Here is a 221,789-nt window from a genome sequence, read left to right as displayed (position 1 = left end):
CGTAGGGGATCGGGATGCCATGCCCAGGCCATTCTGGGATTACCGCAATGTCGTGCGGGCTGGATTGGAAACCCCGTTCACTGGAACCGATGGGCAGGCCATCGATGAGCTGGAGGCGCGGTTGATGACGAGCATCCAGGGGCAGCGAGTGGCGGACGTCCCCTTGGGGGCATTCCTGAGTGGCGGGATCGACAGTAGTCTGGTTGTGTCGCTGATGCAGCGGCAGGCTTCGCAGCGGGTGAACACATATGCAATCGGGTTTCAGGCCAGGGATTTCGACGAAGCGGTGCATGCTCGCGCCGTAGCGGATCACCTGGGCACGGATCATGCGGAACTATATGTCACGGAGCAGGACGCTCTGGCGATCGTTCCGGAGTTGCCCCGTATTTACTGCGAGCCTTTTGCGGACAGCTCTCAGATTCCCACTTTCCTCGTCAGCCGGATGGCGCGCCAACATGTAACGGTGGCGCTCAGTGGGGATGGGGGCGATGAATTGTTCGGAGGATATACACCGTATCAGTTCATGCCCAGGCTCTGGCGCTGGCTTCGGATGATTCCTGCGCCGTTGCGCCAGGGCATTGCGGCCATGCTGGTGCCGTTACCAGCGCCTCAGCGAATTGAAAAGCTATTGACGATCCTGGGTGCCACCAGCCGGGAAGATTTATATCTTCGCGTGCGTAGCCATTGGATGGATACGGAATCGATGATTCTGGGTGCGAACGAGCCGGATTCCTTGCTGCGTCATCCTGATACGTGGCGTTTTGTGAAGTCGTTCGAGGTCTGGATGATGTCCCTGGATGCCTGCGGCTACATGCCCGATGACATCCTGGTCAAGGTTGACCGAGCAGCGATGGCCAATAGTCTGGAAACGCGTGTGCCGCTGCTGGATCATCGTGTGGTCGAGTTTGCCGCACGATTGCCGCTTTCGATGAAAATCCGGGACGGTCGGGGGAAGTGGGTGTTGCGGCAGTTGCTATATCGCTATGTGCCGCAGTCTCTGGTGGATCGTCCAAAGGCCGGTTTTGCGGTGCCGCTGGGTAGTTGGCTGCGTGGTCCGCTGCGTGAGTGGGCTGAAGATCTGTTGCAAGAGCCCAAGTTAAGGAAAGAAGGTTATTTCGATGCGAAAAGAATCCAAGAAATATGGCAGGAACACCTCAACGGACGGGCGGATCGGTCCAACCGGTTATGGAGCATCTTGATATTTCAAGCGTGGTTAGCGGATCAATGATCGGACGGATGTCAAAGCCTATCCTGTTCGTGACTACGACCCTCGGGACCGGTGGGGCGGAGCAAATGCTGCTCAAGATTTTGCAGCGGCTGGATCGACGGCAGTTCGCTCCGATGGTGGTTTCTCTGCTGGATGGTGGTACGGTGGGTAGGAGGATCGAGGAGCTTGGTGTGCCTGTCGTTTGCCTGCGCATGGATCGCTGGCATCGGATCGTAGCTGCTCCCTTCGTACTGGCGCAACTGATTCGTCGTCATCGCTTTGTACTGATTCAGGGGTGGATGTATCACGGGAATGTAGTGGCCTGGGCCGGCCGCTGGCTGGCTGGCAGCAAGACGCCTTTGAGTTTTGGCATCCGGCAAAGTTTTTATGGGCTTGCGCGTGAACGCTTTAATACCCGCTGGGTCATGCGCATGAATGCTTGGCTGTCAGGCAGGATGCAGGGATGTCTGTTTAATAGCCGGTTCAGCTTGAAGACACATGGCGATTTTGGTTTTCGGGGTCATAATATGCGGGTGATTCCGAACGGGTTCGATCTGGATGCCTATATGCCCCGTCCGGAACGGGGGGCAGCGTTGAGAGCTGAGCTCGAACTGGGGGGGGCGCCTGTCGTGGGCATGGTGGCGCGGTTCCATCCGATGAAGGGGCATCATGATTTTCTGCAGGCGGCAGCGATTGTGCGTCGAACTTTGCCACAGGTGAAATTCTTGCTGGTTGGAACGGGGGTGACGGGACGCAACAGGCAGCTTGCGGCTTGGATCGAGGAGCTTGATTTGAATAATGCCGTTTTGCTGATGGGTGAGCGAACGGATATTGCCGATCTGAATAATGTTTTTGATATTGCGTGTCTGGCGTCACGGGCTGAGGCTTTCCCGAATGTGATGGGGGAAGCGATGGCGTGCGGGATACCCTGTGTATCCACTGATGTAGGGGATTGTGCTGATATCGTAGGGGTTGCGGGGCGTATCGTGCCGCCAGGAGATCCTGCATCCTTGGCTGCGGCGGTCCTGGAGTTGCTGAATTTGGACCGGCAGGGACGTCAGGATTTGGGGCGGGCTGCGCGGTGTAGCGTTGTTGCACGATTCGATATGCAGGGCGTTGTGCGTCAGTATGAGCGCTATTTTCATTCCTTGGTCGGTTGTTCTGATAGTGATCAAGGTTGATTTGATTCATTTTTTGGATTTGAAAGGTGCGGTTTTGCGTCGCTATGTGAGTTTCTTATTGTCTGCGCTCTTGTTGGCTGGGATTTTCTTTGTGGTCAGGCCAGAAAATCTGCTGGCGGATATGAGCAGGTTCCCGCTTGATATTCTGGCAGGGGCGCTTGTGCTCATCATTGTCAATCAGTTGACTGTTGTGCATCGTTATCGACGTATTCTGAGCCACTTCGGATTCGAGATCCCTTGGGAGCCGATTTTTCGGGCGAGCATCTTGGGTAATCTCGCCGCGTTGGTGGTCATTCCACTGATGGGGCATATGATCGGCCGCCAAGCTGTGCTGCGGCATGCCGGGGTGTCTCCTGTCGAAAATGCCATGATCGTGGCCTATGAGCGGATATTAGTTGCGTTTGTCAGTGCGGCCATGGCTGTGTGTGGAGGGGGCTACCTGTTGGGGCAGGGGGTGTTTGGTCAGATGGCAAATATTCCTTTTATCGAAATCCTGTTGGTTCTGGGCGTGGCGTGGCTTTTGAATCGACGCTTGGGGTGGCGCACATTTGAGCGCCAGCATTTGGCAGCGGTGTTCGCGTGGCGTAATGCTGGCCGCATTCTGGAATTGTTGCTCGTGACGGCAGCAAGCTTGGGGGCCATGCTTTCATGCTTTGCGCTGCTGTTCCATGTCGTAGCGCCGAGCGTGGGGTGGCTGGAACTGTTTGCTATGGCGGCCATTGTCTCGTTCGGCGCTAGCATTCCAGTCAGTTTTGGTGGCTGGGGGCTACGCGAGGTTGCCGCAGTTTATGTTTTGGGGCTGGCAGGTGTGGCAGCGGATGTGGCCTTGTCAGCTTCGATTTTTGTCGGCTTGCTGTCGATTGCGGGGGTGCTGTTGCTGGCAGGTGTAGTGGTCTTGTGGGCTCGAGACACACTGTGGCGTGTACCTAACACGGGGGGGGGGCCTTCTGGCTTGGTTGGGCGTGTCGCATCCGTTTCCACGGAAAATGTGTCTGCCTGGTTGTTGTATATGGCGACGGCGGTGCTGATTTTTTTCCAGATTCATGTGTCGATCTCTGGGACGACTGTGAATCTGAATCTGGCAGATCCGTTCGCTGTGCTGGCGCTTTCCGCAGTGGTGATGGATGCGTTGTCCCAGCGGCAGTGGCCTCGATGGACTGTGCCGGGTTTCAATACTTGCCTGTTGGTGATGGGGGTAGTGTTTCTGTTGGGCTTGGGTTGGGCTTGGTGGCTACGGGGCAGTGTATCGGGGTGGGCCATCGGTAAAGTGATTGGTTGGGTTGTGCTGTTGGGTTACCTAGCAGCAGGATATATGGCGGTTCGTTATTACCATCGTTTGGGATTTCGGCGTCTGGTCGAAATTATGGTGACTGTGTTGTGCGCTGTCGTGATTTGCGCAGTCGTCCTGGCGCCCATGCGCTGGTTTGATGTGCCGGGATTTGTGCAGGATATCCAGACGTCAGGGCTTGAGGCATATTCAGGAAATAGGAATGCGTTGGCGTTCCAGCTTTTGGTGGTTATGGCTTTATATTTTCCTTTGCTCGGGCGGGTGCGATCTGCGCATCGGGGAGGGAAGAAATTTGACTGGTTGCATGTTCTGGCACTTGGAATCTTGATGGGAGGCTTGTTTTTGACGGCTTCCCGGTCTGCATTCATCACGTTCGCAGTGATGTTATGCGCTGTATTGGCACTGCGTGTTGTTGGTTGGCGGATAGTGGTGGCAAGTCTGCTAGTGGGGGCTGTCTTTTGGTGGTTGGCAGGTTTAGTGCCGATGCTGTGGCGTGGGCTGCAGAGCCTGATTAATCTCTGGGAATTAGATGCGCTAGGGGTGTCAGATACGCCAGGGGTGTCAGATACGCTAGGGGTGTCAGATACGCTAGGTACTCTCAGTAGAGGCCGATTCTCGACCGGGGTTAGCGATCAGGGACGAATGGAGATGCTGTTGGCAGCAGTGGATGCCTGGTGGCATCATCCAGTCCTGGGGGGCGGTCTAGGTTCTTTCCTGCAGGACAGCACAAGCAGTTTGGGCTTGCCAATGATTATCCATAATACCTTGTTGTGGCTGATGGCAGAAATGGGGTTGGTGGGGGCTGTGCCTTTTGTCGTCACATTTGTACTGATCATTCGCTCGGCTTGGGGGCGGCGACGGTTAGATACGGTTCGTGCACATGGGCTGCTGTTATTGATGTTGGTTTTCGCAGTGATGAGCCTGTTCCATGAGGTCCTGTATCAACGGACCTTCTGGCTGGGGCTGGGTGGGGTGGCAGCAGTGTTTTCATTATCGAGAAGAACCTCTGTTTCTCTGCGGTAAAGCGGATTTTAATAAGACATTTAATGCTGTTAATAAATTAAGAACAAGAGGTCTTCTGAGTTGAAATATCGAACCGAAATTGATGGGTTGCGTGCGATTGCGGTCTTGTCCGTGATTCTGTTTCATGCCGGCGTGCCGGGGTTGCCTGGCGGATTCGTCGGGGTCGATGTTTTCTTTGTGATCAGTGGTTATCTGATCACGGGGATTCTGCTGAGAGAGCTGGCCGCAGGCACGTTTTCCATTGTGGCCTTCTATGAGCGTCGCGCACGGAGAATTCTGCCGGCGTTGTTCCTGGTCTTGCTCGTGTGTATTCCCTTTGGCTGGTTCCTGATGGACCCCTATGCTTTCTGGCGGTTGGGTCAGGCACTGATGGCAGTGACAGTCTTTGTTTCTAACATCCTGTTTTGGCGAACAACAGATTACTTCACGGCCACGGTGAGCAATCCCTTGCTCCATACCTGGAGTTTGGGGGTGGAGGAACAGTTCTACATTTTTTTTCCATTGTTCCTCTGGCTCGTTTGGCGTTATGCACGCACTTGGTTATGGTGGTCGATCCTTTTGGTCGCTCTGATCTCCCTGGCGATCAGTCAGTGGGGTGTCCAGTCGGGGCGCTTGGTGGCTGCCTTTTATCTGATTCCATCGCGGGCTTTTGAGCTGCTACTGGGGGCTGTGGTGGCCTTGGCAGCGTTCCGGGGGCGAGTTCCGAATCTGAGGCCACTGCTTGCCGAAATGTTGGCTTGGGTGGGCTTGGGGGCTGTCGTTTGGGCTGTTGTGATGTTCAGCAAGGGGACTCCTTTTCCTGGTTGGCATGCGCTGGTTCCGTCTATGGGAACGGCACTGATTCTGGCGTTTGTGCGGACGGACAGTCTGCTGGGGCGCTTGCTGTCGTGGCGGGTGATGGTGGGGCTCGGGTTGATCTCTTACAGTGCCTACTTATGGCATCAGCCGGTCTTTGCCTTCGTGCATATTGCGGGTTGGAGTCCTGGCCGAGGCGCGAGCTTGGGCTTGGTTGGCGCAAGCCTGATTCTGGCTTGGTTAAGCTGGCGCTACATAGAGCATCCTTTTCGTGATAAGGCATGGATATCTCGTAGGGCAATATTCTGGTGGGCGGGGATTCTATCTGCGGGCATGTTGGGCTTCGGCGCTTGGTTGGTTGCGACGCAAGGTGTTTCCAGCCGGTATGCCTCAGAAGAACTGGCATGGTGGCGCTACGCGGATATTGGCTTGCAGTCAGGCTATGTCGTCAAGCGGTTTGATGCGCATGCTGGAGCGTTCACACCGGGGGCTGAGCGAAAAGTCCTGATCCTAGGGGATAGTTATGCTCAGGATTTTTCCAATATGGCGTACGAGGCCGGTGCTTGGCAGGATGCGCAGATTCGGACGATCTATATTCCCGCGATTTGCCAGATGGCCTATGTCGAGGAAGACATCAGCGAACATATCGACCCCATCAATAGGCCGGGGTGCGCCAGAAATCCGACGATTCGTTCGTCGATGTTGCAGATCGGACAAGCGGATATCGTTGTGCTGGCAGCATCTTGGGCACCATGGTCTGCAGAGTTGTTGCCGCAGACGATTGCCAATATGCATTTGCGCCCGGGTCAACATCTGTTTGTTGTGGGTCCAAAGAATTTTGGGGGAACTGATATCCGACGTTTTCTGGCTTTGGGCTGGGAGGGGCGTGCCGCATTGCGTAGTCCGGTTGATCCAGCTGTGTCTCAGGTCAATGCCATTTTGAAACGTGGTTTGCCTGCTGAGGTTTTTGTCGATCAGATCGAGATCATATGTGGGGCGGAAGAGCGCTGCCCGCAGGTGACGGATCACGATGGTTTGATTTCCTACGATGGTGGGCATTTGACCCAAGATGGCGCGGAATATATTGGCAAGCGGATTTTTACAGAATCTGGCTTGAGGTTGGTGCGATGATACGGCGAAGCAGGATGGGTGTGGTATGTGTGGAATAGTAGGGCTATGGCAGACCCAAAACGCAAACAATCTAACGGCTGATGTGCATTGCATGACCGATGCGCTGGTCCATCGCGGCCCCGATGATGGGGGCGTTTGGGCTGATCGGGGTGTTGGGTTGGCATTGGGCCACCGCCGTCTGGCGGTGGTGGAGTTGTCGGTAGCGGGTCATCAACCGATGTGCTCATCCTGCGGCCGGTATGTTCTGGTTTTCAATGGTGAAATCTACAATCATCTGGCCCTGCGGGCTCAGATTGGCGAGGCCGGGCAGGAGTGGCGCGGGCACTCGGATACTGAAACCCTCCTGGCGTGCATTCAGGCCTGGGGGCTGAAGCGCGCCCTGGAGCGGACCGTCGGCATGTTCGCGCTGGCCTTATGGGATCGCCAGAGCCAGGTGCTCAGCCTGGCGCGCGATCGCTTGGGGGAAAAACCCCTGTATTGGGGCTGGCAGGGCGACATGCTGCTGTTCGGATCCGAATTGAAAGCCTTGCGGGCTCATCCGGATTTCCGGCCGACGGTGGACAGAGGGTCGCTGGCGCTGTATTTGCGGCATGGCTATGTACCGACGCCGTGGTCGATCTTCCAAGGCGTGCTCAAGTTGCCTCCGGGCCAGTTCATCGAGATCCCCTTGGGGCAGGGGGTGTTCGCAGCCAAGGCGGCTGTGCCGCAGCCATTCTGGCGTTTCAATGAGACCGTTGCCCAGGGGTGTGAGCAGCCATTCACGGGCGATGAGATGGCGGCAATCGATGCCCTGGAATCGCAACTCTCGGACACCATCGGGCGGCAGATGCTGGCTGACGTGCCGGTTGGGGCGTTTTTCAGCGGCGGGATCGACAGCACTGCCGTCGTTTCGCTGATGCAGAAACTCAGCCCCAAGCCGGTCCGTACTTTTACCATCGGCTTCAGCGGCAGCGAATATGATGAGGCCGCGCATGCCCGGGCTATCGCGGAGCATCTGGGTACCGACCATATGCCGCTGGTCGTGCGACCTGAAGACGCCTTGAATGTTATCCCTCTGTTGCCGCGCATGTATTGCGAGCCGCTGAGCGCGGACTCGCAAATTCCGCTGTATCTGATCAGCAAGCTGGCGCGTCAGCACGTCACGGTGGCGTTGAGCGGCGATGGCGGGGATGAACTGTTCGGCGGCTATAACCGGTACCTGGGCGCGCGGCGCGTCTGGCTGCGCTTGCAGTCCATGCCGGGACCAGTCCGCCATGCGTCCGCGGCGTTGCTGCGCAGCCTGTCCCCAGCAAGCTGGGATCGCTTGTTTGCATTGGCCAAGCCGGTGCTGCCCGAAAGATTCAGGCTGGCGATTCCGGGCACCAAAGCGCAGAAACTGGCGGATGTGCTGGAACTGGATACAGAGATGGATTATTTCCGCCGCCTGACCAGTCACTGGCAGGACCCTGGCAGTATTGTTCTTGGAGGAGAAGAGCATCCGACGCTGATGACGAGCCCGGCCATACAGCCGCAGGCCGATTGTTTCGAGCATTGGATGATGGCGATGGATGCGCAGACATTCTTGCCCGACGAGGTGATGGCGAAGGTGGATCGGGCTGCGATGGCGGCCAGTCTGGAGACACGCGCCCCCTTGCTGGATCATCGGGTGGTGGAACTGGCTTGGCGGATGCCGTTGCGAATGAAGATCAGGGACGGGCAGGGGAAGTGGCTGCTGCGTCAGGTGCTGTATCGGCATGTGCCGCGTGAACTGGTCGAGCGCCCCAAGAAGGGTTTTGGCATTCCGATTGACGATTGGCTGCGGGGGCCTTTGCGGAGTTGGGCGGATAGCCTGCTGGCCGAGGACCGGCTGCGGGCGGACGGCTACTTCGATCCCGCGCCGATCCGGACGCTTTGGCTTCAGCATGTGCGGGGCAGCCATAATTGGCAGTATCAGCTATGGCCGATTTTGATGTTTCAGGCTTGGCTGGCTGATGCTCGGGTGGACGCATGAGGCTGTTGCTGGTTGGCGGATTTGCGGAATCCTTGCTGAATTTTCGAGGGGCGTTGATCGACGATTTGTTGCGGGCTGGGGTCGAAGTCCATGTGGCCGCTCCAGGGCTGAGCCAGGGTGAATGTCGGCAAGCCTTGCTGGCCCGCGGTGCGGTTCCGCACGATATTGCTTTGCGCCGCACCGGCATGAATCCGGTGGCGGATCTTGTGGCGCTGTATGGCTTATGGCGTCTGATGCACCGCCTGCGTCCGGATGTGTTTCTGGGGTATACGATCAAACCCGTCGTTTATGGCTTGCTGGCTGCCCGGCTTGCCGGAGTGGGCAGGCGCTACGCGTTGATCACTGGCCTGGGTTACGCCTTTCAGGCTCGGCCGGAGGGGTTCAAGGCTCGTCTGGTGACCGGCTTGGCGCGAGGTCTCTATCGTTTGGCGCTTTTTGCGGCGGATCGCGTTTTTTTTCAGAATCCGGATGATCAGGCCTTGTTCCGCTCCAATGGGCTGCTGGGCGCTCGGGTGCCCTCTGTGGTGGTCAATGGCTCCGGCGTCGATGTCCGGCATTTTGAAAAGGCCCCGATGCCGGATGGAAGCGTGAGATTCCTGATGATTGCACGGCTGTTGGGAGCCAAGGGGGTGCGTGAGTACGCCCAGGCGGCAAGCCGGTTGCATCGCGAATTCCCAGACGCTGCGTTTCGTTTGGCGGGCTGGATCGATGACGGACCGGACTCGATTGGCGTCGAGGAGTTGCAGGCGTGGATACAGGAAGGCAGTGTGGAATATTTGGGGCGGTTAGCCGATGTGCGGCCGGCGCTGCAGGATTGTTGCGTGTATGTGCTGCCTTCGTACCGAGAGGGAACGCCGCGCACGGTGCTGGAAGCCATGGCGATCGGACGAGCGGTGGTGACGACGGATGCGCCTGGGTGCCGGGAGACGGTCGTCGATGGTGTGAATGGCTATCTGGTGCCAGTCGGATCCAGTGATGGGCTGGCGGATGCCATGCGGCGCTTTCTGGAGGAACCGGCTTTGGCGCGGGAAATGGGCGCCCACTCTCGCCGGATTGCTGAAGAGCGCTACGATGTGCGGCGAGTGAACGCCGAGATGTTGCAGGGCATGGGGATAGTGTCTTGAAAAGATTGCTGGATTTGATGGGGGCGGGATTGGGCCTTTTTCTTCTGTTGCCGGTGATTCTGGCCGTGGCGTGGATGATCAGGCGCTACTTGGGCGGCCCCGTGTTGTTTCATCAGGTGCGGCCCGGTCTTCGGGGACGCCCCTTTCGCATGATCAAGTTCCGCACGATGCGGGATGCGGTGGGCTTGGACGGGCAGCCGTTGCCGGATGCGGAACGGCTGACGCCGTTTGGCCGCTTCTTGCGGTCCACCAGCCTGGATGAATTGCCCGAGCTGTGGAATGTGCTCAAGGGTGACATGAGTCTGGTCGGCCCGCGCCCCTTGCTGATGGAATACCTCCCTCTGTATACGCCGGAGCAGGCCCGCCGACATGAAGTGCGGCCGGGCATCACCGGTTGGGCACAGGTCAACGGGCGCAATGCGCTCAGTTGGGAAGACAAATTTCGTCTGGACGTGTGGTACGTGGATAACCAGTCGCTATGGCTGGATTTGAAGATTCTGTACTTGACGGTGAAGAAGGTGCTGGTCCGCGATGGGATCAGCGCAGAGGGCGAGGCGACGATGTCAAAGTTTACAGGTCGCCATGAATAGGCAGGCCCAGGTCGGCCATACCCTGGCGATCATGGGGGCCAGCGGCCATGGCAAGGTCGTAGCCGAAGCGGCTTTGGCGGCGGGTTGGGGCGCGGTGAGGTTTTATGATCGGGCCTGGCCGGGCAAGCAGCAGGTTGGCCGCTGGGCGATCGGGGGGGATGATGCGGGGCTGGCGAATGAGTTGAGTCGTCTGGATGGAGTGGTGGTCGCGATTGGCAACAATCAAATCCGCCAGATCCTGTTGACACAACTGCACCATGCTGGGGCAAAGGTGGTGTCTATTCTGCATCCGGCGGCGTGCGTGTCCGTGTCAGCCCGTGTAGGACCAGGATCTGTCGTCATGGCCGGCGCCGTAGTCAATGCGGACGCCGTCATTGGCACGGGGGCGATACTCAACACGGCGTGCAGCGTGGACCACGACTGCGTTCTGGGCGATGCCGTTCACATCAGTCCGGGCGCGCATCTGGCGGGTGATGTGCATGTCGGGGATCGGTCGTGGATCGGGATCGGCGCTTCAGTGCGACAAGGAGCGCACATCGGATCAGGGGTCATCGTGGGTGCTGGCGCTGCCGTCGTGTCTGATGTCGGAGATGGCCTGACGGTGGTCGGTGTGCCAGCCCGACCTCTCTCCCGGTGCGGGGAGTGAGTGCGGGAAATCGTTCTCTCGCCCGCGTTTTACAGTTTTACAATGCATTACTCTCGAATCGTTGGATGCTGACGTGCTGAATACACCCTTTCCACCCTGGCCTTCATTCACCACGGAAGAAGCCGACGCGGCTCGCGATGTGATTCTGTCCAATCGGGTGAACTACTGGACTGGCCAGGAATGCCGCGAGTTCGAACGTGAATTCGCGGCCTGGGCGGGAACCCGCCATGCGATCGCCCTTGCAAACGGCACGGTGGCGCTGGATCTGGCGCTGCGAGGGCTGGGTATCGGCGCTGGGGACGAGGTCATCGTGACTTCCCGCACTTTTCTGGCTTCCGCCTCCTGTATCGTCAATGCGGGGGCGATCCCCGTGTTCGCCGATGTCGATCCGGATACCCAGAACATCACGGCCGACACGATCCGTGCCGTGCTGACCCCCCGCACGCGGGCCGTGATCTGCGTGCACCTGGCGGGCTGGCCATGCGACATGGACCCCATCATGGAGCTGGCACGTGAGCGGAACCTGTTCGTGATCGAGGATTGCGCCCAGGCCCATGGCGCGCGCTACAAGGGGCGTCCGGTGGGCTCCATCGGCCATGTGGGCGCCTGGTCTTTTTGTCAGGACAAGATCATGACCACGGGCGGCGAGGGTGGCATGGTCACGACCGACGATCCGGCCCTGTGGAAACGCATGTGGGCCTACAAGGATCATGGAAAGTCCTGGGATGCTGTGTATGAACGCCAGCATCCGCCGGGCTACCGCTGGTTGCATGAGTCGTTTGGCACTAACTGGCGCATGATCGAGGTCCAGGCGGCCATCGGTCGCATCCAGTTGCGCCGCATGGCGGATTGGCAGGCCACCCGCCTGAGGCACGCCCGGCGGATCTGGGAGTGTGCCCGGGCGCTGCCGGGTCTGCGCGTGCCATCTGTGCCCGACTCTATCGAACATGCGGCGTACAAATGTTATGTGTTCCTGAATCTGGATGCGCTGGCGCCTGGGTGGACGCGTGAACGCATCATGCAAGCCATTGCGGATCAGGGGGTGCCTGTATATTCGGGCTCCTGCTCCGAGATCTATCTGGAAAAGGCATTCGACGGTGCGGGCTTCCGCCCGGCGCAGCGTTTGCCGGTGGCGCGTGCGTTGGGCGAGACCAGCCTGATGTTCCTGGTGCATCCGACATTGCGCGATGAACACATCGACCGGACGTGCCAGGTATTGCACGCCGTGATGGCGCAGGCGGCATGAGGGCCGTCGCATGATCAATATCCGGTCGTTTCTGGTATTCGCTTTCGATCTGGCGGCTGTGCTGGTCGCCTGGATCGGGGCGTTCGTGCTGCGTTTCAATCTGGAATGGCCACGTGCCTTTCATGCGGAGATCTTCTACGGCGCTCTGATTCTGATGGTCGTGCAGTTGGCTGCGTGCCGCTGGGCCGGTCTGTATCGCGGGATGTGGAGTTTCGCCAGCCTGCCGGATCTGCGCCGTCTGATCCGGGCGGTGGGGGTATCTGTCATGGCCGTGCTGGCTTTGGCCGTATTCGATGGCCCTTGGCTGTTGATCCCCCGTTCGATCGTGCTGTTGTACCCGTTGTTGTTGATCATGATGATGGGAGGAGGGCGCATCGCCTGGCGGCTGTGGAAGGAATCGCGCCTGTTGCCGGTGTCCGATGCCGAGCGAAAACCCGTGGTGATCGTCGGGGCGGGCACGGCCGGCGCCATGCTGCTGCGCGAACTCGCGCGCAGCCCGGACTGGAAGGTCGTGGCGCTGGTGGATGACGACCGTCACAAGCGTGGCCTGGAACTGAGCGGATGCCGGGTGGAGGGAGCGACCGCTGATTTGCCAGACATTCTGCAGCGCTATGGGGCGCGGCACGTGATCCTGGCGATGCCCTCGGCTTCGGCAGAGGCGCTGCAGGCGGTGACGCGTTTGGCGACACAGGCTGGGGCCGCTCTGTTCACGATTCCCGGCTTGGCGGAATTGATGAGCGGGCGCGTCGCCATCAACATGATGCGCCCCGTGAAAATCGAGGATCTGCTCGGTCGCGAGTCGGTGCGGATCGACAATGACAATGTGCGAGCCATGCTGACGGGCAAGCGCATCCTGGTGACGGGCGCCGGCGGATCGATCGGCAGTGAATTGTGCCGCCAGTTGTCCCGCTTCGAGCCGGCCTGCATCGTCTTGCTGGAGACCAGCGAGTTCGCCCTCTACATGATCGAGCAGTGGTTCGGAGAGCATCGGCCGGAAGTGCCTATCGTGCGTCTGGCGGGCGATGTGAAGGACGAATCCCGCATGGCCCAGGTGTTTGCGGAACACCGGCCCCAGGTGGTGTTCCATGCGGCGGCCTACAAGCATGTGCCGCTGATGGAAGTCGGCAATGCTTGGCAGGCGGTGCGCAACAACGTGTTGGGTACTTTGGTGGTGGCGCGGGCGGCGCGTGATGCGGGCGCGGATCGCTTTGTGCTGATTTCCACCGACAAGGCCGTCAATCCCACCAATGTGATGGGGGCGACCAAGCGCATCGCCGAAATGGTCTGCGAGGTGCTGCAGAATGGCCCCGGCACGACGCGTTTTCATATCGTGCGTTTCGGCAACGTCCTGGGCAGCACGGGCAGCGTGATTCCGAAATTCCAGGCCCAGATCGCGCATGGCGGACCTGTGACCGTGACGCATCCGGAGATCAACCGTTATTTCATGTCCATCCCCGAAGCGGCGCAACTCGTGCTGCAGGCTGCCGCGATGGGGCAGGGTGGCGAGATTTTCGTGCTGGACATGGGCGCACCGGTCAAGATCGTGGATCTGGCGCGCAACATGATTCGTCTGTCCGGCTTTACCGAGGACGAGATTCATATCGAGTTCACCGGCCTGCGGCCAGGGGAAAAACTGTACGAGGAATTGCTGGCCGATGCGGAGGAAACGTTGCCGACCCCGCATGAAAAGTTGCGCATCGCGCGCTCGCGCGCCGTCCCGGATGGGCTGTACGACGGGGTGCTGACGTGGTTGGCGCAGGCGCCTCAAGAGGATGAGGCCGTGCGGACCGGCTTGAAGCGCTGGGTACCGGAGTATGAACCTAGGGGGTGAGGTATCTTTCTTAGTGTGCGGGCCTAGTTGAATCTGCACAGGTCAGGTGGCTCATGCATCCGATCAAGCATACGTGTCCGCTTGAATAGCGTGGACACGCATGCGCCAAGATCATGAGTCCCCCGAGTTTGAACCGCCCCCCGGCGGGCACGGCATGCCTACAGTAAATCCGCCCTGGGCCGGCATCAAAGATGCTCCGCCCGCCTGCCAGCGCCCCGCCTCTGTGATTGCAACGCCACCATTCAGGTATCAGGCCTTGGTTTCAATCTTGGAATCAGATTCTGCTGCTGGATCGGACGTCATATGTGCATACGTCTGAACCGCGGCAAAGGCCTTGATGGTTGATTCCACCGAACTAAGCGTTGATGCAAAGGCCGCTCTCGGTGCCGATTCAAAAGCGCGAGGCAAAGAACCTCCCCCCAGAATACCGGCCGCATCGTACAAAAGCCGGCTGGCTGGATAGGTTTCTCCCGGGTTGGTGAATTGATGAACCACGTAACTTGCAGCGGCCTGGATGGCAGGGACTGCGATGCCACATCCAATTTGTCTGGATTTGACGGCCGCCAGGTCGGCGCCGCCTTGCGTGCCCCCCAGCGCAAGGTTGCAAGCGGTTGTTGCGGCAAATTGTGTGACGTAATGCTTGACAAATCCAGCAACAGCTGTTGCATCGACATTTGAAGTAGACATGGCCTTCCGATTTAAATTACAGCAACATGAACAAAGAGCGGTGTGGCTTGTCGAATCGATTGATCTCTTGAGCCTGCTCGCGCTTTCTATCGTGGGGAAACAGCATGTTGAGATGACTATAGAGTCATAAAAACACTCCTGGTTTATGACACGAAGGGTATCTTTGCGACGTGTGCCGCTCTCCGTCGATCTGCCTGCGTGTGCCAGTGAAAATCTGTCATCAGGCTGGTTGGCTGGTCGTTGATCCGGGGTAGGGTCTGGAAGGCAAAGATGCCGGGTGCCGCGAGCGTGCCGGTGATCGGCAGCGCGACGCGATAACCCGATCTGTTCTGGCTCACTGAGGGTTCCCTTGAAGGGAAACTTGTTTGACCCTACAACATATCAAACTTCTCTTGTGGTAACAACGCGCCGCTCTCCCGGTAGAATATCCTTCCGTTTCCCAACCACTGGACCCTGCGACATGCGCCTGCTTATTGCCCTGCTGCTGCCCTGGCTGGCCTTCTTCACCATCGGCCGCCCCATTTCCGGGATCATCTGCCTGATCCTGCAGCTCACGCTGATCGGCTGGATTCCGGCGGCGATCTGGGCGGTCTACGCGCTCAGCCAGTACAACACCGATAAAAAGATCGAAAAGGCGATGGGCGGCCGTGCCTGATTGCCAGGCGGCCGGGGGCGCCGCGGCCCCGGACAGCCCCGAGGCCTGGCGGACGTTGGTGGCGGCGCTGGATCTCCAGCCCCATCCCGAAGGCGGCTACTACCGCGAGGTCTTCCGCTCGGACCTGGGCGTGCCGTTCCGGGGGGACACGCGCAGCGCGGGGACGTCCATCTATTACCTGCTGGCCCAGGGCGCCTGGTCGGCCTGGCACCGGATCGACGCGGACGAGACCTGGTATTTCCACGCGGGCGGGCCGCTGGCCTTGCATGTGCTGTCCCCCGATGGCGGGCTCGTCACGCATCGGCTGGGGGATCCCCTGCGCCATCCGGAGGCGGTGTTCCAGGCGGTGGTGCCGGCCGGCCGCTGGTTCGCGGCGGAACTGATCCATCCCGAAGCGTTCGCCCTGGTGGGCTGCGCGGTGGCGCCTGGTTTCGAATTTTCCGGCTTCCGGCTGGCTGGCGCCGCGGACATGGCGCCGGCCATGCGCCGCCATGGCGATTGGATCGGGCGCTTGTTGCGATAGGCGGGCGGGTCGCCCGCCTTATGGTTCATGTGGCTCCGTTGTCCGGTCCGTGCGCCGGCGGCACGGTCTTGCCGCTCAGCCGTTCATAATTGTCCCGCAAGAGCAGTCCGGCGTAATAGACATGTTCCCGCATCAGTTGTTCGGCGCGGGCGCCGTCGCGCTCGATGACGGCGGCGACGATGCGGTGGTGGTCGTTGTGGGATCGCAGGATCACGCCGTGGTCGTCCCACAGCATGATCCGGTCCGAGGCGAACGGCGCCGTCTGCGCCTGGGTGGCGAAACGCGTGACCCAGGAATTCTCCGCCGCTTTCAATAGCGTTTCGTGCAGCGTGATGTTCATCCGCTGATAGGGTTGGTGGTCCTCCGGCAACAGCACGCCCTTGGCCAGGATCGCGTCGCCTTCGGCCAGGCAGGCCTTGAGCTTGCTGATGTCCAGGCCGGACAGGCCCTGGTGGGCCGCGCGCCGGCAGGCCAGGCCTTCGAGCACGGCGCGCACTTCGTAGGCGCCGATGATGTCCTCGTATTGATAGACGCGCACCGCGTAGCCGCGCTTGGGCAGGTGTTCCAGCAGCCCTTCGTTGCCCAGATGGGCGAGCGCCGCGCGGATGGGGGTGCGGGAAACGCCGAGTTTTTCCGCCAGGGGGATCTCCTCCAGGCGTTCCCCCGGAACCAGAATGCCTTGCAGGATCCAGTTGCGCAGGGTCTCGGTGACGTGCTCGGCCAGGGTATTCATCAGATTATTGTATACATAGAGCAGAAAAAATGATGAGGAAACTGAGCCTAAGCCCCCGTATTTAAGGGGAAACCCGAATGACTGGCTGGTTGTCATGTATGCATAATAAACCCAGATCAAGAATTTGCATGTATTCCCCCTGGTGTTGACGGGGGCAATACCGGAATCCGGTTTCTTTTGTATACATAAAGGCTTGGGCATGGTGGAACGTTCGGATACGGAACAGCGCAGGATCGCCCTGGTGACGGGCGCGGGCGGCGGCATCGGGACACGGATTTGTCACCGGCTCGCCGGTGACGGCTATCGGGTCGTGGCCTGCGATCTGGCGGCGGAACGGGCGGCGGCGGCGATTGGGGGGCTGCCGGGCGATCACGAGTGGCGCGTGTTCGATGTCAGCGAAGAATCCCAGGTCGAGCGCGTCTTCGACGAGATCGAAGCCGGGCTGGGGCCGATCGCCACCGTGGTGTCCGCCGCCGGCCTGCTGCTGTTCCAGCCCGATGGCCAGCGCCCGCTGATCAAGGCCACGCCGCTGGAGACCTGGGAACGCAGTTTCGCCGTGAATACGCGCGGTGTCTTCCTGTGCGCGCGCGCTTACATCCGCCATCGCGAAAAACGACCGGTCGCCGACGGCCGTTTCATCACGTTCAGCTCGGTGGCCGCGCAACTCGGGGGCTACCGCTCCAGCGCGTCCTACATCGCGGCCAAGTCCGCCGTGCTGGGCCTGACCAAGGCCATGGCGCGCGAGGTGTCGCGCATGGGGATCACGGTCAACAGCGTGTCGCCGGGGCTGATCGACACCGAGATGCTGCGCAGCACGGTCAGCAGCGGCGGCGCCCTGCGGGACGCGGCCGAGGCCATCCCGCTGGGCCGGATCGGCACGCCCGACGATGTCGCGGACGCGGTCGGTTTCCTGGCTTCGCCGCAATCGGGCTACATCACGGGCAGCGTCATTGACGTCAATGGCGGCTATCGCATGCAGTAGGCCGGGCCGGCGTGGCCAGGGCAGAGGTCAAAGAGCAATCCACGAGGAGACAATATGAAATTCAGCATCGTCAAGAAAGCGGCCCTGTGCGCGGCGGTCGCGGGCCTGGGCCTGGGGATGTCCGCCCGGGCGGCCGAGCCCGGCATCACCGATTCCACCATCCGGATCGGCCTGTTCTCGCCCTTGTCGGGCAGCGGCATGGCCTACGGCTTCGACGTGGTCAACGCGGCCAAGATGTACTACGAAAAGGTCAACAAGGAAGGCGGCATCCACGGCCGCAAGATCGAGCTGGTCGTCGAGGACACCCGCTGCAACGCCAACGACCTGGTGGCGGCGGTCAAGAAGCTGGTCGAGCAGGACCACGTGTTCCTGCTCAACGGCGGTTCTTGTTCGGCGGCGGTGGTCGCGGCCCGGGAATACGTCGAGCGCGCCAAGGTGCCCTTCCTGATGCTGAACGCCTCGGGCGACGGCGCGCTGTACCCGCCCTCGAAATACATCTATGGCGCGTTCTCGATCTCGCAGTACGCGGTGGGCGGCTCGATGGTCGAGTTCGCCGTCCAGCACCTGAAGGCCAAGAAGATCGGCTACATCAACCATGACGACGCCTATGGCGGCTGGAATCTGACCGCCGCCGAATTCCAGGCCAAGCGGCATGACGGTGTCTCGCTGAGCGTGCAGTCGGTCAATCCGGGCATCAACGACGTCACGGCGCCGATGCTGAAGGTGCGCGCGGCCAATCCTGACGTGCTGCTGCTGACGACCTACGCCCGCCCGGCGGCGTTGATCATCAAGAAGGCGCATGAACTCGGCTGGAACAAGCCGATCGTGCTGGCGGTCACCGGCACGGCGGATCTGGCCCAGCTGGTCGAGAACGTCGGCGGTCCGGCGGCCCTGAAGAACTTCTACATCCAGGACGTGGTGGCGGGCCTGCCGTCGGACCCGAAGATGCAATGGGTCTACGACATGTACAAGGCATACTACCCGGATCTCGCCGCCAAGCCGGGGCACCCGCAGAGCTACATGCCTTACGGTCTGCCGCCCGCGATGACGGTGGTGCAGGCGCTGAAGGACGCGGGGCCGGAACCCACGCGTGAAAAGGTCCTGGCCGCCCTGCAGCACTTCAAGCTGGAGACGGGCGTGATGGCCAGTCCGGTCGAGTTCACGCCGGACGACCACGCGGCGCAGAAGTCGGCCATCTACCTGAAGTTCGACGGCCAGCACAAGGAACTGATTTCGGGCGCCTTCAAGAGCGCCTGGACCTACCAGCCGAAGCAGTGAGCCCTTCCGCGATGAGGGCCGGGGGCGCCGTCGCGCCTCCGGCGGCGCGGCGCCAGTGGAGTGATCGATGAGTTTTGCGGATATCTGGCTTTTTCTGCAGCAGGGCGTGTGGTCCGGCCTGGTCACGGGCAGCGTCTACGCGTTGCTGGCGGTGGCGGTCGTGATCGTGTTCAAGACGACGGACGTGCCGAATTTCGCACAGGGCGAGATTTTCATGGTGGGCGGCTATGTGGCGCTGTTCCTGATCCTGGTGCTGGACTGGCACTATGCGGTGGTCATCCCGGCGACGCTGGCGGCGGTCGCCGCGATCTGCGCGCTGTTCCAGCGCGTGGTGATGGAACGGGTGATCCAGGCCAAGGGAGTGGGCGTGCAACTGGTGATCGCCACGCTGGGCCTGGCCTACGTGCTCAAGGGCGCGGTGCGCCAGACCGGGCTGGGGGACGCGCCGCGTTCGCTGCCGGCGCTGGTCTCGTCCGATACCGTGATGATCGGCGACGCGGTGCTGACGCGCCTGGACCTGATGATCCTGGGCGCGGCGATCGTGGTGATGCTGGCCTTGTACGGCCTGTTCAACCACACGCGCATCGGCAAGGCGATGCGGGCGGTGGGCATGAATCCCCGGGCCGCCCAGATCGTGGGTGTCAGTCTGGTGCGCATCCGCATGGCGGTCTGGGCGCTGGCCGGCCTGATCTCGGCCGTGTCGGCCATCCTGATCCTGCCCAAGATCCTGATCACGCCGGACATCGGCCATGTGGCGATCCTGGCGTTCGCCGCGGCGATCGTGGGCGGCATCACCAGCATTCCGGGCGCGGTCGTGGGCGGCTTCATCATCGGCGTCGCCGAAAACCTGGTGGGCCTGTTCGTATCGACCAACGCCATCGTCGTGGCCCCGTTCCTGGCCATTCTGATCGTTCTGATCGTCCGTCCGCAGGGCATCCTCGGCGGCAAAGCGCAGGTCAAGAAAGTATGAAAATCAATGTCGACAAATGGGGGCTGGCGGCGCTGGCGGTGGTGCTGGCGGTGCTGCCGTTCACGGCCAGCGGCTACGTGCTGTACATCGTCAACCTGCTGATGATCTATATCGTGCTGGCGCTGGGCCTGCACCTCGTGATCGGCGAGACAGGCCAGTTCGCCCTGTCGCATGCCGCCTTTTACGGGATCGGCATCTACACGGCCGGCATCATCAACAACACCTGGCATCCGAATTTCGTGGTGTCGGTGCTGGCTGCCGGCGTGATCACGGCGGTTCTGGGCTATCTGCTGGGCGCGCTGGCGATCCGGATGCGGGACATCTATCTGGCCCTGTCCACCTTCGCCTTCGGCGAGGCCATGCAATGGGTGTTCCTGAACTGGGCCGAGGTGACCAACGGTTCGAACGGCTACCAGATGTCGCCGGCCCGGTTCTTCGGGCTCGAACTGACTTCCGACCTGGCCGCCTATCCTTTCGTGATCCTTGGCGCGGCCCTGATGCTGTGGCTGACCGTGCGGCTGTCGCGATCGCAACTGGGCGCGGCGTTCCGTGCGGTGCGCGAGAGCGACGTGGCGGCGCGGGCCATGGGCATCGACGCCAACGTCGTCAAGCGGGTCGCCTTCATGTGCTCGGCCGCCTATGCGGGGGTGGCGGGCGGCCTGTACACGACTTTCGCGTCCTTCATCCATCCCGAAAGCCTGGGCTTCTGGACCACGATCCTGATCCTCATCATGATCGTGGTGGGCGGGATCGGTTCGGTGCGCGGCGCCGTCATCGGCGCGGTGATCTTCGGCCTGATCTCGGAATTGCTGCGCCAGGTGCTGTCCTTCCAGGAGATCATCTACGGCCTGATCCTGATCGGTTTCATGATGTTCGCGCCGCGCGGCCTGTTCAGCGGCGGTGCCCGCGCGCGCAAGGCGGCGCTGGGCGAGTCCGCCGGGAGGGCCGGGACATGAGCGCTCAGGCGATGTTGTCGATCAATGGCCTGACGGTGCGTTTCGGCGGCCTGACCGCCGTGGACGACCTGTCCTTCGAGGTCGGCCGGGGGCGGATCCACGCCCTGATCGGTCCCAATGGGGCCGGCAAGTCCACCACGTTCAACTGCATTTCCCGCTATTACGATCCCTCGGGCGGCGCGATCGCGCTCGCGGGCGAGGACATCACGCGGCGGGGCGCCTCGGACATGGCGGCGCTCGGGGTCGCGCGCACGTTCCAGAACCTGGAGCTGTTCAACGAGCTTTCGGTCGAAGAGAACGTGCTGCTGGGCACCTATGCCTACGGCGCGCGCGGCCTGTCCCGTTTGCTGCGCCGCCCGTCGGCCGAGAATCGCGAGTTCGCCCATCACCTGATCGAACGCGTCGGCCTGGCCGATTTCCTGGACGTCAAGGCCTGCGGCCTGGATTTCGGCCGCCAGAAAATGCTGGAACTGGCGCGTGCGCTGGCGATCAAGCCGCAACTGCTGCTGCTGGACGAGCCGGCGGCGGGGCTGCGCAATCGCGAGATCGACCAGCTGGACCGCATCCTGACCGAACTGGCGGGTGGCGATGGGGTGACGGTGCTGCTGGTCGAGCACGTCATGCAACTGGTGATGTCGATTTCGGATCGCATCACGGTGATGTCCTTCGGGCACAAGATCGCCGAGGGCACGCCGGCGGAGATCCGTTCGGACGCGCGCGTGATCGAAGCTTACCTGGGCAAGGGGACCGATGATGAGTGAACCGTTCCTGTCGATCGAGTCCGTCTCGGCTTCCTACGGCAACATTTCCGCCCTGCACGGTGTGTCCCTGGCCGTCCCCCGCGGCGAGATCGTCGCCCTGCTGGGCGCCAACGGCGCGGGCAAGTCCACGACCCTGAACGTGATCTCGGGCCTGGTGCGCCCGACGCGCGGGACCGTGCGGTTCGACGGCGAACCCATCCATCGCCTGGCGGCCGACCATATCGTCCGGCAAGGCATCGTCCAGGTGCCCGAGGGGCGCGAGATCTTCCGCGACATGAGCGTGCGCGAGAACCTGGAGATGGGCGCCTACGCCCGCAAGGACCGGGCGGCGGTCGCGCGCGACCTGGACTCGGTGTGCGACCTGTTCCCGCGACTGCGCGAACGCATCGCCCAGAAGGCCGCCACGCTTTCGGGCGGCGAACAGCAGATGCTGGCCACGGCGCGCGCCATGATGGCCCGGCCCCGCATGATTTTGATGGACGAGCCTTCCATGGGGCTGGCGCCGCTGGTCGTGGAACAGATCTTCGAGACGGTGCGCACGCTCAACCGCGAGCAGGGCATCACCATCCTGCTGGTCGAACAGAATGCGAAGCTGGCCCTGTCGGTGTCCAGCCACGCCTACATCCTGGAAAACGGCGAGGTCGTGCTGCAGGGTGCCTCGGCGGACCTGCGGCACGACGAGGCCGTGCGGCGGGCCTATCTGGGGGGATGATGGCGCTGCTGGATGACAAGCTGGCTCTGGTGACGGGCGCGGCGGGCGGCCTGGGCGCGGCCATTGCGCACGGATTCGCCGCGCAGGGCGCGCGGGTGATCGCGGCCGACCTGGACGGCGCGCGCGCCCGGGATCTGGCCGGCCGCATCCGCGCCGGGGGCGGCCAGGCCTGGGGCGAGGCGATCGATGTGACCGACCGTGAGGCGGTCGCCCGCCTGGCGGCGGATCTGGCCGCGCGCCTGGGGCCGGTCGACATCCTGGTGAACAACGCGGGCATCGCGGGCCGCGCGCGCGTGGGCGATGCGCAGTCTCCGGAAGTCTGGGACCGGGTGCGCTCCGTGAACCTGGACGGCCTGTTCAACGTCACGCACGCCTTCGTCGGGCAGCTCAAGGACACGCGCGGCTGCATCGTCAATCTGTCGTCCGTCGTGGCGTTCGTCAGCGGCATGTCATCGGCGGCTTACGTCGCGTCCAAAGGCGCGGTGCGTTCCTTCACCCAGGCGCTGGCGCGCGATCTGGCGCCGTTCGGGGTGCGTGTGAACGCGGTGGCGCCCGGACTGATGTTGACGGACATGGTCGCGCCGCAACTGGCGACGCCCGGCGGGGCGGACTGGTTCATGACGCGCGCGCCCATGGGCCGGGGCGGGGAACCCGGAGAGATCGTCGGTCCCGTCGTGTTCCTGGCCTCGGAGATGGCCAGTTACGTGACGGGTGTGGTGCTGCCGGTGGACGGCGGATTCTTATCGGCTTGAGGACAGGCAAATGAAAGCTGTGGCATTGGTCACCGGCGCAGCCGGCGGCATGGGACAGGCGATCGTCCGGCGCCTGGCGCTGGATGGTTTCAGGGTGGTGGCGGTCGATCGCGGCGAAGCGCCTTTGCTTGCGCTGGCCGGGCGTCTGCGCGGCGAGGGGATCGAGATCGAGCCGCGCGTGGTGGACCTGGCCGACGAGGCGGGGATCGACGCGCTGATCGGCGGGCTGCCGCCATTGGCGGCGCTGGTGAACAGCGCGGGTGTGTTCGATGAGCGCCCGTTCTTCGACGTGTCGCAGGACGATTTCCGGCGCATGTTCGAGGTGAACCTGATCGCGGCGGCCAGTCTGACGCAGAAGGCCGCCGCGCGGATGGCGCCCGGCGCCAAGGTGGTGAACATCGCTTCGCGCGCCTACCTGGGGGCGCGCCATCACGCGCACTACGTGGCGTCCAAGGCCGCGCTGGTGGGCTATACCCGGGCGAGCGCGATGGAGCTGGCCGAACGGGGGATCCTGGTCAATGCGATCGCGCCGGGCCTGATCGATACGCCGATGCTGCGCGCGCTGACGCCGGAACGGCGGGCGGCCCAGTTGGCCCTGCAGCCGACGGGCAAGGCGGGCACGCCCGAGGACATCGCCCACGCGGTCTCTTTCCTGGCGGGGCCGGCGATGTCCTTTATCACCGGACAGGTGCTGTTCGTCGACGGCGGCAAATCCCTGGGCGGTTCGGGAGCATGAGCATGAATGAAGTGCAATGGGACGAGACCGTCGATGTGGTGGTGCTGGGATCGGGGGCGGCGGGCATGTCGGCGGCGCTGACGTGCCATTTCGAAGGCCTGCGGGCTTTGCTGCTGGAAAAGACCGATCGCATCGGCGGTTCGACCGCGGTGTCCGGCGGGGCGGTCTGGATCCCGCTGAACCCGGGCTCGGCCGGGGCCGGCCACGGCGACGATACGTTCGAGCAGGTCTGGGAATACCTGCGCCGGACCGTGGGCGACGCCTCGTCGCCGGACATGCTGCGGGCCTATCTGGACAACGGCCCCGCCATGGTGGAATACCTGCAGGCGCGCGGTGCGCTGGCGCTGGCCGCGCGGCAATATTCGCCCGACTACTATCCCGACCGGCCGGGCGCGTCGCTGGGCGGCCGGGCCATGGATCCGCTGCCCTTCGACGGCAGGCGGCTGGGCGCGCATTTCAAGGAACTGCGCGATCCCCTGAAAGAATTCGTCGTCCTGGGCGGCATGATGGTGAACGTCACGGACGTCTACCACCTGCTGGGCGCCTGGCGCTCGCCCAAGTCGTTCTGGCATGGCGGCAAACGGGTGCTGGCCTACTGGCTGGACCGCCTGCGCGGCCATCATCGCGGCACGCGTCTGCTGCTGGGCAACGCCCTGGCCGCGTGGCTGTTTCACGCCGTCCTGCGGGAACGGATCCCTTATCGCCTGAATACGCCGGCCCGGCGCCTGCACCGGGACGCGCAAGGCCGCGTCGTGGGTGTCGAGGCCGTGCAGGGCGGCACCGTGCGGCGCATCCGGGCGCTGCGGGGCGTCGTCGTCGCCACCGGCGGTTTTCCCTGGGATGCCGAACTGCGGGCCGCCTGTTATCCGCAGCCCACCGGGCCCTGGTCCATGGCGCCCGAGGGCAACCGGGGCGAAGGCATCGGCCTGGCGCGCGAGGCCGGCGCGGTCATGGGCACGGGCCATGTGTCGCCGGCGTTCTGGGCGCCGGTGTCCCTGTGGCGCAAGGCGGATGGCACGGTGGTCCGCTACCCGCACCTGGTCTGGGACCGCGCCAAGCCGGGCCTGATCGCCGTCAACCGGCGCGGCGAACGGTTCGTCAACGAATCGGCCTCGTATCACGAGTTCGTCAGCGTGATGTACCGAGGCGGCCCGGCGCCGGACATCCCCGCCTGGCTGATCTGCGACCATGCCTTCATCGAGACCTGGGGCCTGGGCCTGGCCCTGCCCGGCGGCCGTCCGCGACAGCATCTGATGGCCGATGGATACCTGATCCGGGCCGCCACGATGCCCGATCTGGCGGCGCGCCTGGGGCTCGATCCGGAGCGCCTGGCCGCGACGGTCGAACGCTACAACGGCATGGCCGCGCGGGGCGAGGACACCGATTTCGGCAAGGGATCGACCGCCTACAACCGCTATCTGGGCGACCCGGCCCACCAGCCCAACGCCTGCCTGCGTCCCCTGGGACGGGGACCTTACTATGCCGTCGAGGTGGTGGCGGGCGATATCGGCACGGCCCACGGTATCCGGACGGATGAGCGGGCGCGCGCGCTGGACGCGCAGGGGCGGCCGGTTCCCGGCTTGTTCGTCGCGGGCAACGACATGCAGTCGGTGATGGGCGGGGCCTATCCGGGACCGGGCATCACCCTGGGGCCGGCACTGACCTTCGGTTGGGTGGCGGGCCGCGCGCTGGCGGCGGATGATTTCTGACCTTTGGAGAAACGCATGAAACTGTATTACTCGTCGACCTCGCCCTTTGTGCGCAAATGCCTGGTCGCCGCCCATGAACTGGGCCTGGCCGATCGCATCGAACTGGTGACGGTCGTCACCATGCCGACCGCGCACAATGATGCGCTGATGCGCGACAACCCTTTGTGCAAGCTGCCGACGCTGATCACCGATGAGGGCCAGGCGCTGTACGACAGCCGGGTCATCTGCGAATACCTGAATGACCTGGGCGGCGGCCGGCTCATCCCGGCCGGTGGCGGCAAATGGGCCGCCCTGGTCGATCAGTCGCTGGCCGACGGAATCCTGGACGCCGCCCTGCTGATGCGCTACGAAGTCGTGCTGCGGCCCGCCGAGCGGCAATGGCCCGCCTGGCGCGAGACCCAGGAGGAAAAAGCGCGCAGCGCCCTGGGCCAGTTCGAACGGCAAGTCGCCGGCTGGCCGGCCGACCGTCTGGACATCGGGGTGATCGCGCTGGCCAGCGCGCTCGGCTACCTGGACCTGCGGTTTCCGGACATGGGCTGGCGCGACGCGTACCCGGGGCTGGCGGCCTGGTTCGCCGGCTTCGATCAACGGCCCTCGATGCGTGCCACGGTGCTGAAGGCCTGACGCGGCGGAGGCGGGCGGCGTTACACCACCAGCGCCACCGCGTTCCGGTATCCCGAGCACAGCGCCAACACCCGAGCTTCCCGAGACCCGGCGTCCTCGTGCCGGTCCATCTCCAGCGGCCGGCGGTCCGCGTCGCGCCGCGCCAGGGACAGCACGGCCTCGCCCACCTGCGTGTCGTACACCAGCACGTCGGCCTCGTTCAGGGCGCGCAGCTGGCTCAGGGTGATGTCGCCCGGGTCGGCGGGGCAGGGGGCGATCCAGCGCAGGCTGGGCGGTGGGGCCGGTTCGTCACCGGCATCGTCCAGGCGGGCGAGCAGTGTGCGCGCCGCTTCGGCGGCATCGTCCGCGCGCAGTTGCCCCAGCACGGGTCCATCGTATAGCCAGTCATAGAAGCGGCGGCGTGCGCCGTGGTCGGGATAGGCCCGGCGGATGGCGGGCCGGTGGTCGCGGGCCAGCCGGGCCAGTTCGCCCAGCGCGGGATCGAACAGGGCCTCCATGCGTTCGCGCAGGCGCCGGGCCAGGACCGGGGCGGCGCCGCCAGATGAAATGGCGATGGTGAGGGGCGTGCGATCGACGATGGCCGGCACCTGGAAGGACGAGAGCGCCGGGTCGTCCACGACGTTGGCCAGGATGCGGCGCGTGTCCGCGGCTGCCTTCACGCGGGCGTTGAGCGCGCGGTCGCCGGTGGCCGCCACGACCAGCCAGGCGCAGGCCAGCCAGTCGTCCTGGAACGGGCCGTCCAGGTGCGCGAGGCGGCCCGCATCGGCCCATGCCCGCAGCGCGCGGGTCAGACGCGGCGCGCCGACCCGCACCGTGGCGCCGCAGTTCAGCAGGGCGCGGACCTTGCGCTCGGCCACCGCGCCGCCGCCCACGACCAGGACCGCGCGGCCGGTCAGGTCGGCGAACAGGGGGTACAGGGCTTTCATGCGGGGCAGGCGTCGGCGGGATGACCGTCGATGGCACCAGTCTCGTGCGACGGTGGGTCGTCGTTCACCCACGGAACGAGCGCCGGATCGGCCAGGGCGACGACGTCGCCGATCACGATCAGGCAGGGCGATTCCAGCTCGGGGCGGCGGGCGGCTCGGGCCAGGCCGGCCAGCGTGCAGCGCACCGCCTTCTGGCGCGGGGTGGCGCCATGGGCAACGAGCGCGGCCGGCGTCGCGCCGGGCAGGCCATGCAGCAGCAGTTCCGTGCCGACGTGGCCAGCCTGGGACAGCCCCATGTAGAACACCAGGGTGCGCCGGCGGTCCGCCGCCAGGGACGTCCAGTCCAGATCGTGGGCGCCGTCCTGGCGGTGGGCGGTCATCAGGCAGACGCCGGCCGCCAGGTCGCGGTGCGTCAGAGGAATGCCGGTGGCCGCCGCGCACCCAGAGGCGGCGGTGACACCGGGCACGACCGTGACCGGGATGCCCTGGGCGCGCAGGGACTCCATTTCCTCGCCGCCGCGTCCGAAGATGAAGGGGTCGCCGCCCTTCAGGCGCACCACGGCGAGGCCGGCGCGGGCGTGCGCGGCCAGCAGCATGTGGATGTCTTCCTGAGGGACGCTGTGCCGGCCCGCGCGCTTGCCCACGGGGATCCGGAGGGCGTAGGGGCGGCAGTGGTCCAGCAGTTCCGGGGAGGCCAGGCTGTCGTGGAACACTACGTCGGCGGCCTGCAGGGCGCGCAGGCCGCGCAGGGTGATCAGGTCCGGGTCGCCGGGGCCGGCCCCCACCAGCCAGACGTGGCCGGGCGCCGGAGCGGTGTCCGGTGCGGGGCCGTCCGTCCGTGCGGGATGCGGGGCGGATGTGGCCGGCGGGAATTCATGCGGTGGCTTTGGGCGCATGGGCGGCCTCCAGGGGGTGGATGGGTTCGGGACGGCCGACGCGCAGGAAGCCGTCGGCGTCCACGCGCAGCGGCCAGCGGCGCACGCGCACGGTCTCGTCTTCCAGGCACTGGCCGGTGTCCAGGCGGAAGTGCTGCTTGTACATGGGCGAGGCGACGACCGGGTGGCCCTGGAGTTCGCCGACGATGCCGCGCGCCAGTACGGCCGCGCCACAGAAAGGATCGACGTGGTCCAGGGCGAACGGGCCCGCCTCGGTCAGGAACACGGCGACCTGTTTGCCGTGGGCGCGGACGGCTACGCCGGCGTCCATGATCAAGTCGTCCAGGCGGCAGACGGGCTGCCAGTCCGGATCCGTGGCGTGGCCGTGGACAAGCGCGGCGGATGGTGGCGCGGCATCCGGGATGCCGTGCCAAGCGGCGCCCTGGGCGCGGCGGTGGGTCGATGGCTTCATGGCAGGCTCCTTCATTCGGCCGGGACGGCCAGCGCTTCGCGTTCTCGCACGGTGGCCGGGCGCGGCTGGCCGCGTTCGCGCACGTGGACGATGTGCTCGTCGGGCGCGTCGCTGTTGATCAGCGGGCGGAAGCGGCGCAGGGCCTGTTCGTCCTTCAGTGTGGCGGCCCATTCGCATTCGTAGGCGTCCACCAGGGCCTGCATCTGCGCCTCCAGTTCCGCACCCAGGCCCAGGCTGTCGTGCACGACCACGTCCTTCAGGTAGTCCAGGCCGCCTTCCAGGCTTTCGCGCCAGGTGGCGGTGCGCTGCAGTTTGTCGGCCGTGCGGATGTAGAGCATCAGGAAACGGTCGATCATGCGGATCAGTGCGTCGTCGTCCAGATCCGAGGCCAGCAGTTCCGCGTGGCGCGGGCGCATGCCGCCGTTGCCGCAGACATACAGGTTCCAGCCTTTTTCGGTGGCGATGATGCCCACGTCCTTGCTCTGGGCTTCGGCGCATTCGCGGGTGCAGCCCGAGGCGGCCATCTTGATCTTGTGCGGCGCGCGCAGCCCCCGGTAGCGCTGTTCCAGGCGGATGGCCATGCCCACCGAATCACGCACGCCGAAGCGGCACCAGGTGCTGCCCACGCAGGACTTGGCCGTGCGCAGGGCTTTGCCGTAGGCGTGTCCGGATTCGAATCCGGCGTCGACCAGTTCGCGCCAGATCGCCGGCAGCTGTTCCAGGCGCGCGCCGAACAGATCGATGCGCTGGCCGCCGGTGATCTTGGTGTACAGGTCGTACTTGCGGGCGACTTCGCCGATGACGATCAGCTTGTCGGGCGTGATTTCCCCGCCCGGGACGCGAGGCACCACGGAATAGGTGCCGTCTTTCTGCAGGTTGCCCAGGTAGGCGTCGTTGCTGTCCTGCAGGGGCGCGTGCCTGGGCGACAGCACGTATTCGTTCCAGCATGAGGCGAAGATCGACGCCGCCGTGGGCTTGCAGATGTCGCAGCCCTTGCCCTTGCCGTGACGGGCGATCAGGGTCTTGAAGTCGCGGATGTCGTTGACGCGGATCAGGTGGTAGAGCGCCTGGCGGCTATGCGGGAAGTGCTCGCACAGGCTATGGTCCACGGCGATGCCCCGGCGCCGCAGTTCACTTTCCAGCACCTGCTTGACCAGAGGCACGCAGCCGCCGCAGGTGGTGCCCGCCCGGGTGCGGGCCTTCAGGTCGTCCAGGGTCGTGCAGCCGTCGGCGATGGCGCCGCATAGGGCGCCCTTGCCGACCTGGTTGCAGGAACAGATCTGCGCCGTGTCGGGCAGCGCGTCCACGCCCAGCGCCGGCGCGGCGCCGGCCTGAGGCGCGATCAGCGCGGCTGGCTGGTCGGGCAGGTCCAGACCGTTGCTGAAATACTGGTCCAGCAGACCGAAGGCGCCAGTGTCGCCCACCAGCACGGCGCCGCGCAGCCGCTTGCCCTTCGGGTCCATGACCAGCTTGCGGTACGTGCCGGCCAGCGTGTCCTCGAACACGCAGCTGACGCTGCCGGGCGCGCGGCCGTGGGCGTCGCCGATGGATCCGACGTCCACGCCCAGCAGTTTGAGCTTGGTACCGGGTTGTGCTCCCTGGAAGACCGGCGTGTCCCGGCCTCGCAGGTGCGCGGCGCAGACCCGCGCCATCTCGTAGCCGGGCGCCACCAGGCCGAAGGTGCCGCCCTGCCAGCTGGCGACTTCGCCGATGGCATAGACGGCGGGATCGGAGCTGCGGCAGTGCGCGTCGATCACGATGCCGCCGCGTTCGCCGATCACCAGGCCGCAGTTGTGCGCCAGGCGGTCGCAGGGCCGGATGCCAGCGGAAAAGACCACCATGTCGGTTTCCAGGAAGTCGCCGTCCGAGAAGCGCAGGCGGTGGCGCGAGCGCAGGCCGTCGCCGATGGCCGAGGTCATCTTCGAGGTGTGGACGTGGATGCCCAGGGCCTCGATCTTCGCGCGCAGCAGGCGTCCGCCGCGCTCGTCCAGCTGCGCCGCCATCAGGTGCGCGGAGAACTCGACGACATGGGTGTCCAGGTTCAGGCCGCGCAGGGCGCGGGCGGCCTCCAGCCCCAGCAGGCCGCCGCCGATGACCACGCCGCGCCGGCTGCCGGCGGCGCATGCGCGGATGTCTTCCACGTCCTGCAGCGTGCGGTAGGGCAGGCAGCCGGGACGGTCCGCGCCCTCGATGGGTGGGATGAAGGGGTTGGAGCCCGTGGCGATGACCAGCTTGTCATAGGGGTGGAACTGATCGTCCGAAACGTGGACCTGGCGCCGTTTGCGGTCGATCCAGGCGGCCCGCGTGCCGCGCAGCACGGTGATGCCGTGCTCACGGAAGAATGCCTCGTCGGCCAGCGTCAGGTCCTGCGCGTCCGCGCCGTCGAAGCATTGGCTGAGTTTCACCCGGTCGTAAGCCAGTCGGAGTTCGTCGCAGAGCACGGTGATGGTGTAGCCGTGTGCTTCGCGCGTCAGTTCTTCCAGCAGGCGGTGGCCGACCATGCCGTGGCCGATGACGATCAGGCGCGGTGCGGAGTGCGGGCCTGCGGCGGAGGCGGGAAGGTCGTGGGGGTTCATGGTGTGCTCCGGTAATCTGGGGGGCTCATGGGGATCAGGGCCGTGCGGCAGAGGCGTCCAGCGCTGGCCGCGTGCCGGGCTCACGCTCGGCCGCCGGTGCGAGCATCGGCGCGGGCGAGGCCGCCCGGTAGGCGCCGGCGACGAAGACGGCGCCGCCGACGATGTTCCCCAGCGTCACCCAGGCCAGGTTCCAGGCCATGCCGCCCAGGCTCACGGTCTCGGGGTGGTTGCCTGCCAGGGCCAGCAGCAACAGGGTCATGTTCGCCACGCTGTGCTCGTAGCCGCTGGCGACAAAGGCCATCAGGCACCAGAAGATGACGATGCAGCGGGCGCTGTCGGAGGACACGCGGGCCGACATCCAGACCGCCAGGCACACCAGCCAGTTGCACAGCACGGCGCGGGCGAACAGGCTGGCGGCGCCGCCGTTCATCTTGTGCGCGGCGGCCGTCATCAGCAGGCCCTGCGGGTCTGTCAGCAGGCCGCCGCCCCCGCCCATGACGAACAGGCCCGCCAGCACGGCCGCGCCGCAGAGGTTGCCGATCCAGCTCACGCCCAGGACCGAGAAGGCTTCTGCCCAGCTGCCTTGGCCCTTGTAGCGGCGCAGGGTCATGACCATGGTGTGGCCGGTGAACAGTTCGGCGCCGGCGATGACGACCAGGATCAGCGCGATGCCGAAGGTGGCGCCCATGACGAGTGGGCGCAGGTCCGGCGGCACGTGGCTGCCCAGGCTGAAGATCAGGATGATGCCCAGGCCGATGTAGGCGCCGGCCAGCATGCAGCCCACGAAGAATCCGTGCGGCGCGCGGCGCAGCAGGTCGAGTTTTGCGTTGGCGGCTTTCACGAAGCCGTCGATGGTGTCGTCGTACATGGTGCTCTCCCTGGTGATGAAAGGACTTCATTCAGGAGTAAGCAATTCACGTGCCAACTTTTCCGGCCGGAATCGGACCGCCTGCCGCAAGGCGCGCTGCGCTTGGGCTGCGGTGCCTGGCGCCGCCGTGCGGCAGGCGTGCAGCGGCTCCTGCACGGGCCGGCCGCGAAGGTCGCCGGCGGGGCATGCCTGCATCAATGCGGTGCCGGGGTGCACCATGGATGGCCGTGCCAATCCCGTCCCTTTGAGCCTGCTGGGGGAGTTTCAGAAAGACGTCGCCGAGTTCTTGCGGGGAGCCTCCAGGGGCATCGATCCGTCCGAGGTGCTGGTTTCAATGGAAGACGGCTCGTTGGCCCTGGTGGCGACCGGACTGGGGGCGGCAACCACGTTATGGGCGGATCTGGCTCGGCCAGAAACGCAGGATGCATTGAGTCGATCCAAAACGGGCTGCCGTGATCGAACGCTGGCAGGCGTCTTCGCGGCAGAATCCCATGTATTTCTCGGCCATCGAATTTCCGACCCATCCCGTTCAATGTGCCTCATGGCCAGGTAGCGGGTGCTTTATGGAACGATCGTCTGTGCCTTCAACGAAGACGGTCAGCAGGGGCTGGATCTGGCGGCGGATTGAGAGCCGCCTTCGTCGAACAGGTCTTCCCCGGAATCCAGCGCCAGTTGTCTGGGGGCCCGGCCCGGCGAGCCCCTGCACGAGGATCGCTGACACGTGGCGGGATCGCGTCCGCCCTGGTGGGGAATACCGTCGTGGTTTTGCGACTGTCCGCCCGTCCGCCGTTTTCCTATCCTGTCTTTTCGATATGAACAGGGGAGACGACATGAGGGAACGACTGGATTGCGCCATTCTGGCGCCGGGCAGGGAAGACTGGGCGGCCGCCTTGCGCGGCCCGCATCTGGGCGGCCGGCTGGTGCTGCACACGCCGCTGCGGCCGTACGGCGCGGCGGCCGACGCGCTGGCCGATCCGGCCATGGCGCGGGGCCGCTACGACGCCGGGCTGCTGTACGTGGACGAATCCTCGATCCGCGAATGGCGCACGGCCCTGGCCGCTCTGGCGGGCCGTCCGCCGGCGGCGCTGCTGGTTTACGCGGTGGGCCTGAGGGCGCCCGCGGTGCGCGACCTGATGGCGCTGGGAGTGGCCGATTTCGTACGGCCGCCTTTCTGTCCGGATGAACTGCGCGCCCGGCTGGACCATGCCCTGAACCGGCTGGCGCCGGCCTGTATTTCCGAACATGTCCCGGCCTATGGCGCCGGTCGGCCGGCCCCGGGCTGCGGGCCGCTGCCGCCGCGTCCGCGCGCCCTGCGGGCGGGCTCGCCGGAACCCCCGGTCACCGAGTCCGAGATCGCGTTCTGCGACACCATCCTGGATCGTTCGGGCGGCGAACTGGAGGCCTACGCGGTGGCCGTGGCCATGCAGCGGGCCACCTCGCGGGAATCCTTTCGCGCCGCCAAATGCCAGGTGGTCGCCCGGTTCGAACGCGCCTACATCCGCGCCGCCCTGGGGCGTCACGCGGGCAACATCACCCTGGCGGCGCGCATGGCCCAGAAGCACCGGCGCGCGTTCTGGGCCTTGATGCGCAAGCACGACATCGATCCGGCGCCCTATCGGCGCGCGCCGGCCCCGGACTGAGGCGGCGCGCGCCGGCGGGCGGCATCAGGACCGCTGGCCGGCCTGGTCCTGGAAGTATTCCCGCGTCAGCTTCAGCACCAGCGGGCTCAGCAGGATCAGCGAGACCAGGTTGGGCAGCGCCATCAGGCCGTTCAGCGTATCGGCCAGCAGCCAGGCGAAATCCAGCTGGCTGACGGCGCCGAACGGAATCACGACGACCCAGATGATGCGGTAGGGCAGGGTCGATTTCGTGCCCAGCAGGAATTCCCAGCACTTTTCGCCGTAGTAGCTCCAGCCCAGGATGGTGGTGAAGGCGAACACCACCAGCGCCAGGGTCAGGATGGCCCCGCCGATGCCCGGCATGGACACCTCGAAGGCGCTGGCCGACAGCGCCGCGCCGCTGGCGCCGCTGCTCCAGACGCCGGAGCACACGATGGCCAGGCCGGTGATGCTGCAGATGATGATCGTGTCGATGAAGGTGCCCATCATGCCGATCAGGCCCGATTGCACCGCGTTGGTGGTGGTGCCCGCGGCCTGGGCGATCCCGGCCGAACCCAGGCCGGCCTCGTTGGAGAAGATCCCGCGCGCCACGCCGTAGCGGATGGCGGCCATGACGGCGGCGCCCGCGAAGCCGCCGGTGGCGGCGATGGGCGAGAAGGCGTGCGTGAAGACCAGATCCAGGGCTTCGGGGATGCGCTCGGCGTTGATGGCCAGCACGGCCAGGCCGGCCAGCACGTAGGCCACGCACATGAAGGGCACCAGGGACGCGGCGACCGCGCCGATGCGCTTGATGCCGCCCAGGATGACCAGGCCGATCAGCACCATGGTGACCACGCCCGTCACCCACAGCGGGACGGAGAAAGTGGACTCGAGGGCCAGGGCCATGCTGTTGACCTGGACCATGTTGCCGATGCCGAATCCGGCGAAGCCGCCGAAGATCGCGAACGCCACGCCCAGCCACAGCCATTTGCGGCCGAGGCCGTTCTTGATGGCGTACATGGGGCCGCCGGCGTGTTCGCCGCGGTCGTCCTTTTCACGGAAATGGACGGCCAGCACCACTTCGCAGTATTTGGTGGCCATGCCGACCAGGGCCGTGCACCACATCCAGAACAGGGCGCCCGGGCCGCCGACGGCGATGGCGGTGGCCACCCCGGCGATGTTGCCGGTGCCGACGGTGGCGGCCAGGCAGGTCATCAGCGCTTCGAACGGGCTGATTTCCCCGGTAGCCATGTCGCCCCGGTGGCGGCCGCGCCAGATCATCGCGAAGCCGGTGCCGATGCGCCGCAGCGGCATCAGCTTCAGGATCACCATCAGGAACAGGCCGGTCCCCAGGATGAGGACCAGCATCGGCGGCCCCCAGACCAGACCGTTGATCTGGTTGACGAGTTGATTCAGGGATTCCATGTCTGACACACCCTCCAATATGAAATTTTGGGAATGCTAACACCGTGGTTTCAGGCGAATGGCCTGAAATTCGGATGTAAACAGGGAAAAATTCTGTTGACGCATGAAAAATACCAAAAGCAAGGGTAAACCATGATGCCTGGACAGGGGCTTTCCGCCGGGCCGGCGCCTGCGACATCGTGGTTGCCGGCGCCTTGGACCGACCCGTTTCCCCAAGCCGGGTAAAATCCAGGCAACGTCCCCGCACGGACGACTTCCCGGATCCGTGGTGGACGTTCGTCTCACCGGATCCCGCGCCGTTCTCCTAGGATCCGCTGTGCCCGAACTGAAAAACGACACCTTCCTGCGCGCGCTGCTGCGCCAGCCCGTGCCCTGTACCCCGCTCTGGATGATGCGCCAGGCCGGGCGCTACCTGCCCGAATACAACCAGACCCGGTCGCAGGCCGGTTCCTTCATGGGGCTGGCCCAGAATCCGGAATACGCCTGCGAGGTCACGCTGCAGCCGCTGCGGCGCTTCGACCTGGACGCGGCCATCCTGTTTTCCGACATCCTGACCGTGCCCGACGCGATGGGGCTGGGGCTGCAATTCGTCGCGGGCGAAGGGCCGCGCTTCGAGCGCCCCTTGCGCGACGAGGCCGCGATCCAGGCACTGCAGGCTCCCGACCTGGAGCGCTTGCGCTACGTGTTCGACGCGGTGTCGCTGATCCGCCGGGAACTGGCCGGCTCGGTGCCGCTGATCGGGTTTTCCGGCAGTCCCTGGACCCTGGCCTGCTACATGGTCGAGGGTGCGGGCAGTTCCGACTACCGGCGGATCAAGACGCTGCTCTACAGCCGGCCCGACCTGCTGCATCGCATCCTGTCGGTCAACGCCCAGGCCGTGCAGGCCTACCTGAACGCACAGATCCAGGCGGGCGCCCAGGCCGTGATGGTGTTCGACAGCTGGGGCGGGGTGCTGGCCGACGGCCTGTTCCAGCAATTTTCCCTGGCCTACACCCGCCAGGTGCTGGACGGTCTGATCCGCGAACACGAGGGCCGTCGCGTGCCGGTCATCGTCTTCACCAAGGGCGGGGGACAGTGGATCGAGGACATCGCCGCCACGGGCTGCGATGCCGTGGGACTGGACTGGACGGCCAACCTGGCCGCGGCCCGCCGCCGCGTCGGCGACCGGGTCGCCCTCCAGGGCAACCTGGACCCCATGACCCTGTTCGGCGGCGAGGCCGCCATCCGCGCCGAAGTCCGGCGGGTGCTGGCCGATTTCGGCCCGGTGGGGTCCGGGGGGCACGTCTTCAACCTGGGTCACGGGATTTCCCAGTACACGCCGCCGGAGGCTGTCTCCGTCCTGGTGGACGAAGTCCATGCCGCCAGCCGCGCCTATCATGAATCATGACGCCCGCCAGACGGTGATTTACGCCATGTGGAGCCTGGAAAACGGGGCCCTGCGGCCTGTTTGATGTTCAGAACACCGGTGGGTGCGGGCTTCGGGGCTTTGTGCTTATGCACAAAAATCTCAGACATCAGGGTTTACGCGCATCACTGCAGACAGATTCTTGCTATGTTATGCAAGACATTGTTTTAAAAGCATAAATTGGTCTTTGTTGTGGGCCTTCGAGAGACTTGACCATTTGGACGGCTTGGTGTTGACCCCTCTGCACGGCGATTCTCCACAAAGTTATCCACAGACCGGGCGGGTCCTGGCGGGGGAAACCGTCTATCTGGCCGTGGCGCTGGATGTGCCCCTGCCCGGCCTGTTCGATTATTCCCATGACCGGCCCGTGGCGCCGGGGGTGCGCGTACGGGTGACGTTCGGCCGCCGGGCCATGGTGGGCATGGTGTGGGCCGTCCGCGAGGCGCCCGGCGTGTCGGCGGACCGGGTGCGGCCGATCGACGCCGTGCTGGACGACCTGCCGCCCATGCCGGCCGATTGGCTGCGTCTGGCGGAATTCGCCGCGCACTATTATCACCGGCCCCTGGGCGAGGTGCTGCTGCCGGTGCTGCCGCCGTCGCTGCGCAAGCCCGCCGCCTACACTGGCGCGCGCTCGGCGGGGGGGCCGGTGTGCCGCGCCGACCGGCGGCCCGGCGGCGCGCGCGCGCGCAAGCGCAAGGACGCCGCCCAGGCCGGGCCGGTCGATCCGGCGGCGGGCGCGGCCGGTGCCGCGCGGCTGGTGCCCGATCCGGCGCGGGACGATGAAGGCCCGGTTCTGACCGACGCGCAGGTCCGCGCCCTGGCGGGCCTGCGGGATCTGCTGGCGGCCGGGACCGGCGTGGCGCTGCTGCATGGCGTGACGGGCAGCGGCAAGACCGAACTCTATCTGCGCCTGGCGCGGGATGTGCTGGCGGCGGGCCGGCAAGTGTTGCTGCTGGTGCCGGAAATCAATCTGACGCCGCAACTGGAGCAGAGCGTGCGCGCGCGCCTGGGCGACCGGCTGGCGGTGATCCACAGTCGCCTGTCCGAAGGCGACCGTCTGCGCGCCTGGCTGCGGGCGTCGCGTGGCCAGGCCGACATCTTGCTGGGCACGCGCCTGGCGCTGTTCACCCCGCTGCCGCGTCCAGGCCTGATCGTGGTCGACGAGGAACACGACGCATCCTACAAACAGCAGGACGGTCTGCGCTATTCGGCGCGCGACCTGGCGGTGTGGCGCGGCCATGATCTGGGCATCCCGGTGGTGCTGGGGTCGGCGACGCCGTCCCTGGAGACCTGGCGCCATGCGCAGGAGGGCGACTACCGGCTGCTGTCGTTGCCGGAGCGCGCCCAGGCACAGCCGCTGCCCGAGATCCGTCTGGTGGACACGCGCCGCGCCCGGCTGGAACAAGGCTTCACGCCCCAGTTGCTGGACGCGCTGGAAAGCCGGCTGACGCAAGGTGGGCAGAGCCTGGTGTTCATCAACCGGCGCGGCTATGCGCCGGTGCTGCGCTGCGCGTCCTGCGCCTGGGTCAGCCAGTGCCGGCGCTGCACGGCGCACATGGTGCTGCATCGCCTGGGCGGCAGACACGTGCTGCAATGTCACCATTGTGGCGACGCCATGCCGGTGCCGCGCGCCTGCCCCGATTGCGGCGACCCCGACATCCAGCCCATGGGGCGGGGCACGCAGCGGGTCGAGGAATTCCTGGCTGAACGCTTTCCCGGCGCGCGCGTGCTGCGCATCGACGCCGACGCCACCCGCCTGAAAGGCAGCGCCGAAGCCTTGTTCGCCCGGGCGCACGCCGGCGAGGCCGACATCCTGGTGGGTACGCAGATGGTGTCCAAGGGGCACGATTTCGCGCGCCTGGGGCTGGTGGGCGTGCTGAACGCCGACGCCATGCTGTTTTCCCAGGACTTCCGCGCGCCGGAGCGGCTGTTCGCGCAACTGATGCAAGTGGCCGGCCGGGCCGGCCGGCGCCAGGGCGGCGCCCAGGTGATCGTGCAGACCGATTATCCCGAGCAGACGGTCTATCAGGCGCTGTTGCGGCACGATTACGAGCGCTTCGCCGCCCATGCCCTGGAAGAGCGACGGGACTTGGGCCTGCCGCCGTTCTCCAGCCAGGCGCTGCTGACGGCGCAGGCGGTCCGGGTGCGCGATGCGCTGGACTTCCTGGAAGCCGCCCGCGCCCGGGCGGGCGCGCTGCCCGAAGCCGCCGGCGTGCGGATCCATGATCCCGTGCCGTTGCGCATCGTGCGCGTGGCGCGGGTCGAGCGCGCCCAGTTGCTGTTCGAATCCGACGGACGCGGCGCGCTGCACCGGCTGTTGCGGGCGCTGCTGCCCGGCCTGGACGAACTGGCCCGGGGGGCCGTCCAGCACTGGGGGATCGAGATCGATCCCCAGGAGATCTGATCCGTGGGACCGGGATCCACCCTGCCGCAGGGCCTGAACGCCCGCCAGCGCGAGGCCGTGCTCTACCTGGACGGCCCATGCCTGGTGCTGGCCGGCGCGGGCAGCGGCAAAACCCGCGTCATCACCCAGAAAATGGCCTATCTGCTGCGCGAATGCGGCTATCAGGCCCGCCACGTGGTGGCGTTGACCTTTACCAACAAGGCGGCCCGCGAAATGAACGAACGGGTCCGCGCGCTGGTGGATCCCCGGCTGTTGCGCGGGCTGACGGTGGGGACTTTCCATTCTCTGGGACTGCGGTTTTTGCGCGAGGAATACGCCGGCGCGGGGCTGAAGCGCGGTTTTTCGATCCTCGATGCGACCGATGCCCAGGGCATCATCCAGGAACTGCTGGCCACGACCGACCGCGCCCGTCTGCGGTCGGTACAGCAGACGATCTCCCTCTGGAAGAACGCCCTGCTGGACCCGGACGGCGCGTCGCGGGTCGCGCAAGGCCCCGACGAGGCCGAGGCGGTGCGCGTCTACCGCAGCTACGAGGCGACTTTGCGCGCCTATCAGTCGGTGGATTTCGACGACCTGATCCGCCTGCCCGCGCGGATGCTGGCGGCCGACGAGTCCTTGCGCGCGCGCTGGCAGTCGCGGGTCCAGTACCTGCTGGTGGATGAATACCAGGACACCAACGTCTGCCAGTACCAGCTGGTGCGCATGCTGTGCGGGGACCGGGCCATGTTCACGGCGGTGGGCGACGATGATCAGGCGATCTATGCCTGGCGCGGCGCCACCGTGGAAAATCTGGCCCAGTTGGGGCGCGACTACCCGTCGCTGCGGCTGATCAAGCTGGAGCAGAATTACCGCTCCGTCCAGACCATCCTGGAGGCGGCCAACCGGGTGATCGGCCACAATCCCAAGACCTTCGACAAGACCCTGTGGTCGGAACTGGGGGCGGGCGAACCCATCGTGGTCACGCCCATGGATTCGGATCTGGCCGAGGCCGAGTCCATCGCCATGCGGCTGTCGGCGGCGCGTTTCGAACGCCAGGCCCAGTGGAAGGATTTCGCCGTGCTGTACCGGGGCAACCACCAGGCCCGGGTGATGGAGCAGGCCCTGCGCACGCTGCGGATTCCCTATACGGTGTCGGGCGGCCAGAGTTTCTTCGACAAGGCCGAGATCCGCGATGTGCTGGCCTGGCTGCGGTTGATCGCCAACGAGGACGAGGACCCGGCTTTCATCCGCGCGGCGACCACGCCCCGTCGCGGCATCGGCCAGGGCACCCTGCAGGCCCTTGGGACGGAAGCCGCCCGGCGTGGCGTGTCGCTGTACGCGGTGGCGGCCGACGTGTCCGAAGCCGTCCTGCCGGCACCCCGGCAGCGCGAGGCCGTGCGCGAATTCGTCCGGCTGGTGGATCATTTCCAGGCACGCGCGGCGCGGCGCGGTGGCGCGGTGCCGCCCCTGCCGGGGACGGACGTCCAGGGCGACCTGCTGGCCTTCGATCCGGATCCGCCTGCTTTTGACGTGGGCCCGGTGTCATCGGCAGGCGCGGTCGGGCCGGCCAGCGCCGGCCTGGCGGGCGCGGCGACGGGCATCGACGGCCTGCGCGGAGACGACGCGGGACGGGTGCTGGACGATCTGCTGGGGGCGATGAATTATGAGCGTCACCTGTACGACACGCTGGACGAGCGCCAGGCGCAGTCCCGCTGGACCAATGTGCTGGAATTGCTGGACTGGCTCAAGCGCAAGGCGGACGAGGATGACATGACCCTGCTGGAACTGGTCCAGCACGTCGCCCTGGTCACCATGCTGGAGCGTGCCGACGACGAGGAGCCCGACGCGGTCAAGCTGTCCACTCTGCACGCGTCCAAGGGGCTGGAATACCCCCACGTCTATCTGATCGGGGTCGAGGAAGGACTGTTGCCGCACCGGGGCGGCGACGAGGAGGGGGATGTGAGCGAGGCCGCCGTCGCGGCCCGGGCGCGGCGCATCGAGGAAGAGCGCCGGCTGATGTACGTGGGCATCACGCGCGCGCAGCGCACGCTGAGGATCAGTTGGTGCCGCAAGCGGCGGCGAGGGCGCGAAGACACGATCTGCGAGCCCTCGCGTTTCATCGCGGAAATGGGCCTGGGAGCCGAAGCGCCCGGCCCGGTCGGCGATACCGATCCGGACCGGACGCTGGACCGGCTCAAGGCCTTGCTGAAACGCTGATTACCAGGGCGCGCGGGTGTAGCGCATGTCGCGCGCGCGGGCTTCGGCCTGGGCGTTGATCACGTTGGCGATGAAGCGGCCGGTGGCGCGGGCGGCGCGGCCGAGCGCGCGGCCCGCCGTGCGGATGCCCTTGCCCACTTGCAGGGGCTGGTGCGTGGCGTCGAGCAGGGAGTGGCTGTAGGCGCGTTCGAGCGCGTCGGACAGCAGATTCGGGGTGTGCGTGGCTTGCATGACTGACTCCTGTTTCAGAAGCTTCAGATTTCAACAAGGCCAGTATAGGGTAAACCCTAATCGAAAGATAGGGGAAAACCCTAATCTTGTGTAAGCACCTGAAATCAGCCCCGGTTTATGTTCTGAAAAACAACAGACCCGGGCGCGCAGGCCGGCGCGGCCCGCGCCGGCGTTTCAGCTTGAGGTGGCCTTGCGATAAAAGAACTGCTGGAAAGCCGCCTGGGCCTCGGGCGATTTCAGGCGTTCGAAGAATACCGCCGCTTCGGCGTCCAGGACCTGGTGGACCTCGGCGCGGCCGGGTTCGCGCAGCAGGCGTTTGCTGGCGCGGACAGCCGGGGCGGGCTGTGCGGCCAGCGACCGGGCGCAGGCGCGCGCCGAGGCGAGCGGGTCATCGGCCACGCCGGTCAGCAACTGGCCGGCCAGCGCTTCCTCGGCTCCGAAGGGTTCGGCGCCCAGCAGCCACCGGGCAGCCCGGCGATCGCCGGCGATGCGCGGCAACAGCAGGCTGGACGCGCCTTCCGGGCACAGGCCCAGAGACACGAACGGCAGGCGGAACACTGCGTCGGCCGCGGCGTAGACGAAATCGCAGTGCAGCAGCAGCGTGACGCCCACGCCCACCGCCTGGCCCCGCACCGCCGCGATGACCGGCACGTTCACCGAGGCCAGGGCGTGCAGGAAGGCGATCGAGCCCACGTCGCGACTGTCCTGCGGCATCTGGAATTCCGCCAGATCGTTGCCGGCGGTGAAATGCCCTCCCGCGCCATGCAGGATCACCGCCGCGCAGGCGGGGTCCGCGTCGGCCTCGCGCAGGGCGCGTTCGATGTCGCGGTACATGGCGTCGGTCAGGGCGTTGCGCCGTTCGGGACGGTCGATGAGGATTTCCAGGACGGCGCCCTGGCGTTCGATGCGGATCATACGCGAACCTCCTCGACGAAACCGTCGCGCAGCGCCTGGGCGGCTTCGCGGTATTCGTCGCGCAGGCGGGCGACGATGTCGGCGGTGGGCAGCACGGCGTCGATGTTGCCCACCCCCTGGCCCGCGCCCCAGATGTCGCGCCAGGCTTTTTTGCTGTCGCCGCCGAAATTCGTGTCCTGGGCGGCGGGCAGATTGTCCGGGTCCAGTCCGATGTTGCGCACGCAGGGTTTCAGATAGTTGCCCGGGATGCCGGTGAAGTACGGGGTGTAGACGATGTCGGCGGCGGCCGTGTCGACGATCATCCGCTTGTATTCCGGCTGGGCATTGGCCTCGGTGCTGGCGATGAACCGCGTGCCGACGTAGGCGAAGTCGGCGCCCATCGCGCGCGCGGCCAGAACGTCCTGCCCCCGGCTGATGGCGCCCGACAGGCAGACCGGGCCGTCGAAGATGCGCCGGACTTCGCCCAGCAGGGCAAAGGGCGAGAGCGTGCCCGCGTGGCCGCCGGCGCCCGCGCACACCAGGATCAGGCCGTCGACGCCGGCTTCCAGCGCCTTCTGCGCATGGCGCAGCGTGGTCACATCGTGGAAGACCTTGCCGCCCCAGCCGTGGACCGCGTCCACGACCTGGTTGGGCGCGCGCAGGCTGGTGATGATCAGCGGCACGCGGTGTTCGGCGCAGACCTCCAGGTCGTGCTGCAGCCGGTCGTTGGACTGGTGGATGATGTGGTTGATGGCGTAGGGCGGGATCGGCCGGTCAGGGTCGGCGGCGCGCAGGGCCGACAGGCTGGTTTCGATCTGCGTGAGCCATTCGCCCAGCTTTTCCTGGGGACGCGCGTTGAGCGCCGGCATTGAGCCGATGATGCCGCTGGCGCATTGGGCGATCACCAGTTCCGGGTTCGAGACGATGAACATGGGCGCCGCCATGACGGGCAGCGTCATGGACTGGTGCAGTGCCGTGACGGTGGGGTGGGGCATGAGGATTTGTCTCCGCGTGGGGATGGGGCCGCCCGGATCGACCGGGCGGACGGGCCCCGGCTGGCCCGCCGGGTGGTGCCCCATTCTAAATCAAACAATCGTTTGAAAATAGATGGGTAGGGCACGGCCGGATACGCGGCGTCCGCACATGAAAAAACCCCGGCGCGGGCCGGGGTTGCGGGAGCCGATGGGCCGCGCCGATGGGCGGCCGGTGCCGGATCTTATTTCGCTGCGTCCACCATGTACTGAATGGCGGCCTTGAGCTCTTCGTCGGAGGCTTGCGAGCCGCCGCGTGGGGGCATGGCGTTCACGCCGTTGATCGCGTTCTTCAGCATGGTGTCCAGGCCCGTCTTGATGAACGGTTCCCAGGACGCCTTGTCGCCGAATTTGGGCGCGCCGGCCAGGCCGATGGAGTGGCAGGTGATGCAGACCGACTCGTAGAGTTTCTTGCCGACGGCATTGCCGGCGTCGGCCTGCGCGGCCGGCTTGGCCTCGGCCTGGGCGGCGGCGGCCGGTTTGGCTTCGGCAGGCTTGGCTTCGGCAGGCTTGGCCATGGCGGCCTGGGGTGCGGCGGCCGGCGCGGCGGCCGTTTCGGGCTTGGCGGCGTCGCCGGCGGCGGGTTCCTTGGGTTCGTCGAAATTGGCGCCCGAATGGTTGGTCATGTAGACCACGGCGCGTGCGACCTCGAAGTCGTCCAGCGAGGCGTTGCCGCCCTTCGGGGGCATGGCGTTGATGCCATGGATGGCGTTCTGGACCAGGCTTTCGTAGCCCAGCTTGATGTATTTCGCCCAGGCGTCCTTGTCGCCGAATTTCGGCGCCCCCGCCACGCCCGTGCCGTGGCAGGCCGAACAGGTGGACTGGAAGACCTGTTCGCCGGTCTTGAAGACTTTGGGCGCATCGGCGTCGACCAGCTTGAAGCCGGCCACGGGCTGGATGCGCCGGGCGATGGCTTCGCCCGATTGGCTGTCGGAACCGGCGCCCGTGCGGATGGACGCGCCCACCAGGTTGACCAGCAGGATGATGACCGCGATCGGGATCAGGAAGGCCAGGATGACGGTGACCAGCAACTGACGCGGGGTCTTGATGGCGCTTTCGTGTCCGTGGGCGTGTTCGGGGAGACTCATGATGGGATCCTGGTAATCGTTCGTGTTACAGGCTTCAACCGAAGATTATAGCGACTGGCCTGTGCGGCTGCATGGCGCGCATGGGCCATGCCAGCGCGGGCGGCGCAAACACGCTACAATGGCGTCCCCATGCTGCGCCTGTAGTTCAATGGATAGAATAGGAGTTTCCGAAGCTTCTGATACAGGTTCGATTCCTGTCGGGCGCGCCAGATAAATCAACGAGTTACGAAAACTCGTTTAGGTTGGAAAAGGAGTTGTTGAAGATACGGTAAGAAAAGTGTCCATCTTGGCTTTTTCTCGGGTGTTGGCGTCACCGTCGATCCAGCGGGAATAGACCTCAAAGAACATTTTGGCGTTTGCATGGCCCATTTGACGCGAGACATACGCCGGGTTCATTCCGGCATGCAGGCACAGTGTGGCATAGGTGTGTCTGGTCTGTCGTGCACCACGTTTCCGTATCCCAGCAGCTTTCAATGCGTCGTACCAAACTTGCAGCGGCGCGGCCGTATCGGCAAATTTCCTGCCTGTACTCGGGTTGAGAAACACCAGCCCAGTCTTCGATTCCGTCAATTCTCGTTGTCGTCGCAATGCGCAGAGGGCGAGCGTCTGCAGATCAACATGGCGGATTGCGTGAGTCTTGGTGTCTTTGTCCGTTGCCCGGACACGCGCAGCGGACACCCGCAACTGTTCTCGTCTGAAGTCAACAGATGGCCAGCGCGTGGCGATCATTTCCGAGGGGCGCAGGCCAGTGAAGAAAGCGACCTCGAAGTAGTTGCGCCACACCGGATGGTAGGCCGCAGCCAAGTGGTCCAGGACCGTCATGACCTCATCGACTTCAAGCGGATCTGGGCCAGGCGCTTGGTGCTTGCGCCAGAGGATATGAGTGGTGATGTCCTGTTTGACCTTGCGGGTTCGGAAAGCGTACTCAAAGACCCCCCGAGCAGGGATCATGATGTTGTTGAAGGTCTTGCCCGCCATGGGTGGCAGACGGGCCACGAACAACGCGAATTCCTCGTATTGGATGCTTGCGATCGGCTTGCGGCCGTAGGTCGGCAAAAAGTATCTGTCCAGCGCACGGCGGTATTCAGCAAGGGTCGTGGTGGATATCGTCGGAGCGACCAAGGCGAGCCAATCCTCAGCCACGGATGCAAACGACCGACGACCAGGGCTGACGCTGGCCGACGTGCTGCTAGAGTTCGTCATTGTGCGGTGGTCAAGAATAGTGACGCTTTGGGCAGCGCCCTAAATCAGGGCGTTATCCAAAGCGGCCGCAGCGTGCGGCCTTGTGATCCGGTGCCGCTGTCTACTGGAAGGCGGGCCGGTTGCTTTGATCACAGATGCCCCGCTTGTCGCTGTTCCCGGCAACCTCCCGGCTCGACGCGCTGGCATCTGCTGCAGTCTGTTCCTGCTGCCATAGTCCGATTACGTCGCCATCGTCTAACTGGCGCTTTAGCTGGAAAAGTCCCCCGTGCATGCTATCGTGCTGCGCCCCACTCTAGGGGCCGACAGTTGGACGGGTTTTTATCGGTTTTACTTCAACCCCGATACGCTACAGGTTGCCGCACAGACCAGCGCCGTGATCGGCTGCGGGTGCGGTATTCATCGGTTTCTGGTTTTCAAAGAGCTAGTGCTGTGGGTCAGCAAGTGATGATATTATAAGTCAATGACTAATAATCGTCAATAGCTCTTTTTTATTCGTTGTCCAGCCGTGGGCTGGGCAGCCCGAACAACGCAGGCCGCAGTATAGCAGGCTGCATAGAATTGAAACATATTTAGCAAAATGTCTGATTTCCAGCCCATTCGCGAGGCTTGCGCCCTTGTCGGCAGCGCCACTGCCCTAGCTGAAAAACTAGGTGTGACTGCCGTGACCGTGAGCGACTGGGCGATGAGCAAGCGCCCCGTGCCCATCATCCGCTGTGTCGAGATCGAAGAACTGACTGGTGGGGCCGTAACACGCAAGCAGCTGCGGCCGGACGACTGGTGGCAGATCTGGCCGGATTTGAGGGGGACAAATTGAATGAGTGGCATGGCCACTATGGACATAGTCCGCGTTCTTAGTTTAGCTGCACTTCCTTTTACACTTTATTTTGCATGGACCAAGATTGGCTGCAAAGTAGACGTGAAAGTTACGTATGGTGGCAACAGGCACTCTGCTTATGGCATCAAAGAGATTACGCTAATCAATAGGAAAGACAAATCCATAGCGATCTTTGAAGCATTTGCTGCTTCCTCTGATATGGTTCTCACGCTGAGAACATTTAGCCCACCTCTTGTTTTAAAGGCTTATGAGGCAGTGAATATTGAGGTGCAGGAAGCATCCGCCTATTACGTAGGCGATCAAGAAGTAGATTTGCTGAGCCAGATTGATGATTTGCAGTTAAACGTGTTTTTGGCGACTCCCTCAAAGTTGGTGAAATGCCGGCCCCACGATGTAAGTAGTGCAATAGGCTATGCAAGGAAGCACGGTCGAAAGCTTGTTTGTGTCAGCAGGCATACTTTCAATGGCCGTGTTTACAGCAAAAAGGTTAAATACGCCATATGCTGTACAGTCGATGGGGAGCATAAGACCTTTTTCATAGATTCTGGTGGCTTTATAGATTGGGGCTTCAGACCTAACGGTCTGCACGCGGACCAGCTGGTAAACGCCCAGGCCGTAAAGAATGCATTGGATAGCATCGGTGCGGATCAAATAATCGGGCCGTACATCGTAGAGGCGATGCCGTAGGCAAACTTCCAATAAGCGGTCTTCATCAACAGCATGTCAGATTTCCAACCGATCAGCGTAGCCAGCGATATGGGCGCAGTGCCAGCAGAACTGGGGCATAGTTAGATAACAAGAAAAGGATAGGGTGGTGATGAGAAAGCCTCGGTTATTTATTGCTTCTTCGGCTGAAAAGTTGAAGGTAGCCGACGCCTTTAATGTAAACCTCGACCACGATTTTGAGGCAACAATATGGAAGAACGGTACCTTCAATCTTTCATCTGTGACTATCAATGCAGTGGTGGAAAAGTCCTCCGTCGTTGACTTCGCTCTGTTCGTTTTCGCCCCAGATGATGAAGTACTGATTCGGGAGCAACATCAGAACGTCATACGCGACAACGTGTTGTTCGAACTGGGATTATTCATCGGTGCTATCGGTCTTGAGCGATGCTTCATTGTGAAGCCACGCGGTGTAGAGCTTCGCCTTCCCACCGACTTGCTTGGCGTGACAATGGCGGACTATGAGGCTGATCGCTCGGATGGGGATCTGGAGTCAGCCACCAACACGGCATGCACGCTCATCAAGAACTCGGCTCGCAAGCTAGGCTTGCTTGAACATATTGGTAGCCCAGCTAGGGAGCGAACCCGGGTCAATCCCCAGGCATACGATCTCACCGGCGATGATTTGGAATTTCTCGCCGCATGCGCAGCCAGCTACACGAGGTTTCCGGGTGGCCTGAGCCTATTAAGCATTGAGCACAGCCTAAAAAAGTCCGTCCCTGAGATTAAAAATCACATTGCCGCGATTAAATTAGAACGGTTGGGGTATGTGGAAAAGCGCCTGGCAACCGACGAGCAGGATCATTACGACTACTTTTCTTACCATATCACCGAGGATGGTGTAAATGCGCTGCTGAGTCGGGCTGACCATTGGCCCGATCCGCCACAAAGGTCGGGCGGCAAAGAAGCCAAGTTGGCGGACATGGACGACAGCATTCCGTTTTGAGTTGATGTTCAACAAACGGTAGTTTTTTGGACAGTCTGAAAAAATCACTGGATCTTCATACAGCAATACCGTAAAGTGTTGGTAAACTTGTACAGCTATCTGTGTCCGTAAACTGTCCATGAATCAACGCATCGGGTATGCCCGTGTTTCCACCGACGATCAGCATCTGGATCTGCAGCGTGATGCGCTCCAGCAGGCTGGTTGCAGCTTGGTCTATGAGGAAACAGCCAGCGGGAAAAATGCTCAACGTCCAGAACTGTCCCATTGCCTGAAAGCACTGAGGCCGGATGATACGTTGGTGGTCTGGCGGCTGGATCGCTTAGGGCGTAGTCTGCCTGATCTGGTGCGGATCATTGAAGAACTGCAGGGTCGGGGGATTCATTTCGAGAGCCTGACAGAGAAGATCGATACAGGCACGGCGGGAGGGAAGTTGCAATTCCACGTCTTTGCCGCGCTGGCAGAATTTGAGCGTAGCCTGATCCGCGAGCGTACACAGGCGGGACTGTCGGCCGCTCGGGCACGAGGCCGCAATGGTGGCCGTCCCGCCGCGCTGAGCGACAAACAGATACGCACCATAAAATCCCTGTTGCGCGATCCCACCACATGCGTGGCAGATGTCGCCAGGGACTATGGTGTCTCAAGAACTACCATCTACAAGCACTGCGGCGTCATAAAGCCGCGGATATCAAAAGACGAGAATTTTGAAACAGTTTGAGATACAGAATTCTCATCTTGATAGACGTCTAATTTGGTCAATGGGCTGCAGCATCAAGACTATGCTCATAAGACCCACGAAATTATGAATAGTGAAATAAATATGACCTCAAGAAAAATTAAGACACTCAGCTTATTCTCAGGGGCTGGTGGCCTAGATATCGGATTTCACAAAGCGGGCTTTGATATCCTCGGATGCGTCGAAATTGAACCCGTCTATGCGAAGAGCCTGGCGGCTAATAGCGGTTCTGGCCGTTTCTTTGGTCCCAACCTTAGAATTCACTGTGAAGATATCCGAGATTTCGATCCTGCGCCCTACGCGGGAATCGGTGTTGAATGCGTGATTGGAGGACCTCCATGCCAAACGTTTTCGGCTGCTGGCAGACGCTCTGGCGGAGTATTGGGCACAATCGATGAAAGAGGGCGGCTGTTTGAGTCATATTGCAGAATCTTGAGGGCTATCGAGCCTAAAGTTTTCGTTTTTGAGAATGTATACGGGTTGCCGGGAGCCAATGGCGGGCAGCCATGGCGGGAAATATGTAACGCTTTTGGGAAGCTGGGCTATCAGCTAAAAGCAGAAGTCGTAGACAGCGCGGACTATGGGGTTCCCCAGCACAGAGAGCGGCTGATCATCGTGGGCTATCGCGACAAGAGCCTAAGCTATGAGTTCCCTGTGCCTACGCACGGCCCTGATTCTGAGACAGATAGGCCACTGGTTTCAATCATAGATGCGATTGGGGATCTTCAAGACCCAGATGAGCCCTATCATGAGTTTGATGGCCTCTACGGTCATCTGCTTCCATTGGTCCCGGAAGGCCTGAACTATTCATTTTTCACACGGGAAATGGGCTATCCAAAACCATTCTTCGCATGGCGCTCAAAGTTCCACGACTTTCTTTACAAGGCTGATCGGCACTTCCCGTCCAGAACTATTAAAGCACAGCCTGGAAAATTCACGGGACCTTTCCATTGGAAGAACAGGCATTTTACGATTGATGAGCTGAAAAGGCTTCAGAGCTTCCCAGATAGCTATGAGTTAGTCGGCACGTTTGGAAAAGTGGTAGAACAAATCGGCAATTCTGTACCTCCTGGGCTGGCCGAAGTGATCGCAGTTTCTGTTAAAGAACAGCTACTGCGTCCCTCTAGTCCACTCCGTTATGCCAAGCGGCCTGCTGGGTTTATTTCTACATTCCGAAAGCGGCAGCGTGAGCGGACGAATCATTTCAAAATGGTTGCAAGATCCGAGGTGGCTAGGCGCTTCCCAAATCTCGAGATTATTCAGCGTCCCAGGGCTAGTGTGAAAACGAAATTCTTTGTTGGGTATGAGGGCTTCTTTACCAAAGAGACGCTTTTACAGCCTCCCATATCCGAGATGGGGAAGCGCTTTTATACGGTTAGCGAACAGCGGGCTGGCAGTCACATCGAACTCATGATATCGCCGGTAGCGGGGAAACCGAAGCGAGAAATAGACATAGTAATATCCGGGCTTGAAAAATACTTACTGAGTGTGGATGTGCTGCATTGTAAAGCAGGGTTGATTGGTAACGAAGACATTTTCAGAGTTTGGGACATCATTGAGGATTCGATAACCAAAGATAGCCAGTTCTATACGCTTATTGATATATATGGGCACTATGCGAATAGAGGCGATACCGTAAAAGTAAGTACTACACTCTCTGGCGCGAGAAAGTCCGTGCTAGAGAAATCGTTTGAATTCTTCGGTTCATCGAATAATTGTGGTCAATTTCTTTCCAATACAGATTTTTCCAGCGCCGTTGGCTGCCAACCCAGTCAGGTTAAGGGCTTGGTTTACCAGTTGCGTGAGATGAGATGGGATGTTCGATTGCCCGAGACTCACGCTACTATCCGCGATGAGCGGATGCTTTGTACATATCCTTTTCCGTTGTTATCCGGAAAAGCACAGTTGGAACGGCGTAGGAGCGCGTGATGAAAGATTCTGATATGCAGGTTGAACAGGGAAAATTAGAGCGCTTCAACGCGATATTACAATCTTCTTATTTAGTGGCCGAGGCCGCCCATAAATCTGGTAATTGGGGCGTTCAACGAGAAATTCTCGGTGAAGAACATTATGCAGAAGTGCTTCAATTATCCAAGATCCGGCATGCAGCCCGTGGCATCGCCTTGACGCTTGCTGCATACAAGGTAATCGATTCACGGCAGGATATACGATTGCACAAGTCCGAACACCCCGGTGGCTTTTCTGCGCGCTCAATCGATAATGCCGGAACGGTTCCATTTTTACAGGCCCACAGCCTTTACTACAATGTGGAGACTCATTGGCTAAGCCAAACTTTCTCTTTCGCTGGGCCTTACTTGCCAGACCTGGTTCTTAAAACGCAGCCGAAGTTAGCTGGTCCGTTGATGCTTAAAGTGGTAAATGCAATTCAATCTGCTCAAAACCCGGTGGCTTTCTCAAAAGCTGTTTTGGAGATCATATTCGGTGAGCTCATCGACGCACGCAATCGTGGGAAAATTCCTCTAGAGAAACCTCAGAACTTATCGATAGATCAGACCATCACACTATTGAAGGAGCATTTTTTTCGCGGGTATGAGAAGAATAGTCCTCGCCTTCCACAGGTGGCTATTTATGCGATTTACCAGTGTATCATACCAACGATGAATCGTTATGAAGGACTTACGCTTGGTCCTCTGGAACGCATGAAAGCTGCTAATAGAAAGAGTGGGTCCGTGGGAGATGTTGATGTAAACAAAGACGGTGAACCTTTTGAGGCTGTGGAGATAAAGTTTCAGATTGGTATAAGTCGTGAACATGTTGCTGAAGCCATACAGAAAATAAAAACTGCATCAGTTAAGCGTTATTTAATTCTCTCTACTAGTGGCATCGCTGAAGGTGAATCGAGCGAAGTGAAGAAGCTTGCGGATGGATTTCGGCGTTCCAATGGCTGCGAGATTATCGTAAATGGAGTTCTTGATACACTCAAATATTATCTTCGTTTAATAGACTCTCCTTCTTCTTTTATTAATCGATATACTGCGCTTGTCGAAGGAGATCCGGATCTTGGTTATGAGCATCGGCTCGCTTGGAACGAAGTGTGCGCTAATCGTTAGTATGAGGTTGTGTCCTAGCTATACTCTTTTGCATATCAATATTATGAAGATCCTAGTAGATGAATAGTCTTGAGTTGTAAAGCAAAAGATGTTCTATGAGTGAATCAGCGCGTGAAACCCCTTACGAGGTCAGAATCGCTCCTGTCGGCGAATTAGTCATCATGATTGACACAGGAAATGAACTCACTCGCAATGAGCTGAAGGATATGCTGGCTTCAGCAGTTGCTGGATCTGGTTAAGTTGTATTTGGTTGTCTATGGCCCTGGCCACGCTGCCAAAGTTCTGACTGACAATTTGGCCAGCCTCAAAATTTCGGTCTGATCAGTTGACTTCATCGAATTGCTGGCGAGGATATCAGCGGATTGTTTTGCAGCGGCTCGCTTTCTCGCGTGCTTGGTAGATTTGCTGCACATAGAGACTCTTCTGCACTGACCTTCGCGAATTTCTTCTGACTCACCCCGGCGCAACGCCGGGGACGGGCTTTCGTGAATCAAGCCCCTTTGGGTCTTGCCCCTGGCGGGCTTCAATCCCTTTCGGACAGCGCTGATGGCGCTGCAAAACAAACCCCCAGAACCAGAATTTGAGCCGTACGCCAAGCGCACGGCTGGGGGCGCTCGCCGCGCAGCCGCTGTTCTCAGCCACCCACTCCTGGGCCACCGCTACCCGTCTCCCGTAAGTTCCGCCGCCTAAAACGCCGACTGTACCCCTGCGCTTCTCCCTGCAAGGGGCCGGTACTCACCCGGTCCCTTCGCTGCGCTGCGGGCTGCGGCTTGCGTGCCGTCCCCTTTCCGGTCGGCGCTACGGGGTTCAGCACGGCAAGGCGACGGAACTCACGGAAGACGGCGGCAACACCGGACGGCCAGCGTAGCGCATCGAACATCGAAATCTACGCCCAGGCTCAAGAATCTTCGGATCCGGTCAGCACAGAAAACCTTTCCAACCACGGAAGCGATTTTTAGGACCATGGCCATGCAAGCATCTTTGAACTTCGAGGCTACCCCGGCACTCAGCTATGACGACATGAACGACGGGAAAACCTTGTTTGTACGGGATTCTCAAGGCTGCTACCAGGTCGCCACCGATGCGCAGATCCTGGCCGCCGGTCGAGTCGCTGCACATGGTTTGCTGTCCGACGGTCAGGCCTTGGGCCAGCCCAGGGCCGTTAAAGAGTTTTTCCAAGCGAAATTGACCGGTCTGGGGCACGAGTGCGCCGCAATGCTTTTTCTCGATACGCAGTTGCGGGTGATCAAGTACGTGGAACTGGCGCACGGCACCTTGTCGCATGCCAGCGTCTACCCCCGCGAAATCGTCAAAACCGCCCTTCGCATGAACGCGGCCGCTTGCATCATGAGCCACAACCACCCGTCCGGCATCCCCGAACCGAGCGGCGCCGATATCAGCATGACCAAACAGCTAAAGCAGGCGCTGGCGCTGATCGACGTGCGCCTGTTGGATCACATCGTTGTCGGAGCGACTGACACCGTATCGCTGGCCGAACGCGGCCAGTGTTAACCATCCCCCGGGCGGCGGTGCCGCCCACAGACCACCAGCCACCACAGAATGGAGAAATGAACATGGACAATCCCAAATTGCCACCCTTGCCCGCGTCTTTGGTCGATGTGGAGACAGAGGCCCGCGCATACGCCACCGCCGCCGCCGAGTCCTGCCGCAATGAATTCATTACGTCGCAACTCGAATACCGCGCACGGCTGGAGCAGGCCAGAGCAAAACTCGACGGCGTCTTGCTGGGTGAGGGCTGGGTTGTGGCCTGCGAGGGCGTGTATCTGTCCTTCACGATCACGAACGGCCTTGTATCTGATCCCCGCCACACGACCCCCGATCAATGCATGCGGTTCACGCGGCGCGATGCCGAGCGTATCGCAGCCAGTGTGCGCAACGGTAGAAACACTCGCGGCCGGGCTATCCATATCCTCGACGCCCTGCGCCAAGAACTGGAAGACTGCGCCCGGTCGCTGCGGATGGTCAACGAATTCAAGCTCCGCAGGCGAGGCACGTACGACCAGGAATATCAGATTTATCGGGCATGCGCTGATGACGGGAGCGGCCAGGACATCACGACAGGCCAGCCGCTCAAAACCTATGCCCAATGGCTGAATTCCTGATCTTCAGCAGTACCACTCGCTGGCCTGTTGTCCAGGCAGGCCGCAACAACCTAGAGGAAATCGCACCATGAACCCCTACGAAGCCAAGCAAGCCGCCCGCCGCGCCCGCTATGAAGACCGAGCCGATGCCGCAAGGCACCAGGCCGACTCCATTCACGCCCAGGCCCGCAAGATGGCCGAGGCGATCCCGTTCGGTCAGCCCATCCTGGTCGGGCACCATAGTGAGAGCCGCGACCGCAACTACCGCAACCGGATCCACGACACCTACGGCAAAGCATTTGCCATGCAGGACAAGGCCGGCCACTACGAACGCAAAGCAGCCAGCGTCGGCAAGGGCGGGATTTCGAGTGACGATCCAGACGCCATCGAAAAATTGAAGGCGCAACTGCGCAAGGCCCAGGCCGTCCATGAACTCATGAAGAAGGCCAACGCGCTACTGCGCAAGCACAGGAACGATGCCCATGCAGCCATCGCGGCCCTGACCGGTCTGGATGGCATCACCGAGGCTACCGCCCGCCGCCTGATTGAGCCGGACTATGCAGGCCGTATCGGGTTCGCCTCGTTCGAATTGACCAACAACGGCGCCAACATGCGCCGCATCGCGGCCCGAATCAAAGAACTGGAGCGCGCCGAAAGTCGTGAGGCCGTCGAAAAATCAGGCGAAGGGTACGTATACCGCGAGGATCCCGAGGAAAACCGCGCCATGTTCCTGTTCGATGGTAAGCCGGAGAAGGCGACCCGCGAAATTCTCAAGCGTCACGGTTTCCGATGGAGTCCGACTCGCAGCGCCTGGGTTCGTCAGTTGACCGGCAATGCCCAATGGGCAGCACGGCAGGCCATGCAAGAACTGGAAGCGGCCGCCGCGCAATGAAAACGCCCCGTTCAGGTAAGCGGCCTGAACGGGGCTGCACAGCCACCCACCACATGAAAGGAGAAATGACCATGAGCCACGATCTTAGCAGACTGGCTTGCGATATGCGTGAGTGCCACGACCAGGGCAGGCCCTGGCGTTTGCCACTCATGACTGTGCGCCAGATGGCGGCATTCATGCGGCTGTTGGATGCATACGTGGTGAACGCATAGACGGCGCACCCGGCCAGCCCTTGTGGGCTGGCTCAAAGAAGCAAAGGCCCTGCGGTGCTGACGCACCCCAGGGCCTTTTTACCCAGGGTGCCAAGCGTTACAGATCCGATCGGCGTGGGCGGTGTTCAGTGTTGCGATTGGCTGCTGCCCGCCAGCCCCGCCTGATGCAAGGATCGGCGCAGCTTGTCTAGGCACATGCAAGCTTGTGCATCCCCCCGTCGCTGTCGACGCCGGGGTCGGGCTCTCGTGCTGCGCATCGAGCCCCCGTTCCGGGTCTCGCCCCTGCGGGCTTCCATCCCTCATGCCTTCGCGTCTGGCGACGCTGCGCGCTGCGCTTGCCTGGGGGGCCGAAATGCGGCCCTGTTTGGTGCCGCGCCTGGTGGCGCGACAAAGGGCGCTCGCCGCGCGGCCGCCGTTCAGTGACAGATCCTCGCAGTGGCCGAGATCTCCGTCTCCCGTGAGTTCCGCCGCCTAAACCGCCGACGTGTACCACTGCGCTCCGGCGCTGCGGGGGGCTTTCGCGGCATAAACCGGTCGCTGGCGCTCCCTATTTATTCCACGGTCCCCCCTGCGCTTGTCGCTTCGTGGCCCAGTACGGCACGGCGACGGAACTCACGGAAGACGGCGGCAACACCGGGCGCCAGGATCAATCCCTAAACCTCGATTTTTACGATCCGGCTCAAGAATCTTCGGATCCGGTCAGCAGGGAAAGACCTTTTCAACCACGGAAGTACATCAGGAGAAAGCACCATGGCATCACTGAACCGCGTCACCCTCATCGGCAACCTGGGCAAAGATCCCGAGGTTCGCTACACGCCCGACGGCATGGCCGTTTGCACTGTGTCCATCGCAACAACCAGCACCTGGAAAGACAAAGCCACGGGTGAACGCCGCGAGGAAACCGAATGGCACCGCGTAGTGTTCTACAACCGCCTGGCCGAGATCGTCGGCGAATACCTCAAGAAGGGCCGGTCCGTCTACGTCGAGGGCCGTCTGAAGACCCGGAAATGGCAGGACAAGGAAACTGGCGCCGACCGCTACAGCACCGAGATCGTCGCCGATCAGATGCAGATGCTGGGCGGGGGTGAAGGCGGCACGACGCAGAACATCAACGGGCCGGTCGGGCAAGTCGCTGGCCGGGACATTCGCAACGAATCCGCACCGCAAAGCAAGGGCGGCAAACCCGCGCCGGCGGCGGCTGACGATTCGGACGGCATTCCGTTCTAGACAACAAGGGGCACGGCATGCGGCGGATCCTTCCTGATAAACCCCTGGTCGTTCAAGCGGCGGCGATGGCGTATGTCATGCACCGCACCGGTTGCGCGGAAGCCGAAGCCAAAAAATGGCTGGACGGGGCACAGGGTAATCAGGTCGCTGCCGTGCTGGCCTTCAGAGAGGCACAGGGGGATGCACCGCCACCATGCCCCCCCGCCATTGATGAAGATCCGTTATCCATCTACTATGAACCAGGGCCATACTACGATGTGGCCCGCAGCGCTTGATTCTGACAATGCCGACTATCAGCACGTTTTACGGAATCCTGATCCAAATGTTCTGGAACGATCACGCGCCGCCGCACTTTCACGCGCTCTATGCTGAGCATGAAGTGTTGATCGACATCCGGACGTTGGAGAGTGTGGAAGGCGAGATGCCGCGGCGAGCGCTCGCTCTGATCCTGGAATGGGCGCAGGAACATCGCGCCGAACTTATGGAGGACTGGGAACTATGCGCTCGCAATCAGCAGCCCAACAAGATTCATCCCTTGGTGTAACGCCGCCGATTCAACCGCGCATGCCTTGGCGCGTGACGACGGTGGAAGCCCTCCCAGGGTTTCGGTTGCATGTCCGATTCGTGGATGGCACTGAGGGAACGATGGACTTGACTGCACTCATTCACTCCGCTGGCGCGGGGGTCTTTGCTGCCCTCAGCGATCCATCCCTATTCAACGAAGCGTTCGTCAATCATGGCGCGGTGACATGGCCGGGTGACATCGACCTAGCCCCCGATGCCATGTATGCAGAGATCAAGAAACTTGAAACGGCATGAACAGCCAGTTTTCTAATCCTTCGGGCCGTTGATACGGCCCTTTCTTTTGGCCTGCACTGGCCCACTGCCTTGCCTGGTCGTGGGCTTTTTCATGTCCTGGTCTGCCGGTAGTGCCCGGTCTCAGATACCGGCATGCTGTCGTCCTGTTCCTGCCTGTGGTGGATTTGGCCCTGCCTGTCGTCAGGGTGATGTCATAGCCCACATCCCAGGCTTCGCCTGGGTCCCGCGCTGATGACGCTGCAGGCCCTTAAGGGCCTGCTGGACCCTTCAATTCCCCAAATTCGCTGGCGCTCATTTGTGGCCTTAAAGGGTCCATACATGACGCACCCCTGGCGGGGTTCAAAAGCCAGCGCCAGCGCGGCTTGCAAGAAAAATCGAAAAATCGACACCGTGGAACACGGTAGGCTACAAATCTTCGGAGAGACCCGATCCATGCTGGTGAATCGTTCCACGGCTGTAGCCATTTGGTTCCGTAGACACTGCAGGTTTTCTACTCTGAGAAGCCCATAGGACATATACAGGACATTTCTAAGACATCTATAGGACGCTTCAAGGACATCAACAGGACACATCAAGGACATCAATAAGACGGTTAAGGGATGTTTTCGGCAACCCATCACCTACCGAATGCCGATAGTTGAAAAAAAACCCGGCACGAGGCCGGGTCGAAGGGGGGGAGTCAGTCCATTTCCAGATCATCACCGGTTTCATATTCCGGCGCTTTCAGCGCGTGGCCTGTCGGCGCATGATCGGGGCCAACCAGGTCATGCGCCAGGCCCTTGTAGGGCACTCGGTCAACTGCCTTGGGCAGCGCGGTCGCATCGTCTGTAAACACCACCACCTCATGACGTTCCCGCGAAATGCTGACGTAGTAGGTGTCCTGTGCCGTGGTGCGACTGTAGCTTTCCGCGTTGTAAAACACGCGGTCGCAGGTCAGGCCCTGGGCGCTGTGCGCGGTCGTTGCGTAAGCATGATCGAGATGCAATGGTTTGTCTGTTGTCAGTTCTACCAAGCGGCCGCCAACATCGAGCGTGATGGCGTCCGGATCGATGGCCACGACCTCGGCACGCTGGCCATTGACCAGGTCGGCGGCGGCATTGTTGCGTGTGACGCGCACCCAGTCGCCCACGGACAGTTCCGCTTCATGCTGGTGGTAGACCGAGAGCTTGCTCATCGTTTTTGGGATGATTTCGATGATTTTGTCCGTCTGGGTAGGGGCACCCATGGGCACCACCGAGATCCGGTCAAAGCGGCGTTCACATTCCACGACTCGATACAACTGGCCTCGTTTCAGACCGCACTTGTAGTCGCGCTCAGGCTGCACGACATCCCCCACCGTGTAGTACTTTGCGCATGAGCGTTCCGCTCGTGTCGTGTCGTGGCGGGTGAGCAGCTGGTACCGGTGGCCGCAGCCCGCCAAGCCGCGTTTGGCATGGACCAGGGCGTTGATGGCTTTGCGTGAATCGTTCGTGCCTGTGATGATCAGGGTCTTGGCTTGGTCCTCATGAGGCAGTGCTGTGTATTCTGCGGCGATAGCCTCGTAGCGGGCGCTGCTGTCGCGGGTTTTGTTGCCGTGCTCGTCTTCGCCAAACGAGTCCTGCACGCATGCGATCCGGTCCACCAACGGCAGTGACTGGCTAGCCTGGCCACCGGCGGCCAGCTCCACAGCGCGGCGCAGCCGTTCGCTTTTCTGGCGCTGGATGTCGCCCATCGTCACGGTTCTCATGCCGCGCTCCTGCAGTAGCGCAAAGGCGCGGCCAGCTTCGACGGCCTTCGTTTGGGCTGTATCGCCCAGCACGACGACGCGGGCGCCTGTCGCTGTGATCCTGCCAAGCAGCTTGTCCATCTGGCGCACGGGCACGACACCAGCCTCGTCGATCACCACCACGGTCTGCGGCCCCATTTTGTCCATGATCCGGCGCGGGTCCTTGGCCGTCAGAAACGAGGCCACGGTGTTGGCCGCAATGCCATCCTGGCGCAGGTTGCTGACCTGGGCGCCATAGGGAGCCAGGGCCACCATGTTGTAGCCGCGCTCCTGTAGCAGGCGCTGTGCGCTTTGCAGAGCGAAGGATTTGCCGGTGCCGGCCAGGCCCTGGACGCCTACGATCTGGTCCTGTTCGGCCAGGATCAGACATAGGGCATCGCGCTGGCCAGCGCTCAGGGTACTGCCCTCGAAGGTGTGTTGCAGCACTTCGCGGGTGATCACAGGCGCCACTGCGCCCCGACCGGCGGCTTCCATGTCTGTAATGCGTTTCTCGGCCGCATAGGCGGCCGGAGTCGCATACAGCGGTTCGTCGGCGACCAGGCGACCCTGTGCAATGGCCCGGTCCACTGTCGCCAGAGCATCGGCCAGAGGCTGGCCGCGCTGGGTCGCAACCTTTTGCGCCCAGGCTTTGCGTGTCAGGGGATCTGCTTTCAAGTCTGCCGCCAGTCGGTACTGCGCGGGGTTGCGCAGCAACTGGCCCGCGTCCGCACGGCGGCGCAATGCATCGCTGATGACTTCCGGGGCGACCGTACCGCCGGATTGGCGGATGGCGGCGGCCAGCAGTTCTGAGCGAGGCATCACGCTTTCGCGTTCAGCCAAGTGTGCCACCGCCCAATTCAGGCACTGGTCGGCAATTGCGTGTTCGGGGCGCTCGTCGCGCTGAGCCTGTGGGTCTTCGCGGGAGGCTTCGGGGGCCGTGCGGGCACCAAAATCAATGCCAATGTCTACGGCCTGCTGGACCCAGCTCGCATGCAGGTCCGCGCGGTTGTATTCCTTGGTTTTGTCCTGGCGGGTGGCCAGCAGCGCGGGTTCGCGCTGTTGTCGCGGTGCTTCATTGATGTCCAGGCCGTGCGCAGCCATTGCAGCAGCGATCTGGGCCCGGCGTTTGCTGAACGCCTCAATGGCCTTCCGACTGATGTGGGCCAGTTCGATATGGTGCTTTTCGTAGCGGACCTCGTATCCTAGGCGACGTACCTGGTAGTCCAGCTGGGCGTTATACACCGCGTCGTAGAGCATGCGCCGCTTGACGATTTCTTCGTTCGACAACGATACCCAGCTACCATCAGTCCTCTGGGTGGCGTTCATGATGACGGCGTGGGTATGCAGGGCGGGGTCTGGCGGCGCATCTTCCGTCGGGCGGGCGGTTTCGTGCCGGAACTTGGCGATGATCAGGTTGCCTGTTTCTTCCGTGTGCGTTTTGCCGCGCTCTTTCTGGCGACCACGGGCCGCGTGGCGCTCGATATATGCCAGCGTTGCGGCTACGGCTTCATCATGCGCTTTGAGCAGACGTTCGTCACCGCCCACCAAGGCCTGCAGCGTGATGCTTTTGGGGGCGCTGAATGTCAGGTCAATGCCAGCGCGGGCCTTGCTGTCCTTGCGCACAGACTTGCCCGCTTGGATACCCTGTCCGAACTCGCCACGCAGCATGGCATGAAACCGCTGTGGATCCACATCACCGACGGCGGCAAGGCGGCGAGCACCATCGCCTTGCCACACAGCCGCGCCGCTGTCACGGCTGTAATAGTCATCCTTCTGATCATTGTAGTAGTGCGTGTTATCGGCGGCCGCTTCACGGCGCAGCACTTTGTAGGTGATCATGAGTACTCCTGATAAACAAAAGCCCGCCGGCGGTCAGGAAACTTCCTGCCGCCCGGCGGGCCACGTGAGGATTGGGAGTGGGAGGCTGCGTGCAGGCTTGTCCACAGAAAATGCGGACAAGGTGACTATGCCGCGCTGGTCTTGGGCAGTGCGGAGGCGTCGATCGTGTCCGTTGTCTTGATAGCTTCGCGCATGCCGTCCAACAGCGCGCCGACTTCCGGCGTGAACTGCGTTGCGGTGGGCGCGTTGACTCGACGTAGCTGTTCGGACTCGCAGAAGGGGGCCGTGCGTTGGGCGAACGCCTTGTACTGCATCTGCACCTTGGCAATCGGATGGTCACCTGCGAAGGCGACGTAGCCGACCAGTTCCGGCAGGGCCTGGATCTGAGAAGGGGTGACAACTTTTTCCGTGGTGCGCACCATGCCGTCTGTCGTGTTGCGCGAATCCACGGATCGGGAGACCCTGTAATCTGGACGTTCGATTTCATGTTCGCCCAGGCTGTCGCTCATGTCCTTTGCGGTTTGCGGATCCGTCTTTGAGCCACCCAGCACAACCAGATTACGGAAGGATGCCCGGATGGTGGTGGCCATGGTGCGCCCGTAGATGTATTCCAGCTGGGACGTGCTTTGCAGGCCTGCAACGATGCGCAAGCCGTTCTTGCGGCCCTTGGTCAAGCCCGCTTCCAGGGACGGCAGTGCTTCCAGGCTGGCCAGTTCATCAATGAACAGCCACCACCGCCGATCCCTATCTTCTGGCATCGACAGAATCGACGTGATGAACACGTCCGCCCAGGCCGACACGAGCGGTCGCATGGAGGACGCCATATCTTCGCGCCAGTTGATGTACAGGTTGCCCCCATTCGGATCTTCCAGCCAATCGCGGATGGAAAAGGCACCCGGCTTCATGCAGGTGTGTTCGGATAGCTTGTTTGACAGCACAAACCGGGCCGAAGACAGGGCTTTGCTGGCTTCTGACGAACCCACAAACAGCGATTCGGCCAGGGTGCCGTCAAGAAACTGCTTCAGAACCTTGGGATCCTCAATCGTGCAGAGCCTGAACAGATCCATGATGCTGGCGTCTTCGCCTTGCAGTTGGTGCAACTTCTTGGCGGTTTCGCGCAGCAGCAGTCGACCGAAGTCGTTCCATTCTTCGGCGTTCTTGTCCTGGCTCATGGGGACCATAGAATTTGCCAAGCGCTTCCAGTCGTAGTCTGCGCGGATCTCGTTGAAGAAAGTCCAGCCCTGGCTGCGGATGTCGTAGGGGTTGAGGATCATGTCGCCATCTTTCCAGAACTTCGACATCAAATCTCCGTTGGGGTCGATCACGATCATCCGGTCTCCGCGTCGGCGCACAGAGTCGGCAAGGCGGCGCAGCAGCACAGATTTTCCCGAACCCGTGGCGCCACCGATCATCAGGTGCAGATTCTCGACCTTGCGCGGCATCGGTAACCCTGCGACATCTGCCTGCACCGTGCCACGCTCCTTACACATCCGCGCCAGGGTGCGCGGGGAGACAGACCGCGTGCCGCGGATCCACCGCGAATAGCCAGCACCCTCGAATCCGTCGGATTGATGCGCACGGCCCAGGTAGATCACGAGCGCCAGAGCGAGGATGAGGCCCGCGACTGGCGGGATGTAGAGGACCGGGTAGGTGGAAGTCACACTCAGGAAGTACCAGAAGGCTTTGGCGTCCCAGTCGGCCAGCCGCAGCCCAGAAGACCAGGACGCGGCCATGAGCCACGCCCCGATGGGGAAAACAGACAGGCACACGGCGGCGATACGCCGCCGTGTGATAGGGGAGAGTTGCGGCATGTCATGTCCTTGTGAAAAGGGGCCAGGCAGGGCCAGCCCCGGATCAATCAGCCCAGGTGACCGCCCAGGGCCACACCGGCGAGCAGACCGCCGATGCTGCCGGCCGCGCTGCCCACGATCAGGGCGATCAGTGCCATGCGGCGGGCCGACTGATGGGCGATGGTGGCGTACCGGGCAGACTGACGGGCCAGTTCGGCCAGGTGCGATTCGGATGCTTGGACGGCATCATGGGCTCGCGCGGCCAGATCGTGGCTGATCTCTTTGCCCGATGCGGCCAGGGCCGTCTGCAGGCGGTCGGGCAGCTTATCGATGGAGACGGCCGCCGCATCCATTTTTTTGCCCACTGCCGTCAGGCGTTTATTGGCGTCCTCGATCCGTGTGACCAGGGCTGTGACCTCGCCTACGACCTCCTGGTACACAAAATCCAGCTTCGTGCGGGCGGCGCTGCGTTCGTCGCTCATGGCCGGTCCTCCGTCGCGGCGGGAGCCGACTGCTGGAACAGGGCGGCGAACGCGGCGTCCATCTGCCTGGCAACCGGCTTGGCCAGGGCTTGCAGGGCAATCATGTTGCTCAGGTGGCTGCGCCGCGCCTGGTGCGCGGGGTCCTCCTGGCGCAGCAGCGCCCGGTAATCCGTATCGTCGGCCAGCACGTCCTGGATCGTGGTGCGCAGATCTGCCAGCATTTCGAACACCTCGTTCTCGTAGATTGCGGCTTTCGGGTTGGCGACGAATTCGCCCGTCTTGTCGGCATAGGCCAGGATTGCCAGAAATTCGTCTTCGATACTCACTTCGACCCGATTGAACAGCACCCGAATCCTGTTGGCCGGGACACCCAGGCCGGCCAGGGCGGCCACAGTCTTGATGGTTTCGCGCTGGGCCTTGCCGGTGTTGATGACCGGCAGCACGAAGTAGTCCAGTTCCTCGTAGGCGCCCTCGTACCGGTTCATGGCGGTCAGGAAGTCCTCGATGTTGCTGGCCCCCACATCCACGATGGCATCGTCAATGGCGAGCAGGTCGCGGAACAGCTTGCCGAACTGTTCGCCGCGCAGCATGTCGATGTCCAGGCCGAGGTCGCCGGCGGTTTCGTTCGTGGATTCGATGGCGAAGATCTGCGCCCCGTGCATGCGGGGTGCCAACAGGTGCGAGGCGGTCACGGTTTTACCGACCGAGCCGGAGTAGTTGAGGATGGCGACTTTCATGTGGTGTAACTCCAGTTGAAATGCAATGAATAGGGGCCGCGAATGCGGCCCCTGGTGAGTCGTTGATGCGGTTGCTATTTGCCTTTGCGTAAGGCCTGCCCCTCCCGCCGCAGCGCCTCCAGATCGACATGCATGTTCCGGATATTGCGCAGATCACCAGGCGTTTCGATGCGCTGGGTTTTATGCGGAGTTTCTCTATCGGGGGCTGGTGGTGCTGGGTTCGCCGGCGCCGGGACAGGCATGGCTCCCCGCTTTCTCTTGCGCCAGCGGTATAGCGTCTTGGTCAGGGTGTCGGGCTGCACATCCAGCCCTGCCGCGCTCAGGTCGGAGAGAATTGCCGCCATCGGCAAGCCAGAGGCGGCGAGTTCTTCGAGTTGGGGGAAGATGGCACGCAGTCGCGCTGCGAGGCTGATCCGAGGGTCCAGTTCAGCCAGCACAGCCCGAAACCGCGCGACTGAACGGGATTCGGTCATAGTGGTTCTCGTTTGCTGGTCATCAGGAGCATGTCCACGTCACGGTGCCATGCTGCCCTTGGTCACTGCCGCCATCAACAGAAGCCCAAAACTCAAAGGTCTTGTTGACGCATCCGGGCGCAGGGACAGGCAAGCTGGAGAGGCCAGCACCATCAGTGGGCAGAGTCGCAATGAAAGCCCATGGGGAAACCGGGGTACCGAATTTGTCCAGTTCCCTCACCCGCCAGGTCACTTGAGCCATGGCGGGTGCTGGATTGCCCTCACTGTCCACGACGACTGCTTCGGCGTCAAAGGCGCTATCAGGCCCCATGGGGGGCAGGATTAGCGATGCAACGTGGTAGGTGATTTGAATCGGCCCAGCAATCTCGGTCTCATCTTTCTGGTATTCCAGAACGATTTCATTATTGCGGTCCACCAGGTCATGGCGCATGTTGTCGAGTTTGCGCGAAGGGGCGACTCTGGTCGGATCAAATTGTTTGGCTAGCGGCACCCCGATTTGGAACTTGAAGTTCAGCGTGGCATTGGTGCTTCGCATACCGGCTTCGCCCATCTTGTGATCGACGCCCAGGGTCACGGCCGGGACTGGCGAGTATGTCAAACCGACAGTCCATGCTTTCGGGTCGCTCTGGCGGTTTTGCGCGCCAAACAGACCGACCTCATCTCCGAAATACTGTTCGTACATCAGCTTGCCACCCAGGTGGGGGTACATCGGCAGATAGCCCTCAGCACGGATGTCAAAGCCCGTGGCAGGGCGCTCGAAGTAGCGGGCGAGGTCGGGCGACTTTTTCCAGTCTGAGATGGGAAAGTAGCCATTGGCCGCCACCTTGAAGTTGTCCATCCAGTATTCCGCGCCGAGGCCCAGGCGCTGATGCCCAACAGTCAGATCCTGGTCATAGAACGCGTTCATGCCGAGCATGTAGGGACTCTGTGCGTCAAAGAAACGGCGATACCCCAAGCCGGCATTGATTGTGGTGCGAAACGAGCCCGTGTACTGCGTTGAATGCCGTACACCGAGTTGCGTGAACGCCAGATTCTTGCCGTCTTCATGGATCGGAAACAGCATGTCCAGAGCGCCGCTGATATCGCCGCCCTGGCCTATCTGGCCGACCGACAGCCGCGCAGTGCCAAACTGTGACAGCCAGTCCTGTGCGACGTTCTGCGCCATGCCATGGGCCTGGCTTGCGAGGGAATCACTGGTCGCGCCGGATTGCCCGTGCCGCGACTGATCTGGCAAGGACACCTCTTTGCGGTCCTGTGTCTGGGCTTGATCCGGTATGACGGTCATGTTGGGAGGCAGGGCGGGCTGGCCGACCCCCTGCGCCTGTGAGGCGCTGGGGGTGATCTGCCAGGGTTGTGTGCTAGTGGAGGCCGGTGGCGGCATGTTCGTGGATGCGCAGCCCGCTAGCATGGAGAGCGCAACCATGCTGCAGGTGATGGTGCGAGTGATTCTGTTGAGCATGTTGAGAGAGACCTTTTTCTTTACGTTCATGGCTGGTGGGGTACAGCGAATTAGCGACCTGGAGAGGCCCGGCGGGAGTCCAGCCAAGCGTGGGCGGTGGCCACCGCTTCGCTGTAGGACAGATCGCCCAGGCCTCGACCAGGAGAGCCGCTCTGGGCTGGGAATACGCCACCTCCCACTTCCTGGCCTGCCTCCAGCAGGCGTAGCTGGTAGCCACCGCCCATGTCCTCGGAGCGCGGCAGAATTTCGTAGGAGAAACGGGAGTCCTGGGTAGCCAGTTCCTGCTTCCAGATCCGGGCGATTTCGGGGATGAGCTCGGCCCATTGGGGACCGATCCGATCCAGTGCTTCGGGGATCGTGAATTTCATGTCGATCAGCCAGTCAGGCCGGTCGAGTACGAGAGCGGCAATCAAGGCTTCGGCAGTGGACAGACCAGTGCAGTCGCTCTGTGCAGCCTGGCGGATCTTGCTGAGGATGTTGCTCATGGCAGGGGTCATGGTTGGTTCCTTTGGGCATGACGCAGCAGCCGTTGGTGATAGACGGCTACGACGGGAAGGGGCGAATAGGGTGATGCGGCAGCTTGGGCTTGGCGCCGAGCCTGGGTCGGCAGGCAGCGCTTTTCCAACTGCAGACCGACGACACTCGGTTAGCGTGTCGGGGTTGCGGGGAGGGGGCCGTGCCCGGACGGGCACGGGAGGGGCGCTAGCGCCCTCCGGGGGGCGAGGCGGCGGGCCGAAGGCCCGGACGGGGGGCGGCAGCCCCGCCGCCTGTGGGATGAGGTGATGTCGCTGGACGCGGTTCGCGTCGGAGCGGCTGTCCGTTGCCAGGGGTGCGTTCATCCCCGCGCCGGTAGGCGTGGGGACTGATGCTGAAAGGTTCGTGGATGGACCGAGGTGCGGTTAGTGCCCTGGTCTGTGTCCGTGGTCCAGGGGGGGCTACCTTTTCCCCGCGCCGTCAGGCGTGGGGGACTCTTGTTCTACCTTCGGGGCATCGGCATATCATCGCGCCCCGCTTGTTTGTATCTAATCTGTAACTTTCCGGCGATGGGCGTCCGTGTTATCCACAGGCCCTGTCTGGTAGAAATAAGGTAGTAATAAGGTAGAGCGACACTCGACCCCTGGAAAACCGCATGAATAAAGGCTTTTCGTGAGAGGTGGCGGAATGATATGACGATAAAGCGGAATGATATGACGACAAAGCGGAATGATATGACGATGCGGGCGGAATGATATGACGATGCTCAATCGTCGTTATCCACAGGCTGTTTTTTCGCTCAAGAGCGATGATATGACGATGCCAGGGGGTCACTACAGGCGCGTCCAGGAGGCCATTTCCTGGCCCCTGGCCCCCGTCTCGATACATGGACGGGCGATGATTCCGCAGGCTTCCAGTTCGGCCAGACTGCGTTCCAGGTTGCCCCGGAATTTGCGCATCGGGCTTGTGTACTGCGCCCGGTCCTTGAGGGTTTCCAGGGTGTATTTCTGGCGCTCATCGGACGATGTGCCGATGAGCCGCTGCAGGCTCTTGGACAGGTCATGGCGCAGGTTCAGGCGCTTGGCCCAGTCAAGTAGTGCGAACTCACGGTTGCCGAAAATCTGCGCCCAGCGTGGGTCCGCATACAGGGTGTACAGGCCCGTGGATTCCTGGTAATCGAAGCCGCCGATCATCGCCAGCAGCCGGCAGGATCGAGCCTGGCCGTAGCTGTATTTCACGGAGCCATCCCGTCGGCGGGCCTCGATGCAGATGGTGAAGCGTGAGAGGTCTTTCATGCCATCGTGCAACCAATCGTATGCGCTGCCGCCTGTCGGGCGGCCCATGCCGCGCAGGAAGTCGGCGCGGTTGATGACCGGGGCTTCGCCCACCAGGACCGTGGTCTGCAGATACATGGCGTGCATCCAGATGTCCGAATGGTCTTCGGACAGTTGCTTTCCGGAGCCCTTGAGCAGAATGTTCGGGCCTTCGAGAAACACAGTGTCGTCGTGAATCTGTCTGCATCCTTTGCGAACAGGCGCAAAAATCGCGCTTCTGGCGATGTAGTTGGGAATGGCGCGGACGGACTCATTCAGGCCGGGCAGGAGCATTTTGACCGGCGTGGTGGCCTGTTTTTCGGCGGCCGCCGCCACGGCTTCATCGGCTTTTTCCTTGGCTCGTTGCATGGCCGCTGACAGGCGCTGGGTGGCGGGGGTTTCGTGAAACGGCAGGCAGAAATTTGTTGACATGGGGCAAGGCTCCGGGCGCGAAGGCTCGCCCAGGGTGCGCAAGCCTCGCACCATCCAGGAAAGGGAAGCGCCGCGCCAGGAAGATTCCTGGGCGGCTGGTGGGGCTGCGCGGACGGCAGCAGACGAATCAGTGCAAGGTGCGCCGGCGCGGCTCGTACCAGAGTTCGGTGAGGCGGAACCGCTCGAAATACAGCACGATGTCCACGGTCTGGCGCAGGAACGCCTGGATCGTCGCCAGGTCCAGCTGGCCGCCCGTGGGCGATTGTTTGACCAGGACCGCCAGCCGGTCGAACGTGTCGGCTGCGCTGTTGGCGTGAGTCGTGGTGATCGAGCCCGGATGGCCGGTGTTCAGCGCCGCAAGGTAATCCCACGTCTCCGGGCCGCGCAGTTCGGCCAGAAAGATCCGGTCAGGTGAGAGCCGCATGCAGGCGGCAAGGCAGTCCGTGGCCGACACTCGGCCCCGTGTCCCCCCGTACATCAGGTGGACGCGGTTGCGGTGACGAGGAAGCGCCAGTTCGTGTACGTCCTCAATGGTGATCAGCCGTTCATCGACCGGCACCCGCTCGATGAGCGACCTGGCGAAGGTGGTCTTGCCAGAGCCCGTGGCGCCAGCGATGACCAGGTTCTTGCGGGCCTGGATGGCCTCGTGCAGGAAGCCGGGGATGTCGCCTGCCGCCTGCAGCGCCGACAAACGCTGATCGACCGGTGATAGGCCACCAGCGGCAAACTCGGCGGCGGAATCCCGCACCGACGCAAATGCGCCCTGTGCGGTCAATTCCTCCAGAGTCATGACCGTTTGGGCGTGCTTGCGGATGTTGATCGCGGCCGTGCCGTCGATGCACGCAGGCGGGCTGACCAGCTGGCCACGCTCGCCATTGGGCAGAATCACCGACATGATCGGTGCAGGCGCCATGCTGTTGTAGGCGGCCAGGCCGTTGGCCAGGGCGGCCAGGTGGCTGGCCGAGAGGTCCGGGCATTCATGAAAGTGCCAGGCGCCTCTTTCACGTGTGAACAGTTCGCCAGGCCGGACTATCGCCAGTTCCGTAACAGCAGGGTCGTCCAGGTACTGGTTCACCGGCCGTAAGAACGTTTTGACCGCGATAGCGCGGTCAAAGGGTAGCGGCTCAGTAGACGGGTTTGAGGTCATAGACTTGGCTGAAATCCAGATCGCGGGCGACCATGATGCCGATGCGTTCGCCCTGGTTTTTGTAGAGGGTCGGCGGGATGTCCAGGGACTTTTCGAGGATCTTCGAAATGACCTCCTGGCCACCTTCACGGGTGCCGTCGAAGCGGATGTTGTTGCTGCCTGATTGCCCCTGATTGGCCGCCCAGTTCCCCAGGTCGCCAACCAGCGACAGCAAAATGGCATTGCCGAATCGGTCCCAGAAATGGTTGTCCACGAAACCGCCCAGGCCAGCCTCACCCAATGGCCCAGTGCCAGGGGACCCCAAGTTGAGGATGACACCGGTGGGGGTCTCCAGCCGGTTCCATGTCACAAAAGCACGGGCCTGGCCCTGCACGATGCCGCCAGATTGATAGCCCGTGAACTTGGTGCCAGCGTCGATCAGTTTCACCTTGCCGTTGGCGCTCATCACATCGTGGGTGGCCAGGCAGGTCAGCAGGCCAGCCTGGGTGCTGATCAGTTTGGTTTGCAGGGTGCAGTCGATCATCGTGCCTTGCGTGAGCAGCATGTTCATGTTGCCAAGCTGGCCGGCAACCGATGGGGCCAGTTCCAGCGGCCGCAGCTTGTCAGCCAGAGGCCCAGCGTCAACACGCGGCCCAGTCGGCCCTGTAGTGGATCCTGCCGCGTTCGGTGTCTGAGCCTGACCCTCACCCTGCAGGGGGCTGGCCAGGCGCCGCAGCGCGACCTTGTCGATCATTGGGGCCGGTGGCGCGACCGGCGTAACGTGTACCGGCGGTGGGGGAGGCGGTGCAGCAGGCGCAGCGACCGCCGGTGGCGGTGGTGCCGGGCGCGGCACAGCAGGGGTTTTCAGCAGATTGCTGATGCCACTTTGTTCCGACTCCAGAGCCGCACTGTCGGTCGCCTCTTTGTCTGTGCTGCTGGACCATGAGCGCCAGAGGACGCCTGCCACGACCGCTGTGGCGACCATGACAGCGAGGATGAAGATGGCGCGAGCGCCACGCGGTGCAGTGCGCTGCACGTCGTCCAGTGCTGCGCCGCCACGGTCCAGGTCTTCTGTGCCGAGCGGCGGCGTTTGATGCGTCGAATCAGTCATTTTTGTCCATCCCGTTTGCTGATCGTCAGGTTTGCAGTGCCCTGGCGCAGTTGCCATCTGCTACCTGTGCCGGTCACAGAAATCGTGTGATCAGGGTGTAAGGTTGTCGATGCGAGTTTTGCTTGACCGTCATCGCCCACGGCGTAGACGGTGGGCACGGCACCGGAAAACTGCATCCAAGTCTTGCCGTCCTGTTCCCACATCCGCGAGGGCATCAGCGACAGATCCCCCGTCGCATCGGCCTCAACAGGCTGCAGAATCGGGGCAGGCTCCAACGGCGCGGGTTGCGCCACAGGTTGAGCTACGGCAGAAGGCGCGACCGATGCTGGTGCGGGCTTCAGATCGACCGGATTGGCGGTCGGGAGAGACTGGTCGGCTACTCCCTTGACGATGCGGCGGACCTCCGGAGAGGCCGTGCCGGTATGAGTGGGCGGGGCCACTTGCCCGTATGCGTCGTTGTAAATGGCCAGCACCTGGTCGCCCAGGCGCAGGTGCCACAGCGCCGAGGTGCGATGCAAGACCATCGTCCGACTGTCAGCCATGTGGTAGTTCGTGATCACTTCCTGACCGTCGGGCGTGACGCGGTATACGGCGGGGATGTCGCCTTCGACCGGAAACTGCAGCCAGGTCTGGCGACCGTCATCCCAGGCATGGACCGGCGCGAGCGTAACGTCGCCGCTGCGCGTATATGCCTTCCAGTTCATGGGTGTGCCGACTTGGCGCAAGGCGTATTCCACAGCCTGTCGCTTCGCTTTGGCCGCCTCCTGGCGGATCTCCGATTCAGGGTAGCGGATGACCAGCTTGTACAGCGCCGAAGCATCCCGGTTGTCGTGGTAGGACAGGCGAAACGCGTAATCCCGGCGATCCGTGACGACGATCAGGTTGGTATCAGCGTCTTCAGCGGTTGGCTTGAAAAACAGGTGGTTGTCTTTCTGGGTGAACAGGTATGCCTGGCTATCGCCGAAGACATGGTAGACGTAGCGCTCACCAGGTTCCAGCACGATGTGAGTGGCCACACCGATCACGGCATCGAGCTGGATGACATCGGCCGGGTTGTAATCGACGTATCGCACCCGGCGGTCCGCTTTGGAATAGGTGGGCGCGTCCAGAGCCTGTGCGGCCATCGGTGCGGCCAGCAGCAGCGCCAGTGAAAGGGCGGCCAGTCGGCCGCCCTTGGTGGTTTGCTTCATGGGATGGTTCCTTTTTATCGGGACAGGTCAGCAGCCAGGTCATAGCGCACGACCTGAAATCCCAGCGGATTCAGTCGTGCTACTTCTTCCGTCAGCGGCACATTGATGTACTCGTAGGCCATCGTGGCGATCAGGTGGCGCGTTTTCAGGGCGTTACCCGTGGTGGTGTCGCGCTCGATGGTCGAAAAGCGCACCACGGCGGCCTGGTTGGCTCCCAGCGTGATGGAATGCACCTTCACGTCGATGGCCCCGAGCGTGCCCAGACGTTTGGTCGGATCGTCCGTGCCCTCGAATCGCTTGCCGTACGCGGTCTGGATAGAAGGCGAGGACAGCAGGGCGCAGGTATCGAACTGTTCCTGAATGGTCTGCCAGCTGTAGCCTTCGCAGTTCAGCACGTAGGTGTTGAGAAAATACTTGGCGATGCGCTGACCGTAATCCTCCATGGGCTGGCCCAGGGTGCTGACGTGTTCGATGGCGCCTGTGGCGTTATCGACGCGCACGACGTACATTTCCGGCGGCTGCTTCAGGGGCGTCAACCCCATGACGGCTCCGACCGAACCCAGGGCGAGGATGCCGGCGGCAAGGGTTACACGCCAAGCGCGTCGGCGGCTGGCGACCAATTCGCCCAGATAGTCGCGTTCCAGCCCTCTGGATTCCTCCAGGTGCCGGGCCAGGTCCTGCATTTTGATCTGTTTGGACACGTGTCAGACTCCTTCAATAAGCGGGGCCGTGGCGTTGACTGGAACACGGGGGCCGTCAGCCGGTTGCGGGGGTTGTGGCGCGTGAAACGCGCAACCCGAGAGCACCCCGGCCAGCGCCAGGGCGGCGATGATTTTTTTCATGGAAAAGACTCCTGCCCGCCGCCTAGGGCGGGCGTGTGCATAGAGGAAGGACTACTTTTTTGCGGAAGACGCTGCAGCGCGCGCTGCGCCCCGTGCGCCACCCGCGCCGGGGATCATCCGCATCATTGACTTGATGCGCAGGCCCGACATGGCACCGCTTGCAGCGGAGCCGACGCCGAAATGCGCCCCAAAGCCGCCCGACAGACTGCTGGCCAGGCTTGGCAACATGATCATGATGACGATGCTTGCCAGACCCATCAACGTGGATGCCGCTAGCAGTGTGAAGACATCGACTGCGCCCGCATTGACATCGGTAGCAACCATCTGCATCAGGCCCAGATTCATCTGCAGAAGGAACCCGAGGACCAGGCCTAGAAGCATCGCAAGGAACACAAAATTGAAGGCTGCGGACACCCAGCTGTTGAACATCTGCTTTGTGGGCTCAAAGAGCAGGAAGGCGATAAAGATCGGTGCGGCCGCTACGACCAACGCCATGCCGACCTGACAGACCATCATGAGGACCACCATGATGCCGCCGACAATTGCGATATCGACCTTCATGGCCACAGCGATGATGCTGACCAGCACTTCCCGGCCACTGGGTAGGAACTGGAACCAGGACGAATCGCCCGAATTGGTCATTGCATTGGCCGCTTTGGAGGCTTCAGCTTGCAGCTTATCGACCTCTTTGCCGATGTCTTTGGTGCCGCTGGTCAGGGTCGCCACGTCATCGGGCAGCGACAGCATGGTATCGGCAATGTTTGTCTGGAATGCCCCGGCACTGCCGAAGAATGCGCCGATGATGACGACCATAATGGCTTTCTTGAAGAACTCCGTCACGCTCATCGTGCCGTGGCCGCTGGCCAGCATGTAGGCATATGCCAAGAATTGAATCGTCAGGCCCACGATGATGACGGGCGATAGCGCGTCCCATAATTTTTCCATGGGGCCGTTCACTGCGTTGTTCAGGACATTGCCCGTTTGCGTCAGAATCCAGTCCCCGATGGTGGCGGCGTCAGTCGGTTGAGTGATGGTTGTGTCAAATCCGGCCATGGCACGACCTCACTCGCCCGAGGCGGGCTTGTCGCCAAACCAGCCGCCATAGACCCGCTTGGCGCGGGCCTGTAGCAGATTGCGTTCAGCTTGCAGCTGCTGCTGCGCGAGTTGGATGCGGGTCTGTTCCGCGCTGATGTTCGCCTGTTCAATCGCAATGCGGGCCTGCAGTTCTGCAATCTCCTTGGGGTTTGTGGTCTGGTTGATCTTGTCTTGCAGTGCGTCGATATTGGCCAGGCGCTGAGTCATGGAGTCATAGGCCCGTTGGCTCATGGCCTTGGATGTGGCTTCGATGTTCAGAGCATCCTGCGAGAGCTGCGCCCGGTCGCTGGCGAAATCGACCGGCGCCAGGACTTTATCCTGCGCGGCTTTGACATCGGTATTCAGACTGGATGAGCCTGAGCGGTCAAGCAGGTCGTCGGATTGCGACGGCAGCGCCTGGCGGAACCGGTCGCGCTGTGTCGGATCGCCGACCACGTTGCCAAAGCCGCTCGATTGCGTCATTGCCTTCAGCTGGGACTTCGCGTTTTCCAGTTGGCTTTGCAACGTACTGAGTTGCTTCACAGCGTTTTCATACTGCTGCTGCAACTGGGCGATGGTAGCGGCATCCACGGTCGGGATGCCACTGGCATGGGCGGCGCCTAGGGTACTGACGAGCAGCACCAGGCCCGCTAAGTTCTGTGACCAGCGATTCATTGAGTTGACTCCGGGGAAGGTGGTGCCCGGACGGGCACCACAGAAAGATGCAGCTGGTAGCCGCGGGGATGGAGGAGCTACTTGGTCGCCAAAGCAGCCTGGTACTGCGATTCAGTGATGCGTGTGGCGCGAAGCTGGTCCGAGACCAATTGATCAGCGTCTTCGTCGTAAGCCACGTTGAGCGTCTGAGCCACGATCAGCATGTTGGCCGAATCGCTGATGACGGCGGGCGCCGTGCGGGACTTGTAGCCTCCTCCAAACAGGGCGTCAAAGCCTGTCAGAGTAAACAGAAAGCCCGATTCGCCGTTGCGGGCGATGTGGATCAGATCCGGAGGGCGTTTGCCTTGGGCCTGACCTTGCCAGTAGCCCACGAATTTTTCCCCGGGCGGTGAGTCGGTTTTACACCCGGTGAGGATTGCCAGCGCGGCGGCGCCGACGGCGGCAATGAAGTGTCGTCGTTTCATTTGAGGTAGTTGTTGTGAATGGTGGGGATGGAGACGAGATCGCTGGCCAGGCTGCAGGCGCTGGTGGCCTCCCGTTGCTTCGCGCCCCTGGCAGGGCTTGGCCAGTGGGGCGCTGCCCCTCTGGACTTCCCCGCGTTCGCCACGTGGCAGACGGGCAGGGGTGAAAGCATCCCCTGCCCGCCGGCCGCAAGCGTCGGGTTGATCAGTCAGCGTCAAGGGTGCAGGCTTACGCCCCCAGTCCTCACCCGGTCCCTTCGCCTGACGGCTACGGGCTGCGGCTTGCGGGCTGGCCCTTGACCCTGTCTGCTCATGAAGCAGATCAGAAATCCAGTTCCGGGCCGTCGTTTTCACGGATGGCCTGGGGCTGGTCCAGTTGCGGCGTATCGGGTGCATGACTCGGGTCAGACAGGCCCAGACGCTGGTAGAAATCGTCCTGTTGGAGGTCCGTCTGGTGGCTGATCTGGTCCACCTTGTGCTGGAGGTGATCGCCGACGCCTCGCAGCGCCTTGTTGAGCGGGTCTTGGGCAGTCGCCAGCACGCCAGCGGCGGATGCGGCCAGGGTGGATTCATGCTGTTCGCGGCCCAGGTCTTCATGCTCACGATCCAGGCGGTCTTGTCGAGCCTGTTGATCGTTCTTGCCTGCTTCTGCTGCCTTGTCGGGGCCAGTATTTTTGAAGTTCGCCATGGATTCTCCTATGGTTGTTGCCGCGCTTGTTTCACGGCGGCGAGATAGACAGGTAGCCAGGCTGCGGGATCCTGGCCAGCTTGCGCGACCGCTTGTTCAGCGATTTCGGCCATGTCCGGGGATCCGGAAAAGACCAGCAGTTCGTCTTCGCAGCCCGACAAGTCCAACTGCGCCACGGTGACGCTGGATCCCTGTTTGATCAGGAATTTGCGGCTGGCTTCACCCAGGCTTTTGAGCAGTTCGAATTCCGCCAGCGTCAGCCCGAAACCCTGGATGTAGTCTTCGGCGCGGGCCTTGGGATTCGGCAGCAAGATAAGCGTGGCGGTTTGCTGCACCAGGGACGGGCCGACCGGATTGGATGTGATCGCTCCCGGCTCCTGTGTTGCGAAGGCCAGGACGCCATTTTTTTTCCGAATGGTCCTGGCTGCGTCTTGCATGTCATCCTGAAAGTGTTGATCTTTCAGGGGGTGCTGACATTCGTCGTAGAGATTGATGATGCGCCGACCATCGTGCAGGGCATCGACCCGGTGTTTCAGGTACATCGTCGCGGCGCCGCGCACCTCGTCGTCGTCCAGCAGTTCGGTCAAGTCAAAGCCGAAAATGGCCGGACCGCTTGCACCAGCGTCCAAATCGAGCCGGTCGCTGGCATTGTCGAACACCCATCCATATTCCCCGCCACGGCACCAGGGCGCCAGCCTAGAGTGGATGGTGCTGGCCCGCTCGTCGTCGCTGTACGGATTGGGCAGCAGCGTGTTCAATGTGGACAAGGTCCGGCTGTCGCGGTCGATCAGCGTGGTCAGTTGCTGCACGGCTTGCGTGATGTCGGCGCGCTGGCGTGTCGTGACCGGCTCGCCCCGGCGTTCTGCAAGGAACACGACCAGGCGCGTCATGAAAGCCACGTTCCCCTTCGTAGGCTCCATCTGGAATGGTGCCCAGCCGGTGGATTCGCCCAGGCGGATATTGAAGTAGCGTCCGCCCAGGGCCATGATCAGCACCTGCATGCCCTGGTCCTTGTCCCAGACCACGCAAGTCGCGCCAAACTTCTGGGCTTGCGTGACCAGCATCCCCTGCAGCACGGTTTTGCCGGTGCCGGTCATGCCGATGATCATGGTGTTGCCCGGCCGCCGTTTGCCCGTCTCATCCACGTCTTCGGTCGATGCATGGAAGTTGAAGAAGAACGGGGATCCGGTCTGGGTCTTCAGCATCGTGACGGCCGGCCCCCAGGGGTTGCCCGCCGGCTTGCCGGTCAGTTGGTTGTGCAGGCTGGAAAAGCACAGGAAGTTGAACGACGTGACCGGCACGGGGCGCGGTCGCCAGTGCCAGTTGCCTGGCAATTGCGCCCAGAACGCGGCCTCGAGGGCGCGGGCCATGGGCCGGAACCCGATTGCGTCTTCGGCCATGGCGGCCGATACATTGGCAAGTGCCTGGCGCACGGCGGCAGGGTCAGGACCGTAGACCAGCAGCGTGGCGTGATGGTCGCCCAACCCCAGGCGAGCCGATGTCAGGTCGTCCATCGCGTCGGCCAATTGATTGACTTGGCTTTGCGAATCGTCTCCGGAGTCGATCAGCAGCTTGTGCTGTTTCTTGACCATCTTCTTTGCCGCTGCCCCCGTGTGGCTTCCCCATGATTGTGTGAGCACGAATTCGTGAGGCAGACCCAGCAGGCGATCCAGGTGCCCAGGCTTGGAGTTTTCCGGGTAGTCGCGCAGTTCCAGCATGCCGAAGATCCTGGATCCTTCGACGGTGCGCAGTTCGCCCAGTTCACCCGCACGGGCAAAGATGGGGCGCGCATCGGGCAGGGTGTCGCGGATGCGGTCCTGTGCCACAGGCACCGGCCGATGCCGGCCAGACAGCAGGAATCCCAGGAATTCGGCCGTCTCGCTGAACGCCAAGCCATTGCGATCCACGATGCCGAGGATTTCCGGGTCGTAGCGCACAAGACCTGCCTTGAGGGTGCGGCAGACCTCTTGCAGGCGGTCGATGGATTCTTTTTGCCACAGCGCCAGACGGGCGCGATCCGCCCGTTCCAGGCTGGCGAAGGTGCCTAGCACGGGATCAGCGACCGGGTGAATCAGGACGGTCAGGTACAGATCGTTGACCATCAGACCGGCGGCGTCGAATGTGCGCCGGTATGCACGGTCGAACTGCGCGGCGAAGGGTTGCGTAAACGTGCTGTCGGGGTATTCGGTCACGCGGCGCCGCACGATGTGGGAATACAGGCCCAGCTGGCCGAAAGGCAGGCCGCGCAGCACATTGTGCAGCGCCTCGATCCACTCTTTCAAATCGGCGGCGCTATGGGCGTCAGGTGCACGGCCAGACACTTTAATGACGGTCAGATACTCGTGGTTGTCGCAGGCCACGATCTGATCGGTCACATGGTGAGAGTAGGGCAGGTAGCGCGAAACCAGCCGTTCATCGACGGCCAGCGAGGCGGCAGAGGTCATTGTGATTTCCTTTCGATGAGGCGGACCCAGGGCCGCCGGGTGTCGTAGCCGATAGGCGCGTAGCTAGATCCGGCCCAAAACCGTTTGTTCCGGTTCCTGGCCCGGGTCTTAAATTCCAGCCACAGCACATCGAAGGCCTTGTCATCCTCACGGGTGACGATCTTGATGGTCGGGATCACGATCAACAGCAGGCCCCACCACGCCAGGCCTACAGTCATGGCGATCATGGCCACGACCGAGAATGCGGCGAGCAGCAACGTGGTGGGCACGCCGAGGAACGTCGGTTTGCGTCCCAGGCCTTTGAAGACTGGGTATGTGTTTTCGGGCGTGTTGCTCATGGCTCATTTCCAGAGCAGTACCACCAGTTCGCCGACTGACCCGGCGACGACCACGCCGATACCCCAGCGCACTGCATCGTCTTTTCGCATGATTTCCGCAGAGTAGAGGACGGCGATGATGACCCCGATGATCACGGCGGCAATCGGCAGGATGATGTCCAACTGATCTCGCAGGGCTTCCAGCGTCGTTTTTGCCTTCGACAGACCGCCGACCTGTGCAAAGGTGGCCTGGCTCAACCCGGTCATGGCCAGAGTGGCGGCCAAGCGGGCGGGTGCATGACGCGAGGTCAGTGCGGATTGGAGCAGGTTCAGGATGTAGAGAAAAAAGCGCATAGCAATCTCCAGCCTCCGTGCTGAGGCACGGGGCAATAGTTGAAAAACAAGGGGGGTGAAAGCGGTGTCAGGCGGCGGGGGCCGTCTGTTCCTGTGCGGGTGGTGGCTGAGAGAAGCCGTCAGGTATGGGGTTCGAGGAAAACCCATCCGGGGATCCGGTGGGCGGCTGAGGTGGCGGGGCTTCCCCTGCTGTGACGCTGTCATCCCGCAGCGCCGGCACTTGGATGCCGGCGGCGGCGAGGACTCGGCCGACATACCCGTTGTTGAATCCGCGTGCCAGGTCGCCTGTGTTGTAGCAAGACAGCGCGGCGCGTAGAGCCTGCTGGGTGGGCCGGTGAGTTTTCAAGGCGCGGGCATAGCATTCCGACAGCACTGTTTGGGCCGCTGTCAGATTTGCGCAGGGATCGAATACCGTTTCGGCAGTCAGACCCAGCCAGCCCCAATTTCGCACGTTGATCTGCCCCAAGCCCGCATCGAAATTGACACCATCTGCGATCAGGGCGCGGGCGGCTGACACGGCTTTATCCAGTGAGTCTGGTTGGTGTGACAGTCGGTGGGCAGGGTCGTTGACGCCAATCGCGTATTGATTGGCGTTGGATTCATGCCGCACCAGCGCCGAGAGCGTGGCCGGGTGTATGTGCGGGGCGCATGTCAATGCCAGCGCGGCGATGGTGGTCAGCATGCTTGCTTCAGGGCCGCTTCAGCGCGGCGGCCGTTGGTTTCCACCAGATGCTGTGCATCAGCCAGCGCCCGGTCCACGTCGCCTGCCGTCAGATCTTCGCGAATTCGGGAGAGCAGCAGATACGATGTTGCGGGGTTGCTGACGACATCGACCAGGTGGCGCATGATGTCGCGCAGCGCCACGTCGGGGCTGGGGCCGCTGAGGTAAGGGCGCAGATGGTTCAGAAAAGTCCGCAGAGTTTCGGCATCCTTGAGGGCATCCAGAGGGTCGCGCTGGTCGTCCTGTTCCTGGCGCAGAGTGTATTTGTCCAGGGTGGTGATGGGGTTGGTCAGCATGATGGTTCCTATCGTTCGTTGCCGCCGTGGTTATTACCGCTGTAGGAGCGGCGTGGATCGGTCAGTGAGAAGTTCCAGCCGCTGGCCCAGGTGCCGCCATGGTCCGCGTTCCATGCGGCCTGTGCGGCGTCATAGTCTTCCGCCTTCACCCATCGCCCACCCTTGTCGGGAGTGCCGACGTACTTGACGCTCAACTCATAAGTCCATGCATGGTCGTTGTAGGCGACACAGTACGAAGGCAGGGTATTCAGCGTCACCGTCTTGAGTTCGTGAACCTCATAGGACGGTTCGCTGGTACCGGTGTTGGAGTCGTAGCTGTAACCGCGCTGTCGGTACCTGTAGGCGGTCCCCGCGTAGGCGCTGTTCAGATACGCAGGGTCACATTTGCCCGCGCCCTTCGAAATCGCGTCGATCCGCGCCGGCATGCCCTCCGCAGAGTTGCCGGGGCACATGGCGAGAAAAGCGCGGCGGGCATCAACGGTGGCGCCCCAGTCCAGATGGCCATCGTCAAATATCTCGATGCTGAAATATTTCTCCAGGGATGGGTTGCATTCGCCCGGGCGCACGCTGGACGACAGGCACAGCGTGGCTTCGCAGGCCAGACGGACATTACCGGTCAGAAGGTCATCGGCCGGTGAGTCCGCAGCAAACACGGCAGGGGCCAGGGCGCAGGCAAGCGCAGCGGCCCCGGCCCGCATGGTGGGATGGGGGGACATAGGGACTCCGTTGGGGGAAAAGATCAGGGCGCAGAATTGCGCCCTGGGTGCTGCAGAAAGCAGGGCCGAACGGCCTGCCGTTGGTGGTGCTATTCGATAGCCTGCGGTGCCGAGCGATCCGGCAGCGCCGTGGGGCGTTTACTGCGTCCGATCGGTTGCACAATCGGGCCACCGGCGTACCGTTGACCGACTACATCATTGATCCGGGACACGAACTCGTCTCCACGGGCGATGTCGAAGGCGTAGATCTCAGTGTCCTTCGTGTAGCGGTTTGTGATGCGCACCGGATATGCACGGGTCAGCCAGCTGATAAAGCCTGTGCGCGACGTCGCCTCATCGACGTTATGCCAGCGCACGCCAGCCAGCGACCGTTGCCAGGGGAAAAGGCCCTGGTACAACCAGATGCCTTCCTGATTGGCGTACAACCGGATGGTGCGGGTATGCAGCAGAAAGAGGATGACCTTCACCACCGCGACAATGGCGTAGATCACGATGAGCGGAGGAACAATCAGGCAGGGCAGCAGCATGATGCCCCAGTTGATAAATCTGCGAATGCTCAGGATCGGGCTGATGTAGCCGTACCAGGACACCCGGTAAGCATCGTGAAACCCGTCCCGGATGGACGGATCAGTCAGATTTTTTCCGTTCGTTGTGGTGGTCATAGGATCCCCTCCTGGTGCGGTCCTGCGCCTTGCGGATCAGAGCAGCGGCACGCTCAGCCTCCCGCCAAGCAGTATCCCAGATCAGACGGCGCTGGGTAAAGGCCGGGTTGTCGTAGCTTGTGCGGTAATGAGCCTCGTATGCCAGCTGGCATACCGTTGGGATGCCGGGCCTGTTCATGGCATACGCGCCAGAGGCTCGACCCCCAGCATCTGCATTGTGTTTTCGACCTGGGCGCGATGCTCAGGCCTTGCCTGTTGGCGGACAAGTAGAGCGGCTTCAATAGCCCCGGCCCTCGCCTCTTGTAGGCCGTCCAGTTGGTGGACGGCTTGGCGCAGCAGCGCCAGTTCATCGGCCAGCGCATCGGCATGGGTTAGGCGGCGACGGATGTAATCAGAAAATGACAGGCCCGCCAGGGCGGCGGCCTGCTGCAGGCGCATTGCCTGACTGTGGGACACCCGGATGCGGATGACCTCTGACAGGGGTTCAGACATTTGAGAGGCCTCATGGCCAGCGCGGAATACAGGTTCGATTCCTGTCGGGCGCGCCAGTCATGCATGGGTCTGGATACCGGGTCGGGCATATCCCGCTGCCGGGGTGGTCTCGGCCACGACATTGGCGTTTTGCGGTGCGCCGGCCCTTTCGAGTCCGATAGGCGGCGGGTGCGTCCCTATCGAATGGCCTTGCCCCGCTTCCCCGGGCGCCAGGCGAGCGGCCATGCCGCTCGCGGCCTTCTGCTAGAAAATTCAACCCTCCTGAGGACTAGTTTCCGGGGGGATTGGCCGGTGCCAAATAGTTTTCCGCTTCCTCATGCGCTGCAAGCATTCTTTCAAGTGAATTTTCTTCACGTGAAAGCTTCATGGTTGCCGCTCTTCGCAGCAACTCATAGCCATAATCCATGCGAGCCAATGGATGTCCTTTTTCAGCTGCCTCGCGCAACAATCCGAGCGCTTCATTTCGAACCGTTGTGGCGTCTCTGCCATCCGCTCTGGGATTGATGTTTTCTGTCTTATTATTCACTAAGACTTGATAAGCGTATCTGTATTGAGCATGCGTATCTCTCTGTCGAGTGGCCTGGTCATATAAATAACCCATTGCCAAGCGCTTGTTGGCCAATTGTTCTTCAGCGCGACGCTGGGCTAACGGATTGGGTATGGGCTGGCCATTGCGGTCACGAAGCGGGTCGAGTGAAAGCCACATATGCGTATAGGCTTGCCGCGCGTCGGAATTTAATGGCTCAAGTGCGGCAGCCTGGAGGTATTGCTCCGCCTGATCATAATCCGGTAAAGGCAAGCTATCGGGCCAAAGCGAGTTTTCTCCTTGGTAGGTGTTTACCACCAGCATTGCATAGTCATATTGAGCTTGAGGCATGCCCTGCGTGGCGGCCTGGCGTAAAAATTCTACCCCTTCTGCAGCGTCGATCAATGGGTTTTGCAAAAATATCTCATGGACGTATCTGTATTGCGCCTGCGTATCTCTCTGCTGAGTGGCTTGGCCATATAAATAATTCATTGCGAAGCGCTTGTTGTCCGATTGTTCTTCAGCGTGACGCTGGGCTAACGGATTGGGTATGGGCTGGCCATTGCGGTCATGGAGCGGGCCGAGTGAAAGCCACATATGCGCATAGGCTTGCCGCGCTTCGGAATTTGATGATGGCCCAAGTGCGGCAGCCCGGAGGTATTGCTCCGCCTGATCATAATCCGGTAAAGGCAAGCTATCGGGCCAAAGCGAGTTTTCTCCTTGGTAGGTGTTTACCACCAGCATTGCATAGTCATATTGAGCTTGAGGCATGCCCTGCGTGGCGGCCTGGCCTAAAAATCCCACCGCTTCTGCAACGTCGAGATATGGGTCTTGCAGCTTATGCGGCAACGCCGACTCTTCGACGCGACGTGCTAGTTCAAAAGTGAGCTTGGCGTACTCCATCTGAGCGCTTGCGTTGCCATCCTCGGCATAAGGCCGCAAGCAGTGCAAGGCATCTTGCAAATCATTCAGCTGCCGCACAGCATCGCGTTGCAAGATAGGGTTGTGGGTAAATGACCCATTTTCTCCGGCAATCAGGATTGGCGGTTTGCTAAACAGCTCCGCATAACTAATGGCCGCCTGGGCATCGCCATTGGTAGCTGCCCTGCGGAAGAAAATTTCCGCATCTTCGAAACTGGGCCTGACGGAAAAAAAGCCTCTGGCGTTGTTGTAATAGGTGCTTATGACGCGGTTTGCGTATTCGCGTGCCGCTGCGGGGTGGTTTTGTTCGGCCGCGCGTCTCAAATAAGACTCTTCGGGAGATTGAAAGGTATTTCTTAAGTGAGAGTCAAATGCCAGGCCGAACTGGTATTGTGATTCGGCATCGCCTTGGTCAGCCTGATGCCGTAGGGCAATGATGGGATCAAAAACCGCGTTTCCCTGCTGATTATAGAGGTAAGTGGATTCAATCCGCTCTTCCATCGAGTAAGCGGTAGGACATACGGTCGCTTGAGCGGGAGTGGCGCTTAAATCATTGGTGGGAGCGGGTTTGGCAATTCTAGAAGCGTTGCCATAAGCAGAATAGGCGACCGAAGCATTGGAAACCGAGGATATCATTTTTATATAAAACTGAATCGGATATTATAAAAATCCGGTAAAAAGGCAGGGGGTTTGAACTAAGTGATGTGCTGGCCGTGCGGGGTGTGATCTGCCTTTTTTCGCGGAAATCATTTGGGTGAATTGCCATGGCCAGCTTTGGTTTTTGTGGCTTTTTTTTGGCGGTGGTTCCGAAGCATGCCTGGGTTTTTTCTGGCTGTGGCTTGTTACTTTGTTTGAGGCTTGAAGATGTGCCTTCATGAACCCCTGGCCGGGGGTTCGACAGACGGAAGGCGCACGGTGACGCTCAAGCCGGTCTGTCGGGCCAGGTCCGAGAAATCGAGGCGGATTTCCGCACCGATGCGATGGGCGATCGTCTGGACGATGGACAGCCCCAGGCCAGAGCCGATCTGCTCGCTGCCCAGCGTGCGATAGAAGGGATCGAAAACCCGGTCCCGCTCGTCCAATGGAATGCCCGGACCGTTGTCCTGGATGCGCAGTCTGGCCTTCCCGCCCGACACATTCACCGAGAGATCGACCTGCCCGCCCTCTGGCGTGTAGCGGATGGCGTTATCGACCAGGTTTCTGACCACGGCGATCAGGTCCGGCTCGCTCACCCACACTTCGGCGTTCTGCGTGCCCTCGACACCGATGTCGATGTGCTTGGCCTCGGCCAGCGGCATGAGGTCTTCCAGCACGCGGCGATAGATGTCCTGTACCGAGACCGGCGACTGGGGCACGCCAGTGGCCGACTGCGCCTTGGCCAACGTCAACAGTTGATCCAGCAGGCTCCGGCCGCGCTCGATGCCTTGACTCAGCGCCGTCAGCCGTTCGCGTGCCAGAACGGACATTTCCGCGGCCGCCAGCCGCTCCGCCTGCAGCGATAGGGCGGTCAGCGGCGAGCGCAGTTCGTGCGCGGCATCCGCCACAAAGCGGCGCTGGGCATCCATCGACTGACCGACACGGGTAAGCAGGCGATTGATCGCCACGGCGAAGGGGCGAACCTCGGCCGGAAGGTGGCGGTCGTCGACAGGATGCAGCTCCTGCTCCGCCCGTTGATCGATTTCCCTGGAGAGCGCGGCAATGGGCCGGAACATCTTGCGTACCAGGTCGGCGACGATCAACAGCAGCACCGGCACGAGGATCAGGAAAGGCATCACCGTGCGCAGCGCCCCGTCGCGGGCGATTTCATTGCGGAAACCAGACTCTTGAGCCACGGCGATGCGCTCACCTGCCGCGGTGGTCTTGACCAGCACGCGGAAGGTCTCGCTGCCGACTTCCAGCGTGTGCAGTCCGTCGGACAATGTCGCCGGAAGCGGCAGCATGCCTCCCGCATCCACGCCTGCCGTGGAGGGGCCGGCCTCTCCCAGGCGCTGGACGATCACGCGCGCTTCCTCATCGGCATCCTTGAGACGGGGGCCGATGCCCGGCGCGGGCGGCGACAGGTGCTGGCGGTCCATGAGATGCGCGACCTGGCGCAACACTTCGTCCTGCAGCTCGTGGGCCTCGTCCAGGGCGGACAGGAACGAGAAAACACCCGCTACGATCGCCACCACGAGAATGGCCAGCGACAGGGTGAAGGACAGCTTGAGCTGAACCGACGCGTTCAAGCGGGTTTTGAAACCATCCATCCGATCCCCCTGACGTTTTTGATGGCCTCGCTGCCCAGCTTGCGACGCAGCGCATGGATCAGATATTCGACGGCATTGCTTTCCACTTCTTCTCCCCAGCCGTAGATGCGATCCTCCAGATCGCTGCGCGAGAGAATCGCCCCGGGGCGTATCAGCAGGGCCTGCAGCAGGGCGAACTCGCGGCTGGACAGTCGCTGCGGGGCGCCGCCATGGACGCGTGCCTCTTTGGTGGCCGGATCGAGCGACACCACGCCGTTGCCGAGCACCGGTGCCGCCGCGCCGGCCTTGCGCCGCAGAACGGCGCGCATCCGGGCCAGCAGCTCCGCCATCTGAAACGGCTTGGACACATAGTCGTCGGCCCCGCCGTCAAGGCCGCGCAGGCGATCATCCAGGCCGTCGCGCGCCGTGATGATGAGCAGGGGGATCGGGTCGCCTCTGGCGCGCAGGCTGGCCAGCACCTCCAGTCCATCCTTGCCGGGCAGGCCCAGGTCCAGCAGCACCAGATCGTAGTGCTGGCAGCCCAGCGTCGTGAGCGCCGTCTGTCCGTCCTTCACCCAATCGGCGGCATAGGACGCATCCCTCAGCGCGCCTTGGATCGCATCGCCGATCATGGGATCGTCCTCAACCAGCAAGACCCGCATCCCCCCTCCGTTCAGTCATGGTTCAATGTGCCGTCCGGCTGACCGCCGCTTGGCCAGCGGGGTGGCGGTCGTCATGAACGCCAGCCACCAGCGTACCCGATTCCGAGCGGCTTCCATGACTACCGATCTGGGCGGATGCCACCAACATCACGATCACGGCAAGAAACAGGGCGCTGGTCCACATGGCCCCCAGGCCAAGGCCGCCATCGGCCTTGGCCTGGGTCAGAAAATCGCCGAGCGCGGCGCCGAAGGGGCGGGTCAGGATGTAGGCGATCCAGAAGGTCAGGACCGCGTTGCCACCCATGCGCCAGGCGGCATAGGTGACGCCGATCAGCGCGCCGAATGCCACCGCTCCCCAGGTAAAGCCCAGGCCCAATGCCTCGGTCGCCAGATCGCCTGCGGCCGTGCCCAGCGCAAACGTGCAGAGGATGGCGGCCCAATAGAACAGTTCGCGCCTGCGTGTCACGATGTCGTGGATGGACAGCGTGCGCTCGACCCGATGCCAGACAAAGAAAATCGCGGCGAGTACCGCGGCGAACGCGGCGGTGCTGAGGTACAGGCTGACGCCGAGGCCATCGGTCAGCAGGTCGGTGATCTGCGTGCCGACCACGCTGACCAGGACCACCGTCAGCCAGTAAGTCCAGGGGGTATAGCGGCGGGTACGCAACTGCATGAACAAGGCGGCCGCCAACAGAGCCGCCATGATGGTTCGTGTCACGCCTTGGCCCAAGCCGGCGTTGACCGCCAGAAAATCGGCTCCCGTTTCGCCCACCGTGGTGGACATGATCTTGATGATCCAGAATGAAAGCGCGACTTCCGGGACTTTGTTGAGCCAGCCTGTGGAGCCGCCCGCGGGCAATTGGTTCATGATGTTCTCCTGACGAAGTGAAATGGCCGGCCTCAGTCTGGCTGGTCGGACTTAGCCCGCCCATAGGGTTACGCGCGGACCCATCCGAGCGCGATCAACTTGCCGAAAAGTCGATGATGAATGGCGGCGGCGAGCTGGTAACCTGGCTCCAGGTACCAGCGGACCGCACGCAACGCAAGCCAGGCGCCGACTGCGGCGACCGCGATTGCCCCGAGCATGTCGAACGGGAAGTGCACGCCAAGATAGATGCGCGCCCAGGCGATGGGAACGCCCGCCAAGGCCAGCCCGATGCCTCCGCCGCGTTGTCCTCGCTGGAACAGGAGACTGAACGCAACGGCCCACCACAGCGTCAGGTGATCGCTTGGGAATGACGAGTCGGCGGCATGGGGGATGAGTGTGTGCCCCAGGCCGATCATGAAAGGCCGGGGGTGCGACCAGGCCAGACCGATGGCTTGGTTGATCAGGAGGCCCAGTACTCCCGCCGCGGTGGCGACGAGCATGGCCTTGCGGGTGCCTTCGTGGCCACGCAGCCAGCCGATACTGATCGCGAGCGGCACCGCCCAGATGAGATGCTTGGCAAAGAAAATGGCCAGGGCCAGCACCCAGGCGTTGGGATGCTTGGGCGCGTTGAGCCAGAGAAACAGTGTGTGGTTGAGTGATTCCATGAGGTCTCCGGACAGGATCGCCGCACAAGGGTCGATCCGGCCATGCTGGCGAAGCGTGCAAGGATTTGCACAGCGTGGAGACTACGCAGGAAGACTTAGCTCGCACTGAGCCGGGTCCTCGTCATGGGGGGGCGTGCACAACTTGGTTGTGCTGTATTTCCCGTCAGATATCCCGATCCTTGTCCTTCTCCGCATCCGGCGCCGCGCGTCCCCGCGCGGACAGGTGCGCGATGGGCAGGTGCCAGCCGTGGCGGATCGCCATGTAGCGCAAGCCGATGCACAGCGCGCCACCGGCCAGGGCCGGGATTGCATACCCGAACCCCAGTACGCGGCCGATCACGACGATCGACGCGCAGGCCAGCGCCGCGACGGCATACAGGTCGGATCGCAGCACTTGCGGGATTTCCGTCAGCAACACGTCGCGCATCATGCCGCCGCCGATCCCGGTGACCATGCCCAGCAGTGCGGCCATGACGGGGTCGAGTCCGAAGGCAAGCGCTTTTTCCGTGCCGGCCACCGCGAAGAACGCCAGGCCCACCGCGTCGAACATCAGGACGGGCGCGCGCAGACGATCCACACCGGCGTAAAAGACGAACGTGATCAGCCCGGCCAGCACGGACGCCAGCAGATAGTGCCCGGTGGCCAGGGCGGCCGGCGGCACGGCGCCGATCAGCACGTCGCGCGTGATGCCCCCCGCGTTGCCGGCGACGAAGGACAGGACGAGGATGCCGAACAGGTCCAGTCGCCGGTTGACGGCGGCGACCGCCCCGCTGATCGCGAACACGAAGGTGCCGCCCAGGTCCAGGACCTGCACGAAGGTCTGGGTGGTGAGCATCATGGACTCCCGGACCAGGGCGGGGCGGCCGCTCAGGCCGCGCCGAGCCAGGCCAGCGCGCCGACGACCATGGCTTCGACGCCGGTTTCCAGCGTCGGGTGCAGGACCGGCGCGAATTTCGGGCTGTGGTTGACGGGCAGGTCATTGAGCTTGCCCGCCGCCCTGGCCTCGGCGTGGACCGCCGGATCGGTGCCGCCCACGAACCAGAAGACCGACGGCACCTGCCAGGCGGTGCCGAAACAGCCGAAGTCCTCGCTGGCCGGCGCCGGCCCGGTGTGCCGGACCCGGTCGGCGGAAAAATGCTTGCGGAACGCCTCGGCGATGCGGTTGCTGGCGGTCTCGTCGTTGATGTTCAGGGGGTAGCGGTCCAGCGGCGTGATTTCCGGCTTGCGCGGTGCGCCCGAAGCCTCGGCTTCCGCATTGACGATCCGCTCGATGGCCGCCAGTACGTGCTGGCGCACGCCCGCGTCGAAAGTCCGCACGTTGAGCTTGATGATCGCCTCGTCGGGAATGACGTTTTCCTTGGTGCCGGCCTGCAGCACGCCGACCGTGAGCACCGCCGCGTCGGTGGCGGCGACCTCGCGTGAAACGACCGTCTGCAGGCGTAGCACGATAGAGGCCGCCATGACCACGGGGTCGATGCTGGCCTGCGGCATCGAGCCGTGCGCGCCGCGTCCGAACAGGCGGATCTGCAGGCTGTCGGCGGCGGAAGTGATCGGCCCGGCGCTGCCGGCGACGGTGCCGGCGGGCCCCACCATGACATGCTGGCCGAGCACGATGTCGGGCGCGGGAAAACGCTGCAACAGTCCGTCCTCGAGCATGGCCCGGGCGCCCTGCGCGGTTTCCTCGCCGGGCTGGAAGACGATCATCAGGGTGCCTTGCCAGGCCTCGCGCGTCCGCGCCAGCAGGGTGGCGGCCCCGGCCAGCCAGGCCACGTGCATGTCGTGGCCGCACATGTGGCTCACCGGGACCGCGCGGCCCTCGGCGTCCGTTCCCGTCGCGGTGCTCGCATAGTCCAGGCCCGTGTCTTCGGCGATCGGCAGGGCGTCCATGTCGGCGCGCAGCATGACCGTCGGCCCTTCGCCGTTGCGCAGCAGCCCGACCACGCCTGTTCCGCCCACGCCGGTCGTGACCTCGTAGCCGGCCTGTCGCAGCCGTTCGGCGGCCAGGCCCGCCGTCCTCGTTTCCCGCATCGAGAGTTCGGGGTGGGCGTGCAGGTCCTTGTACAGGGTTTCGATGTCCGGCAGCAGCGCGGCCAGATGCGTCAGGACGGCGGTGGCGCCGCGCGCGGGAGCGGGTTGGGTCATGATGGTCTCCTGCCCGGTCGCCGATGGCGGCCTCAGGGTTTCATTCTATGCCGGTCCCAGCGCGTCGTGGAAGCGCGCCACGTAGTCCTCGAAGGAAATCGTGTCGGCGGCCTCGATGGCGGCCTGGTCGGCGATGGATGAACGAGCCGCCGCGTCATAGGCCGCCAGCGTGTCGGCCGGCAGGCCGCGCGCGCGCAGGAAATCCCAGTGGGCCTGGCTTTGGGCCAGGGTCCAGTCGTGGAATTCATGACCGCCGTCGCGCAAGGCCGCCAGCAGCCGGGCCGAGGGCGTGTCGTCCGGGTCGTGGGCCTTGGCGCGCTGCCGGTCCAGGGCGTCGGCGTGGCCACCGTCGCCGGCATGCTCGTCCAGCAGCCGGGCATAGGGCTCGATCCGGTCCAGGGCCTCCTCGGCCCAGTCCCGCAGGTCGATGGCCCGGCCTTCGCGCCGCAGTTGCAGGCCGGGTCGGCGGCCTTCGCGGGCGACCAGGGAGAAATTGTCCTGGCTTTCCTGGCAGAAGCCGGGCGGGGGAAAGAGCGGGCTTTCCTCGACCGCGCAGTACAGCAGGAAGGCGTCCAGGAACCGGCTGGTCTCGATCGCGATGCCGGCGGGCGCCCACGGGTCGATGTCCATGCAGCGGACCTCGATGTACTGGATGCCGCGCTGGCGCAGTACGGTGTTGGGCCGCTCGCAGCGGCCCGTGGTCTGCTTGGGCCGGATGCTGGAATAGTATTCGTTCTCGATCTGCAGGATGCTGGTGTTCAACTGGATGCGCCGGCCGTCGCGGTGGGTGCCGATGGCCTCGTAGGCGGGCCATGGCGTGGTGACGGCGCGGTGGATGCGGGTGGTGAAGGTGTCCAGGTCGTTGTAACAGAGCTGCAGGTCGGACTGGATCGGGCTCTTGTAGCCCAGGTCGCTCATGCGCAGGCTGGTGGCCCAGGGCAGACAGTAGGTGTCCGGGCTGAGCCGGGTGAGGCTGGCCTCGAAACCGGCATGTTGCAGAAAGCTGCGGGACACGGCGGGCGAGGCGCCGAACAAGTACATCAGCAGCCAGGCGTGGCGCGTGAAATTGCGGATCAGGGCCATGTAGCCGGTGTTGCGCCGGTCCTGCGGCGTGTCGCCGTCGGCCAACCGGTCCCAGACGGCCTCGGGCAGCGAGAAGTTGTAGTGCACGCCCGCGATGCATTGCATGACCTTGCCGTAGCGCCAGGCCAGGCCCAGGCGGTAGACGTGCTTGAGCATGCCGGTGTTGGATGTGCCGTACCAGGCGACGGGGATGTCGGCCTCCGGCGGCAGGTGCGCCGGCATGGACTGGTTCCAGATCGGTTCGCCGGGATTGCGCAGGGCGACGAAACTGTGGATGTCGGTCAGTTCGCCGATCAGCGACCCCGCGTCGGGCAGGGGGCGGGTGATGAGTTCCAGCAGGGATTCGGAATAGTCGGTGGTGATGCGCGCATTGGTCAGCGCCGATCCCAGGGCGGCCGGGTGCGGGGTCATGGCCAGATTGCCCGACACGTCCACCCGCAGGCCCTCTTTTTCGATCCCGCGCCGGATGGCGCGCAACAGTTCTGGTTGCGCCGCCAGATGGGCGCGCCGTTCCGAGGCCAGGCTCATGATGAATGGGTACCGGGTTGGTCTGAATAAAAGGGGATTTTAGCTGCATCGCCGCCCCGGATCGCGCGCGCGGATCGGGGATCGGGGCCGTACAATGCGGCCGACGGGCGTCGCGGGCGGGCCGCGCGCGATCGGGACACGTTCGGAGGATGACATGCTCAGGATGCTGGCGATCGGTGGGTGCGCGGTGCTGATGGCCGCTTGTTCGCCGACCTTCGATTGGCGGCCGGTGGCCTTCGGCCAGGCCGGCGCGGCGGGCGTGTTGCCGGATACGCCTCAGGCGCAGACCCGTCCGGTGCCGTTCGAGGACCGGACGCTGAACCTGACGATGCGCTCGGCGCGGGCCGGCGGCGTGCTGTTCGCACTGGGGGCGGCGGAACTGCCGCCCGGCTGGGCCGACGACGCGGCGGTCCGTCGGCGCCTGGCCCGCTGGGCGGTCGATGCCCTGTATCGCAACGCGGGGGCCGAACCGCCCGGCCCGGAAGCCGATCCACAACAGCGGTTCTCCTTCGAGGGCCGTGGTCCGCGAGGTCCGGTGCGGGTCGAGGCGCAGGTCAGGGTGACGGCGACCGAATGGCTGGAGGCCGTGGTGATTGCCGCACCCGACGACCATGCGCACGCGCCGGTGGGTGATTTCTGGCTGTCGCTGCGCTGGCCTGGCGGGGAGGGGACAGCAGCGCCTGGCTCATCGCCGCAGTGATGGCGGCCTGGCGCGTGCGCACGTCCAGTTTGTCGCAGAGGTTGGCGATATGAAAATTGGCAGTCCGTTCGCTGATGCCCAGGATGCACCCGATCTCCCAGCTGGTCTTGCCCTGTGCCGCCCAATACAGGCAGTCGTGTTCCCGTTCTGTCAGCAACTTCATGTGGCGCGTCCCTCCTCCCACGGATCCAGTCATGTCTTGCCGCACACTAACGTGAGCAAATGTATCATCGCCCCTCGGTTGCCCGGGCGAGGAATCCGGAAAACATTGATATGACTTAATTCGAGGTCGCGATGCCGGCACATCCGGGGCGGCTTGCCCGCGTCACAAGACGCGGTGATAGAATGAAAAAACGAATTCGCGCCGATTTGCCTGATCCGCTTGCGGGCGCTCCATAAATCCAGCTAAAGAGGTCTCATGACCAAGACCGCCGTTCCTTTCGCGCCCGCCACCGGGCCAACCGCCTCCGCCATCGATCCGCGCCCCGTGCCGGAAGGCAGCGTCGGTTTCGTCTCCCCCGAATTCCTGCATTTCTCCGAACCCCTGACCTTGTCCAGTGGCCAGGTGCTGCCATCCTATACCCTGGCGGTGGAGACCTATGGCCGTCTGAACGCCGCGCGCAGCAACGCGGTGCTGATCTGCCATGCGCTGAACGCCTCCCACCACGTCGCCGGCATGGACGCCGAACGGCCGGACCAGATCGGCTGGTGGGACAATATGGTCGGTCCCGGCAAGGCCCTGGACACCGACCGCTTCTTCGTCATCGGCGTCAACAACCTGGGGTCGTGCTTCGGTTCCACGGGACCGGCCACGATCAACCCCGCCACCGGCCGGCCCTGGGGGGCCGCGTTTCCCCTGCTCACCGTGGAGGACTGGGTGCATGCCCAGGCGCGCGTCGCCGACCATTTCGGCATCGGGCGCTTCGCTGCCGTGATGGGCGGATCGCTGGGCGGCATGCAGGCGCTCAGTTGGGCGATCACCTGCCCGGACCGCGTGGGCGACTGCATCGTGGTCGCCAGCACGGCGCGCCTGTCGGCGCAGAACATCGCGTTCAACGAGGTCGCACGCCGCGCCATCCTGACCGACCCCGACTTCCACGGCGGGGATTACCACGCCCACGGCGTGGTGCCGGCCAACGGCCTTTCCGTGGCACGCATGGTGGGCCACATCACTTATCAGTCCGACGAGGTCATGGCCTCCAAGTTCGGGCGCGCGCAGCGCGCGCCCGGGCCCACGGGCGACTACCGCTACAACTACGACGTCGAATTCGAGGTCGAGTCCTATCTGCGCCACCAGGGGGAAAAATTCTCCCGCTACTTCGATGCCAACACCTATCTGCTGCTGACCCGGGCGCTGGATTATTTCGATCCCGCGCGCGCGCACGGCGGTGATCTGGCCCGCGCCCTGGCGGCGGCGCAGGCGCGCTTCCTGCTGGTGTCCTTCACCACCGACTGGCGCTTCGCGCCCGAACATTCGCGCGAGATCGTCCGCGCCCTGCTGAAAAACCAGCGCGAGGTCACCTACGCGGAAATCGACGCGCCGCATGGCCACGACGCCTTCCTGCTGGGGGACCGGCGCTATCATGCGGTGGTGCAGGGCTATTACGATGACATTGCCGCCCGCCTGGGCCTGGGCGAACGCCGCCGTGTCGCGGGGGTGCTGGCATGACGGCGATCCAGGACGCGGCGACATCGGCGCCGGACACGGTGGCGGCACAGGGCGACCCATTGCTGCGGATCGACCTGCTGCGGATCGCGGAATGGATCGAGCCGGGCAGCCGGGTGCTGGACCTGGGTTGCGGCGATGGCCGGTTGCTGGACTACCTGCGGCGCACCCGCCAGGTGCGCGGAGCCGGTGTCGAACTCGACGACGAGCGCATGATCGCGGCGGTGCGGCGCGGCGTGCGCGTGATCCAGCAGAACCTGGAAGAAGGCCTCGCACTGTTCGACGATAAGCAGTTCGACACCGTGGTGCTGTCCCAGACCCTGCAGTCCATGCACCATACGGAACACATCCTGCGGGAAATGGCACGGGTGGCGCGCTACGGCATCGTGTCCTTTCCGAATTTCGGCTATTGGCCGCACGGCTGGTCGATCCTGCGCGGACGCATGCCGGTCAACGACCAGATGCCCTATCAATGGTACGACACGCCCAACATCCACCTGTGTACCCTGCGCGATTTCCAGGATCTGGCGGCGCGGTTGGGATTGCGGGTCACGCATCTGGCCGCGTTCTGCGGCAACCGGGAAGTCCACTGGCTGCGCGGCTGGCGCAGCCAGCTGGCGGTCTACCGCTTTGAATCGCCCGGGAGTGTCCGCGCATGACGCAAGGCTGGCGGGTCTATGGCGGCCGGCGCGTGGCGCCGCTGCTGTTTCTGGGTTTTGCCAGCGGCCTGCCGCTGGCGCTGACGTCCGGCACGCTGCAGGCCTGGGCCACGGTGTCCCAGGTCTCGCTGCAGAGCATCGGTTTCCTGACGCTGGCGGGCACGGCCTACACGCTGAAATTCCTCTGGGCGCCGCTGGTGGACCGCTACGCCCCCCCCTGGCTGGGGCGGCGGCGCGGCTGGGTCTTTCTGGCGCAATGGCTGCTGGCGGCTTCGATCGCCGCCATGGGCCTGTTCGATCCGGGATCGGAATTACGGGTTCTGGCCTTGCTGGCGGTCTGGGTCGCATTCCTGTCGGCCACCCAGGACATTGCGTTCGATGCCTATAGCACCGATGTGCTGCGCCAGGACGAGCGCGCCGCGGGCGCGGCGCTGAAGGTCATGGGCTACCGGCTGGCGATGGTGGTGTCAGGCGGCCTGGCGCTGATCCTGGCCGACCAGTGGCTGGGCTGGGGGGCCATGTACATCCTCATGGGCGGGCTGATGGCGCTGGCATCGCTGGCGACGTTGTGGGCGCCGGAACCGGAGCGCGCCGCGCGGCCGCCGCGCACCTTGCGCGAGGCCGTGGCCGAGCCGCTGAAGGAATTCTTCGGCCGCCGGGGGGCCTGGGCCATCCTGCTGCTCATCGTCCTGTACAAGCTGGGCGACGCGTTCGCGGGCGCGCTGTCCACCACCTTCCTGATCCGGGGGGCCGGCTTCGACGTCACCGAGGTCGGCATGGTCAACAAGGTCTTCGGCCTGGTGGCCACCATCGTCGGCGCGCTGGCGGGCGGCGCGCTGATGACGCGCCTGGGGCTGTATCGCGCCCTGATGGCCTTTGGTCTGCTGCAGGCGTTCTCGAACCTGGGCTACTGGATGCTGGCCGTCACCCCGCCGCACCTGTACTCCATGGCGCTGGTCGTGGCGGTGGAAAATCTGTGCGGCGGCCTGGGTACGGCGGCCTTCGTGGCGCTGCTGATGGCCCTGTGCCGGGCGGAATTTTCCGCAACGCAGTTCGCGCTGCTGTCGGCGCTGTCCGCCGTGGGGCGGACCTATCTGGCCGGGCCGTTGACGCCGGTGCTGGTCGCCGGTTTCGGCTGGCCGGTCTTCTTCGTCCTGACCGTGGCGATCGCCTTGCCGGGACTCGGTCTGCTGTGGTGGATGCGCGGTAGGATCCGGGCGCTAGAGAACCTCTGAATGAGTGCCCGTGGCGAACGCCCTGGGCGTGACGCCGGTGTGTGCGCGGAAAGCCGCGATGAAGGATGACAGGCTGTCGTAGCCGCAGGCCAGGGCCACGTCGGTGATGCGGTCGCCGCGTTCCAGCAGCGGCAGGGCATGCACCAGCCGGGCGCGCTGGCGCCACAGGCGGAATCCCAGGCCCGTCTGCCGCTGGAACAGCCGCGTCAACGTCTTGTCCGAGAGGCCCAGGCGACGGCTGAAAGCGCCCAGGTCCGGCGCGCTGTCGGGGTGGTTCTGCAATTGCCGGCACACCGACTGCAGGCGCGGGTCGGTGGGCCAGGGCAGGATCAGCCCGGCATCGGGGCTGACAGCCAGTTGATCGGCCAGCACCCGGGCCAGGCGCCCGTCCGGGCCATCGACGTCGTATTCGATGGGCAGGGTGCTGAAGCGCCGGATCAGTTCGTGCAGCAGCGGGCTGACGGCCAGCACCCGGCAGACGGGCCAGTCCAGCCCCAGGGCCTCGGCATCCAGGTACAGGCTGCGGATGACGGCATGGGTCGATTGCCGCGCCACTTGATGCGCCACCCCGGCCGGGATCCAGACCGCCCGCTGCGCCAGTGCGACGAAGCGGGCGTCCGGTGTCCAGACCTGCAGGTAGCCTTGGGTGGCGTAGGACAGTTGAGCCCAGGCGTGCTTGTGGTGCCGGGGGATCAGGATGTTCGACTGGCTGTCGATGTGCCCATAGACGGGGCGGGGCAGGTGTCGAAGCCCGCCGCGTCTGCCGGGGACGGCTGCGGCGCCGGTGCCCTGGCCGGGTCGTCCGGTTCGCGCAGGGCTTGAGAACGCGCTTTGAGTGTCCGTTCGCGAATGTTTCATAGCTGTTTACCGCCAAACATGGCTTCCAGCCCAGTTTAACCTTCTCTTCGAGAGCCCCGGACCGCCGGAGCACCCACTGCCATGATGTCGAAATTACGTCTGCTGTTCGATCGTTTCACCCTGATCCTGATTGCGGTCGTCACGGCCGCCACGGTCTTGCCCGCACACGGTCAGGGCGCGGTGTTCTTCGAATGGCTCACGGCCGCGGCCATTGCGTTGCTGTTCTTCCTGCATGGGGCCAAGCTTTCCCGCGAGGCCATCATCGCAGGCGCCACGCACTGGCGGCTGCATGGGGTGATCTTCACCTGGACATTCGTGATTTTCCCCATCCTGGGGTGGGTGCTTCGGCCGGTTCTTCTGCCCTTGCTGGGCGAACCGCTCTACGTGGGCATCGTCTACCTGACGGTACTGCCCGGCACGGTCCAGTCGGCCATCGCCTTCACCTCGATCGCGCGCGGCAACGTGCCCGCCGCCGTCTGCGCCGCTTCGGCTTCCAGCATCGTCGGCATCGTCGTCACGCCCCTGCTGCTGCAATGGATGCTGGGCGCGGATACGTCCGCCCTGGGCGGCAGCTCGCTGCTGCAGGCCATCGGCCGCATCAGCGTGCAGATTTTCCTGCCTTTCGTCGCCGGCCACCTGATGCGCCCGGTGATCGGTCGCTGGATGGACGGCCACCGCAAACTCGTCACCAACGTGGACCAGAGCTCGATCCTGCTGGTGGTCTATACGGCGTTCAGCGAGTCGGTGATCGGCGGGCTGTGGCAGACGGTGGATACGGCTTCGCTGGCCTGGCTGGTGGTGGCGTGCAGCGCGCTGCTGGCGCTGGTGCTGGCGCTGAATACCTGGTCGGCGCGCCGCATGGGCTTCAACCGCGCCGACGAAATCACGATCGTGTTCTGCGGCTCGAAGAAAAGCATGGCCACGGGCGTGCCGATGGCCGGGGTGCTGTTCAGCGCGGGCGCCATCGGCCCGGTGCTGTTGCCGTTGATGATTTTTCACCAGATCCAGTTGATGGTGTGCGCGGTGCTGGCGCAGCACTATCTGCGGGCGGGACAGCAGGAAAAGCGTGCGCCCGGTCCGCGCGCGGCGGCTTGATCAGGGGGCCTCTGTCCGGCCCCGCAAGCATCTGAATCGCGATCTGCCGCTGAAAAACCCCGTTGATTCTGCACCAGGCGAATGGCGCGCTATTTCATGCCCTGGCGAAAAGAAATATCATAGGCGCTTTTCAAAAGCGGGGAAGAACAATGAAGAAAGTACTGGTCGCGGGGATCGTCGTGCTCCTGGCGGGTTGCGCCACAAAAAACTATGGCCGCCAAGGCGAACTGACGGATTACGAAAAGAACACCATGAGTTGCCGGGAACTGGCCCTGGAGCAGGCAAAAGTCATGGGGTTTCTCGATCACGTCCAAAAGGAAAGCGAGTTCGACGGGCGGTCGGTGCTTTCTTTCCTGGGTGACTTCGGCATCGGCAATATGATGGAAAAAGACAATGCCATCAAGAGCGCCAACACGCGGCTCAAACAGTTGCAGAGCGTCGCGGCGGAAAAAGGATGTGTCCAGGACGGGCCTTCCGGTGCCGCCGCCTCGCCCACGCAGCCGGCGCGCACGAATTGATCGCGTTGCCGATGCCGGGCCGCGCTGTCGCCGCATAGCGTCAGACGCGCCCAACGAAAAGGGGCCTGGAAATCCAGGCCCCTTTTGATTGGCGGATCCGCGGTCGCGTCAGGCGGTCACATGCAGCAGCGTGCCGACCATGCCGCCGTTGGCCAGTTGCGGGGCGGAGGGCACCGAGTTGACCAGGCTCATGATGGTATTGGCCTGGTTGTCCAGCACCTTGCGCAGCAGCAGATTGTCTTTTTCCTGCATCATGTTGGCCTGTTGCAGGCCGACGGCGGCGCCGACAGTGCCTTCGATGGAATTCGACATCAGGGACTCCTGTGAAAATGGATTTCCATGCCGAGCGGCAGGAAGCGGTCCAGCGAACTTCGTCTCTTCTACGGTCCCGATTGTACTTTCTTTAGGCCGCCCATGACTACCATGCGCCTCGTCGGATGGCCATGCGCCACGCTATGATTGATCACGGCCAACCGGCGATATTTCGAGGACGTGATCATGTCATTGAGCCCGAACCCCCCTGATTGCACCAGATGCTGTGTCGTCGGAGGCGGCCCGGCCGGCATGATGCTGGCACTGCTGCTGGCGCGTGCGGGCATCCCGGTGACCGTCCTGGAAAAGCATGGCGATTTCCTGCGCGATTTCCGTGGCGATACGGTCCATCCCTCGACCCTGCAGATCCTCCAGGAACTCGATCTGCTGGAAAAGTTCGAACAACTGCCTCAGCGGCACGAGCGCCTTCTTCGCGGACTGATCGGAGGGGTCGAGCAGCCTGTGGTGGATTTCAGCGGCTTGCGGCCGTTCGATTATCTGGCGCTGGTGCCGCAATGGGATTTCCTCAATCTGCTGGCCGATGCCGGCAGGCGCTACCAGACCTTCGATCTGCGCATGCGCCATAAAGCCACCGGCCTGATCAAGGAAGGCGGGCGCGTGGTCGGCGTTCGGGTCGAATCACCCGAGGGGAATCATGATCTGCGCGCCGATCTGGTGGTGGCCTGCGACGGACGCCACTCCCTGATGCGCGAGGCGGCCGGCTTGCATAGCAAGAACTACGGCGCCCCCATGGATGTGCTGTGGTTCCGGGTGCCACGCGAGGCACACGATCCGCAGGGCACTTTCGGCATCGCGGACGACGGTCATTTGATGATCCTTCTGAACCGCAACGATTATTGGCAGACGGCGTTCGTGGTGCCCAAAGGCAGCGACGCCGCCTTGCGTGCGCAGCCGATCGACCGTCTGCGCGATGCGGTGGTGCGGCTTGCGCCATTCCTCTCCGACCGCAAGGACAGCATTGAAAGCTGGGATGCGGTCAGCACGCTGGCCGTGCAGGTCGACCGTCTGGCGTGCTGGCACAAGCCGGGTTTGCTGCTGATCGGGGACGCTGCGCACGCCATGTCGCCGATCGGCGGCGTCGGCATCAATCTGGCGATTCAGGACGCCGTCGCCGCCGCCAATGCGCTGGCGGCGCCGCTGCGCGAGGGGCGCCGGATCGACGAGTCATTGCTCGCTTCCCTCCAGCGGCGGCGCGAGCTTCCCGTGCGCGTGGTGCAGCGGGTGCAACTGGCCATTCAGAACCGCATCATCAGCCGGGCGCTGGAGGCGGACGGCGGGCAGCCGCGCATACCCTGGCTGCTTCGCCTGTTGCTGAAATTCCGCGTGGTGCGCAACCGCCCCGCCCGGCTATTCGGTTACGGGCTCCGCCAGGAACATGTGCGCACGCCGTGCATGGGCCAAACCGGAGATGGCGTTGCCCCGGGCGCTCACGACCACTCGTAGTCGATGGTCAGCGGCGCGTGGTCGCTGAATCGCGGTTCCCTGTGGATGGAGGCGGCGCGCGCCCGGGCGGCGATGCCGGGGGTGGCGATGTGGTAGTCGATGCGCCAGCCGACGTTCTTGGCCCAGGCCTGGCCGCGGTTGCTCCACCAGGTGTAGGCCTCGCCGGTCGCGTCCGGGTGCAGGCGGCGGTAGACGTCCACCCAGCCGTGTTCGTCCAGGACCTTGCTCAGCCAGGCGCGTTCTTCGGGCAGGAAGCCGCTGTTCTTCAGGTTGCCCTTCCAGTTTTTCAGGTCGATTTCCTTGTGGGCGATGTTCCAGTCGCCGCAGATGACGAATTCGCGGCCGCTGTCGCGGTGTTCCCGCATCAGTCCTTCCATCCAGGTCTCGAAGTGGTCCAGGAAACGGTATTTGGCCGTCTGGCGTTCGTCGCCGCTGGATCCGGACGGCAGATAGGCGCTGATGACGGTCAGGCCGGGCCAGTCGGCGCGCAGGATGCGGCCCTCGGCGTCGAACTCAGGGCAGTCCATGCCTTCGGTCACGGTGTCGGCCGGGCGGCGCAGATAGAGGCCCACGCCGCTATAGCCTTTTTTCTCGGCGTGATGGAAATGGCCGGTCAGGCTGTCCGGATGGCGCAGGTCGTCGGCCAGGTCGCCGTCCTGGATCTTGATTTCCTGCAGGCAGACGATGTCAGGGCGGGCGTCGGCCAGCCAGTCGGCCAGCCCTTTGCGGAAGGCCGAGCGGATGCCGTTGACGTTCAGGGAAGTGATGCGCAGCACGTGGGTGTCCGGTTGGTCATTGCAAGCTTGAACTTTACCCTACCCGACGCGCGAGACCCGGGACGACGTGCCCGTCAATCGGGTGGGACGACCCGGATTCAGTCGAAGCGGAAGCTGGACACGGTCAGCCCGCCCGCCGCCTCGGTCTCGTGGTGGCAGAGGCTGGCGGGGGCGTCGCCCGATGCGCCGTTGGCGACGAACAGCGGCACCAGATGGTCCTCCATCGGATGAGCGATCCGCGCGGCGGGTGCCGACTCCCAGTCGCGCAGCCGGTCGTGGCGGGCCGCCGCCGCGGCGGGCGCGATCGCCGTCTGCAGCCAGGCGTCGAACCGGACGGAGGGATCGCGGCCCGCCGGACCGAACAGGCGCAGATTGTGATAGCTGAGCCCGCTGCCGACGATCAGGACGTTCTCGTCGCGCAGCGGCGCCAGGGCGGTCCCCAGCTGGCGGTGCCAGTCCGGATCGAAGCCGCGTTCGATCGACAGCTGGACCATGGGGATGTCCGCCTCGGGAAACATGACGTGGGCGGGCACGAAGGCGCCGTGATCGAAGCCGCGTTGTGCGTCGAAATCGACGGAGATGCCGTCGGCCCGCAGCAGGTCCGCAGCGCGCGCGGCCAGTGCCGGCGACCCGGGGGCGGGGTAGCGGATTTCGTAGGTGTGGGCGGGGAAGCCGGAATAATCGTACAGCATGCCCGGCCGCGGGTGGCTGCCCAGCAGCACGCCGCCGCGCGTGATCCAGTGCGCCGACACCATCAGGATCGCGTCGGGCCGCCGGGGCAGGGCGGCGGGAATCGCCCGCAGCGCGGCGGTCAGGGGTGCGTAGGATGCCTGCATGTCGGGCATCCAGGGCCAGGGGCCGCCGCCGTGGGACAGGAAATAGACGGGTTGGCGCATGGGGGGCCTCGTGGGATCGGTGGGCGTGGAAAGCACATCATAGCCCCGCGCGGGGAAGCGCCCCATCGTCAGCCTGCGGTCATCGCGTGCGATGGATGGACAAGCCCGGCCCACCCGTCCGCGGACGCGACCACCCCGCCCAAATATCCGATAATGTGGCCTTTCCCGCACAGAGATCATTCGCCATGCCCGGTTCCCGCGCCCAAGCCTTCGTCCGTTTCGCCCTGGAGCAGGGTGTCCTGAATTTCGGCGACTTCACGATGAAATCCGGCCGTCGCAGCCCGTATTTCTTCAATGCGGGCCTGTTCAACGACGGCGCCAGCGTCGGCCGCCTGGGCCAGTTCTACGCCCAGGCGCTGGCGGATTCCGGCCTGGACTTCGACATGCTGTTCGGTCCCGCGTACAAGGGCATCCCCCTGGCCACCACCGCCGCCATCGCCCTGTCAAACCATCCCGCGCGCGCCGACCGCCCGGTCCCGTTCGCCTTCAACCGCAAGGAGGCCAAGGACCACGGCGAAGGCGGCACGCTGGTCGGCGCGCCGCTGCAAGGCCGGGTCGTCATCATCGACGATGTGATCACGGCAGGCACGTCCGTGCGCGAGTCCGTCGCCCTGATCCGCGCCGCCGGCGCCCGGCCCGCCGCCGTGCTGATCGCCCTGGACCGCATGGAACGCGCCGGCGCGGACGACGCGCTGTCCGAGGGTTCGGCCGTCCAGGAAGTCGAACGGGCCTATGGCATCCCCGTGGTCAGCATCGCCTCGCTGGCCGACATCATGGCGTTGCTGGAAGACGATGCCACCCTGGCCAGGCACCGCGACGCCGTATCGGCGTACCGGGCGCGCTATGGGGTTCAGTGAGATTCTGGGTTGAGTTCTTTAGCCGGCCCGAGCCTGCGCCATTCCCGGGGCGCAGGTCGGCTGGTCCCGGCGATGCCGGGACTGCTCGGCCGGAGCACCGCAATCGAGGCGCTCGCCAAACGCGCGGGGCGATTCGTCCCCCGGACGAATCACAAGCGTCCCGCTTGAACGGTGGCTCGCTTGACTCCTCGTTGCGGTGCTCCGGCCGCCAGCCTCCAACAGCTTCCCAGGAATGGCGCAGGCTCAGGCCTTGATGCTCGATCAACCGTTGCGTCGGGACGGCGTGTATTCTCGTCCGGCGCGCTGTTCGAGCCCGCCGGGCGAGAATACACGCTGGCCGAGATACCGGCTAAAAAACAGTGTCGGCGGAAACGGCGCGCCTTGCGCCACCCGCGCCAGACCGATCAGGAATCCAGCTTCCGCTTCAGCACCTCGTTCACCTGCTGCGGATTCGCCTTGCCCTTGGCCGCCTTCATCACCTGGCCCACCAGCGAATTGAACGCCTTCTGCTTGCCCGCCCGGTACTCCTCCACGATCGCCGGATTCGCCGCCAGTACCGCGTCGATCATGGCTTCGATCGCCCCCGTATCGCTGATCTGGCGCAGGCCCCGCGACTCGATGATCGCATCCGGATCGCCGCCAGACTCGCCCGTCCACATCGCCGCGAACACATCGCGCGCGATCTTCGTCGAGATCGTCCCGTCCACGATGCGGACGATCAGCGCCGCCAGGCGCTGCGGGGACACCGGCGATGCGCCGATGTCCAGATCGTCCCGGTTCAGCGCCGCCGACAGCTCGCCCAGGATCCAGTTCGCGGCCTGTTTCGCCTGGCCGGCCGGCAGGGCCGCCGCCGTGGCCTCGAAATAATCCGCCGTCGCGCGTTGCAGCGTCAGCTGGGCCGCGTCGTAGGCCGACAGGCCCAGATCCGCCTCGAAGCGCGCGCGTTTGGTCGCCGGCAGTTCCGGCATCGCCGCGCGCACCTGTTCGACCCATTCCGGCGCCACCACCAGCGGCGGCAGGTCCGGATCAGGGAAATAGCGGTAATCGTCGGAATCTTCCTTCGTGCGCATGCTGCGGGTTTCGTCGCGGTCGGCGTCGTACAGGCGCGTTTCCTGCACGACCTTGCCGCCGTCCTCGATCAGTTCGATCTGGCGGCGCGCCTCGTGCTGGATCGCGCGCTCCAGGAAGCGGAAGGAATTCAGATTCTTGATTTCGCAGCGCGTGCCGAATTCAGTCTGGCCGCGCGGGCGCACCGACACATTGGCGTCGCAGCGGAAAGAGCCTTCCTGCATATTGCCATCGCAGATGCCCAGCCACACCACCAGCCCATGCAGCGTGCGCGCGTAGGCCACGGCCTCGGCGGCCGAACGCATTTCCGGTTCCGTCACGATTTCCAGCAGCGGGGTGCCGGCGCGGTTCAGGTCGATGCCGCTGGACGATTCCCCGTGCGGCCCCGTGAAGTGCTCGTGCAGCGACTTGCCCGCGTCCTCTTCCAGGTGCGCGCGCGTCAGGTTCACGGTGTGTTCCTGCTCGCCCACGAAGAAGGACAGCTTGCCGCCCACCACGATCGGCAGTTCGAACTGGCTGATCTGGTAGTTCTTCGGCAGATCGGGATAGAAATAGTTCTTGCGCGCGAATACCGACCGTTCGGCCACCCGGGCGCCGATCGCCAGGCCGAACCGGATCGCGCGTTCCACCGCGCCCCGGTTCATGGCCGGCAGCGAGCCGGGCAGGGCCATGTCCACCGCGTTGGCCTGGGTGTTGGGTTCGGCGCCGAAGCGCGTGCTGCTGCGGGAAAAGATTTTCGACCGCGTGGAGAGCTGGGCGTGGGTTTCCAGCCCGATGACGATTTCCCAATCCATTATGCGTGTCCCGGAATCCGTTGGTGCCAGTCGGTGGCCTGCTGATAGCGGTCGGCCAGGGCCAGCAGGCGGCCCTCGTCGAAATAGCGGCCGATGAGCTGCAGTCCGATGGGCAGGCGGCCCGATTCGCCGCCGAAGCCGCAGGGGATGGACATGCCCGGCAGGCCCGCCAGACTGACCCCCAGTGTGTAGATGTCGCCCAGCCAGTCGGCGATCGGGTCCTGGCGGTTGTCCCCGATGCGGCGCGCCACGGCGGGCGTGACCGGCCCCATGATCACGTCGCAGTCCTCGGTCAGCGCCCGGCGGAAATCGTCGGCGATCATGCGCCGCACGCGCTGGGCCTGAAGATAATAGGCGTCGTAGTACCCGTGCGACAGGACGTAGGCGCCCACCAGGATACGGCGGCGGACCTCGTCGCCGAAGCCCTCGGAGCGGGACCGGCTGGTCATGTCGGCCAGGTCGGTGTAAACGGCCGCGCGATGGCCGTAGCGCACCCCGTCGTAGCGCGACAGATTGCTGGAAGCCTCGGCCGGGGCGATCACGTAATAGGCCGGAATCGACAGGCGCGTGCGCGGCAGGGACACGTCCACGCGAACCGCGCCCAGGGATTCGAAGGCCTTCAGGGCCGTTTCCACGGCCGCGCCGACCTCGGGCGACAGGCCTTCGTTGAAAAACTCGCGCGGCACGCCGATGCGCAGCCCCGCCAGCGGGCGTTCGCCGCCCGCCCGGAAGCCCGCCTGGGCGGCATCGAACGCGGCCTGGACGCGGCCGGGCGCGTTGGGCGCGCCGTCGCAGGTTTCCAGGCTGGTCGAGTCGCGGGGGTCGAAACCGCTCATGCTGTCCAGCAGGGGCACCAGGTCGCGGGCGCTGCGTGCCAGGGGACCGGCCTGGTCCAGGCTGGAAGCGTAGGCGATGATGCCGTAGCGCGAGACCGTGCCGTAGGTGGGCTTGATGCCGCTGACCCCGCACAGGGCGGCGGGCTGGCGCACCGAGCCGCCGGTGTCCGTGCCGGTGGCGCCGAGCACCAGGCCGGCGGCCACGGCGGCGGCGGAACCGCCGGACGAACCGCCCGGGATCCGTTCCGGATCCCAGGGATTGCGCACCGGGCCGTAGGCGGAATTTTCATTGCCCGAGCCCATGGCGAATTCGTCGCAGCTGAGCTTGCCCAGCGAGACGGCGCCGGCCTCGCGCCAGCGGTCGACCACGGCGGCGTCGAACGGGCTGACGTAGCCGGCCAGCATCTTGCTGGCGGCGGTGGTGCGCCAGCCGCGCGTCACGAACAGGTCCTTGTGGGCGACGGGGATCCCGGTGAGCGGTCCGGCCGAGCCGTCGGCCAGGGCCTGGTCGGCGGCGCGCGCCTGCGCCAGGGTCAGTTCGTCGTCGATGTGCAGGAAGACGTTGGGATCGGCGTATGCGCGCGCCGCGCGCAGGGCGTCGGCGGCCAGTTCGGCGGCGCTGACGCGCCGGGCGCGCAGGGCTGCGCCCAGTGCCTGGATGCTGCGGAATTCTGAAAGCTGGGTCATGGCATCATTCGATGACGGTGGGCACCAGGAACAGTCCCTGGTGGGCGGCCGGGGCGTTGGCCAGGCAGGCGTCGCGCTGTTCGGGCGTCTGCGCCGGGTCGGGCGCGTCGTCGCACAGGCGCAGGGCGATGTCCTGGTGGGCGGCCAGCGGGTGGGCCATGGGCTCGACACCGGCCGTGTCCACGGCCTGCAGTGTCTCGATCAGGCCCAGGATGCGGTCCAGTTCCTGGCGGGCGCGGATCTGGTCATTGGAATCCAGCCGCAGGCTCGAGAGCCGTGCCAGCCGGGCGATGTCCTGTTCAGTGAGTGCCATGTCGTCTTGCCGGAGGGGCCGCCGCGAGGGCGGCCGGATTGAGTGTGTGCGGATGTGACCGGAAGGGCGAAAACCGGGAATTTTGCAAAACATTCCCCCTAAATCCGGGTCTAACCCCAAAGAATTATAAGTTATCATTGTTGATTCCATGCGGTTTGCCCGGCCTGCGCCTGCGTTCTGGCGGTCTTGGTTCAGTCGGCACCGGGTCGCTCGCGCGGATCCACCAGATACCCCATTTTATTAGTGCGCCCATGTTCGGATTCCTACGCAGCTACTTTTCCAGCGACATGGCGATCGACCTCGGCACGGCGAATACGCTGATCTATGTCCGCAGCAAGGGCATCGTGCTCGATGAACCCTCGGTCGTCGCCATCCGCCATGAAGGCGGCCCCAACGGCAAGAAAATCATCCAGGCCGTCGGTCACGAGGCCAAGCAGATGCTGGGCCGCGTTCCCGGCAACATCGAGGCCATCCGGCCCATGAAGGACGGCGTGATCGCCGACTTCACCGTGACCGAGCAGATGCTCAAGCAGTTCATCCGCATGGTGCATCCGCGCAGCATGCTGGCCCCCAGCCCGCGCATCATCGTCTGCGTGCCTTGCGGTTCCACCCAGGTCGAACGCCGCGCCATCCGTGAATCGGCCCTGGGCGCGGGCGCCAGCCAGGTCTACCTGATCGAGGAACCCATGGCCGCCGCGATCGGCGCCGGCCTGGCGGTGTCCGACGCCAGCGGCTCGATGGTGGTGGACATCGGCGGCGGCACCACCGAGGTCGCCGTGATCTCCCTGGGCGGCATGGTCTACAAAGGCTCGGTGCGCGTCGGTGGCGACAAGTTCGACGAGGCCATCATCAACTACATCCGCCGCAACTACGGCATGCTGATCGGCGAGCCCACCGCGGAACTGATCAAAAAGGAAATCGGTTCGGCGTTCCCGGGCTCCGAGATCCGCGAAATCGAAGTCAAGGGCCGCAACCTCTCCGAAGGTGTGCCGCGCAGTTTCACGGTGTCCTCCAACGAAATCCTGGAATCCCTGACCGATCCGCTCAACCAGATCGTTTCGGCGGTGAAGACGGCCCTGGAGCAGACTCCGCCCGAACTGGGCGCCGACATCACCGACAAGGGCATCGCCCTGACCGGCGGCGGCGCGCTGCTGCACGACCTGGACCGCCTGCTCCAGGAAGAAACCGGCCTGCCCGTGGTGGTCGCCGAAGACCCGCTCACCTGCGTGGTGCGCGGCTGCGGCGAGGCGCTCGAACACCTCGAGCGCCTGGGCGGGGTGTTCATCTACGACTGACATCCAGTCAGGCGTTCCTCGTCATGCGTGAACCGGGAACCCTGAGACTCTTCAAACGTGGTCCCAGCATCGAAGTCCGGCTGGTGCTGCTGCTGGCGTTGTGTCTCGGGATGGTCGTGACCGATGCGCACTGGCCTGTGCTGGGGCCGGTGCGCAGCGCCTTGTCCATGGTGCTCTACCCCTTTCAGCGCATCGCGCTGGCGCCGCGCGACGCGCTGGAGTATTTCGACAGCTGGTCGCACGCGGCCACGCTGGCGCGCAACGAGCAGGACGCCCTGCGCCGCCAGCGCATCGAAATGGCCCAGCTCTCGACTCACGCGGCCCAATTGGCCACCGAAAACGAACAACTGCGCCGCCTGCTCAATATATCCGAGTCCATCGCCCAGCAATCCGTGGCGGTCGAAGTCTTTTACGTTCCGTCCAACGCCTTCAGTCATCGCCTGATCTTCAACAAGGGTTCGCGCGCCGGCATCGCGCCGGGCATGCCGGTGATCGACGAGGGCGGGGTCGTGGGTCAGATCGTGCGCGTCACCCCCTTCACCTCCGAGGCCGCCCTGCTGATCGATGACCGGGTTTCCATCCCCGTCCAGGTGTTGCGCAATGGGCTGAGGCTGATCGCGTTCGGCGGCAACGAGGTCGGCAAGCTCGAAGTCCGCTACCTGTCGACGGGCGTGGATGTGCGGGCAGGCGATGTGCTGGTGACCAGCGGCATCGGCGGTCTGTTCCCGGCCGGGTTGTCGGTCGGCCGCGTGGAGCGGGTCGAGCGCGATCCGGGCACCGGCTTCGCCATGGCGATCGCCGAGCCGCTGTCTCATCCCGAACGCTACCGCCATTTCCTGGTCCTGCGAGTGGACGTGGCCGACGTGCCCCGGCCCGAGGAGATCGAGCATGCCCTCGACGAACAATAGGCGCCCGGGGGGCTCTTCCCTGATGGATCTGGAGCCGGTGGATGCGGGCGCGTTCCAGGGCGCCGCTTCCGGCTGGCTGGTGTGGGGCTCGCTGATCGCGGTGTGGGTGGCGTCGTTGCTGCCCTGGCGGCTCTGGGAACCGGTGCCCGATGTGCTGCTGCTGCTGCTGCTCTACTGGTGCCTGCACGCGCCCGCCCGGGTGGGTTTGACGACCGCTTTCGTGTTCGGCCTGCTGATGGACGTCCAGGATACCGGTCTGTTGGGCCTGCACGCCTTGTGCTATGTGCTGGCCGCCTATGGCATTTTGCGGCTGAGCCACCGGTTGCGGCATTTCAATGCCTGGCTGCAGGCCCTCCAGGTCCTGCCGGTGTTCGTGGCCGCCTTCATGGTGTCCAATCTGTTGGGCGCCTGGCTGAACGGGGCCTGGGAAGGCTGGGAATGGCTGTGGTCGGCGCTGTTCACCGGGGCGCTGTGGCCCTTGCCCGATATTCTGATGTCCCTTCACCCGCGCCGCCTGGGCGGCGACGGCGCGGGCCCCGTCTGACGGCCCGGGGACGGCATGTTCGAATTCCGCAAGACCGGCCATCGCCAGCGGCAGACCGTGCTGCTGCGCGCCTGGGTCGCGGGTCTGTTCGCCCTGGTGTGCCTGCTGCTGCTGGCCGGGCGGCTGTGGTATTTGCAGATCGAACGCTATGACACGCTGTCGGCGCGCGCGGAACAGAACCGCATCACCATTGTGCCCGTCCCGCCCCGTCGCGGGCAGATCGCCGACCGGAATGGCGCGATCCTGGCCCAGAATTTGCGCGATTACACGCTGACGGTCACGCGCGCCCAGGTCCGGGGCGACATCGACGACATGCTCGACCGGTTGGGCGAACTGGTCTATCTGAGCGAAGGCGACCGACGCAAGTTCAAGCGCCTGTACCAGCAGAGCGGCCGCTACGCGCCGGTCCTGCTGCGCAACAATCTCAACGATATCGAGGCGTCCTGGTTCGCCATCCATTCTTATCGCTTTCCGGGCGTCAGCCTGGAGGCCCGCTGGGTGCGTTCCTATCCCATGCATGAATCGGCCGCCCACGTGCTGGGCTTCGTCGGACGGATCTCCGAGGAAGACCAGCAGGCGCTGGAGGACTCCGGCCAGTTGGGCAATTACCGGGGTACGCAGATCATCGGCAAGAAAGGCATCGAGAAGACCTGGGAAAAGACCTTGCACGGCCGCACCGGTATCGAGGAACTCGAGGTCACGGCGGGTGGCCGGCCGGTGCGCGAACTGAGCCGCACGGACCCGGTGCCCGGCTCCAACCTGGAACTGTCCCTGGACATCGGCCTGCAGCGGCTGGCCGAAGCCCAGTTCGAGGGCCGTCGCGGCGCGCTGGTCGCCATCCAGCCTCATACGGGCGAGGTCCTGGCCTTCGTGTCCTCGCCGTCCTTCGATCCGAATCTGTTCGTGGACGGCATCGATGTGGAGAACTGGCGCAAGCTGAACGAATCGCCCGATCATCCGCTCATCAACCGGCCGTTGTACGGCACCTATCCGATCGGTTCGACCTACAAGCCCTTCGTGGGCCTGGCGGCTCTGGAAATGGGCCTGCGCACCGCCAAGGAACAGATCCCCGATCCCGGCTACTTCGAGCTGGCCGGGCAGAAATTCCGCAATGCCGGCGGGGCGGTCTACGGGCCGACCGACATGCACCGGGCCATCGTCGTGTCCTCCGATACCTATTTTTTCTCGCTGGGCGCGCAGATGGACGTGGATGCCCTGCACGACTTCAGCAAGCGGTTCGGTTTCGGCCAGATCACCGGCATTGATCTGGATGGCGAGCGACACGGCGTGCTGCCCTCGCGCGACTGGAAGCGCAAGGCCTACAAAAAGCCCGGGCAGCAGCATTGGTACCAGGGCGAGACCGTGTCGGTCACCGTGGGACAGGGCTACAACGCCTTCACCTTGCTGCAGTTGGCGCAGGCCACCGCCGTGCTGGCCAACGATGGCGTCTATATGAAGCCGCATCTGGTGCGCCGGATCATCGACCCGCTCACCGGCCGGTTCAGCTATCCCGTGACAGGGCCGCAATACACGATCGATCTGAAGCCGGACAATCTGCGCGTGATCCGCGAGGCCATGGTGGATGTGATGCGCAAGGGCACGGCGCGGCGCGCTTTTGCGGGTGCGGCTTACCAGGCGGCCGGCAAGACCGGCACCGCCCAGGTCTACAGTCTGCGCGGCGCCAAGTACCGTGCGCATTCGGTCGATGAGCGCCTGCGCGATCATGCGCTGTTCATGGCGTACGCCCCGGTCGAGGACCCCCAGATCGCGGTGGCGCTGATCGTGGAGAATGGCGGTTGGGGGGCCTCGGTGGCCGCGCCGATCGCCCGCTCGGTGTTCGACTACTGGCTGGATCCGGCGCGCGTGGCGCGGCGCCGAGAGCGCATGCGGGTGGAGCAAGAGGCCCGGGCCGCTCAGGTCGGTCCCGCATCGGCCGCGCCAGGCTGGCCCGATGCGCAGCCGGCGCCCGATGACGAAGGGACGCCCGAACCGGCGCCTCTGCCCGATGAAGCCTCGGCGCCCGAGGATGGCGCCCAGGAGGAAAACCCATGAAACTGATCGTGCTGGCGTTGCGTCGCATGTTCGCCGTGCTGGATTGGCCGCTGCTCATCCTGCTGGTCATCATGGCCCTGGTCGGCATGGCCACCATGCACTCCGCGGTGGGCAACACCGATTGGCGTTTCGCCGACCAGTTGCGCAACTTCCTGCTGGCGTTCACGGCCATGTGGGCTGTCGCGTTGCTGCGCCCGGCCTGGATCATGCGTTCCGCGCCGCTGTTCTATGCGCTCGGGGTGGGGCTGCTGGTGGCGGTCATGCTGTTCGGCGAGACCAGCAAGGGCGCGACCCGCTGGCTGAACCTGGGCATCGTGCGCATCCAGCCCTCGGAAATGATGAAGATCGCCGTGCCGCTGATGCTGGCCTGGTATTTCCAGCGCCAGTCGGCAAACCGTTTCCGCATCCTGGATTTCCTGGTGGCCGGGATGCTGCTGGTGGTGCCGGCGGGGCTCATCATCGACCAGCCGGACCTGGGCACGGCGCTGCTGGTGCTGGCCTCGGGTTTCTGCGTGATCTATTTCGCCGGCCTGTCGTTCAAGCTGCTGATCCCCGCGGTGCTGGCCGTCACGCTGGCGCTGGGGACGCTGGTGGCCTACGAGGACCAGATCTGCCAGCCGGACGTGGACTGGGTGGTGCTGCACGAATACCAGAAATACCGCGTCTGCGTGCTGCTCAATCCTGGCTCCGACCCGCTGGGCAAGGGCTTTCACACCATCCAGTCGATGATCGCCGTGGGTTCGGGCGGTCTGTACGGCAAGGGCTACATGCAGGGCACCCAGACGCACCTGGATTTCATCCCGGAACGGACCACGGATTTCATTTTCGCCGTATTCGCCGAGGAATTCGGCCTGTATGGCGGGGTGACGCTGCTGGTTCTGTACGCGTTGCTGGTCCTGAGGGGGTTGACCATCACCGTCAGGGCGCCCACACAATTCGGGCGGCTGCTGGCCGGCGCCATGTCGATGATGATGTTCGTCTATGTCTTCGTGAACATCGGCATGGTGACCGGGGTACTGCCGGTGGTGGGGGTGCCGCTGCCTTTCATGAGCTACGGCGGCACGGCGCTGATGACGCTGGGCGTGGCGTGCGGCCTGTTGATGAGCATCGGCTCGCATCAGCCGCGTCCGGATCCCTGACCGTCAGCGCGGCAGGGGCGTGCCGTCGTACAGACCGTCCAGCAACCGGGCGACCGGCGCCGGCATGCCGTGGTCGGCCAGGTTCCCGATGCCGACCCAGGCCTGGTTCGCCTCGGCCGGCGTGGGCGCGTCGTCCGGGATCCGCAGCCAGAGGGGCTGGATGCGCAGCCGGAAATGCGTGAACACGTGCTCGATCGAGGCCAGAGAAAGCGGCGGCCCGGCTGCGGCCAGACCGGCGCAGACGGCCTCCAGCGCGGCCTCGTCCTCGAATTGCGGCAGGGCCCACAAGCCGCCCCAGATGCCTGTGTCCGGCCGGCGCTCCAGTAGCACGCGGCCCTCGCATTCCGCGATCAGCATCCAGCAATGGCGCAGCGGCTGCGCCCTTCGTGCGCGCGGTGTCGGCAGTTCGCCCTGGCGGCCTTCGATCCGCGCCCGGCAGTCCGGGCTCAGCGGGCAGCGCGCGCAATCGGGCCGCGTCCGCGTGCAGACCGTGGCGCCCAGGTCCATCTGGCCCTGGGTATAGGCCGCCATGTCCAGATCGGCGGGCGCGGCGTCGACCAGCGCCCGGGCATGCGACCAGAGGCGCCGGGCCGTGCGGGCCGTGGCGGGATCGCCTTCGATGGCGAAATAGCGTGCCAGTACCCGTCGCACGTTGCCGTCCAGGATCGGTGCCCGCTCGCCATAGGCGAAGGCGGCGACGGCGGCGGCGGTCGAGGGGCCGATGCCGGGCAGTTGCGCCAGATCGGCCGCCGTGGCGGGAAACCGGCCGCCGTGTTCGTCGCGCAGCGCCTGCGCGCAGCGGTGCAGGTTGCGCGCGCGGGCGTAGTAGCCCAGCCCGGCCCAGGCCCTCAGGACCGCATCCTGCGGCGCATCCGCCAGGTCGACGACGGTTGGGAACAGGGTCAGGAAACGTTCGTAGTACGGCACGACCGTTGTGGCCTGAGTCTGCTGCAGCATGATTTCCGACAGCCAGACGCGATAGGGATCCCGGGTGTGTTGCCAGGGCAGTCCGTGGCGTCCGGCCCGGCGTTGCCAGGCGGCGATGCGCGACGCGGCGTCGTCCGGGATGGCAGGGTCGCGGCGCGGCATCAGAACCGGGTGCGCCGCGTGACCGACAGGCGCGCGGCGATGGCGCCCAGCAGGGCGACCAGCAGGCCGGACAGCAGCAGGTCGGGCACGGCCGGCAGGCGGATGGCCCAGTCCACGCCGTAGCTGCGGGCGAAGCCGCCCAGGATCGCGTTCAGCGGGGTCAGCGCCAGCCAGGCCAGCAGCAGCGCGAGCAGGCTGGCGGCCAGGCCGGTCAGGGCGCCCAGATACAGAAAGGGTCGGCGGACGAAGGATTCGGTGGCGCCCACCAGCCGGGCGACGGCGATTTCCTCGCGCTGGGTCAGGGCCTGCAGGCGCACGGTGTTGAATACGGTCGCCAGCACGACGACGACCACGGCGGCCGCCAGCATGCCCAGGCCCACCCGCACGAAGGAAAGCAGGGACTCCAGGCGCCGCACCCATTCGCTGTCGAGCTGGATTTCCTGGACCTCCGGCCATTGGCGCCAGACCTGCGCCAGGTCGGTGGCCTGGCGTGCCGGGGCGTCGGAATCGCGCAGGGTGACGATCAGGGCGTCCGGCAGGGGGTTGTCGGGCAGCGCGTCCAGCGCGCGAGCCCAGGTCGGATCGGCGCGCAGCCTGGCCATGGCCTGGTCTCGCGGCATCAGCCGGGCCTGTGCGATCCGGTCGCCGGCCTGTTCGCGCACGCGCGCCAGCAGGGCCTGTTGCGCGGCGGGCGGTGTTCCTGATTTGAGGAACAACGTCAGCTCCGGCGCGACCGCCAGTTGACGGGCCAGCGGCTGGCTGGACTGCAGGACCGAGGCCCCCAGGATGGGCACGGCCAGCATCAGGGCGATGACCGCGATGTTGGCCAGCGACGAGAAAGGGTGCTGGCGCAGGCGCCGCAGCGCCACGCCCAGAGCGTACCGGTGATGTCGCAGCCAGCGATTCATTGGACCCCCTGGATGTCGTCGAAGCGTCCGGCGTCGATGCGCAGGGTGCGCCGCGCGTAGCGGGCCATGAGGCCGGTGTCGTGCGAGGCGATCAGGGTCGTGACGCCGACCTGGTTGAAGTCGCGGAATACGTCCATGATGCGTGTGGCGCTGTCGTGGTCCAGGTTGGCGGTGGGTTCGTCGGCGATCAGGATGGCGGGCCGGCCCACGATGGCGCGGGCGATGGCCAGGCGCTGCTGCTCGCCGCCGGACAGTTCGATGGGCGACAGGTCCTCTTTGCCGCGCAGGCCGACCTTTTCCATGGCGGCGCGGGCGCGGGTCGCCGCGGTGGCGCGGTCCAGGCCCAGTACGGCCAGCGGCAGCATGACGTTGTCGAAGGCGCTGCGGTCGAACAGCAGGTGGGCGTCCTGCAGGATCAGGCCGACGGTGCGGCGCAGGTAGGGCAGCGCGCGGGCCGACAACCGGTCGATGCGGTGGCCGTTGACCGTGACGGAGCCCCGGCTGGCGGGCTCCAGCCCGCCGACCAGCTTCAGCAGGGTGGACTTGCCCGCGCCCGATGGGCCGGAGACGAAGACGAACTCGCCCGGCGCGATGCCGAAATTGACGTCCGCGAGAATGTTGCGCCCCCGGCCGAAGGATTTGAAGACGTGCTGAAATTCGATCATGCGTGCGTGGGCCCTGGTGTATGCCTGGCGGAACGATCCGGGGCCGGTCGGCGGGCTTCCTGCGTCATGGCGTATCGCCATGACGGGAGCAGGGATATCCCGCATGTTTCACGCCTGCGATGGCAGGCTACGATCTAGCCCAGACGGAGCAATTCCACGAGATTGTATTCCGTGTCGTTCAACACCACTTGCTCAAATCGGGAAAGGAAGATTATGAAACTGATGAAACTCGCTGCCGTCGGCGCGGCACTGTTGTTCGCCGGCACGACCGCCCAGGCAGGTGAAACCTATAGCGCCGTCAAGGCGCGCGGCTTCGTGCAGTGCGGCGTGAACGCCGGTCTGCCGGGGTTCTCTCAAGCCGACAGCAAGGGCGTCTGGAAAGGCATCGACGTCGACATGTGCCGCGCCGTGGCCGCCATGGTGTTCGGCGACGCCAGCAAATTCAAGGCCACTCCGCTGACCACGCAGCAGCGCTTCACCGCCCTGCAGTCCGGCGAGGTCGACGTGCTCACCCGCAACACCACCGCCACTATGACCCGCGACACCACGCTGGGCCTGATGAGCGCCGGGGTCAACTACTATGACAGCCAGGGCGTGCTGGTCAAGAAGAGCCTGGGCGTGAAGAGCGCCACCGAACTGGGCGGCGCCGCGGTCTGCGTGCTGCAGGGCACCACCACCGAACTGAATCTGGCCGACTGGTTCCGCTCCCACAAGCTCGACTTCAAGCCGGTCGTGATCAATACCTCCGAAGAAGGTTTCCGCACCTTCGAATCCGGCCGCTGCGACGTCGTCACCAGCGACAAGTCCCAGTTGGGCAGCCTGCGCGCGTCCTCGGCCACGCCGGACGACTACATCATCCTGCCGGAAGACTTCTCCAAGGAACCCCTGGGCCCCATGGTCCGTCAGGGTGACGACGAATGGTTCATGGTCGTGCGCTGGGCGCTGAACGCCATGGTCGAGGCCGAGGAATACGGCATCACCTCGAAGAACCTGGACGAGATGCTCAAGAGCCCCAACCCCAACATCCAGCGCATCCTGGGCGTGTCCGGCGACATGGGCAAGGGCCTGGGTCTGGACAAGAAGTGGGCTTACAATATCATCAAGCAGGTTGGCAACTACGGTGAATCGTTCGAGCGCAACATCGGCATGGGCTCCCCGCTCAAGCTGGAACGTGGCCTGAATGCCCAGTGGGCCAAGGGCGGCGTGATGTACGCTTGGCCGATCCGCTGATCGCCTGATCATCCGGTCTTCGGTCCTTTCGGCCGCCGGGGCGCCCCCGGTGGCCGGATTCCGGCGGCGGCCGCCGCCTTCACCGCCCGTATCCTATGAAAGAAACGACACCTCGCGCACCCAGGGCGCCTCGCAGGCGCTGGTCCTGGAACGATCCGGCCACGCGCGCGCTGATCTACCAGATCCTGATTCTGGGACTTGTCGCTCTGGGCGTGTGGTACCTGGCTTCCAACACGCTGCACAATCTGGCGGCGCGCAACATCTCCACTGGTTTCGACTTTCTGCACGAAGAGGCCGGATTCGCCATCGGCGAGTCGATGGTGGATTATTCCCCTGCGGACACCTATGGCCACGCGGTCGTGGTCGGCCTGCTGAACACCCTCAAGGTCTCCGTGATCGGGGTGATCGCCGCCACCTTGTTCGGCACGCTGCTGGGCATCAGCCGTCTGTCGAAGAACTGGCTGATCTCGCGCCTGGCCGGCCTCTACATCGAGGTCATGCGCAACATCCCGCTGCTGCTGCAGCTCTTCTTCTGGTATGCCCTGATCACCGAGCTCATGCCAGGCCCCCGGCAGGCGCTGCAGCCCCTGCCCGACGTCTTCGTTTCCAATCGCGGCTTCAAGGTCCCCTGGTTCAAGGGCGATGCGATGGACTGGATCTTTGGCGGATTGGCGCTGGCCATCGTGCTGATCGTGTTGCTCGCCCATTGGGCGCGCCGCCGCCAGGACGCCACCGGCAAGATCTTTCCCCTGGGGCGTGCGGCCCTGGGCCTGCTGATCGTCGTGCCTGTGCTGGCTTTCTGGATCAGCGGCGGTTCGCTGGTCCTGGACCGGCCCGAACTCAAGGGCTTCAATTTTCAGGGCGGACTGAACATGTCGCCCGAATTCTCGGCGTTGCTGCTGGGACTGGTGACCTACACCTCGGCTTTCGTGGGCGAGGTCGTGCGTTCCGGCATCCAGGCCGTCAGCCCGGGCCAATGGGAAGCCGCCTCCTCGATCGGCCTGTCTCGGGCGCGCACCCTGCGGCTGGTGATCCTGCCCCAGGCCATGCGGGTGATCATCCCGCCCATGACCAGCCAGTATCTGAACCTGACGAAGAACAGTTCGCTGGCCGTGGCCATCGGCTACCCCGACATCGTGGCCGTCACCAACACCATCCTGAACCAGACCGGGCAGGCCATCGAGGGCATCATGATCATCATGGCCGCCTACCTGGTCGTCAGCCTGTCGATCTCGGTCTTCATGAACTGGTACAACAAGCGCATCGCGCTGGTGGAGCGCTAGATGGACCATACTCTTCCCAGTGCCGACCGCCAGCCGCCGCGCACCGACACGGGCGTGATCGGCTGGATGCGCAGCCGGCTGTTCTCCTCGCCGCTGAACGCGATCCTGACGATCCTGGCCCTGTGGCTGCTGCTGCTGGCGATTCCGGCCCTGATCGACTACCTGTTCATCAAGCCCGACTTCGCCGCCACCACGGCGGCCCAGTGCCGGGAAACCGGCGGCTATTGCTGGGCCTTCGTGCGTGAAAAGCACCGCCTGATCCTGTTCGGCATTTATCCCTACGATGAGCAATGGCGGCCGCTGCTGGCCTCCGTGATCCTGGTGGGAGCGATCGTCTGCAGCTGCATCCGCTGGTTCTGGAAGCCGTTCCTGGGCCTGCTGTGGGTCGTCGCCCTGGTGGCCGTCGGCGTGCTGATGTGGGGCGGCGTCCTGGGGCTGACCTACGTGGAAAACGCCAAGTGGGGCGGCCTGCCGCTGACCCTGATCCTGTCGACCTTCGGCATCGCCTTCGCCTTCCCCTTCGGACTGCTGCTCGCCCTGGGCCGGCGTTCGCACATGCCGGGCGTCAAGGCCGTGTGCGTGGTCTACATCGAACTGATCCGCGGGGTGCCCCTGGTCAGCCTGCTGTTCATGTCCTCGGTGATGCTGCCGCTGTTCCTGCCCGAAGGCTTCGCCATCGACAAGCTGCTGCGCGCCCAGATCGCCATCATCCTGTTCGCCGCGGCGTATGTGGCCGAGACCGTGCGCGGCGGTCTTCAGGCCATCCCCAAGGGCCAGTACGAGGGCGCCGACTCCCTGGGGCTGAGCTACTGGCAGCAGATGCGCAAGATCATCCTGCCGCAGGCGCTGAAGATCGTCATTCCACCGCTGGTGGGGATCTTCATCTCCCTGTTCAAGGACACGTCCCTGGTGGTGATCATCGGCATCTTCGACCTGACCCAGGCGGCCAAGGCGGCCGTGTCCGATGCCGTCTGGCGCGGCTTCAGCACGGAATCCTACCTGTTCATCTCGCTCATCTATTTCATATTCTGCTACTCGATCTCGCGCTACAGCCTGTCGCTGGAACGCCAGCTGGATCAGGGGCAGCATCGTTAATCTTCTCACCCGTGGGACCGTGGTCCCGCCGCAGGAGCCTCCGTCCATGTCGGAACCCATCATCCGCCTGCAGAACGTCAACAAATGGTATGGCCAGTTCCACGTCCTGAAGGACCTGAACCTGGACGTCGCGCCCGGCGAGCGCATCGTGATCTGCGGACCCTCCGGGTCGGGCAAGTCGACCATGATCCGCTGCATCAACCGCCTGGAAGAGCACCAGGAAGGCCAGATCATCGTCGACGGCACCGAACTGACCAATGATCTCAAGCAGATCGAGGCCATCCGCCGCGACGTCGGCATGGTGTTCCAGCATTTCAATCTGTTCCCCCACATGACCGTGCTGGAAAACCTGACGCTGGGGCCGGTGTGGGTGCTCAAGCGCCCCAAGGCCGAAGCCGAGGCGACCGCCATGAAATACCTGGACCGGGTGCGCATCCCCGAACAGGCGAACAAGTATCCGGGCCAGCTCTCCGGCGGCCAGCAGCAGCGCGTGGCCATCGCCCGGTCCCTGTGCATGAACCCCAAGATCATGCTGTTCGACGAGCCGACGTCCGCCCTGGATCCCGAAATGGTGAAAGAAGTGCTGGACGTCATGGTCGAACTGGCCGAGGAAACCGGCATGACGATGTTATGCGTGACTCATGAAATGGGGTTCGCGCGCAAGGTCGCCGACCGGGTGATCTTCATGGACCATGGCGAGATCATCGAACAGAACGCCCCGGACGCCTTTTTCGACAACCCCCGGAACGAGCGCACCAAGCTGTTCCTCAGCCAGATCCTGCACTGACCGGGTCACATCAAGTTACACTACCGGCCGGGCTTCTTGCTACGCTGTTCTCGTTCGCACAACAAGGAGAACGCGATGCGCACAGCAACAGAACGGGCCGCCCGGGTGGCGGCAGTCGGCAGCCTGGCGCTCTTGACGGCCTGCGCCAACATGTCGCCCCAGGGCCAGAACACGGCGGTCGGGGCCGGCGCGGGCGCCGCCATCGGTGCGGGACTGGGGGCGCTGATCGGCGACAGCGGCCAGGCGGCCCTGATCGGCGCCGGCATCGGCACCGTGGTGGGCAGCGTCGTCGGGTACAACTGGAAGACGGTCAAGCAGGACGTCGAGAAATCCGGCGCGTCGAACCTGGGGATTGCCGTCATCGAGATGCCCGACGGCACGCTGAAGGTCAACATTCCCAGCAACGTGTCATTCGATACCGGCAAGGCCGTGCTGAAACCCGCGCTGCTGCCGGTCCTGGACAGTGTGGCCCGGGCCCTGAGCCAGCATCCCGAACTGCGCGCCAAGGCGATCGGCTATACCGACTCCACGGGGACCGATGCCATCAATGTGCCGCTGTCCCAGCGCCGGGCCGGCGCGGTGACGCAGTACCTGGCGGGGCAGGGCGTGGCCGCCGGCCGGCTGACGGCCGAGGGCCGCGGCGCCGCCAATCCGGTGGGCGACAATGCCACCGCCGAAGGCCGCGCCCTGAACCGCCGCGTGGAACTGTTTCTGTACGCGGTGAAGTAAGGCCCCCTTTGGGGGCAGGCGCTTCTTTTAAGCCTTCTGGTAGATTTCCGCTCCCTGGCTGATGAATTCGGCCGACTTGGCCGCCATGCCCCGCGCCAGGGCGGCGGCCTCGTCCAGGCCGTTCTCCCGGGCATAGTCGCGCACATCCTGAGAAATCTTCATGCTGCAGAACTTGGGTCCGCACATGGAGCAGAAGTGCGCCACCTTCATCGAGTCCTTGGGCAGGGTTTCGTCATGGAAGGCGCGCGCCGTGTCCGGATCCAGGCCCAGGTTGAACTGGTCTTCCCAGCGGAACTCGAAGCGCGCCTTGGACAGGGCGTTGTCGCGGATCGACGCGCCCGGATGGCCCTTGGCGAGGTCGGCCGCATGGGCGGCGATCTTGTAGGTGATGATGCCGTCCTTCACGTCCTTCTTGTTGGGCAGGCCCAGGTGTTCCTTGGGCGTCACATAGCACAGCATGGCGGTGCCGTACCAGCCGATCAGGGCCGCGCCGATGCCCGAGGTGATGTGGTCGTAGCCCGGCGCGATGTCCGTGGTCAGCGGTCCCAGGGTGTAGAACGGGGCCTCGTGGCAGTGCTTCAACTGCAGGTCCATGTTTTCGCGGATCATGTGCATGGGCACGTGGCCCGGGCCCTCGATCATCACCTGCACGTCGTGTTTCCAGGCGACCTGGGTCAGCTCGCCCAGCGTGCGCAGTTCCGCGAACTGGGCCTCGTCGTTGGCGTCGTAGCCGGATCCCGGCCGCAGCCCGTCGCCCAGCGAGAAGCTGACGTCGTAGGCCTTCATGATCTCGCAGATGTCCTCGAAGCGCTCGTAGAGGAAACTTTCCTTGTGGTGCGCCAGACACCACTTCGCCATGATCGAACCACCGCGCGACACGATCCCCGTCATGCGGCTGGCCGTCATGGGCACGAAGGGCAGGCGCACGCCCGCGTGGATCGTGAAATAGTCCACACCCTGTTCGGCCTGCTCGACCAGCGTGTCGCGGAAAATTTCCCAGTTCAGCTCCTCGGCGATGCCGCCGACCTTTTCCAGCGCCTGGTAGATCGGCACGGTGCCGATGGGCACCGGCGAATTGCGGATGATCCATTCGCGTGTTTCGTGGATGTGCTTGCCGGTGGACAGGTCCATGACTGTATCGCCGCCCCAGCGGATCGCCCAGGTCATCTTCTCGACTTCCTCGCTGATGTCGGAGCGGATGGCCGAATTGCCGATATTGGCGTTGACCTTGACCAGGAAATTGCGCCCGATGGCCATGGGCTCGACTTCCGGGTGATTGATGTTGGCCGGGATGATGGCGCGGCCCCGGGCGACCTCGTCGCGCACGAATTCGGGCGTGATCCGTTCGGGGATGGACGCGCCGAAGGACTGGCCGGGATGCTGGCGCGTCAGGCGCTCGGCCAGGCGCGCGCCGTCCGGTCCGGTGCGGCGCAGGGCTTCGACGTACTGATCGCGGCGCAGGTTCTCGCGGATTGCGACGAATTCCATCTCGGGCGTCACGATGCCCCGGCGGGCGTAGTGCATCTGGGACACGTTCGCGCCGGCGCGGGCGCGGCGCGGCGCCCGCTTCAGGTCGAAACGCAGCGCGTCCAGCTCCGGGTCCGTCAGCCGGGCGCGGCCGTACTGGCTGCTCAGGCCGGGCAGTTCCTCGGTGTCGCCGCGCTCCAGGATCCAGGGCAGGCGCGGAGCGGGCAGCCCCTTGCGGATGTCGATGGTGGCGTCGGGGTCGGTGTACGGGCCGCTGGTGTCGTAGACCGTCAGGGGCGGGTTGGGTTCGCCGCCGAACAGGGTGGGCGTGTCGTCCTGGCGGATTTCGCGGAAAGGCACGCGGATGTCGGGTCGGGACCCGGTTTCGTGGATCTTGCGGGATTGCGGCAGTGGTTCGATCGCGGCCAGGTCGACGGTGGCGCGGGCGGCCAGGAATTGCGGATTGGCGTTCAAGGTGTAGCTCCAGGTTCGAAAAAATTTCGGAAGTGGAGCCGAGTCGGGGAGGGGGAAGCGCGTTCCGGGGGAAGAGGGTTCCGGAAAAGGCCGGGGAACCCGGGAGGAAACCGCGCACGCTCCCAGCATCGGCATTATCCGTACTGGTACGAAGGGTTTCTCTCAACACGCCGGACAAGCCGGCGAGTACCCCTGCGTGTGGTGCAGTATACCTGTCCGCAGGGCGCGTGGCGGGGTTAGCCTTCTTTTCCTGAAATCAGCAGGCTGTCGATCAGGGCGCCGACGGCGCTTTCCACGACCAGTCGGTCCTTGCGGGTCAGGGTCCAGAATTGCCGGGGGTCGATCGAGGGAAAGGGCCAGGCGCCTTCCCCAAGGGCGCCGATCGCGCCGGGTGGCGGCGTCATGTCGCCCTGGCCGCGGCTCAGCCAATAGATGTCCACTTCCAGGACCTGGGCCAGGCTCAGCAGTTTTTTCGGCGATTGACGGGTGCCGTTCTCGTAGCTGGAAATGGCGCTTTGCGACAGCCCGCAGGCACGTGCCAAAGTCTCCTGCGACAGGCCGCGCAGGAGTCGGGCATGCCGGAGCCGTTCTGCAAAGGTTTCCACCCGCCCATTGGACTAAAAAGGACGATCACATTGGTGTTTATGAAATAATACATTTGTAATTATTGAGCGGATAAGCAGGAGAAAAGGGATGCAGGGCCGCCTCGTTTGGGCATTGGCGCCCGAGGACAATGCCAATTTGCAGTACCTGCGTGCCGCAGGCTGCCGGGTGCGACGGTGTGGCAACCAAGAAGGCCTCGACCGGCAAACGATCGGGGAAGCCCTGCGGGGTTGCGATGCCGCGTTGCTGATGTCGGACGCGGCATCGAACTGCCGCGCGGCGTGGTTGGCGCGCGACATGGGATTGCCGCTGGATCTGGTGGCCTTCATGGGGCCTGCGCGCCGGGGCGAACTGACGGCATTGCTGCAGGTCGGCGTGGACTGGGTGATGCGGCAGGACGATACGCCGGCCGTGCTGGCGGCCATTCTGCGGGCCTTGCACCTGCGGCGGATCGATCGCGCCGGGGACGCGGCGGATCCGCGCCACGCCATCGGGTACTGGACGCTGGAGGATCAAGGCTGGCTTTTGCGGCATCGCGACGGGGCTTCCCTGCGCCTGACCGTCTCGGAGCGCGCGATCCTGATCTGCCTGTTCGAGGCGCCCGGCCATCTCGCCAGCCATGCGATGCTGAACCAGGCGCTGCTCCAGGGGTGGCGGCATGCCCGCGGCCGCCAGCCGCACGACCCCAAGCCGCGCGGCATCGTCAGCCGCCTGCGCTGGCGGGGACGGCAGGCCGGCATGGAGCCGCCGGTGGAGTCCCTGCGCGGCTATGGCTACGTCTGGGAAGTCTGAGTCCGCAATCCTTCAGCGGTAGCGCTGGACGCCCAGGTCGTCATGGCGGATGTCTGTCGGCTTGCCGGACACGATGTCCGCGATCAGTCGGCCGCTGCCACAGGACATGGTCCAGCCCAGCGTGCCATGGCCGGTGTTCAGGTACAGGTTGCCCAGGCGGGTGGGGCCCACGATGGGGGTGCTGTCGGGGGTCTTGGGGCGCAGTCCGGTCCAGAAATGCACATCGCCCGGAGCATGGCTGCCCGGAAACAGGTCATTGAGCACCATCTCCAGCGTCCGTTGGCGGCGTGGGTCCAGGGCCGTGTCGTAGCCCACGACCTCGGCCATGCCGCCGACGCGGATGCGCTGATCGAAGCGCGTCAGGGCGATCTTGTACGTCTCGTCCAGCAGCGTGGATACCGGGGCACGCTCCGGATCGGCGATGTCCACGGTGATGGAATAGCCTTTCATGGGATAGACCGGGATGTCGACCAGACCGCGCAGCAGCAGGGGCGAATAGGAGCCCAGCGCGACCACGTAGGCGTCGGCCCGTTCCAGGCCGGAGACGCATTGCACGCCCGTGACGCGGTCTCCCGACGTCTGCAGCGCCTGGATGGTTTCACCATAGCGGAAGCGCACGCCTTCGGCCTCGGCCAGCCGGGTCAGCGCCTGGGTGAACAGGCGGCAGTCTCCGGTCTCGTCTTCCGGCGTGCGCAGGCCGCCCACCAGCTTGTGGCGGACCTGTGCCAGCGCGGGTTCGTACTGGGCCAGCCGGTCGCCATCGACCAGTTCGTGGGCGATGCCGGCGTCGCTCAGGGCCTGGACGTCGCGTTGGGCGTCGTCCATCTGCTTCTGGGTCCGGAATAGCTGCAGCGTGCCCTGGCGCCGGCCCTCGAACTGGATGCCCGTGTCGGTCTGCAGCGCGTGCAGACACTGGCGGCTGTAGGCCGACAGGCGTAGCATGCGATCTTTGTTGGCGGCGTAGCGGGCCGGGGTGCAGTTGCGCCACATGTCCAGCATCCAGCGCAACTGGAACAGGCTGCCGTCGGGCCGGATGGTCAGCGGCGCATGCGGCGTGAACAGCCATTTGAGCGCCTTCAGCGGGATGCCGGGCGCGGCCCAGGGCGAGGAATAGCCGAAGGACAGCTGGCCGGCGTTGCCGAAGCTGGTTTCCTCAGCCGTACCGTTCTCGCGGTCGATCACGGTGACTTCGTGCCCTTGCCGGGCCAGGTAATAGGCGCTCGTGACGCCCACGACGCCCGCTCCCAGAACCAGAACCTTCATGATGCACCCTCAATGGATTAATTTTTCATGATGATAGGCAATATACCCAGACATTTTTTCATGAAAAAATGAGTTTTTCATGAAAATTAGTTAATGCTGGTGGAAAACGGCGAGGGCGGACAGGGCAAAATCCTGGGGCCGCCGCGCCGATTCCGTTTCCCGGGGTTTCCTGGCCGCTTTCCGCGGATCAATGCGGGTCCGGGCGGCCGCCGATTGCGCCATTCCGGAGAGTGATCATGCGCGTGCAAAAAGAATCCGTCCATGCCCTGGACAAGATCGACCGCCACATCCTGGATTTGCTGCAGCAGAATGGCCGCCTGTCGATGACCGAGCTGGCCGATGCGGTGGGGTTGACGGTTACGCCCTGCATCGAGCGCGTGCGCCGCCTGGAACGAGATGGCGTGATCACCGGCTATCACGCCCGGGTGTCGCCGGCCGCCCTGGACGCGGGTCTGCTGGTTTTCGTGGAAATCAGCATGTCCAGCAAGTCCGGTCGCACCTTCGAGGACTTCCGCCGCGAAGTGCTGTGCGTGCCCCAGGTGCTGGAATGCCACCTGGTGTCCGGGGATTTCGACTACATGGTCAAGGCGCGGATCAAGGAAATCGGCCAGTATCGCAGCCTGTTGGGCGAGATCCTGTTGCGCCTGCCGGGTGTGACGCAGACCAAAAGCTGCGTGGTGATGGAAGAGGTCAAGGAGACCCAGTTCATTCCGGCGCAGCGCTAGACAGGCCCGGTGCGCGTCGTCCGGCGTCGGATGGCCCGCAGGGACTATCCGATGTCCCGCCTCATCCGTACGACGACCATGTTGTCGCGGTGCATCAGTTCCGGGTCGGAGAGGTGGCCCAGGATCTCCGCGATGCGGGCGCTGGGCTGGCGCAGGATGCGGGCCGTGTCGGCGGACGAATAGTTGATCAGGCCGCGGCCGCATTCCACGCCGTGCTCGTCCACGCAGGCCACCACGTCGCCCCGTTCGAAATCGCCTTCGACGGCGATCACGCCGATGGGCAGCAGACTGCGATGCCCCTGGGTCAGCGCGCGCACGGCGCCGGCGTCCAGGGTGACGCGTCCCCGCAGGCGCAGGTGGTTGGCCAGCCAGCGCTGCCGGGCCGAACGGACCGGCAGGCCGGCGCGCAGTTCGGTGCCGATCGGCTCGCCCGAGGCCAGGCGCAGCAGCACGGCGGGTTCGCGGCCGGAGGCGATGATGGTATGGCCGCCGCTGTTGGCGGCGCGTCGCGCGGCCAGGACCTTGGTCAGCATGCCGCCCGTGCCGATGGCGCTGCCGGAACCGCCCGCCATGGCTTCCAGCGCCGGATCGCCCGCCTCGCCCTGGTGAATGAAGCGTGCGTCCGGATGCTTGCGCGGATCGGCGCTGTACAGGCCCGGCTGATCGGTCAGGATGACCAGTGTGTCGGCCTCGATCAGGTTAGTCACCAGGGCGCCCAGGGTATCGTTGTCTCCCAGACGGATCTCATCGGTGACGACCGTGTCGTTCTCATTGACGATGGGCACTACACCCAGGGCCAGCAGCGTGTTCAGTGTGCTGCGGGCGTTCAGGTAGCGGCGGCGGTCGGCCAGATCCTCGTGCGTCAGCAGGATCTGGGCGGTGCGCACGCCATGACGGGCGAAAGCGGCCTCGTAGGCCTGGATCAGGCCCATCTGCCCGACGGCGGCCGCCGCCTGCAGTTCGGACATGAGCTTGGGGCGCCGGGGCCAGCCCAGGCGCGCCATGCCTTCGGCGATCGCGCCGCTGGACACCAGCACCACCTGGCGGCCCGAGGCATGCAGGCCGGCGATCTGCTCGGCCCATTGGGCGACAGCTTCCAGGTCGATGCCCCGGCCTTCGTTGGTGACGAGGGAGGATCCGACCTTGAGGACGAGGCGTTGCGCATCCCGGGCGACGGAAGGCGGAAGATCCGGACGAGTCATGGCGGCGTGAGAAAACAGGAGGTCAGCGAGTGAAGCGGGGATCGTCCGGATCGGTGGCGCCCGGCGCGTTCTGGTCGTCGCCCGTGTCCGGTTCGCCGCGTGTGAAGCGGGGGTCCTCGTCGTGAGCATGGGCGCTGCGCCGCTGTTCGTCCAGCCAGGATTGCAGCGCCCCGGTCAGGGCCTGGGTGCCTTCGCCGGTCAGGGCGGAAATGCCGAAGACCGGCCCCGTCCAGCCGAGTTCATGGCAGATGCGGTCCTGGACGGCGGCGGGGTCTTCGACCATGTCCAGTTTGTTCAGCACCAGCCAGCGCGGCTTGGCGGCCAGGTCCGGACTGTAGCGTTCGAGTTCGCGCTCGATGGCCCGGGCGTCCAGCACGGCCTGGGCGCAGGCGTCGACGTCCGGGTCGGGAGAATGTACGTCCAGCAGGTGCAGCAGCACGCGGGTGCGGCTGAGGTGGCGGAGGAACAAGTGGCCCAGGCCGGCGCCTTCCGAAGCGCCCTCGATCAGGCCGGGGATGTCGGCGATGACGAAGCTGTGCGACGGCGAGGTCCGCACCACGCCCAGGTTCGGGTGCAGGGTGGTGAAGGGGTAGTCTGCGATTTTCGGCCGGGCGTTGGACACGCGCGTGATCAGGGTGGACTTGCCCGCGTTGGGCATGCCCAGCAGGCCCACGTCGGCCAGCACCTTCAGTTCAAGCCGCAGGCGGCGCTGCTCGCCCTCGCGCCCGGGTGTGAACTGGCGCGGCGCGCGGTTGGTGCTGGATTTGAAGTGCAGGTTGCCCAGACCGCCCGCGCCGCCGGCCGCCAGCGTGACCTGGGCGCCGTGTCGGTCCAGGTCGAAGAGCGGTTCGCCGGTGTCCGCGTCGTGGATCACCGTGCCCACGGGCATACGCAGCACGATGTCCGGCGCACCCGCGCCGTATTGATCCGAACCCCGGCCGTTTTCGCCGTTCTTTGCCCGGTGCAGCCGGGCATAACGGAAATCGATCAGGGTGTTGATGTTGCGGTCGGCCACGGCCAGGACGGAGCCCCCCCGGCCGCCGTCGCCGCCGTCGGGACCGCCCATGGGAATGAATTTTTCCCGGCGGAAGCTGGCGACGCCATTACCGCCCTTGCCGGCGATGACCTCGATGGTGGCTTCGTCTACGAATTTCATGGTGGGTTCCGGGGCCTTGGCCCGAGCGGTGTGAGGCGGTCCCGCGCGCGAAGGGCGCGCGTGATTCATTTTATCCAATACAAAAAGGCCCTGCCGGCAGGCAGGGCCTTTGCGCGCATGGCGGCCGGAATCAGCTCGCCGTGTTCACCGAGACGGTGCGCTTGTTCTGCGCGCCCTTGACGGCAAATTGCACCACGCCGTCCACCAGGGAATACAGCGTGTGGTCCTTGCCGATGCCGACGTTGACGCCGGGGTGGAACTGGGTGCCGCGCTGGCGGACGATGATGCCGCCGGCCGAGATCTGCTGGCCGCCGTAGACCTTCACGCCCAGTCGTTTCGATTCGGAATCGCGGCCGTTGCGAGTCGAGCCGCCGCCCTTTTTGTGTGCCATGATGAGCTCCTAAATGCGATGACCGGATCAGGCCGCGACGGCGTCGATGCGGATTTCGGTGTAATTCTGGCGATGGCCTTGGCGCTTTTGGTAGTGCTTGCGACGGCGCATCTTGAAGATTTTGACCTTGTCGTGACGGCCTTGTGCAAGAACGGTGGCTTTGACCGCGGCGCCTTCGACGAAGGGCGCGCCGATCTTCAGCGTTTCGCCTTCGCCGACCGACAACACCTGGTCGAGCGAGATTTCTTGCCCAATGTCAGCCGGTATCTGTTCGATTTTCAGTTTTTGGCCGGCGCTAACACGATACTGTTTGCCGCCGGTTTTTATGACCGCGTACATGGGGATTTCCTGTGAAAATTCCCGGCGATGCGGACCTGCCCCAAGTAAAGTGCAAGGCCCGTTGACGCAAGCGCCAGGATACCAAAGACGGCCTGACTTACCGATAAGCCAGACCAAGCCGTGCATTTTCGCAGAATTCGGCTTGTAAATCAAGGGGGTGTGCCGGCCCATGGCCGGCGTGGCTAGCAGCAGCGTCCTTGCGGATTGCGGTCTTCCCAGTCGTAGCGCTCACGCCAGAACTCGCGCTCCGACGCGGGCGCCTGGTCGGGATGTGCGCGTGCCATGTGCTCCAGGTATTTCTGGTAGGCGTCCGCGCGCAGGATGCCCTTGAAGAACTGGCCCAGCCCGCCGAGGCGGCGGCGCTGGCCGGGCTGGACTTGGTTCGGCATATCAGTGCCCCATCACTGCCGGTGTGGCGGGCGAGGACGCGGTTGCCCAACGGGCCAGCAGGGCTTTTTCCGACGGGGTCGGCAGCAGGCCCGCCGGCGCGAACAGCCGCGATTCGACGCGCGGGTCTTCGTTGCTATCGCTGGGCTGAGTCTTGCGGTAGGCGCGCCAGGCCGTCAGGACGGCCGTGCCCATGACGATCAGGGCCAGCACGACGAAGACGATCGACAGGGATCCCTGCACGAAGGTGTTGTGCACCACGGCTTGCATCGCTTCCACCGTATGCGCGGTGCCGAAGCTCGTCTTGCCTTCGGCCAGCGCGTTCTTGAAGGCTTCGTGCTGAGCCCAGTAGCTGACGGCGGGGATGTTGGAGAAGATCTTTTCCCAGGATGCCCAGATCGTGATGATGGCGATGAACACCAGGGGGGCGGCGACGACCCACAGGTAGCGGAAATTGCCGCGCTTGGCCACGATGGCCATCACTACCGCCAGCGCGATGGCGGCCAGCAACTGGTTGGCGATCCCGAACAATGGGAAGAAGGTATTGATGCCGCCCAGCGGGTCGGTGACGCCCAGGACCAGGATATAGCCCCAGCCCGCGACCATGATCGCCGTGCAGAGCCAGGCGCCCGGCTTCCAGGATGTATCTTTGAATTTGGGAACGAAGTTGCCGATGGTGTCCTGCAGCATGAAACGCGCGACGCGTGTGCCGGCATCCACAGCCGTGAGGATGAACAGGGCCTCGAACATGATGGCGAAGTGGTACCAGAAGCCCATCATGGCGGTGCCGCCAAACCATTGGTGCATGATGTGGGCGATGCCGACGGACAGCGTGGGCGCGCCGCCGGTGCGCGAAATGATGCTGGGCTCGCCCACGTTGCGCGCCAGGTCGGTCAGCATGTCGGGCGTCAGGTGGACGCCCGCCAGACCCAGACCGTTGACAAAGGCCACAGCGGAGTCAACGGTACCGCCCGTCGACGCCGCGGAGACATTCATGGCGAAGTAGATGCCGCGATCGATCGAGATGGCCGCCACCAGCGCCATGATGGCGACCAGCGATTCCATCAGCATGCCGCCGTAGCCCAGAAAACGCGTCTGCTTTTCTTTTTCGACCAGCTTGGGGGTAGTGCCCGATGAGATCAGGGCGTGGAACCCGGAAAGCGCGCCACAGGCGATCGTGACAAACAGGAAGGGGAACAGGGAGCCGGGAACGACCGGGCCGTCGGCGCGGCCGGAGAATTCCGAGAAGGCGGGCACGGCGATTTCCGGTTGCACCACCAGGATGGCGAGGGCCAGCAGGCCGATGACGCCGATCTTCATGAAGGTGGACAGGTAATCGCGCGGCGCAAGCAGCAGCCAGACGGGCAGAATGGAGGCGATGAAGCCGTAGGCGATGATGGCCCAGGCCAGGGTCAGGCGGTCGATGTGGAACAAGGCGCTGCCCCATTCGGATTCGGCCACCCAGCGCCCGGAGATGATGGCGAACATGAGCAGGGCCAGGCCGATGAGCGAGACTTCCAGGACTTTGCCGGGACGCAGGTAGCGCAGGTAGCAGCCCATGAACAGGGCGATGGGAATGGTCAGCGAGACTGAATACACGCCCCAGGGGGATTCACCCAGCGCGTTGACCACGACCAGCGCCAGAATGGCGACGATGATGATCATGATGGCCAGCGTGGCGACCAGCGCCGCCGTGCCGCCCACGACGCCGAGTTCCTCGCGGGCCATCTGGCCCAGCGAGCGTCCGCCGCGCCGCATTGAAAAGAACAGCACCAGATAATCCTGGACGCAGCCTGCGAGCACCGCGCCCACGACGATCCAGATCGTGCCGGGCAGGTAGCCCATTTGCGCGGCCAGCACCGGCCCCACCAGGGGGCCCGCGCCAGCGATGGCGGCGAAGTGATGCCCGAACAGGACGACGCGGTCCGTCGGAACGAAGTCGCGGCCGTTGGAGTTGTATTCGGCCGGCGTGGCGCGGCTGTCGTCCGGCAGGGCGACGCGCCGTTCGATCATTTTCGAATAGAAGCGATAGCCCACCAGATAAGTGCAGACGGCCGCCAGCACGAACCAGACGGCGTTGATGGTTTCGCCGCGCGAAATGGCCAGTACGGACCACGCGGCGGCGCCGATGAGGGCGATGGCTGCCCACAGGGCGATCCTGCCCGGGGTCCAGCGGGCGTCAGCAGCCTCTTGCTGATCGTTCAAGGTGTTGGGAGGCAGCGTGATCGCCGCTGCCGTTGGGGACGTATTCATGAGGGAGTTCCTGCCCGGATGGGCGATGACTGGACTGTGCGCCCTTGACCGGAAAAGCCATCCGACGGCGCACCTGGCCCAGTATAGTCCTAGGGATAACCCTAGAACAAAGAATCCCCGGCCAACTCCCCCTAATTAAGGGTAAACCCTAGCATCAGGATCGATAATCCGCATTGATGCTGACGTATTCGTGCGAGAAGTCGCAGGTGTAGACGGTGTCGGCCACGTCGCCGCGCCCCAGGACCACGCGCACCAGGATTTCGGCTTCCTTCATGACGCGCTGGCCGTCTTCTTCGCGGTAGGCCGGGTCGCGGCCGCCTTGCGAGGCCACGCGCACGTCGCCCAGCCACAGGGTCAGCTTCGAGACGTCCAGGTCGTCGATGCCGGCGTAGCCGATGGCCGCCAGGATGCGGCCCAGGTTGGGGTCGGACGCGTAGAAAGCGGTTTTCACCAGCGGCGAATGGGCAATGGCGTAGGCGACCTTCAGGGCCTCGTCCGTGGAGGCGGCCTGCTCGACGCGGATGGTCATGAATTTCGTCGCGCCCTCGGCGTCGCGCACGATCTTCTGGGCCAGGTCGCGGGCGGCGGCCGTCAGGGCCTCGGCCAGGGCGGCGAAACGCGGATCCTGTTCGGACTCGATGCGCGCGCCGCTGGCGCCGGTCGCGATGAGGATGAAGGAGTCGTTGGTGGAGGTGTCGCCATCCACCGTGATGCGGTTGAAAGACTGGTCGGCGATGCGTTTGGCCAGGCCGCGCAGCAGCGCGGGCGGCAGACCCGCGTCGGTGCCCAGGAAGCCCAGCATGGTCGCCATGTTGGGGCGGATCATGCCGGCGCCCTTGCTGATGCCCGTGACCGACACCGGCGTGCCGTCCAGGTCGATCCGCGTGGAGTGGATCTTGGGCTGGGTGTCCGTGGTCATGATGCTGTGGGCCGCCTCGAACCAGTGGTCCGGACGGGCGTCGTCCAGGGCGGCCGGCAGGCCCGCGATCAGTCGGTCCACGGGCAGCGGTTCCAGAATGACCCCGGTGGAAAACGGCAGGATCTGTTCCGGCGCGACGCCCAGCCGGTCCGCCAGGGCGCGGCAGGTTTCGTGTGCGGCGCGCAGGCCGGGTTCCCCGGTGCCGGCGTTGGCGTTGCCGGTGTTGACGACCAGGGCGCGGATGCCGGCGCCCGCGGCCAGGTGTGCCTCGCAGACCTGGACCGGCGCGGCGCGAAAGCGGTTGCGCGTGAAGACCCCCGTCACCGAGGCGCCTTCGTCCAGCAGCAGGACGGTCAGGTCGCGGCGCCCGGCCTTGCGTATGCCGGCCTCGGCCGTGCCGATGCGGATGCCGGGGACCGGGTGGATGGCGTCTTGCGACGGGATGATCAGGTTGATGGCCATGGCGGGGAGGGAGTCCGTAGCAAAAAAACAGCCCCCATTCTATGCCGAATGGGGGCTGTGCATCCGGGGTGCCCGGGCGTTCCGGCGATCAGGCCGCCGGCAGGCGCGCGTAGGTGGATTGCTTCAGATCGCCCAGGAGATCGAACAGGGTCGCGCGCGCGGCCGGCGCCAGGCCGCCCAGCAAGGACTGGATCCAGGAGGCATGTGCCCGCTGCATGCGGCGGTGGTAGCGGCGGCCCTTCAGCGTGAGGCGGATCAGCGAGCTGCGGCGGTCGGTGTCGTCCTTCAGGCGTTCGACCAGCCCGTCTTTTTCGAGCTGGTCGGTGATGCCGGTGATGTTGCCGTTGGTCACCATCATCAGGCGGGACAGTTCGCTCATTTTCAGGCCTTTGGGGGCGTGGGTGAGCTGCGACATCAGGTCGAAGCGCGGCAGCGTGGTCTGGAATTCGGTGCGCAGCCGGCTGCGCAATTCGTTTTCGATCAGCGTGCAGCAACTGAGCATGCGCAGCCACAGGCGCAGGTCCTGGGGTTCCTGGCCGGTGGCCTGGGTTTCGAGGTCCGGCACCTGGGGGGTGACGGAAGGATGCTGGGTCGCGGCGTATTGGGTGTAGTCGGTCATGACGCGCCTCCGGGCGGACTTGATCAGAGCGTCCCCAGTTTAGGGAACCGCCGGAGGCGTGTCCTTGTCCTGCGTCAAGAAACTTGAAGTCCGGATTATTGAAGTCGCGCAAACACCCGGTCGGCCGCGTCCAGCGTCGCCTGGATGACGGCGTCGTCGTGCGTGGCCGAGACGAAGCCGGCCTCGAAGGCGGAAGGTGCGAAATGTACGCCTTCGGACAACATGCCGTGGAAGAAGCGCTTGAAGGCGTCGAGATCGCTGGCGGAGACCTCGGTCAGGGTGGTTGGCACCGTGTTGCGGAAATACAGGCCGAACAGGCCGCCTTGCCAATCGCCGCTGAGGGTCACGCCATGGCGTCGAGCGCGTTCGACCAGTCCCTGAATGAGCAGGCCGGTCTGCCGGTGCAGGGCGTCGTGGAAGCCCGGCTCGGCGAGGCGACGCAAGGTGACGCGCCCGGCGGCGACCGCCACCGGGTTGCCCGACAGGGTGCCCGCCTGGTAGACCGCGCCCAGCGGCGCGATGTCGGCCATGATGTCGGCGCGGCCCCCGAAGGCGCCCACCGGCATGCCGCCGCCGATGATCTTGGCCAGCGTGGTCATGTCGGGCGTGACGCCGCACAGGCCCTGCATGCCTTGCGGTCCCACGCGCAGTCCGGTCATGACTTCGTCGAAGATCAGGACGGCGCCGTGGCGGGTGCACTGCGCGCGCAGGCCTTCGAGGAAGCCGGGTGCCGGGCGCACCATGTTCATGTTGCCGGCGATGGGTTCGACGATGACGCAGGCGATGTCTTCGGGGTACTGAGCAAAGGCGGCCTCGACGGCGGCCAGGTCGTTGTAGTCCAGCACCAGGGTGTGCTGGACGAATTCGGGCGGCACGCCGGCCGAAGTGGGGTTGCCGAAGGTCAGCATGCCCGATCCGGCCTTGACCAGGAGGCTGTCGGCGTGGCCGTGGTAACAGCCCTCGAACTTGATGATCTTGGACCGGCCGGTATGGCCGCGCGCCAGCCGGATCGCCGACATGGTGGCCTCGGTGCCGGAACTGACCAGGCGCACCTGCTCGATCGAGGGAATGCGCTCGATGATGGCCTCGGCCAGTTCGATTTCGGCCTCGGTCGGCGCGCCGAAGGACAGGCCGTCCACGGCGGCGGCCTGCACGGCGGCCACGACCTCGGGGTCGGCGTGGCCCAGGATGGCGGGCCCCCAGGAGCCGATGTAATCGATGTAGCGGGTGCCTTCGGCATCCCACAGGTAGGGGCCCTGGGCGCGCTGGATGAAGGGCGGGGTGCCGCCCACGGAACGGAAGGCGCGCACGGGCGAGTTGACGCCGCCGGGGATGGCGCGGCAGGCGCGTTCGAAGAGTTCGGTATTGCGGGACATGACGAGGTTCCGGTTGCTGCGGGGGTTCAAGAGGGATCGGCGCTGAACAGGTCGGCGAAACGGCGCGCGGCCGCGCGGATGTCGGGGGCGTCGAACAGGGCGCTGATGATGGCGACGCCGTCGGCGCCCGCCCGGATCACGGGCGCGGCGTTGTCGGGGGTGATGCCGCCGATCGCCACGACCGCCGCGCGGCGCATCCCGCCGGCGGGCGCGCCGTGGATGTGCGTTTCGGCCAGGCGGCGGCCGGCGCGGACGTGGTCCAGGGTGGCGCGCACGGCGTCGGGCTTGACGTCCGACGGGTACAGGGCGCCGAAGGCGATGTAGTCGGCGTCGTCCCGCAGTCGCCGGGCGGCCAGCGCCGTCTGGTCGTAGCAGGAGCAGCCGATCAGCTTGTCCGGGCCCAGCGCCAGTCGGGCCTGGGCGACGGCGCCGTCATCCCGGCCCAGATGGGCGCCGTCGGCGTCCAGGTCGGCCGCCAGGCGCCAGTCGTCGTTGACGATCAGGGGCAGGCCCAGGCGCAGGCACAGGTCGCGGACCGCGAGGGCCTGGGCGCGCAGGTCGGCCTGCGCGCCGTGCTTGCGGCGCCACTGCAGGACGGTCATGCCGCCGGCGTGTGCCTGCCCGATGGCGGCCAGCAGGCGATCGGTGTCGGCCCAGTCGGGTGTGACGCCATACAGGCCGCGCGGGAACCGGAGCGGGCTCATGACGCGGCATGCAGCAGGATGCGCTGCCCCATGCCGGGGTGGAAATGCCGTGCGAGCAAGGCGGTGGCGCTCGTGACCGCCTGGGGGATGGCCTCGTCCGGGTCCAGCCCGCGGGCCAGCAGGCAGCACAGCACAGTGGCCAGCAGGCTCTCGGCGTCGCCCGTGCGCACGCGCGGGGCGGGCCAGGGCCAGCGGCGGCCGGCTTGGCCGCGCGCATGCAGGATCAGGCCGTTCAGCCCGGGGCCGAGCGTCGCGTTGCAGCACAGGACGAGCGGCGCGCCGAGTTCGTGCAGGGCGCCGATCGGGTCGTCGGCCCGGGTCGAGGACAGCAGGCCCTGGCCGGCCCATTGTTCCGGCAGGCGGTCGTCGACGACGACGAGATGCGCCTGGGGCACCAGCAGCTCGAGCATTGCGCCGATGGTTTCCTCGGGGTCCAGGTCCTCCAGGTCGGGGACCGGTGGCGGTGCGCACAATTGCAGCACCAGTGGCAGGGCGCTGTAGTCGGCCGCGATCTGGGCCAGCGTCGAGATGGTCTCGGGGTCGTATTGCGGGCCGATCTTCAGGGCGCCGATGGTCATGTCCTCGAGCAGGCAGCGGGCCTGATCGTCGACCAGGTCCGGAGCCAGGCGCTGGATGGTTTCCGTGCCGGCGGTGTCCTGGACATGGATGGCGGTGGCCACGGAACCCGCGTGCGCGCCCAGGCCGGCGCAAATGACCGCGTCGATCGGCAGGTGACTGGCCCCGCTGGGGTCGAAAGGACCGAAGATCAGGGGCAGGGGGATGGCAGGGGAGTCGGGGGCGGACATGATGGCGGAAAGAGAGGCCGGTCGCCATGGCCGGCGGTTTGTGTACTATGGCATCCATTCTAATCGAATGCTTGAGGCCGGACGCGGGGCGGCCACCCCGTGGATCGCCCCGCGTCCGCCGAATCAGGGAATGAGGCTTTGATTGTCATGCGAACTTGGATGTGTCTGATCTGTGGCTGGATCTATGACGAGGCGGCCGGCTTCCCGGAGGACGGGATCGCACCCGGCACGCGCTGGGAGGATGTGCCGCCGAACTGGGTCTGTCCCGAATGCGGCGCCCGGAAAGAGGACTTCGAACTCATCGAAATCTGATCCGTTTCTGATACTCTAGTGTCATGGGCCTCGGGGCCGGATTACAGGGGATCGTCATGACGACAGTACCGCATGCTTCCGACGCCGGTTCACGCATCGACCTGTCCCGGCAGTTCCTGCTGGCCATGCCGGGGATGGTGTCGGGCGAACTGGCCAATACCGTGATCTATGTCTGCGAACATACGGAACACGGCGCGCTGGGCCTGGTGATCAACCGGCCCACCGATCTCACCATTGGCGATCTGCTGCAACGCATCGATCTGCCCCTGTCGCTGGAAATCGGTCCGGTCAGCGAATCGCCGGTGTTCTTCGGCGGGCCGGTGCAGACCGATCGCGGCTTCGTGCTGCACGTGCCGCGCGGCGAATACAGTTCCAGCATCGAACTGGGGGGCGATGTGGCGCTGACCACCTCGCGCGACGTGCTCCAGGACGTCGCGGCCGGCCACGGTCCCGCCCGGCTGCTGGTGACGCTGGGCTATGCGGGCTGGGGCGCGGGCCAGCTCGAGGACGAACTCGCCCGCAACGCGTGGCTGAACGTGCTGTCGTCCAACGACATCCTGTTCGACACGCCCGCCGAGGACCGCTACGACGCCGCCCTGGCCCAGTTGGGCATCCGCGCTTCGATGCTGGCCAGCGACGCGGGCCATGCCTGACCACGTGCCGAAGCCTCTCCAGTCCGAACAGACGCTGCTGGCTTTCGATTACGGCCTGAAGAAAATCGGTGTGGCGCTGGGCAACACGCTGACGAACCAGGCGCGCCCGTTGTGCATCCTGACGCCGGCCACGCGCGAACAGCGCTTCGCCCAGGTCGGCGCCCTGCTGGCCGAATGGCAGCCCGACCGGGTGGTCGTGGGCCTGCCCCTGACGCTGGACGGGGATGAACAGCCCGCGTCGCGGCACAGCCGTCGCTTCGCGCATCAGCTCGAGGGCCGCTTCCGCGTGCGTGTCGAACTGGTGGACGAACGGGGTTCCAGCCTGGAAGCCCAGCGGATCCTGGGCTCCCGCGCCCCCGACGATGCCATGGCCGCCGCCGTGATCCTGCAGCGTTATCTGGATCATCAGGCATAAGCCCTTCCTCTCGATCGGCACGAAACAGGCGACAGGGGCTGTCCCGTGTCCGATCTCATCCAGTTATGATGTGCGCCATTGCCCATTCCGGGTAGGGGATGCCGGTGGCGCCGTTTCTTTTCCTGTTCCGTTTCATCTGCGTATCGACCTGGGTCCTGCTGGGCCTGTCGACCGAACTGCTGGTGTTTCCGTTCCTGGGCCGCGCCCGGCGGCGCCGGGTCGTGGGCGCGTGGTCGCGGGGCCTGATGCGCCTGTGCGGGGTCCGTGTGCGCCGTCTGGGGGATCCCGTCAGCCATGGCGCCGTCCTGTGGGCGGCCAACCACGTTTCCTGGGTCGATATCTTCGTGCTCAACAGTGTGCGCACCACCTCGTTCGTGGCCAAGAGCGACATCCGGCGCTGGCCGGTGATCGGACTGCTGGTCGCCTGGGCGGGCACGCTGTTCATCGACCGGCGTCACCGGCACGCCGTGCGCGACGCCGGCCGCCAGATGCGCGCCTGTTTCGAGCGGGGCGACGCCGTGGGGCTGTTTCCCGAGGGCACGACCACCGATGGTTCGGACGTGTTGCCCTTTTACGCGGGGCTGTTCGACGCTGCCGTGCGCGCGGGCGTGCCGACGCAGCCGGTGGCCCTGCGCTTCCTGCGGCACGGACGGCGGGCTCCGGAACTGGCCTTCGTCGGCGAGCAGACGCTGGTGGCGAACCTGTGGTGCCTGCTCGGCGCCCGGGGCGTGACGGTCGAATGCGTCTTTCTGGCGCCGATCCGGGCGGCGGAGGGTCTGGCGCGGGCGGATGTGGCGCGGCACGCACAGGCGGCCATCGGCGCGGCCGTGCGCGGCGAATCGGCATGCGCCGGATCCGGTGCGACGAGCGGACGCGACACCGGCGTCAGCGGCAGGCCGCGCAGTCCTGCTGGATGATCCTGTGGTCGCGCAGCCGCAACGCGGTCAGCGCGCGTCCCCAGACGCAGCCGGTGTCCAGGCAGATCGCATCCGCGCGGATATGCAGCCCCAGGGCGGACCAGTGGCCGAAGACCACCGGCTCGGCCGGATCTCGCCGGCCGGGCAGCTCGAACCAGGGCACCAGGCCGGGACTGCCATAGGGCTCGCCCTTGTAGCGAAAATCCATGCGGCCGTCCTCGGCATGGCAGACCCGCATGCGGGTCAGGGCATTGACGATCACCCGCATGCGGTCCGGCCCCCGCAGGGTGTCGTCCCATTGCAGGGGTTCCTCGCCGTACAGATCCCGCAGGGCGGGATGCCAGTCGGGGCGGCGCAGCGCGGTTTCGATCTCGCCCGCCAGCGCCTGGGCCTGGTCCAGGGTCCAGGCGGGCAGGATGCCGGCGTGGACCATGACATGGCCCCGGTCGCGCACCAGCAGCGGCCGGTGGCGCAACCAGTCGATCAGTTCGGCGGCGTCGGGCGCCTCCAGGATGTCATGGAACGTATCGGATTTGCCCGGCGGGCGCACGCCCGCCACCACGGCCAGCAGGTGCAGGTCGTGGTTGCCCAGGATGGAGCGGGCGCGGGTGCCCAGGGATTTGATCAGGCGCAGCGCGCCCAGGGAATCGGGGCCGCGGTTGACCAGGTCCCCGGCGAACCACAATTCCGTGTCGGGAAGAGAAAGTTCGGGGTGGGCCAGCAGGGCGCGCAGGGCGCCCGCGCAGCCCTGGACATCGCCGATGACCCAGACATCGCCCCGGGGTGTTTCTGAATGGGTCATGCGGGATTCCGCCGGAGCCGGCGCTGGCGCAGCCACATGGACAGCGGATGGCGGTGTTCCATGCCGAACAGGGCCAGCAGGGCGGCCGCCAGACCGGCCAGGCTGGGCACCAGGGCCGTGGCCCAGGGCGGCCAGTCGCCCAGCATGCCGGCGTTCAGGGCCAACTGGTTGAGCATGAAGAAGCCCACCCCCAGGATGATGCCCGCGAAGACCTTGAGGCCGACCCCGCCCCGGCGTGTCTGCATGAAGCCGATCGGCGCGGCGATGGTGATCATGACGAGCAGGGTGAAGGGGTAGGCGATCTTGCGCCACAGGGCGACCTCCTGGCGGTCGGTCTGCAACTGATTGTTTTTCAGGTAGTGGATGTAATCCAGCAGGTCCGAGATCGCCATGCGCTCGGGCGTCAGGATGCGGGCGATCAGGCGTTCGGGTGTCAGCGAGGTGGGAATGCTGCGCTCGTCCAGGTGGACGAGCTCGCTGACGGGAGCGGCGGGGATGCTGGCGTCGGCCAGGGCGTTCGCGGATTGCGGGTGGATGCGGGTCTCGGTCAGGTCGCGCAGCACCAGGCGGCCCTGTTCGAACTGCCCGTCGGCGGCCCGGACGACGTCCCGCAGGGTGTCGTCCGCCGCGAATTCGTAGAGCACCACGTCGTCGACGCGGCCCTGGCCGGTGAGCTGGCCGATGTTGATGATGCGGGTGCCGCCCTGGTCGTCCGCCTCTTTGAACCAGTAGCCGCTCGACAGGCGGCCGCCATCGGTGCGGCCCAGCAAGGCCAGGCGGGACTCGCTGCCGCGCAGTTCCGCCGCCGGGGTGATGAATTCCGACAGGATGAAGGCGCCCATGACGAGCGGGATCGTGATCAGCCACAGGGCGCCCAGCAGACGCATGCCGCTGACGCCCGAGGCCCGCAGGATGGTGAGTTCGTTGCGCTGCGCCAGCCCCGCGAGCGCCAGCACCGCGCCGATCAGCAGGCCGATGGGCAGCAGTTCGTACAGGTGGTTGGGGACGTCCAGGGCCTGCAGGTAGAACAGGTTCAGCAGGGTCAGGCGCTGGCCGACCTTGTCCAGGCCTTCGATCAGCGCGAAGAACATGAAAAGGCCCACCAGGGCCACCAGGACGACGGTGGTCGAGCGGTATATTTCGCGGGCGATGTAGCGTCGTGCCGTGCGCATGGCCGGGAATGCGGTGAAAACCTCAATAGTACCCCGAACGGCCGGGGCCGCCCGGGCCTGCTAGGGCACTGCGACCTGGGGCATGCGGGCGCGCACGGTGGCCGCATGGGACTGCAGATAGGCGGTGGCGCCGTGGCGGTCGTAGTAGGCCGGGTTGGGCAGCATGGACGCCAGGCGCGCGGCCTGACTGGAAGACAGACGCGAGGCGTCCGTGTGGAAATAGTGCCGGGCGGCGGCCTGGGCGCCGAAGGTGGCGGTGCCCCATTGCGCCACATTCAGGTAGAGCTCCAGGATGCGTCGTTTGCTCATGACCGCTTCGATCATGTAGGTCAGGATCAGTTCCTGGCCCTTGCGCAGATAATTGCGCGAGTTCGACAGGAACAGGTTCTTGGCCAGTTGCTGGGTGATGGTGGACCCGCCGCGCCGGCGGGCGCGGCCCAGGTCGGCCTGGCGCTGGTTGTAGCGCCAGGCCTTGCGGATCGCGTCCCATTCGACGCCATCGTGATCGACGAAACCACTGTCCTCGGATGCGATCACGGCGCGCTTCAGGTTGGCGCTGATGCGGTCGTACGGCACCCATTCGTGCGCCAGCCGGGCCTGGGGATCCTCAGCCCGCAGGGTGTTGAGCGTGTCCTGCATGACGGGGGTGTTGGACGGGTCGCGGAAATTGAACCAGACCACCATGCCCAGCAAGCCGATCTGATACAGGAAGGCGGCGCACAGCGCCGCCAGCAGGGCGGTGGTGACGATTCTGCGGCCCGGCCGGCTCATCGGGCCTCCGGTGTGCCGGTGGGATTCATGTCCAGGCCGTCGCGGGTGAAGTGCCAGGTCCGCGTGATGGCCAGGATGTCCGTGTGTCGCGCCAGTGCCGGCGGCAGCGGGTCGAAGGGCGCGGCCAGTTCGACGATGCGCCGGGCGGCGCCGTTCAGGACGGCCTGTGTCGACGGCCGGTCGAACTGGATGTGGTCCAGGCTGCCGTCGCGCCGGATGAAGACGGTCAGTTGCAGATCGCCGTAGATGCGGCCTCGCGCTTCGGGCGGATAGTGCTGTGTGCCGATCAGCTCGATGCGCTGGCGCCAGGCCTCTACGTACTGGGCGTCGTCCGAGGCCCGGGCGGACGGGGCGGTGAAGGTCTGCCTGGGCAAGGCGTTGTAGCGTTCGATGCGTGCTTTCAGCGCGGCGATGCGGGCGCTGAGCACCAGGCTGTCCTGCTGGCGGTCGTCCTCTCCCGGATCCGGGCTGCGGCCCAGCAGTTCCTGGGACGGTCGTGCCGCAGCGACCGTGTCCAGGGATTCCAGTCGCGCCAGCAGGCGACGCTGTTCGGCCTCGAGTTCGGCCTGCCGCCGCCGCAGCGCGGCCAGCACGGTTTCGTCGGCGCTGTCCTCGGATGTCCGGGGCAGGGGGGACGAGGCCATCCCCCGTGCCTGGTCGCCGCCGCCGTCCAGGTTTTGCTGGGCCAATGCCTGGGGATTCAGGGGTGCCTGTTCGCTGCGGCTGTTGACCAGGGTGACCTCCAGGGTGGACGACTGCGTCGCCGGCGGCGCGGGCAGGAAGCGCCAGGCCAGCAGCGCCGCGTGCGCGGCCAGGGAAAGCAGCAGGGCCGCCGCCATGCGGCCGCGGCCCTCGCGCCGGGACTCCAGCAGTTGCAACGGCAGCGTGTCCATGTCTGGCGGCTCCTCGATTGGCGGGAATCGGCCCTAGCCCGTTTCCCGCGGGCGGAATTCGACCTCCAGGCCGATCTCGTCGTAGCCCAGGATGTCCAGCCGCACTTCGTGGCCGCGTTCGAACTCGGGCAGGCCGTTGATGCGGGTGACGAAGGGCGCGCAGGCCAGCCGGACCAGGTTTTCCCGCAGCACGTGGGCGCGCACTTCCTTCAGGCCCTGCTGGCGCATCCAGCGGATGCACCAGTAGCGCTCCATCGAGGACTGGAATTCGCTCCACGCCGTGTATTGGGAATCGAAGGCGCCGATCAGGGCGTACAGATCCGCGTCCTTGGGCTTGAAGGGGGCGGCCAGGCGCGCGGAAACGCCGTGCTCGGCCGCCGCCAGGATCTGCCCCTGGTTGATCAGGTCCACGTAGCGGCGCAGCGGCGAGGTCGACCAGATGTATTGCGGCACGGCGATGGATTCGTGCGGCAGCGCCTGGGTGGACATGCGGGTGCGGCCGGTCTGCTGGGAACGGTAGATGCCGGGCACGCCGTGTCGGGCCAGCAGTGCGCCCCATTGCGTGTTGGCCAGGATCATGAATTCGGCCACCAGCCGGTCCAGGGGCGCGTTGCGCTGGCGCGGCACCAGGCGGACGATGGAATCCGGGTCGTCGGGCGGGCCGTCGATCTCGAATCCGTATTCGATGCGGTCATTGTTTTCCGGTTTGCCGCGCGTGCGGTCGCGCACGGCGCTCAGCGCCTGGGCGAATTGCCACAACGGGCGCAGCCAGTGGCCATGCGGCAAGGGGGCGTCGGGGTCGGCCAGCGCGTCTTCCGTGACCAGGCCGCCGATTTGGCCATGGCGCAGGTTGGCGGTCACCCGGATGCGCTCCAGCCGGGTCTCGGTGTCCAGGATCTCGCCGTCCTCCAGGCGTCCGGTGACATAGAGGGACAGGGTCGGGCGCCACTGGCCTTCGTCCAGGGAAAAGGCGGCGATCAGTTCCGGCGACAGCATGGGGATCTTGTCGCCCGGCATGTAGACGGTGGACATGCGCGCGCGCGCCAGTTCATCCAGGGCGCTGCCGCGCGTGACGGCCAGGGCCGGCACGGCGATGTGGATGCCGACGCGAACCATGCCGGGTCCGGGTATCGAGACCGACAGCGCGTCGTCGATTTCCGTGGTGCTGGCGTCATCCAGGGAATAGGCCTCGACCTCGGCCTGCGGCAGGTCCGCCCCCCAGTCCTGGAGTTCCACGGGCGGCCAGTCCGTGCCCCGGGGAAAGTGCGCCGACAGGAAGCGGTCGCGCATCATCGCCAGGGGATGGGGCCAGACGCCCAGCGTCAGCAGCAGCCGTTCCGGGCTGGTGTCTGATCGTTGCACGGCGGCGTCGAATGCCTTCCATTCCAGCGTGTTCTTGTCGGGCCGGTCCAGGAAGGTGGCGGCGACGGGCCGCAGGGCGTCGGGCAGGGTGCCGCCGAGGATGGACTCGGTCCATTCCTCTTGCAGTTCGGCCTGGCGGCGTTTTTTCTCGATCGCGGCCAGGGCGGCCTGCAGGATGTCGGGCGGCGCGGGGCGGAAGGCGCCCTTGCCGCGTCGGTGGAAGTAGGCCGGCGCGGCCGACAGGGCCAGGATCGTGGCGGTTTTTTCCACCGCGTCGGGCGCGTGGCCGAAGTAATCCTCGGCCAGGGCGGCGGCCTCGAATTCCTGCTGCGGCGCGCATTCCCACAGGAAACCGGCGTCCAGGGTGGCAGCCAGGGCTTCGGCGGCGGGCAGCAGGCTGTCGGGGGACGGCCGCTCGAAGGTGAACAGCACGGCGTTGCGCTTGATTTTGCTGCGTTTTCCGCTGGCCGATTCAACCTGCAGCGAGGTGTCGGCTTCGGAGAAAATGGTTTCGGCCTTGAGCTTGCCGGCGTCTTCGTAGAGAACGTGCATAAATGATGAAAAAGGGCGGCGGGGTTCAGGGGGAAGACCGGGGGCGTCGTTGCGCCAGCCGGTCGAGCAGGGTCTGGTGGATGCCGCCGAAGCTGCCGTTGCTCATGATGAGCACCTGGTCGCCGGGCTGCGCCGCGTCGCAGACGGCGTCGGCCAGGGCATCCAGGTCATCGCCCGCCCACAGGCGCCCGCCCAGGCCGGCCAGCACCTGGCGGGGATCCCATCCCAGGGCATGTTTTCCCTGAGTGGCACCGTGGCAGAAGACCTGGTCGGCGTCGGCCAGCGCTTCGGGCAGCCGGGCGGCCATCGTGCCCAGTTTCATGGTGTTGGAGCGCGGCTCGATCACCGCCAGGATGCGGGTCGCGGGGCCGACGCGGCGGCGCAGGCCGTCCAGGGTGGTGGCGATGGCGCTGGGGTGGTGGGCGAAATCGTCGTAGACGGCCACGCCGTCCCGAGTGCCCCGCAGTTCCAGCCGGCGGCGCACACCCTGGAAGCGGTTCAGGGCGGCGATTCCGTCTGCGACCGCGATGCCGACGTGGTGGGCGGCCGCCAGGGCCGCCAGGGCGTTGGCCTGATTGTGGGCGCCGGCCAGGGACCAGTCCAGCACGCCCGCCAGGCGGCCCTGGTGCAGGATGCGGCAGCGCCGGCCGTCTTCCGTTTCCGGTTCGGCGCGCCAGTCGCCGCCGGCGCCGAAAGTCTCGACCGGCGTCCAGCAGCCGCGAGCCAGGACGCGGTCCAGGGCCTCGCTGGCCGCCGGGCGGATCAGGCGGCCCGATGCCGGGACGGTGCGGACCAGGTGATGGAACTGGGTCTCGATGGCGGCCAGGTCGGGAAAGATGTCCGCGTGGTCGTATTCGAGATTGTTCAGGATGGCGGTGCGGGGCCGGTAGTGGACGAATTTCGAGCGCTTGTCGAAGAAGGCCGTGTCGTATTCGTCGGCTTCGATCACGAAGTGGCGGCGGGCGGGGTCGTAACGGGCCGAGACGCCCAGGTCCGGCGCGACGCCGCCGATCAGGAAGTTGGCGGGCCGCCCGGACTGGTCGAGAATCCAGGCCAGCATGGCGCTGGTCGTGGTCTTGCCGTGCGTGCCCGCCACGGCGAGGACGTGCTGGCCGGTGAGCACATGATCGGCCAGCCATTGCGGGCCGGAAACATAAGGCAGGCCGCGATCCAGGATGGCCTCCATCAGCGGATTGCCCCGGCTGACGACGTTGCCGATCACGTACAGGTCGGCGCCCAGATCGGCCTGGCCGGCATCGAAGCCTTCGATCAGGTCGATGCCCTGTTCGCGCAGCTGTGTGCTCATGGGCGGGTAGACGCCCGCGTCGCAGCCCGTCACCCGATGGCCCGCCGCGCGGGCGATCAGGGCCAGGCCGCCCATGAACGTGCCGCAGATTCCCAATATGTGTACGTGCATCGCATCCTCCGGCCTGTATTGTACGGGGCTGGTGCTATGATGGCCGGGCAACACGGATGACTGGATGGATGGTGTTTCACATGGACAGGCGGAACTTCTTGCGCACCACCTCCCTGGCGGCGCTGGGGGTCGTGGCGGGCGCGCGCGGCGCGGGGGCCTCGATCCTGCCGGCCGATCCGGTTTTCGGCCGCTCTTTCGCCGATCTCCAGGGGCATGACCAGGCCCTGTCGGCCTACGTGGGGCGGCCTGTGCTGATGAATTTCTGGGCCAGCTGGTGTGCGCCATGCGTGCGTGAAATGCCCTTGCTCGAAACCTTGCATCAGCGCCATCCCGACCTGTCCGTGCTCGGACTGGCCATCGATACCCGCGTCAACGTCGAACGTTTCCTGCAAAAGGTCACTGTGACCTATCCTCTGTTGCTGACCGGCACCCAGGGCATCCCGCTGATGCGCGAACTGGGCAACAAGGGCGGCGGCCTGCCGTTCACCCTGCTGTTCGACCGCAATGGCCGCGTCGCGGACTCGGTCATGGGCGAGCTCAAGCCGGACGATATCCAGGCACGCCTGACGCAGATACTTTAAGTTTCAATAATTTGGGGTCTGGCGCCCGTCAACCCCGTTTTTATGGACAAATCAGCGTTTTTAGCGTAAAAAGGCGCTTTGAAGGGTATCTCCCTACCCTGAATCAGGCGGCTGCGGGCAGGGCCCAGGACGGCCCGCCGGCAGCAACAACACATGTGGCCGTCGTGGATGCTCCCCGTCTCGCCGGGGTCGGACCGACGGCGCATTTGTTTCCGCCGCAAGGATTCGATCATTGAACGGCCCGAACCCGCATGGGCCAGCACACAGGAATTTATCGTCATGGATCTCCGCAAACTCAAAACGCTGATCGACCTGGTGGCCGATTCGGGCATCGCCGAACTGGAAATCACCGAGGGCGAGGGCAAGGTCCGCATCGTCAAGTTCTCCCAGTCAGCCGCAGTCGTCCCCGCCGCCGCGCCCGCCGCGTCCGCCCAGGTCGTGGCGGCCCCCGCCGCCGCGCCAGCCGCCGCTCAGGCCCCCGCCGCCCCGCAGGGCCATCAGGTCAAAGCCCCCATGGTGGGCACGTTCTACCGTTCGCCCAATCCGAACGCGGCGGCTTTCGTCGAGGTCGGCCAGGCCGTCAAGGAAGGCGATCCCCTGTGCATCATCGAGGCGATGAAGCTGCTGAACGAGATCGAGGCCGACAAGTCCGGCGTCATCAAGGAAATCCTCGTCGAGAACGGCGAACCGGTCGAATACGGCCAACCTCTGTTCATCATCGCCTGAGCATCATGTTCGAAAAGATCCTGATCGCCAATCGCGGCGAAATCGCCCTGCGGGTCCTGCGCGCCTGCCGCGAACTGGGCGTCAAGACCGTGGTCGTGCACTCGGAAGCCGACCGCGAGGCCAAATACGTGCGCCTGGCCGACGAGTCCGTCTGCATCGGTCCCGCGACGCCGCGCGACAGCTATCTCAACATGCCGGCGCTGATCTCGGCCGCCGAGGTCACCGACGCCGAGGCCATCCATCCCGGATACGGGTTCCTGTCGGAAAACGCCGACTTCGCCGAGCGGGTCGAGAAAAGCGGTTTCGTGTTCATCGGGCCGCGCCCCGAAAGCATCCGGACCATGGGCGACAAAGTCAGCGCCAAGCAGGCCATGATCGCCGCCGGCGTGCCGGTCGTGCCGGGCTCGGGCGGTGCGCTGCCCGACGATTCCGGGGAAATCCAGCGTATCGCCGCCGAGGTCGGATATCCGGTCATCATCAAGGCGGCGGGCGGCGGCGGCGGGCGTGGCATGCGGGTGGTCTACACCGAGGCCGCCCTGCTCAACGCGGTGGCCATGACGCGCACCGAGGCCGGCGCCGCGTTCAACAACCCCGAGGTCTACCTGGAAAAATTCCTGGAAAACCCGCGCCACATCGAGATCCAGGTGCTGGCCGACGGCGAGGGCAAGGCCGTCTGGCTGGGGGAACGCGACTGCTCCATGCAGCGCCGTCACCAGAAGATCATCGAAGAAGCGCCCGCTCCGGGCATCGAGCGCGCCCTGGTCGAACGCATCGGCGAACGCTGCGCCGAGGCATGCCGCCAGATGCGTTACCGCGGCGCGGGCACGTTCGAATTCCTGTACGAGAACGGGGAATTCTTCTTCATCGAGATGAACACCCGCATTCAGGTCGAGCACACGATCACCGAGATGATCACCGGCATCGACCTGGTCCAGCAGCAACTGCGCATCGCCGCCGGCGAGAAATTCACCTTGCGCCAGCGCGACGTCCATCTGCGCGGCCACGCGATCGAATGCCGGATCAACGCCGAGGATCCCTACAAGTTCACGCCCAGCCCCGGCCGGATCGTCAACTGGCATACGCCGGGCGGGCCGGGCGTGCGGATGGATTCGCACGTGTTCACCGGCTATACCGTGCCGCCCTATTACGACTCGATGATCGCCAAGCTCATCACCTACGGCGACGATCGCCATCAGGCGATCATGCGCATGGACATCGCCCTGTCGGAAATGATCGTCGAGGGGGTGCACACCAACATCCCGCTGCACCGCGAGTTGATGCAGGACGCCCGATTCGTCGAAGGCGGCACCAGCATCCACTATCTCGAACACAAGCTCGCCGCGCGCGCTTGAGGTCCGGCATGCGAGAGCTGGTGCTGAATTGCCCCGAAAGCCAGGCCGAGGCCTGGTCCGACGCCTTGCTGGAGGCCGGTGCCCTGTCGGTGTCGGTCGAGGACGCGGACGGCGACACGGAGCACGAGCAGGCGCTGTTCGGCGAACCGGGCACGGAGCCCGAGGTCCTCGCTTGGCGCCGGAATCGCCTGGTGGCCCTGCTGGCGGACGGGGACGATCCCGACCATCTGCTGGCCGCGCTGGACGGCCAGGCCGGGCCGGCGCCCGCGGCGGACGACTGGTTCCTGCGCGACGTGCCGGACGCCGACTGGGTGCGCCTGACGCAATCCCAGTTCGGACCCATCGTCGTGGGCGAACGCATCTGGATCGTGCCGAGCTGGCACCGCGACGATGCTGGACTGCCCTCGGTCGGCGCCCGGGACGGCATCGTGCGCATCGAACTCGATCCCGGGCTGGCCTTTGGCACCGGCAGCCATCCCACCACGCATCTCTGCCTGGAATGGCTGGCGGCCCATCTGCAGGGCGGCGAGACCGTCCTGGACTACGGCTGCGGTTCCGGCATCCTGGCGATCGCCGCCCGCCTGCTGGGCGCCGGCCCGACATGGGGTGTGGACATCGACGAGCAGGCGGTGCTGGCCACGGCCCGCAACGCGGCCGCCAATCGAGTGGACGTCCAGGCCGGACTGCCCGATGCCCTGCCCGCCGGGACCAGCCAGGTGGTGGTCGCGAACATCCTGTCGAACCCGCTCAAAATGCTGGCGCCCATGCTGGCCGCGCGGGTCGCTCCGGGCGGGTGGCTGGCGCTGTCCGGTGTCCTGGAACGCCAGGCCGACGAGGTCAGTCAGGCCTATGCGCCTCATCTGCCCTTGCGGGTCTGGGCAGCCCGCGACGGATGGGTCTGCCTGGCGGGACGCAGGGCCTGAAGGGCGGTGGCGATGGACCTGACCACACGCTGCCCGAAATGCGGGACCGTGTTCCAGGCGGGCCTGTCGGACCTGCAGCTGCGCAAGGGCTATATCCGTTGCGTGCAGTGCGCCCATATTTTCGACGGCTATGCCGAGGTGGTTTCCGACGCATCCGAGGCCGGCGCTCCCGCGGCGCCGCTGCGTGCGCCCACCCCGCCCGCGGCCGAGCCGCCCGCCGCGCCGCCACCCCAGGTCATCCGTCCGGGCAGGCCCGTGGCGCCGCCACCAGAACCCACGGCCGCGTTCCGCATTGGCGTCGCACCCTGGCCCGACGACCGGCCTGAACCCCGCATCGGGGAAACGGCCGGCCTGACCGATCCGCGCCCGGTCGAAGAAATTCTGGCCGATGAGGGTTGGATGCCCGATTCCGCGTCCGCGCAGGCTTTCGGCCGGGACGTGCCGCCCGCCCAGGCGGAGCCGTTCGTGGTCGAGGCCCGGCCGGGCCATCGCAGCCAGGGCGGGTCCGCCGCGCCCCTGCTGCGGGACGAGGACGCGCCGGGCTGGTGGGACGCCATCGTGCGGTTCTGCGCCCGGTTGCTGCTCGTCCTTCTGCTCGTCCTGCTGGCCGCGCAGGCCGTCTATGTCTACCGGGCCGATATTGCCCGGCTGCTGCCCGCGTTGCGGCCCGCGCTGGAGCGGGCCTGCGAGCCGCTGCGATGCCGCGTACCCTATGCCCGCGATATCGCCCGGATCGCCATCACCGGTTCCGCGCTCAAGGCGGCCGACACCGATGCCGCGGCCGGCAGGCCGGCGGATGGCCAGGCTTCCGAAGAACAGCATTTCGTGCTGCACGCCACCTTGCGCAACCAGGCCGAGCAGCCGCAGGAATGGCCGACGTTGGTCCTGGACCTGAAGGACGCCGCCGGCACGCTGCTGGTGCGTCGTCATTTGTCGCCCGCCGACTATCTCGGGCCGGCACGCGCCGCCGGGCCTTTCGCGGCCCGGGGCGAAGTCCTGGTGCGTGTCCCCCTGACCCTGAGCGGCGTGCGCATCAATGGCTACCAGCTCGATCTCTTTTATCCCTGAAGGAATACCCTCCCCATGTCCAAGGACGTTCTGATCTGCGGTTCCATCGCCTTCGACACAATCGCCGTGTTCGAGGGACGTTTCCGCGACCATATCCTGGCCGACAACATCAAGTCCCTCAGCGTGTCGTTCTTCGCGCCCTCGTTGCGCAAGGAATACGGCGGCTGCGCGGGCAACATCGCCTACAGCCTGAAACTGTTGGGCGGCAGCCCCGTGCCCGTCGGTACCGTGGGCCAGGACGCAGACGACTACCTGCAGCGCCTGCGCGACCTGGACATCGACACCCGTCTGGTGCGTCTGCTGCCCGACACCTACACGGCCCAGTGCCACATCATCACGGATCAGGAAAACAATCAGATCGCCTCGTTCCATCCGGGTGCGATGCTGCGTTCGGCCGAAAACGACTTGAGCGGCCATTCCGCGTGCTGGGGCATCGTCTCGCCCGATTCCAAGGACGGCATGTTCATCCACGCCCAACGCCTGCATGCCGCAGGGATCCCCTTCATCTTCGATCTGGGGCAGGCAATGCCGCTGTTCGATGGAGACGATCTGCTGCGCATGCTGGACATGGCCAGCATCCTGACCGCCAACGATTACGAAGCCAGCGTGATCGAGGAGCGCACGGGGCGCACCATCCAGGAACTGGCCCGAGGCCTGCGGGCGGTCGTGGTGACCCGGGGCGGCGAGGGCGCCTCGCTGTTCGTCGGCGATGGCCGCACCGACATCCCGGCCGCGCCCGTGACCGGGATCGTGGACCCGACCGGCTGCGGCGATGCGCACCGCGCCGGCCTGCTCTACGGACTGGCGAACGGCTGGTCCCTGCGGGACGCCTGCTGCTTGGCGAACGTCATGGGCGGCTTTAAAATCGCCCACAGAGGTCCGCAGAATCATAGCCCGACGCGCGACGATATTGCGGCGGTGCTGCAGACGCACTACGGTATCGATGCGGGCCTGTTCGCCTGATCGGGATACGGCCACTCATTTTCATTTCAGGAGTCAGCCCATGGCGATCCTCACGCATGCTCTTCCCCCCCGCGCGGCGCGTCTTGCCGCCATCGCCGGGCTTTCCCTTTCGTTGCTGGCATTGGCCGGATGCGCCAATCAGACCGCCTCCAGTTCCGTGTACACCTACGGTCAGGCGCAACAGGAACAGATCGTGCGCTACGGCACCGTGGTGTCCGTGCGTCCGGTGGTCATCCAGTCCGACAAGTCCTCCGGGGTGGGCGCCCTGGGCGGTGCGGCGCTGGGCGGTGTCGCGGGCAGCGCCATCGGCGGCGGCCGTGGCCAGATCCTGACGTCCATCGGTGGCGCCCTGCTGGGCGGCCTGGCCGGCAATGCGATCGAAAATCAGGTCGGCAAGACCAATGGCCTGGAAATCACCGTCCGTCTGGACAACGGCGAAACCCGCGTCATCGCTCAGGCGGCCGATGTGGCGCTCAGTTCCGGCCAGCGCGTCCAGGTCATCAGCGGCGGCGGCCCGACCCGCGTGGTGCCCATGTGATCGATCCGGTTTCCGGATACGCAAAGGCCCGGCATTTGCCGGGCCTTTGTCTTGGTGCCATGGCGCCGGATCGGTCTGAATGCCGATCCGGTCAGGCGCCGAAGGTCGTGAACACCAGATGGTTCAGCACCATCATGGCGATCTGGGCCAGCACCAGCAGCACCAGGGGCGACAGATCCAGCCCGCCCATGCGCGGCAGCATCCGGCGGATGGGATCGAGCAGCGGCGCGGTCAAGGTGTAGAGCACCGGCATGATGGGCGACAGGGGATTGATCCAGGACAGGATGGCCTGAATCAGCGTCACCCAGACGATTACGTTGAACAGCCATTTCAGGCCGACCAGCAGGCCCGACAGCAGCAGAGGGCCAATGGCCGACATGGAGGGCATCAGGCCGCCCATGGCGATCAGCCAGGTCAGCAGCAGGTACAGGATCGCGGTGATCCAGCAGGCCAGGATGCTCGGCCAGTCGAAGCGACCGCTGCCGGGTACGACCCGCCGTATCGGACTCACCAGCCATTCCGTGGTTCGCAGGATGGCCTGGGAGAACGGATTGAAGGGGTGCAGGCGGATCGCGAACGTCCAGGCCCTCAGGATCAGGCCGATGCCGAAGAGCTGGAAAACGATGTCGATCAGGAACTGCAGGATGTCTTGGGCCATGCGGTGCTCGTGGGCTGCTGAAAAGAGGCGTTCATTGTCGCATCAAGCGTGGCCGTCTGGCGAATGAGCAGACTCCTGGGTCGCGCCCGGCGACAAAAAAGGCCCGGCGGATGCCGCCGGGCCTGATTGCGTCGCCCGCCCGTTCAGGGACGCTTGCTCGCGGTGGGGAACGGCCAGGAAGCCGCCGGATTGCTGTCCGATCGGGCATCCGGGGCGGGTGTGTCGGCCTTGGCTGCGGCTTTCCGGGCCGCCGGGGCAGGCTCGGGTTTGGCGGCCGCCGGCGCCGCTTTTTTCGCGGGGGCCTTGGCCGTTTTTTTGGCGGGCGCTTTTTTGGCGGCGGCTTTCTTCGCCGTCGTCTTTTTGGCCACGGCGGTTTTCGCGGCGGCCTTTTTCGCGGCGGGCTTGGCGGCGGTCTTCTTGGTGGGTGCGGCGGCCTTTTTCGCCGCGACCTTCTTCACGGCGGCTTTCTTGGCGGGTGCGGCTTTTTTAGCCACCGCCTTTTTCGGCGCGGCTTTCTTTGCCGCGGCCTTGGTCGGCGCCGCTTTCTTGGCAGCCGCCTTCACGGCGGTCTTTTTGGCGGGCGCGGCCTTTTTCGCTGCGGCTTTCACCGGGGCGGCCTTTTTGGCAACCGTTTTTTTGACGACGGCTTTTTTGGCCGCGGCCTTTACCGGCGCGGCTTTCTTGGCGGGCGCGGCTTTTTTGACGGTGGCGGAGGGGGAGGCTTTTTTGGCTGCCGGGGCGGACTTCTTGGCTGCCGGTTTGGATGCGGACTTAGGGGCTGCGGATTTCTTGGCTGGTGCGACAGAGGCCTTCTTGGCGGTTGCCATCGTCATGCTCCTTGGGATCGAAGAGAGTGTCCACCCATTTGATATGACCCCCACGGAATGCGCGGCTCATCTCAAATGGCGCAGGCGCGCAATATCATGAATACTGCACGCCTTCAAGTCTATCGTAAGCCCTGTCGCGTTCCAAGCATTATTCCTGGCGCGTCGCCGCCTGGGATCGATATTCGATTGCGCCTGTCTCGAAAAAGTCGCGTCGACGCGTTCACCATTGCAGATAGAACATGGCCTTGGCGAGAAACACGATCAGCACGACGTGGCAGAACACGCTCAGGTGGATGATCTGGAAATGGCGGGATTTCAATTTGCCGGTGCCGCTGAGCGTCATGGCGGTGATGAAATGACCCAGCACGCTGAAGGCCAGGATGATCTTGATCCACAGCAGCGTGGCGAAGCTGCTGGCGAAAGGATGCGCGAGCGCCGCACGGAATTGCCAGGCCATGCTCAGGCCGGCGCCGAACAGCACGATCATGGCGAACGGCATGATGCGCCGCGCGCGCCGGCCGATGGCCAGTTCGACGTTGCGCATGGTTTCGCGGCCGAGCGGCTTGCGGATGCCCTCCAGGATGAGGACTTCGAAAAACACCGTACCCACGAACAGGATGGCGGCGAACAAGTGCAGCGTAACGAGTAGTGAGTGGCTCATGTCGGTAGAATGGTGGCTTGCCCGCGGGATGCGCGCGCTCAGGGAAATTGTAGGCCGGCGGTCTCCGCCGCCCCGACGCGGCCCTGCGCCGATCCCGGGTATTGAATGACATTTGTCATGGATGGGAATCAAGCAATGGACCGCATTCGTATTCATGCCTGGGCCGCGTGCGCGGCCGTCCTGGGCGTCCTTTCAGCCTGCGCGCCGATCAAACCGGCACCGACGGCGGGCGGGGCGCAGGCCGCCCGGCCATCCTGCACGGCGGCGGTGGCGGGTGATCCTCTGGTCGGCAACTGGCTGTCCGTCCGCTCTGAGAAAGGCGTCGCGGGCGCGCTGCGCACGCTCTATACGCTGAACCCGGACGGCACCATGAACTATGTCGAGCAGATCAAGCGTCCTCGCACGCCTTCCCAGGGCCTGTATGAATCGGGCTGCTGGGCGCGTGAAGGACAGACGTTGGTCCTGCGCACCCTGGAATCGAACGGCTCGCCCGTGAATCTGGAAGACCCGATCTATACCAATCGGCATCGCGTCGACCGGGTCAACGCGACCGAACTGCGCCTGAGCGGTCCGGGCGGCGCCGTCAAGGCGCGGCGCATGTCGCCGGGCTACCGCCTGCCGTTCTAGGCGCGGCGCCCGGCGCGGGCGCTCAGGCCAGGCTGGCCGCCAGGCGTCGCAGGACCGTTTCGCGGCCCAGCAGGGCCAGTACGGCGCCGATGGACGGGGTGTGCTTGTGGCCGGTGACGGCCACCCGCAGCGGGATCGCCAGTTTCGGCATTTTGGCCCCATGGTCCTTCAGGACGGCTTTCAGCAGACCGTCGAGTTCCGCTTCGGTCCAGCCGGGCAGCGCATCGGCGCGGCGCAGGAAATCGTCCAGCAGGCCCCGTGCCGCGTCGTCCAGGACTTCGGCCCGCAACGCCTCGTCGGCCGGGACATAGGGGCCGCAGAACAGCATGGCGCCTTCGGCCAGGTCTTCCAGGGTTTCGCCACGGTCGCGCAGCAGCGCCATGACGGCCGGCAGGTCGGTCGACGCGGGGTCGCCGCCCCGGCGGACGATACGCGGCGCGACGCGTGAGGCCAGTTCGACCGGATCGAGCGCGCGCAGCGCGTGGGCGTTGACCCAGTTCAGCTTCTTCGGGTCCCACTGCGCCGCCGAGCGGCTGAGGTTGCGCGGGTCGAACCATGCCACGAATTGTTCGCGGGTGAAGAGTTCGTCGTTCCCGTGGCTCCAGCCCAGGCGCGCCAGGTAGTTGACCATGGCCTCGGGCAGATAGCCCATGCGGTCGTATTCCATGACGCTGACGGCGCCGTGGCGCTTCGAGAGCTTTTCGCCGTCCGGTCCCAGGATCATCGGCACGTGGCCGTAGCGCGGCAGTTCGCCGCCCAGGGCGCGCAGGATGTTGATCTGGCGCGGGGTGTTGTTGACGTGGTCGTCGCCGCGGATGACATGGGTGATGCGCATGTCCCAGTCGTCCACCACCACGCAGAAGTTGTAGGTGGGGGTGCCGTCGGGCCGGGCGATGACCAGATCGTCGAGCTCGCCGTTGTCGAAGCTGATGGGGCCCTTGACCAGGTCGTCCCAGGCAGTGACGCCGTCCTGGGGGCTGCGGAAGCGCACCACGGGCCTCACGCCGGCGGGAATCGGCGGCAGGGTCTTGCCGGGTTCGGGCCGCCAGGTGCCGTCGTAACGCGGCTTGGCGCCGACGGCGCGCGCGCGTGCGCGCATGGCTTCGACTTCCTCGGGCGTGCTGTAGCAGTGATAAGCCGTGCCTTGGGCCAGCATGTCGGCGATCACGGCGCGGTAGCGGTCCATGCGCTGCATCTGGTAGAACGGCCCCTCGTCGGCTTTCAGGTCCAGCCATTGCATGCCGTCCAGGATGGCCTGCACGGCCTCGGGAGTGGAGCGCTCCAGATCCGTGTCCTCGATGCGCAGCACGAAGGTGCCGCCGAAGTGGCGGGCGAAGGCCCAGGAAAACAGGGCGGTGCGGGCGCCACCCAGATGCAGGTACCCGGTGGGGGAGGGGGCGAAGCGTGTGCGCACGGGGCGTGAGGAAGTGTCGGTCATGGCGAGAGATCGGTTGGGATTGCTGCATTGCAACAAAAATAGCAGAGAACCCCTGTAGAATCGGAAGGTCAATACTTTATTTTAAGGGACGGCCCGTCCAGGGGCGTCCGGAGTCCTTCACATGCTGCGCCACCGACTGGCGGCCCTGTTCGAGCCGCGCTCCCTGCTGGTCCTGAGCTCCCGCGAGCTGCCCGTCGTCCGCACGCCGCCCGCCCTGCTCGAAGGGCGGATCGCCGTCGTACGGATCGGTGGCGACGGCCGCTGGCAGATGCCCCGGCGGCTGGATTTCCTGGAAGACGGCCAGCGCCTGGACATGGCCCTGCTGTGTCTGGATCCGGCATCGCTGCCGGCCGCACTGGACGCGCTCAAGACGCACCGGCCGCGCGCCCTGGTGTTGTTGCCGCACTCCACGCCGGCGGCCGATCCCATCGAGACCCGCGCCTATTGTCAGTCCTGGGGCCGCATGAACGATTGCCTGGTGCTCGGCCCCGGCGCCCTGGGCGTCCAGCGCCCGCATCTGGGGCTGAGCCTGGGGCTCGATCCGAATGGCGCGCCCGTGGGGCGGGTCGCCCTGGTCGCCCAGTCCCGCATGGTGGCCGCCGCGGTACTGGACTGGGCCGGCGACATTCAGCTCGGCTTCTCCGCCGTGGTGTCGGCCGGCGACGCGGATGGCGTCACCGTGGCCGACATCCTCGAATACCTGTCGATGGACCCGCGCACGGACAGCATCGTGCTGTACCTGGAAGAGGCCGATTCCTCGCGCCGTTTCACCAGCGCGCTGATGGCCGCCGCCAGCGTCAAGCCGGTCATCCTGCTCAAGGCCGGCCGCTCGGACAGCAACCCGGCCGCCGACGCGGTGTTCGACGCGCTGGTGCGGCGCACCGGCGCGGTCCGGATCCGGTTTTTCGTGCAGTTGTTCTCGGCGCTGAAGGTCCTGGTCCACGCCAAGCGTCAGCGGGGACGCCGCATCGCGCTGTTTTCCAACGGCTACGGCGCGGCCCACCTGGCGCTGGACGTCATCGGCGGCGGACCGGTGTCGCGGGCCGACCTGTCCTCACAGACGCAGCGCGACCTGGCGGCGGTCCTGGAACCGGGCGCGGCCCTGGGCAATCCTGTCATCAGCCATGCGCCGCTGGATCCCGCCCGGCTGCAACAGGCCCTGGGCGTGCTGGCGAACGACACCAATGTGGACGGCGTGCTGGTGCTGATCGCGCCGGACGCCCTGTCCGATATGGACGGCGCCGCCGAGGCCCTGGCCCGCTTTTCAGAGGCTTCCTCCAAGCCCATCATGTCCTGTTTCCTGGGCGACGCCTCGATGCGTTCCCAGCGTCATCGGCTCGACGCGGTGGGGCTGCCCGCCTTCCGCACGCCGGAATCGGCCGCCAACGCCTTCGGCATCCTGGCGTCCTACCAGTACAACCAGACCCTGGCGCAGCAGACGCTGCCGCCGGAAATGCTCAGTCGCCCTCCGCGCCTGGACGAAGCCCGAGCGCTGCTCAACGATGCCATCATGTCGGGCCGTTCCGATCTGGACCCGGCCAGTTGCCGCTGGTTGCTGGACTGTTTCCACGTGCCGATCCGCCCCGACGACCAGCCCGTGCCCGACGCCGCGCGCGAGCACGTCCCCATGGCCGTCCACGTGCGCCAGGATGTGCGTTTCGGGCCGTACATGCGGTTCGGTCCGGGCGGGGATGCCGCCCGGCTGGCGTCCCCCCACCGGGAAATCGAGCTGCCGCCGCTGAACAACTACCTGGCGCGCCAGTTGATCCAGCGGGGCAAGTTCTGGTCGCGCGTGCTCGAGCGCGACCTCAGTCCGGCCGCGTTCGAGCAGTTGCGCGAGGCGCTGGAGCGGATCTCCGAGATCGTCAGCGAATTGCCGGGTATCCGCACCCTGACGATCGACCCCCTCTGGTGGGACGATACCAGCCTGTACGCGGGCGACATCCGGGTCGGCCTGGATCCGGGCTACGACGGTGAACGCCCCGAGAACCGCGCCTACCGCCACATGGCGATCCATCCGTATCCGCGCCGCCTGGTCCGGCCGATGATCCGGAAAGACGGCCAGGAATGGCTGCTGCGTCCCATCCGCCCCGAGGATGCTGTGCTGCTGCAGGAATTCGTGCGGGATCTGTCCGACGAATCGCGCTACATGCGTTTCGTGTCGATGCTGCGCGAACTCACGCCCCGCATGCTGGCGCGCTATACCCGCATCGACTACGACCGCGAAGTCGCCCTGGTCGCCACGGCGCAAGTGCCCAATCCGGAAAACCGCGGCCTGTTGCGCGAACGCATCGTGGGATTCGCGCACTATCTGCGCAACGCCGATGGCCAGGGGGCGGAATACGCCCTGGTGATCGCCGACGACTGGCAGCGTCGCGGCGTCGGCGCGGCGTTGATGCGCAGCCTGGTCGACGTGGCGCGTCGCCAGGGCCTGGGCTACATCGAGGGCATCGTCCTGGCGACCAATCGGCCCATGCTGGGGCTGATGACCTCCCTGGGCATGCGCAACGACCCCGACGAGGCAGACCCAGGCATGAGAAGGCTATGGATGCGCCTGGACGCCTGACAGTCCCTGCGGACTGTCAGGCGCCTGGCGCATCCGACCGGCCTGCAGGCCGGGAGGTGGATGAACTCGGACGTGGCACAGTCCACTACGGACTGCGCCACGCCGAGTGAATCGGAGCGCCCTGCAGGGTGCGACGTGGATGGATGCCCCGATCCGAGACGGACTCTGCGGCCCCTCAAACGCCCGTCACCCGGGCCAGGAAGGCCCGGATATCGTCCAGTTCCTGGGGGTGCAGGCCGTGCGGCATCGGATAGGTGCGCCATTCCACCGGCTGCCCCTGCGCGGCCATCGCGTCACGGCTGACCTCGGCGTAGGCCATGGGCACCACCATGTCCATCGTGCCGTGCGCCATGAGGACCGGTGTGCCGGCGTTGGCGGGATGGCGTTCGGCGGCCAGGGTGTTGCGCAGCGGCAGATAACCTGACAGGCCGATCAGGCCGGCCAAGCGTTCCGGGTGGCGCAGTCCGGTGTACAGGGCCGTGGCGCAGCCTTGGGAAAAGCCGGCCAGCACGATGCGTTCGGCGGGGATGCCCCGTCGATTCTCCTGTTCGATCAGTTCGGTGACTGCATGGCGCGCGGCGCGCAGCCCGTCGATATCTTCCCTCGCGTCCCGGTCCAGTCCGTACAGGTCGTACCAGGCGCGCATCGGCATGCCCTGGTTCAGCGTCACCGGGCGCACGGGCGCGTGCGGGAAAACGAACCGCAGCGCCGGCAGGCCGGGGTGGATCAGTTCGGGAACGATGGGCTCGAAATCATGGCCGTCGGCGCCCAGGCCGTGCAGCCAGATCACGCTGTGCGTGGGCGCCGGACCGGTCGTGCGCTCGATGGTTTCCAGTGTCGGTGTCATCGGGGAGTACCGTCCTCGAAATCCAGTGTCTTCAGCGTCTGGAACAGGGCGCGGAAGTGCTTGCGCGCCGGTTCATGCCCCTGGGGCAGGGCGGCGTTGTCGCGGGCTTCTTTGCGGGCGGCACGGATCTGGGCGCGCAGGGACTGGATGTCCAGGCCGGGAAACCGTTCCAGCAATGGCGTCAAGGCCTCGTCGCTGTCGATCAGGCGGTCGCGCAGCGCCTCCAGCCGGTGCATCGCGCGGGTTTCCTCGCGCGAGCCGTTGGCCCACACGTCGAGCTGGGCGCGCAGGGCCTGGGCGTCGGCCTGGCGCATCAATTTGCCGACATAGTGCACCTGGCGTCGCCGGCCCTCGTTGCTGTGGATGCGCTGCGCCAGGGCGATGGCTTCGCGCAGCGGTTCGTCCAGCGGCAGCCGGGCCAGTTTGGCGGGGGGCAGCGCGATCAGTTCGCGGCCCAGGTCCAGCAGGGCGTGCATGTCGCGCTTGACCTGGGATTTGCTGGGCCGCCGGTCTTCCGGAAAATCGTCCGGCGAGGCGGGCAGGGGCGTGTCGTCCATGGGTTCGGGCATAAAATGGTCCGTGATTGTCTATGATAACCGTCCCGTACCGACGTCCCATACCGAGTGATCCGCCGCATGAACCAACGAACCGATGATTTCCTCGATGTTCCCGCCCAGCAGGCCCAGTTCCGCGAACTGGTGGGCGACGCGTTGCGCCACGCCCGCAAGGCCGGCGCCACGGACGCCGCCGTGGAAATCTCCGAAAGCCGGGGGCTGTCCGTTTCGGTGCGCCGGCGCGCCATCGAAACCATCGAACAGACCCGCGACCGGTCCATGGCTGTGACTGTGTTCGCCGGCCAGCGCCGGGGTTCGGCCTCGACCTCCGACTTTTCGCCCGAAGCGCTGCGCCGCACCGTGGATGCCGCCTGGCACATCGCCCGCTATACCGCCGAGGACCCGGCCGCCGGCCTGCCGGAGCCCGAACGCTTCGCCCTGCATTATCCGGACCTGGATCTGCATCACCCCTGGGCCATCGACGCCGAAGGCGCGGCCCGCCTGGCGATCCAGGCCGAACGCGCCGCGCTGGCGACCAGCCAGGGGATCACCAACTCCGAAGGCGCTTCCCTGGACACCATGGAAGGCCATTTCGTCCTGGGCAATTCGCGCGGCTTCCTGGGGGGCTATCCCTATTCCCGGCACAGCCTGTCGGTTGCGCCCATCGCCGGACGCGGCGACGGCATGCAGCGGGACTACTGGTACACGTCCGCGCGCCGTGCCGACGGCCTGGCCGCGCCGGCCGAGGTCGGCCGCTACGCGGCCGAACGCGCCCTGTCGCGCCTGGGCGCACGCCCGGTCAAGACCGGCCGCTATCCGGTGCTGTTCGAGGCCCCCCTGGCCGTCGGCCTGGTGGGCGCGCTGGTCCAGGCCACCAGCGGCGGCGCACTGTACCGCAAGGCCAGCTTCCTGCTGGATGCGCTGGGCAAGCCTGTGCTGGCCGATCACCTGGATGTGGTCGAGAACCCCTACATCCCGGGTGCCCAGGGCAGTGCGCCCTTTGACTCCGAAGGGGTCCGCCCGCAGGCCCGCCGTGTGGTGGACCAGGGCGTGCTCACGGGCTATTTTCTGTCCACTTACACGGCCCGCAAGCTCGGCATGGCAACCACCGGCAACGCGGGCGGGTCGCATAATCTCAGTCTGCGCTCGCGCCTGACCCGGCCCGAAGACGACTTGCCCGCCATGCTGCGCAAGATGGGGACCGGGCTGCTGGTCACCGAACTGATCGGGCAGGGGGTGAATTACGTCACCGGCGATTACTCGCGCGGGGCTTTCGGTTATTGGGTGCAGGACGGCGTCATCCGCCATCCCGTCCAGGAAATCACCATCGCCGGCAACCTGGCCGACATGTTCCGCGGCATCGTCGCTGTCGGGGCCGATGTCTATGGACGTGGCGCCAAGTCCACCGGCTCTGTGCTGATCGACGGCATGGCGGTCGCCGGACTCTAGGTCACCGCCGGCGCCGGTGGCCTTGTGTCCGCGCCGTTTTCCGTGCGGCGCGGGGACGCGCAGTGTAATATCGAAAAGCTTGGTAGCAACACATGCCAATTATTCCAACAGACAGGAGATCCTTCATCATGCAGCGTCGCGCGTTTCTGAAAAAGGCGGGTCTGGGCGCGGTGGCGGGCACGGCGGCCGTGGCCGCCCCGGCCATCGCCCAGTCGAACCCCCAGATCAACTGGAAAATGACCTCGACCTACGGGCCGTCGCTGCCGCCGCTGTTTTCGACGGCGCAGATGTTCTGCGATCTGGTCAAGGAAGTCACCGACGGGAATTTCAACATCCGCCTGTATCCGGCCGGTGAGCTGGTGCCGGGCTACGGAGTGATGGACGCCGTCGGCAACCGCACCGTGGAATGCGGCCAGACCGCCTCCTACTATTACTATGGCAAGGACCCTTCCTTCTGCTTCGACACGGCGGTGCCCTTCGGCCTGAACGTGCGCCAGATGAACGCCTGGATGTACGAGGGCGACGGCCTGAAGCTGATGCGCGAACTGTTCGCGCCGCGCGGCATCGTCAACTTCCCCCTGGGCAATACCGGCACCCAGATGGGTGGCTGGTACCGCAAGGAAATCAAGACGGTCGGCGACCTGAAGGGCCTGAAGATGCGCACGGCCGGCTTCGCGGGCGAAGTCCTGTCGCGCCTGGGCGTGATTCCGCAGCAGATTCCCCCCGGCGACATCTACCCGTCCCTGGAAAAGGGAGCGCTGGACGCCGTGGAATTCGTCGGCCCCGTCGACGATGAAAAGCTGGGGTTCCAGAAGGTCGCGAAATACTATTACTACCCGGGCTGGTGGGAAGGCTCGGCCCAGGTGTCCCTGTACGTCAACGACAAGGCCTACGCCGAATTGCCCAAGGCCTACCAGCGCGTCATCGACGTCGCTTCGCGCGCCGCGGGCTCGAAGATGGTCCAGGACTATGATGCCCACAATCCCGAGGCCCTGCGCCGCCTGATCGCCGGCGGTGCCGTGCTCAAGAGCTTCCCGCGCGAAGTCATGGACGCCTCGTTCGAGGCCTCCAACCAGGTCTACAAGGAATTCTGCGACAAGGACCCGGGCTTCAAGAAGATCTTCGACAATTACATGGCCTTCCGCGACAACATCGTGCCCTGGTTCCGTGTGGCCGAAGGCTCGTTCGACAATTATCTGGGCGCCGCCCTGGCCCGCAAGAAGTGATCACGGCCGCATGAGCGGGGGCGTCCTTCGGGGCGCCCTTTTTCATTGAGCGGTGCGCAGGCGTCGGCCCCGAAGCGGGCAGTGTTTGTCTAACTTCCGCCAGCCGGGTACAATGGTCGGATTTTCGTTTGAGATCACACCGTACGGGTTGCGGGGCGGGTGTTGCCTGTCCTTTCATAAAGCCCTGGCGGAGCGGACGGAAATCCTTTCATTCAATTCATCAGGAACACCATCATGAAGACCTTTGTGGCCAAGCCGCATGAAGTCAAGCGTGACTGGTTTGTGATCGACGCCAAGGGCAAGGTCCTGGGTCGTGTGGCCAGCGAAGTCGCACGCCGCCTGCGTGGCAAGCACAAACCGGAATTCACGCCGCACGTGGATACGGGCGATTACATCGTCGTCATCAATGCCGCCGATATCGTCGTCACGGGCGCCAAGGCGCAGGACAAGCGCTACTACCGTCACTCCACCTATCCGGGCGGGATCACGGAAACCAACTTCCAGAAGATGCAGCAGCGCTTCCCCGGTCGCGCCCTGCAGAAGGCCGTCAAGGGCATGCTGCCCAAGGGCCCCCTGGGCTACGCCATGGCGAAGAAGCTGAAGGTCTATGCCGGTGCCGAGCACCCGCATACCGCGCAGCAGCCGCAACCCCTGGACTTCTGAGGATAGGCCATCATGATCGGTAATTGGAATTACGGCACTGGCCGCCGCAAGACGTCTGTGGCGCGTGTGTTCCTGAAAAAAGGCACGGGCAAGATCGTCGTCAACGGCCGCCCCGTCGATGAGTACTTCGCGCGCGAAACCGGCCGCATGGTCGTTCGCCAGCCGCTGGAAGTCACCAACCACCTGGAATCGTTCGACTTTCACGTCAACGTCCACGGCGGCGGTGAATCCGGCCAGGCCGGCGCCGTGCGTCACGGCATCACGCGTGCCTTGATCGACTACGACGAAACCCTGAAGTCGCCGCTGAAGCAAGCGGGCCTGGTGACCCGCGACGCCCGCGAAGTCGAGCGCAAGAAGGTCGGCTTCCATAAGGCCCGTCGGCGCAAGCAGTTCAGCAAGCGCTGATTCCGCATCCGGGCGCTGCCGCCCGGCGCGCAGCAAAAACGCCGCTCCGGCTTCCGGGCGGCGTTTTTGCTTGGGCCAGCGCCGAGCCCGGGGTGCCGTGCGCATGCCATAATCTGAGGCGTGAACACGGGCGCGGTCCCCTCAGGCCTTCCGGGCGGGCCCGCCATTTCTACAGACAGGATCCCTTGCATGAGCACGAACACTTCCACCCCCATCAAGGCCGGCATCGTCGGCGGGACCGGCTACACGGGCGTGGAGCTGCTGCGCCTGCTGTCGCAGCATCCCGGCGTGCGGCTGCACGCCATCACATCCCGCAAGGAATCGGGGATGCCGGTGGCCGATATGTTTCCCAACCTGCGCGGCCATGTGGACCTGTGTTTCCAGACCCCCGAGGAAGCCGCGCTGGACCAGTGCGATGTGGTGTTTTTCGCCACGCCGCACGGCGTGGCCATGGAACAGGCGCGCGGCCTGCTGGAACACGATGTCCGGGTGATCGACCTGGCGGCGGATTTCCGCCTGCAGGACGTCGATACCTTTCAGCAGTGGTACAAAATGCCGCACAGCAGCCCCGACGTGCTCAAGGAAGCCGTCTACGGCTTGCCGGAGCTGGACCGTGACCGCATCCGCCAGGCCCGGGTCGTGGGCAATCCCGGCTGCTATCCGACCACGGTGCTGCTGGGGCTCGCCCCCGTGCTGCAGGCCGGCCGGCCCCTGATCGATACGTCGCACGTCATCGCCGACTCGAAATCCGGGGTGTCGGGGGCGGGCCGCAAGACCCAGGTCGGCTCCCTGTTCTCCGAAGCCGCCGACAACTTCGCGGCCTACGGCGTGGCCGGGCACCGCCATCATCCGGAAATTTCCGAATGCCTGGCCCGCATCGCGGGCGCGCCGGTGGGACTGACCTTCGTGCCGCATCTGGTGCCGATGATCCGGGGCATGTTTTCCACGCTGTACCTGCGCATCCTGCCCGACGCGCTGGACACCGATTTCCAGGCGCTGTACGAACGGCGTTATGCCGACGAGCCTTTCGTCGACGTCATGCCGGCGGGCAGCCTGCCGCAGACGCGCTCGGTGCGCGCCTCGAACATGTTGCGCATCGCCGTGCACCGGCCCGCCGGCGGCGACACCCTGGTGGTGCTCGTGGTCCAGGACAATCTCGTCAAGGGCGCCGCAGGCCAGGCCGTGCAGAACATGAATCTGATGTTCGGCCTGCCGGAAACCACCGGGCTGCGGCACGTGGCGGTGCTGCCCTGACGGAGACACGCATGACGCAACCTTCCGCGGCGCGTGGGGGCGGTTTCAGCGCCTGGCTGGTGCGCGGCCTGTCCCGGCTTGTGCTGCTGCTGGTGGTGTTCGTCATCGGGGCGCTGGCCATGCATTTCGGCATGCATGCCGGGGACCGCGCCGAAAACCAGGCGCTGCGTGCCCGGATCGAATCCCTGCGAGCCGAACTGTCCGGTGTCCGGACCGACCTGGCGGCCTTGCGCAGCGAAGCCGAGGTCCAGGCGGGCACCCAGCGCGCGCTCCAGAACAGCAATGCCGAACTTCAGCGCGAACTGGGTCGCACCCGCGATCAGTTGGCGTTCTACGAGCAGTTGATCCCTCCGGGGCCGGCGGGCGCCGTCGCGGTGCGCGCCTTCGACATCCAGGCCGAGGGCGAATTTCTGCGCTACCGTGTGCTGCTGACGCGCAACGCCGCGCCCCAGGCGGATCCCTTCAAAGGCCGCATGCGGTTCGTGGCCAATGGTCGTTCCCAGGGTAAAGCCGTTAAAATCGAATTGAGTCCGCCGGTGGCCCCCGCCGCCGGCGAGACCGCCGCGTCCGCCCCGGGGGCGGATCCGCTGGCCCTGGTCTTCGACCAGTTCCAGCGCAGCACAGGCGTTCTGCGGCGAGTGCCGGATCTGTCGATCCAATCGGTCCGCCTCGAGATCCTCGAGGGCGACACGGTCCGGGCCTCCCAGGATGCCGATCTGAATCGCGTGGTTCCCGACCGCGCAGGAGTCTTGCCTTGAGCACCATCGAACACGCGGATCTCGACGTTCCGCCCAGCCCACTGATCTTCACGGACGCCGCTGCCGCCAAGGTCCGGGAGTTGCTGGTCGAGGAAAACAACCCCGGCCTGAAACTGAGGGTCTTCGTCCAGGGGGGCGGCTGTTCGGGTTTCCAGTACGGCTTCACCTTCGACGAGGATGTGGCCGAGGACGACACGACCATCGAGCGCGATGGCGTCCAGTTGCTGGTGGACCCCATGAGCTTCCAATATCTGGTCGGTTCCGAAATCGACTACAAGGACGACCTGGAAGGCTCGCAGTTCGTCATCCGCAATCCCAACGCCAACACGACTTGCGGCTGCGGTTCCTCGTTCTCTCCTTGACATCGCTTTCCGGCATTCGGGCCGGCAAGCGAAAAGAGGCGCGATCTAGACGGGATACAGACAGCCCGCGATGGTCGCGTGCCGCGCTCCCGTGACGGCCGGCAAGCAGACCGGACGGCCCTGAAGGTGCGCCTGCGCCAGCCAGGCGAAGGCCAGCGCCTCGACATCCTGGGCGGGTACGCCGCAAGCGTCCGTGGTGCTCAATCGGCAGGGCAGCGCCTGGGCCAGCGCGTCCATGAGCACCGGGTTCCGGGCGCCGCCGCCGCACGCCAGGACTTCCCGGGTATCCGGCGCGTGTCGGCGGACGGCGGTGGCGATCGTTTCCACCGACAGGCGCAGCAGGGTGGCCTGGACATCGGCGGGCCGTATGGGGCGGTCATCGCGGGTCAATGCATTGAGCCGGCCATCCAGCCAGGCCAGGCTGAACAGATCGCGTCCGGTCGATTTCGGCGGCGCCTGATCGAGCCAGGGTTCGGCCAGCAGCGCAGCCAACAGTCCGCCGTGGCAGCGGCCTTGGGCCGCCCAGGCGCCGTCATGGTCGTAGGGCCGGTTCCGGTGGCGCCGGATCCAGGCATCCATCAGCATGTTGGCCGGCCCGGTGTCGAAGCCGCGCACCGGGTCTTCAAGCACGGTCAGGTTGGCGATGCCGCCCAGATTCAGGATCGCGCGGCCCGCGCCGCAGCCGAAGCGCGCGGCATGGAAGGCCGGCACCAGGGGGGCGCCCTGGCCGCCGGCCGCGACGTCGCGGCTGCGGAAATCCGCCACCACCGCGATGCCGGTGCGCTCCACCAGCCGCGCCGGCGCATTGATTTGCAGGGTGTAGCCGGACTCGGGCGCGTGGCGCACGGTCTGTCCATGGGCGCCGATGGCGCGGACCCCGGATGCCTGCACGCCGGCGCGCGACAGCAGGTCATGGACGACGGCCGCGTAGCAGTCCGCCAGCGCGTTGGCCGCCCGGGCCGCCCGGGCGAGTTCGTCGGGACCGGGGGCGTTCAAAGCCAGCAATTCATGGCGCAGCCCGTCAGGCAGGGCCAGGCTGACGCTGGCGAGCACCTGGATCGAATCGCCGGCCAGATCCGCCAGCACGCCGTCCACGCCATCCGTGCTGGTGCCCGACATCAGGCCGATGTAAGGCTCGGTGTCCCGGACGGCGGCCATGAGACGGCTTATTCCAGGGCGACCTGGATGCGGCTGTCCTGCAGCCGCGCCATCAGCTGGATCTGGGGCTGGTAACTGGCCACCACGGTCTTGAAAGCCTTGCGGTCCGCCGCGTTCAGTGTGCGTGCCACCGGCAGGTCGACCGCCAGCGGATCGACAGGGCGCTTGTCGATGCGGAATTCGTAATGCAGGTGCGGCCCGGTCGCCCATCCGGTCGATCCCACGTAGCCGATCAATTGACCTTGCCGGACCTGGTCGCCCTTTTTAAGACCCTTGGCGAACCGGCTCTGGTGAGCGTACAACGTGGAATATTTGCCGAAGTTCTTCAGGATGATGACGTTGCCGTAGCCGTTCTGACGGCCGATGAATTCCACCGTGCCGTCGGCCGTGGCGTGGATCGGTGTGCCGGAAGGAGCGGCGTAGTCCACGCCCTTGTGGCCGACCCATTTATTGTGGATCGGGTGCATGCGCATGCCGAAGCCCGAGCTGATGCGGGTGAACTTGATCGCGGTGCGCAGGAAGGCGCCCTTCAGGCTGGCGCCGGAGAAATCATAGTAGCCGCCCGGTTTCTGGCCGCTCTGGAACCAGACGGCGCTGTAGGTCTTGCCCCGGTTGATGAATTCCAGGGCGCGGATGTGGCCGGTGCCGACTTCCTCGCCATCGTGCATGTAGGCGTCGTAGACGATGCGGAAGCGGTCGCCCTTGCGCAGGTCCTTCAGGAAGTCGATGCGGCTGCCCAGGATGTCCACCATTTCCATGGTGACGGCGTCGGGGATCCGCGCCTGGTCGGCGGCGCCGAAAAGGGAACTGGAGATTTCGCCTTCGGCGATGCGGGTTTCGCGCACGGCGGCGATGGTGCGTTCCCGGGCAGTGAATCCCCCGTCCGCGGGCCGGACCTCGAGCCAGGCGGAATCGACCCCGGACTTCACGGTGGTGCCGGGCGTGTGGGCGTAGCGCAGCCACACCATGCGCCCCTGGTCGTCCAGGGCGGCCTGCACGGTGCGGCCCGGGTAGAGCTTGTAGATCGATCGCGCGCGTTCGTCGTGCGTCAGGAAGGCGAGCAGGCCGTCCTCGTTGACCCCGAGGCGATTCAGCAAGTCGGACACTGTGTCGCCGCGGCGGATGCGGGTCGAGGCGATGTAGGGCGCGGCTTTCTGGTCAGACCGGGCGTTCAGGGGCGGCAGGTCGAGCGTCTGGCGGGCCTGGAAGGCGGGTTCCGGCGGGGCGGAAGGCTGGACGACGGCCAATGCGGCCGCGGTCAGGAACAGGCCGCCGGCGGCGAACAACAGACTGCGGGTGATGTGTCGGCGGCGTTGCGGCGGGTGGGCCTCTGGCATCATGGGCGGAGACGATAGGGTGGGTTCAGGCTGCGCGGGTCCTGGGCGGGACGGGGGTTCTGCTAACATGAGCAATCCCCGTCGCCCGGCGGGGCGTCGAATGTGTTGTACAGAAGCTGCGGTGGCACGTTATGCTAGCGCATACTTGCTGTTTTTTCGAGCGGTTTTTCATTTTTCTGATCATTTTCTGATAAAAGCGTATACCATGCCGTCCCCCTCCGACCCCGTCGACCCCCGGATCGCCGAAGATCTGCGCGTGGCCCAGCGGGGTTGCGACGAACTGCTCGTCGTTTCCGAATTCGCCGCCAAGCTCGCGCGCAGCCGCGCCACCGGCACGCCCCTGCGCATCAAACTCGGCCTGGACCCCACGGCGCCCGACATCCACCTGGGCCATACGGTGGTGCTGAACAAAATGCGCCAGCTCCAGGATCTCGGTCATACCGTGATCTTCCTGATCGGCGATTTCACCGCCCAGATCGGCGACCCCAGCGGCCGCAACGCCACCCGCCCGCCGCTCACGCCGGAACAGATCCGCGAAAACGCCAAGACCTACTATGCCCAGGCCAGCCTGGTGCTGGATCCCGATCGCACCGAAATCCGCTACAACGCCGAGTGGTGCGATCCGCTGGGTACACGGGGCCTGATCCAGCTGGCGTCTCGCTATACCGTGGCCCGCATGATGGAGCGCGACGATTTCACCCGCCGCTTCAAGGGCGGCGTGCCGATTTCCGTGCACGAATTCCTGTACCCGCTGCTGCAGGGCTACGACTCCGTCGCCCTGAAGGCCGACCTCGAACTCGGCGGCACCGACCAGAAATTCAATCTGCTGGTGGGCCGCGAACTGCAGAAGGAATACGGCCAGGAACCCCAGTGCGTCCTGACGATGCCGCTGCTCGAAGGCACCGACGGGGTCGAAAAGATGTCCAAGTCCAAGGGCAACTACATCGGCATCACCGAGGCGCCCGACTCCATGTTCGGCAAGCTGATGTCGATCTCCGACACGCTCATGTGGCGCTATTTCGAGCTGCTGTCCTTCCGCTCGCTGGAGGACATCGGCGCCCTGCAGGCGGAAATCACCGCCGGTCGCAATCCGCGCGACGCCAAGGTGCTGCTGGCCGGCGAGATCGTCGACCGTTTCCACGGTGCCGGGGCCGGCGCGCGCGCGCTGGAACAGTTCAACGCCCGGTTCCGCGACGGCGCGATTCCCGACGACATGCCCGCGGTCACCGCCGGGGCGGCGCCCATGGGCATCCTCAAGGTGTTGCGCGAATCGGGGCTGGCGGCTTCGGCGTCCGAGGCCCAGCGCAACATCGAACAGGGCGGCGTGCGCATCGATGGCGACCGTGTCGAGGACAAATCCCTGCTGTTGCCGGCGGGCACCTATGTGATGCAGGTCGGCAAGCGCAAGTTCGCCCGGGTCACCCTGACCTGAGCCGGGAGCCCGCCGTCAGGCCGGGCTCCAACCCACGGAGGATCCCATGAAACTGCACAGCGAATCCTTTCCCGACCAGGGGGTCATTCCCGAACGCAACGCTTTCGCGCGGGTCGATCCGCAAACCCGGGTCGCCCTGGCCGGCAACCGCAATCCCCAGCTGGCCTGGGCGGACGTGCCCGAGGGGACGCGGTCCTTCGCGGTCCTTTGCGTCGATCCGGACGTGCCGACGCGGCCCGACGACGTCAACCAGGAAGGCCGCGAAGTCCCGGCCGATCTGCCGCGCACCGATTTCTTTCATTGGGTGCTGGTGGACGTGGCGCCCGATGCGCGCGCCATCGCCGAAGGCGACTATTCCAACGGCATCACCCCGCGCGGCAAGGCCGGCCCCTTGGCGCTGGACGGCACGCGCCAGGGGCTGAACGACTACACAGGCTGGTTCGCCGCCGACCGCGACATGAATGGCGACTACTTCGGCTACGACGGCCCCTGCCCGCCCTGGAACGACGCACGCGTGCATCGCTACATCTTCACGGTCTACGCGCTGGACGTGGCCGAGCTGGGTGTGTCCGGCCGCTTCACCGGCGCGCAGGCCCTGGAAGCCATGCGGGGGCACGTCCTGGCCCAGGCGTCCCTGACCGGCACCTATACCCTGAATCCCCGACTGCACGCCCTGTAGTCGCCCGGGGTTCGCGCTAGAATGACCCGATTTCCCCGACCTCTCTGCCATTCAGGACCACTACCCCATGTTTGACCGTTCCCGCACCCTCGATCAGGCCGACCCGGATATCTGGGCCGCCATCCAGCAGGAAAATACCCGCCAGGAACAGCACATCGAGCTGATCGCCTCGGAAAACTACGCCAGCCCCGCCGTCATGCAGGCCCAGGGCACGCAGTTGACCAACAAGTACGCCGAAGGCTATCCCGGCAAGCGCTATTACGGCGGCTGCGAATACGTGGACGTGGTCGAACAGCTGGCCATCGACCGCCTGAAGGCGATCTTCGGGGCGGAAGCGGCCAACGTGCAGCCGAACTCCGGCTCCCAGGCCAACCAGGGCGTGTACATGGCGGTGCTCAAGCCGGGCGACACCGTGCTGGGCATGAGCCTGGCCGAAGGCGGCCACCTGACGCACGGCTCGCCGGTGAACGCCTCTGGCAAGCTCTACAACTTCCATTCCTATGGCCTGGACGCCAACGAGGTCCTGGACTACGACAAACTGGAAGAACTCGCGCGCACCCACAAGCCCAAGCTGATCGTCGGCGGGGCCTCGGCCTATGCGCTGCGCATCGACTTCGAGCGCATGGCGCGCATCGCCCACGACAACGGCGCCCTGTTCATGGTGGACATCGCCCACTATGCGGGCCTGGTGGCGGGCGGCGTCTACCCCAACCCCGTGCCGCACGCCGATTTCGTCACCTCGACCACGCACAAGTCGCTGCGCGGCCCGCGCGGCGGCGTGATCATGATGAAGGCCGAATTCGAGAAGGCCGTCAATTCCGCCATTTTCCCCGGCATCCAGGGCGGCCCGCTGATGCACGTCATCGCCGCCAAGGCCGTGGCTTTCGGCGAGGCCCTGCAGCCTGAATTCAAGGCCTATGCCGCCCAGGTGGCGGCCAATGCCCGCGTGCTGGCCGACACCCTGGTCAAGCGCGGCCTGCGCATCGTGTCGGGGCGCACCGAAAGTCATGTGATGCTGGTGGACCTGCGCGCCAAGGGCATCACCGGCAAGGCAGCCGAGGCCGTCCTGGGCGATGCGCACATCACGGTCAACAAGAACGCCATTCCGAACGATCCGGAAAAGCCCTTCGTGACCAGCGGCATCCGTCTGGGCACCCCGGCCATGACCACGCGCGGCTTCAAGGAAGCCGAGGCCGAACTCACCGGCAACCTGATCGCCGACGTGCTCGACAATCCCAACGATGCCGACAACATCGCCCGGGTGCGCGCGCGGGTCAACGAGCTGACCGCGCGCCTGCCGGTCTACCGCTAATCCAACCGGAACGGGCGCCCGAGGGCGCCCGCAGCGCAGATGAAGTGTCCGTTCTGCAGTTGTGCCGATACACAGGTCGTGGATTCCCGGGTCTCCGAGGAAGGCGACACGATCCGTCGCCGTCGCCGATGCACGGCCTGCGACCGCCGCTTCACGACTTACGAACGGGTCGACCTGATGATGCCTTCCATCGTCAAGCGCAACGGAACCCGGGTGGACTTCGATCCGGCCAAGCTGCATGGCAGCATGGCGCTGGCGCTGCGCAAGCGCCCGGTCAGCGCCACGGCGCTGGATGCCGCCGTGGCGCGCATCCAGGAGCGCCTGATGACGAGCGGCCGACGCGAAGTACCGTCCGATCACGTCGGCGAGCTGGTCATGTCCGAACTGCGCCAACTCGACCCCGTGGCCTATGTGCGTTTCGCCTCGGTCTACCGCAGCTTCGAGGATCTGCGCGAATTCGTCCAGGCTATCGACGAATTCCGCCGCGCGGACGATGCCGATGACCCGGCCTGAAATCCCGTTTTCCACCGAGGACCACCGTTGGATGCGGCGCGCCCTGGCGGTGGCCGATCAGGCCCTGTTCGTCAGCAGCCCGAACCCCCGCGTCGGTTGCGTGCTGGTGCGCGACGGCCGCTGGCTGGCCGAAGGCAGCACCCAGCGGGCGGGCGGGCGCCACGCCGAAGCCCAGGCCCTGCACGAGGCCGCGCTCGAGGGCGTGGATGTGCGCGGCGCTACGGCCTACGTCACGCTGGAACCCTGCAGTCATACGGGCCGCACGCCGCCGTGCGCCGATGCGCTGATCGCGGCCGGCGTCGCGCGGGTCGTGGTCGCGCTGCGGGACCCCAACCCCAAAGTGGCCGGCACCGGGATCGGGCGGCTGCGGGCAGCAGGCATCCAGGTCGACGTCGGCTTGTTCGCCGATGACGCCCTGGCGCAGAATCCCGGTTTTTGCGCGCGGATGACGCGGGGCACGCCCTGGCTGTGGCTGAAGTCGGCCTCTTCTTTCGACGGCCGTACGGCGCTGCCGGACGGCCGCTCGCAGTGGATCACGGGTGACGCCGCGCGCGACGACGGACATCGCTGGCGGGCGAGATCCTGCATGGTGCTGACCGGCATCGGCACGGTCCTGGCCGATGATCCCATGCTGGACGTGCGCGCGATCGAGACGCCTCGTCAGCCGATCCGTGCCGTGCTGGACACCCAGTTCGTGCTGGGCGAGCAGGCCCGGGTCATCAACGGCGATCCGGTCTGGATCTTCACCGCGCGGCCCGACGCCGGCAAGGCCGCCCGCTTGGCGGCCCGCAATGTGCGCGTCATCGCACTGCCCGCGGATGCGCACGGCGGCCTGTCCCTGGAGGCGCTGATGCGCTGGCTGGGCGAGCACGAGATCAACGAGGTGCATGTCGAGGCCGGTGCGCGGCTGCAGGGCGCGCTGGTGCAGGCCGGCCTGGTCGATGAATGGGTGGCTTACCTCGCGCCTTGCCTTTTGGGCGAAGGGCAGGGCCTGGCGGCGCTGCCATCGCCGATCACGGGCCTGGACCAGGCCTATCGGTACGAATTCCTGGACGTCATGCAATTGGGCCGGGACATGCGGCTACGGCTGCGCGAGCCGGCGCGCTGGCGCGCGCTGGTCGGGGCTTGTGGTTTGAAAACAGGGTAAATCCATGTTCACTGGTATCGTCGCGGCCGTGGGCCGCATCACCGAGGTCCGTCCCCTGGGAGACGGCGAGGCTGCGGGTGTACGCCTGCGCATCCAGGCCGGCGGCCTGCCGCTGGCGGCCACCCGCCTGGGCGATTCGATCGCCATCCAGGGGGCCTGCATGACGGCCGTCGCCCTGCATGGGGATTCGTTCGAGGTCGATGTGTCGCGCGAAAGCCTGGACCGCACCTGTGGCCTGGACCGGCCCGGCGAGGTCAACCTGGAACACGCCCTGCGGCTGGGCGACAGCCTGGACGGGCATCTGGTGTCCGGCCACGTCGACGGCGTGGGCCGCGTGACCCGTTTCGACGCCGTGGAGGAGTCGACCGAACTGCGCGTCATCGTCCCCGCCCATCTGTCGAAATACCTGGCCTACAAGGGGTCGGTCACGGTCAATGGCGTCAGTCTGACGGTCAACCGGGTGGATGACCAGGAAGAGGGCACGGAAATCTCCATCAATCTGATCCCGCACACGGTACAGGTCACGACCCTGCGCAACCTGGCGGTCGGCAGTCCGGTGAACCTGGAAATCGATCTGATCGCGCGCTACGTCGAGCGCATGGTGGGTGGCATGGGGACGGCGGCGCCCGCCGCAGGCACAGGCATTGTCTGATCGCCAGGCGCTGACGGATTCGACATTATTCTGTTAGAATAGCGGACTTCGTCTGTCGCCATGGCGATCAGACGTACAGGACAGGTGGCCGAGTGGTTGAAGGCGCACGCCTGGAAAGCGTGTATACGTGAATAGCGTATCGGGGGTTCGAATCCCCCCTTGTCCGCCAATGATTTCAAGCCCTTGATCGCATCGCCGCGCTCAAGGGCTTTTGCTTTCCGGGAGATTGCGCAGGCACCGGATTTGCCGGCCTGCCGTCGCTGTTCAGGACCGGGGCGCGATATCCCGCAGCATCTGTTGCGGGCATCCCGCCTGGTCATAGGCCGGGTCGTCGGGGAACCGTCCGGCGCCATCGGCCCAGAGGATCTGCAGCACCCCGATCGAGTCGCCGAAACGGCTGCTGGCCTGCGCAACCCGCTGTTTGATCACGAAAGGGGTCGAGACGTCGCGCAATCGCACCGGGATGCGGACGGCAGGGCCGGGCTGTTGTCCGTCGGCCAGCCCGCCGGTCCGGCGGCCGTAGGCGACGACATCGGCGATCACATCCATGGCCAGGGCGTGGTCCAGCGTGCCGGTCACGATCAGTTCGGCTTGTCCGGACCGGGCCAGGCCGATGGTGTGCAGAAACCAGGCGGCCGGATCCATGTCTTCGTCGGCCACGACCAGATGGGTGTAGTCGTGCCACTTCAGCTTGTCTTCCAGAAAGCCATGCAGCTTGTCGCGGTTCCTGTCCTGTTCCGATCGGGCCACGTGGGTCTGTCCTGTCCGGTTGCTGGCGGATGAAATGATCAGTCCATGCCCGGCACAGTGTTCGAGAACCCGCAGTCCACGTGCAGGATTTCGCCGGTGACGCCGCTGGCCAGGTCCGACAGCAGGAAGGACGCCGCCTTGCCGACGTCCTCGATGGTGACATTGCGGCCCAGCGGGGACTGGGACTCTACGTACTTCAGCATGTTGGAGAAGTCGCGGATGCCGCTGGCCGCCAGGGTCTTGATCGGACCGGCGGAAATGCCGTTGGCGCGCAGGCCCTTGCGGCCCATGGAGCGGGCCAGGTAGCGCACGCTGGCCTCCAGGGAGGCCTTGGCCAGGCCCATCATGTTGTAGTTGGGGATGGCCTTTTCCGCGCCCAGGTAGCTCAGGGTCAGGACCGAGCCGTTGCGGCCTTCCAGCATGGGCAGCGCGGCCTTGGCCAGGGCGGGGAAACTGTAGGCGGAAATGTCGTGGGCGATACGGAAGTTCTCGCGCGTCATGCCGTCCAGGAAGTCGCCTTCCAGGGCGTCGCGCGGGGCGAAACCGATTGAATGGACCAGGCCGTCCAGGCCGTCCCAGCGTTCGCGCAGCGTGGCGAAGGTGGTTTCGATCTGATTGTCGTCGGAAACGTCGCAGGGAATGACGATGTCGCTGCCCAGTTCCTCCGCGAAGCCGCGCACTCGGCCCTCGAAGCGTTCGCCGACGTAGGTGAAGGCCAGTTCGGCGCCTTGGGCGCGACAGGCGTGCGCGATGCCGTAGGCGATCGAGCGGTTGGAAATGACGCCTGTGATCAGGATGCGTTTGCCGTTGAGAATACCCATGATGTGTCCTATGAAAATTTATCCTTGTGCATCCGCGCCTGGCACGCGCAGGCGCTGGCCTGTGGACAAGGAGGAGCCTTTCAGGTTGTTGAGTTTGCGCAGGGCGTCTACCGAGGTGTTGTAGCGCCGTGCCAGCGAATACAAGGTGTCGCCCCGGCGGGTCGTGTGGGTGCGGATGACGGGCTTGGGCCGCAAGTCGGTGGCGTGTGGCCGGTTGACGATGCGGATCGAGCTGCCGGTTCGTCCGGCCGCGGCGGCCTGGGGCGCCGAATCGGCGGCGGGCGCCGGGTAGGAAGCCAGCATGAGGCCGCCGGCCGGGGATTCCCGTGCCGGGATCAGCAGTGTGGCGACGGTGGCGCGGGTCTGCTTCGCGCTCAGTTTGTTGGCCTGACGCAGCTGGTCCAGGGTGATGCCGTGCGCCTTGGCGATGCTGGCCAGGGCCTGGCCCTTTTTGGGGTGGACGACCTGCCAGGACGACAGGCGGCCCGTGTAGGATTCGAGGTTTTCGTTGAAGACGCCGACCTTGTCCAGCGGCAGGTGCAGGGCCGGATTGTGGGCGGCCAGGATGACGGGCCGGTTGTAAGAGGGGTTCAGCGCCTGGAAGTCCTCGAGCGGCATTTCAGCCAGGGCCGCGGCCACGGCGACGTCCATGTCGCGTGTTTTGTGCACCGTGGTGAAATACGGGGCATTGCTGACGTTGGGCAAGGTGATGCCGAATTTGTCCGGGCGGGCGATGATGTTCTTGATGGCCTGGAGCTTGGGCACGTAGTTGCGGGTTTCGTCGGGCATGTCCAGGGCGGTGTACCCGGTGGGCTTGCCGGCGTCGGCGGCCTTGTCCATGGCGCGCTTCACGGCGCCCTCGCCCCAGTTGTACGAGGCCAGCGCCAGGTACCAGTCGCCCTGGAAATCGTAGAGATAGCTCAGGTAGTCCAGCGCCGCCTGGGTGGATGCCACCGGGTCGCGCCGTTGATCGCGCCACCAGTCTTGTGTCAGCTTGTAGTGCTGTCCGGTGCTGGGGATGAACTGCCACAGGCCGGACGCCTGGGACCGGGACAGGGCATTGGGGTTGTAGGCGGATTCGACGAAGGGCAGCAGGGCCAGTTCGGTGGGCAGGCCGCGACGGTTCAGTTCATCGACGATGTAGTACAGGTACTTGCCGGCCCGCTGGCTCATGAGCAGCACCGATTGCGGGTGCGAAGCGTAATAATCGGTCCAGTAGTCGACCCGTTCGTTGCGCAGGTTGGGAATGGCGAAGCCGCGCCGTATGCGGTCCCACATGTCGCGGGGCGGGTGGGTCAGGTCGACGGTGCGAGAGGTGTCTTCCGCCACATAGGCCTGGCGCTGGTCGGCCGTCTGGTGGCGGGTGGCACAGCCGGCCAGCACCACCAGGATCAGCGGCAGGAGAAGTCGCAGGATTTTCATGGGTGGATATCGGGGGAATTTCAGGGCGCGAATTTCCCGATTTTACCCAAGGAATCACATGATTGTGCAAAGGACTTCAGAAATGGCCGGAATCTCCGGGGCCGGACCGGCGCCCTACCTGAAGTCGTTTTTCCATTGGCGCAGGCCGGCGAAGACCGCCTCGGGCGTGTCCAGGGCGGTCCGGGCGTGCCGCGCGACCGCGGCGCGGATGTCGGCCCGGCCGGTGCGCAGGAACGGGTTGGTTTCCAGCTCCAGGCCGATCGAGGACGGCACGGTGGGCAGATCCCGGGTCCGCAGCCGCGCCACTTCCCGGGCGCGTTCCCTCAGGGCGGCGTTGTCGGGTTCGACCTCCAGGGCCCAGCGGATGTTGGATGCCGTGTATTCGTGCGCGCAACACACCAGGGTGTCCGGCGGCAGCCGGGCGAGCTTGCCCAGGGAATCGAGCATCTGGGCGGGCGTGCCCTCGAACAGGCGTCCACAGCCTGCGGCGAACAGGGTGTCCCCGCAGAAGACCGCCAGCCGGCCGGGGTCCATCGGCCCGGCGTAGGCGATGTGACCCGCCGTATGTCCCGGGATGTCCAGCACCTGGAACCGCAGTCCCGTGCCGGGCAGGTCCACGTCGTCGCCTTCGGAAAGGGGCACGTCGCAAGCCGGGATGTTTTCGTGGCGCGGCCCGTAGACGCGCGCCCCGGTTCGCTGTTGTAATGCACGCACCCCGCCGACGTGGTCGCCGTGATGGTGCGTGATCAGGATGGCTTCCAGGACGGTCCCGCCGCGCAGCCGAGCCTCCACGGGGCCGGGTTCTCCGGGGTCCACGACAAAGGCGTGACCGTTTTTCTGTACCATCCAGATGTAATTGTCCGAAAGGGCTGGAATGGGCGTCAGGACGGCCTGGGTGGGGACGGACGGGTTCATGTCGAGGGAGTCAGCGTGGCACCGCAGCGCGAAATGCCGATTGAATTGGCCGAATGGCTGGAAACCCCGGCGGGGCGGTATGTGCGCGCCTGGGAGCAGCGCCAGGTCGACGCCCTGGTCGGCAATGCGTTCGGTTATCATGCCATACAAATCGGGCTGCCGCACTGGAACCTGCTGCAGGCCAACCGCATTCCCTACAAGGCCTGGGCGCACAGTCCCAGCGCGCCGTTCGGCACGCGGGCCGGCCGCCTGGTCTGCGAACCCGAACAATTGCCCTTCGACACGCAGAGCATCGACCTGGTGGTGATGCCGCACACTCTGGAATGGTGCGCGGACCCGCATCAGGCCCTGCGCGAGGTCGAGCGCGTCCTGATGCCCGAAGGCCGGGTGGTGCTGACCGGTTTCAACCCTTATAGTCTGTGGGGCTTGCGGGAATCCCTGCCGGGCCTGGATCTGCGCCTGCCGGTGCCGGTGCCGTCCCAGGTCTCCCCGGCGCGCCTGAAGGACTGGTTCAAGCTTCTGTCATTCGAGCTGGACCGGGGGCGCTTCGGTTGCTACACACCTTTGTGCGCGACCCAGGCCTGGCTTCATCGCTGGCGCTTCATGGAGCACGCCGGCGATCGCTGGTGGCCGGCCGGCGGGGCCGTATACGCGATCGCGGCGGTCAAGCGGGTGTCGGGCATGCGCCTGGTCGGGCCGGCATGGCGCCAGCCACGGCGCCGCCGTGTGCGCCGTGGCGCCGTGGCGCCCGTCGCCAATCGAATCAACGAGGATATCAATGGCTGAACCCAGAGTGGATGCCTGGACAGACGGCGCCTGCAAGGGCAATCCCGGCCCGGGCGGGTGGGGCGTGCTGTTGCGCCAGGGGCCGCACGAAAAATCCCTGCACGGCGGTGAGCCGGAAACGACCAACAACCGGATGGAACTGATGGCCGTGATCCAGGCCCTGCGGGCGCTCAAAAGGCGCTGCGTGGTGACGGTCCATACCGATTCCGCCTACGTCCAGAAGGGCATGACCGAATGGTTGCCCAACTGGAAGCGCCGCGACTGGCGCACGGCGGACAGAAAGCCGGTGAAGAACGCCGACCTGTGGCGGACCCTGGACGAACTGGCCGCCGGGCATGAATTACACTGGCGGTGGGTCAAGGGCCACGCCGGCGACCCTGGCAACGAACGGGCGGATGCTCTGGCCAATCTCGGTGTCGAGGATCCGCAGGGCGTTCGCGCCGCCTGAATCCCGCCCCATGTTCATGGCCGTCCCCTGCGGGCCGGCAAGGAATCCCATGCGTCAAATCGTTCTGGATACGGAAACCACGGGCCTGGAGCCCGATCAGGGCCACCGGGTGGTGGAACTGGCCTGCGTCGAGATCCTCAACCGGCGGGTCACCGACCGCCACCTGCATCTGTATCTGAATCCGGACCGCGACAGCGATCCCGAGGCGCTGCGGGTTCACGGATTGACGACCGAATTCCTGTCCGGCCATCCCCGTTTTCCGGAAGTCGCCCACCAACTGGTGGATTTCGTGCGCGATGCCGAGGTCATCATTCATAACGCGGCCTTCGACGTGAAATTCCTGAACGCCGAACTGCGCCGCGCCAAGCTGCCGCCATTCACCGATCTGTGCGCGAGCGTCACCGATTCGCTGATGGTGGCCCGCGAAATGTTTCCCGGCAAGCGCAACAACCTGGACGCGCTGTGCGAACGGTTCGGCATTTCCAATGCCCACCGGACCCTGCATGGCGCCTTGCTGGACTCGGAGCTTCTGGGCGAGGTCTGGCTGGCCATGACGCGCGGCCAGGATTCCCTGCTGGTCGAGGCGCCCGATGACGCGTCGGACGGATCCGGCGCCGGCGCGACCGGGGCGCGGGGCCGGTTCGATGCCTCCGGCCTGCCGGTCATTCAGGTCGATGCCCGGGCGCTGCAGGCCCACGAGGCCTACCTGGACGGTCTGGACAAGGCCGCGGGCAAGCCTTGCCTGTGGCGCCGTATCGACCGCCCCGTCGAAGCGGACGAGCCGGCGGGCTGAAACCGGGTCTTGCGATGCGTGAAAAACATGTATAATTGCGGTCTTTCCAGTCGGCTGATCCCGCGCGCTTCGCGCGAATCCTGAACAGCCCGATTGGGCGGTTAGCTCAGTGGTAGAGCACTGCCTTCACACGGCAGGGGTCACTGGTTCGAACCCAGTACCGCCCACCATCCCCTCCTGTCATCCCCCCCGCTCCGGTTCTTGCCCGCGTGTTTCGTCGCGTACGGGGCGGTGCCCGCGCGTCCCGGCGGTCGCTCGGGATCGCGCTCATGACGGCTGCGCGTGCCCTTCCACCGGTTCCGGCGTGCGGATGCGCCGCGAGAATTCTTCCGCGGATCCTGCCTGGGCGGCGCGGCGCGTGATGTCGGCGCGGGCGCGCAGGGTGTCCAGCGGCAGGCTCGTGTCCAGGCCGCCATGGCTGTACAGGTATTCGGGCAGGTAGCCCGACAGGATCAGCCGGACGTCCAGGGGCAGGCCGGGGACCAGCGGACGGACCATATCGTAGACCAGGGTCGTGCAATTGGCCGTCACCGAATGGTAGAAGCGCGGTTCGTCCGCGAGCCGGTTGGCGCGCTCCACGTAGGACAGGAACAGGGCGCGTCGGGCCTGGGGCGGCATGTGGACCGGATACAGGAAGACCTGTTCGCCCCGGGGGCCGGCGCGCACGTGCAAGATGTCGCGCTCCTCGGCGGCCACGATGGCCAGTTCGAACTGCTTGAGGAAACCGCCCAGAGAGGAAAAGGCCTCGCCGCGCTCCCGTCGGATCTCGACGGAGAACACCAGGTGGCGTCCGTCCGTGAAGCCGAAGGACACCAGGGTATGCGCGATGGCCGGCCCCATCCAGTAGGACAGCGCCATGTCCACCGAGTCCAGTTCATCCAGGTCATAGGTGCCGTCGTGCCAGCGCGCGGTGTAATCCGTGTCGCTGCGCCAGTCGAAATCGCGGATGTCGCGCAGCGTGACGCGTGAGCCTCGCACGCTGCCGCGCAGGGTGCGGGAGACCTCGTCGGCCCATTCGCGGTCATTCGATGGCTTCAGGCTCAGCCACCAGATCGCCAGCGGGACGAAGAAGAGGGCGAGGGCGGCGAGCGTCCAGCGGACCATGGCGGCTTTTTTGTCGGCGTGCGGCTAGGGCGCCGCCGGCCCGCGCACGCGGGGCCGCGCGATGATCCGCTCCATGGAGCCGTCCGTGTCCGGGGCTTCGTCGTCCTCGTCCTCGGAGAAGGCGGGCAGCGGGAAGTCCTCCTCGTCGAAGGCGCGGTCGCCGTCGGCGTCGGCGTGTCCCGTGGGCCGCAGGCCGGTGAAGTCCATCAGCGACCGGTCCATCAGGTGCGAGGGCACCACGTGCGACAGGGCGCGGAACACATTCCAGGTGCGGTTCGTGAAATGGCGGTCCCATTCCTCCAGCATGCGGCCGACTTCCTTGCGCTTGAGGTTTTCCTGAGACCCGCACAGATTGCAAGGAATGATCGGGAATTCGCGCAGCTTGGCGTAGGCGATCAGGTCTTTCTCGCGCACGTAGGCCAATGGCCGGATGATCACGTGCTCGCCGTTGTCGGACACCAGCTTGGGTGGCATGGCCTTCATGCGCCCGCCGTAGAACAGGTTCAGGAAGAAGGTCGCCAGGATGTCGTTGCGATGATGGCCCAGGGCGATCTTGGTGGCGCCCAGTTCGCGGGCGACGCGGTACAGAATGCCGCGCCGCAGGCGCGAGCACAGGGAGCAGGTGGTTTTTCCTTCCGGGATCAGGCGCTTGACGACGGAGTAGGTGTCCTGGCTTTCGATGTGGAACGGGATGCCGCGCGCGCTCAGGTAGTCGGGCAGGACGTGTTCCGGGAATCCGGGCTGCTTCTGGTCCAGGTTGACGGCGACGATCTCGAAATCGATGGGCGCGCGCTGGCGCAAGGTGAGCAGGATGTCGAGCAGGCCGTAGGAATCCTTGCCGCCCGACAGGCAGACCATGACGCGGTCGCCGGCCTCGATCATGCCGTAGTCGCCGATGGCCTTGCCGGTCTCGCGCAGCAGGCGCTTGACGAGTTTGTTCTCGCTGACGCTGCGGCGCGGGGACGCGGCCGGGTCGGCGGGCGTCGTCCGGGCTGCCGGTGGCTGGTTCTGATCGGGGACGGTCGTGGGCGGCGCCGGAAAGGAGGTGTTCATGACGAGGGGCGAAGACGGGTTCAGCGGCGGCGCGACTGTTCGACGCAGACGGTGCAATCGTCGAAGGCCGCCGGTTTGCAGATGCGGATTTTAACGCCCAGCACGTCGGGGAAATCGCGCAGGATACGGTCCAGCGAACGGTCCACCAGGGTTTCCAGCAAATCGGTGTGGCCGCGGGTGGCTTCCTCGACCAGGGCGGCGCGCAGCAAGCGGTAGTCCAGCACCGAGCCGATGTCGGCATCGTCCACGGGGCGCGAGGCGTCGGTGTCGAATTCCGCCCGGATCGCCAGCGGCTGCGGGGCGCGACGCTCGTGATCCAGCATCCCGATCGGTGCCTGGACGCGCAGTTCGTCCAGGATCACGCGCCGGGTATTCATGTGCCCTCCGCAGCGTCGCGGGCCGGCACGGTGGGAGAGACCCGTTTCAACTGGTGGCGCAGGGCGGCGGGCTTGCCCAGCCGTACCGTGTATTGGCGCAGTTCGTCGCGCCGGAAGACGTGCAAGGCCAGTCGCTCGCCGGGGCGGCGCGCGTCCAGCAGGCGGTCCAGGCCGGCGGCGTCGGCGATGCGCAGGCCGTCGGCGGCGATCAGCAGGTCGCCGGCGGACAGGCCGGCGCGATGCGCGGGACCCTGCTCGTAGACGGTCGCCAGGCGCAGGCCCGCCGGGTCGGCCTGGGTGCGGACTTCCAGCGTGGGCCGCGTGTGCTCGGGCTGCGCGGACAACTCGATGCCGGCGCGGGCCAGGGCGGACTTCAGGGGCACGTCCTCGCGGCCGAGGGCGTGACGCGCGATGAAGTCCGTCACGTCGGCGCCGGTGGCGGCGCGGATCAGCGCGGGCATGTCGCCTTCGGCCACCCCCCGGGGCCGGCCCTGGTAGAAGTCGCGACCGTAGCGCCGCCACAGCGAACGCATGACGTCATCCAGGCTGTGCGTGTCGCCGGACTGCCGGCGGATCTCCAGATCCAGGCCCAATGCCACCAGCGCACCCTTGGTGTAATAGCTGACCAGGGCGTTGGGCGAGTTCTCGTCCTGCTTGTAGTAGCGCGTCCAGGCGTCGAAGGAGCTTTCCGCCACGGATTGCTTCAGGCGCCCCCCGGCGCGCATCACCTGGTCCAGCGTGCGGCCGACCAGTTTCAGGTAGGCGGGCTCGTCGATCACGCCCGCGCGCAGCAGCATCAGGTCGTCATAGTAGGACGTGAAGCCTTCGAACACCCATAGCAGTTCCGTATGGTTCGGACGGCTCAGATCGTAGGGGGCGAAGGCGGCGGGCTTGATGCGCTTGACGTTCCAGGTATGAAAGTATTCGTGGCTGAGCAGGCCCAGGAAAGTGACGTAGCCCTCGGGCGTCCCGCGGCCCTGCGCGGGCAGGTCGGCGCGGCGGGTGATGAGTGCGGTCGAGGCGCGGTGTTCCAGGCCGCCGTAACCATCGCCCGTGACCGTCACCAGGAACACGTAGCGCCCGGCGCTGTCCAGGAACGGCGCGCGTCGGGTGTCGGGCTCGAACAGTTCGATCTGGGCGGCGCAGATTTTCTGCGCATCGGCGGCGATGCGCTCCAGGTCCAGGCCGGGTATCCGGCCGGTGAACACCAGGTCGTGGACCGCGCCATGCGCCTCGAAACTGACGCACTGGGGCGTGCCGATCTCGACGGGGTGGTCGATCAGATCGTCGTAGTCGCGGGCCAGGTAGAGGCCGAATCCATGTGTGGGGGCCGCGTCAGGGTGGCCGGAGGCGGATGGCAGGCTGGTGTGGACCCGCCAGCCGCGCGCGTGGGCGGGCGGGCGCAGATCCAGCAGGCAGGGCTGTGTTTCCTGGCCGACCGCGGCCAGGAACAGGCTGCAGCCGTTGAAGAAGGCGTGGCTTTCGTCGAAATGCGCGCCGCGCACGGACAGGTCCCAGGCATAGACCTGGTAGTCCACGGTCAGCGGGCCGGCGCAGGTGTCGCAGTGCCAGGTGTGGCTGTCGGTCTTGCGTGTGGCGACCGGGGCGCCGTCCGAAGAAGCCTGCAAAGTTTCGATCTGTCGGGCAAAATCACGGATCAGGTAGCTGCCTGGAATCCAGGCGGGCAGACGCAGGTTCTGGCCGGCCGGATCGGGGCGAGGAATCGTCAGACGGATGGCGTAGCGGTGACCGGCCGGGTCGGCCAGCCGTACCTGGTATCGGATCATCTGTGCATTTTTCATGTCGGTAGTTTACTTTGGAGGCATCATGAGCGAATCGTTCGTCAAGGTCGAGGTCCGGGGCCGCGTCGGCCTGTTGACCCTGAACCGTCCCCAGGTCCTGAACGCCCTGAGCAACGAGGTCATCGATGAATTATCGGCCGCCGTGCGCGACTTCGAGGCCGACGACGGCATCGGCGCCATGGTGCTGACCGGCAGCCAGAAAGCGTTCGCCGCAGGGGCCGACATCGCCGCCATGTCGGACTGGTCCTACATGGATGTGTACAAGTCCGACTATCTGGGCGGCAACTGGGATGCGTTGCGCCGCGCCCGCAAGCCCATCATCGCGGCCGTGTCCGGCTACGCGCTGGGCGGGGGCTGCGAACTGGCCATGCTGTGCGATTTCATCATCGCCGCCGAGAACGCCAAGTTCGGCCAGCCGGAAATCAAGCTGGGCGTCATTCCCGGTTATGGCGGCACCCAGCGCCTGCCACGTGCGGTGGGCAAGGCCAAGGCCATGGACCTGGTGCTGACGGCCCGCATGATGGATGCCGCCGAGGCCGAACGCGCCGGGCTGGTGTCGCGCATCGTGCCGGTCGAGCGGTTGCTGGACGAGGCCCTCGAGGCCGCCGCGACGATCGCCTCGATGCCGCTGCCCGCTGTGATGATGGCCAAGGAATGTGTCAATCGCGCCTTCGAGACCCCGCTGAGCGAATCGTTGCTGTTCGAGCGGCGCAACTTCCACGCCCTTTTCTCCACCGAAGACCAGAAGGAAGGCATGCGCGCCTTCGTGGAAAAGCGCAAGCCGGACTTCAAGCACCGCTGAGCGCGCGGCCCGGCCATCCTGCGGATGGCCGGGCCTAGCCCGAATGGCCGATCGGTCATTCGGCCCTTACGGGTGTGCCGGAAAACCCTTATCGTCACCAGATACATAATGTCTCGAATGAGCTGATCCTTGTGACGAGGGAGCGATGGCCGAGATCCACCTGCCGCATGGCCGCGACGATGTCCCGGCCGCACCGCCGCCCCCGCATCCGGATGCGGGCCGGGCGATCGAGGTCGACCCTGCGGACCGCGAGGCGTTCCGCAAGGCCCTGGCCCATTGGCCGCTGCTGGCGGAAATCGACCGGTACCTGGCCTGGGGCAAGCGCGCGACGTCCGCTCGCGACGATGATCCGGACGCGCCGCGATGAATATTCTGACTGTGACGGGGGTGCGGGGCGGCGAAGGCGCCACGACGGTCGTGGGGATGCTGGGGGATGCCCTGCACGCGCTGGGACAGCGCGTGCTGCTGGTGGACCTGAATGCGTCGGACATGCTGCGCCTGCATTTCGATGTGGCCCACCGGGACGTGCACGGTTGGGTCGCCGCCGGGTTTCCGCTCGAATGGCGGCGCCAGGCCTTCGAGCTGGCGCCGGGCCTGATGCTGGTCCCGTTCGGGCGCGCGTCCATCGAGGATGCCGGGGGATCGCACCTCCTGCATGGCGATGATTTCTGGGTGCGCGCCCTGCCCGGCCTGAGCGGGGATTTCGACTGGGTGCTGTTCGACTGCCCTTCTTATCCTGGCCGGCAGGTGCCCGCTCTCCGGTTCCACAGCACGCTGGATGTGCTGGTCGCACACCCGGATGTCGCTGCCCATGTGCTGCTGGCGCAGATCGGGCTGGACGCGGCCAGCCATCTGCTGATCAACGAGTTCGAGCCCTCGCGGCCGTTGGCGCGGGATGTCGTGCTGGACTGGCGACTCCACTATGGAGCGCGTGTGCTGCCGCACAGCATATGCCGCGACGAGCGATTGCGCGAGGCCCTGGCATGCAAACAGCCGGTCACGCGCTATCGGCCGGATGCCGATGCCAGCCAGGCCGCGCGTTCCATCGCGCGATGGTGCCTGTCGGCCTAGCGTCAGGACATGTGTGCCGCCATGTCCGGATCGCGCCACCCCAGCGTGGCGCCGCGCGAGACGGCCGCATAGACCGCGGCGTTGCGGCTGTTGACGGACAGGCGCTGATAGAGCGCCTCGGCATGGGTCTTGGCGGTCGCCACCGAGATGTTCAGTTCCCGGCTGATTTTTTTCAGCGGATAGCCCTTGGCCAGCAGGACCAGCACTTCGTACTGGCGATGCGTCAGGTGCAGCATCACGGCTTCCCGGGAAACGAGTTCCGGCGTGAGGGCCTGGGCTCCGTCGAGCGTCGCGGGTATCGCGCGCGCGCCGTTGGTCGCGTGCAGGAGATTGTCGGGCGCGGGCCCGTCGGATTGCGCCGGGGGAGGGGAGCCTTGCTGATCGTACCAGCGTCGCTTCGGACTGCCGCAACCCTCCGGTGGCGGTGTGTCGGCCCGGCCCGTGTCGGGGAGCGGAAAGCATTTGCCGCCCGCCAGAACCAGCAGGACGGATGTCTTCAGCACTTCCTGGGAGGCGTGCTTGGAAATGTACCCGGCCAGGACGGGAGGCAGGTTGAGCAGGGAATAGGGCAGGGTCCGGGTTTCCGACAGCAGCAGGAGACGGCGCGGCGCGTAGTGCTCCTGTGCCGCGTTGACGAGCTCGGTCATCCGGTCATAGGCGTCGGGCACCGACAGCAGCATCAGGTCCGTCTCCGTGCGCGACGGTGCGCCGTGGAAGAGCTGCGCGTAATCGATGCCCGTGCTGGTGAGGGAGCAGTCGAGGGTGCGCAGCAGCGTCAGGAGGCCCATGCGCAGGAGCGCATTGGGTTCCACTACCATGATGGTCGCCATTGTGAGGTCCCCTTGCAAAGGTTCCGGATCGGTGCGCGGCGGCGAGTGCTTATTCTTGATGCTCGGACAAGGCTTGGCAATCTCTGTTTTCGATGCGTGACTGATTTTTCTGTTCGTAACCAATTTCCTCTGAATCAGCGGTGCATTTGTGCGAATTCCTTGACGAAAGTCGGGTCGTGCATGAAATCGATCATGCTGATCCGGCCATCGTCGGTATGGTGGATGAGGATCGTCCGGCTGGCGCGCAGGATCCGCAACTGCGCCAGGCTGACGCCGAAATGAACCGCCAGCGCGTCGGGCAGCGGCTCGTCCGCCGGTTTGCGCCGGTCCAGTCGGCTGAACCGCACGGCGTTGTAGCAGGCCCAGGCGGACAGCAGCAATCCGATGATGGCCGCCACCAGCGTGTAGGCCAGCAGGGCCTGCGCGTCGGGCAACAGCCGGGACACGGCGGGTTCCGTGGCGGCGTGCGCCGGGCTTGCCACGATCGAGCGCACGCCCGAAGCGAACAGAAAGCCGAACGCGGCCCAGGCCAGCGCCGTGAGCAGACCGTCGAGCGAGGAAGCGAGAGCAGAGCGGGGGGTCTTGATGATCATCATGATGTGGGCGCCTTGATGCCGCGGTCGGGACTGTTCCAACGGGCCCGGGCGCGGTGGCGCCTGAGCATGACCCTGGGGAATCCGTACAGCGTGGTGAGCAGGCCGATCAGCCAGTAGGCCAGGGGATACCAGATCACCCAATACAGTGCGCGGAACAGGCCGTGTTCATAGCGGTGGTCGATAAAAACGCTGATGCAGAATTGCAGCAGGCAGGCCGCGGCCAGCGCCATGCCCGTGAAGGCGGGGGGCATCAACGTCTCGACCTGGATATGCCCGGGCAGCGCCACGAACAGGCCGGTCGTCCATAGCGCCATGGACAGGGCCAGGGCGAAGGCCCAGATCGTCGACACGCAATATTCCAGCGCCATGGGCCACAGGCGGCGGTGGCGCCAGGCCCGGATGCCGGGCAGGTTCTTGAGGAAGACCTCGGCGCCTCCCTGAGCCCAGCGCAGCCGCTGCTTCCACAGGCCGCGCAGCGTTTCCGGCATCAGGATCCAGCACAGCGCGCGCGGCTCGAAGAAGATCGACCAATGGTCCCGCTGGAGTTTCCAGCTGATGTCGATATCCTCGGTCACCATGTCCAGGCTCCAGTAGCCGACCCGGTCCAGTGCGCCGCGCCGGAATGCGGCCACCACCCCGGACACGGTGAAGACTTGGCCGTAGACGCGCTGGGTGCGCTTGATCAGGCCCACGATGGACGAGAACTCGCCCACCTGGACGCGACCGATCAGCGTGGAGCGCGTGCGCACGCGCGGATTGCCCGTGACCGCGCCGACCCGAGGGTGGTCGACCAGGGGCGCCGCCAGGTAGACTGCGGCGTCGCGGTGCAGAATGGCATCGCCGTCGATGCAGACCAGGTACTCGCTGCGGGCCGCCAGCGCACCCATGCGCAGGGCCATCGCCTTGCCCTGGTTGCGGGCGAGATGGATGACACGCAGGCGCGCGTGCGTGTCGGCCAGCCGGTCCAGCATTGCGCCCGTGTCGTCCGTCGAACCGTCGTCGATGGCGATCACCTCCACGTGCGGATAGCGCTGGTTCAGCGCCGACAGCACGGTGTCGGCGCCATGCTCGGCTTCGTTGTGGCAGGGGATCAGAATGGAAATCCAGGGCGTCCCCTTCAGGGTCGGCGGAGGGGCATCGGGAGACCAGGGCCAGAATCGTTCCCAGTGCAACCAGTAGTACAGTCCGCCGAATGTCCACAGGCCCGACATGAACAGGGGGTAGAAGAAGACGAAATCCAGGATCAGGTTGCCCGTCCACATCAGGGCCGCCCCGAAGGGCGCCCCTGCGACGAGGCACAGGATCAGGAAGGCGAGCAGTCGTTCCGTCATCGCGGTTTCTCCTCAGCGGTGGGGGTACCAGGCGGTCGAGATCGCGGGCCGGATGTTTTGCAGTGCCGGTTGATCCTGTGCGAAATCGTCGGGGTAATAGCCGAAATGCCGGACGCCGGCCCGCTGCAGGCGCCGCATCCAGCCAGCCAGAATCCGGCTGTCCACGGCGGGCCGGCCCGGCAGGCTCCATTCGCGGGCCTGGAGTTCGAACACGGTGCGGTCCAGTCCGCCCGGACGCCGCCGCATCGCGGCGACCAGGCGTTCGATCCAGGCGTCTGCGCGCGCCATCGGCACCCGTTCCATCAGCGGCATGGCCATGGGTACGGTCCAGTCATAGGCCCGCAGGAAATCGTCCGGGTTCTGCGCGTACCAGGCTTCGCTGGCCGGGTTCAGGATCGGCTCGGCGTACAGGTTGCGGGCGGTCCGTACCTGCGGTCCGCGGATGGCGCGGACGCGCTGCGCCAGCGAGAGGGTGAAATCGACCAGGGCGAGGCTCTTGAAGCGGGTCCAGCGCCGCAGCGTGTCCGGGTCGGCCCGCAGCGCCTGGATGGAGTCGGGCAGGTCGGCGCGACGGTAGGCGGCGAGCGCATCCGGGCCGGCGTCCTCGAAATCGCTCAGCACGGCGTCGTCGTGAAACAGGATGCCGTCGATCGGCGCGGCGCGCGCCATGTCCTCGTACAGGTCCGTGATGGCAGCCCTGGCCCGCGGGTCGAAGGGAGACAGCCTGCGATACTGCTCGGGATCCGGGCCGGGCGGTTCGTCCGGACGCGCGGGGTTCTGGCGGACGACGCGGGCGATGTCGGGCGCCAGATCGAAGCTCAGGACCGGCATCCAGGCGTAGACCTTCACGCGGGCGCGGTTGCGCAACTGCCAGACGGCCCGGTTGAACAGGTCGGCGCGCATCGGCAGCCGCCGATTCGGGAAATAGACCGAGCGCGCCAGACCGTCGCCTTCGGGATCGGCGTAAGCTTGCAGGAAGACCGTGTTGATGCCCAGGTCGGCGATCCGCTGCACCAGGGCGCCCAGGTTGCGGTCCGTCTGGCCGGGGTCGGGGTCGTAGACGTAGTCCAGGTCCACCTGCGCCACCCGGAAGTCGCCCCGGGATTCGGCGCCCACGACCGACCGTGCGAACGTCCGCATGTCGGGCGAGTCCGTCACCAGCATGCGCGGCATGGACAGGGGCGCGTCGACCGGGGCCAGGCCTTCATCGAGCGTCAATGCCATCCGATACCCCTGGGTGCGGATGATGTCCAGCGCTTCGCCGCTTGCGGCGCCGTAGGGCCAGACCCAGACGCGGGGCGTCGTGCCGGTCGCCTGGCGGATCTTGCGTGTGATGCGCCGGACGTCCTCTGTGATCCGTTGCCGGTAGGCCGCGTCGGTTTCGTAGGCGCGCGCGCCTGTGTCGTAGCGGCGCGTGGCGGCGGCCGGTTCCGTATTGCCCTGAGGATTGGCCGGAATGCCGTGGTGCAGGTCGTCGGTGTGCGAAGCGATTTCGACCAGACCCGAACGGGCCATTTCCCGGACGTCTTCCCAGGTGGCGAAACGGTCCCGGGGCACCCGCAGGTCGCCGAAGCGCACGGGCTGGTCGGGCGGCGTGTCGATCCAGCGGCCCACGGGCGCCCACACGGCGGGCCAGTTCATGGCCTTCAGGATGGGGAAGACCCGGCTGGGGAAGCTGCGGTAACCATCGTCGAAACTGAGCAACACCGCCTTGGGCGGCAAGGGTTTTCCGCCGTGTCCGGCGGCCAGGATCTGGTCGACGGACACGGCCTGGTAGCCGTTGTTCCGCAGCCATTCGAGCTGGGCGACCAGTTGATCCGTGCGCACGGCCAGGAATCGCTGGTCGGGATCGCTGTCCTCGACATCATGGTAGGCCAGCGCCAGCACGTGGTTGGCGGGCCAGGGCCTGTCGACGCTGGCCACGGGCCTCTCGTCTGGCGGTGTGAAAGCCGGAATGTCGCGCGCGCAGCCTGCGAGCAGCGTCAGGAGGCAGGCCAGGAAGAGCAGGCGCGGACCGAAGGTGAAGGATCGTGGCATGGGGCGCTCCCGGGTCAGAACCGGACCGTCACGTCGATGAGGAAGTTGAAACTGCGCTCGCGCTGGCCGTCGTAGGGGCGCGAGGTGCCCGAAGCCAGGAAACCGACCTCGAACGTGCGGCTGTGGTGATAGCGTTGGCCATAGCCGATGGTGTAGAGGCCGCCGGTGCCGTATCCCTGCTGCGCATAGGCGCCGGCGGCAAGCAGGAATTGCTGCTCCCAGCGCGTCTCGTCCCGCTGGTACAGCGTGTGCGTCACCCGCAGGGCCGGCAGTAACGTCAGGTCCGACCTGGGGTTGAAATAGGGGGCGTCCTCGGCCGAGTTGCGGGAGGCGGACAGATCCAGCAGCGCATCCACCTGGACCCGGGGCGCGGTGTAGAGGCGCTGGCGGCCCGACAGACTGGCCTCCAGGCGGCGGTTGCCGTCGGAAAAGAACGAGGGCGTCAGGGTCAGGACCCATTCCCTGCGTTCGTCTCCACGCCAGCGCAGAGAGGCGTTCAGGGTATTGGCCGTGATGTCGTGCTTCAAGGCCCGCAGCGGCGTATCGCGCGACAGCAGGGCGCCGCCGATGCCCGCCTGCCAATGGTCGTTCAGGTCCATCAGGGCCGAGAACGCCGCCCCGGCCCGGGTGCCGTGACCGTAGCGGTTGCCCGAGGCCTCGATCTGGGCCGTCAGGTCGCGGCCGCGCCATTCGAGCCCGGCGCGCGCCCAGGCATAGTGGCCGTCCCCCTCGTCGAAGCGCCCTTCTGTGTAGCCGGTGCCGGCGAATACGCGCCAATTGTCATCCAATGGAGGTGAATAGAGCACGGTGTCGATACTTGCGTCCCGGCTGCCCAGCACCTGGCCGCCGGTGGACGCGCCCCGGCTGGCGGTCGTCCGCCACTCGGCCTTTTGATGTGCGCTCCAAGTCTCGTCCAGACGCTTCACGGCCTGGTCTTCCGGGATCCGGGCCATCAGATCGTCACGCAACAGCCTGGCCTGGCGCCATTCCCGCAGGGCGAGGGCGGTCTCGGCCTGGCCGGTTTCGACCTCGATGGACCGGGGCGCCTGGGTTTCGGCGATCTTCAGGTCGAGTTCCGCCTGGCGCGGCAGATCCCGGGCGCGCCAGACTTCGGCCCGCGCGACGCGCAGGCCGACGTTGCCAGGCGCTTCGTCGACCATCCGGTCCAGCGCCGCCTGGGCCTTCAGCGTGTCGCCCTGGTAGAGCGCGCCCAGGGCTCGCGTCTGTTCGGCGTCCAGTTTCGCGGGGTTGGGGCGGCGCATGGGATCGCCCTTGTACATGATCCAGGTGGGCAGCGCGGCCAGCGTCCGGTCCAGCCCTGCGTTGGCGGCGGCGTGCTGGTCGGATTCGGCCAGCGCGTAGTACAGGCCGATCCGGTCGCTCACCCGGGCCTCCGCGTCCAGGCCCGCCGCCGTGGACGCCAGGGATTGCTGGAACAGAGGCGCTGCGGTTTCCGGCCGTCGCAAGGCCAGGTAGGCGCCTGCCGCTTCGCCCAGCGCGTAATCCGGCACGGTCTCGCCGTTCGCCCGCATGGCTTCGTAGTGGGCCGCGAGATCCCGCATGCGGCCGCGCGCGCGCAGGGCTTGCAGCCGGTCCGCCTCGGCGCGCCGCACGTCGTCGCGGGCCTCCGGCCCCAGGGCGCGCCATTGCGGAATCAGTTGGTCGTACTGGGACAGCGCCTGGTCGGCCAGGACGTGCCGGTCCGCTTCGCCCCGTGTGTCGGTCGAGGCGGCGCGTGTCAGCTCGGCCGCCACGTCGGCCTGCAGGGACCGGGTCTGCGAAGGACTGAGCAGGCCGGGATGCGCGGCGGCCAGCCGGAGGGCGCTTTGGGGCAGGCGCGCATCCTGCTGGGCCAGCACGTAGGCGCGCACGACGTAAAGACGGCCCGGGGCCAGCGAGTAAGCCTGGGAGGCGTGTTCCAGGGCCGCATACGGTTGTGCGTTCCGGCCATAGGCGTAAGCCAGTGCGAGATGCGCATCCGGATCGCCGGGACGGCCCGCCACGAGGGACTTGCCGCGTTCAATTGCCTCGTGCGGGCGTCCCGCGTCCGCCAGGGTCATGACATGGCCATAGGCGAACGTCGCCTGGCCGGGAAAACGCCGCTCTCCTTGTCTGAACAGCTCAATGGCCACTGGCCACCGACGCGCGTCCCGGTATGCGCGCGCCACCGCCTCCAGGCGGGAAGCGGGAAGCGTCGCGGGCGAGCCTGCCTGTTCGTAAGCCCGCAGGAGGGCGTTTGTTTCCTCGCCGGTGGCAGGAAGTGCCAGGAGCATACAAAAGGTAAATGCGATGGAGCGCAGGGCGGCGTTCATGATGGGTCTCATGGCATGGGGATGTCAGTGAGAACGGGGACAGGCGAAGCGATAGGTGCCCGCCTGGACGCCCTGGGAGAGGATGAGCAGCTCGATCTGGCACTGATCGCGCGCTCCGATCGACATGGAAAAGCGCGTCAGCGCGGTAGGCTGGTCGGCCGGAAGGTCGACCGAGCCGCTTTGCATGATCCGCGAAGTGCCCGAGGGGCCCTGCCTGACGGCCTGGATCCGATAGTCGATCATGCGGTGTTCCGGACTCTGGACGTAGGGCACGATCATGCCGGCTTGCGCGCCGGTGCCGCTGTCCAGCCATACCTGGAGATTCAGATCCGCCGCCATCATGACCATGCTCCGGAAGAAGGGGAAAAAATCTCTGGCGGGCCATGGAAGTCCCGCCAGAGAGCCTGGCGCAAAGGCCTGCGGACTTACCAGCCCGTCTGATTGAACGTGGCCGTGTTGCCGAACCCGATCTGCACCGCCGTGGCGGACAGGTTGGAGCCCGTCTGCATCACGGTCGCCGAGTTGACCCATCCGTCCTGGTAGAGATCGGCGCTCTGGTTGTGACCGAACTGCTGCGTCACCGTGCTGGTGTTCTTGAAGCCGGCCTGCACGATCTTCGCGTCGGCGTCGTGGGTCCATTTCTGCGTGACGTCGGCGGAATTGTTGATCCCGCTCTGATACACATCGGCCGTCGCGTCCAGGCTGTGTTCCTGGGTGGTGTTCGCGACGTTCTTCCAGCCTGCCTGGACGATCTTGGCGCTGGCATCGCCGGTCCAGGTCTGTTTGACGTCAGCCGAATTGTTCACGCCGTCCTGATAGACATCCGACCGGGCGTTCACGTTGTGGCTCTGGTCCGTGTTGACCACGTTCTGCCAGCCCTTTTGCACGACCTTTGAACTGGCGCCCACGTTGTCGGACTGTTTCGCGTTGGCGTAGTTGTCGTATCCCTTCTGGTAGATATCGATCTGGGCGCTACCGAAGAAATTGTTGGACTGGTTGGCCTTGGCCACGTTGCTCATTTCGATCTGAGTGATGGTGGCGGTGGCGTTGCCGTTGTAGGCCTGCGTGATCTCGGCGTCGTTGTTGAAGCCGTTCTGGTAGGTGTTGCCGGTGCTGCCCGCGAATGCCGCCGTGCCGGCGAAGGCCAACGCAAGACCGGACGCCAGTGCGCAAAGAGAGTGTTTCATGTTGAAGCTCCTTGAGTCGACAAGACCAGTGGGGGGAAAACGCTGTCCGGCGGTCTTGAAACCGGGCGTCGTCGAAAGAAACGGTTCGGGTGCGTCAGCGATACACGGAAAGCTTCAGGCCGCTGCCGATCTGGGTGATCGGCGCCAGCGGGCCCGGCGTGGTGAGCGTCACCGACAGTTGATTGAAATTCCCGATCTGGTTCAGGTTCGCGTAGCTGTTGCTGGCGTATTGCTCCAGCCGCCCGCGATTGGCTACGCCGGTCTGATGGATTTCGCCCCAGATCCCCATCCCGGCCTGGATGATCTGGGCTTCGTTGTTGGCCCCGGCCTGCTGGATCAAGGCCGTGTTGCCCGCCCCGGATTGCGAAGTGTCCGCCCGGTTGTGGAAACCGTCCTGGAGGATGGATGCCGCGGAATCGGCGCCTTTCTGGGTGATTTCGCCGGTGTTCAGTCCGCCTCGCTGGGCGATGTGCGCCCGCACGCCGGCATTGGCCAACTCCAGCGGCGGCAGTTCCCCGGGCGAAAGATCGAAGCCGGCGCCGTGGCTGGCCGGCGGGGCTGCGCTCAGCAGGGCCGCGAGGCCCAGGCTCAGGCAGACGTGGCCGAGGGGGGGGGCCGAAACGTGAAAGGGGTGATGTGTCCATGATTTGCAACTCCTTGATTCAAGTGAGCAGGCCCGGGCCGCATTTCAGGCGGTCATTGGGTCTGGGCCGAGGGGGCCGCGGTGTCCGTGTCGACCGTCTTGCGCGGCGTCACCGTTGTCACTTCGTTGTTTTCGGCGGTCAGGTAGCGCTGGATCAACGCGCTGTTCCAGTCCGCCGGGTTTTTCAGGCGCCACAGATTGTTCTTGATGCCCTGTACCGTCAGGTGCATGACGGCGGCGTCGATGGCTTCCTTCACGGCCAGTTGGGCGGGCTCGTTGTGGGTGTAGCCGCCTTCGATCTCCAGCAGATCGTAGTAATTGACGAAACGGAAATAGCTCGGATGGATCTCGTACGAGAAGATCGTCTTGGTGGTCGAGACACTGTCCAGGATCGCGCCGGTCGCGACGTCCACGGCCCGCAGGCCGATCGTGACCTGATCGACGCTGTATTGCGTGGTCATGCCGATCCCCAGGAATTTCGCGCCCAGGCCGCCGGTCCTCGTGTTGGTGTCATAGGCGATCACGCCGCCCTCCAGGATGATGGAGGCGGGCAGCAGGTTCGGGACGCCGCCCCGGTTCTGCGCGTCCTCGTCCACGGCCCGCAACACCCGGCGCTCGGTCAGCAGGGATTGCAGGCCCTCCCGCTCGACGGGGATGTACCAGCCGGAGTCTTTCAGCGCTTTCATCAGCATCGACGCCGCGCCCTGAGTGACCGCCGTGGAGAACGCGCTGCTGGGGGAAGGCTTGTATTGACCGGTTTCATCCCGGAAGCCGTAGACGGCGGCCACGATCTTTTGCCGCGGAGGCGGCAACTGCAGCAACGCGGTGGCCGAGGGGGTCGGCGGAGTCAGTTGCGCTTCGCTGGAAACATTGACGGGTTTTTGGATCGCGCATGCGGACAGGGTCAGCGCCAGCACCGGAGCGATCCATGAGCCGCGAACCGAAACGAGTGCGCGGGCTCCAGGCATTTTCAGGGTGTCCATGACGGGCCTTTCCGGTTCCGGGTCAGTTGAGTGGGGCGGTGCCGGCAGCGGTGCTGCCAAGGTCGATAGGATGCGAATTGCCGTTCAGATCGATCCAGTAGAGCTTGTCGCCTTTCTGGATCAGGAAGCCGTTGTCCGTTTGCAGGATCTGGCCGATGTTGTCCAGGCCGAGATCGTCCATGGGGTAGGGATAGCGCTTCTGCGCCTGCGCGCTTTGCAGCAGGTTGGGGCCGTTCAGCGGGTTGCCGCCGAAACTGGGGTTGACCGGGGTGTAGAGCAGCTGCCCCGCCGAAACCGGCAGCGGCGCCCATGACAGCGCCATCAAGGCGCCGAGGAGGATCGCGGCGGGCCTGCCCGACCTGGCGAAAGGGGTGTGCGTGGACTGGCTCATTTACATCTCCTCGGGCCCCAAGTCGGCGTCCTGGATGAACTGCCTTTGGGCATTGATGATGTCGATGTTCTCCCGGACCACCTGGACGACTTCCCGACTCTGGTCCTTCGCCCGCGAGCGGGCCGGAGACAGAAACGTGTGGAATACGGTCTGATTCAGATAACTGATCCAGATCTCGCTGCCGAACTGCGCGGTGGGACGTTCGATGATCGTCATCGTGTCCTGTGAGTCCGGGTACAGCGCCTGCCACACTTGCGTGAAGTTGCTGTAGAAGTCCCATCCCATCACGGTGACGGTGCGGTTGATGATCAGCCCCTTCAGGGGATCGCTGTTGATGCGCCCCTCGTCGAGATTGCCCCTGGGCGGCTCGGGTTCTTGCGCGGCCGCCGCCGCGCCCAACAGCGCCGCGACGATGATGCCGATCCGCAACCCCATGAACCGCATGGCGATCCCCCTCTTCCGCGCAATGATCTTTGCCGAACGTGTCGAACTGTGATGTCGTATGGAGAATGTTATGGGCGGGTCGGGCGCCCACCTATAGGCCAGAGTCGCTACGCCGTTTTCCGGGTGGCGGTCGGCCGGCCGTCGGGGAAACGGCGTAGTCCGTCGGGACGGATGTGCCGTAGGCCGCGCGCACGGGCGAACTGCGCTAAAATAGTGCGCCCCTGGCAGGGGAAGTTTGAATATTCCCTGAAAGGGACGCTATAATTTACGAGTTTGACTATCGCCGCGTGTGTGTTCGATCGGCCCGGATTGACGGGGGCTTTCGGCGGATGCGCGGCGGGACGTGAGCGATAGGCCTATGAATGCGAGGGCTGTCCGCGGTCCTGATGGCAGTTCGTCCGACACGCTGGTGCTTGACGAATCGGAACGCGCGCTGATCGCCCGCCGTTCACGGGTCGGCCTGTTGCGGGCGTTGGCGGCGCAGGCATTCACGGGAATGCTGGTGGTGCTGGGCGCCTGGGGAATTGCCGGAAAGGACGCCGGGTTTTCCGCCCTGATCGGGGCGGTGGTTTATTTTGTGCCCAACGCGCTGTTCGCCTTGCGGCTGCTGCTGGGGTATTTCGGGCCTAAACGCCCGGGATCGCTCGCCTTTTTCTGGGGCGAATTCCTCAAGCTGCTGACGGTGGCCGGGGTGGTGGTCCTGGTGGCGTGGCGGTGGGGCGACTGGCTGAACTGGCTGGCCTTCCTGCTGGGCCTGCTGGGCGTCATGAAGGGGTACGTGGTGTTGCTGGCCTTGCGCCGACTGCCATGATTTGAATACGAAAAAGGGTTTCCGATGACCGACGCTGTAACGACGCCTCAGTCCGAATACATCCAGCATCACCTGGTGCACCTGAACAATCTCGGGCACAAGCAGGACATCATCGCCAACTTCGACGTCGTCAACTACGACTCGCTGTTCTGGTCGATCCTGATGGGCGCCATCGTCATCTTCTTCCTCTGGCGGGCCGCCCGCCGGGCCACCACCGATGTGCCGGGCCGTTTCCAGATGGGCATCGAAATGCTCGTGGGCATGGTCCACGAGGAAGCCAAAGGCATCATCCCCAACGAGACCACGCGCAAGTTCGCCGCGCCGCTGGCCCTGACCGTGTTCCTCTGGATCGCGCTGATGAACGCGCTCGACCTCATCCCCGTCGACCTGGCCGGCTGGATCTTCCGCATCACAGGCCTGGGCGCCCACCACGCCGATCCGCTGTACTATCATCGCATCCTGCCGACCGCCGATCTGAACATCCCCCTGGGCATGTCCCTGGGCGTGCTGGTCCTGATGCTGTACTACGGCATCAAGATCAAGCGCCCGGCCGGCTTCGTCAAGGAACTCTTCACCGCGCCCTTCCACGCGCATGGCGTCGCGGCGCTGGTCCTGGCGCCCTTCAATTTCCTGCTGAACCTCATCGAATATGCGGCCAAGTGCGTGTCGCTGGGCATGCGGCTGTTCGGCAATATGTATGCGGGCGAACTGCTGTTCATGCTGATCGCCTTGCTGGGTGGTGCCTGGACGGGGGCGAATGCTTCCAGCATCAGTCTTGCGTTCGGACACGTGCTCGCCGGTTCGGCATGGGCGATCTTCCACATTCTGATCGTGCTGCTGCAGGCGTTCATCTTCATGATGCTGACCCTGGTGTATATCGGGCAGGCGCACGAAGGCCACTAAAAATTCGCCCGGGGTCACCCCGGGCGGGCTCGCGGGGCTTGCCCTGATTTCTGGTTTTTTGATTTTTTGACTAAACAACGTTTACTTACCAAGGAGTTGTTATGACCAACGTTGCGTTCGTTGCTCTCGCTTGCGGTCTGATCATCGGTCTGGGCGCCATCGGCGCCTGCATCGGCATCGGCATGATGGGTGGCAAGTACCTCGAAGCCTCCGCCCGCCAGCCCGAACTGATGAACACGCTGCAGACCAAGATGTTCCTGCTGGTCGGCCTGATCGACGCGGCCTTCCTGATCGGTGTGGGTCTGGCCATGCTGTTCGCGTTCGCCAACCCCTTCGTGGGCTGATGACGGCGCAGGCCTGCGCGTTTGTCGCAGGTCAGGGGTTCGTCGGCGGCCTGCGGGTCGTGGACGGCCGGATTAGGTGCCTTGCGGAATCGCCGCAAGGCACGAACGGGTAAATTAGGAAAACGACCGTGAATTTAAACGCGACTCTCTTTTTCCAGATGATCGTGTTTTTCGTTCTGGGTTGGTTTACGATGAAATTCATCTGGCCGCCCCTGACGAAGGCAATGGATGATCGTCGCCAGAAAATCGCCGACGGTCTGGCCGCCGCCGAGAAAGGCAAAGCCGATCTGGCCCAGGCCCAGGCCCGCGTCAGTCTGATGGAAGCCGCCTCCAAGACCGAAAACCACGCGCGTCTGGCCGAAGCCGAAAAGCAGGCCTCCGCGCTGATCGACGAAGCCCGCCGCGAAGCCGAGGCCGAAAAGGCCCGGATCGTCGCCCAGGCCCGTCAGGACGCCGCCCAGGAAGTCCAGCGTGCGCGTGAAACCCTGCGCGCCGAAGTGGCTGTGCTGGCCGTGAAGGGCGCCGAACAGATCCTGCGTCGCGAAGTCGATGCCAAGGCGCACGCCGAGCTGCTCGACCAGCTCCAGGCGCAACTCTGAATCAGGGCGAGTCATGGCTGAACTGTCTACTATCGCGCGGCCCTACGCCGAGGCCCTGTTCGAATCCGTGCGCGGCGACGCGCGCGGGCTCGAATACTGGTCCGGCGTGATGTCGCTGCTGGCCCAGGTGTCCGGCATGCCCGACGTGCTCGAGGCCATGGCCGATCCGCGCCTGTCCGATGCGCAGCGCACCGCGCTGCTGACCGGTCTGGTGCCCCAGGAACTGCCGGCGCAGGCGGCAAATCTCGTCGCCCTGGTGGTCGAGAACGGCCGCGTCCAGGCGCTGCCCCAGGTGGCCGAGCAATTCGAACTGCTGCGCAACCGGCTGGAAGGCACCGCCCTGGCGCGCATCACCAGCGCCTACCCGCTGACCGATGCCCAGGTGGCCGGCCTGCTGCAGGGGCTGGAGCGCAAGTTCGGCCTCAAGCTCAAATCCCAGGTGACGGTCGACCCGGAACTGATCGGCGGGGTGCGCGTCGCCGTCGGCGATCACGTGCTCGATACTTCCGTGCAAGCCCGGCTGGCCGGTCTGCGCGATACGCTGGCCGCGTGATGGCGGGCCAGCCAACAAGATTCCAGGAGTCTTACCATGCAACTTAACCCGTCCGAGATCAGCGAACTGCTGAAGAGCCGCATCGAAGGCCTGGGCGCGTCCACCGATGTCCGCACGCAAGGCACGGTCGTGTCCGTCACCGACGGCATCACCCGCATCCACGGTCTGTCCGACGTGATGCAGGGCGAAATGCTCGAATTCCCCAACAACAAGTTCGGTCTGGCCCTGAATCTGGAACGTGATTCCGTGGGCGCCGTGATTCTGGGCGACTACATCGGCGTGTCCGAAGGCGACGCCGTCAAGACCACCGGCAAGATCCTGTCCGTGCCGGTCGGCCCGGAACTGCGCGGCCGCGTCGTCGACGCACTGGGCAATCCGATCGACGGCAAGGGCCCGATCAACGCCAAGGAAACCGACGTGATCGAAAAGGTCGCGCCGGGCGTGATCGCCCGCCAGTCCGTGTCGCAGCCGCTGCAGACCGGCCAGAAGGCCATCGACTCCATGGTGCCCGTCGGCCGCGGCCAGCGCGAGTTGATCATCGGCGACCGCCAGACCGGCAAGACCGCCGTGGCCGTCGACACCATCATCAACCAGAAGGGCAAGGGCGTCACCTGCGTGTACGTCGCCATCGGCCAGAAGGCTTCCACCATCAACAACGTGGTGCGCAAGCTCGAAGAACACGGCGCCATGGAATACACCATCGTCGTGGCCGCCGCCGCGTCCGACTCCGCCGCCATGCAGTACCTGGCCGCCTACTCGGGCTGCACCATGGGCGAATACTTCCGCGATCGCGGCGAGGACGCCCTGATCGTGTACGACGATCTGACCAAGCAGGCCTGGGCCTACCGCCAGGTGTCCCTGCTGCTGCGCCGTCCGCCCGGACGCGAAGCCTACCCCGGCGACGTGTTCTACCTGCACTCCCGTCTGCTGGAACGCGCCGCCCGCGTGAATCCCGAATACGTCGAAAAATTCACCAACGGCGCCGTCAAGGGCAAGACCGGCTCGCTGACCGCGCTGCCGATCATCGAAACCCAGGCCGGCGACGTGTCCGCCTTCGTGCCGACCAACGTGATCTCCATCACCGACGGCCAGATCTTCCTGGAAACCGACCTGTTCAACGCCGGCATCCGCCCCGCCATCAACGCCGGTATCTCGGTGTCGCGCGTGGGGGGTTCGGCCCAGACCAAGGTCGTCAAGAAGCTGTCGGGCGGCATCCGGACCGACCTGGCCCAGTACCGTGAACTGGCCGCCTTCGCGCAGTTCGCTTCCGACCTGGACGACGCCACCCGCCGCCAGCTGGAACGCGGCAAGCGCGTGGTCGAACTGCTCAAGCAGCCCCAATACCAGCCGCAGCAGGTCTGGGAACTGGCGGTGGCCCTGTATTCCGTGAACAACGGCTATCTGGACGATCTCGAGGTCGGCCAGGTGCTGGCCTTCGAAAAGGCCCTGAAGGACTACCTGAAGGCCAAGCACGAAGCCCTGATCCAGCGCATCGAAGACGTGAAGGAACTCTCCAAGGAAGACGACGCCGCTCTGGGCGCCGCCATCCAGGAATTCAAGAAGCACGGCACGTTTTAAGTAGCGGCCGGGGCGCGCGGCGCGCGTCCCGGACAGCCCTGACAGGATAGTGGAATGGCCGGAATCAAGGAAATTCGAACCAAGATCAAGAGCGTGCAAAACACGCGCAAGATCACCAAGGCGATGGAAATGGTCGCCGCATCCAAGATGCGCAAGGCGCAGGACCGGATGCGGACGGGCCGTCCCTACGCCACCAAGGTGCGCGCCATCGCGGCCCACCTGATGCAGGCGAACCCGGATTACACCCACCCCTACATGGTGGAACGCCCGAAGCTGTCGTCCGTGGGCGTCGTGCTGGTCACCACCGACAAGGGTCTGTGCGGCGGCCTGAATACCAACATCTCGCGCCTGGTGCTCGCGCGGATCAAGGAATTCGAGCAGCAGGGCGTGCGCGTCCAGGCGACGGCGCTGGGCTCCAAGGGCCTGGGCCTGCTGAACCGCGTCGGCGTCAACGTGGTGTCCTCGGAAGTCCAGCTGGGCGACGCGCCCAACCTGGAACGCCTGATCGGCGCCATCAAGGTCCAGCTCGACGACTTCGTCGACGGCAAGGTGGACGCGGTCTATCTGGCGACCAGCCGCTTCGTCAACACCATGAAGCAGGACCCCAGCTTCATCCGCCTGCTGCCGCTGCCTTCGGGCCTGGAAGACCCCTTCCAGACGGGCTCCCAGGACGAGGCCGCCCTGGAAAGCCAATACGGCTGGGACTACCTGTACGAGCCGGATTCCCAGACCGTGATCGACGAGCTGCTGCTGCGCTACGTCGAGGGCCTGGTCTACCAGGCCGTGGCGGAAAACATGGCCAGCGAGCAGTCCGCCCGGATGGTCGCCATGAAGGCCGCGTCCGACAACGCCAAGAAAGTCATCGGCGACCTCCAACTGGTCTACAACAAGACCCGTCAGGCGGCCATCACCAAGGAAATTTCGGAAATCGTGGGCGGCGCCGCCGCGGTCTGATCGACGCAAGCACCGGCAACCCAGAGATACTTATAGGACTAAACATGAGCAACGGTACCATCGTTCAGTGCATCGGCGCCGTGGTGGACATTCAGTTCCCCCGCGACAGCATCCCCAACATTTACGACGCGCTCACCTTGACCGACGAGTCCTCCGCATTCGCGGAAAAGGGCCTGACGTTCGAGGTCCAGCAGCAACTGGGCGACGGTGTCGTGCGGACCATCGCCATGGGCTCGTCCGACGGCCTGCGCCGCGGCATGTCCGTGGCCGGCACCGGCGCGCCGATCTCGGTGCCCGTGGGCACCGGCACCCTGGGCCGCATCATGGACGTGCTGGGCCGTCCCATCGACGAGCGCGGCGACATCCAGTCCGATGAAAAGCGCGCCATCCACCAGGCCGCCCCGAAATTCGACGAGCTGTCGCCTTCGGTCGAACTGCTCGAAACCGGCATCAAGGTGATCGACCTGGTGTGCCCCTTCGCCAAGGGCGGCAAGGTCGGCCTGTTCGGCGGCGCCGGCGTGGGCAAGACCGTGAACATGCTGGAACTGATCAACAACATCGCCAAGGCCCACAGCGGTCTGTCGGTGTTCGCCGGCGTGGGCGAACGGACCCGCGAGGGCAATGACTTCTACCACGAAATGTCCGACGCGGGCGTCATCAAGCTCGACAACCTGGCGGAATCCAAGGTCGCCATGGTCTTCGGCCAGATGAACGAACCCCCGGGCAACCGTCTGCGCGTGGCCCTGTCGGGTCTGACGATGGCGGAAAAATTCCGCGACGAAGGCCGCGACGTGCTGTTCTTCGTGGACAACATCTACCGCTACACCCTGGCCGGTACCGAAGTGTCCGCCCTGCTGGGCCGGATGCCGTCCGCCGTGGGCTATCAGCCGACGCTGGCCGAGGAAATGGGCAAGCTGCAGGAACGGATCACATCCACCAAGACCGGTTCCATCACGTCCATCCAGGCCGTATACGTGCCCGCCGACGACTTGACCGACCCGTCGCCCGCCACCACCTTCCTGCACTTGGACTCCACCGTGGTGCTGTCGCGTGATATCGCCGCCCTGGGGATCTATCCCGCCGTGGATCCGCTGGATTCCACCAGCCGCCAGCTCGATCCGCAGATCGTCGGCGAAGAGCACTACAACATCGCCCGCGGCGTGCAGCAGACGCTGCAGCGCTACAAGGAACTGCGCGACATCATCGCGATTCTGGGCATGGACGAACTGTCGCCGGAAGACAAGCAGGCCGTGGCCCGTGCCCGCAAGATCCAGCGCTTCCTGTCGCAGCCCTTCCACGTCGCCGAAGTCTTCACCGGCTCGCCCGGCAAGTACGTGCCGCTGGCCGAGACCCTGCGCGGCTTCAAGATGATCGTCGAAGGCGAGTGCGACGCGCTGCCCGAACAGGCCTTCTACATGGTGGGCGGCATCGACGAGGCCTTCGAGAAGGCCAAAACCCTCCAATAAGGATTGCACATGGCGACTCTTCACATCGAAGTGGTCAGCGCGGAAGCCTCGATCTTCTCCGGCGAGGCGGCCTTCATCGCCCTGCCGGGCGAGTCGGGCGACCTCGGCATCCTGCCGGGACACACGCCGCTGATTTCGCGCGTGCGCCCCGGCACGCTGAAGATCCGGCGCGACGACGGCACCGAGGAACACATCTTCGTGGCCGGCGGCATCCTGGAAGTCCAGCCGCATGGCGTGACGGTGCTGTCCGACACGGCCATCCGCGCGGCCGACCTGGACGAGGCCAAGGCCGTCGCCGCGCGCGAGCGTGCCGAAGAAGCCTTGCGCAACACCAAGGAAAAGGCCGACATCGCCGTGGTGGAAGCCGAACTCGCCATGCTGGCGGCCCAGGCCGCCGCCGCGCGCAAGTTCAGCCAGAAACGCAGTTCGCACTGATCCGGCTCCGCAACAACGGAAAGCGCCCCTTCGGGGCGCTTTTCTTTTGTCTCGCGGCCATTGTGCCGCGCCTCCAGGGAGGCGGCCCAGTGGAACACACCCAGGACTTCTGGTTACTCACCGGCCGGAAAGCGGAACCTGTTCCGCTGAAAAGGAGAGCCCCGATGAATTCGATTTCCACGATTGCGCAGGCCATCGCCGAAGGCGCGGCGACACTGGCCCCCGGCCAGGAAGTCCACATGCCCCTGGACGAGCACCGCATGGTTCGGCTGCTGCGCCGCACCGTGACACCCACGCTCGGACTGTCCGTGGCCACGCTTGCCGTGGGTCGCACCGAAGCGCAACAAGCGGCCGCGCGCGAGGCGCTGCTGCGCCTTGGAGCCGATAGCCGCTTCACCCAGGCATTTGCCGGCGGACTGGACGACGAAGGCCGCGATTGCGTCCTGGCTGAGCTGGCCGAGCCGGTCGACGCCATTGCCGTCGAGACCCTGCTGAACCAGATGTTCGAACGCTGCGTGGCACCCACGCACAAGTCCGACACGCCCGCGCGCTGGTCGCGAGTCTGAGCACCACCTCATAAAACCTCATAAAGAAAGACAGATGCCGCAATTCGACGATCCCGATTTCCAGCGCCTGGCCGCCAGCCTCGGAGACGTGACGCCCACGTCCTCGCGTAGCTTCGACCTGGTCTTCGATGACAACCTGTGCGTGACCGTGTCCGTGCATCTCAAACGACCGGATGTTTGCGTCGACGTTTGGTGCCATGACGTGTCGGCGTACGTTGGCGCGCCGCGCCGCGCCCTGGTCGATACGCTGCTGCTGCTCAATCGCTCCGCGCAGGCCGGACAGCCGTTCCGCGTGGGTTTGGACAGCCGCGATTTCATCGTCGTGCACGCTAGCCAGGCTATGGACCGCCTCGAGGGCGGTGCGTTCGGCGCCTGGTTGATCTGGATGCTCGATCAGGGGCGCCGCGTACGCGAACTGGTTCGCACCATCGGTTTCGAGAACAGCCCCCTCGCCTACGAACTGGCCCCGGCGCTTGCCGCCGCATCTCAAGGAGAACAATGATGGCTACGGCAACCTTAGGCAACATAGGCCACCTCACGACGCAATGGAATGACGCGGTCCAGCGCAGCAGCGAGCCTCCCTCGTGGTTTGCCAGGCTGATCGGCGTCTTCTGCACGCCGACCAGCAGCGTCACCCAACTGGTCAACACGCGTGAAACGTTCAAGGGCTTCTTCCAGGCCCAGGTATCGCAACTCGGGGCAGGCGTACCCGAGCACAGCAAGGCAGGCTTCGAGGTCCGTGCCCAGGAACTGTGCGCCTCGATCCTGGAGAACTCGCTGAACACCGCGACGCGAGAAGCCATCGCCCGCGGCGATGGCCGGGTGCCGGACAAGGTGTTGCGCGAGGCCGTATCCAAGGCCAATGCCCGCGCCCAGGAAGCGCTGCAGGAACTGCAGATCCACGCCTCGCACGCGCGGCTGACGGTTGATCGGCAAGTGGATATCCGGCCGCAGGTGGTTCCGCGCAAGGATTCCGAAGGCAAGGTGCTGGGCTTCAACGTGATCCGGCAAGCGCCGCAGATCGAGAATCTTGTGTTCCGCGGCGGCGGCGCCAAAGGCATCGGCAATCCTGGAGCCCTGGTCGAAATGCAGGACGCGGGCATGCTCAGAGGCCTGAAGCACTTGGTGGGCACGTCCGCCGGCGCGCTGACCGCGGTGTGCCTGTCCTGCGGGCAGGACGCGCATGCCTTCCAGGCGTTCTCCGCCTCGGTGGACATGAACGAACTGAAGGGCACGCCGGAAAACTTCGAGGCGCGTTATCCGATGGTCGATGTGAGCTGGCGCGTGGGGTTCCATGCCGGCAGCGCGCTCGAGCTGCTGGACCAGACCTCGGCCAGCGGCGTGTCTCAATACCTGAACGAGAACTGGGACCCGGCCGCCATGCGAGATAAGCTCGCCAGCCTGGGCAGCGAGGAGGCTGTCGAAAGCGCCATCGAACGCCTGGAGCAGTTGCGCACGCAGGATTTTGATGGCGATCGAACGGGCCAGATGGTGACGTTCAAGGACCTGCACCTGATGCATCTGCTGGCGCCCGCGCAATTCAAGGAGTTGACGCTCACGGGGTGGGACAACACCAACAAGCAGGAAACCTACTTCAACGCGCAGAACACGCCGGACATGCCGGTGGCCGTCGCGGGGCGCATCTCCATGAGCATCCCGGTGTACTTCCGGTCCGTGGATTTCGATCCCGGCGATGGCAGGGGCACGCGCTCCTTCACCGATGGCGGGGTCGGCAGCAACATGCCTACCGAGGTCATCACGGACAATCTGCAGGGGAGGGCCCTGGAAGAGGCGCGGGCGCGAACCGCCTTGATGACGTTCGACGAGAACGGCAAGGCTTATACTATGCTGCACAGCAAGCCCGCAGGGCCGGCGAAAGGGCTGGTCGCCTGGGCCAAGGCCCAGTTATCCGGCAACTCGAAACTCTCCGGAATGGGGTACCAGGACAAGACCAAGATCCACGAAGCGGGCCCGAATGCCTTCGTGATTTTCCACGGGGATATCGGCACGTTCGACCTGAACGCGTCGCCAGAGCGGGTGCGCAAGGCGCAGACGCTGTCCACCCTGAAGACCCTGGAGCAGATCGAGCAGCGCCGGGACCAAGCCTACGCGACCGAGTTCGACAGCGCGCAGGATTGCTTCGCTATGCTGACGGATCAGGAAAAGCATGCGATCCGAGACGGTGGCGAGCCGCATCCCGGCAACTATCCGCCGCAGTTCGAGACGGACCCGTGCTATCGGTTCCAGCTTGAGCTGTACGAGCTTGCTTGGGGCAAGGAGGGCTGATTGCGCCGATACTGCGCGAGGGGGCGCACAGGGCGCGACGTGAGCGTCGTTCCCTTGCGCCATGGCCCGGCCGTTGACGAAGCAATTGGCTTCGGCATTGCCCGATAGCTTGATCTGGATTCCGTGCCGCAATCTCCGGGCATTCCGGGCAATGCCGTCTGTTTTTTGCGCTATACCGTGAAATATCCGGGCTAGTGTGATGATCCGCCGGCGGATTCAGCCGTGGGCGGGCCGCAGCCGCAGCCGGTAGCCCAGGTACAGCACGCCCAGCCACACCGGCAGCACGTAGACCGCAGGCCGGGTGTCGTCCAGTTGCGTCATCAGGCCTACGAGCATGATCAGGAAAGCGATGCACAGGTAGTTGGTCCAGGGGTGGAAGGGCGCGGGAAACAGCAGCGCATCGCGCGCGTGCGCCTTGCGAAAGCGCAGATGGACCAGCACGATCATCATCCAGGTGATCGCGGCCGCCGCCGTCGCCACGGCCATGATCCGCATGAAAGCGCCTTCCGGTACGAGGAAATTGATCGCCACGATCAGCAGCGTGCAGGCCGACGAGAACAGCACGCCGACCCACGGCACCTGGCGCCGGCTCAGCCGCAGGAACAGGCGCGGCGCATTGCCTTGTTCGGCCAGGCTGCGGAGCATGCGGCCGTTGCTGTACATGCCGCTGTTGTAGACCGAGATCGCGGCGCTCAGCACCACCAGGTTCAGGATGTCCGGGGCCGCGGGGATGCCCAGATGCGAAAAAATCAGCACGAACGGACTGCCGTTCAGTCCGATCTCGTTCCAGGGATACAGGGTCACCAGCACCGCCAGCGCGCCGACATAGAAGATCAGGATGCGCCAGACCACTTGATTCACAGCGCGCGGGATGCTGCGGCGGGGGTCGTCGGCCTCGCCCGCCGTGATGCCGATCAGTTCGGTGCCGCCGAATGAGAACATCACCACCACCAGGGACAGCAGCAGCCCGTGCGCGCCGTTGGGCAGAAAGCCTCCGTGGGTCCATAGATTGTCGAGCCCCGCGCCGCCGGCGCCGCGCGCGATGAGCACGCCGCCCAGCAGGATCATGCCGACGATGGCGGCGATCTTGACGAAGGCCAGCCAGAACTCGCTTTCGCCGTACAGGCGAACGTTCAGCAGGTTCAGCGCCGTGACGGCCAGCAGCACGGTCAGGGCGCTGGCCCAGGCGGGGAAATCGGGTAGCCAGTAGTTGACGTAGAGGCCCACCACCGAGAGTTCGGCCATGCTGACCAGGACATACAGCAGCCAGTAGTTCCAGCCCGAAAGGAAGCCGGCGAAGCCGCCCCAGTAGCGGTAGGCGAAATGGCTGAAAGCGCCGCTGACCGGTTCCTGGGTGGACATTTCCCCGAGGAAGCGCAGGATCAGGTAGATCACGAGACCGCCGATCAGGTAGGACAGGATGATGCCCGGGCCGACGAGTTGGATGGACGCGGCCGAACCATAAAACAGGCCGGTGCCGATGGCGCCGCCCAGGGCGATCATCTGGATGTGGCGGTTTTTCAGACTGCGTGCCAGGGTTGCGGGCGGCGCGCCGGATGCGGAGGGAGAGGCGGACATGGAAGCAAGGGTGCGGAGTCGAAGAATGGCGCGCGCCGCAGGGGGTCAGGCGCCGGTGTCGTGGAGTTCAGCCGCCGGGCCGTGGGCGGCCAGGAGACGGTGCAGCCGTTCCACCCGCGGGGCGAGCATCGCGCAGGTGTTCGTCCAGGCATCCACATGCACGGCGTCGTGCCGGGGCGGCGCCCAGATGGCGTCAGGGAAGCAGGGGTCGCCTCGCCAGCGGGGAATCAGGTGCCAGTGCAGGTGGGGCACCTGATTGCCCAGGCTGGCGAGATTGATCTTGTCGGGCCGCAGGGCGTCGCGTTGCAGGCGCTCGACCTGGAACACGGCGCGCATCAGATGCAGGCGGTCCAGGGCGTCGATGTCCGTCATTTCGGCGACGTGGCGCTGCCAGACGACGCGCAGATAGCCTGGATACGGGGAATCGTTCACGCGGACGATCCGCAGCCTGTCGTCCTGCCAGAGCAGGGTGTCGTGGTCCGGAACGCAGAGCGGGCAGTCGGAGGAAAAAGCCATGGCGGGGGCGGATGCGGGATGGGTGCCTGCCGCCCGCCGCGCGGGCGCAGGAGGGCGTGTTCAGCGGGCGAAGAACAGTTCGTGCAGGGCGGCGCCGGGGTCCGGCGCACGCATGAAGGCCTCTCCGACCAGGAAGGCCTGGACGCCGTGCGTGCGCATGCGGTCGACGTCCTCGGGCCGCAGGATGCCGCTTTCGGTCACGATCCGCTTGCCCGCCGGCACGTCCTTCAGCATCGACAGGGTGGTTTCCAGGCGCGTTTCGAAGGTGCGCAGGTCCCGGTTGTTGATGCCGATGAGCGGCGTATCCAGGGACAGGGCCGCATCCAGTTCCTCACGGTCGTGGACTTCGACCAGCACGTCCATGCCCAGATCGGTGGCCGCGGCTTCCAGTTCGCGCAGTTGGTCGGGAGCCAGCGCGGCGGCGATCAGGAGGACGCAGTCGGCGCCCAGGGCACGGGCGTGGATGACCTGGTATGGATCGATCAGGAAGTCCTTGCGCAGCACCGGCAGGCTGCAGGCCGCGCGCGCCTGGCGCAGGTGATCGTAGCCGCCCTGGAAATACTGTACGTCGGTCAGGACCGACAGGCAGGCCGCGCCGTGGCCGGCGTAGCTGGCGGCGATGTCCGCCGGACGGAAGTCCTCGCGGATCACGCCCTTGGATGGCGAGGCCTTCTTGATTTCGGCGATCACGGCGGGTTTGCCCTGGGCGATCTTGTCCTCGATGGCACGCGCGAAGCCGCGGATGTCCTGGCGGCTCTGGGCCTCGCGCAGCACTTCGGATTCGCTGCGCATCTGTCGCGCGGTGGCGACTTCGGTGCGCTTGGTGTCAAGGATCCTGGACAGAATGTCGTTCATGCGGAGAACCTTTGGGTGTATTGGCGGAATTGTTCCAGCTTGTCGCGCGCGGCGCCCGAGGCGATCAGCTCGAAGGCCTGGCGGATGCCGGCGGCGATCGAATCGGCGCGGTTGCCGGCATACAGGGCCAGGCCCGCGTTCAGCGCGACGATGTCGCGTGCCGTGCCGGCCGTGTTGTTCAGCGCGGCTCGCACCAGTTGCGCGGACTCGTCGCGGTTGGCGACCTTGATGCTGCGGTTGGACACCATGGCCATGCCGAAGTCCTCGGGATGGATCTCATATTCGCGGACCTCGTCGTCCTTGAGTTCGCCCACCAGCGTGGCCGCGCCCAGGGAGGCCTCGTCCATGCCGTCCTTGCCGTGCACGACCAGCACGTGACGCGACCCCAGGCGTTGCAGCACGCGCACCAGGATGCCGACCAGGTCGGGGTGGAAGACGCCCATGAGCTGGTTGGCGGCGCCGGCCGGATTGGTCAGCGGGCCGAGGATGTTGAAAATCGTGCGGACACCCAGTTCGCGGCGCACGGCGGCGACGTTCTTCATGGCGCCGTGGTGGGCCGGCGCGAACATGAAGCCGATTCCGGTGGCTTCGATGGATTCGGCGACCTGGGCGGGTGTGGAGGCGAAATGGATGCCCAGGGTTTCGAGGACATCGGCGCTGCCCGACGAGGACGAAGCGCTGCGGTTGCCATGCTTGGCGATCTTGACTCCGCCCGCGGCGGCCACGAACATGGCGGCGGTGGAAATATTGAACGTGTGCGAGCCGTCACCGCCCGTGCCGCACATGTCCAGCAGCGCTTCGGGGTAGGGTGTGTCGACGCCCAGCGCGAATTCGCGCATGACCTGGGCTGCGGCCGTGATCTCGCCGACGGTTTCCTTCTTGACGCGCAGGCCCATCAGCAGGGCGCTGGCCAGTTGCGGGGACATGTCCCCGCGCATCAGCATGCGCATCAGTTCCAGCATTTCGTCGTGGAAGATTTCCCGGTGTTCGATGCAGCGGGCCAGGGCCTCGCTGGGAGTAATCAGCGGCATGGAGGTTTCCTTCTGTCTTCGTGTCTGTCGGATGGGCCGGTCTCGGGGTTTCAGCGTTCCAGGAAATTGCGCAGCAACGCATGGCCATGCTCGCTGAGCACGGATTCCGGGTGGAACTGCACGCCGTAGACGGGCAAGGACTTGTGGGCCACACCCATGATCTCGCCATCGTCGGTCTCGGCGGTGATGTCCAGGCATGCGGGCAGGGAGTCGCGCTCGATCGCCAGGGAATGGTAGCGGGTGACAGTGTAGGGCGAGGGCAGTCCCGTGAAGACGTCGGTGCCCCGGTGCGTGATGGGCGAAACCTTGCCGTGCATGATTTCCCGGGCGCGCACGATGCGCCCGCCGTAGGCCGCCCCGATGGCCTGGTGCCCCAGGCAGACGCCCAGGATGGGCTTCCTGCCGGCGAAATGCCGGATCAGTTCGATGGAGATGCCGGCTTCGGCCGGCGAGCAGGGGCCCGGAGACACGCAGATGCGGTCCGGATCGATGGCCTCGATCCCTGCGAGATCGATCTGGTCGTTGCGCACGACCTGGACTTCGGCGCCCAGTTCGCCGAAATACTGCACCAGGTTGTAGGTGAAGGAATCGTAGTTGTCCAACATCAGCAGCTTCATGATCGGGGCGTCCTGGTCAGGTTCGGGAAACGAGCGCGCGAACGGAGGCGGGCTGCGGAAGCCGGAGGGAGCGGGATGTGGGGAATGATACGGACATGGTCTTCCTTGGAGTCAGGAGCCGCCGCACCGGAGACAGATTCACGAAGACCTATGCCTGCCAGAACGGCGGCAAGGTGCGATGAATCACGCATGAGGATGCCGCCCCTAGGAGGAGCGCCACCAGAACGAAGCGTGCACGGTCGCATGTGAAATCATGGCAAACATTCTACTGTGCGGCGCTGAGGCTGTCGAGCTGGGTCAATACCGGATGGACGTGTGGCGGCCGGCTGCTTAGGGCCAAAACCTCATGATGAAAATGGTAATACCACTATCGGGTTTCGGTGGACCGGTGATCGCATGGCTTCGCAAGAGTGTGAAGATTCTTCCAGATAGTGATTGACCCTGGGAATGGTGCATTTCTATAATCCGGAGCATGTCCGGATGCCGGATATTTGGTAAGACCAATAATACGAACCTCCACGCCATGCGACTTTCCGACCGAATCGCGGAACAGCTCCGGGCCCTGATCGACGAACAGGGCCTGCGGCCTGGCGACCGTCTGCCGGCCGAGCGCCGGTTGGCCGAGGCGCTCGGGGTCTCGCGCCCCTCGGTCCGCGAGGCCATCCGCCAACTGGCCAGCCAGGGGCTGCTGCGCAGCAGGCAGGGCGGGGGTACCTATGTCCAGGCATGTGAATCTCCCGTGGACGACTGGCCCGAACGGCATCTGGTGCGTCCGCTGGATGAACTGGTGTCCGACGATCCCGAATACCGCTATGACGTGCTGGAAGCCCGTCACGCCCTGGAGGGCGGCACCGCCTGGCATGCCGCGTTGCGCGCCACGGCCCAGGATCGCCAGGAGATCCGGCGGCGCTTCGAGGACATGGTGCGTTTCCAGAGCCGGGGCGACCCGGACCTGTCGGCGCAGGCGGACGCCAGCTTTCACTTGTCCATCGCCGAGGCGTCCCACAACGCGGTGCTGCTGCAGATGATGCGCGGCGTGTTCGAACTGTTGCGCTCCACCGTCACCGAAAACCGCCAGCGCATGTACCTGATCCAGCATACCCAGGATCAGTTGACGGCCCAGCACCAGGCGCTGATGGAAGCCATCCTGCGCGGCGATGCCGAAGCCGCGCGGGAGACCGTCTGGCGCCACCTGGAGTTCGTGCACGGCAGCGTGCGCAAGCTCGATGAAGACGAGGCGCGCCGTGCCCGTTCCTCCCGTTTGCCCCCTTTCACACTGACATCATGATCATTTCCGCCTCCACCGATTACCGCGAAGCCGCCCGGCGGCGCCTGCCCCCTTTCCTGTTCCATTATGGCGACGGGGGGGCGTATGCCGAATATACGTTGCAGCACAACGTCAGCGACCTGGCGGGCGTGGCGTTGCGCCAGCGGGTGCTGAACGATATGTCGCAACTGGATCTGTCCACGCGGCTGTTGGGCGAAACCCTGTCCATGCCAGTGGCGCTGGCGCCAGTGGGCCTGACCGGGATGTACGCCCGCCGGGGCGAGGTCCAGACCGCGCGGGCGGCGGACCGCAAGGGCATCCCCTACACCATGTCCACCGTGTCGGTCTGCCCCATCGAGGAGGTCGCCCCCGAGATCAGCCGGCCCATGTGGTTCCAGCTCTATGTCCTGAAGGACCGGGGATTCATGAAGAGCGTGCTGGAGCGCGCCCGCGCGGCCGGGGTCTCGACGCTGGTGTTCACTGTGGACATGCCGGTGCCGGGGGCCCGCTACCGCGACGCCCATGCCGGGATGAGCGGACCGTACGCCGCTTTGCGCCGCTACGTCCAGGCGGCGCTCCATCCGCGCTGGGCCTGGGATGTGGGCCTGCGGGGCCGTCCGCACGACCTGGGCAATGTGTCCAGGTATCTGGGCAAGCCGACGGGACTGGAGGATTACATTGGCTGGCTGGGGGCCAATTTCGATCCGTCGATTTCCTGGAAGGATCTGCAGTGGATCCGTGATTTCTGGCAAGGGCCGATGATCATCAAGGGCATCCTGGACCCGGACGACGCGCGCGAAGCCGTGCGCTTCGGCGCCGACGGCATCGTGGTCTCCAACCATGGCGGGCGGCAACTGGACGGGGTGCTGTCCACGGCCCGCGCCCTGCCGGCCATCGCCGATGCGGTCAAAGGCCAGATCGCTTTGCTGGCGGATTCGGGCGTGCGCACCGGGCTGGACGTGGTGCGCATGCTGGCGCTGGGCGCCGACACCGTGCTGCTGGGCCGCGCCTGGCTGTACGCCCTGGCCGTGGGTGGCCAGGCGGGCGTCGCCAACCTGCTGGACCTGATCGAAAAGGAAATGCGCGTGGCCATGACCCTGACCGGCGCGCGCACCATCGCCGACATCTCGCGGGATTCACTGGTGCGCGCCTGACGGGCGCAGCCCGCGCGGCGTGGGGGCCTCTTTTTGCCGCCGGGCCGCCCCAAGGCAAAAAGCGCCCCCCTCGGGGGGCAGCAAGCGGGCGCAGCCCGCGCGGCGTGGGGGCCTCTTTTTGCCGCCGGGCCGCCCCAAGGCAAAAAGCGCCCCCTCGGGGGGCAGCAAGCGGGCGCAGCCTGCGCGGCGTGGGAACCCTTTCCCTTCAGATGGGCTCGTCCAGCCCGAACTGCACCTGTTCGGCGGCGCGCAGCAGGGCGCGGGCCTTGGCCTCGGTTTCCTGCCATTCCTTTTCGGGGTCCGAATCGGCGACGATGCCGGCCGCGGCCTGCACGTACAGCATGCCGTCGCGGATGATGCCGGTGCGGATGGCGATGGCCAGATCCATTTCGCCGCCGTAGCTCATGTAGCCGGCGGCGCCGCCGTAGATGCCGCGCCACACGGGCTCCAGTTCGTCGATGATCTCCATGGCGCGGACCTTGGGCGCGCCGGTCAGCGTGCCGGCGGGGAAGGTGGCACGCAGCACGTCGATGTTGCTCATGCCGTCGTTGAGCTCGCCGCGCACGTTGGACACCAGGTGCATGACGTGCGAATAGCGCTCGATGGCCATGGTGTCGGTGACTTCGACCGTGCCGGGTTTGGACACCCGGCCGATATCGTTGCGAGCCAGGTCGATGAGCATGACGTGCTCGGCGCGTTCCTTCGGATCGGCCAGCAGTTCCTGTTCAAGATGCAGGTCGTCGTCCTGGGTGGCGCCGCGCTTGCGCGTGCCGGCCAGAGGGCGGATGGTGACCATTTCGCGCGCGCGGCCGTTCTCGAATTCACGGTCCTGGCGCACCAGGATTTCCGGCGAGGCGCCCACGACGTGGAAAGTGTCGAAATTCCAGTAGTACATGTAGGGCGAGGGGTTCAGGGACCGCAGCGCCCGGTACAGCGACAGCGGTGAATCGCGGAAGGGCTTGGCGATCACCTGGCCGATCTGGACCTGCATCAGATCGCCTGCGGCGATATAGTCCTTGGCCTTGCGCACGGCGGCCAGGTAGTCGTCCTTCTTGAAGTCGCGCTCCGTGGGTGTTTGCATGCTGGCGTAGGCATACGGGATGACCACGGGCGTGCGCAGCTTTTCTCGCAAGGCCTTCAGGCGGCGGCGGGCCAGGGCGTAGGCCTCGGGTTGCTGGGGGTCGGCATAGACGATCAGGTAGGTTCGGCCCGCCAGGTTGTCGACGATGACGAGCTCGTCGATCTGCAGCAGCATGATGTCGGGCGTGCCCGGCTGCTGGCCCGCCGGGCGCGGTTTGACGCAAGGCCCCAGGCGCGGCTCGATGTGGCGCACGGTGTCGTAGCCGAAATAGCCCGCCAGGCCGCCGGCGAAGCGCGGCATGCCGGGGCGCAGCGCCACGCGGAATCTCTGCTGGAAGGCCTCGATGAAGGCCAGGGGATCGCCTTCGTGGGTTTCCACCACCTGGCCGCGCGTGACGACTTCGGTGGTGGTGCCGGTGGCGCGGATCAGGGTCTTGGCCGGCAGGCCGATGAAGGAATAGCGGCCGAAACGTTCACCCCCGACCACCGATTCCATCAGGCAGCTATTGCGTCCGGCCTCCGGTCCCGCGTGGGCCAGCTTCAAATAAATCGCCAGGGGCGTGTCCAGGTCGGCATAGGTTTCCGCGATCAGCGGAATCCGGTTGTAGCCTTGGGCGGCCAGTGCGTTGAATTCGATTTCCGTCATGGTGGTCTCTGGAAGGGGATAGGGACCGGGACAGAAACGAGACAGCCCGGCCGATCAGGGGTCCGGGCTGCGGGGGCGGGCGAAGCGGGGAGGCCCGCGCGCCAGTTAACCGTGACTACCCGGAACAAAAACACCACCAGCGCCAATAGGCGCCGGCGGTGATCGGGTAGTAGCGGATGATGTTCATGCGTGTTCGGTTTGCGAGGTCGCGTCGGCGGCCCACTGAGCGGCCTCGACAAGGGATTCAACTATAGCATCCACCGGCAGGCTCTGCACGGAGCAGCCTTCGTTGTAGCCGTAGGGCAGGGCCAGCACGCGCATGCCGGCGGCGTTGGCGGCCAGGGCGTCATTGATCGAGTCGCCGATGAACAGGGCCTGGGCGGGCGCAATGTCCAGCAGGTCGCAGGCGTGGAACAGCGGCATGGGGTCGGGTTTCTTGCGCGCGCAGGTGTCGCCGCAGACCACGGCGTCGAAATAGCCGTCCAGGCCCATCTGGCGCAACAGGGGGGCGGCGAATTCGGCCCCTTTGTTGGTGACCACGGCCAGGCGGGCTCCCTGGTCGCGGAAGGCCTGCAGGCCCGCCAGCACGCCGGGGTACAGCCGGCTGCGCTGGCCGTTCAGGGCGCGGTAGTGATCCTGGTAGCGGGCCAGGCCGCGCATGACCATGTCGACGCTTGCGGGGGTCCCCTCGTGGCCCAGGACGCGGATCACCAGCTGTTCCACGCCCTTGCCGACGTAGGTGGCGATGATGTCCGTGGCGATCGGCGCCAGGCCCATGTCCTGGCGCATGGCGTTGGCGGCGTCCGCCAGATCGGGGATGGTGTCCAGCAGTGTGCCGTCCAGGTCGAACAGAATTCCGGAAAATCGCATGGTGTCGCACGCCGGGTGAAACGGCCGGACCGGATCGGTGGCCAAGTGAGTCGTGGGGGCGCCGGGGCGGGTGGGCATGCCGGCGTCGGCGGGCGTCATCGTATCATCACCCGGGGAAACATGTCGTCCCGAGGGGGCGTTCGTTACGAATTCAGCGCGGCGGCGCGTCGCGCGTCGCCCTGCGCGATGCCATCGCGCAGGGCGGTGATCACGCGGGGGTAGTCCGGCCGGCCGAACACGGCCGAGCCCGCCACGAAGGCGTCGGCCCCGGCGGCGCGGATGTCGGCGATGTTGTCGGCCTTGACCCCGCCATCGACCTCCAGGTCGATGGCCTGGCCGCCCTCGGCCCGCCAGCGGTCGATGCGGCCGCGGGCCTGGGCGAGCTTGGCCAGCGTATGCGGGATGAAGGACTGGCCCCCGAACCCCGGGTTGACCGACATCAGCAGGATCAGGTCGAGGCGGTCCATGACATGGTCCAGCCATTCCAGCGGCGTGGCCGGATTGAATACCAGGCCGGCGCGGCAGCCGTGTTCGCGGATCAGGGCCAAGGTGCGGTCGACGTGGCGCGAGGCTTCCGGGTGGAAGCTGATGATGTCCGCACCCGCCTTGGCGAAGGCGGGCACGAGGGCGTCGACGGGTTCGACCATCAGGTGGACATCGATGGGAACGGTGGTGTGGGGTCGCAGGGCGGCGCACACCATGGGGCCCATGGTCAGGTTGGGGACGTAATGGTTGTCCATGACATCGAAGTGGATCCAGTCGGCGCCGGCGGCCACGACATCGACGACTTCCTCGCCCAGGCGGGCGAAGTCGGCTGACAGCAGGCTGGGGGCGATGCGGGCGGCGGGCAGTTCGGTCATGGCGAAGAAAGGTCCGGATATGTCATGATGACGGTTTCGAAGCTCTTATTTTAGTGCACCCCCGGTGCCGCTTCCCCGTATGAAATTCCAATGGTTGTCCGTGGCCGCACTGGTCGTCCTGAGCGCATGTTCCACGGTGCCGCCCGAGGCAACCGCCCCGGGCGGCGAACCCGGCGGCGCCGTATCGGTCGAGCGGCCCCTGGCCGTGCCGCCGCTCTCGGCCCTGCCGGAAACGCCCGCGCGACCCCTGCAGGGGCGCTATGCGGCGGTCTCCTGGGACAGCGTACCGGGTTGGGCGGGCGATGATCTGAACCATGCCTGGAAGGCGCTGCTGAACGATTGCCGGGGCCTGATGCGGCCCGTGTCGGGTTCGCTCGCGCTGCCCGCGCGCGCGGCGCCCCGTGCCTGGCAGCCGGTCTGCCTGGCGGCCGCGCAGTCCGGCCTGGGGGCAGAGGCCGGTGGTCCGGCCGTGCGCCGGTTCCTGCAGGAGCATCTGCGTCCCTGGCGGCTGGACGATGCCTCCGGACAGGCCGCCAGCGGCATGGTGACGGGCTATTACGAACCGCTCATCCAGGCTGCGCGCACGCGCGAAGGAGCCTACCAGTGGCCGCTCTACGCCACGCCGGACGATCTGCTGACCATCGACCTGGGTTCGGTTTATCCGGAACTGGCCGGCAAGCGGGTGCGTGGCAAGCTGGAGGGCCGCCGGGTCGTGCCCTACGACACGCGTGCCCAGATCACTTCCGACCCCGCCCGTCAGCCGGCCGTGATCGTCTGGGCGGCCGATCCCGTCGAGGCCTTTTTCCTGCAGATCCAGGGGTCGGGGCGGGCCGTCCTGCCTGACGGCGGCGTGTTGCGCCTGGCTTACGCCGACCACAACGGCCGGCCGTACGCCTCCATTGGCCAGTGGCTGGCCAGGCAGGGTGAAATGCCGCTGGCCCAGGCGTCCATGCAGAACATCAAGGCCTGGGCGCGCGCGCATCCCGAACGCGTGCCGGAACTGCTGAACGTGAATCCGGCCATGGTGTTCTTCCGCGAGGAACCCATCGTCGATCCTGAGCTCGGCCCCCGGGGCGCCTACGGGGTGCCCTTGCTGCCGCGGCGTTCGATCGCGGTCGATCCGGCTTTCGTGCCGCTGGGTACGCCGGTCTTTCTGGAAACAGGGCCTCAGGGTGGCGTAGAGCCGCTGCGGCGGCTGGTATTCGCACAGGATACGGGCGCGGCGATCAAGGGCGCGGCCCGGGCTGATTTCTATTGGGGCACGGGCGACGAAGCCGGTGCTCGCGCCGGACGCATGAAGCAGTCCGGCCGGATGTGGCTGCTGTGGCCCGCCCGGGCCGGTGCGCCATCGGCACGGTAAGATGATCGAATGAAGCATCACGAATCCATTCTCGTCTGCGGCACTGGCATCGCCGGTCTGGCCTGCGCGCTGGGCCTGGCCCGGGCGGGGCTGACCGCCGCCCTGCTGGGGCCGCGCCAGGTTCCGTCCGCACGGGCGGCGGACGACTATCATCCGCGTGTCTACGCGATTTCGCCGGCCAGCCGCGATCTGCTCGACCGCCTGGGCGCCTGGCGGTTGATGGACGCGCGTCGCGTCACCCCCGTCGAGGCGATGGAGATCCGGGGCGATGCCGACGGCCGCCTGGACCTGTCCGCCTGGCAGGACGCGCGCGACACCCTGGCCTGGATCGTCGAATCCGGGGAGATCGAGCGCGCGCTCCAGCAGGCCGTCCAGGTCATGGGGATCGCCTGGCACGAGGACCGCTTCGAGCGCCTGGAAACCCGCGCCATGGGCGTGCGGGTGACCACTGGACAGGGCCGCGCGCTGGACGCGGCGCTGCTGGTGGGCGCGGACGGCGCGCGGTCCCCGGTGCGGCTGGCGGCCGGTATCGAACACCACTACACGCCTTATGGCGACATGGGTGTGGTCGCGCATCTGGATATCGGCCGGCCCCACCAGAACCGCGCCTTTCAGTGGTTCACGGGCGACAGCGTGTTCGCCCTGCTGCCCATGCCGGATACGGCCGATGGCCCGCAGGCGTCCCTGGTGTGGTCGATGCACGAAGGCCGGGCGCGCGAATGGCTGGCGATGGACGCCGACGCCCAGCAGGCTTTTCTTTCTGCGCATGCCCGGGCCGTCACGGGCGACCGCCTGGGGGCGTTGCGTCTGCGCACCCGCCCCCAGGGCTTCCCCCTGACGCTGGAACACAGTGCGATGACGGCCCCGGGCGTCGTCCTGGTGGGGGACGCCGCGCACCGGGTCCATCCGCTCGCCGGACAGGGCCTGAACCTGGGCCTGGGCGACGTGAAGGATCTGCTGGATGTCCTGCGGACACGCGAACCCCATCGCGCGCCGGGCGATCCCCGGGTGCTTGCGCGCTATCGCCGCCGCCGGGCCGAGCCCGTCTGGGCCATGGGGATGGTTACCGACGGCCTGCACCGGCTGTTCGGCGCTTCGAACGCCCCGACGGCCTGGGCACGCAACCAGGGCATGCGTCTCGTCGATGGACTGCCTTTCCTTAAACGCCGCCTGATCCGGGCGGCCGCCGGCGACTGACCGCCGGCCTGTTTTCAGAGGTTCTTCCCATGAAATTTTCCTTGAGCCTGGGCGTGCTGCTGTTGTGCGGCGGCCTTTCCGTGATGGCGCAGACCGCCTTGGCGCAACCATCCGGCGACCAGGTCCTGAGTACCCGGCCGTCCGGCCAGGACAGGCCGGCCGATCCGGCCGCGCCCGCGCGCGATGGCGCGGCCGACCGTGTGTTGTCCACCGCGCCCCTCCAGTCCGATTCCACCCAGGCCGTCACCCGGACGTTCGAGCAGCGCTTTCCCGGGATTCACGTGGACGCCGTCCGGGTGACGCCCATGACCGGGATCTATGAAGTCCAGGTCGGCATGGACCTGTTGTACACCGATGCCCAGGTGGACTACGTGCTGCAGGGCTCGATGATCGACGCCCACGCGCGCCGCGACCTGACGGCCGAACGACTGGAGGCCCTGCAGCAGGTGGCTTTCGGCAGCCTGCCGCTGGATCATGCGATCAAGCAGGTCAAAGGCACCGGTGCGCGCAAGGTCGCCCTTTTCGAGGATCCCAATTGCGGTTATTGCAAGCAATTGCACCGGACCCTGGAAGACGTCGACAACGTCACGGTCTATACCTTCCTGTTTCCGATCCTGACGCCGGATTCCGCCACCCGCTCGCGAAACATCTGGTGCGCGGCGGATCCGGCCAAGGCCTGGAAGGCCTGGATGCTGGATGGACAGGAGCCGGCCAAGGCCGAATGCGACACACCGATCCAGGACAACCTGGCACTGGGGCGCAAATTGAACGTGCAGGGCACGCCGGCGCTGTTCTTTGCCGATGGCACCCGCGTCAACGGCGCCCTGCCGCTGGAGGCGCTGAAGAAGAAACTGGATGCGCTCGGACAAGAGCCAGCCCCTGCGGGCTGACCCATGCCTGGCGAGTCGGAGCGGCTTGCACGCCGCGACGTGCAGAGGCGTCGCAGCTGGAGATGTCCTGTGACCACCCCGGATGCAGTGATTATTTCAGCAGCGTCCAGGCGCCGTTCTTGACGGTGATGAGTTCGCGGCCGCGCTGGTCGAAACCGCTGTGGTCCTCGGGCGTCATGGTGTAGACCCCCTGGGTGGCGACCAGTTCATGTGTCTGTTCCAGGGCGTCGCGCAGGGCGCGACGGAATTCCGGCGTACCCGGCCGGGCGGATTTCAGCGCGACGGGGATGGCGTTGCGCAGCAGCAGGCCGGCGTCGTAGACGTTGGCGCCGAAAGTCGCCGGCTGTTCGCCGTACATCGCCTGGTAGCGCTGGATGTAATCCTGGGCGATGGGCTTGGACGGATTGCCGTCGGGGATTTCGGGCAGCACGAGCATCAGACTGGCGGCCAGGATGGTGCCTTCGGCCGATTTGCCGGCGAACTTCAGGAAGGCGGGCAGGGCGGCGCCATGGGTCTGGTAGAAGCGGCCCTTGTAGCCTTGCTGCGCGAGCGTGGCCTGCGGCAGCGCGGCGGCGCCGCCCGTGCCGGCGATCAGGATGGCATCTGGGCGGGCGGCCAGCAGCTTCAGGGCCTGGCCGGTGACGGAACTGTCGGTGCGCTGGTAGCGTTCGGACACGGTCAGGTCCAGTCCCTTGTCCTTGGCCATGCGGCTGAAGACCTGGTACCAGTCGTCGCCGTAGGCGTCGGCGAAGCCGATGAAGCCGACGGTCTTGATGCCGCGCCCGACCATGTCCTGGACCAGGGCCTGGGCGATGATGTCGGTGTTCTGGGTGGTCTTGAAGGCCCATTGCTTCTGTTCGGTCATGGGCAGCACCACCGAGGCCGCGCCCACGGGGGCCAGCATCGGAGTGCCGGACTCCGCGGCGAATTGCAGCACGCTCATGGCGTTGGGCGATCCGGTGGGGCCGATCAGGGCGTCGACATGCGCATCGCTGATCAGTTTCTTGAAGGCCGTGACCGTTTGCGTCGGGTCGCTGGCGTCGTCCAGGGTGATGTATTCGATGTCCTGGCCGCCCGCCTTGGCCGGCAGCAGCGGCACCGTGTTCTTCTGGGGGATGCCCACCAGGGCCGTCGGGCCGGTGGCGGACACGACCACGCCGACTTTCACCTGGGCATGGGCGTGCAACGGAATGGCCAGGGCCAGGGCGGCCGCCAGGGCGGTGCCGGGGATGCGGATGTTCACGGCGGATGTCTCCTGAATGAAGCACGGCCCGGGATGACGGGACGAAATAGGACATAGGACAGGCCTTTGCGGGCCTGTCCTATGCTAAACGAATCAGAGCGGCCTGCGGGCCGCGAGGTGGGCGCGAGCCGTAAGGACTGTTGCTAGAACTCGGTCCATTCCTCGGTGTCCGCGGATGCGGGGGCCGGCTTGCCGGGCGCGCGCAGGGCCGGTTTGGCGGCGGCGCGGGCGGCCGGCGCATCGGCCTGGGTGCTCTGGCGAGGCCGTTGCGGCGCGGGGCTGACGACCTTCTCCGGGGCCGAGGGCAGGCGCGCCGGCTGAGCGGGGCGCGCGCCGGATCCGGCGTCGGTCTGGTCCAGGTTGAAGGTGGCGACCAGTTGCGCCAGGGTGGCCGCCTGTTCCTGCAGGCTGGCGGCCGCGGCGGCCGATTCCTCGACCAGGCTGGCGTTCTGGCGGGTGACGTCGTCCATCTGGGTGACG

Annotated in this window: 221 protein-coding genes, 3 tRNA genes and 2 pseudogenes (1 of these 226 running past the window's edge); 112 read left to right on the top strand and 114 right to left on the bottom strand. The window is 65.2% G+C overall.

Annotated elements, in window-relative coordinates; translation table 11 throughout:
• From asnB (O4H32_RS01130) to O4H32_RS01085, 10 genes are all read left to right on the top strand, one after another.
• Positions 1-1,228, top strand: the 3' portion of a protein-coding gene (gene asnB / locus O4H32_RS01130) for an asparagine synthase (glutamine-hydrolyzing) (RefSeq protein WP_269355911.1). The gene continues 653 nt to the left of window position 1, outside the view; only the last 1,228 of its 1,881 coding nucleotides appear in the window; its start codon lies off the left edge, out of view; it ends in the stop codon at positions 1,226-1,228.
• Complete coding sequence (locus O4H32_RS01125; protein WP_331284265.1) at positions 1,141-2,388, top strand: glycosyltransferase; 1,248 nt, start codon at positions 1,141-1,143, stop codon at positions 2,386-2,388. Before asnB (O4H32_RS01130) ends, O4H32_RS01125 begins: the two co-directional genes overlap by 88 nt.
• Entirely contained in the window at positions 2,336-4,699 is a 2,364-nt protein-coding gene (locus O4H32_RS01120) for a lysylphosphatidylglycerol synthase domain-containing protein (protein ID WP_269355909.1), read from the top strand. Before O4H32_RS01125 ends, O4H32_RS01120 begins: the two co-directional genes overlap by 53 nt.
• A gap of 60 nt (positions 4,700-4,759) precedes the next feature.
• Entirely contained in the window at positions 4,760-6,625 is a 1,866-nt protein-coding gene (locus O4H32_RS01115) for an acyltransferase family protein (RefSeq protein WP_269355907.1), read from the top strand.
• Between the two features lie 25 nt (positions 6,626-6,650).
• On the top strand, positions 6,651-8,615 hold the full coding sequence (gene asnB, locus O4H32_RS01110) for an asparagine synthase (glutamine-hydrolyzing) (RefSeq protein ID WP_269355905.1): 1,965 nt from the start codon (positions 6,651-6,653) through the stop codon (positions 8,613-8,615).
• A complete protein-coding gene (locus O4H32_RS01105) occupies positions 8,612-9,739 on the top strand; it encodes a glycosyltransferase family 4 protein (RefSeq protein WP_269355903.1) in 1,128 nt (375 codons plus the stop codon). The genes asnB (O4H32_RS01110) and O4H32_RS01105 overlap by 4 nt, the downstream gene beginning before the upstream one ends.
• Positions 9,736-10,329, top strand: a complete 594-nt coding sequence (locus O4H32_RS01100) for a sugar transferase (RefSeq protein WP_269355901.1) — start codon at positions 9,736-9,738, stop codon at positions 10,327-10,329. Before O4H32_RS01105 ends, O4H32_RS01100 begins: the two co-directional genes overlap by 4 nt.
• Positions 10,322-10,975, top strand: coding sequence for an acetyltransferase (locus O4H32_RS01095; protein ID WP_269355899.1), 654 nt, complete (start codon positions 10,322-10,324; stop codon positions 10,973-10,975). Before O4H32_RS01100 ends, O4H32_RS01095 begins: the two co-directional genes overlap by 8 nt.
• Before the next feature lie 73 nt (positions 10,976-11,048).
• Positions 11,049-12,221 carry a DegT/DnrJ/EryC1/StrS family aminotransferase gene (locus O4H32_RS01090; RefSeq protein ID WP_269355897.1) on the top strand — a complete coding sequence of 391 codons (1,173 nt, stop codon included), beginning with the start codon at positions 11,049-11,051 and terminating at the stop codon, positions 12,219-12,221.
• 10 nt (positions 12,222-12,231) lie between these two features.
• A complete protein-coding gene (locus tag O4H32_RS01085; RefSeq protein ID WP_269355895.1) occupies positions 12,232-14,052 on the top strand; it encodes a polysaccharide biosynthesis protein in 1,821 nt (606 codons plus the stop codon).
• Between the two features lie 249 nt (positions 14,053-14,301).
• On the opposite strand, the gene O4H32_RS01080 is transcribed toward O4H32_RS01085, so the two are convergent.
• The gene (locus O4H32_RS01080) at positions 14,302-14,739 is read right to left on the bottom strand and encodes a hypothetical protein (RefSeq protein WP_269355893.1); all 438 of its coding nucleotides are present in this window, start codon (positions 14,737-14,739) and stop codon (positions 14,302-14,304) included.
• A 460-nt stretch (positions 14,740-15,199) separates the two neighbouring features.
• On the opposite strand from O4H32_RS01080, the gene O4H32_RS01075 reads away from it, so the two are divergent.
• A complete protein-coding gene (locus O4H32_RS01075; protein ID WP_269355892.1) occupies positions 15,200-15,394 on the top strand; it encodes a YqaE/Pmp3 family membrane protein in 195 nt (64 codons plus the stop codon).
• The gene (locus O4H32_RS01070) at positions 15,387-15,917 is read left to right on the top strand and encodes a cupin domain-containing protein (RefSeq protein WP_407932589.1); all 531 of its coding nucleotides are present in this window, start codon (positions 15,387-15,389) and stop codon (positions 15,915-15,917) included. Before O4H32_RS01075 ends, O4H32_RS01070 begins: the two co-directional genes overlap by 8 nt.
• Before the next feature lie 25 nt (positions 15,918-15,942).
• Here O4H32_RS01070 and O4H32_RS01065 read toward each other — a convergent pair whose 3' ends face one another.
• The gene (locus O4H32_RS01065) at positions 15,943-16,650 is read right to left on the bottom strand and encodes a GntR family transcriptional regulator (protein WP_269355890.1); all 708 of its coding nucleotides are present in this window, start codon (positions 16,648-16,650) and stop codon (positions 15,943-15,945) included.
• Between the two features lie 199 nt (positions 16,651-16,849).
• On the opposite strand from O4H32_RS01065, the gene O4H32_RS01060 reads away from it, so the two are divergent.
• The 10 genes from O4H32_RS01060 (at position 16,850) to O4H32_RS01015 (ending at position 26,130) form a co-directional block, all read left to right on the top strand.
• Entirely contained in the window at positions 16,850-17,632 is a 783-nt protein-coding gene (locus tag O4H32_RS01060; protein WP_269355888.1) for an SDR family NAD(P)-dependent oxidoreductase, read from the top strand.
• A 54-nt stretch (positions 17,633-17,686) separates the two neighbouring features.
• Positions 17,687-18,910, top strand: coding sequence for an ABC transporter substrate-binding protein (locus tag O4H32_RS01055; RefSeq protein ID WP_269355886.1), 1,224 nt, complete (start codon positions 17,687-17,689; stop codon positions 18,908-18,910).
• Between the two features lie 67 nt (positions 18,911-18,977).
• Positions 18,978-19,880, top strand: coding sequence for a branched-chain amino acid ABC transporter permease (locus tag O4H32_RS01050; RefSeq protein WP_269355885.1), 903 nt, complete (start codon positions 18,978-18,980; stop codon positions 19,878-19,880).
• Complete coding sequence (locus O4H32_RS01045) at positions 19,877-20,836, top strand: branched-chain amino acid ABC transporter permease (RefSeq protein ID WP_269355883.1); 960 nt, start codon at positions 19,877-19,879, stop codon at positions 20,834-20,836. Before O4H32_RS01050 ends, O4H32_RS01045 begins: the two co-directional genes overlap by 4 nt.
• Positions 20,833-21,597 carry an ABC transporter ATP-binding protein gene (locus O4H32_RS01040; protein WP_269355881.1) on the top strand — a complete coding sequence of 255 codons (765 nt, stop codon included), beginning with the start codon at positions 20,833-20,835 and terminating at the stop codon, positions 21,595-21,597. The genes O4H32_RS01045 and O4H32_RS01040 overlap by 4 nt, the downstream gene beginning before the upstream one ends.
• Positions 21,590-22,309, top strand: coding sequence for an ABC transporter ATP-binding protein (locus O4H32_RS01035; RefSeq protein WP_269355879.1), 720 nt, complete (start codon positions 21,590-21,592; stop codon positions 22,307-22,309). The genes O4H32_RS01040 and O4H32_RS01035 overlap by 8 nt, the downstream gene beginning before the upstream one ends.
• The gene (locus O4H32_RS01030) at positions 22,309-23,061 is read left to right on the top strand and encodes an SDR family NAD(P)-dependent oxidoreductase (protein WP_269355877.1); all 753 of its coding nucleotides are present in this window, start codon (positions 22,309-22,311) and stop codon (positions 23,059-23,061) included. Before O4H32_RS01035 ends, O4H32_RS01030 begins: the two co-directional genes overlap by 1 nt.
• A gap of 10 nt (positions 23,062-23,071) precedes the next feature.
• Positions 23,072-23,797, top strand: a complete 726-nt coding sequence (locus O4H32_RS01025) for an SDR family NAD(P)-dependent oxidoreductase (protein ID WP_269355876.1) — start codon at positions 23,072-23,074, stop codon at positions 23,795-23,797.
• Positions 23,794-25,506, top strand: coding sequence for an FAD-dependent oxidoreductase (locus O4H32_RS01020; protein WP_331284264.1), 1,713 nt, complete (start codon positions 23,794-23,796; stop codon positions 25,504-25,506). The genes O4H32_RS01025 and O4H32_RS01020 overlap by 4 nt, the downstream gene beginning before the upstream one ends.
• 15 nt (positions 25,507-25,521) lie before the next feature.
• Complete coding sequence (locus tag O4H32_RS01015) at positions 25,522-26,130, top strand: glutathione S-transferase (RefSeq protein WP_269355874.1); 609 nt, start codon at positions 25,522-25,524, stop codon at positions 26,128-26,130.
• A 20-nt stretch (positions 26,131-26,150) separates the two neighbouring features.
• Here O4H32_RS01015 and O4H32_RS01010 read toward each other — a convergent pair whose 3' ends face one another.
• Genes O4H32_RS01010 through O4H32_RS00990 form a run of 5 tightly spaced genes read right to left on the bottom strand, consistent with a single transcriptional unit; the run spans position 26,151 to position 31,847 of the window.
• A complete protein-coding gene (locus tag O4H32_RS01010) occupies positions 26,151-27,056 on the bottom strand; it encodes a precorrin-2 dehydrogenase/sirohydrochlorin ferrochelatase family protein (RefSeq protein ID WP_269355872.1) in 906 nt (301 codons plus the stop codon).
• The gene (gene cobA, locus O4H32_RS01005; protein ID WP_269355871.1) at positions 27,053-27,952 is read right to left on the bottom strand and encodes a uroporphyrinogen-III C-methyltransferase; all 900 of its coding nucleotides are present in this window, start codon (positions 27,950-27,952) and stop codon (positions 27,053-27,055) included. The genes O4H32_RS01010 and cobA overlap by 4 nt, the downstream gene beginning before the upstream one ends.
• Positions 27,930-28,403 carry a nitrite reductase small subunit NirD gene (gene nirD, locus O4H32_RS01000; RefSeq protein WP_269355869.1) on the bottom strand — a complete coding sequence of 158 codons (474 nt, stop codon included), beginning with the start codon at positions 28,401-28,403 and terminating at the stop codon, positions 27,930-27,932. Before nirD ends, cobA begins: the two co-directional genes overlap by 23 nt.
• 11 nt (positions 28,404-28,414) lie before the next feature.
• A complete protein-coding gene (nirB, locus tag O4H32_RS00995; protein ID WP_269355867.1) occupies positions 28,415-30,979 on the bottom strand; it encodes a nitrite reductase large subunit NirB in 2,565 nt (854 codons plus the stop codon).
• 34 nt (positions 30,980-31,013) lie between these two features.
• Positions 31,014-31,847: a formate/nitrite transporter family protein gene (locus tag O4H32_RS00990; protein WP_269355865.1), complete on the bottom strand. Its 834-nt coding sequence runs from the start codon at positions 31,845-31,847 to the stop codon at positions 31,014-31,016.
• Between the two features lie 217 nt (positions 31,848-32,064).
• Here O4H32_RS00990 and O4H32_RS00985 point away from each other — a divergent pair, with 217 nt between their 5' ends.
• Both O4H32_RS00985 and O4H32_RS00980 read left to right on the top strand, forming a co-directional pair.
• A complete protein-coding gene (locus O4H32_RS00985) occupies positions 32,065-32,400 on the top strand; it encodes a hypothetical protein (protein WP_269355864.1) in 336 nt (111 codons plus the stop codon).
• A 277-nt stretch (positions 32,401-32,677) separates the two neighbouring features.
• Complete coding sequence (locus O4H32_RS00980) at positions 32,678-33,487, top strand: helix-turn-helix domain-containing protein (protein WP_269355863.1); 810 nt, start codon at positions 32,678-32,680, stop codon at positions 33,485-33,487.
• A 24-nt stretch (positions 33,488-33,511) separates the two neighbouring features.
• Here the strand turns inward: O4H32_RS00980 and O4H32_RS00975 are convergent, their stop codons facing one another.
• Complete coding sequence (locus O4H32_RS00975; RefSeq protein WP_269355861.1) at positions 33,512-34,870, bottom strand: alanine/glycine:cation symporter family protein; 1,359 nt, start codon at positions 34,868-34,870, stop codon at positions 33,512-33,514.
• A 316-nt stretch (positions 34,871-35,186) separates the two neighbouring features.
• On the opposite strand from O4H32_RS00975, the gene hemE reads away from it, so the two are divergent.
• From hemE to O4H32_RS00960, 3 genes are all read left to right on the top strand, one after another.
• On the top strand, positions 35,187-36,257 hold the full coding sequence (gene hemE / locus O4H32_RS00970; RefSeq protein ID WP_269355859.1) for a uroporphyrinogen decarboxylase: 1,071 nt from the start codon (positions 35,187-35,189) through the stop codon (positions 36,255-36,257).
• Between the two features lie 304 nt (positions 36,258-36,561).
• Positions 36,562-38,679 carry a primosomal protein N' gene (locus O4H32_RS00965; RefSeq protein WP_269356931.1) on the top strand — a complete coding sequence of 706 codons (2,118 nt, stop codon included), beginning with the start codon at positions 36,562-36,564 and terminating at the stop codon, positions 38,677-38,679.
• A gap of 3 nt (positions 38,680-38,682) precedes the next feature.
• Positions 38,683-40,875: a UvrD-helicase domain-containing protein gene (locus tag O4H32_RS00960; RefSeq protein WP_269355857.1), complete on the top strand. Its 2,193-nt coding sequence runs from the start codon at positions 38,683-38,685 to the stop codon at positions 40,873-40,875.
• On the opposite strand, the gene O4H32_RS00955 is transcribed toward O4H32_RS00960, so the two are convergent.
• From O4H32_RS00955 to O4H32_RS00940, 4 genes are all read right to left on the bottom strand, one after another.
• Positions 40,876-41,106, bottom strand: coding sequence for a hypothetical protein (locus tag O4H32_RS00955; RefSeq protein WP_269355856.1), 231 nt, complete (start codon positions 41,104-41,106; stop codon positions 40,876-40,878).
• A 174-nt stretch (positions 41,107-41,280) separates the two neighbouring features.
• Entirely contained in the window at positions 41,281-42,021 is a 741-nt protein-coding gene (locus O4H32_RS00950) for an enoyl-CoA hydratase-related protein (RefSeq protein ID WP_269355854.1), read from the bottom strand.
• Positions 42,018-42,995 (bottom strand): NAD(P)H-dependent flavin oxidoreductase, encoded by a 978-nt coding sequence (locus O4H32_RS00945; RefSeq protein WP_269355852.1) that lies wholly within the window; start codon positions 42,993-42,995, stop codon positions 42,018-42,020. The genes O4H32_RS00950 and O4H32_RS00945 overlap by 4 nt, the downstream gene beginning before the upstream one ends.
• Before the next feature lie 221 nt (positions 42,996-43,216).
• Positions 43,217-44,119 carry a c-type cytochrome gene (locus O4H32_RS00940; RefSeq protein WP_269355850.1) on the bottom strand — a complete coding sequence of 301 codons (903 nt, stop codon included), beginning with the start codon at positions 44,117-44,119 and terminating at the stop codon, positions 43,217-43,219.
• A 134-nt stretch (positions 44,120-44,253) separates the two neighbouring features.
• On the opposite strand from O4H32_RS00940, the gene O4H32_RS00935 reads away from it, so the two are divergent.
• Positions 44,254-44,328 (top strand) — tRNA-Arg (locus O4H32_RS00935).
• A 28-nt stretch (positions 44,329-44,356) separates the two neighbouring features.
• Here O4H32_RS00935 and O4H32_RS00930 read toward each other — a convergent pair.
• On the bottom strand, positions 44,357-45,322 hold the full coding sequence (locus tag O4H32_RS00930) for a tyrosine-type recombinase/integrase (protein ID WP_407932588.1): 966 nt from the start codon (positions 45,320-45,322) through the stop codon (positions 44,357-44,359).
• Between the two features lie 577 nt (positions 45,323-45,899).
• Between O4H32_RS00930 and O4H32_RS00925 the strand changes: the two genes are divergently transcribed.
• From O4H32_RS00925 to O4H32_RS00865, 13 genes are all read left to right on the top strand, one after another.
• Positions 45,900-46,136: a transcriptional regulator gene (locus O4H32_RS00925; RefSeq protein ID WP_269355847.1), complete on the top strand. Its 237-nt coding sequence runs from the start codon at positions 45,900-45,902 to the stop codon at positions 46,134-46,136.
• A 9-nt stretch (positions 46,137-46,145) separates the two neighbouring features.
• A complete protein-coding gene (locus O4H32_RS00920) occupies positions 46,146-46,844 on the top strand; it encodes a hypothetical protein (RefSeq protein ID WP_269355846.1) in 699 nt (232 codons plus the stop codon).
• A gap of 130 nt (positions 46,845-46,974) precedes the next feature.
• Entirely contained in the window at positions 46,975-47,826 is an 852-nt protein-coding gene (locus tag O4H32_RS00915; RefSeq protein WP_269355844.1) for a nucleotide-binding protein, read from the top strand.
• Positions 47,827-47,944: 118 nt separating this feature from the next.
• Positions 47,945-48,541 carry a recombinase family protein gene (locus O4H32_RS00910; protein WP_269355843.1) on the top strand — a complete coding sequence of 199 codons (597 nt, stop codon included), beginning with the start codon at positions 47,945-47,947 and terminating at the stop codon, positions 48,539-48,541.
• Between the two features lie 33 nt (positions 48,542-48,574).
• A complete protein-coding gene (locus O4H32_RS00905; RefSeq protein ID WP_269355841.1) occupies positions 48,575-50,488 on the top strand; it encodes a DNA cytosine methyltransferase in 1,914 nt (637 codons plus the stop codon).
• Positions 50,488-51,630 carry a hypothetical protein gene (locus O4H32_RS00900; RefSeq protein ID WP_269355839.1) on the top strand — a complete coding sequence of 381 codons (1,143 nt, stop codon included), beginning with the start codon at positions 50,488-50,490 and terminating at the stop codon, positions 51,628-51,630. The genes O4H32_RS00905 and O4H32_RS00900 overlap by 1 nt, the downstream gene beginning before the upstream one ends.
• 1,020 nt (positions 51,631-52,650) lie before the next feature.
• Positions 52,651-53,142, top strand: coding sequence for a RadC family protein (radC, locus tag O4H32_RS00895; RefSeq protein WP_269356929.1), 492 nt, complete (start codon positions 52,651-52,653; stop codon positions 53,140-53,142).
• A gap of 62 nt (positions 53,143-53,204) precedes the next feature.
• Complete coding sequence (locus O4H32_RS00890; RefSeq protein WP_269355837.1) at positions 53,205-53,753, top strand: hypothetical protein; 549 nt, start codon at positions 53,205-53,207, stop codon at positions 53,751-53,753.
• A gap of 67 nt (positions 53,754-53,820) precedes the next feature.
• The gene (locus O4H32_RS00885; RefSeq protein WP_269355835.1) at positions 53,821-54,624 is read left to right on the top strand and encodes a DUF3560 domain-containing protein; all 804 of its coding nucleotides are present in this window, start codon (positions 53,821-53,823) and stop codon (positions 54,622-54,624) included.
• Between the two features lie 962 nt (positions 54,625-55,586).
• Positions 55,587-56,063: a single-stranded DNA-binding protein gene (ssb, locus tag O4H32_RS00880; RefSeq protein ID WP_269355832.1), complete on the top strand. Its 477-nt coding sequence runs from the start codon at positions 55,587-55,589 to the stop codon at positions 56,061-56,063.
• A gap of 17 nt (positions 56,064-56,080) precedes the next feature.
• Complete coding sequence (locus tag O4H32_RS00875; RefSeq protein WP_269355831.1) at positions 56,081-56,338, top strand: hypothetical protein; 258 nt, start codon at positions 56,081-56,083, stop codon at positions 56,336-56,338.
• Between the two features lie 8 nt (positions 56,339-56,346).
• Positions 56,347-56,607, top strand: a complete 261-nt coding sequence (locus O4H32_RS00870) for a DUF4160 domain-containing protein (RefSeq protein WP_269355829.1) — start codon at positions 56,347-56,349, stop codon at positions 56,605-56,607.
• Positions 56,517-56,882: a DUF2442 domain-containing protein gene (locus O4H32_RS00865; protein ID WP_331284263.1), complete on the top strand. Its 366-nt coding sequence runs from the start codon at positions 56,517-56,519 to the stop codon at positions 56,880-56,882. Before O4H32_RS00870 ends, O4H32_RS00865 begins: the two co-directional genes overlap by 91 nt.
• Before the next feature lie 679 nt (positions 56,883-57,561).
• On the opposite strand, the gene mobF is transcribed toward O4H32_RS00865, so the two are convergent.
• The 33 genes from mobF to gshA form a co-directional block, all read right to left on the bottom strand.
• Entirely contained in the window at positions 57,562-60,465 is a 2,904-nt protein-coding gene (mobF, locus tag O4H32_RS00860) for a MobF family relaxase (protein ID WP_269355826.1), read from the bottom strand.
• Positions 60,466-60,590: 125 nt separating this feature from the next.
• Entirely contained in the window at positions 60,591-62,276 is a 1,686-nt protein-coding gene (locus O4H32_RS00855; protein WP_269355824.1) for a type IV secretion system DNA-binding domain-containing protein, read from the bottom strand.
• 47 nt (positions 62,277-62,323) lie between these two features.
• A complete protein-coding gene (locus O4H32_RS00850; protein ID WP_269355822.1) occupies positions 62,324-62,737 on the bottom strand; it encodes a hypothetical protein in 414 nt (137 codons plus the stop codon).
• The gene (gene stbB / locus O4H32_RS00845; RefSeq protein WP_269355820.1) at positions 62,734-63,474 is read right to left on the bottom strand and encodes a StbB family protein; all 741 of its coding nucleotides are present in this window, start codon (positions 63,472-63,474) and stop codon (positions 62,734-62,736) included. The genes O4H32_RS00850 and stbB overlap by 4 nt, the downstream gene beginning before the upstream one ends.
• A 74-nt stretch (positions 63,475-63,548) precedes the next feature.
• Complete coding sequence (locus O4H32_RS00840; protein ID WP_269355818.1) at positions 63,549-63,947, bottom strand: hypothetical protein; 399 nt, start codon at positions 63,945-63,947, stop codon at positions 63,549-63,551.
• Between the two features lie 22 nt (positions 63,948-63,969).
• Positions 63,970-65,436 (bottom strand): inverse autotransporter beta domain-containing protein, encoded by a 1,467-nt coding sequence (locus O4H32_RS00835; protein WP_269355817.1) that lies wholly within the window; start codon positions 65,434-65,436, stop codon positions 63,970-63,972.
• Between the two features lie 20 nt (positions 65,437-65,456).
• Entirely contained in the window at positions 65,457-65,903 is a 447-nt protein-coding gene (locus O4H32_RS00830) for a hypothetical protein (RefSeq protein ID WP_269355815.1), read from the bottom strand.
• Positions 65,904-66,713: 810 nt separating this feature from the next.
• Positions 66,714-67,625: a TrfA gene (locus O4H32_RS00825; protein WP_269355813.1), complete on the bottom strand. Its 912-nt coding sequence runs from the start codon at positions 67,623-67,625 to the stop codon at positions 66,714-66,716.
• Positions 67,626-67,752: 127 nt separating this feature from the next.
• Entirely contained in the window at positions 67,753-68,700 is a 948-nt protein-coding gene (virB11, locus tag O4H32_RS00820; protein WP_269355811.1) for a P-type DNA transfer ATPase VirB11, read from the bottom strand.
• Between the two features lie 49 nt (positions 68,701-68,749).
• The gene (virB10, locus tag O4H32_RS00815; RefSeq protein ID WP_269355809.1) at positions 68,750-69,862 is read right to left on the bottom strand and encodes a type IV secretion system protein VirB10; all 1,113 of its coding nucleotides are present in this window, start codon (positions 69,860-69,862) and stop codon (positions 68,750-68,752) included.
• On the bottom strand, positions 69,859-71,052 hold the full coding sequence (locus O4H32_RS00810; RefSeq protein WP_269355807.1) for a TrbG/VirB9 family P-type conjugative transfer protein: 1,194 nt from the start codon (positions 71,050-71,052) through the stop codon (positions 69,859-69,861). Before O4H32_RS00810 ends, virB10 begins: the two co-directional genes overlap by 4 nt.
• A gap of 14 nt (positions 71,053-71,066) precedes the next feature.
• Entirely contained in the window at positions 71,067-71,753 is a 687-nt protein-coding gene (locus tag O4H32_RS00805; RefSeq protein ID WP_269355805.1) for a VirB8 family type IV secretion system protein, read from the bottom strand.
• A gap of 3 nt (positions 71,754-71,756) precedes the next feature.
• Positions 71,757-71,894 (bottom strand): putative periplasmic lipoprotein, encoded by a 138-nt coding sequence (locus tag O4H32_RS00800; RefSeq protein WP_269355803.1) that lies wholly within the window; start codon positions 71,892-71,894, stop codon positions 71,757-71,759.
• 51 nt (positions 71,895-71,945) lie between these two features.
• Positions 71,946-72,947, bottom strand: a complete 1,002-nt coding sequence (locus O4H32_RS00795; RefSeq protein WP_269355801.1) for a TrbL/VirB6 family protein — start codon at positions 72,945-72,947, stop codon at positions 71,946-71,948.
• A 9-nt stretch (positions 72,948-72,956) separates the two neighbouring features.
• A complete protein-coding gene (locus O4H32_RS00790; RefSeq protein WP_269355800.1) occupies positions 72,957-73,643 on the bottom strand; it encodes a TrbJ/VirB5 family protein in 687 nt (228 codons plus the stop codon).
• A 77-nt stretch (positions 73,644-73,720) separates the two neighbouring features.
• Positions 73,721-74,107, bottom strand: a complete 387-nt coding sequence (locus tag O4H32_RS00785) for a hypothetical protein (RefSeq protein ID WP_269355798.1) — start codon at positions 74,105-74,107, stop codon at positions 73,721-73,723.
• A gap of 319 nt (positions 74,108-74,426) precedes the next feature.
• Positions 74,427-74,792, bottom strand: coding sequence for a hypothetical protein (locus O4H32_RS00780; RefSeq protein ID WP_269355796.1), 366 nt, complete (start codon positions 74,790-74,792; stop codon positions 74,427-74,429).
• An 8-nt stretch (positions 74,793-74,800) separates the two neighbouring features.
• The gene (locus O4H32_RS00775; RefSeq protein ID WP_269355795.1) at positions 74,801-77,236 is read right to left on the bottom strand and encodes a VirB4 family type IV secretion/conjugal transfer ATPase; all 2,436 of its coding nucleotides are present in this window, start codon (positions 77,234-77,236) and stop codon (positions 74,801-74,803) included.
• Positions 77,233-77,574, bottom strand: a complete 342-nt coding sequence (locus O4H32_RS00770) for a VirB3 family type IV secretion system protein (RefSeq protein WP_269355794.1) — start codon at positions 77,572-77,574, stop codon at positions 77,233-77,235. The genes O4H32_RS00775 and O4H32_RS00770 overlap by 4 nt, the downstream gene beginning before the upstream one ends.
• A 3-nt stretch (positions 77,575-77,577) precedes the next feature.
• Positions 77,578-77,907, bottom strand: coding sequence for a TrbC/VirB2 family protein (locus O4H32_RS00765; RefSeq protein ID WP_269355792.1), 330 nt, complete (start codon positions 77,905-77,907; stop codon positions 77,578-77,580).
• A 67-nt stretch (positions 77,908-77,974) separates the two neighbouring features.
• A complete protein-coding gene (locus tag O4H32_RS00760; RefSeq protein ID WP_269355790.1) occupies positions 77,975-78,589 on the bottom strand; it encodes a lytic transglycosylase domain-containing protein in 615 nt (204 codons plus the stop codon).
• A complete protein-coding gene (locus O4H32_RS00755) occupies positions 78,583-78,924 on the bottom strand; it encodes a hypothetical protein (protein ID WP_269355788.1) in 342 nt (113 codons plus the stop codon). The genes O4H32_RS00760 and O4H32_RS00755 overlap by 7 nt, the downstream gene beginning before the upstream one ends.
• Before the next feature lie 8 nt (positions 78,925-78,932).
• Positions 78,933-79,640 carry a TrbM/KikA/MpfK family conjugal transfer protein gene (locus tag O4H32_RS00750; protein ID WP_269355786.1) on the bottom strand — a complete coding sequence of 236 codons (708 nt, stop codon included), beginning with the start codon at positions 79,638-79,640 and terminating at the stop codon, positions 78,933-78,935.
• Positions 79,641-79,729: 89 nt separating this feature from the next.
• Positions 79,730-80,302: a hypothetical protein gene (locus O4H32_RS00745; RefSeq protein WP_269355784.1), complete on the bottom strand. Its 573-nt coding sequence runs from the start codon at positions 80,300-80,302 to the stop codon at positions 79,730-79,732.
• Between the two features lie 174 nt (positions 80,303-80,476).
• Positions 80,477-80,794 (bottom strand): plasmid mobilization protein, encoded by a 318-nt coding sequence (locus O4H32_RS00740; RefSeq protein WP_269355783.1) that lies wholly within the window; start codon positions 80,792-80,794, stop codon positions 80,477-80,479.
• A 268-nt stretch (positions 80,795-81,062) separates the two neighbouring features.
• Positions 81,063-82,877: a tetratricopeptide repeat protein gene (locus O4H32_RS00735; RefSeq protein ID WP_269355781.1), complete on the bottom strand. Its 1,815-nt coding sequence runs from the start codon at positions 82,875-82,877 to the stop codon at positions 81,063-81,065.
• Positions 82,878-83,113: 236 nt separating this feature from the next.
• Positions 83,114-84,487: an ATP-binding protein gene (locus O4H32_RS00730; RefSeq protein ID WP_269355779.1), complete on the bottom strand. Its 1,374-nt coding sequence runs from the start codon at positions 84,485-84,487 to the stop codon at positions 83,114-83,116.
• The gene (locus O4H32_RS00725) at positions 84,463-85,128 is read right to left on the bottom strand and encodes a response regulator transcription factor (protein ID WP_269355777.1); all 666 of its coding nucleotides are present in this window, start codon (positions 85,126-85,128) and stop codon (positions 84,463-84,465) included. The genes O4H32_RS00730 and O4H32_RS00725 overlap by 25 nt, the downstream gene beginning before the upstream one ends.
• 22 nt (positions 85,129-85,150) lie before the next feature.
• A complete protein-coding gene (locus tag O4H32_RS00720) occupies positions 85,151-85,996 on the bottom strand; it encodes a COG4705 family protein (protein WP_269355775.1) in 846 nt (281 codons plus the stop codon).
• A 68-nt stretch (positions 85,997-86,064) separates the two neighbouring features.
• Positions 86,065-86,661, bottom strand: coding sequence for an undecaprenyl-diphosphatase (locus O4H32_RS00715; protein ID WP_269355773.1), 597 nt, complete (start codon positions 86,659-86,661; stop codon positions 86,065-86,067).
• A 163-nt stretch (positions 86,662-86,824) separates the two neighbouring features.
• Entirely contained in the window at positions 86,825-87,499 is a 675-nt protein-coding gene (locus O4H32_RS00710) for a trimeric intracellular cation channel family protein (RefSeq protein ID WP_269355771.1), read from the bottom strand.
• 29 nt (positions 87,500-87,528) lie between these two features.
• Entirely contained in the window at positions 87,529-88,803 is a 1,275-nt protein-coding gene (locus O4H32_RS00705; protein WP_269355769.1) for a M20 family metallopeptidase, read from the bottom strand.
• Between the two features lie 45 nt (positions 88,804-88,848).
• Positions 88,849-90,417 (bottom strand): glutamate--cysteine ligase, encoded by a 1,569-nt coding sequence (gene gshA / locus O4H32_RS00700; protein ID WP_407932599.1) that lies wholly within the window; start codon positions 90,415-90,417, stop codon positions 88,849-88,851.
• A 151-nt stretch (positions 90,418-90,568) separates the two neighbouring features.
• On the opposite strand from gshA, the gene O4H32_RS00695 reads away from it, so the two are divergent.
• Positions 90,569-91,114 (top strand): hypothetical protein, encoded by a 546-nt coding sequence (locus O4H32_RS00695; protein WP_269355765.1) that lies wholly within the window; start codon positions 90,569-90,571, stop codon positions 91,112-91,114.
• A gap of 52 nt (positions 91,115-91,166) precedes the next feature.
• On the opposite strand, the pseudogene O4H32_RS00690 reads toward O4H32_RS00695, so the two are convergent.
• Positions 91,167-91,277 (bottom strand): annotated as a pseudogene (locus tag O4H32_RS00690) (helix-turn-helix domain-containing protein); the annotation flags it as partial.
• Between the two features lie 255 nt (positions 91,278-91,532).
• On the opposite strand from O4H32_RS00690, the gene metX reads away from it, so the two are divergent.
• The 3 genes from metX to O4H32_RS00675 are packed head-to-tail and all read left to right on the top strand — an operon-like array spanning position 91,533 to position 94,674.
• The gene (gene metX, locus O4H32_RS00685) at positions 91,533-92,783 is read left to right on the top strand and encodes a homoserine O-succinyltransferase MetX (RefSeq protein ID WP_269355763.1); all 1,251 of its coding nucleotides are present in this window, start codon (positions 91,533-91,535) and stop codon (positions 92,781-92,783) included.
• Positions 92,780-93,439 (top strand): methionine biosynthesis protein MetW, encoded by a 660-nt coding sequence (gene metW, locus O4H32_RS00680; protein ID WP_269355762.1) that lies wholly within the window; start codon positions 92,780-92,782, stop codon positions 93,437-93,439. Before metX ends, metW begins: the two co-directional genes overlap by 4 nt.
• Positions 93,436-94,674, top strand: coding sequence for a muropeptide transporter (locus O4H32_RS00675; protein WP_269355760.1), 1,239 nt, complete (start codon positions 93,436-93,438; stop codon positions 94,672-94,674). The genes metW and O4H32_RS00675 overlap by 4 nt, the downstream gene beginning before the upstream one ends.
• Here the strand turns inward: O4H32_RS00675 and O4H32_RS00670 are convergent.
• The gene (locus O4H32_RS00670) at positions 94,660-95,532 is read right to left on the bottom strand and encodes an AraC family transcriptional regulator (RefSeq protein WP_269355758.1); all 873 of its coding nucleotides are present in this window, start codon (positions 95,530-95,532) and stop codon (positions 94,660-94,662) included. The two genes, O4H32_RS00675 and O4H32_RS00670, sit on opposite strands and share 15 nt — an antisense overlap.
• Positions 95,533-95,616: 84 nt before the next feature.
• On the opposite strand from O4H32_RS00670, the gene O4H32_RS00665 reads away from it, so the two are divergent.
• Positions 95,617-96,627 (top strand): bile acid:sodium symporter family protein, encoded by a 1,011-nt coding sequence (locus O4H32_RS00665; RefSeq protein WP_269356927.1) that lies wholly within the window; start codon positions 95,617-95,619, stop codon positions 96,625-96,627.
• Between the two features lie 149 nt (positions 96,628-96,776).
• Positions 96,777-97,145, top strand: a complete 369-nt coding sequence (locus tag O4H32_RS00660; protein ID WP_269355757.1) for a hypothetical protein — start codon at positions 96,777-96,779, stop codon at positions 97,143-97,145.
• 108 nt (positions 97,146-97,253) lie between these two features.
• Here the strand turns inward: O4H32_RS00660 and O4H32_RS00655 are convergent, their stop codons facing one another.
• The gene (locus tag O4H32_RS00655; RefSeq protein WP_269355755.1) at positions 97,254-97,457 is read right to left on the bottom strand and encodes a hypothetical protein; all 204 of its coding nucleotides are present in this window, start codon (positions 97,455-97,457) and stop codon (positions 97,254-97,256) included.
• 186 nt (positions 97,458-97,643) lie between these two features.
• Here O4H32_RS00655 and O4H32_RS00650 point away from each other — a divergent pair, with 186 nt between their 5' ends.
• Positions 97,644-98,921, top strand: coding sequence for an FAD-dependent oxidoreductase (locus O4H32_RS00650; RefSeq protein ID WP_269355753.1), 1,278 nt, complete (start codon positions 97,644-97,646; stop codon positions 98,919-98,921).
• On the opposite strand, the gene O4H32_RS00645 is transcribed toward O4H32_RS00650, so the two are convergent.
• Entirely contained in the window at positions 98,906-99,697 is a 792-nt protein-coding gene (locus O4H32_RS00645) for an exodeoxyribonuclease III (RefSeq protein ID WP_269355751.1), read from the bottom strand. The genes O4H32_RS00650 and O4H32_RS00645 overlap by 16 nt on opposite strands.
• Before the next feature lie 98 nt (positions 99,698-99,795).
• Positions 99,796-100,593: a DODA-type extradiol aromatic ring-opening family dioxygenase gene (locus O4H32_RS00640; protein ID WP_269355749.1), complete on the bottom strand. Its 798-nt coding sequence runs from the start codon at positions 100,591-100,593 to the stop codon at positions 99,796-99,798.
• Positions 100,594-100,778: 185 nt separating this feature from the next.
• Between O4H32_RS00640 and pyrE the strand changes: the two genes are divergently transcribed.
• Positions 100,779-101,450, top strand: a complete 672-nt coding sequence (pyrE, locus tag O4H32_RS00635; RefSeq protein ID WP_269355747.1) for an orotate phosphoribosyltransferase — start codon at positions 100,779-100,781, stop codon at positions 101,448-101,450.
• Between the two features lie 404 nt (positions 101,451-101,854).
• On the opposite strand, the gene gatB is transcribed toward pyrE, so the two are convergent.
• The 3 genes from gatB to gatC are packed head-to-tail and all read right to left on the bottom strand — an operon-like array spanning position 101,855 to position 105,148.
• Positions 101,855-103,312, bottom strand: coding sequence for an Asp-tRNA(Asn)/Glu-tRNA(Gln) amidotransferase subunit GatB (gene gatB / locus O4H32_RS00630; RefSeq protein ID WP_269355745.1), 1,458 nt, complete (start codon positions 103,310-103,312; stop codon positions 101,855-101,857).
• Positions 103,312-104,835, bottom strand: a complete 1,524-nt coding sequence (gatA, locus tag O4H32_RS00625) for an Asp-tRNA(Asn)/Glu-tRNA(Gln) amidotransferase subunit GatA (protein ID WP_269355744.1) — start codon at positions 104,833-104,835, stop codon at positions 103,312-103,314. Before gatA ends, gatB begins: the two co-directional genes overlap by 1 nt.
• A gap of 4 nt (positions 104,836-104,839) precedes the next feature.
• Positions 104,840-105,148, bottom strand: a complete 309-nt coding sequence (gatC, locus tag O4H32_RS00620) for an Asp-tRNA(Asn)/Glu-tRNA(Gln) amidotransferase subunit GatC (RefSeq protein WP_269355742.1) — start codon at positions 105,146-105,148, stop codon at positions 104,840-104,842.
• A 251-nt stretch (positions 105,149-105,399) separates the two neighbouring features.
• Between gatC and O4H32_RS00615 the strand changes: the two genes are divergently transcribed.
• The 5 genes from O4H32_RS00615 to rodA are packed head-to-tail and all read left to right on the top strand — an operon-like array spanning position 105,400 to position 111,086.
• Positions 105,400-106,443, top strand: coding sequence for a rod shape-determining protein (locus O4H32_RS00615; RefSeq protein ID WP_269355740.1), 1,044 nt, complete (start codon positions 105,400-105,402; stop codon positions 106,441-106,443).
• A gap of 23 nt (positions 106,444-106,466) precedes the next feature.
• Complete coding sequence (mreC, locus tag O4H32_RS00610; RefSeq protein WP_269355739.1) at positions 106,467-107,351, top strand: rod shape-determining protein MreC; 885 nt, start codon at positions 106,467-106,469, stop codon at positions 107,349-107,351.
• The gene (mreD, locus tag O4H32_RS00605) at positions 107,332-107,895 is read left to right on the top strand and encodes a rod shape-determining protein MreD (RefSeq protein WP_269355737.1); all 564 of its coding nucleotides are present in this window, start codon (positions 107,332-107,334) and stop codon (positions 107,893-107,895) included. Before mreC ends, mreD begins: the two co-directional genes overlap by 20 nt.
• Positions 107,896-107,910: 15 nt before the next feature.
• Positions 107,911-109,947 (top strand): penicillin-binding protein 2, encoded by a 2,037-nt coding sequence (mrdA, locus tag O4H32_RS00600; protein WP_269355735.1) that lies wholly within the window; start codon positions 107,911-107,913, stop codon positions 109,945-109,947.
• On the top strand, positions 109,944-111,086 hold the full coding sequence (rodA, locus tag O4H32_RS00595) for a rod shape-determining protein RodA (protein WP_269355733.1): 1,143 nt from the start codon (positions 109,944-109,946) through the stop codon (positions 111,084-111,086). The genes mrdA and rodA overlap by 4 nt, the downstream gene beginning before the upstream one ends.
• A 3-nt stretch (positions 111,087-111,089) precedes the next feature.
• Here the strand turns inward: rodA and mutY are convergent, their stop codons facing one another.
• The 3 genes from mutY to O4H32_RS00580 are packed head-to-tail and all read right to left on the bottom strand — an operon-like array spanning position 111,090 to position 113,748.
• Positions 111,090-112,175: an A/G-specific adenine glycosylase gene (gene mutY, locus O4H32_RS00590; RefSeq protein WP_269355731.1), complete on the bottom strand. Its 1,086-nt coding sequence runs from the start codon at positions 112,173-112,175 to the stop codon at positions 111,090-111,092.
• Complete coding sequence (locus O4H32_RS00585; RefSeq protein WP_269355729.1) at positions 112,175-113,083, bottom strand: cell division protein FtsX; 909 nt, start codon at positions 113,081-113,083, stop codon at positions 112,175-112,177. Before O4H32_RS00585 ends, mutY begins: the two co-directional genes overlap by 1 nt.
• On the bottom strand, positions 113,080-113,748 hold the full coding sequence (locus O4H32_RS00580; RefSeq protein ID WP_269355727.1) for a cell division ATP-binding protein FtsE: 669 nt from the start codon (positions 113,746-113,748) through the stop codon (positions 113,080-113,082). The genes O4H32_RS00585 and O4H32_RS00580 overlap by 4 nt, the downstream gene beginning before the upstream one ends.
• Before the next feature lie 213 nt (positions 113,749-113,961).
• On the opposite strand from O4H32_RS00580, the gene O4H32_RS00575 reads away from it, so the two are divergent.
• The 5 genes from O4H32_RS00575 to O4H32_RS00555 all read left to right on the top strand — a co-directional run bounded on the left by O4H32_RS00575 (position 113,962) and on the right by O4H32_RS00555 (position 118,872).
• Positions 113,962-114,978, top strand: a complete 1,017-nt coding sequence (locus O4H32_RS00575) for an amino acid ABC transporter substrate-binding protein (RefSeq protein WP_269355725.1) — start codon at positions 113,962-113,964, stop codon at positions 114,976-114,978.
• A 95-nt stretch (positions 114,979-115,073) separates the two neighbouring features.
• Complete coding sequence (locus O4H32_RS00570) at positions 115,074-116,261, top strand: amino acid ABC transporter permease (RefSeq protein ID WP_269355723.1); 1,188 nt, start codon at positions 115,074-115,076, stop codon at positions 116,259-116,261.
• Positions 116,262-117,356 (top strand): amino acid ABC transporter permease, encoded by a 1,095-nt coding sequence (locus tag O4H32_RS00565; RefSeq protein ID WP_407932587.1) that lies wholly within the window; start codon positions 116,262-116,264, stop codon positions 117,354-117,356. It abuts the gene before it with no gap.
• A 46-nt stretch (positions 117,357-117,402) separates the two neighbouring features.
• Positions 117,403-118,143: an amino acid ABC transporter ATP-binding protein gene (locus O4H32_RS00560; RefSeq protein WP_269355721.1), complete on the top strand. Its 741-nt coding sequence runs from the start codon at positions 117,403-117,405 to the stop codon at positions 118,141-118,143.
• A 75-nt stretch (positions 118,144-118,218) separates the two neighbouring features.
• A complete protein-coding gene (locus tag O4H32_RS00555) occupies positions 118,219-118,872 on the top strand; it encodes a YiaD family glycine zipper/OmpA-like lipoprotein (RefSeq protein ID WP_269355719.1) in 654 nt (217 codons plus the stop codon).
• 27 nt (positions 118,873-118,899) lie between these two features.
• Here O4H32_RS00555 and thiC read toward each other — a convergent pair whose 3' ends face one another.
• Positions 118,900-120,813, bottom strand: a complete 1,914-nt coding sequence (thiC, locus tag O4H32_RS00550) for a phosphomethylpyrimidine synthase ThiC (RefSeq protein ID WP_269355718.1) — start codon at positions 120,811-120,813, stop codon at positions 118,900-118,902.
• 236 nt (positions 120,814-121,049) lie between these two features.
• Positions 121,050-121,418, bottom strand: coding sequence for a helix-turn-helix domain-containing protein (locus tag O4H32_RS00545; protein ID WP_269355716.1), 369 nt, complete (start codon positions 121,416-121,418; stop codon positions 121,050-121,052).
• Between the two features lie 88 nt (positions 121,419-121,506).
• On the opposite strand from O4H32_RS00545, the gene O4H32_RS00540 reads away from it, so the two are divergent.
• Entirely contained in the window at positions 121,507-122,208 is a 702-nt protein-coding gene (locus tag O4H32_RS00540; RefSeq protein WP_269355714.1) for a response regulator transcription factor, read from the top strand.
• A gap of 12 nt (positions 122,209-122,220) precedes the next feature.
• On the opposite strand, the gene O4H32_RS00535 is transcribed toward O4H32_RS00540, so the two are convergent.
• Positions 122,221-123,471: a D-amino acid dehydrogenase gene (locus tag O4H32_RS00535; protein WP_269355713.1), complete on the bottom strand. Its 1,251-nt coding sequence runs from the start codon at positions 123,469-123,471 to the stop codon at positions 122,221-122,223.
• A 236-nt stretch (positions 123,472-123,707) separates the two neighbouring features.
• On the opposite strand from O4H32_RS00535, the gene O4H32_RS00530 reads away from it, so the two are divergent.
• Entirely contained in the window at positions 123,708-124,196 is a 489-nt protein-coding gene (locus O4H32_RS00530) for a winged helix-turn-helix transcriptional regulator (RefSeq protein ID WP_269355711.1), read from the top strand.
• A gap of 44 nt (positions 124,197-124,240) precedes the next feature.
• Here O4H32_RS00530 and proB read toward each other — a convergent pair whose 3' ends face one another.
• The 11 genes from proB to thiD form a co-directional block, all read right to left on the bottom strand.
• On the bottom strand, positions 124,241-125,398 hold the full coding sequence (gene proB / locus O4H32_RS00525) for a glutamate 5-kinase (protein WP_269355709.1): 1,158 nt from the start codon (positions 125,396-125,398) through the stop codon (positions 124,241-124,243).
• A gap of 22 nt (positions 125,399-125,420) precedes the next feature.
• Positions 125,421-126,554, bottom strand: coding sequence for a GTPase ObgE (gene obgE / locus O4H32_RS00520; RefSeq protein WP_269355707.1), 1,134 nt, complete (start codon positions 126,552-126,554; stop codon positions 125,421-125,423).
• A gap of 130 nt (positions 126,555-126,684) precedes the next feature.
• Entirely contained in the window at positions 126,685-126,945 is a 261-nt protein-coding gene (gene rpmA / locus O4H32_RS00515; RefSeq protein ID WP_269355705.1) for a 50S ribosomal protein L27, read from the bottom strand.
• Between the two features lie 27 nt (positions 126,946-126,972).
• A complete protein-coding gene (gene rplU, locus O4H32_RS00510) occupies positions 126,973-127,284 on the bottom strand; it encodes a 50S ribosomal protein L21 (RefSeq protein WP_269355703.1) in 312 nt (103 codons plus the stop codon).
• Positions 127,285-127,466: 182 nt separating this feature from the next.
• Positions 127,467-127,673, bottom strand: coding sequence for a YbdD/YjiX family protein (locus O4H32_RS00505; protein ID WP_269355701.1), 207 nt, complete (start codon positions 127,671-127,673; stop codon positions 127,467-127,469).
• Position 127,674: 1 nt separating this feature from the next.
• Complete coding sequence (locus tag O4H32_RS00500; RefSeq protein ID WP_269355699.1) at positions 127,675-129,924, bottom strand: carbon starvation CstA family protein; 2,250 nt, start codon at positions 129,922-129,924, stop codon at positions 127,675-127,677.
• A 154-nt stretch (positions 129,925-130,078) separates the two neighbouring features.
• Complete coding sequence (gene argJ / locus O4H32_RS00495) at positions 130,079-131,305, bottom strand: bifunctional glutamate N-acetyltransferase/amino-acid acetyltransferase ArgJ (protein ID WP_269355697.1); 1,227 nt, start codon at positions 131,303-131,305, stop codon at positions 130,079-130,081.
• Between the two features lie 88 nt (positions 131,306-131,393).
• Complete coding sequence (locus O4H32_RS00490) at positions 131,394-131,924, bottom strand: MarR family winged helix-turn-helix transcriptional regulator (protein WP_269355695.1); 531 nt, start codon at positions 131,922-131,924, stop codon at positions 131,394-131,396.
• Between the two features lie 95 nt (positions 131,925-132,019).
• Positions 132,020-133,300 (bottom strand): glutamate-1-semialdehyde 2,1-aminomutase, encoded by a 1,281-nt coding sequence (gene hemL / locus O4H32_RS00485; protein ID WP_269355693.1) that lies wholly within the window; start codon positions 133,298-133,300, stop codon positions 132,020-132,022.
• Positions 133,301-133,326: 26 nt separating this feature from the next.
• Complete coding sequence (gene thiE / locus O4H32_RS00480) at positions 133,327-134,004, bottom strand: thiamine phosphate synthase (protein WP_269355692.1); 678 nt, start codon at positions 134,002-134,004, stop codon at positions 133,327-133,329.
• On the bottom strand, positions 134,001-134,810 hold the full coding sequence (gene thiD, locus O4H32_RS00475) for a bifunctional hydroxymethylpyrimidine kinase/phosphomethylpyrimidine kinase (protein WP_269355691.1): 810 nt from the start codon (positions 134,808-134,810) through the stop codon (positions 134,001-134,003). The genes thiE and thiD overlap by 4 nt, the downstream gene beginning before the upstream one ends.
• A 147-nt stretch (positions 134,811-134,957) precedes the next feature.
• Between thiD and O4H32_RS00470 the strand changes: the two genes are divergently transcribed.
• From O4H32_RS00470 to O4H32_RS00455, 4 genes are all read left to right on the top strand, one after another.
• Complete coding sequence (locus O4H32_RS00470) at positions 134,958-135,122, top strand: rubredoxin (protein WP_043685094.1); 165 nt, start codon at positions 134,958-134,960, stop codon at positions 135,120-135,122.
• Positions 135,123-135,178: 56 nt separating this feature from the next.
• Positions 135,179-135,775 (top strand): YqgE/AlgH family protein, encoded by a 597-nt coding sequence (locus tag O4H32_RS00465; RefSeq protein ID WP_269355689.1) that lies wholly within the window; start codon positions 135,179-135,181, stop codon positions 135,773-135,775.
• Positions 135,768-136,190, top strand: coding sequence for a Holliday junction resolvase RuvX (gene ruvX, locus O4H32_RS00460; RefSeq protein WP_269355688.1), 423 nt, complete (start codon positions 135,768-135,770; stop codon positions 136,188-136,190). Before O4H32_RS00465 ends, ruvX begins: the two co-directional genes overlap by 8 nt.
• 104 nt (positions 136,191-136,294) lie before the next feature.
• Positions 136,295-137,107, top strand: coding sequence for a lysophospholipid acyltransferase family protein (locus O4H32_RS00455; RefSeq protein WP_269355687.1), 813 nt, complete (start codon positions 136,295-136,297; stop codon positions 137,105-137,107).
• Here O4H32_RS00455 and O4H32_RS00450 read toward each other — a convergent pair.
• The 6 genes from O4H32_RS00450 to mpl are packed head-to-tail and all read right to left on the bottom strand — an operon-like array spanning position 137,076 to position 144,076.
• The gene (locus tag O4H32_RS00450; RefSeq protein ID WP_269355685.1) at positions 137,076-137,909 is read right to left on the bottom strand and encodes a symmetrical bis(5'-nucleosyl)-tetraphosphatase; all 834 of its coding nucleotides are present in this window, start codon (positions 137,907-137,909) and stop codon (positions 137,076-137,078) included. The two genes, O4H32_RS00455 and O4H32_RS00450, sit on opposite strands and share 32 nt — an antisense overlap.
• Positions 137,906-139,081: an LPS export ABC transporter permease LptG gene (lptG, locus tag O4H32_RS00445; protein ID WP_269355683.1), complete on the bottom strand. Its 1,176-nt coding sequence runs from the start codon at positions 139,079-139,081 to the stop codon at positions 137,906-137,908. The genes O4H32_RS00450 and lptG overlap by 4 nt, the downstream gene beginning before the upstream one ends.
• A 60-nt stretch (positions 139,082-139,141) precedes the next feature.
• Complete coding sequence (gene mtgA, locus O4H32_RS00440; RefSeq protein ID WP_269355681.1) at positions 139,142-139,852, bottom strand: monofunctional biosynthetic peptidoglycan transglycosylase; 711 nt, start codon at positions 139,850-139,852, stop codon at positions 139,142-139,144.
• The gene (locus O4H32_RS00435; protein WP_269355679.1) at positions 139,849-140,745 is read right to left on the bottom strand and encodes an energy transducer TonB; all 897 of its coding nucleotides are present in this window, start codon (positions 140,743-140,745) and stop codon (positions 139,849-139,851) included. Before O4H32_RS00435 ends, mtgA begins: the two co-directional genes overlap by 4 nt.
• A 33-nt stretch (positions 140,746-140,778) precedes the next feature.
• Positions 140,779-142,659 (bottom strand): ribonuclease catalytic domain-containing protein, encoded by a 1,881-nt coding sequence (locus O4H32_RS00430; RefSeq protein WP_269355677.1) that lies wholly within the window; start codon positions 142,657-142,659, stop codon positions 140,779-140,781.
• Between the two features lie 25 nt (positions 142,660-142,684).
• A complete protein-coding gene (gene mpl, locus O4H32_RS00425) occupies positions 142,685-144,076 on the bottom strand; it encodes a UDP-N-acetylmuramate:L-alanyl-gamma-D-glutamyl-meso-diaminopimelate ligase (protein WP_269355675.1) in 1,392 nt (463 codons plus the stop codon).
• Between the two features lie 98 nt (positions 144,077-144,174).
• Between mpl and O4H32_RS00420 the strand changes: the two genes are divergently transcribed.
• The 7 genes from O4H32_RS00420 to O4H32_RS00390 all read left to right on the top strand — a co-directional run bounded on the left by O4H32_RS00420 (position 144,175) and on the right by O4H32_RS00390 (position 150,227).
• Positions 144,175-144,657 carry a TlpA family protein disulfide reductase gene (locus O4H32_RS00420; protein ID WP_269355673.1) on the top strand — a complete coding sequence of 161 codons (483 nt, stop codon included), beginning with the start codon at positions 144,175-144,177 and terminating at the stop codon, positions 144,655-144,657.
• A gap of 279 nt (positions 144,658-144,936) precedes the next feature.
• Positions 144,937-145,383, top strand: a complete 447-nt coding sequence (accB, locus tag O4H32_RS00415; protein ID WP_269355672.1) for an acetyl-CoA carboxylase biotin carboxyl carrier protein — start codon at positions 144,937-144,939, stop codon at positions 145,381-145,383.
• Between the two features lie 5 nt (positions 145,384-145,388).
• Positions 145,389-146,735: an acetyl-CoA carboxylase biotin carboxylase subunit gene (gene accC / locus O4H32_RS00410; RefSeq protein ID WP_269355670.1), complete on the top strand. Its 1,347-nt coding sequence runs from the start codon at positions 145,389-145,391 to the stop codon at positions 146,733-146,735.
• Positions 146,736-146,743: 8 nt separating this feature from the next.
• Positions 146,744-147,658, top strand: coding sequence for a 50S ribosomal protein L11 methyltransferase (prmA, locus tag O4H32_RS00405; protein WP_269355668.1), 915 nt, complete (start codon positions 146,744-146,746; stop codon positions 147,656-147,658).
• Positions 147,659-147,670: 12 nt separating this feature from the next.
• Complete coding sequence (locus O4H32_RS00400) at positions 147,671-148,726, top strand: zinc-ribbon and DUF3426 domain-containing protein (RefSeq protein WP_269355666.1); 1,056 nt, start codon at positions 147,671-147,673, stop codon at positions 148,724-148,726.
• Positions 148,727-148,741: 15 nt separating this feature from the next.
• Positions 148,742-149,689 carry a carbohydrate kinase family protein gene (locus tag O4H32_RS00395; RefSeq protein ID WP_269355664.1) on the top strand — a complete coding sequence of 316 codons (948 nt, stop codon included), beginning with the start codon at positions 148,742-148,744 and terminating at the stop codon, positions 149,687-149,689.
• A 40-nt stretch (positions 149,690-149,729) separates the two neighbouring features.
• Complete coding sequence (locus O4H32_RS00390) at positions 149,730-150,227, top strand: outer membrane lipoprotein (RefSeq protein WP_269355662.1); 498 nt, start codon at positions 149,730-149,732, stop codon at positions 150,225-150,227.
• A gap of 91 nt (positions 150,228-150,318) precedes the next feature.
• Here the strand turns inward: O4H32_RS00390 and O4H32_RS00385 are convergent, their stop codons facing one another.
• The 3 genes from O4H32_RS00385 to O4H32_RS00375 all read right to left on the bottom strand — a co-directional run bounded on the left by O4H32_RS00385 (position 150,319) and on the right by O4H32_RS00375 (position 152,373).
• Positions 150,319-150,885, bottom strand: coding sequence for a YggT family protein (locus tag O4H32_RS00385; RefSeq protein WP_269355660.1), 567 nt, complete (start codon positions 150,883-150,885; stop codon positions 150,319-150,321).
• A 143-nt stretch (positions 150,886-151,028) separates the two neighbouring features.
• Positions 151,029-151,712: a histone H1-like repetitive region-containing protein gene (locus O4H32_RS00380; RefSeq protein WP_269355659.1), complete on the bottom strand. Its 684-nt coding sequence runs from the start codon at positions 151,710-151,712 to the stop codon at positions 151,029-151,031.
• A gap of 220 nt (positions 151,713-151,932) precedes the next feature.
• On the bottom strand, positions 151,933-152,373 hold the full coding sequence (locus O4H32_RS00375) for a CopD family copper resistance protein (RefSeq protein ID WP_269355657.1): 441 nt from the start codon (positions 152,371-152,373) through the stop codon (positions 151,933-151,935).
• 135 nt (positions 152,374-152,508) lie between these two features.
• On the opposite strand from O4H32_RS00375, the gene O4H32_RS00370 reads away from it, so the two are divergent.
• Positions 152,509-153,000: a hypothetical protein gene (locus tag O4H32_RS00370; protein ID WP_269355655.1), complete on the top strand. Its 492-nt coding sequence runs from the start codon at positions 152,509-152,511 to the stop codon at positions 152,998-153,000.
• Between the two features lie 22 nt (positions 153,001-153,022).
• Here O4H32_RS00370 and gltX read toward each other — a convergent pair whose 3' ends face one another.
• Positions 153,023-154,438 (bottom strand): glutamate--tRNA ligase, encoded by a 1,416-nt coding sequence (gene gltX / locus O4H32_RS00365; RefSeq protein ID WP_269355653.1) that lies wholly within the window; start codon positions 154,436-154,438, stop codon positions 153,023-153,025.
• Positions 154,439-154,559: 121 nt separating this feature from the next.
• Here gltX and O4H32_RS00360 point away from each other — a divergent pair, with 121 nt between their 5' ends.
• Entirely contained in the window at positions 154,560-157,004 is a 2,445-nt protein-coding gene (locus tag O4H32_RS00360; RefSeq protein ID WP_269355652.1) for a bifunctional acetate--CoA ligase family protein/GNAT family N-acetyltransferase, read from the top strand.
• Positions 157,005-157,179: 175 nt separating this feature from the next.
• Here O4H32_RS00360 and O4H32_RS00355 read toward each other — a convergent pair whose 3' ends face one another.
• A complete protein-coding gene (locus tag O4H32_RS00355; RefSeq protein WP_269355650.1) occupies positions 157,180-157,851 on the bottom strand; it encodes an alpha/beta hydrolase in 672 nt (223 codons plus the stop codon).
• Positions 157,848-158,408, bottom strand: coding sequence for a ribosome biogenesis factor YjgA (yjgA, locus tag O4H32_RS00350; RefSeq protein ID WP_269356923.1), 561 nt, complete (start codon positions 158,406-158,408; stop codon positions 157,848-157,850). The genes O4H32_RS00355 and yjgA overlap by 4 nt, the downstream gene beginning before the upstream one ends.
• Before the next feature lie 78 nt (positions 158,409-158,486).
• On the opposite strand from yjgA, the gene pmbA reads away from it, so the two are divergent.
• The 7 genes from pmbA (at position 158,487) to erpA (ending at position 164,522) form a co-directional block, all read left to right on the top strand.
• A complete protein-coding gene (gene pmbA / locus O4H32_RS00345) occupies positions 158,487-159,854 on the top strand; it encodes a metalloprotease PmbA (protein WP_269355648.1) in 1,368 nt (455 codons plus the stop codon).
• A gap of 128 nt (positions 159,855-159,982) precedes the next feature.
• Positions 159,983-161,080 (top strand): TRAP transporter substrate-binding protein, encoded by a 1,098-nt coding sequence (locus O4H32_RS00340; RefSeq protein ID WP_269355646.1) that lies wholly within the window; start codon positions 159,983-159,985, stop codon positions 161,078-161,080.
• Positions 161,081-161,314: 234 nt separating this feature from the next.
• Positions 161,315-161,743, top strand: a complete 429-nt coding sequence (gene rplM / locus O4H32_RS00335; RefSeq protein WP_043685031.1) for a 50S ribosomal protein L13 — start codon at positions 161,315-161,317, stop codon at positions 161,741-161,743.
• A gap of 12 nt (positions 161,744-161,755) precedes the next feature.
• Complete coding sequence (gene rpsI, locus O4H32_RS00330; protein WP_043685028.1) at positions 161,756-162,148, top strand: 30S ribosomal protein S9; 393 nt, start codon at positions 161,756-161,758, stop codon at positions 162,146-162,148.
• A gap of 189 nt (positions 162,149-162,337) precedes the next feature.
• Complete coding sequence (gene argC / locus O4H32_RS00325) at positions 162,338-163,402, top strand: N-acetyl-gamma-glutamyl-phosphate reductase (protein WP_269355643.1); 1,065 nt, start codon at positions 162,338-162,340, stop codon at positions 163,400-163,402.
• A gap of 11 nt (positions 163,403-163,413) precedes the next feature.
• Entirely contained in the window at positions 163,414-164,160 is a 747-nt protein-coding gene (locus tag O4H32_RS00320; protein WP_269355641.1) for a DUF6776 family protein, read from the top strand.
• A complete protein-coding gene (erpA, locus tag O4H32_RS00315; RefSeq protein ID WP_269355639.1) occupies positions 164,157-164,522 on the top strand; it encodes an iron-sulfur cluster insertion protein ErpA in 366 nt (121 codons plus the stop codon). The genes O4H32_RS00320 and erpA overlap by 4 nt, the downstream gene beginning before the upstream one ends.
• A 45-nt stretch (positions 164,523-164,567) precedes the next feature.
• Here erpA and O4H32_RS00310 read toward each other — a convergent pair whose 3' ends face one another.
• Positions 164,568-165,680, bottom strand: coding sequence for an anhydro-N-acetylmuramic acid kinase (locus tag O4H32_RS00310; RefSeq protein ID WP_269355637.1), 1,113 nt, complete (start codon positions 165,678-165,680; stop codon positions 164,568-164,570).
• An 8-nt stretch (positions 165,681-165,688) separates the two neighbouring features.
• Positions 165,689-167,020 carry a M23 family metallopeptidase gene (locus O4H32_RS00305; RefSeq protein WP_407932586.1) on the bottom strand — a complete coding sequence of 444 codons (1,332 nt, stop codon included), beginning with the start codon at positions 167,018-167,020 and terminating at the stop codon, positions 165,689-165,691.
• Positions 167,021-167,222: 202 nt separating this feature from the next.
• Between O4H32_RS00305 and tyrS the strand changes: the two genes are divergently transcribed.
• The 7 genes from tyrS to O4H32_RS00270 all read left to right on the top strand — a co-directional run bounded on the left by tyrS (position 167,223) and on the right by O4H32_RS00270 (position 172,921).
• Positions 167,223-168,449, top strand: a complete 1,227-nt coding sequence (gene tyrS / locus O4H32_RS00300; RefSeq protein WP_269355636.1) for a tyrosine--tRNA ligase — start codon at positions 167,223-167,225, stop codon at positions 168,447-168,449.
• A 46-nt stretch (positions 168,450-168,495) separates the two neighbouring features.
• Positions 168,496-169,128: a YbhB/YbcL family Raf kinase inhibitor-like protein gene (locus tag O4H32_RS00295; protein WP_269355634.1), complete on the top strand. Its 633-nt coding sequence runs from the start codon at positions 168,496-168,498 to the stop codon at positions 169,126-169,128.
• A gap of 67 nt (positions 169,129-169,195) precedes the next feature.
• Positions 169,196-170,440, top strand: a complete 1,245-nt coding sequence (gene glyA / locus O4H32_RS00290) for a serine hydroxymethyltransferase (RefSeq protein WP_269355632.1) — start codon at positions 169,196-169,198, stop codon at positions 170,438-170,440.
• A gap of 39 nt (positions 170,441-170,479) precedes the next feature.
• Positions 170,480-170,953, top strand: a complete 474-nt coding sequence (gene nrdR, locus O4H32_RS00285; protein ID WP_269355629.1) for a transcriptional regulator NrdR — start codon at positions 170,480-170,482, stop codon at positions 170,951-170,953.
• Positions 170,940-172,100 carry a bifunctional diaminohydroxyphosphoribosylaminopyrimidine deaminase/5-amino-6-(5-phosphoribosylamino)uracil reductase RibD gene (ribD, locus tag O4H32_RS00280; protein ID WP_269355628.1) on the top strand — a complete coding sequence of 387 codons (1,161 nt, stop codon included), beginning with the start codon at positions 170,940-170,942 and terminating at the stop codon, positions 172,098-172,100. Before nrdR ends, ribD begins: the two co-directional genes overlap by 14 nt.
• 4 nt (positions 172,101-172,104) lie before the next feature.
• Positions 172,105-172,752, top strand: coding sequence for a riboflavin synthase (locus O4H32_RS00275; RefSeq protein ID WP_269355626.1), 648 nt, complete (start codon positions 172,105-172,107; stop codon positions 172,750-172,752).
• Positions 172,753-172,830: 78 nt separating this feature from the next.
• Positions 172,831-172,921 (top strand) — tRNA-Ser (locus O4H32_RS00270).
• Positions 172,922-173,016: 95 nt separating this feature from the next.
• Here O4H32_RS00270 and O4H32_RS00265 read toward each other — a convergent pair.
• From O4H32_RS00265 to gloB, 4 genes are all read right to left on the bottom strand, one after another.
• Entirely contained in the window at positions 173,017-173,502 is a 486-nt protein-coding gene (locus O4H32_RS00265) for a DUF4262 domain-containing protein (RefSeq protein ID WP_269355624.1), read from the bottom strand.
• A gap of 38 nt (positions 173,503-173,540) precedes the next feature.
• Complete coding sequence (gene fabI / locus O4H32_RS00260; RefSeq protein ID WP_269355623.1) at positions 173,541-174,323, bottom strand: enoyl-ACP reductase FabI; 783 nt, start codon at positions 174,321-174,323, stop codon at positions 173,541-173,543.
• 18 nt (positions 174,324-174,341) lie between these two features.
• Entirely contained in the window at positions 174,342-175,745 is a 1,404-nt protein-coding gene (locus tag O4H32_RS00255) for a transglycosylase SLT domain-containing protein (RefSeq protein ID WP_269355622.1), read from the bottom strand.
• Between the two features lie 114 nt (positions 175,746-175,859).
• A complete protein-coding gene (gloB, locus tag O4H32_RS00250; protein ID WP_269355620.1) occupies positions 175,860-176,660 on the bottom strand; it encodes a hydroxyacylglutathione hydrolase in 801 nt (266 codons plus the stop codon).
• A 15-nt stretch (positions 176,661-176,675) separates the two neighbouring features.
• On the opposite strand from gloB, the gene O4H32_RS00245 reads away from it, so the two are divergent.
• From O4H32_RS00245 to O4H32_RS00230, 4 genes are all read left to right on the top strand, one after another.
• Positions 176,676-177,446, top strand: coding sequence for a class I SAM-dependent methyltransferase (locus tag O4H32_RS00245; protein ID WP_407932585.1), 771 nt, complete (start codon positions 176,676-176,678; stop codon positions 177,444-177,446).
• Positions 177,439-177,894 carry a ribonuclease HI gene (rnhA, locus tag O4H32_RS00240; protein ID WP_269355616.1) on the top strand — a complete coding sequence of 152 codons (456 nt, stop codon included), beginning with the start codon at positions 177,439-177,441 and terminating at the stop codon, positions 177,892-177,894. The genes O4H32_RS00245 and rnhA overlap by 8 nt, the downstream gene beginning before the upstream one ends.
• A gap of 49 nt (positions 177,895-177,943) precedes the next feature.
• Positions 177,944-178,687 (top strand): DNA polymerase III subunit epsilon, encoded by a 744-nt coding sequence (dnaQ, locus tag O4H32_RS00235; RefSeq protein ID WP_269355614.1) that lies wholly within the window; start codon positions 177,944-177,946, stop codon positions 178,685-178,687.
• 95 nt (positions 178,688-178,782) lie between these two features.
• A tRNA-Val gene (locus tag O4H32_RS00230) sits at positions 178,783-178,857 on the top strand.
• Positions 178,858-178,954: 97 nt separating this feature from the next.
• On the opposite strand, the gene O4H32_RS00225 is transcribed toward O4H32_RS00230, so the two are convergent.
• Genes O4H32_RS00225 through O4H32_RS00210 form a run of 4 tightly spaced genes read right to left on the bottom strand, consistent with a single transcriptional unit; the run spans position 178,955 to position 183,023 of the window.
• The gene (locus O4H32_RS00225) at positions 178,955-179,791 is read right to left on the bottom strand and encodes an Lnb N-terminal periplasmic domain-containing protein (RefSeq protein ID WP_269355613.1); all 837 of its coding nucleotides are present in this window, start codon (positions 179,789-179,791) and stop codon (positions 178,955-178,957) included.
• 24 nt (positions 179,792-179,815) lie between these two features.
• On the bottom strand, positions 179,816-180,844 hold the full coding sequence (gene ttcA / locus O4H32_RS00220) for a tRNA 2-thiocytidine(32) synthetase TtcA (protein WP_269355611.1): 1,029 nt from the start codon (positions 180,842-180,844) through the stop codon (positions 179,816-179,818).
• Between the two features lie 20 nt (positions 180,845-180,864).
• Positions 180,865-181,221, bottom strand: coding sequence for a dihydroneopterin aldolase (locus O4H32_RS00215; RefSeq protein ID WP_269355609.1), 357 nt, complete (start codon positions 181,219-181,221; stop codon positions 180,865-180,867).
• Positions 181,218-183,023, bottom strand: coding sequence for a M61 family metallopeptidase (locus O4H32_RS00210; protein ID WP_269355607.1), 1,806 nt, complete (start codon positions 183,021-183,023; stop codon positions 181,218-181,220). The genes O4H32_RS00215 and O4H32_RS00210 overlap by 4 nt, the downstream gene beginning before the upstream one ends.
• 25 nt (positions 183,024-183,048) lie before the next feature.
• Here O4H32_RS00210 and O4H32_RS00205 point away from each other — a divergent pair, with 25 nt between their 5' ends.
• The 3 genes from O4H32_RS00205 (at position 183,049) to O4H32_RS00195 (ending at position 184,896) form a co-directional block, all read left to right on the top strand.
• Positions 183,049-183,825, top strand: coding sequence for an enoyl-CoA hydratase (locus O4H32_RS00205; RefSeq protein WP_269355605.1), 777 nt, complete (start codon positions 183,049-183,051; stop codon positions 183,823-183,825).
• A gap of 145 nt (positions 183,826-183,970) precedes the next feature.
• Positions 183,971-184,192, top strand: coding sequence for a hypothetical protein (locus tag O4H32_RS00200; protein WP_269355604.1), 222 nt, complete (start codon positions 183,971-183,973; stop codon positions 184,190-184,192).
• Positions 184,189-184,896: a cellulose synthase operon protein YhjQ/BcsQ gene (locus O4H32_RS00195; RefSeq protein ID WP_269355602.1), complete on the top strand. Its 708-nt coding sequence runs from the start codon at positions 184,189-184,191 to the stop codon at positions 184,894-184,896. The genes O4H32_RS00200 and O4H32_RS00195 overlap by 4 nt, the downstream gene beginning before the upstream one ends.
• Before the next feature lie 2 nt (positions 184,897-184,898).
• On the opposite strand, the gene O4H32_RS00190 is transcribed toward O4H32_RS00195, so the two are convergent.
• From O4H32_RS00190 to O4H32_RS00140, 11 genes are all read right to left on the bottom strand, one after another.
• On the bottom strand, positions 184,899-185,726 hold the full coding sequence (locus O4H32_RS00190; protein WP_269355600.1) for a response regulator transcription factor: 828 nt from the start codon (positions 185,724-185,726) through the stop codon (positions 184,899-184,901).
• 134 nt (positions 185,727-185,860) lie between these two features.
• On the bottom strand, positions 185,861-186,322 hold the full coding sequence (pgaD, locus tag O4H32_RS00185) for a poly-beta-1,6-N-acetyl-D-glucosamine biosynthesis protein PgaD (RefSeq protein ID WP_269355598.1): 462 nt from the start codon (positions 186,320-186,322) through the stop codon (positions 185,861-185,863).
• Entirely contained in the window at positions 186,319-187,653 is a 1,335-nt protein-coding gene (gene pgaC, locus O4H32_RS00180) for a poly-beta-1,6-N-acetyl-D-glucosamine synthase (RefSeq protein WP_269355597.1), read from the bottom strand. The genes pgaD and pgaC overlap by 4 nt, the downstream gene beginning before the upstream one ends.
• Positions 187,654-187,665: 12 nt before the next feature.
• On the bottom strand, positions 187,666-189,690 hold the full coding sequence (gene pgaB, locus O4H32_RS00175) for a poly-beta-1,6-N-acetyl-D-glucosamine N-deacetylase PgaB (RefSeq protein ID WP_269355595.1): 2,025 nt from the start codon (positions 189,688-189,690) through the stop codon (positions 187,666-187,668).
• Positions 189,691-189,704: 14 nt separating this feature from the next.
• The gene (pgaA, locus tag O4H32_RS00170) at positions 189,705-191,963 is read right to left on the bottom strand and encodes a poly-beta-1,6 N-acetyl-D-glucosamine export porin PgaA (RefSeq protein WP_269355593.1); all 2,259 of its coding nucleotides are present in this window, start codon (positions 191,961-191,963) and stop codon (positions 189,705-189,707) included.
• Positions 191,964-192,026: 63 nt separating this feature from the next.
• The gene (gene csgH, locus O4H32_RS00165; RefSeq protein WP_269355591.1) at positions 192,027-192,344 is read right to left on the bottom strand and encodes a curli-like amyloid fiber formation chaperone CsgH; all 318 of its coding nucleotides are present in this window, start codon (positions 192,342-192,344) and stop codon (positions 192,027-192,029) included.
• 83 nt (positions 192,345-192,427) lie between these two features.
• Positions 192,428-193,189, bottom strand: a complete 762-nt coding sequence (locus tag O4H32_RS00160; RefSeq protein ID WP_269355589.1) for a hypothetical protein — start codon at positions 193,187-193,189, stop codon at positions 192,428-192,430.
• 94 nt (positions 193,190-193,283) lie between these two features.
• Positions 193,284-193,670 (bottom strand): hypothetical protein, encoded by a 387-nt coding sequence (locus O4H32_RS00155; protein WP_269355587.1) that lies wholly within the window; start codon positions 193,668-193,670, stop codon positions 193,284-193,286.
• A gap of 215 nt (positions 193,671-193,885) precedes the next feature.
• On the bottom strand, positions 193,886-194,815 hold the full coding sequence (locus O4H32_RS00150) for a CsgG/HfaB family protein (protein ID WP_269355585.1): 930 nt from the start codon (positions 194,813-194,815) through the stop codon (positions 193,886-193,888).
• 22 nt (positions 194,816-194,837) lie between these two features.
• A complete protein-coding gene (locus O4H32_RS00145) occupies positions 194,838-195,206 on the bottom strand; it encodes a curli assembly protein CsgF (RefSeq protein WP_269355583.1) in 369 nt (122 codons plus the stop codon).
• Complete coding sequence (locus O4H32_RS00140; protein WP_269355581.1) at positions 195,207-195,641, bottom strand: CsgE family curli-type amyloid fiber assembly protein; 435 nt, start codon at positions 195,639-195,641, stop codon at positions 195,207-195,209.
• Between the two features lie 367 nt (positions 195,642-196,008).
• On the opposite strand from O4H32_RS00140, the gene O4H32_RS00135 reads away from it, so the two are divergent.
• The 12 genes from O4H32_RS00135 (at position 196,009) to O4H32_RS00080 (ending at position 206,145) form a co-directional block, all read left to right on the top strand.
• Positions 196,009-196,461 carry an ATP synthase subunit I gene (locus O4H32_RS00135; protein ID WP_269355579.1) on the top strand — a complete coding sequence of 151 codons (453 nt, stop codon included), beginning with the start codon at positions 196,009-196,011 and terminating at the stop codon, positions 196,459-196,461.
• A 24-nt stretch (positions 196,462-196,485) separates the two neighbouring features.
• Positions 196,486-197,364, top strand: coding sequence for a F0F1 ATP synthase subunit A (gene atpB / locus O4H32_RS00130; RefSeq protein ID WP_269355577.1), 879 nt, complete (start codon positions 196,486-196,488; stop codon positions 197,362-197,364).
• Positions 197,365-197,465: 101 nt separating this feature from the next.
• Entirely contained in the window at positions 197,466-197,708 is a 243-nt protein-coding gene (gene atpE, locus O4H32_RS00125) for a F0F1 ATP synthase subunit C (RefSeq protein WP_043684944.1), read from the top strand.
• Positions 197,709-197,836: 128 nt separating this feature from the next.
• Entirely contained in the window at positions 197,837-198,307 is a 471-nt protein-coding gene (locus O4H32_RS00120) for a F0F1 ATP synthase subunit B (RefSeq protein ID WP_269355574.1), read from the top strand.
• Positions 198,308-198,320: 13 nt separating this feature from the next.
• Positions 198,321-198,860 carry a F0F1 ATP synthase subunit delta gene (locus O4H32_RS00115; RefSeq protein ID WP_269355572.1) on the top strand — a complete coding sequence of 180 codons (540 nt, stop codon included), beginning with the start codon at positions 198,321-198,323 and terminating at the stop codon, positions 198,858-198,860.
• Positions 198,861-198,896: 36 nt separating this feature from the next.
• Positions 198,897-200,438 carry a F0F1 ATP synthase subunit alpha gene (atpA, locus tag O4H32_RS00110; protein ID WP_269355570.1) on the top strand — a complete coding sequence of 514 codons (1,542 nt, stop codon included), beginning with the start codon at positions 198,897-198,899 and terminating at the stop codon, positions 200,436-200,438.
• Positions 200,439-200,492: 54 nt separating this feature from the next.
• The gene (gene atpG, locus O4H32_RS00105; protein WP_269355568.1) at positions 200,493-201,392 is read left to right on the top strand and encodes a F0F1 ATP synthase subunit gamma; all 900 of its coding nucleotides are present in this window, start codon (positions 200,493-200,495) and stop codon (positions 201,390-201,392) included.
• Between the two features lie 44 nt (positions 201,393-201,436).
• Complete coding sequence (gene atpD, locus O4H32_RS00100; RefSeq protein ID WP_269355567.1) at positions 201,437-202,858, top strand: F0F1 ATP synthase subunit beta; 1,422 nt, start codon at positions 201,437-201,439, stop codon at positions 202,856-202,858.
• Positions 202,859-202,867: 9 nt separating this feature from the next.
• Complete coding sequence (locus O4H32_RS00095) at positions 202,868-203,293, top strand: F0F1 ATP synthase subunit epsilon (protein ID WP_269355566.1); 426 nt, start codon at positions 202,868-202,870, stop codon at positions 203,291-203,293.
• A 164-nt stretch (positions 203,294-203,457) separates the two neighbouring features.
• On the top strand, positions 203,458-203,859 hold the full coding sequence (locus O4H32_RS00090) for a hypothetical protein (RefSeq protein WP_269355564.1): 402 nt from the start codon (positions 203,458-203,460) through the stop codon (positions 203,857-203,859).
• A 34-nt stretch (positions 203,860-203,893) separates the two neighbouring features.
• Positions 203,894-204,361: a hypothetical protein gene (locus O4H32_RS00085; protein ID WP_269355562.1), complete on the top strand. Its 468-nt coding sequence runs from the start codon at positions 203,894-203,896 to the stop codon at positions 204,359-204,361.
• The gene (locus O4H32_RS00080; protein WP_269355561.1) at positions 204,361-206,145 is read left to right on the top strand and encodes a patatin-like phospholipase family protein; all 1,785 of its coding nucleotides are present in this window, start codon (positions 204,361-204,363) and stop codon (positions 206,143-206,145) included. Before O4H32_RS00085 ends, O4H32_RS00080 begins: the two co-directional genes overlap by 1 nt.
• Before the next feature lie 216 nt (positions 206,146-206,361).
• Here the strand turns inward: O4H32_RS00080 and O4H32_RS00075 are convergent, their stop codons facing one another.
• Genes O4H32_RS00075 through O4H32_RS00055 form a run of 5 tightly spaced genes read right to left on the bottom strand, consistent with a single transcriptional unit; the run spans position 206,362 to position 210,742 of the window.
• Positions 206,362-207,723: an amino acid permease gene (locus O4H32_RS00075; RefSeq protein ID WP_269355560.1), complete on the bottom strand. Its 1,362-nt coding sequence runs from the start codon at positions 207,721-207,723 to the stop codon at positions 206,362-206,364.
• A gap of 45 nt (positions 207,724-207,768) precedes the next feature.
• A complete protein-coding gene (locus O4H32_RS00070) occupies positions 207,769-208,239 on the bottom strand; it encodes an HIT family protein (RefSeq protein WP_269355559.1) in 471 nt (156 codons plus the stop codon).
• Positions 208,240-208,299: 60 nt separating this feature from the next.
• Positions 208,300-209,094 (bottom strand): indole-3-glycerol phosphate synthase TrpC, encoded by a 795-nt coding sequence (trpC, locus tag O4H32_RS00065; RefSeq protein WP_269355558.1) that lies wholly within the window; start codon positions 209,092-209,094, stop codon positions 208,300-208,302.
• Positions 209,091-210,125 carry an anthranilate phosphoribosyltransferase gene (gene trpD, locus O4H32_RS00060; RefSeq protein ID WP_269355557.1) on the bottom strand — a complete coding sequence of 345 codons (1,035 nt, stop codon included), beginning with the start codon at positions 210,123-210,125 and terminating at the stop codon, positions 209,091-209,093. The genes trpC and trpD overlap by 4 nt, the downstream gene beginning before the upstream one ends.
• A gap of 50 nt (positions 210,126-210,175) precedes the next feature.
• Positions 210,176-210,742, bottom strand: a complete 567-nt coding sequence (locus tag O4H32_RS00055; protein WP_269355556.1) for an anthranilate synthase component II — start codon at positions 210,740-210,742, stop codon at positions 210,176-210,178.
• Between the two features lie 523 nt (positions 210,743-211,265).
• On the opposite strand from O4H32_RS00055, the gene lldR reads away from it, so the two are divergent.
• Both lldR and lldD read left to right on the top strand, forming a co-directional pair.
• Entirely contained in the window at positions 211,266-212,030 is a 765-nt protein-coding gene (gene lldR, locus O4H32_RS00050; RefSeq protein WP_269355555.1) for a transcriptional regulator LldR, read from the top strand.
• Complete coding sequence (gene lldD, locus O4H32_RS00045; protein WP_269355554.1) at positions 212,027-213,163, top strand: FMN-dependent L-lactate dehydrogenase LldD; 1,137 nt, start codon at positions 212,027-212,029, stop codon at positions 213,161-213,163. Before lldR ends, lldD begins: the two co-directional genes overlap by 4 nt.
• Positions 213,164-213,368: 205 nt before the next feature.
• Here lldD and trpE read toward each other — a convergent pair whose 3' ends face one another.
• The 3 genes from trpE to rpe all read right to left on the bottom strand — a co-directional run bounded on the left by trpE (position 213,369) and on the right by rpe (position 216,619).
• Entirely contained in the window at positions 213,369-214,889 is a 1,521-nt protein-coding gene (gene trpE, locus O4H32_RS00040; RefSeq protein WP_269355553.1) for an anthranilate synthase component I, read from the bottom strand.
• A 183-nt stretch (positions 214,890-215,072) separates the two neighbouring features.
• The gene (locus O4H32_RS00035; RefSeq protein ID WP_269356919.1) at positions 215,073-215,759 is read right to left on the bottom strand and encodes a phosphoglycolate phosphatase; all 687 of its coding nucleotides are present in this window, start codon (positions 215,757-215,759) and stop codon (positions 215,073-215,075) included.
• Positions 215,760-215,902: 143 nt separating this feature from the next.
• Positions 215,903-216,619 (bottom strand): ribulose-phosphate 3-epimerase, encoded by a 717-nt coding sequence (gene rpe, locus O4H32_RS00030; RefSeq protein WP_269355552.1) that lies wholly within the window; start codon positions 216,617-216,619, stop codon positions 215,903-215,905.
• A 79-nt stretch (positions 216,620-216,698) separates the two neighbouring features.
• On the opposite strand from rpe, the gene mltA reads away from it, so the two are divergent.
• Genes mltA through O4H32_RS00015 form a run of 3 tightly spaced genes read left to right on the top strand, consistent with a single transcriptional unit; the run spans position 216,699 to position 220,066 of the window.
• Positions 216,699-217,979: a murein transglycosylase A gene (gene mltA, locus O4H32_RS00025; protein ID WP_269355551.1), complete on the top strand. Its 1,281-nt coding sequence runs from the start codon at positions 216,699-216,701 to the stop codon at positions 217,977-217,979.
• A 9-nt stretch (positions 217,980-217,988) separates the two neighbouring features.
• Positions 217,989-219,176: an FAD-dependent monooxygenase gene (locus O4H32_RS00020; RefSeq protein ID WP_269355550.1), complete on the top strand. Its 1,188-nt coding sequence runs from the start codon at positions 217,989-217,991 to the stop codon at positions 219,174-219,176.
• 29 nt (positions 219,177-219,205) lie between these two features.
• A complete protein-coding gene (locus O4H32_RS00015; RefSeq protein WP_269355549.1) occupies positions 219,206-220,066 on the top strand; it encodes a DsbC family protein in 861 nt (286 codons plus the stop codon).
• A gap of 91 nt (positions 220,067-220,157) precedes the next feature.
• Here O4H32_RS00015 and O4H32_RS00010 read toward each other — a convergent pair whose 3' ends face one another.
• On the bottom strand, positions 220,158-221,303 hold the full coding sequence (locus O4H32_RS00010) for an ABC transporter substrate-binding protein (RefSeq protein ID WP_269356917.1): 1,146 nt from the start codon (positions 221,301-221,303) through the stop codon (positions 220,158-220,160).
• Positions 221,304-221,452: 149 nt separating this feature from the next.
• Positions 221,453-221,789: pseudogene (locus O4H32_RS00005) on the bottom strand (methyl-accepting chemotaxis protein); the annotation flags it as partial.

This window comes from Castellaniella denitrificans, assembly GCF_027214045.1.
In the GTDB taxonomy this organism is placed as follows: Bacteria; Pseudomonadota; Gammaproteobacteria; order Burkholderiales; family Burkholderiaceae_B; genus Castellaniella; species Castellaniella denitrificans_A.
This window is presented reverse-complemented; position numbering and strand designations above follow the sequence as displayed.

What these genes read in the sequence shown, in the direction of transcription:
- O4H32_RS01125 (WP_331284265.1), top strand. Translation starts at nt 1,141, where the DNA reads ATGGCAGGAACACCTCAACGGACGGGCGGATCGGTCCAACCGGTTATG.
- O4H32_RS01120 (WP_269355909.1), top strand. Translation starts at nt 2,336, where the DNA reads ATGAGCGCTATTTTCATTCCTTGGTCGGTTGTTCTGATAGTGATCAAG.
- asnB (WP_269355905.1), top strand. Translation starts at nt 6,651, where the DNA reads ATGTGTGGAATAGTAGGGCTATGGCAGACCCAAAACGCAAACAATCTA.
- O4H32_RS01105 (WP_269355903.1), top strand. Translation starts at nt 8,612, where the DNA reads ATGAGGCTGTTGCTGGTTGGCGGATTTGCGGAATCCTTGCTGAATTTT.
- O4H32_RS01095 (WP_269355899.1), top strand. Translation starts at nt 10,322, where the DNA reads ATGAATAGGCAGGCCCAGGTCGGCCATACCCTGGCGATCATGGGGGCC.
- O4H32_RS01085 (WP_269355895.1), top strand. Translation starts at nt 12,232, where the DNA reads ATGATCAATATCCGGTCGTTTCTGGTATTCGCTTTCGATCTGGCGGCT.
- O4H32_RS01080 (WP_269355893.1), bottom strand. Translation starts at nt 14,739, where the DNA reads ATGTCTACTTCAAATGTCGATGCAACAGCTGTTGCTGGATTTGTCAAG.
- O4H32_RS01075 (WP_269355892.1), top strand. Translation starts at nt 15,200, where the DNA reads ATGCGCCTGCTTATTGCCCTGCTGCTGCCCTGGCTGGCCTTCTTCACC.
- O4H32_RS01065 (WP_269355890.1), bottom strand. Translation starts at nt 16,650, where the DNA reads ATGAATACCCTGGCCGAGCACGTCACCGAGACCCTGCGCAACTGGATC.
- O4H32_RS01060 (WP_269355888.1), top strand. Translation starts at nt 16,850, where the DNA reads ATGGTGGAACGTTCGGATACGGAACAGCGCAGGATCGCCCTGGTGACG.
- O4H32_RS01055 (WP_269355886.1), top strand. Translation starts at nt 17,687, where the DNA reads ATGAAATTCAGCATCGTCAAGAAAGCGGCCCTGTGCGCGGCGGTCGCG.
- O4H32_RS01050 (WP_269355885.1), top strand. Translation starts at nt 18,978, where the DNA reads ATGAGTTTTGCGGATATCTGGCTTTTTCTGCAGCAGGGCGTGTGGTCC.
- O4H32_RS01045 (WP_269355883.1), top strand. Translation starts at nt 19,877, where the DNA reads ATGAAAATCAATGTCGACAAATGGGGGCTGGCGGCGCTGGCGGTGGTG.
- O4H32_RS01040 (WP_269355881.1), top strand. Translation starts at nt 20,833, where the DNA reads ATGAGCGCTCAGGCGATGTTGTCGATCAATGGCCTGACGGTGCGTTTC.
- O4H32_RS01035 (WP_269355879.1), top strand. Translation starts at nt 21,590, where the DNA reads ATGAGTGAACCGTTCCTGTCGATCGAGTCCGTCTCGGCTTCCTACGGC.
- O4H32_RS01030 (WP_269355877.1), top strand. Translation starts at nt 22,309, where the DNA reads ATGGCGCTGCTGGATGACAAGCTGGCTCTGGTGACGGGCGCGGCGGGC.
- O4H32_RS01025 (WP_269355876.1), top strand. Translation starts at nt 23,072, where the DNA reads ATGAAAGCTGTGGCATTGGTCACCGGCGCAGCCGGCGGCATGGGACAG.
- O4H32_RS01020 (WP_331284264.1), top strand. Translation starts at nt 23,794, where the DNA reads ATGAGCATGAATGAAGTGCAATGGGACGAGACCGTCGATGTGGTGGTG.
- O4H32_RS01015 (WP_269355874.1), top strand. Translation starts at nt 25,522, where the DNA reads ATGAAACTGTATTACTCGTCGACCTCGCCCTTTGTGCGCAAATGCCTG.
- O4H32_RS01010 (WP_269355872.1), bottom strand. Translation starts at nt 27,056, where the DNA reads ATGAAAGCCCTGTACCCCCTGTTCGCCGACCTGACCGGCCGCGCGGTC.
- cobA (WP_269355871.1), bottom strand. Translation starts at nt 27,952, where the DNA reads ATGCGCCCAAAGCCACCGCATGAATTCCCGCCGGCCACATCCGCCCCG.
- nirD (WP_269355869.1), bottom strand. Translation starts at nt 28,403, where the DNA reads ATGAAGCCATCGACCCACCGCCGCGCCCAGGGCGCCGCTTGGCACGGC.
- nirB (WP_269355867.1), bottom strand. Translation starts at nt 30,979, where the DNA reads ATGAACCCCCACGACCTTCCCGCCTCCGCCGCAGGCCCGCACTCCGCA.
- O4H32_RS00990 (WP_269355865.1), bottom strand. Translation starts at nt 31,847, where the DNA reads ATGTACGACGACACCATCGACGGCTTCGTGAAAGCCGCCAACGCAAAA.
- O4H32_RS00985 (WP_269355864.1), top strand. Translation starts at nt 32,065, where the DNA reads ATGGATGGCCGTGCCAATCCCGTCCCTTTGAGCCTGCTGGGGGAGTTT.
- O4H32_RS00980 (WP_269355863.1), top strand. Translation starts at nt 32,678, where the DNA reads ATGAGGGAACGACTGGATTGCGCCATTCTGGCGCCGGGCAGGGAAGAC.
- O4H32_RS00975 (WP_269355861.1), bottom strand. Translation starts at nt 34,870, where the DNA reads ATGGAATCCCTGAATCAACTCGTCAACCAGATCAACGGTCTGGTCTGG.
- O4H32_RS00955 (WP_269355856.1), bottom strand. Translation starts at nt 41,106, where the DNA reads ATGCAAGCCACGCACACCCCGAATCTGCTGTCCGACGCGCTCGAACGC.
- O4H32_RS00950 (WP_269355854.1), bottom strand. Translation starts at nt 42,021, where the DNA reads ATGATCCGCATCGAACGCCAGGGCGCCGTCCTGGAAATCCTCATCGAC.
- O4H32_RS00945 (WP_269355852.1), bottom strand. Translation starts at nt 42,995, where the DNA reads ATGCCCCACCCCACCGTCACGGCACTGCACCAGTCCATGACGCTGCCC.
- O4H32_RS00940 (WP_269355850.1), bottom strand. Translation starts at nt 44,119, where the DNA reads ATGAGTCTCCCCGAACACGCCCACGGACACGAAAGCGCCATCAAGACC.
- O4H32_RS00930 (WP_407932588.1), bottom strand. Translation starts at nt 45,322, where the DNA reads ATGACGAACTCTAGCAGCACGTCGGCCAGCGTCAGCCCTGGTCGTCGG.
- O4H32_RS00925 (WP_269355847.1), top strand. Translation starts at nt 45,900, where the DNA reads ATGTCTGATTTCCAGCCCATTCGCGAGGCTTGCGCCCTTGTCGGCAGC.
- O4H32_RS00920 (WP_269355846.1), top strand. Translation starts at nt 46,146, where the DNA reads ATGGCCACTATGGACATAGTCCGCGTTCTTAGTTTAGCTGCACTTCCT.
- O4H32_RS00915 (WP_269355844.1), top strand. Translation starts at nt 46,975, where the DNA reads ATGAGAAAGCCTCGGTTATTTATTGCTTCTTCGGCTGAAAAGTTGAAG.
- O4H32_RS00910 (WP_269355843.1), top strand. Translation starts at nt 47,945, where the DNA reads ATGAATCAACGCATCGGGTATGCCCGTGTTTCCACCGACGATCAGCAT.
- O4H32_RS00900 (WP_269355839.1), top strand. Translation starts at nt 50,488, where the DNA reads ATGAAAGATTCTGATATGCAGGTTGAACAGGGAAAATTAGAGCGCTTC.
- radC (WP_269356929.1), top strand. Translation starts at nt 52,651, where the DNA reads ATGAACGACGGGAAAACCTTGTTTGTACGGGATTCTCAAGGCTGCTAC.
- O4H32_RS00890 (WP_269355837.1), top strand. Translation starts at nt 53,205, where the DNA reads ATGGACAATCCCAAATTGCCACCCTTGCCCGCGTCTTTGGTCGATGTG.
- O4H32_RS00885 (WP_269355835.1), top strand. Translation starts at nt 53,821, where the DNA reads ATGAACCCCTACGAAGCCAAGCAAGCCGCCCGCCGCGCCCGCTATGAA.
- ssb (WP_269355832.1), top strand. Translation starts at nt 55,587, where the DNA reads ATGGCATCACTGAACCGCGTCACCCTCATCGGCAACCTGGGCAAAGAT.
- O4H32_RS00875 (WP_269355831.1), top strand. Translation starts at nt 56,081, where the DNA reads ATGCGGCGGATCCTTCCTGATAAACCCCTGGTCGTTCAAGCGGCGGCG.
- O4H32_RS00870 (WP_269355829.1), top strand. Translation starts at nt 56,347, where the DNA reads ATGCCGACTATCAGCACGTTTTACGGAATCCTGATCCAAATGTTCTGG.
- O4H32_RS00865 (WP_331284263.1), top strand. Translation starts at nt 56,517, where the DNA reads ATGGGCGCAGGAACATCGCGCCGAACTTATGGAGGACTGGGAACTATG.
- mobF (WP_269355826.1), bottom strand. Translation starts at nt 60,465, where the DNA reads ATGATCACCTACAAAGTGCTGCGCCGTGAAGCGGCCGCCGATAACACG.
- O4H32_RS00855 (WP_269355824.1), bottom strand. Translation starts at nt 62,276, where the DNA reads ATGCCGCAACTCTCCCCTATCACACGGCGGCGTATCGCCGCCGTGTGC.
- O4H32_RS00850 (WP_269355822.1), bottom strand. Translation starts at nt 62,737, where the DNA reads ATGAGCGACGAACGCAGCGCCGCCCGCACGAAGCTGGATTTTGTGTAC.
- stbB (WP_269355820.1), bottom strand. Translation starts at nt 63,474, where the DNA reads ATGAAAGTCGCCATCCTCAACTACTCCGGCTCGGTCGGTAAAACCGTG.
- O4H32_RS00840 (WP_269355818.1), bottom strand. Translation starts at nt 63,947, where the DNA reads ATGACCGAATCCCGTTCAGTCGCGCGGTTTCGGGCTGTGCTGGCTGAA.
- O4H32_RS00835 (WP_269355817.1), bottom strand. Translation starts at nt 65,436, where the DNA reads ATGAACGTAAAGAAAAAGGTCTCTCTCAACATGCTCAACAGAATCACT.
- O4H32_RS00830 (WP_269355815.1), bottom strand. Translation starts at nt 65,903, where the DNA reads ATGACCCCTGCCATGAGCAACATCCTCAGCAAGATCCGCCAGGCTGCA.
- O4H32_RS00825 (WP_269355813.1), bottom strand. Translation starts at nt 67,625, where the DNA reads ATGTCAACAAATTTCTGCCTGCCGTTTCACGAAACCCCCGCCACCCAG.
- virB10 (WP_269355809.1), bottom strand. Translation starts at nt 69,862, where the DNA reads ATGACTGATTCGACGCATCAAACGCCGCCGCTCGGCACAGAAGACCTG.
- O4H32_RS00810 (WP_269355807.1), bottom strand. Translation starts at nt 71,052, where the DNA reads ATGAAGCAAACCACCAAGGGCGGCCGACTGGCCGCCCTTTCACTGGCG.
- O4H32_RS00800 (WP_269355803.1), bottom strand. Translation starts at nt 71,894, where the DNA reads ATGAAAAAAATCATCGCCGCCCTGGCGCTGGCCGGGGTGCTCTCGGGT.
- O4H32_RS00795 (WP_269355801.1), bottom strand. Translation starts at nt 72,947, where the DNA reads ATGGCCGGATTTGACACAACCATCACTCAACCGACTGACGCCGCCACC.
- O4H32_RS00790 (WP_269355800.1), bottom strand. Translation starts at nt 73,643, where the DNA reads ATGAATCGCTGGTCACAGAACTTAGCGGGCCTGGTGCTGCTCGTCAGT.
- O4H32_RS00785 (WP_269355798.1), bottom strand. Translation starts at nt 74,107, where the DNA reads ATGAAACGACGACACTTCATTGCCGCCGTCGGCGCCGCCGCGCTGGCA.
- O4H32_RS00780 (WP_269355796.1), bottom strand. Translation starts at nt 74,792, where the DNA reads ATGGCGAACTTCAAAAATACTGGCCCCGACAAGGCAGCAGAAGCAGGC.
- O4H32_RS00775 (WP_269355795.1), bottom strand. Translation starts at nt 77,236, where the DNA reads ATGACCTCTGCCGCCTCGCTGGCCGTCGATGAACGGCTGGTTTCGCGC.
- O4H32_RS00770 (WP_269355794.1), bottom strand. Translation starts at nt 77,574, where the DNA reads ATGAGCAACACGCCCGAAAACACATACCCAGTCTTCAAAGGCCTGGGA.
- O4H32_RS00765 (WP_269355792.1), bottom strand. Translation starts at nt 77,907, where the DNA reads ATGCGCTTTTTTCTCTACATCCTGAACCTGCTCCAATCCGCACTGACC.
- O4H32_RS00760 (WP_269355790.1), bottom strand. Translation starts at nt 78,589, where the DNA reads ATGCTGACCACCATCGCCGCGCTGGCATTGACATGCGCCCCGCACATA.
- O4H32_RS00755 (WP_269355788.1), bottom strand. Translation starts at nt 78,924, where the DNA reads ATGCTGACCAACCCCATCACCACCCTGGACAAATACACTCTGCGCCAG.
- O4H32_RS00750 (WP_269355786.1), bottom strand. Translation starts at nt 79,640, where the DNA reads ATGTCCCCCCATCCCACCATGCGGGCCGGGGCCGCTGCGCTTGCCTGC.
- O4H32_RS00745 (WP_269355784.1), bottom strand. Translation starts at nt 80,302, where the DNA reads ATGACCACCACAACGAACGGAAAAAATCTGACTGATCCGTCCATCCGG.
- O4H32_RS00740 (WP_269355783.1), bottom strand. Translation starts at nt 80,794, where the DNA reads ATGTCTGAACCCCTGTCAGAGGTCATCCGCATCCGGGTGTCCCACAGT.
- O4H32_RS00735 (WP_269355781.1), bottom strand. Translation starts at nt 82,877, where the DNA reads ATGATATCCTCGGTTTCCAATGCTTCGGTCGCCTATTCTGCTTATGGC.
- O4H32_RS00730 (WP_269355779.1), bottom strand. Translation starts at nt 84,487, where the DNA reads ATGGATGGTTTCAAAACCCGCTTGAACGCGTCGGTTCAGCTCAAGCTG.
- O4H32_RS00725 (WP_269355777.1), bottom strand. Translation starts at nt 85,128, where the DNA reads ATGCGGGTCTTGCTGGTTGAGGACGATCCCATGATCGGCGATGCGATC.
- O4H32_RS00720 (WP_269355775.1), bottom strand. Translation starts at nt 85,996, where the DNA reads ATGAACCAATTGCCCGCGGGCGGCTCCACAGGCTGGCTCAACAAAGTC.
- O4H32_RS00715 (WP_269355773.1), bottom strand. Translation starts at nt 86,661, where the DNA reads ATGGAATCACTCAACCACACACTGTTTCTCTGGCTCAACGCGCCCAAG.
- O4H32_RS00710 (WP_269355771.1), bottom strand. Translation starts at nt 87,499, where the DNA reads ATGATGCTCACCACCCAGACCTTCGTGCAGGTCCTGGACCTGGGCGGC.
- O4H32_RS00705 (WP_269355769.1), bottom strand. Translation starts at nt 88,803, where the DNA reads ATGACCCAACCCGCTCCCGCGCGCGGCGCCACCGCCGTCCTGACGCAT.
- O4H32_RS00695 (WP_269355765.1), top strand. Translation starts at nt 90,569, where the DNA reads ATGCTCAGGATGCTGGCGATCGGTGGGTGCGCGGTGCTGATGGCCGCT.
- metX (WP_269355763.1), top strand. Translation starts at nt 91,533, where the DNA reads ATGACCAAGACCGCCGTTCCTTTCGCGCCCGCCACCGGGCCAACCGCC.
- metW (WP_269355762.1), top strand. Translation starts at nt 92,780, where the DNA reads ATGACGGCGATCCAGGACGCGGCGACATCGGCGCCGGACACGGTGGCG.
- O4H32_RS00675 (WP_269355760.1), top strand. Translation starts at nt 93,436, where the DNA reads ATGACGCAAGGCTGGCGGGTCTATGGCGGCCGGCGCGTGGCGCCGCTG.
- O4H32_RS00670 (WP_269355758.1), bottom strand. Translation starts at nt 95,532, where the DNA reads ATGAAACATTCGCGAACGGACACTCAAAGCGCGTTCTCAAGCCCTGCG.
- O4H32_RS00665 (WP_269356927.1), top strand. Translation starts at nt 95,617, where the DNA reads ATGTCGAAATTACGTCTGCTGTTCGATCGTTTCACCCTGATCCTGATT.
- O4H32_RS00660 (WP_269355757.1), top strand. Translation starts at nt 96,777, where the DNA reads ATGAAGAAAGTACTGGTCGCGGGGATCGTCGTGCTCCTGGCGGGTTGC.
- O4H32_RS00655 (WP_269355755.1), bottom strand. Translation starts at nt 97,457, where the DNA reads ATGTCGAATTCCATCGAAGGCACTGTCGGCGCCGCCGTCGGCCTGCAA.
- O4H32_RS00650 (WP_269355753.1), top strand. Translation starts at nt 97,644, where the DNA reads ATGTCATTGAGCCCGAACCCCCCTGATTGCACCAGATGCTGTGTCGTC.
- O4H32_RS00640 (WP_269355749.1), bottom strand. Translation starts at nt 100,593, where the DNA reads ATGCGCCAACCCGTCTATTTCCTGTCCCACGGCGGCGGCCCCTGGCCC.
- pyrE (WP_269355747.1), top strand. Translation starts at nt 100,779, where the DNA reads ATGCCCGGTTCCCGCGCCCAAGCCTTCGTCCGTTTCGCCCTGGAGCAG.
- gatB (WP_269355745.1), bottom strand. Translation starts at nt 103,312, where the DNA reads ATGGATTGGGAAATCGTCATCGGGCTGGAAACCCACGCCCAGCTCTCC.
- gatA (WP_269355744.1), bottom strand. Translation starts at nt 104,835, where the DNA reads ATGACCCAGCTTTCAGAATTCCGCAGCATCCAGGCACTGGGCGCAGCC.
- gatC (WP_269355742.1), bottom strand. Translation starts at nt 105,148, where the DNA reads ATGGCACTCACTGAACAGGACATCGCCCGGCTGGCACGGCTCTCGAGC.
- O4H32_RS00615 (WP_269355740.1), top strand. Translation starts at nt 105,400, where the DNA reads ATGTTCGGATTCCTACGCAGCTACTTTTCCAGCGACATGGCGATCGAC.
- mreC (WP_269355739.1), top strand. Translation starts at nt 106,467, where the DNA reads ATGCGTGAACCGGGAACCCTGAGACTCTTCAAACGTGGTCCCAGCATC.
- mreD (WP_269355737.1), top strand. Translation starts at nt 107,332, where the DNA reads ATGCCCTCGACGAACAATAGGCGCCCGGGGGGCTCTTCCCTGATGGAT.
- mrdA (WP_269355735.1), top strand. Translation starts at nt 107,911, where the DNA reads ATGTTCGAATTCCGCAAGACCGGCCATCGCCAGCGGCAGACCGTGCTG.
- rodA (WP_269355733.1), top strand. Translation starts at nt 109,944, where the DNA reads ATGAAACTGATCGTGCTGGCGTTGCGTCGCATGTTCGCCGTGCTGGAT.
- mutY (WP_269355731.1), bottom strand. Translation starts at nt 112,175, where the DNA reads ATGCCGCGCCGCGACCCTGCCATCCCGGACGACGCCGCGTCGCGCATC.
- O4H32_RS00585 (WP_269355729.1), bottom strand. Translation starts at nt 113,083, where the DNA reads ATGAATCGCTGGCTGCGACATCACCGGTACGCTCTGGGCGTGGCGCTG.
- O4H32_RS00580 (WP_269355727.1), bottom strand. Translation starts at nt 113,748, where the DNA reads ATGATCGAATTTCAGCACGTCTTCAAATCCTTCGGCCGGGGGCGCAAC.
- O4H32_RS00575 (WP_269355725.1), top strand. Translation starts at nt 113,962, where the DNA reads ATGAAACTGATGAAACTCGCTGCCGTCGGCGCGGCACTGTTGTTCGCC.
- O4H32_RS00570 (WP_269355723.1), top strand. Translation starts at nt 115,074, where the DNA reads ATGAAAGAAACGACACCTCGCGCACCCAGGGCGCCTCGCAGGCGCTGG.
- O4H32_RS00565 (WP_407932587.1), top strand. Translation starts at nt 116,262, where the DNA reads ATGGACCATACTCTTCCCAGTGCCGACCGCCAGCCGCCGCGCACCGAC.
- O4H32_RS00560 (WP_269355721.1), top strand. Translation starts at nt 117,403, where the DNA reads ATGTCGGAACCCATCATCCGCCTGCAGAACGTCAACAAATGGTATGGC.
- O4H32_RS00555 (WP_269355719.1), top strand. Translation starts at nt 118,219, where the DNA reads ATGCGCACAGCAACAGAACGGGCCGCCCGGGTGGCGGCAGTCGGCAGC.
- O4H32_RS00540 (WP_269355714.1), top strand. Translation starts at nt 121,507, where the DNA reads ATGCAGGGCCGCCTCGTTTGGGCATTGGCGCCCGAGGACAATGCCAAT.
- O4H32_RS00535 (WP_269355713.1), bottom strand. Translation starts at nt 123,471, where the DNA reads ATGAAGGTTCTGGTTCTGGGAGCGGGCGTCGTGGGCGTCACGAGCGCC.
- O4H32_RS00530 (WP_269355711.1), top strand. Translation starts at nt 123,708, where the DNA reads ATGCGCGTGCAAAAAGAATCCGTCCATGCCCTGGACAAGATCGACCGC.
- proB (WP_269355709.1), bottom strand. Translation starts at nt 125,398, where the DNA reads ATGACTCGTCCGGATCTTCCGCCTTCCGTCGCCCGGGATGCGCAACGC.
- obgE (WP_269355707.1), bottom strand. Translation starts at nt 126,554, where the DNA reads ATGAAATTCGTAGACGAAGCCACCATCGAGGTCATCGCCGGCAAGGGC.
- rpmA (WP_269355705.1), bottom strand. Translation starts at nt 126,945, where the DNA reads ATGGCACACAAAAAGGGCGGCGGCTCGACTCGCAACGGCCGCGATTCC.
- rplU (WP_269355703.1), bottom strand. Translation starts at nt 127,284, where the DNA reads ATGTACGCGGTCATAAAAACCGGCGGCAAACAGTATCGTGTTAGCGCC.
- O4H32_RS00505 (WP_269355701.1), bottom strand. Translation starts at nt 127,673, where the DNA reads ATGCCGAACCAAGTCCAGCCCGGCCAGCGCCGCCGCCTCGGCGGGCTG.
- O4H32_RS00500 (WP_269355699.1), bottom strand. Translation starts at nt 129,924, where the DNA reads ATGAATACGTCCCCAACGGCAGCGGCGATCACGCTGCCTCCCAACACC.
- argJ (WP_269355697.1), bottom strand. Translation starts at nt 131,305, where the DNA reads ATGGCCATCAACCTGATCATCCCGTCGCAAGACGCCATCCACCCGGTC.
- O4H32_RS00490 (WP_269355695.1), bottom strand. Translation starts at nt 131,924, where the DNA reads ATGACCGACTACACCCAATACGCCGCGACCCAGCATCCTTCCGTCACC.
- hemL (WP_269355693.1), bottom strand. Translation starts at nt 133,300, where the DNA reads ATGTCCCGCAATACCGAACTCTTCGAACGCGCCTGCCGCGCCATCCCC.
- thiE (WP_269355692.1), bottom strand. Translation starts at nt 134,004, where the DNA reads ATGAGCCCGCTCCGGTTCCCGCGCGGCCTGTATGGCGTCACACCCGAC.
- thiD (WP_269355691.1), bottom strand. Translation starts at nt 134,810, where the DNA reads ATGTCCGCCCCCGACTCCCCTGCCATCCCCCTGCCCCTGATCTTCGGT.
- O4H32_RS00470 (WP_043685094.1), top strand. Translation starts at nt 134,958, where the DNA reads ATGCGAACTTGGATGTGTCTGATCTGTGGCTGGATCTATGACGAGGCG.
- O4H32_RS00465 (WP_269355689.1), top strand. Translation starts at nt 135,179, where the DNA reads ATGACGACAGTACCGCATGCTTCCGACGCCGGTTCACGCATCGACCTG.
- ruvX (WP_269355688.1), top strand. Translation starts at nt 135,768, where the DNA reads ATGCCTGACCACGTGCCGAAGCCTCTCCAGTCCGAACAGACGCTGCTG.
- O4H32_RS00450 (WP_269355685.1), bottom strand. Translation starts at nt 137,909, where the DNA reads ATGACCCATTCAGAAACACCCCGGGGCGATGTCTGGGTCATCGGCGAT.
- lptG (WP_269355683.1), bottom strand. Translation starts at nt 139,081, where the DNA reads ATGCGCACGGCACGACGCTACATCGCCCGCGAAATATACCGCTCGACC.
- mtgA (WP_269355681.1), bottom strand. Translation starts at nt 139,852, where the DNA reads ATGAGCCGGCCGGGCCGCAGAATCGTCACCACCGCCCTGCTGGCGGCG.
- O4H32_RS00435 (WP_269355679.1), bottom strand. Translation starts at nt 140,745, where the DNA reads ATGGACACGCTGCCGTTGCAACTGCTGGAGTCCCGGCGCGAGGGCCGC.
- O4H32_RS00430 (WP_269355677.1), bottom strand. Translation starts at nt 142,659, where the DNA reads ATGCACGTTCTCTACGAAGACGCCGGCAAGCTCAAGGCCGAAACCATT.
- mpl (WP_269355675.1), bottom strand. Translation starts at nt 144,076, where the DNA reads ATGCACGTACACATATTGGGAATCTGCGGCACGTTCATGGGCGGCCTG.
- accB (WP_269355672.1), top strand. Translation starts at nt 144,937, where the DNA reads ATGGATCTCCGCAAACTCAAAACGCTGATCGACCTGGTGGCCGATTCG.
- accC (WP_269355670.1), top strand. Translation starts at nt 145,389, where the DNA reads ATGTTCGAAAAGATCCTGATCGCCAATCGCGGCGAAATCGCCCTGCGG.
- prmA (WP_269355668.1), top strand. Translation starts at nt 146,744, where the DNA reads ATGCGAGAGCTGGTGCTGAATTGCCCCGAAAGCCAGGCCGAGGCCTGG.
- O4H32_RS00400 (WP_269355666.1), top strand. Translation starts at nt 147,671, where the DNA reads ATGGACCTGACCACACGCTGCCCGAAATGCGGGACCGTGTTCCAGGCG.
- O4H32_RS00395 (WP_269355664.1), top strand. Translation starts at nt 148,742, where the DNA reads ATGTCCAAGGACGTTCTGATCTGCGGTTCCATCGCCTTCGACACAATC.
- O4H32_RS00390 (WP_269355662.1), top strand. Translation starts at nt 149,730, where the DNA reads ATGGCGATCCTCACGCATGCTCTTCCCCCCCGCGCGGCGCGTCTTGCC.
- O4H32_RS00385 (WP_269355660.1), bottom strand. Translation starts at nt 150,885, where the DNA reads ATGGCCCAAGACATCCTGCAGTTCCTGATCGACATCGTTTTCCAGCTC.
- O4H32_RS00380 (WP_269355659.1), bottom strand. Translation starts at nt 151,712, where the DNA reads ATGGCAACCGCCAAGAAGGCCTCTGTCGCACCAGCCAAGAAATCCGCA.
- O4H32_RS00375 (WP_269355657.1), bottom strand. Translation starts at nt 152,373, where the DNA reads ATGAGCCACTCACTACTCGTTACGCTGCACTTGTTCGCCGCCATCCTG.
- O4H32_RS00370 (WP_269355655.1), top strand. Translation starts at nt 152,509, where the DNA reads ATGGACCGCATTCGTATTCATGCCTGGGCCGCGTGCGCGGCCGTCCTG.
- gltX (WP_269355653.1), bottom strand. Translation starts at nt 154,438, where the DNA reads ATGACCGACACTTCCTCACGCCCCGTGCGCACACGCTTCGCCCCCTCC.
- O4H32_RS00360 (WP_269355652.1), top strand. Translation starts at nt 154,560, where the DNA reads ATGCTGCGCCACCGACTGGCGGCCCTGTTCGAGCCGCGCTCCCTGCTG.
- O4H32_RS00355 (WP_269355650.1), bottom strand. Translation starts at nt 157,851, where the DNA reads ATGACACCGACACTGGAAACCATCGAGCGCACGACCGGTCCGGCGCCC.
- yjgA (WP_269356923.1), bottom strand. Translation starts at nt 158,408, where the DNA reads ATGGACGACACGCCCCTGCCCGCCTCGCCGGACGATTTTCCGGAAGAC.
- pmbA (WP_269355648.1), top strand. Translation starts at nt 158,487, where the DNA reads ATGAACCAACGAACCGATGATTTCCTCGATGTTCCCGCCCAGCAGGCC.
- O4H32_RS00340 (WP_269355646.1), top strand. Translation starts at nt 159,983, where the DNA reads ATGCAGCGTCGCGCGTTTCTGAAAAAGGCGGGTCTGGGCGCGGTGGCG.
- rplM (WP_043685031.1), top strand. Translation starts at nt 161,315, where the DNA reads ATGAAGACCTTTGTGGCCAAGCCGCATGAAGTCAAGCGTGACTGGTTT.
- rpsI (WP_043685028.1), top strand. Translation starts at nt 161,756, where the DNA reads ATGATCGGTAATTGGAATTACGGCACTGGCCGCCGCAAGACGTCTGTG.
- argC (WP_269355643.1), top strand. Translation starts at nt 162,338, where the DNA reads ATGAGCACGAACACTTCCACCCCCATCAAGGCCGGCATCGTCGGCGGG.
- O4H32_RS00320 (WP_269355641.1), top strand. Translation starts at nt 163,414, where the DNA reads ATGACGCAACCTTCCGCGGCGCGTGGGGGCGGTTTCAGCGCCTGGCTG.
- O4H32_RS00310 (WP_269355637.1), bottom strand. Translation starts at nt 165,680, where the DNA reads ATGGCCGCCGTCCGGGACACCGAGCCTTACATCGGCCTGATGTCGGGC.
- O4H32_RS00305 (WP_407932586.1), bottom strand. Translation starts at nt 167,020, where the DNA reads ATGATGCCAGAGGCCCACCCGCCGCAACGCCGCCGACACATCACCCGC.
- tyrS (WP_269355636.1), top strand. Translation starts at nt 167,223, where the DNA reads ATGCCGTCCCCCTCCGACCCCGTCGACCCCCGGATCGCCGAAGATCTG.
- O4H32_RS00295 (WP_269355634.1), top strand. Translation starts at nt 168,496, where the DNA reads ATGAAACTGCACAGCGAATCCTTTCCCGACCAGGGGGTCATTCCCGAA.
- glyA (WP_269355632.1), top strand. Translation starts at nt 169,196, where the DNA reads ATGTTTGACCGTTCCCGCACCCTCGATCAGGCCGACCCGGATATCTGG.
- nrdR (WP_269355629.1), top strand. Translation starts at nt 170,480, where the DNA reads ATGAAGTGTCCGTTCTGCAGTTGTGCCGATACACAGGTCGTGGATTCC.
- ribD (WP_269355628.1), top strand. Translation starts at nt 170,940, where the DNA reads ATGACCCGGCCTGAAATCCCGTTTTCCACCGAGGACCACCGTTGGATG.
- O4H32_RS00275 (WP_269355626.1), top strand. Translation starts at nt 172,105, where the DNA reads ATGTTCACTGGTATCGTCGCGGCCGTGGGCCGCATCACCGAGGTCCGT.
- fabI (WP_269355623.1), bottom strand. Translation starts at nt 174,323, where the DNA reads ATGGGTATTCTCAACGGCAAACGCATCCTGATCACAGGCGTCATTTCC.
- O4H32_RS00255 (WP_269355622.1), bottom strand. Translation starts at nt 175,745, where the DNA reads ATGAAAATCCTGCGACTTCTCCTGCCGCTGATCCTGGTGGTGCTGGCC.
- gloB (WP_269355620.1), bottom strand. Translation starts at nt 176,660, where the DNA reads ATGAACCCGTCCGTCCCCACCCAGGCCGTCCTGACGCCCATTCCAGCC.
- rnhA (WP_269355616.1), top strand. Translation starts at nt 177,439, where the DNA reads ATGGCTGAACCCAGAGTGGATGCCTGGACAGACGGCGCCTGCAAGGGC.
- dnaQ (WP_269355614.1), top strand. Translation starts at nt 177,944, where the DNA reads ATGCGTCAAATCGTTCTGGATACGGAAACCACGGGCCTGGAGCCCGAT.
- O4H32_RS00225 (WP_269355613.1), bottom strand. Translation starts at nt 179,791, where the DNA reads ATGGTCCGCTGGACGCTCGCCGCCCTCGCCCTCTTCTTCGTCCCGCTG.
- ttcA (WP_269355611.1), bottom strand. Translation starts at nt 180,844, where the DNA reads ATGAACACCTCCTTTCCGGCGCCGCCCACGACCGTCCCCGATCAGAAC.
- O4H32_RS00215 (WP_269355609.1), bottom strand. Translation starts at nt 181,221, where the DNA reads ATGAATACCCGGCGCGTGATCCTGGACGAACTGCGCGTCCAGGCACCG.
- O4H32_RS00210 (WP_269355607.1), bottom strand. Translation starts at nt 183,023, where the DNA reads ATGAAAAATGCACAGATGATCCGATACCAGGTACGGCTGGCCGACCCG.
- O4H32_RS00205 (WP_269355605.1), top strand. Translation starts at nt 183,049, where the DNA reads ATGAGCGAATCGTTCGTCAAGGTCGAGGTCCGGGGCCGCGTCGGCCTG.
- O4H32_RS00200 (WP_269355604.1), top strand. Translation starts at nt 183,971, where the DNA reads ATGGCCGAGATCCACCTGCCGCATGGCCGCGACGATGTCCCGGCCGCA.
- O4H32_RS00195 (WP_269355602.1), top strand. Translation starts at nt 184,189, where the DNA reads ATGAATATTCTGACTGTGACGGGGGTGCGGGGCGGCGAAGGCGCCACG.
- O4H32_RS00190 (WP_269355600.1), bottom strand. Translation starts at nt 185,726, where the DNA reads ATGGCGACCATCATGGTAGTGGAACCCAATGCGCTCCTGCGCATGGGC.
- pgaD (WP_269355598.1), bottom strand. Translation starts at nt 186,322, where the DNA reads ATGATGATCATCAAGACCCCCCGCTCTGCTCTCGCTTCCTCGCTCGAC.
- pgaC (WP_269355597.1), bottom strand. Translation starts at nt 187,653, where the DNA reads ATGACGGAACGACTGCTCGCCTTCCTGATCCTGTGCCTCGTCGCAGGG.
- pgaB (WP_269355595.1), bottom strand. Translation starts at nt 189,690, where the DNA reads ATGCCACGATCCTTCACCTTCGGTCCGCGCCTGCTCTTCCTGGCCTGC.
- pgaA (WP_269355593.1), bottom strand. Translation starts at nt 191,963, where the DNA reads ATGCTCCTGGCACTTCCTGCCACCGGCGAGGAAACAAACGCCCTCCTG.
- csgH (WP_269355591.1), bottom strand. Translation starts at nt 192,344, where the DNA reads ATGATGGCGGCGGATCTGAATCTCCAGGTATGGCTGGACAGCGGCACC.
- O4H32_RS00160 (WP_269355589.1), bottom strand. Translation starts at nt 193,189, where the DNA reads ATGAAACACTCTCTTTGCGCACTGGCGTCCGGTCTTGCGTTGGCCTTC.
- O4H32_RS00150 (WP_269355585.1), bottom strand. Translation starts at nt 194,815, where the DNA reads ATGGACACCCTGAAAATGCCTGGAGCCCGCGCACTCGTTTCGGTTCGC.
- O4H32_RS00145 (WP_269355583.1), bottom strand. Translation starts at nt 195,206, where the DNA reads ATGAGCCAGTCCACGCACACCCCTTTCGCCAGGTCGGGCAGGCCCGCC.
- O4H32_RS00140 (WP_269355581.1), bottom strand. Translation starts at nt 195,641, where the DNA reads ATGGGGTTGCGGATCGGCATCATCGTCGCGGCGCTGTTGGGCGCGGCG.
- O4H32_RS00135 (WP_269355579.1), top strand. Translation starts at nt 196,009, where the DNA reads ATGAATGCGAGGGCTGTCCGCGGTCCTGATGGCAGTTCGTCCGACACG.
- atpB (WP_269355577.1), top strand. Translation starts at nt 196,486, where the DNA reads ATGACCGACGCTGTAACGACGCCTCAGTCCGAATACATCCAGCATCAC.
- atpE (WP_043684944.1), top strand. Translation starts at nt 197,466, where the DNA reads ATGACCAACGTTGCGTTCGTTGCTCTCGCTTGCGGTCTGATCATCGGT.
- O4H32_RS00115 (WP_269355572.1), top strand. Translation starts at nt 198,321, where the DNA reads ATGGCTGAACTGTCTACTATCGCGCGGCCCTACGCCGAGGCCCTGTTC.
- atpA (WP_269355570.1), top strand. Translation starts at nt 198,897, where the DNA reads ATGCAACTTAACCCGTCCGAGATCAGCGAACTGCTGAAGAGCCGCATC.
- atpG (WP_269355568.1), top strand. Translation starts at nt 200,493, where the DNA reads ATGGCCGGAATCAAGGAAATTCGAACCAAGATCAAGAGCGTGCAAAAC.
- atpD (WP_269355567.1), top strand. Translation starts at nt 201,437, where the DNA reads ATGAGCAACGGTACCATCGTTCAGTGCATCGGCGCCGTGGTGGACATT.
- O4H32_RS00095 (WP_269355566.1), top strand. Translation starts at nt 202,868, where the DNA reads ATGGCGACTCTTCACATCGAAGTGGTCAGCGCGGAAGCCTCGATCTTC.
- O4H32_RS00090 (WP_269355564.1), top strand. Translation starts at nt 203,458, where the DNA reads ATGAATTCGATTTCCACGATTGCGCAGGCCATCGCCGAAGGCGCGGCG.
- O4H32_RS00085 (WP_269355562.1), top strand. Translation starts at nt 203,894, where the DNA reads ATGCCGCAATTCGACGATCCCGATTTCCAGCGCCTGGCCGCCAGCCTC.
- O4H32_RS00080 (WP_269355561.1), top strand. Translation starts at nt 204,361, where the DNA reads ATGGCTACGGCAACCTTAGGCAACATAGGCCACCTCACGACGCAATGG.
- O4H32_RS00075 (WP_269355560.1), bottom strand. Translation starts at nt 207,723, where the DNA reads ATGTCCGCCTCTCCCTCCGCATCCGGCGCGCCGCCCGCAACCCTGGCA.
- O4H32_RS00070 (WP_269355559.1), bottom strand. Translation starts at nt 208,239, where the DNA reads ATGGCTTTTTCCTCCGACTGCCCGCTCTGCGTTCCGGACCACGACACC.
- trpC (WP_269355558.1), bottom strand. Translation starts at nt 209,094, where the DNA reads ATGAACGACATTCTGTCCAGGATCCTTGACACCAAGCGCACCGAAGTC.
- trpD (WP_269355557.1), bottom strand. Translation starts at nt 210,125, where the DNA reads ATGCCGCTGATTACTCCCAGCGAGGCCCTGGCCCGCTGCATCGAACAC.
- O4H32_RS00055 (WP_269355556.1), bottom strand. Translation starts at nt 210,742, where the DNA reads ATGAAGCTGCTGATGTTGGACAACTACGATTCCTTCACCTACAACCTG.
- lldR (WP_269355555.1), top strand. Translation starts at nt 211,266, where the DNA reads ATGCGACTTTCCGACCGAATCGCGGAACAGCTCCGGGCCCTGATCGAC.
- lldD (WP_269355554.1), top strand. Translation starts at nt 212,027, where the DNA reads ATGATCATTTCCGCCTCCACCGATTACCGCGAAGCCGCCCGGCGGCGC.
- trpE (WP_269355553.1), bottom strand. Translation starts at nt 214,889, where the DNA reads ATGACGGAAATCGAATTCAACGCACTGGCCGCCCAAGGCTACAACCGG.
- O4H32_RS00035 (WP_269356919.1), bottom strand. Translation starts at nt 215,759, where the DNA reads ATGCGATTTTCCGGAATTCTGTTCGACCTGGACGGCACACTGCTGGAC.
- rpe (WP_269355552.1), bottom strand. Translation starts at nt 216,619, where the DNA reads ATGACCGAACTGCCCGCCGCCCGCATCGCCCCCAGCCTGCTGTCAGCC.
- mltA (WP_269355551.1), top strand. Translation starts at nt 216,699, where the DNA reads ATGAAATTCCAATGGTTGTCCGTGGCCGCACTGGTCGTCCTGAGCGCA.
- O4H32_RS00020 (WP_269355550.1), top strand. Translation starts at nt 217,989, where the DNA reads ATGAAGCATCACGAATCCATTCTCGTCTGCGGCACTGGCATCGCCGGT.
- O4H32_RS00015 (WP_269355549.1), top strand. Translation starts at nt 219,206, where the DNA reads ATGAAATTTTCCTTGAGCCTGGGCGTGCTGCTGTTGTGCGGCGGCCTT.